The organism is Achromobacter sp. Root565, assembly GCF_001427425.1.
In the GTDB taxonomy this organism is placed as follows: domain Bacteria; phylum Pseudomonadota; class Gammaproteobacteria; order Burkholderiales; family Burkholderiaceae_B; genus Achromobacter; species Achromobacter spanius_D.
This window is the reverse complement of sequence record NZ_LMGO01000005.1, coordinates 1-225,151: the sequence shown is the minus strand read 5'-3', so window position 1 is coordinate 225,151 and position 225,151 is coordinate 1. Positions and strand designations below refer to the sequence as shown.

General features: G+C 65.3%; 207 protein-coding genes and 8 tRNA genes (1 of these 215 cut by a window edge). 136 read left to right on the top strand and 79 right to left on the bottom strand.

The window, feature by feature from the left end; genetic code table 11:
- The 3 genes from ASD71_RS17710 to ASD71_RS17700 all read right to left on the bottom strand — a co-directional run.
- Nucleotides 1-1,222, bottom strand: partial view of an ATP-binding protein gene (locus tag ASD71_RS17710; RefSeq protein WP_056567522.1) — the 5' portion only. It extends 107 nt beyond the left edge of the window; 1,222 of the gene's 1,329 nt are visible here — the first part of the coding sequence; its start codon is at nt 1,220-1,222; the stop codon falls past the left edge of the window.
- Nucleotides 1,219-1,878 (bottom strand): response regulator, encoded by a 660-nt coding sequence (locus tag ASD71_RS17705; RefSeq protein WP_056567519.1) that lies wholly within the window; start codon nt 1,876-1,878, stop codon nt 1,219-1,221. Before ASD71_RS17705 ends, ASD71_RS17710 begins: the two co-directional genes overlap by 4 nt.
- Before the next feature lie 133 nt (nt 1,879-2,011).
- Nucleotides 2,012-2,087: transfer RNA gene (locus tag ASD71_RS17700), tRNA-Thr, on the bottom strand.
- A gap of 214 nt (nt 2,088-2,301) precedes the next feature.
- Between ASD71_RS17700 and ASD71_RS17695 the strand changes: the two genes are divergently transcribed.
- From ASD71_RS17695 to ASD71_RS17685, 3 genes are all read left to right on the top strand, one after another.
- Nucleotides 2,302-2,377: transfer RNA gene (locus ASD71_RS17695), tRNA-Asn, on the top strand.
- A 134-nt stretch (nt 2,378-2,511) separates the two neighbouring features.
- Entirely contained in the window at nt 2,512-3,561 is a 1,050-nt protein-coding gene (locus ASD71_RS17690; protein WP_056569411.1) for a GTP-binding protein, read from the top strand.
- 101 nt (nt 3,562-3,662) lie between these two features.
- Nucleotides 3,663-4,568, top strand: a complete 906-nt coding sequence (locus ASD71_RS17685; protein WP_156395221.1) for a LysR family transcriptional regulator — start codon at nt 3,663-3,665, stop codon at nt 4,566-4,568.
- A 765-nt stretch (nt 4,569-5,333) separates the two neighbouring features.
- Here ASD71_RS17685 and ASD71_RS17680 read toward each other — a convergent pair.
- Nucleotides 5,334-5,410: transfer RNA gene (locus ASD71_RS17680), tRNA-Met, on the bottom strand.
- A gap of 63 nt (nt 5,411-5,473) precedes the next feature.
- Here ASD71_RS17680 and scpB point away from each other — a divergent pair.
- The 8 genes from scpB to typA all read left to right on the top strand — a co-directional run bounded on the left by scpB (nt 5,474) and on the right by typA (nt 17,324).
- Nucleotides 5,474-6,736 carry an SMC-Scp complex subunit ScpB gene (gene scpB / locus ASD71_RS17675; protein WP_056567516.1) on the top strand — a complete coding sequence of 421 codons (1,263 nt, stop codon included), beginning with the start codon at nt 5,474-5,476 and terminating at the stop codon, nt 6,734-6,736.
- 35 nt (nt 6,737-6,771) lie between these two features.
- A complete protein-coding gene (gene rluB / locus ASD71_RS17670) occupies nt 6,772-8,643 on the top strand; it encodes a 23S rRNA pseudouridine(2605) synthase RluB (RefSeq protein ID WP_056567514.1) in 1,872 nt (623 codons plus the stop codon).
- A gap of 514 nt (nt 8,644-9,157) precedes the next feature.
- Nucleotides 9,158-9,658, top strand: coding sequence for a ribosome maturation factor RimP (gene rimP / locus ASD71_RS17665; protein ID WP_056567511.1), 501 nt, complete (start codon nt 9,158-9,160; stop codon nt 9,656-9,658).
- Nucleotides 9,655-11,133: a transcription termination factor NusA gene (gene nusA / locus ASD71_RS17660; RefSeq protein ID WP_056567508.1), complete on the top strand. Its 1,479-nt coding sequence runs from the start codon at nt 9,655-9,657 to the stop codon at nt 11,131-11,133. Before rimP ends, nusA begins: the two co-directional genes overlap by 4 nt.
- A gap of 97 nt (nt 11,134-11,230) precedes the next feature.
- A complete protein-coding gene (gene infB, locus ASD71_RS17655) occupies nt 11,231-14,287 on the top strand; it encodes a translation initiation factor IF-2 (protein ID WP_056567505.1) in 3,057 nt (1,018 codons plus the stop codon).
- A 21-nt stretch (nt 14,288-14,308) separates the two neighbouring features.
- Nucleotides 14,309-14,710, top strand: a complete 402-nt coding sequence (rbfA, locus tag ASD71_RS17650) for a 30S ribosome-binding factor RbfA (protein ID WP_056567500.1) — start codon at nt 14,309-14,311, stop codon at nt 14,708-14,710.
- Between the two features lie 41 nt (nt 14,711-14,751).
- Nucleotides 14,752-15,504 carry a tRNA pseudouridine(55) synthase TruB gene (gene truB, locus ASD71_RS17645; protein WP_056567497.1) on the top strand — a complete coding sequence of 251 codons (753 nt, stop codon included), beginning with the start codon at nt 14,752-14,754 and terminating at the stop codon, nt 15,502-15,504.
- On the top strand, nt 15,501-17,324 hold the full coding sequence (typA, locus tag ASD71_RS17640) for a translational GTPase TypA (protein ID WP_056567494.1): 1,824 nt from the start codon (nt 15,501-15,503) through the stop codon (nt 17,322-17,324). Before truB ends, typA begins: the two co-directional genes overlap by 4 nt.
- 312 nt (nt 17,325-17,636) lie before the next feature.
- On the opposite strand, the gene ASD71_RS17635 is transcribed toward typA, so the two are convergent.
- Complete coding sequence (locus ASD71_RS17635; RefSeq protein WP_056567491.1) at nt 17,637-18,035, bottom strand: hypothetical protein; 399 nt, start codon at nt 18,033-18,035, stop codon at nt 17,637-17,639.
- 106 nt (nt 18,036-18,141) lie between these two features.
- Between ASD71_RS17635 and ASD71_RS17630 the strand changes: the two genes are divergently transcribed.
- Nucleotides 18,142-19,005 (top strand): LysR family transcriptional regulator, encoded by an 864-nt coding sequence (locus ASD71_RS17630; protein ID WP_056567489.1) that lies wholly within the window; start codon nt 18,142-18,144, stop codon nt 19,003-19,005.
- Between the two features lie 75 nt (nt 19,006-19,080).
- Here ASD71_RS17630 and ASD71_RS17625 read toward each other — a convergent pair whose 3' ends face one another.
- Nucleotides 19,081-19,707 carry a TIGR00730 family Rossman fold protein gene (locus ASD71_RS17625; RefSeq protein ID WP_056569405.1) on the bottom strand — a complete coding sequence of 209 codons (627 nt, stop codon included), beginning with the start codon at nt 19,705-19,707 and terminating at the stop codon, nt 19,081-19,083.
- A 52-nt stretch (nt 19,708-19,759) separates the two neighbouring features.
- Here ASD71_RS17625 and polA point away from each other — a divergent pair, with 52 nt between their 5' ends.
- The 3 genes from polA to ASD71_RS17610 all read left to right on the top strand — a co-directional run bounded on the left by polA (nt 19,760) and on the right by ASD71_RS17610 (nt 24,265).
- Nucleotides 19,760-22,477, top strand: a complete 2,718-nt coding sequence (polA, locus tag ASD71_RS17620) for a DNA polymerase I (protein ID WP_056567486.1) — start codon at nt 19,760-19,762, stop codon at nt 22,475-22,477.
- 102 nt (nt 22,478-22,579) lie between these two features.
- Nucleotides 22,580-23,419 (top strand): ZIP family metal transporter, encoded by an 840-nt coding sequence (locus tag ASD71_RS17615; protein WP_056567477.1) that lies wholly within the window; start codon nt 22,580-22,582, stop codon nt 23,417-23,419.
- Between the two features lie 57 nt (nt 23,420-23,476).
- Complete coding sequence (locus ASD71_RS17610) at nt 23,477-24,265, top strand: dienelactone hydrolase family protein (protein ID WP_056567468.1); 789 nt, start codon at nt 23,477-23,479, stop codon at nt 24,263-24,265.
- Nucleotides 24,266-24,563: 298 nt separating this feature from the next.
- On the opposite strand, the gene ASD71_RS17605 is transcribed toward ASD71_RS17610, so the two are convergent.
- Nucleotides 24,564-26,225 carry a Na/Pi cotransporter family protein gene (locus ASD71_RS17605; RefSeq protein WP_056567466.1) on the bottom strand — a complete coding sequence of 554 codons (1,662 nt, stop codon included), beginning with the start codon at nt 26,223-26,225 and terminating at the stop codon, nt 24,564-24,566.
- 175 nt (nt 26,226-26,400) lie between these two features.
- On the opposite strand from ASD71_RS17605, the gene ASD71_RS17600 reads away from it, so the two are divergent.
- A complete protein-coding gene (locus tag ASD71_RS17600; protein WP_056569404.1) occupies nt 26,401-27,792 on the top strand; it encodes an L-serine ammonia-lyase in 1,392 nt (463 codons plus the stop codon).
- 159 nt (nt 27,793-27,951) lie between these two features.
- On the opposite strand, the gene htpX is transcribed toward ASD71_RS17600, so the two are convergent.
- Nucleotides 27,952-28,833, bottom strand: a complete 882-nt coding sequence (htpX, locus tag ASD71_RS17595; RefSeq protein ID WP_056567464.1) for a protease HtpX — start codon at nt 28,831-28,833, stop codon at nt 27,952-27,954.
- Nucleotides 28,834-28,985: 152 nt separating this feature from the next.
- Here htpX and ASD71_RS17590 point away from each other — a divergent pair, with 152 nt between their 5' ends.
- Entirely contained in the window at nt 28,986-29,840 is an 855-nt protein-coding gene (locus ASD71_RS17590) for a DMT family transporter (protein WP_056567461.1), read from the top strand.
- A gap of 37 nt (nt 29,841-29,877) precedes the next feature.
- Complete coding sequence (locus tag ASD71_RS17585) at nt 29,878-30,729, top strand: sulfurtransferase (protein ID WP_056567458.1); 852 nt, start codon at nt 29,878-29,880, stop codon at nt 30,727-30,729.
- Between the two features lie 55 nt (nt 30,730-30,784).
- On the opposite strand, the gene ASD71_RS17580 is transcribed toward ASD71_RS17585, so the two are convergent.
- Together ASD71_RS17580 and ASD71_RS17575 are read right to left on the bottom strand one after the other, a co-directional pair.
- Complete coding sequence (locus ASD71_RS17580; RefSeq protein WP_056567455.1) at nt 30,785-31,354, bottom strand: phosphonate degradation HD-domain oxygenase; 570 nt, start codon at nt 31,352-31,354, stop codon at nt 30,785-30,787.
- Between the two features lie 52 nt (nt 31,355-31,406).
- On the bottom strand, nt 31,407-32,270 hold the full coding sequence (locus tag ASD71_RS17575; protein ID WP_056569401.1) for a LysR family transcriptional regulator: 864 nt from the start codon (nt 32,268-32,270) through the stop codon (nt 31,407-31,409).
- A gap of 146 nt (nt 32,271-32,416) precedes the next feature.
- Here ASD71_RS17575 and ASD71_RS17570 point away from each other — a divergent pair, with 146 nt between their 5' ends.
- From ASD71_RS17570 to ASD71_RS17550, 5 genes are all read left to right on the top strand, one after another.
- On the top strand, nt 32,417-33,490 hold the full coding sequence (locus tag ASD71_RS17570; RefSeq protein WP_056567454.1) for a putative 2-aminoethylphosphonate ABC transporter ATP-binding protein: 1,074 nt from the start codon (nt 32,417-32,419) through the stop codon (nt 33,488-33,490).
- On the top strand, nt 33,468-35,282 hold the full coding sequence (locus ASD71_RS17565) for a putative 2-aminoethylphosphonate ABC transporter permease subunit (RefSeq protein ID WP_162253569.1): 1,815 nt from the start codon (nt 33,468-33,470) through the stop codon (nt 35,280-35,282). The genes ASD71_RS17570 and ASD71_RS17565 overlap by 23 nt, the downstream gene beginning before the upstream one ends.
- A 17-nt stretch (nt 35,283-35,299) precedes the next feature.
- Entirely contained in the window at nt 35,300-36,130 is an 831-nt protein-coding gene (phnX, locus tag ASD71_RS17560; RefSeq protein WP_200949444.1) for a phosphonoacetaldehyde hydrolase, read from the top strand.
- A gap of 128 nt (nt 36,131-36,258) precedes the next feature.
- Nucleotides 36,259-37,281, top strand: a complete 1,023-nt coding sequence (locus tag ASD71_RS17555) for a putative 2-aminoethylphosphonate ABC transporter substrate-binding protein (RefSeq protein ID WP_056567448.1) — start codon at nt 36,259-36,261, stop codon at nt 37,279-37,281.
- A gap of 88 nt (nt 37,282-37,369) precedes the next feature.
- The gene (locus ASD71_RS17550; RefSeq protein WP_056567445.1) at nt 37,370-38,500 is read left to right on the top strand and encodes a TIGR03364 family FAD-dependent oxidoreductase; all 1,131 of its coding nucleotides are present in this window, start codon (nt 37,370-37,372) and stop codon (nt 38,498-38,500) included.
- A gap of 90 nt (nt 38,501-38,590) precedes the next feature.
- Here the strand turns inward: ASD71_RS17550 and ASD71_RS17545 are convergent, their stop codons facing one another.
- From ASD71_RS17545 to ASD71_RS17535, 3 genes are all read right to left on the bottom strand, one after another.
- A complete protein-coding gene (locus tag ASD71_RS17545; protein ID WP_056567443.1) occupies nt 38,591-39,736 on the bottom strand; it encodes an aromatic ring-hydroxylating dioxygenase subunit alpha in 1,146 nt (381 codons plus the stop codon).
- A gap of 290 nt (nt 39,737-40,026) precedes the next feature.
- Nucleotides 40,027-41,037, bottom strand: a complete 1,011-nt coding sequence (locus ASD71_RS17540; RefSeq protein WP_056567440.1) for an acyltransferase — start codon at nt 41,035-41,037, stop codon at nt 40,027-40,029.
- A 226-nt stretch (nt 41,038-41,263) separates the two neighbouring features.
- A complete protein-coding gene (locus tag ASD71_RS17535) occupies nt 41,264-42,232 on the bottom strand; it encodes a tripartite tricarboxylate transporter substrate binding protein (RefSeq protein ID WP_056567437.1) in 969 nt (322 codons plus the stop codon).
- A 168-nt stretch (nt 42,233-42,400) separates the two neighbouring features.
- Between ASD71_RS17535 and ASD71_RS17530 the strand changes: the two genes are divergently transcribed.
- The 12 genes from ASD71_RS17530 to ASD71_RS17475 all read left to right on the top strand — a co-directional run bounded on the left by ASD71_RS17530 (nt 42,401) and on the right by ASD71_RS17475 (nt 52,500).
- Nucleotides 42,401-43,255 carry an IclR family transcriptional regulator gene (locus tag ASD71_RS17530; protein WP_056567434.1) on the top strand — a complete coding sequence of 285 codons (855 nt, stop codon included), beginning with the start codon at nt 42,401-42,403 and terminating at the stop codon, nt 43,253-43,255.
- Between the two features lie 81 nt (nt 43,256-43,336).
- On the top strand, nt 43,337-43,603 hold the full coding sequence (locus tag ASD71_RS17525) for an exodeoxyribonuclease VII small subunit (RefSeq protein WP_056567431.1): 267 nt from the start codon (nt 43,337-43,339) through the stop codon (nt 43,601-43,603).
- Nucleotides 43,604-43,610: 7 nt separating this feature from the next.
- Nucleotides 43,611-44,522 (top strand): polyprenyl synthetase family protein, encoded by a 912-nt coding sequence (locus tag ASD71_RS17520; RefSeq protein WP_056567428.1) that lies wholly within the window; start codon nt 43,611-43,613, stop codon nt 44,520-44,522.
- Between the two features lie 54 nt (nt 44,523-44,576).
- Entirely contained in the window at nt 44,577-46,439 is a 1,863-nt protein-coding gene (gene dxs / locus ASD71_RS17515) for a 1-deoxy-D-xylulose-5-phosphate synthase (RefSeq protein ID WP_056567425.1), read from the top strand.
- Nucleotides 46,440-46,648: 209 nt separating this feature from the next.
- A complete protein-coding gene (gene folE2, locus ASD71_RS17510; protein ID WP_056567423.1) occupies nt 46,649-47,446 on the top strand; it encodes a GTP cyclohydrolase FolE2 in 798 nt (265 codons plus the stop codon).
- A 4-nt stretch (nt 47,447-47,450) separates the two neighbouring features.
- Complete coding sequence (locus ASD71_RS17505; RefSeq protein ID WP_056567421.1) at nt 47,451-48,374, top strand: DUF817 domain-containing protein; 924 nt, start codon at nt 47,451-47,453, stop codon at nt 48,372-48,374.
- A 185-nt stretch (nt 48,375-48,559) separates the two neighbouring features.
- Nucleotides 48,560-48,934 carry a 30S ribosomal protein S6 gene (rpsF, locus tag ASD71_RS17500; RefSeq protein WP_056567418.1) on the top strand — a complete coding sequence of 125 codons (375 nt, stop codon included), beginning with the start codon at nt 48,560-48,562 and terminating at the stop codon, nt 48,932-48,934.
- Between the two features lie 50 nt (nt 48,935-48,984).
- Nucleotides 48,985-49,308: a primosomal replication protein N gene (gene priB / locus ASD71_RS17495; RefSeq protein WP_056567416.1), complete on the top strand. Its 324-nt coding sequence runs from the start codon at nt 48,985-48,987 to the stop codon at nt 49,306-49,308.
- Nucleotides 49,309-49,407: 99 nt separating this feature from the next.
- Nucleotides 49,408-49,680, top strand: coding sequence for a 30S ribosomal protein S18 (rpsR, locus tag ASD71_RS17490; protein WP_056567414.1), 273 nt, complete (start codon nt 49,408-49,410; stop codon nt 49,678-49,680).
- A gap of 14 nt (nt 49,681-49,694) precedes the next feature.
- Nucleotides 49,695-50,150 (top strand): 50S ribosomal protein L9, encoded by a 456-nt coding sequence (gene rplI, locus ASD71_RS17485; RefSeq protein WP_056567412.1) that lies wholly within the window; start codon nt 49,695-49,697, stop codon nt 50,148-50,150.
- A gap of 131 nt (nt 50,151-50,281) precedes the next feature.
- The gene (locus ASD71_RS17480; RefSeq protein ID WP_056569395.1) at nt 50,282-51,121 is read left to right on the top strand and encodes an RIO1 family regulatory kinase/ATPase; all 840 of its coding nucleotides are present in this window, start codon (nt 50,282-50,284) and stop codon (nt 51,119-51,121) included.
- Nucleotides 51,118-52,500, top strand: a complete 1,383-nt coding sequence (locus tag ASD71_RS17475) for a replicative DNA helicase (protein WP_056567408.1) — start codon at nt 51,118-51,120, stop codon at nt 52,498-52,500. The genes ASD71_RS17480 and ASD71_RS17475 overlap by 4 nt, the downstream gene beginning before the upstream one ends.
- A gap of 70 nt (nt 52,501-52,570) precedes the next feature.
- Here ASD71_RS17475 and ASD71_RS17470 read toward each other — a convergent pair whose 3' ends face one another.
- The 5 genes from ASD71_RS17470 to ASD71_RS17450 all read right to left on the bottom strand — a co-directional run bounded on the left by ASD71_RS17470 (nt 52,571) and on the right by ASD71_RS17450 (nt 56,314).
- Nucleotides 52,571-53,548 carry a bile acid:sodium symporter family protein gene (locus ASD71_RS17470; RefSeq protein WP_056569392.1) on the bottom strand — a complete coding sequence of 326 codons (978 nt, stop codon included), beginning with the start codon at nt 53,546-53,548 and terminating at the stop codon, nt 52,571-52,573.
- 161 nt (nt 53,549-53,709) lie between these two features.
- Nucleotides 53,710-54,702 (bottom strand): 4-hydroxythreonine-4-phosphate dehydrogenase PdxA, encoded by a 993-nt coding sequence (gene pdxA / locus ASD71_RS17465; RefSeq protein WP_082578986.1) that lies wholly within the window; start codon nt 54,700-54,702, stop codon nt 53,710-53,712.
- A gap of 77 nt (nt 54,703-54,779) precedes the next feature.
- A complete protein-coding gene (locus ASD71_RS17460) occupies nt 54,780-55,088 on the bottom strand; it encodes a hypothetical protein (RefSeq protein WP_056567405.1) in 309 nt (102 codons plus the stop codon).
- 82 nt (nt 55,089-55,170) lie between these two features.
- Entirely contained in the window at nt 55,171-55,629 is a 459-nt protein-coding gene (locus tag ASD71_RS17455; RefSeq protein WP_056569385.1) for an Lrp/AsnC family transcriptional regulator, read from the bottom strand.
- A gap of 79 nt (nt 55,630-55,708) precedes the next feature.
- Nucleotides 55,709-56,314, bottom strand: coding sequence for a hypothetical protein (locus ASD71_RS17450; RefSeq protein WP_056567402.1), 606 nt, complete (start codon nt 56,312-56,314; stop codon nt 55,709-55,711).
- A 205-nt stretch (nt 56,315-56,519) separates the two neighbouring features.
- Between ASD71_RS17450 and ASD71_RS17445 the strand changes: the two genes are divergently transcribed.
- Nucleotides 56,520-56,765, top strand: a complete 246-nt coding sequence (locus tag ASD71_RS17445; RefSeq protein WP_056567399.1) for a hypothetical protein — start codon at nt 56,520-56,522, stop codon at nt 56,763-56,765.
- A gap of 184 nt (nt 56,766-56,949) precedes the next feature.
- Complete coding sequence (locus ASD71_RS17440; protein WP_235512246.1) at nt 56,950-57,222, top strand: hypothetical protein; 273 nt, start codon at nt 56,950-56,952, stop codon at nt 57,220-57,222.
- Between the two features lie 12 nt (nt 57,223-57,234).
- Here the strand turns inward: ASD71_RS17440 and ASD71_RS17435 are convergent, their stop codons facing one another.
- Both ASD71_RS17435 and ASD71_RS17430 read right to left on the bottom strand, forming a co-directional pair.
- Nucleotides 57,235-57,798, bottom strand: coding sequence for a DedA family protein (locus ASD71_RS17435; RefSeq protein WP_056567396.1), 564 nt, complete (start codon nt 57,796-57,798; stop codon nt 57,235-57,237).
- Entirely contained in the window at nt 57,795-59,234 is a 1,440-nt protein-coding gene (locus ASD71_RS17430) for a PLP-dependent aminotransferase family protein (RefSeq protein ID WP_056567393.1), read from the bottom strand. Before ASD71_RS17430 ends, ASD71_RS17435 begins: the two co-directional genes overlap by 4 nt.
- Nucleotides 59,235-59,403: 169 nt before the next feature.
- Here ASD71_RS17430 and ASD71_RS17425 point away from each other — a divergent pair, with 169 nt between their 5' ends.
- From ASD71_RS17425 to ASD71_RS17410, 4 genes are all read left to right on the top strand, one after another.
- Nucleotides 59,404-59,784, top strand: coding sequence for a hypothetical protein (locus ASD71_RS17425; RefSeq protein WP_056569380.1), 381 nt, complete (start codon nt 59,404-59,406; stop codon nt 59,782-59,784).
- 20 nt (nt 59,785-59,804) lie between these two features.
- Nucleotides 59,805-59,881, top strand: a tRNA-Met gene (locus ASD71_RS17420).
- A gap of 222 nt (nt 59,882-60,103) precedes the next feature.
- A complete protein-coding gene (locus ASD71_RS17415) occupies nt 60,104-60,439 on the top strand; it encodes a hypothetical protein (RefSeq protein WP_056567392.1) in 336 nt (111 codons plus the stop codon).
- Nucleotides 60,440-60,742: 303 nt separating this feature from the next.
- Complete coding sequence (locus ASD71_RS17410; protein ID WP_056567390.1) at nt 60,743-61,978, top strand: TIGR03862 family flavoprotein; 1,236 nt, start codon at nt 60,743-60,745, stop codon at nt 61,976-61,978.
- Nucleotides 61,979-62,002: 24 nt separating this feature from the next.
- Here the strand turns inward: ASD71_RS17410 and ASD71_RS17405 are convergent, their stop codons facing one another.
- On the bottom strand, nt 62,003-62,407 hold the full coding sequence (locus ASD71_RS17405) for a hypothetical protein (RefSeq protein ID WP_056569378.1): 405 nt from the start codon (nt 62,405-62,407) through the stop codon (nt 62,003-62,005).
- Between the two features lie 65 nt (nt 62,408-62,472).
- Complete coding sequence (locus ASD71_RS17400; RefSeq protein WP_056567388.1) at nt 62,473-62,832, bottom strand: hypothetical protein; 360 nt, start codon at nt 62,830-62,832, stop codon at nt 62,473-62,475.
- Nucleotides 62,833-63,100: 268 nt separating this feature from the next.
- On the opposite strand from ASD71_RS17400, the gene ASD71_RS17395 reads away from it, so the two are divergent.
- From ASD71_RS17395 to ASD71_RS17375, 5 genes are all read left to right on the top strand, one after another.
- Nucleotides 63,101-63,235, top strand: coding sequence for an entericidin A/B family lipoprotein (locus tag ASD71_RS17395; protein WP_056569376.1), 135 nt, complete (start codon nt 63,101-63,103; stop codon nt 63,233-63,235).
- Between the two features lie 132 nt (nt 63,236-63,367).
- Entirely contained in the window at nt 63,368-63,811 is a 444-nt protein-coding gene (locus tag ASD71_RS17390) for a BPTD_2524 family lipoprotein (protein ID WP_056567384.1), read from the top strand.
- A 3-nt stretch (nt 63,812-63,814) separates the two neighbouring features.
- Nucleotides 63,815-64,225, top strand: coding sequence for a hypothetical protein (locus tag ASD71_RS17385; RefSeq protein ID WP_056567381.1), 411 nt, complete (start codon nt 63,815-63,817; stop codon nt 64,223-64,225).
- A gap of 100 nt (nt 64,226-64,325) precedes the next feature.
- On the top strand, nt 64,326-65,618 hold the full coding sequence (locus ASD71_RS17380) for an aspartate carbamoyltransferase (RefSeq protein WP_056569372.1): 1,293 nt from the start codon (nt 64,326-64,328) through the stop codon (nt 65,616-65,618).
- Nucleotides 65,619-65,743: 125 nt separating this feature from the next.
- Complete coding sequence (locus tag ASD71_RS17375) at nt 65,744-67,174, top strand: diguanylate cyclase (protein ID WP_056567377.1); 1,431 nt, start codon at nt 65,744-65,746, stop codon at nt 67,172-67,174.
- A 52-nt stretch (nt 67,175-67,226) separates the two neighbouring features.
- Here the strand turns inward: ASD71_RS17375 and ASD71_RS17370 are convergent, their stop codons facing one another.
- Complete coding sequence (locus ASD71_RS17370; RefSeq protein WP_056567374.1) at nt 67,227-68,126, bottom strand: recombination-associated protein RdgC; 900 nt, start codon at nt 68,124-68,126, stop codon at nt 67,227-67,229.
- A 150-nt stretch (nt 68,127-68,276) separates the two neighbouring features.
- Here ASD71_RS17370 and ASD71_RS17365 point away from each other — a divergent pair, with 150 nt between their 5' ends.
- Nucleotides 68,277-68,486 carry a hypothetical protein gene (locus ASD71_RS17365; protein ID WP_056322527.1) on the top strand — a complete coding sequence of 70 codons (210 nt, stop codon included), beginning with the start codon at nt 68,277-68,279 and terminating at the stop codon, nt 68,484-68,486.
- A gap of 388 nt (nt 68,487-68,874) precedes the next feature.
- Here ASD71_RS17365 and ASD71_RS17360 read toward each other — a convergent pair whose 3' ends face one another.
- From ASD71_RS17360 to ASD71_RS17350, 3 genes are all read right to left on the bottom strand, one after another.
- Nucleotides 68,875-70,536, bottom strand: a complete 1,662-nt coding sequence (locus tag ASD71_RS17360; protein WP_056567371.1) for an MFS transporter — start codon at nt 70,534-70,536, stop codon at nt 68,875-68,877.
- 194 nt (nt 70,537-70,730) lie between these two features.
- Nucleotides 70,731-72,107, bottom strand: coding sequence for a sensor histidine kinase (locus ASD71_RS17355; protein ID WP_156395245.1), 1,377 nt, complete (start codon nt 72,105-72,107; stop codon nt 70,731-70,733).
- Between the two features lie 112 nt (nt 72,108-72,219).
- The gene (locus ASD71_RS17350) at nt 72,220-72,909 is read right to left on the bottom strand and encodes a response regulator transcription factor (protein WP_056567365.1); all 690 of its coding nucleotides are present in this window, start codon (nt 72,907-72,909) and stop codon (nt 72,220-72,222) included.
- Between the two features lie 225 nt (nt 72,910-73,134).
- On the opposite strand from ASD71_RS17350, the gene recA reads away from it, so the two are divergent.
- Nucleotides 73,135-74,196, top strand: coding sequence for a recombinase RecA (gene recA, locus ASD71_RS17345; RefSeq protein WP_056567362.1), 1,062 nt, complete (start codon nt 73,135-73,137; stop codon nt 74,194-74,196).
- A 129-nt stretch (nt 74,197-74,325) separates the two neighbouring features.
- On the top strand, nt 74,326-75,054 hold the full coding sequence (gene recX, locus ASD71_RS17340; protein WP_082578985.1) for a recombination regulator RecX: 729 nt from the start codon (nt 74,326-74,328) through the stop codon (nt 75,052-75,054).
- 25 nt (nt 75,055-75,079) lie between these two features.
- On the opposite strand, the gene ASD71_RS17335 is transcribed toward recX, so the two are convergent.
- Nucleotides 75,080-75,997, bottom strand: a complete 918-nt coding sequence (locus ASD71_RS17335) for a LysR family transcriptional regulator (protein ID WP_056567360.1) — start codon at nt 75,995-75,997, stop codon at nt 75,080-75,082.
- Nucleotides 75,998-76,182: 185 nt separating this feature from the next.
- Between ASD71_RS17335 and metE the strand changes: the two genes are divergently transcribed.
- The 14 genes from metE to ASD71_RS17270 all read left to right on the top strand — a co-directional run bounded on the left by metE (nt 76,183) and on the right by ASD71_RS17270 (nt 89,702).
- Nucleotides 76,183-78,480, top strand: coding sequence for a 5-methyltetrahydropteroyltriglutamate--homocysteine S-methyltransferase (gene metE, locus ASD71_RS17330; RefSeq protein WP_056567357.1), 2,298 nt, complete (start codon nt 76,183-76,185; stop codon nt 78,478-78,480).
- Nucleotides 78,481-78,765: 285 nt separating this feature from the next.
- On the top strand, nt 78,766-79,368 hold the full coding sequence (locus tag ASD71_RS17325) for a DUF2889 domain-containing protein (RefSeq protein ID WP_056322544.1): 603 nt from the start codon (nt 78,766-78,768) through the stop codon (nt 79,366-79,368).
- Between the two features lie 10 nt (nt 79,369-79,378).
- The gene (gene sucC, locus ASD71_RS28045) at nt 79,379-80,539 is read left to right on the top strand and encodes an ADP-forming succinate--CoA ligase subunit beta (protein ID WP_056567354.1); all 1,161 of its coding nucleotides are present in this window, start codon (nt 79,379-79,381) and stop codon (nt 80,537-80,539) included.
- A gap of 21 nt (nt 80,540-80,560) precedes the next feature.
- Entirely contained in the window at nt 80,561-81,442 is an 882-nt protein-coding gene (sucD, locus tag ASD71_RS28040; RefSeq protein WP_056567350.1) for a succinate--CoA ligase subunit alpha, read from the top strand.
- A gap of 265 nt (nt 81,443-81,707) precedes the next feature.
- Complete coding sequence (locus ASD71_RS17310) at nt 81,708-82,406, top strand: TerC family protein (RefSeq protein ID WP_056567347.1); 699 nt, start codon at nt 81,708-81,710, stop codon at nt 82,404-82,406.
- 112 nt (nt 82,407-82,518) lie between these two features.
- Complete coding sequence (locus ASD71_RS17305; protein WP_056567345.1) at nt 82,519-83,238, top strand: TerC family protein; 720 nt, start codon at nt 82,519-82,521, stop codon at nt 83,236-83,238.
- Nucleotides 83,225-83,347: a hypothetical protein gene (locus ASD71_RS28500; protein WP_255357201.1), complete on the top strand. Its 123-nt coding sequence runs from the start codon at nt 83,225-83,227 to the stop codon at nt 83,345-83,347. The genes ASD71_RS17305 and ASD71_RS28500 overlap by 14 nt, the downstream gene beginning before the upstream one ends.
- 9 nt (nt 83,348-83,356) lie before the next feature.
- On the top strand, nt 83,357-84,301 hold the full coding sequence (gene hemC, locus ASD71_RS17300) for a hydroxymethylbilane synthase (RefSeq protein WP_056567341.1): 945 nt from the start codon (nt 83,357-83,359) through the stop codon (nt 84,299-84,301).
- On the top strand, nt 84,301-85,119 hold the full coding sequence (locus ASD71_RS17295; protein ID WP_056567338.1) for a uroporphyrinogen-III synthase: 819 nt from the start codon (nt 84,301-84,303) through the stop codon (nt 85,117-85,119). Before hemC ends, ASD71_RS17295 begins: the two co-directional genes overlap by 1 nt.
- Nucleotides 85,120-85,156: 37 nt before the next feature.
- Nucleotides 85,157-86,347, top strand: coding sequence for a uroporphyrinogen-III C-methyltransferase (locus ASD71_RS17290; RefSeq protein WP_056569365.1), 1,191 nt, complete (start codon nt 85,157-85,159; stop codon nt 86,345-86,347).
- A 4-nt stretch (nt 86,348-86,351) separates the two neighbouring features.
- A complete protein-coding gene (locus ASD71_RS17285; protein WP_056567335.1) occupies nt 86,352-87,989 on the top strand; it encodes a heme biosynthesis HemY N-terminal domain-containing protein in 1,638 nt (545 codons plus the stop codon).
- A 29-nt stretch (nt 87,990-88,018) separates the two neighbouring features.
- The gene (ppa, locus tag ASD71_RS17280; RefSeq protein WP_056567332.1) at nt 88,019-88,549 is read left to right on the top strand and encodes an inorganic diphosphatase; all 531 of its coding nucleotides are present in this window, start codon (nt 88,019-88,021) and stop codon (nt 88,547-88,549) included.
- A 287-nt stretch (nt 88,550-88,836) separates the two neighbouring features.
- Nucleotides 88,837-89,532, top strand: coding sequence for a fumarylacetoacetate hydrolase family protein (locus ASD71_RS17275; RefSeq protein ID WP_056567329.1), 696 nt, complete (start codon nt 88,837-88,839; stop codon nt 89,530-89,532).
- A gap of 38 nt (nt 89,533-89,570) precedes the next feature.
- Complete coding sequence (locus tag ASD71_RS17270) at nt 89,571-89,702, top strand: entericidin A/B family lipoprotein (protein ID WP_056567326.1); 132 nt, start codon at nt 89,571-89,573, stop codon at nt 89,700-89,702.
- A 74-nt stretch (nt 89,703-89,776) separates the two neighbouring features.
- Here ASD71_RS17270 and ASD71_RS17265 read toward each other — a convergent pair whose 3' ends face one another.
- From ASD71_RS17265 to ASD71_RS17255, 3 genes are read right to left on the bottom strand one after another with little or no spacing between them, the layout of a single operon-like run.
- Complete coding sequence (locus tag ASD71_RS17265) at nt 89,777-91,480, bottom strand: PhoH family protein (RefSeq protein ID WP_056567323.1); 1,704 nt, start codon at nt 91,478-91,480, stop codon at nt 89,777-89,779.
- 55 nt (nt 91,481-91,535) lie between these two features.
- A complete protein-coding gene (locus tag ASD71_RS17260; RefSeq protein ID WP_056567320.1) occupies nt 91,536-92,000 on the bottom strand; it encodes a peroxiredoxin in 465 nt (154 codons plus the stop codon).
- A complete protein-coding gene (locus ASD71_RS17255; protein ID WP_056567314.1) occupies nt 91,997-92,458 on the bottom strand; it encodes an Mth938-like domain-containing protein in 462 nt (153 codons plus the stop codon). The genes ASD71_RS17260 and ASD71_RS17255 overlap by 4 nt, the downstream gene beginning before the upstream one ends.
- Before the next feature lie 234 nt (nt 92,459-92,692).
- Here ASD71_RS17255 and alaC point away from each other — a divergent pair, with 234 nt between their 5' ends.
- The 4 genes from alaC (at nt 92,693) to ASD71_RS17235 (ending at nt 97,238) form a co-directional block, all read left to right on the top strand.
- On the top strand, nt 92,693-93,880 hold the full coding sequence (alaC, locus tag ASD71_RS17250; RefSeq protein ID WP_056567313.1) for an alanine transaminase: 1,188 nt from the start codon (nt 92,693-92,695) through the stop codon (nt 93,878-93,880).
- A gap of 192 nt (nt 93,881-94,072) precedes the next feature.
- Nucleotides 94,073-95,377, top strand: a complete 1,305-nt coding sequence (locus ASD71_RS17245) for a homoserine dehydrogenase (protein WP_056567311.1) — start codon at nt 94,073-94,075, stop codon at nt 95,375-95,377.
- Between the two features lie 51 nt (nt 95,378-95,428).
- On the top strand, nt 95,429-96,838 hold the full coding sequence (thrC, locus tag ASD71_RS17240) for a threonine synthase (RefSeq protein WP_056567309.1): 1,410 nt from the start codon (nt 95,429-95,431) through the stop codon (nt 96,836-96,838).
- Nucleotides 96,839-97,016: 178 nt separating this feature from the next.
- Entirely contained in the window at nt 97,017-97,238 is a 222-nt protein-coding gene (locus tag ASD71_RS17235; RefSeq protein ID WP_056567306.1) for a YgdI/YgdR family lipoprotein, read from the top strand.
- Between the two features lie 82 nt (nt 97,239-97,320).
- On the opposite strand, the gene ASD71_RS17230 is transcribed toward ASD71_RS17235, so the two are convergent.
- A complete protein-coding gene (locus tag ASD71_RS17230; RefSeq protein WP_056567303.1) occupies nt 97,321-98,340 on the bottom strand; it encodes a class 1 fructose-bisphosphatase in 1,020 nt (339 codons plus the stop codon).
- 10 nt (nt 98,341-98,350) lie between these two features.
- Complete coding sequence (gene pepN / locus ASD71_RS17225; RefSeq protein WP_056567300.1) at nt 98,351-101,056, bottom strand: aminopeptidase N; 2,706 nt, start codon at nt 101,054-101,056, stop codon at nt 98,351-98,353.
- A 150-nt stretch (nt 101,057-101,206) separates the two neighbouring features.
- Here pepN and ASD71_RS17220 point away from each other — a divergent pair, with 150 nt between their 5' ends.
- Entirely contained in the window at nt 101,207-101,842 is a 636-nt protein-coding gene (locus ASD71_RS17220; RefSeq protein WP_056567298.1) for a DUF4136 domain-containing protein, read from the top strand.
- An 88-nt stretch (nt 101,843-101,930) separates the two neighbouring features.
- Here the strand turns inward: ASD71_RS17220 and ASD71_RS17215 are convergent, their stop codons facing one another.
- The gene (locus ASD71_RS17215) at nt 101,931-102,314 is read right to left on the bottom strand and encodes an H-NS family nucleoid-associated regulatory protein (protein ID WP_056567295.1); all 384 of its coding nucleotides are present in this window, start codon (nt 102,312-102,314) and stop codon (nt 101,931-101,933) included.
- Between the two features lie 749 nt (nt 102,315-103,063).
- Here ASD71_RS17215 and tldD point away from each other — a divergent pair.
- The 6 genes from tldD (at nt 103,064) to glcF (ending at nt 111,434) form a co-directional block, all read left to right on the top strand.
- Nucleotides 103,064-104,524: a metalloprotease TldD gene (tldD, locus tag ASD71_RS17210; protein WP_056567294.1), complete on the top strand. Its 1,461-nt coding sequence runs from the start codon at nt 103,064-103,066 to the stop codon at nt 104,522-104,524.
- A 246-nt stretch (nt 104,525-104,770) separates the two neighbouring features.
- On the top strand, nt 104,771-105,844 hold the full coding sequence (aroG, locus tag ASD71_RS17205) for a 3-deoxy-7-phosphoheptulonate synthase AroG (protein ID WP_056567293.1): 1,074 nt from the start codon (nt 104,771-104,773) through the stop codon (nt 105,842-105,844).
- A 141-nt stretch (nt 105,845-105,985) separates the two neighbouring features.
- Nucleotides 105,986-107,395 (top strand): FAD-binding oxidoreductase, encoded by a 1,410-nt coding sequence (locus ASD71_RS17200; protein WP_056567292.1) that lies wholly within the window; start codon nt 105,986-105,988, stop codon nt 107,393-107,395.
- Nucleotides 107,396-107,573: 178 nt separating this feature from the next.
- Nucleotides 107,574-109,073 carry an FAD-linked oxidase C-terminal domain-containing protein gene (locus ASD71_RS17195; protein WP_056567291.1) on the top strand — a complete coding sequence of 500 codons (1,500 nt, stop codon included), beginning with the start codon at nt 107,574-107,576 and terminating at the stop codon, nt 109,071-109,073.
- A gap of 12 nt (nt 109,074-109,085) precedes the next feature.
- Entirely contained in the window at nt 109,086-110,192 is a 1,107-nt protein-coding gene (gene glcE / locus ASD71_RS17190; protein WP_056567290.1) for a glycolate oxidase subunit GlcE, read from the top strand.
- 6 nt (nt 110,193-110,198) lie between these two features.
- A complete protein-coding gene (glcF, locus tag ASD71_RS17185) occupies nt 110,199-111,434 on the top strand; it encodes a glycolate oxidase subunit GlcF (protein ID WP_056567289.1) in 1,236 nt (411 codons plus the stop codon).
- 28 nt (nt 111,435-111,462) lie between these two features.
- Here glcF and ASD71_RS17180 read toward each other — a convergent pair whose 3' ends face one another.
- The 5 genes from ASD71_RS17180 to ASD71_RS17160 all read right to left on the bottom strand — a co-directional run bounded on the left by ASD71_RS17180 (nt 111,463) and on the right by ASD71_RS17160 (nt 116,425).
- On the bottom strand, nt 111,463-112,902 hold the full coding sequence (locus ASD71_RS17180; RefSeq protein ID WP_056567288.1) for an NAD(P)(+) transhydrogenase (Re/Si-specific) subunit beta: 1,440 nt from the start codon (nt 112,900-112,902) through the stop codon (nt 111,463-111,465).
- On the bottom strand, nt 112,899-113,216 hold the full coding sequence (locus ASD71_RS17175; RefSeq protein ID WP_056567287.1) for an NAD(P) transhydrogenase subunit alpha: 318 nt from the start codon (nt 113,214-113,216) through the stop codon (nt 112,899-112,901). Before ASD71_RS17175 ends, ASD71_RS17180 begins: the two co-directional genes overlap by 4 nt.
- A gap of 2 nt (nt 113,217-113,218) precedes the next feature.
- Nucleotides 113,219-114,337 (bottom strand): Re/Si-specific NAD(P)(+) transhydrogenase subunit alpha, encoded by a 1,119-nt coding sequence (locus tag ASD71_RS17170; RefSeq protein WP_056567286.1) that lies wholly within the window; start codon nt 114,335-114,337, stop codon nt 113,219-113,221.
- 155 nt (nt 114,338-114,492) lie between these two features.
- Complete coding sequence (locus ASD71_RS17165; protein ID WP_056567283.1) at nt 114,493-115,368, bottom strand: N-formylglutamate amidohydrolase; 876 nt, start codon at nt 115,366-115,368, stop codon at nt 114,493-114,495.
- 67 nt (nt 115,369-115,435) lie between these two features.
- A complete protein-coding gene (locus ASD71_RS17160) occupies nt 115,436-116,425 on the bottom strand; it encodes a tripartite tricarboxylate transporter substrate binding protein (RefSeq protein ID WP_056567280.1) in 990 nt (329 codons plus the stop codon).
- A 236-nt stretch (nt 116,426-116,661) separates the two neighbouring features.
- Between ASD71_RS17160 and gcvA the strand changes: the two genes are divergently transcribed.
- From gcvA to ASD71_RS17145, 3 genes are all read left to right on the top strand, one after another.
- Nucleotides 116,662-117,588, top strand: a complete 927-nt coding sequence (gene gcvA / locus ASD71_RS17155; protein ID WP_056567278.1) for a transcriptional regulator GcvA — start codon at nt 116,662-116,664, stop codon at nt 117,586-117,588.
- 7 nt (nt 117,589-117,595) lie between these two features.
- A complete protein-coding gene (gene mnmA / locus ASD71_RS17150; RefSeq protein WP_056567276.1) occupies nt 117,596-118,714 on the top strand; it encodes a tRNA 2-thiouridine(34) synthase MnmA in 1,119 nt (372 codons plus the stop codon).
- 84 nt (nt 118,715-118,798) lie between these two features.
- Nucleotides 118,799-119,617: a sulfite exporter TauE/SafE family protein gene (locus ASD71_RS17145; protein ID WP_056567273.1), complete on the top strand. Its 819-nt coding sequence runs from the start codon at nt 118,799-118,801 to the stop codon at nt 119,615-119,617.
- A 78-nt stretch (nt 119,618-119,695) separates the two neighbouring features.
- Here ASD71_RS17145 and ASD71_RS17140 read toward each other — a convergent pair whose 3' ends face one another.
- The gene (locus ASD71_RS17140; protein WP_056567270.1) at nt 119,696-120,307 is read right to left on the bottom strand and encodes a glutathione S-transferase; all 612 of its coding nucleotides are present in this window, start codon (nt 120,305-120,307) and stop codon (nt 119,696-119,698) included.
- Nucleotides 120,308-120,469: 162 nt separating this feature from the next.
- Between ASD71_RS17140 and purB the strand changes: the two genes are divergently transcribed.
- Complete coding sequence (purB, locus tag ASD71_RS17135) at nt 120,470-121,846, top strand: adenylosuccinate lyase (protein WP_056567267.1); 1,377 nt, start codon at nt 120,470-120,472, stop codon at nt 121,844-121,846.
- A 58-nt stretch (nt 121,847-121,904) separates the two neighbouring features.
- Complete coding sequence (locus ASD71_RS17130; protein WP_056567264.1) at nt 121,905-122,363, top strand: cytochrome c; 459 nt, start codon at nt 121,905-121,907, stop codon at nt 122,361-122,363.
- An 89-nt stretch (nt 122,364-122,452) separates the two neighbouring features.
- Here the strand turns inward: ASD71_RS17130 and ASD71_RS17125 are convergent, their stop codons facing one another.
- The 3 genes from ASD71_RS17125 to ASD71_RS17115 all read right to left on the bottom strand — a co-directional run bounded on the left by ASD71_RS17125 (nt 122,453) and on the right by ASD71_RS17115 (nt 124,520).
- The gene (locus ASD71_RS17125; RefSeq protein WP_056567261.1) at nt 122,453-123,145 is read right to left on the bottom strand and encodes a cytochrome b/b6 domain-containing protein; all 693 of its coding nucleotides are present in this window, start codon (nt 123,143-123,145) and stop codon (nt 122,453-122,455) included.
- Between the two features lie 86 nt (nt 123,146-123,231).
- On the bottom strand, nt 123,232-123,513 hold the full coding sequence (locus ASD71_RS17120; protein ID WP_056567258.1) for a hypothetical protein: 282 nt from the start codon (nt 123,511-123,513) through the stop codon (nt 123,232-123,234).
- A 647-nt stretch (nt 123,514-124,160) separates the two neighbouring features.
- On the bottom strand, nt 124,161-124,520 hold the full coding sequence (locus tag ASD71_RS17115; RefSeq protein WP_056567256.1) for a hypothetical protein: 360 nt from the start codon (nt 124,518-124,520) through the stop codon (nt 124,161-124,163).
- A 225-nt stretch (nt 124,521-124,745) separates the two neighbouring features.
- Between ASD71_RS17115 and ASD71_RS17110 the strand changes: the two genes are divergently transcribed.
- The 4 genes from ASD71_RS17110 to ASD71_RS17095 all read left to right on the top strand — a co-directional run bounded on the left by ASD71_RS17110 (nt 124,746) and on the right by ASD71_RS17095 (nt 128,795).
- Nucleotides 124,746-125,459, top strand: a complete 714-nt coding sequence (locus ASD71_RS17110) for a DUF3053 family protein (protein ID WP_056569362.1) — start codon at nt 124,746-124,748, stop codon at nt 125,457-125,459.
- A gap of 91 nt (nt 125,460-125,550) precedes the next feature.
- Complete coding sequence (locus ASD71_RS17105; protein ID WP_235512243.1) at nt 125,551-126,732, top strand: AI-2E family transporter; 1,182 nt, start codon at nt 125,551-125,553, stop codon at nt 126,730-126,732.
- Nucleotides 126,733-126,837: 105 nt separating this feature from the next.
- Nucleotides 126,838-127,059, top strand: a complete 222-nt coding sequence (locus ASD71_RS17100) for a hypothetical protein (protein ID WP_056567253.1) — start codon at nt 126,838-126,840, stop codon at nt 127,057-127,059.
- A gap of 161 nt (nt 127,060-127,220) precedes the next feature.
- The gene (locus ASD71_RS17095) at nt 127,221-128,795 is read left to right on the top strand and encodes a sensor domain-containing diguanylate cyclase (protein ID WP_056567252.1); all 1,575 of its coding nucleotides are present in this window, start codon (nt 127,221-127,223) and stop codon (nt 128,793-128,795) included.
- Nucleotides 128,796-128,817: 22 nt separating this feature from the next.
- On the opposite strand, the gene ASD71_RS17090 is transcribed toward ASD71_RS17095, so the two are convergent.
- Nucleotides 128,818-129,132, bottom strand: coding sequence for a 6-phosphofructokinase (locus tag ASD71_RS17090; RefSeq protein WP_235512242.1), 315 nt, complete (start codon nt 129,130-129,132; stop codon nt 128,818-128,820).
- Nucleotides 129,133-129,153: 21 nt separating this feature from the next.
- On the opposite strand from ASD71_RS17090, the gene yddG reads away from it, so the two are divergent.
- Nucleotides 129,154-130,062 (top strand): aromatic amino acid DMT transporter YddG, encoded by a 909-nt coding sequence (gene yddG, locus ASD71_RS17085; protein ID WP_056567247.1) that lies wholly within the window; start codon nt 129,154-129,156, stop codon nt 130,060-130,062.
- Nucleotides 130,063-130,088: 26 nt separating this feature from the next.
- Here yddG and ASD71_RS17080 read toward each other — a convergent pair whose 3' ends face one another.
- Nucleotides 130,089-130,280, bottom strand: coding sequence for a hypothetical protein (locus tag ASD71_RS17080; RefSeq protein ID WP_056567242.1), 192 nt, complete (start codon nt 130,278-130,280; stop codon nt 130,089-130,091).
- Nucleotides 130,281-130,432: 152 nt separating this feature from the next.
- Between ASD71_RS17080 and ASD71_RS17075 the strand changes: the two genes are divergently transcribed.
- The 3 genes from ASD71_RS17075 (at nt 130,433) to ASD71_RS17065 (ending at nt 132,216) form a co-directional block, all read left to right on the top strand.
- Nucleotides 130,433-130,792, top strand: coding sequence for a hypothetical protein (locus ASD71_RS17075; RefSeq protein ID WP_235512240.1), 360 nt, complete (start codon nt 130,433-130,435; stop codon nt 130,790-130,792).
- Between the two features lie 107 nt (nt 130,793-130,899).
- Nucleotides 130,900-131,091, top strand: a complete 192-nt coding sequence (locus ASD71_RS17070) for a hypothetical protein (RefSeq protein WP_056567236.1) — start codon at nt 130,900-130,902, stop codon at nt 131,089-131,091.
- A gap of 201 nt (nt 131,092-131,292) precedes the next feature.
- Nucleotides 131,293-132,216, top strand: coding sequence for a hypothetical protein (locus ASD71_RS17065; RefSeq protein ID WP_056567232.1), 924 nt, complete (start codon nt 131,293-131,295; stop codon nt 132,214-132,216).
- A 66-nt stretch (nt 132,217-132,282) separates the two neighbouring features.
- On the opposite strand, the gene ASD71_RS17060 is transcribed toward ASD71_RS17065, so the two are convergent.
- The 3 genes from ASD71_RS17060 to egtD form a co-directional block, all read right to left on the bottom strand.
- Nucleotides 132,283-132,359, bottom strand: a tRNA-Met gene (locus ASD71_RS17060).
- A gap of 104 nt (nt 132,360-132,463) precedes the next feature.
- Nucleotides 132,464-133,780: an ergothioneine biosynthesis protein EgtB gene (gene egtB / locus ASD71_RS17055; RefSeq protein WP_056567229.1), complete on the bottom strand. Its 1,317-nt coding sequence runs from the start codon at nt 133,778-133,780 to the stop codon at nt 132,464-132,466.
- 35 nt (nt 133,781-133,815) lie between these two features.
- A complete protein-coding gene (gene egtD / locus ASD71_RS17050; RefSeq protein ID WP_056567227.1) occupies nt 133,816-134,793 on the bottom strand; it encodes an L-histidine N(alpha)-methyltransferase in 978 nt (325 codons plus the stop codon).
- 372 nt (nt 134,794-135,165) lie between these two features.
- On the opposite strand from egtD, the gene ASD71_RS17045 reads away from it, so the two are divergent.
- Together ASD71_RS17045 and ASD71_RS17040 are read left to right on the top strand one after the other, a co-directional pair.
- On the top strand, nt 135,166-135,501 hold the full coding sequence (locus ASD71_RS17045; protein WP_056567225.1) for a YqjD family protein: 336 nt from the start codon (nt 135,166-135,168) through the stop codon (nt 135,499-135,501).
- A gap of 9 nt (nt 135,502-135,510) precedes the next feature.
- Nucleotides 135,511-137,007 (top strand): phosphatidylserine/phosphatidylglycerophosphate/cardiolipin synthase family protein, encoded by a 1,497-nt coding sequence (locus tag ASD71_RS17040; RefSeq protein WP_082578984.1) that lies wholly within the window; start codon nt 135,511-135,513, stop codon nt 137,005-137,007.
- 58 nt (nt 137,008-137,065) lie between these two features.
- Here ASD71_RS17040 and ASD71_RS17035 read toward each other — a convergent pair whose 3' ends face one another.
- The 4 genes from ASD71_RS17035 to ASD71_RS17020 all read right to left on the bottom strand — a co-directional run bounded on the left by ASD71_RS17035 (nt 137,066) and on the right by ASD71_RS17020 (nt 142,214).
- A complete protein-coding gene (locus ASD71_RS17035) occupies nt 137,066-138,733 on the bottom strand; it encodes an FMN-binding glutamate synthase family protein (RefSeq protein ID WP_056567223.1) in 1,668 nt (555 codons plus the stop codon).
- A 199-nt stretch (nt 138,734-138,932) separates the two neighbouring features.
- Nucleotides 138,933-140,156, bottom strand: coding sequence for a YeeE/YedE family protein (locus ASD71_RS17030; protein ID WP_056567220.1), 1,224 nt, complete (start codon nt 140,154-140,156; stop codon nt 138,933-138,935).
- Between the two features lie 177 nt (nt 140,157-140,333).
- The gene (locus ASD71_RS17025; RefSeq protein WP_056567218.1) at nt 140,334-141,278 is read right to left on the bottom strand and encodes an AEC family transporter; all 945 of its coding nucleotides are present in this window, start codon (nt 141,276-141,278) and stop codon (nt 140,334-140,336) included.
- 33 nt (nt 141,279-141,311) lie between these two features.
- On the bottom strand, nt 141,312-142,214 hold the full coding sequence (locus ASD71_RS17020; protein ID WP_056567217.1) for a DMT family transporter: 903 nt from the start codon (nt 142,212-142,214) through the stop codon (nt 141,312-141,314).
- A 119-nt stretch (nt 142,215-142,333) separates the two neighbouring features.
- Here ASD71_RS17020 and ASD71_RS17015 point away from each other — a divergent pair, with 119 nt between their 5' ends.
- Nucleotides 142,334-142,777, top strand: coding sequence for a GNAT family N-acetyltransferase (locus ASD71_RS17015; protein ID WP_056567216.1), 444 nt, complete (start codon nt 142,334-142,336; stop codon nt 142,775-142,777).
- A gap of 199 nt (nt 142,778-142,976) precedes the next feature.
- Here the strand turns inward: ASD71_RS17015 and ASD71_RS17010 are convergent.
- A tRNA-Leu gene (locus tag ASD71_RS17010) sits at nt 142,977-143,061 on the bottom strand.
- Nucleotides 143,062-143,223: 162 nt separating this feature from the next.
- Between ASD71_RS17010 and ASD71_RS17005 the strand changes: the two genes are divergently transcribed.
- Nucleotides 143,224-143,835 (top strand): tRNA-uridine aminocarboxypropyltransferase, encoded by a 612-nt coding sequence (locus ASD71_RS17005; protein ID WP_056567215.1) that lies wholly within the window; start codon nt 143,224-143,226, stop codon nt 143,833-143,835.
- A gap of 149 nt (nt 143,836-143,984) precedes the next feature.
- Here ASD71_RS17005 and ASD71_RS17000 read toward each other — a convergent pair.
- Nucleotides 143,985-144,069, bottom strand: a tRNA-Leu gene (locus tag ASD71_RS17000).
- Nucleotides 144,070-144,309: 240 nt separating this feature from the next.
- On the opposite strand from ASD71_RS17000, the gene rnr reads away from it, so the two are divergent.
- The 12 genes from rnr to ASD71_RS16940 all read left to right on the top strand — a co-directional run bounded on the left by rnr (nt 144,310) and on the right by ASD71_RS16940 (nt 156,916).
- Entirely contained in the window at nt 144,310-146,775 is a 2,466-nt protein-coding gene (rnr, locus tag ASD71_RS16995; protein WP_056567214.1) for a ribonuclease R, read from the top strand.
- Nucleotides 146,776-146,913: 138 nt separating this feature from the next.
- The gene (rlmB, locus tag ASD71_RS16990; RefSeq protein ID WP_056567211.1) at nt 146,914-147,651 is read left to right on the top strand and encodes a 23S rRNA (guanosine(2251)-2'-O)-methyltransferase RlmB; all 738 of its coding nucleotides are present in this window, start codon (nt 146,914-146,916) and stop codon (nt 147,649-147,651) included.
- 45 nt (nt 147,652-147,696) lie between these two features.
- The gene (locus tag ASD71_RS16985; RefSeq protein ID WP_056567203.1) at nt 147,697-148,941 is read left to right on the top strand and encodes a cystathionine gamma-synthase family protein; all 1,245 of its coding nucleotides are present in this window, start codon (nt 147,697-147,699) and stop codon (nt 148,939-148,941) included.
- Between the two features lie 58 nt (nt 148,942-148,999).
- Nucleotides 149,000-149,680 carry a Fe2+-dependent dioxygenase gene (locus ASD71_RS16980; RefSeq protein WP_056567200.1) on the top strand — a complete coding sequence of 227 codons (681 nt, stop codon included), beginning with the start codon at nt 149,000-149,002 and terminating at the stop codon, nt 149,678-149,680.
- A gap of 353 nt (nt 149,681-150,033) precedes the next feature.
- Nucleotides 150,034-150,306 (top strand): HU family DNA-binding protein, encoded by a 273-nt coding sequence (locus ASD71_RS16975; RefSeq protein ID WP_003812968.1) that lies wholly within the window; start codon nt 150,034-150,036, stop codon nt 150,304-150,306.
- 145 nt (nt 150,307-150,451) lie between these two features.
- A tRNA-Val gene (locus tag ASD71_RS16970) sits at nt 150,452-150,527 on the top strand.
- Nucleotides 150,528-150,832: 305 nt separating this feature from the next.
- Complete coding sequence (locus ASD71_RS16965) at nt 150,833-151,645, top strand: energy transducer TonB (RefSeq protein WP_056567197.1); 813 nt, start codon at nt 150,833-150,835, stop codon at nt 151,643-151,645.
- Nucleotide 151,646: 1 nt separating this feature from the next.
- Nucleotides 151,647-152,597, top strand: a complete 951-nt coding sequence (locus ASD71_RS16960; protein WP_056567190.1) for a MotA/TolQ/ExbB proton channel family protein — start codon at nt 151,647-151,649, stop codon at nt 152,595-152,597.
- A 44-nt stretch (nt 152,598-152,641) separates the two neighbouring features.
- On the top strand, nt 152,642-153,271 hold the full coding sequence (locus tag ASD71_RS16955) for an ExbD/TolR family protein (RefSeq protein ID WP_369818971.1): 630 nt from the start codon (nt 152,642-152,644) through the stop codon (nt 153,269-153,271).
- Nucleotides 153,168-153,806, top strand: coding sequence for a response regulator transcription factor (locus ASD71_RS16950; RefSeq protein ID WP_369818984.1), 639 nt, complete (start codon nt 153,168-153,170; stop codon nt 153,804-153,806). Before ASD71_RS16955 ends, ASD71_RS16950 begins: the two co-directional genes overlap by 104 nt.
- Nucleotides 153,807-153,920: 114 nt before the next feature.
- Nucleotides 153,921-154,991, top strand: a complete 1,071-nt coding sequence (locus ASD71_RS16945) for a HAMP domain-containing sensor histidine kinase (protein WP_235512238.1) — start codon at nt 153,921-153,923, stop codon at nt 154,989-154,991.
- Nucleotides 154,988-156,916, top strand: coding sequence for a potassium transporter Kup (locus tag ASD71_RS16940; RefSeq protein WP_056567186.1), 1,929 nt, complete (start codon nt 154,988-154,990; stop codon nt 156,914-156,916). Before ASD71_RS16945 ends, ASD71_RS16940 begins: the two co-directional genes overlap by 4 nt.
- Nucleotides 156,917-157,013: 97 nt before the next feature.
- Here the strand turns inward: ASD71_RS16940 and argG are convergent, their stop codons facing one another.
- Together argG and ASD71_RS16930 are read right to left on the bottom strand one after the other, a co-directional pair.
- Entirely contained in the window at nt 157,014-158,354 is a 1,341-nt protein-coding gene (gene argG, locus ASD71_RS16935) for an argininosuccinate synthase (protein ID WP_056567185.1), read from the bottom strand.
- Nucleotides 158,355-158,423: 69 nt separating this feature from the next.
- A complete protein-coding gene (locus ASD71_RS16930) occupies nt 158,424-159,374 on the bottom strand; it encodes a LysR family transcriptional regulator (RefSeq protein WP_082578982.1) in 951 nt (316 codons plus the stop codon).
- Between the two features lie 97 nt (nt 159,375-159,471).
- On the opposite strand from ASD71_RS16930, the gene ASD71_RS16925 reads away from it, so the two are divergent.
- The 4 genes from ASD71_RS16925 to ASD71_RS16910 all read left to right on the top strand — a co-directional run bounded on the left by ASD71_RS16925 (nt 159,472) and on the right by ASD71_RS16910 (nt 162,468).
- A complete protein-coding gene (locus ASD71_RS16925) occupies nt 159,472-160,338 on the top strand; it encodes an amidohydrolase (RefSeq protein WP_200949454.1) in 867 nt (288 codons plus the stop codon).
- A 71-nt stretch (nt 160,339-160,409) separates the two neighbouring features.
- Nucleotides 160,410-161,363, top strand: coding sequence for a tripartite tricarboxylate transporter substrate binding protein (locus ASD71_RS16920; RefSeq protein ID WP_056567179.1), 954 nt, complete (start codon nt 160,410-160,412; stop codon nt 161,361-161,363).
- 2 nt (nt 161,364-161,365) lie between these two features.
- Nucleotides 161,366-161,896 carry a carboxymuconolactone decarboxylase family protein gene (locus ASD71_RS16915; protein WP_056567177.1) on the top strand — a complete coding sequence of 177 codons (531 nt, stop codon included), beginning with the start codon at nt 161,366-161,368 and terminating at the stop codon, nt 161,894-161,896.
- A gap of 11 nt (nt 161,897-161,907) precedes the next feature.
- The gene (locus ASD71_RS16910) at nt 161,908-162,468 is read left to right on the top strand and encodes a DUF4286 family protein (protein WP_082578981.1); all 561 of its coding nucleotides are present in this window, start codon (nt 161,908-161,910) and stop codon (nt 162,466-162,468) included.
- A gap of 90 nt (nt 162,469-162,558) precedes the next feature.
- On the opposite strand, the gene argF is transcribed toward ASD71_RS16910, so the two are convergent.
- Entirely contained in the window at nt 162,559-163,500 is a 942-nt protein-coding gene (gene argF, locus ASD71_RS16905) for an ornithine carbamoyltransferase (RefSeq protein WP_056569351.1), read from the bottom strand.
- Between the two features lie 56 nt (nt 163,501-163,556).
- On the bottom strand, nt 163,557-164,738 hold the full coding sequence (locus ASD71_RS16900; protein WP_056567172.1) for an aspartate aminotransferase family protein: 1,182 nt from the start codon (nt 164,736-164,738) through the stop codon (nt 163,557-163,559).
- Between the two features lie 179 nt (nt 164,739-164,917).
- Here ASD71_RS16900 and ASD71_RS16895 point away from each other — a divergent pair, with 179 nt between their 5' ends.
- Nucleotides 164,918-165,208, top strand: a complete 291-nt coding sequence (locus ASD71_RS16895) for a DUF3579 domain-containing protein (protein ID WP_013392635.1) — start codon at nt 164,918-164,920, stop codon at nt 165,206-165,208.
- A gap of 125 nt (nt 165,209-165,333) precedes the next feature.
- Here the strand turns inward: ASD71_RS16895 and ASD71_RS16890 are convergent, their stop codons facing one another.
- The 3 genes from ASD71_RS16890 to ASD71_RS16880 form a co-directional block, all read right to left on the bottom strand.
- Nucleotides 165,334-166,611: a TRAP transporter large permease gene (locus ASD71_RS16890; RefSeq protein WP_056567169.1), complete on the bottom strand. Its 1,278-nt coding sequence runs from the start codon at nt 166,609-166,611 to the stop codon at nt 165,334-165,336.
- A gap of 36 nt (nt 166,612-166,647) precedes the next feature.
- Nucleotides 166,648-167,148, bottom strand: coding sequence for a TRAP transporter small permease (locus ASD71_RS16885; RefSeq protein ID WP_056567167.1), 501 nt, complete (start codon nt 167,146-167,148; stop codon nt 166,648-166,650).
- Nucleotides 167,149-167,250: 102 nt separating this feature from the next.
- Nucleotides 167,251-168,225 (bottom strand): TRAP transporter substrate-binding protein, encoded by a 975-nt coding sequence (locus tag ASD71_RS16880; protein ID WP_056567163.1) that lies wholly within the window; start codon nt 168,223-168,225, stop codon nt 167,251-167,253.
- A gap of 102 nt (nt 168,226-168,327) precedes the next feature.
- Between ASD71_RS16880 and ASD71_RS16875 the strand changes: the two genes are divergently transcribed.
- The 9 genes from ASD71_RS16875 to ASD71_RS16835 all read left to right on the top strand — a co-directional run bounded on the left by ASD71_RS16875 (nt 168,328) and on the right by ASD71_RS16835 (nt 177,166).
- Nucleotides 168,328-170,859, top strand: coding sequence for an ABC transporter permease (locus ASD71_RS16875; RefSeq protein ID WP_082578980.1), 2,532 nt, complete (start codon nt 168,328-168,330; stop codon nt 170,857-170,859).
- Nucleotides 170,859-171,281: a group II truncated hemoglobin gene (locus ASD71_RS16870; protein WP_082578979.1), complete on the top strand. Its 423-nt coding sequence runs from the start codon at nt 170,859-170,861 to the stop codon at nt 171,279-171,281. Before ASD71_RS16875 ends, ASD71_RS16870 begins: the two co-directional genes overlap by 1 nt.
- Nucleotides 171,271-172,002 carry a 3-deoxy-D-manno-octulosonic acid kinase gene (locus ASD71_RS16865; protein ID WP_056567155.1) on the top strand — a complete coding sequence of 244 codons (732 nt, stop codon included), beginning with the start codon at nt 171,271-171,273 and terminating at the stop codon, nt 172,000-172,002. The genes ASD71_RS16870 and ASD71_RS16865 overlap by 11 nt, the downstream gene beginning before the upstream one ends.
- A gap of 145 nt (nt 172,003-172,147) precedes the next feature.
- Nucleotides 172,148-173,251, top strand: a complete 1,104-nt coding sequence (locus ASD71_RS16860; RefSeq protein WP_056567152.1) for a polyamine ABC transporter substrate-binding protein — start codon at nt 172,148-172,150, stop codon at nt 173,249-173,251.
- A 5-nt stretch (nt 173,252-173,256) separates the two neighbouring features.
- Nucleotides 173,257-174,384: an ABC transporter ATP-binding protein gene (locus tag ASD71_RS16855; RefSeq protein WP_056567149.1), complete on the top strand. Its 1,128-nt coding sequence runs from the start codon at nt 173,257-173,259 to the stop codon at nt 174,382-174,384.
- Nucleotides 174,381-175,292 (top strand): ABC transporter permease subunit, encoded by a 912-nt coding sequence (locus ASD71_RS16850; RefSeq protein ID WP_056567140.1) that lies wholly within the window; start codon nt 174,381-174,383, stop codon nt 175,290-175,292. Before ASD71_RS16855 ends, ASD71_RS16850 begins: the two co-directional genes overlap by 4 nt.
- A complete protein-coding gene (locus ASD71_RS16845; RefSeq protein WP_056567137.1) occupies nt 175,289-176,098 on the top strand; it encodes an ABC transporter permease subunit in 810 nt (269 codons plus the stop codon). Before ASD71_RS16850 ends, ASD71_RS16845 begins: the two co-directional genes overlap by 4 nt.
- Nucleotides 176,095-176,451, top strand: coding sequence for a Spx/MgsR family RNA polymerase-binding regulatory protein (locus ASD71_RS16840; RefSeq protein ID WP_056567133.1), 357 nt, complete (start codon nt 176,095-176,097; stop codon nt 176,449-176,451). The genes ASD71_RS16845 and ASD71_RS16840 overlap by 4 nt, the downstream gene beginning before the upstream one ends.
- Complete coding sequence (locus ASD71_RS16835; protein ID WP_156395218.1) at nt 176,420-177,166, top strand: DNA-3-methyladenine glycosylase; 747 nt, start codon at nt 176,420-176,422, stop codon at nt 177,164-177,166. The genes ASD71_RS16840 and ASD71_RS16835 overlap by 32 nt, the downstream gene beginning before the upstream one ends.
- Here ASD71_RS16835 and ASD71_RS16830 read toward each other — a convergent pair.
- Entirely contained in the window at nt 177,163-177,879 is a 717-nt protein-coding gene (locus tag ASD71_RS16830) for a PhoP regulatory network YrbL family protein (RefSeq protein WP_056567124.1), read from the bottom strand. The genes ASD71_RS16835 and ASD71_RS16830 overlap by 4 nt on opposite strands.
- A 104-nt stretch (nt 177,880-177,983) precedes the next feature.
- On the opposite strand from ASD71_RS16830, the gene rmuC reads away from it, so the two are divergent.
- From rmuC to phoU, 5 genes are all read left to right on the top strand, one after another.
- Entirely contained in the window at nt 177,984-179,378 is a 1,395-nt protein-coding gene (gene rmuC, locus ASD71_RS16825; RefSeq protein ID WP_056569341.1) for a DNA recombination protein RmuC, read from the top strand.
- 120 nt (nt 179,379-179,498) lie between these two features.
- A complete protein-coding gene (locus tag ASD71_RS16820) occupies nt 179,499-181,028 on the top strand; it encodes an amidase (RefSeq protein ID WP_056567119.1) in 1,530 nt (509 codons plus the stop codon).
- A 51-nt stretch (nt 181,029-181,079) separates the two neighbouring features.
- Entirely contained in the window at nt 181,080-182,744 is a 1,665-nt protein-coding gene (locus tag ASD71_RS16815; protein WP_056567116.1) for an isovaleryl-CoA dehydrogenase, read from the top strand.
- Nucleotides 182,745-182,783: 39 nt separating this feature from the next.
- Nucleotides 182,784-183,464 (top strand): ribose-5-phosphate isomerase RpiA, encoded by a 681-nt coding sequence (rpiA, locus tag ASD71_RS16810; RefSeq protein WP_056567113.1) that lies wholly within the window; start codon nt 182,784-182,786, stop codon nt 183,462-183,464.
- 165 nt (nt 183,465-183,629) lie between these two features.
- The gene (gene phoU, locus ASD71_RS16805) at nt 183,630-184,358 is read left to right on the top strand and encodes a phosphate signaling complex protein PhoU (protein WP_056567111.1); all 729 of its coding nucleotides are present in this window, start codon (nt 183,630-183,632) and stop codon (nt 184,356-184,358) included.
- Between the two features lie 21 nt (nt 184,359-184,379).
- Here phoU and ASD71_RS16800 read toward each other — a convergent pair whose 3' ends face one another.
- The 12 genes from ASD71_RS16800 to ASD71_RS16745 form a co-directional block, all read right to left on the bottom strand.
- Entirely contained in the window at nt 184,380-186,332 is a 1,953-nt protein-coding gene (locus ASD71_RS16800) for a phosphocholine-specific phospholipase C (protein ID WP_056567109.1), read from the bottom strand.
- A gap of 147 nt (nt 186,333-186,479) precedes the next feature.
- Nucleotides 186,480-186,752, bottom strand: coding sequence for an oxidative damage protection protein (locus tag ASD71_RS16795; RefSeq protein ID WP_056567105.1), 273 nt, complete (start codon nt 186,750-186,752; stop codon nt 186,480-186,482).
- A 105-nt stretch (nt 186,753-186,857) separates the two neighbouring features.
- Nucleotides 186,858-188,216, bottom strand: a complete 1,359-nt coding sequence (gene argA / locus ASD71_RS16790) for an amino-acid N-acetyltransferase (RefSeq protein WP_056567102.1) — start codon at nt 188,214-188,216, stop codon at nt 186,858-186,860.
- A 209-nt stretch (nt 188,217-188,425) separates the two neighbouring features.
- The gene (locus ASD71_RS16785; RefSeq protein WP_056567093.1) at nt 188,426-189,100 is read right to left on the bottom strand and encodes an amino acid ABC transporter permease; all 675 of its coding nucleotides are present in this window, start codon (nt 189,098-189,100) and stop codon (nt 188,426-188,428) included.
- A gap of 112 nt (nt 189,101-189,212) precedes the next feature.
- Nucleotides 189,213-189,890, bottom strand: a complete 678-nt coding sequence (locus ASD71_RS16780) for an amino acid ABC transporter permease (RefSeq protein ID WP_056567089.1) — start codon at nt 189,888-189,890, stop codon at nt 189,213-189,215.
- Nucleotides 189,891-189,910: 20 nt separating this feature from the next.
- On the bottom strand, nt 189,911-190,657 hold the full coding sequence (locus tag ASD71_RS16775; protein ID WP_056567085.1) for an amino acid ABC transporter ATP-binding protein: 747 nt from the start codon (nt 190,655-190,657) through the stop codon (nt 189,911-189,913).
- A gap of 72 nt (nt 190,658-190,729) precedes the next feature.
- Nucleotides 190,730-191,584, bottom strand: a complete 855-nt coding sequence (locus ASD71_RS16770) for a transporter substrate-binding domain-containing protein (protein ID WP_056567081.1) — start codon at nt 191,582-191,584, stop codon at nt 190,730-190,732.
- Nucleotides 191,585-191,594: 10 nt separating this feature from the next.
- Entirely contained in the window at nt 191,595-192,542 is a 948-nt protein-coding gene (locus ASD71_RS16765; protein WP_056567078.1) for an N-carbamoyl-D-amino-acid hydrolase, read from the bottom strand.
- A gap of 22 nt (nt 192,543-192,564) precedes the next feature.
- Nucleotides 192,565-194,043 carry a dihydropyrimidinase gene (gene hydA / locus ASD71_RS16760; protein WP_056567076.1) on the bottom strand — a complete coding sequence of 493 codons (1,479 nt, stop codon included), beginning with the start codon at nt 194,041-194,043 and terminating at the stop codon, nt 192,565-192,567.
- 28 nt (nt 194,044-194,071) lie between these two features.
- On the bottom strand, nt 194,072-194,851 hold the full coding sequence (locus tag ASD71_RS16755) for an SDR family oxidoreductase (protein ID WP_056567075.1): 780 nt from the start codon (nt 194,849-194,851) through the stop codon (nt 194,072-194,074).
- A gap of 13 nt (nt 194,852-194,864) precedes the next feature.
- Complete coding sequence (locus ASD71_RS16750; RefSeq protein ID WP_056567074.1) at nt 194,865-195,791, bottom strand: dihydrodipicolinate synthase family protein; 927 nt, start codon at nt 195,789-195,791, stop codon at nt 194,865-194,867.
- Between the two features lie 120 nt (nt 195,792-195,911).
- Nucleotides 195,912-196,853, bottom strand: a complete 942-nt coding sequence (locus ASD71_RS16745; RefSeq protein WP_056567073.1) for a LysR substrate-binding domain-containing protein — start codon at nt 196,851-196,853, stop codon at nt 195,912-195,914.
- 174 nt (nt 196,854-197,027) lie between these two features.
- On the opposite strand from ASD71_RS16745, the gene ASD71_RS16740 reads away from it, so the two are divergent.
- The 3 genes from ASD71_RS16740 to hrpA all read left to right on the top strand — a co-directional run bounded on the left by ASD71_RS16740 (nt 197,028) and on the right by hrpA (nt 203,213).
- Entirely contained in the window at nt 197,028-197,708 is a 681-nt protein-coding gene (locus ASD71_RS16740; RefSeq protein ID WP_056567071.1) for an aspartate/glutamate racemase family protein, read from the top strand.
- A gap of 7 nt (nt 197,709-197,715) precedes the next feature.
- Entirely contained in the window at nt 197,716-199,125 is a 1,410-nt protein-coding gene (locus ASD71_RS16735; protein WP_056567068.1) for an FAD-binding oxidoreductase, read from the top strand.
- Nucleotides 199,126-199,208: 83 nt separating this feature from the next.
- Nucleotides 199,209-203,213, top strand: a complete 4,005-nt coding sequence (hrpA, locus tag ASD71_RS16730) for an ATP-dependent RNA helicase HrpA (RefSeq protein WP_056567066.1) — start codon at nt 199,209-199,211, stop codon at nt 203,211-203,213.
- Between the two features lie 135 nt (nt 203,214-203,348).
- Here hrpA and lpxO read toward each other — a convergent pair whose 3' ends face one another.
- The gene (gene lpxO / locus ASD71_RS16725; RefSeq protein WP_056567064.1) at nt 203,349-204,248 is read right to left on the bottom strand and encodes a lipid A hydroxylase LpxO; all 900 of its coding nucleotides are present in this window, start codon (nt 204,246-204,248) and stop codon (nt 203,349-203,351) included.
- A gap of 151 nt (nt 204,249-204,399) precedes the next feature.
- Between lpxO and dnaE the strand changes: the two genes are divergently transcribed.
- The 7 genes from dnaE to ASD71_RS16690 are packed head-to-tail and all read left to right on the top strand — an operon-like array spanning nt 204,400 to nt 213,567.
- Nucleotides 204,400-207,891, top strand: a complete 3,492-nt coding sequence (dnaE, locus tag ASD71_RS16720; protein WP_056567063.1) for a DNA polymerase III subunit alpha — start codon at nt 204,400-204,402, stop codon at nt 207,889-207,891.
- 2 nt (nt 207,892-207,893) lie between these two features.
- Nucleotides 207,894-208,994 carry a glycosyltransferase family 4 protein gene (locus ASD71_RS16715; protein ID WP_056569338.1) on the top strand — a complete coding sequence of 367 codons (1,101 nt, stop codon included), beginning with the start codon at nt 207,894-207,896 and terminating at the stop codon, nt 208,992-208,994.
- Nucleotides 208,991-209,839 carry a polysaccharide deacetylase family protein gene (locus tag ASD71_RS16710; RefSeq protein ID WP_056567062.1) on the top strand — a complete coding sequence of 283 codons (849 nt, stop codon included), beginning with the start codon at nt 208,991-208,993 and terminating at the stop codon, nt 209,837-209,839. Before ASD71_RS16715 ends, ASD71_RS16710 begins: the two co-directional genes overlap by 4 nt.
- Nucleotides 209,836-210,588: a glycosyltransferase family 2 protein gene (locus ASD71_RS16705; protein ID WP_056567052.1), complete on the top strand. Its 753-nt coding sequence runs from the start codon at nt 209,836-209,838 to the stop codon at nt 210,586-210,588. Before ASD71_RS16710 ends, ASD71_RS16705 begins: the two co-directional genes overlap by 4 nt.
- Complete coding sequence (locus ASD71_RS16700) at nt 210,585-211,700, top strand: glycosyltransferase (RefSeq protein WP_056567049.1); 1,116 nt, start codon at nt 210,585-210,587, stop codon at nt 211,698-211,700. The genes ASD71_RS16705 and ASD71_RS16700 overlap by 4 nt, the downstream gene beginning before the upstream one ends.
- 18 nt (nt 211,701-211,718) lie before the next feature.
- Nucleotides 211,719-212,444 carry a polysaccharide deacetylase family protein gene (locus ASD71_RS16695; protein ID WP_156395217.1) on the top strand — a complete coding sequence of 242 codons (726 nt, stop codon included), beginning with the start codon at nt 211,719-211,721 and terminating at the stop codon, nt 212,442-212,444.
- The gene (locus ASD71_RS16690; protein WP_056567045.1) at nt 212,419-213,567 is read left to right on the top strand and encodes a glycosyltransferase family 4 protein; all 1,149 of its coding nucleotides are present in this window, start codon (nt 212,419-212,421) and stop codon (nt 213,565-213,567) included. The genes ASD71_RS16695 and ASD71_RS16690 overlap by 26 nt, the downstream gene beginning before the upstream one ends.
- A gap of 26 nt (nt 213,568-213,593) precedes the next feature.
- Here ASD71_RS16690 and ASD71_RS16685 read toward each other — a convergent pair whose 3' ends face one another.
- The 3 genes from ASD71_RS16685 to ASD71_RS16675 are packed head-to-tail and all read right to left on the bottom strand — an operon-like array spanning nt 213,594 to nt 215,624.
- Nucleotides 213,594-213,875: a YkgJ family cysteine cluster protein gene (locus ASD71_RS16685; RefSeq protein WP_082578978.1), complete on the bottom strand. Its 282-nt coding sequence runs from the start codon at nt 213,873-213,875 to the stop codon at nt 213,594-213,596.
- The gene (locus tag ASD71_RS16680; protein ID WP_056567040.1) at nt 213,872-214,636 is read right to left on the bottom strand and encodes a YdcF family protein; all 765 of its coding nucleotides are present in this window, start codon (nt 214,634-214,636) and stop codon (nt 213,872-213,874) included. The genes ASD71_RS16685 and ASD71_RS16680 overlap by 4 nt, the downstream gene beginning before the upstream one ends.
- Before the next feature lie 19 nt (nt 214,637-214,655).
- Entirely contained in the window at nt 214,656-215,624 is a 969-nt protein-coding gene (locus tag ASD71_RS16675; protein WP_056567038.1) for a glycosyltransferase family 9 protein, read from the bottom strand.
- A 102-nt stretch (nt 215,625-215,726) separates the two neighbouring features.
- Here ASD71_RS16675 and msbA point away from each other — a divergent pair, with 102 nt between their 5' ends.
- From msbA to ASD71_RS16655, 4 genes are all read left to right on the top strand, one after another.
- Nucleotides 215,727-217,502 carry a lipid A export permease/ATP-binding protein MsbA gene (msbA, locus tag ASD71_RS16670; protein ID WP_056569335.1) on the top strand — a complete coding sequence of 592 codons (1,776 nt, stop codon included), beginning with the start codon at nt 215,727-215,729 and terminating at the stop codon, nt 217,500-217,502.
- A gap of 165 nt (nt 217,503-217,667) precedes the next feature.
- Nucleotides 217,668-219,473 (top strand): monovalent cation:proton antiporter-2 (CPA2) family protein, encoded by a 1,806-nt coding sequence (locus ASD71_RS16665; RefSeq protein WP_056567035.1) that lies wholly within the window; start codon nt 217,668-217,670, stop codon nt 219,471-219,473.
- A gap of 134 nt (nt 219,474-219,607) precedes the next feature.
- Nucleotides 219,608-219,835, top strand: coding sequence for a hypothetical protein (locus ASD71_RS16660; RefSeq protein WP_056567030.1), 228 nt, complete (start codon nt 219,608-219,610; stop codon nt 219,833-219,835).
- A gap of 217 nt (nt 219,836-220,052) precedes the next feature.
- Nucleotides 220,053-221,543 carry a diguanylate cyclase gene (locus tag ASD71_RS16655; protein ID WP_056567027.1) on the top strand — a complete coding sequence of 497 codons (1,491 nt, stop codon included), beginning with the start codon at nt 220,053-220,055 and terminating at the stop codon, nt 221,541-221,543.
- A 65-nt stretch (nt 221,544-221,608) separates the two neighbouring features.
- On the opposite strand, the gene ASD71_RS16650 is transcribed toward ASD71_RS16655, so the two are convergent.
- Complete coding sequence (locus ASD71_RS16650; RefSeq protein WP_056567024.1) at nt 221,609-222,310, bottom strand: DUF3053 domain-containing protein; 702 nt, start codon at nt 222,308-222,310, stop codon at nt 221,609-221,611.
- 396 nt (nt 222,311-222,706) lie between these two features.
- The gene (gene rng, locus ASD71_RS16645; protein WP_056567022.1) at nt 222,707-224,170 is read right to left on the bottom strand and encodes a ribonuclease G; all 1,464 of its coding nucleotides are present in this window, start codon (nt 224,168-224,170) and stop codon (nt 222,707-222,709) included.
- Nucleotides 224,171-225,151 lie beyond the last annotated feature (981 nt).

Genomic DNA, 225,151 nt, shown 5'->3' with positions numbered 1-225,151 from the left:
CCAGTCCGCTGCCATGCGTAGTGTTGCCTTCGGCGCGGTAGAAGCGGTCGAATACGCGTTCGCGCTCATGGACCGGGATGCCCGGCCCCTCATCGTCGATCAGCAGCGAAATGCGGTCCGGGCCGTGGTCCAGACGCATCCCGATGCGGCCCTCGGCAGGCGAGTGCTTGATCGCGTTGTCCAGCAGATTGCGCACCAGCAGTACCAGCGCATCGCGATTGCCCTGCACCTGCGCCTGGGCGTCGCCGTCCAGCGCGATGTCGATGGATTTGGCGTTCGCCTCGGGCAGCGTTTCGGACAGGGCCTGGCGCAGCACGTCCCCCAGGTCCACGGGCGCCAGCGGCGTCTGTTCCTGGGCGCCTTCCTGGCGCGCCATCGACAATAGCTGCTCGACCAGCCGCGTGGCGCGATCAATGCCGGCGGCCAGGCGGTGTTCGGCAAGTTGGCGCGCGTCGGGGTCTGGCGCGCGCTGCAGCGCCTGCATTTGCAGGCGCAATGCCGCCAGCGGCGAGCGCAGTTCATGTGCCGCGTCACCCACGAATTGCTTCTGCTGGGCAAAAGCGCCGCGCATGCGTTCGAGCAGCAGGTTCAGCTCCTGCACCAACGGGCGGATTTCATCGGGCAACCCGCGCACGCTGACGGGGGACAGGTCTTCGGGCTGGCGCGCGGCCACTTGTGCGCGTGCGCGCTTGACCGGACGCAGAGACCAGCTCACCACGCACCAGATGATCAGCATCAGCAGCGGCGCGGCGGCGGCGATCGGCGCGACGGTGCGCAGCGCAAGGGTGCTGGCCATGTTCTTGCGCACGCGCATGTCCTGCGCCACCTGGATCACCTGGAACGGCGTGGCCAGCGAATATACGCGATAGGTTTCGCCTTCCAGCTTTGCGTCGGAAAATCCCAGCACGATCTGGCTGGGCAGGCGCAGGCGGGAACGGGAATTGAAGACGCGCAAACCATCCGGCGTCCAGATCTGGATGATGAGGTCGTCGGCAACGGGTGAGCCGGCGCCCCGCGCGTGGGTGGGGCCGGTACTTAGCAGCCCGTCGCCGGTGCCTAGCGACAGGGCGGTGCGCTGCAGCAGCGAGTCGAAGATGTCGTCGGCTTGCGCCAACGTGCTGCGGTAGGCGATTGCGCCTTGCACCAGCGCGCCGACCGCGATGGCGGCCAGCAGAAAGAAAAGCAGCCGGGCTCTCAGCGAATAGCTAAGCGGAATGCTCATGTTTTGGGGATGACATAGCCGACGCCTCTGACGTTCTGGATCAGGTTCGGACCCAGTTTCTTGCGCAGGCCATGAATATAAACCTCAACGGCATTGCTGCTGATGCTGTCCTTCCAGCTATAGAGCTTTTCCTCGAGCTGGGCGCGCGAGAAGATCATGCCCGGCCGCGCGATCAGGGGTTCGAGCACCGCCCATTCGCGGGCGGTCAACGCCACCGGCGCGCCGTCGACCATGGCGGCGTGCGATTGCGGGTCGATGGTGATGCCGTCGTGCTCGAAGATGGGCTCGGCCCGGCCCGCGCTGCGGCGGATCAGGGCACGCATGCGCGCCAGCAGTTCGTCCACGTCATAGGGTTTGACGATGTAGTCGTCCGCGCCTGCATCCAGTCCGGCGATCCGATCGCTGACCGCGTCGCGCGCGGTGGCGATGAGCACCGGCGTACGGTCCTTGCGCGTGCGCATGTCGCGCAGCAAGGTCAGGCCGTCCCGTTTTGGCAGGCCCAGGTCGAGCAGGACAAGATCGTAGGGATCGGTGCGCAGTGCAGAGTCCGCGGCGCTGCCGTCCCGAACCCAATCGACGGCATAGTGTTCCGCGCGCAGGCAGTCCAATACGCTTTCGCCGATCATCATGTCGTCTTCCACGAGAAGAATGCGCATGTTTTTTCCGCTGGGATGGTCCAAGGGGGTTGGACGCGTGGCGGTCAGTGCGAGTTCCCGGCCAGGGTGCGGACAGCGCCGGTGAGGGCCGGAAATGAAAAAAGCAGCCCGAGAGGGCTGCTTTTTGGAAATCTGGTGCCGGCAATAGGAGTCGAACCTACGACCTTCGCATTACGAATGCGCTGCTCTACCAACTGAGCTATGCCGGCAAGACCATTTGCTTTTGTTTCTGGACCAAGCCGGAAAGCGGTAAGCAAAACATCTTTTTTCTTCCAGTTCGCTGCCTTTTTTGGGGCCCGATCTGGAAAGACCGAAACTATATCAGAATTTTTTCGCGATGGGCAGCAAGAAGCGCAAAAAATTCAGAAAAAAACGAGATTTGCATGCGCTGAATTTTTAGTTCATAATTTCGGTCTTGGCAGATCCCCGATAGCTCAGTCGGTAGAGCGACGGACTGTTAATCCGCAGGTCGCTGGTTCGAGCCCAGCTCGGGGAGCCAAAAGAATTTTGGGCCGCTCACGCAAGTGAGTGGCCCTTTTGGTTTTTGCGGTGGCGTTTCGCTATGCGCAGGTCTGCGGCATGCGTGTCCACGACGTGTGCACCAAGAGCGCATCGACAAAGAAGGCGATCGGCATGAATGACGACAAACGCGGGCGCGATCAAGGCGCGCAGGGCAACCAGTCCGTGCAAGACAAGCGCGTCGGCGTCACCGTCATCTCCGGCTTTCTGGGCAGCGGCAAGACCTCGCTCTTGAACCGCCTGCTGCAAGAGCCTGCATATGCCGACGCGGTGGTCATCGTCAACGAATATGGCGATATCGGCGTCGACCATCATCTGGTACGTCTGGCGCCGGACAAAGTTGTGCTGGTCGAGGGCGGTTGCCTGTGCTGCGTGGTCAGCGGTTCGGTGGTCGACACCTTGCGCGATCTCTTCATGCAGGCCCTCGGACGCAAGATCAAGCCGTTCCGCCGCGTCATCATCGAGACCAGCGGTCTCGCGGATCCGGCGCCCATCCTCTTCACCCTCAAGCACGAACGTTTTCTGGCTGAGCGCTACGCGTATCGCGGCGCGTTCGTCGTGGTGTCGGCGACGCATGGCGTCGGCCAGCTGGACGCGCAACCCGAGGCGGCCCGGCAGCTTGCGCTTGCCGATACGGTCGTGATCAGCAAGTCCGATCTTGTCGGTGCGGCGCAACTGCGTGATGTCGAGCGGGCGATCGCGGTCATCAATCCCGGCGCCCAGCGCTGCGTGCAGCGCCCCGATGCGCCGCTGGCCGCCGGCTTGCGCGAGGGTCCGGATCTTCTTGCCCGACGCGATGGGGTGGCCACGGCAAAGTGGCTTGGGGCGTTCTCCCAGAAGGCCGCCGCACGCCATGCGGACGTAAGCAGTTTTTCACTCACGCTGGAAGCGTCTTTGAGCCGGCCGGCGTTTCTGGCGGGTATTGCGCGCATTCAAGAGCGCTACGGGCAAGGCTTGCTAAGAATGAAGGGGCTCGTCTGCTTCGACGGCGAATCGCATCCTTGTGAGGTGCATGGGGTGCATGGCGAGTTGTATCCCTTGCAGTCCTTGGGCGGCTGGCCGGACGAGGTGCGCGCCTCGCGGCTGGTGTTCATCGTTCGCGGCTTGGCCGTGCCGGAGGTGGCCGCCGCCGTGCGCCAGGCGTTGGGTCAGCCGTCCGCCTGATTGCGCGGAAGGACCCCGTTTCATTGATCGATATTCCGTTGCTGATGCTGCACGGAAATACGGTATAACCGGTACGGTCTGATGCACTTGCCGAGACAATGATGGATCGACTGAAAGCCATGCAGGTGTTCGTCGAGGTTGCCGATCGGGGCAGCCTGTCGGCGGCCGCCGTCCATCTGGACATGTCGCGCGCCATGGTGTCGCGATACCTGGCCGAGATGGAGCAATGGGTCGGCGTGCGCCTGCTGCATCGCACGACACGGCGCCTCAGTCTGACCCCGGCCGGCGCCGAAACCTTGCCGCGCTGCCGTCAGATGCTGGATATGGTTGGCGATCTGCATAGCGCTGTCGCCACGCCCGAGGACACGCCGCGCGGTCTGTTGCGCATCACCACGAGCATGTCGTTTGGCGCCCGCCATCTGGCGCCGGCCGTCACCGACTACGTCAAACGGCATCCCGGCACGTCGGTGGACCTGATGCTGGTCGAGCGGGCGGTCAATCTGGTGGAAGAGCGCGTCGACCTCGCGGTGCGCATCACCAATGATCTGGATCCCAATCTGATTGCGCGCAAGCTGGCCGAGTGCCGCTCCGTGGTCTGCGCCTCCCCGGAATACCTGGCGCGCGAAGGCGTGCCGGCGCGCATCGAAGATCTGTCGCTGCGCAACTGCCTGACCCATTCGTATTTCGGCAAAAGCCTGTGGCGTTTCGAGCGCGATGGCGAACCGGTCGATGTGCCCGTGGGTGGCAGCATCAGCGCCAACGAAGTGTCGGTGTTGTGCAGCGCCGCCGTCGAAGGGGCGGGCATCGCGATGTTGCCCACTTACTATGCGGCCGAATACATCGCCTCGGGCAAGCTGCAGGTCGTTCTGCCGCAGTGCAAACCCCAGGTGCTCGGCATTTATGGGGTCTACGCCTCGCGCCGCCAGATGCCGCTGATTCTGCGTTCGATGCTGGATTATCTTGCCGAACGGTTAGGATCTGCGCCGTGGGATAAGCCCGCGGGATAGATGGCGGGGAGGGTCGGCTGCATGGCTGGCGCATGGATGACTGCATGGCGGGTGCGCCGCGGCTTGAGAGCGGAAGGGATGGCGGTATAATTTGCCGGCATTTGACCCAAAAAAAACCTTAACAATCGTTCCGGCCTGGTGGCAGGCCGGCGCAATCCAGAGCTCAGCTCGGTTTGCGCAAGGGGGGGCAAGCCTTACTGGTAGCGGCGTTTCCGCCGCACGGCAGTGGCCGATGCCTGTTGGTTCTAGTCTTTTGCTATCAATTTCGCGGAAAGGGTTGGTGCCGGCGGTTCCGGCGCGTTCCGCGGCCATATTGGCGATGGGCGTCAGCATTGCTGGCGCCAGCTTTTCCAGAATTTGCTCAGACGTTTGCCGCAGCCTCGCAGCTGCGGCAGGCATACCGCCTTACAGGCGCCGGCGTGGCGGTTTCGCGCAGGGCTGCGCCATGAGGCGAGGGCGTGGCGGTAAAACAGGAACCCAGTGACAATTTCGCAAGCCAACATTGACTGTTGTGTCGCCGCTCATGCGGCGGCCTGGTCGTTTGCGGGCGAGCGCCGCGCGGGGAAATCCGTGGGCAGCCGTGCCGGGATGTCTGGATGCAGATTCCGCAGCACCAAGGCTGGTGGCGTCGAAATGCATTATGGCGTGCACTACGGCATGCACTACGGCGTGGGTTTGAATTGCGACGCTGCCCGTTCGATTTTTTATTTTGAATCCGGCGCCGCAAATGAAAAAGGCCCGGCGAATGCCAGGCCTTCATCAAATTGGTTGCGGGGGCAGGATTTGAACCTACGACCTTCGGGTTATGAGCCCGACGAGCTGCCAGACTGCTCCACCCCGCGTCTGAGAAAAGAATATTAACCTTATTTCCAACCAAGCGCAAGTTAGCCCATTTTTGAATTTGGATGTCGATGAACGATAGCGAGGCAATACTCGTGCTGGAAACCGCGCTGCTGTGCGCGGTGCAGCCGATGCAGATTTCCGATATGCGCAAGCTGTTCGGGGATGATGAACAGTTCGACAGCGGCACGGTGCGCCGGCTTCTGGAGACCTTGCAAGGCAACTGGGCCGACGGTGGGCTGGAGTTGGTGCAGCTCGCCTCAGGCTGGCGTTTCCAAAGCCGGCCCAGCATGCAGCGCTACCTGGAGCGTCTGAGCCCCGAAAAGCCGCCCAAGTATTCGCGCGCCGTGATGGAAACGCTGGCCATCGTGGCCTGGCGCCAGCCCGTGACGCGCGGTGATATCGAAGACATCCGGGGTGTGACGGTTTCGTCGCAGATTGTGAAGGCGCTTGAGGATCGCGGCTGGATCGAAGTCATCGGCCATCGCGACGCGCCGGGGCGCCCCGCGCTGTTCGGCACCACGCGCCAGTTCCTGGACGATCTGGGCCTGCGCGCGCTGGATGAGCTGCCGCCGCTGGAATCCGCGCACGCCGCCGCCGCGCTCGCTGGCCTGGATCTGGGCGAGGTGCAGCAGGTGTTGGGCGAGGCGCCGGCGCCGGCCGAGGGCGAGGGCAGTCTGGACGCCGCGCCAGCGGAGGCGGTGGCGGAAACGCCCGGTTTGGCGGCGGATGGCCTCTTCGCGGCGGGCGTTGGCGCGTCGCAAGAACCGGGGCAAGAAGCACCGCAAGAAGCACCGCAAGAGGGCGAAAATCCGTCCTCCGCCAATGCTGACTCCGGATCCCCCGAGATTTTCCCCGTTGCGGAATTGTCTGTTTCGGAAGACGATGCCCCCATAGCGGCCATCGATAGCGTAGAATCCCAGCTTTCGCGCACAGAAGAAGGCGCGGATCCCGCCGACGAATCCACCGTCCGGGAGCAAGCCGAAGGCTTGTCCAATACGCCGCTCTCGCCCGATCTTCCCGACGACAGAGCTGGCAACGACATTTCCGATATGGCCGCCGATGCCTCCGAGGCCGGTGCTGCAAAGGAAAGAGTCGAGAACGCAAAACACGCGGAACCGACTGACCCGACTGACAAGACCAATGCCGTGGCCCCTGGCGACGCCAGGCGTGAGCCCGTTCATGGTCTTGACGAGGCCGTTCAGCCCGAACCCGATGCCGCCTCCGCGGCCTCGGAAGAGGCGGACCCCGACCGGTCCGGGTCTGAACCGGATTCGGCGTCCCCAGATGATGACGAGCCTGCTCCCCGCAGGCCTACCCAAGTTTGAAATTCGGAGCTGTCCCAGTGACAACGAATACAGCAATGCAGGACGACACCCCCCGTTCGGATGACGCCGCTGCCGGCGCGCAGCCGGAATCCTCCGCCGCGCGCGAACCGGCCGCTGAAGGCGAAGCCGGCGCTCGCAGCCGCGGCCGCAAGCTGAGGACGCCGTTCCGCCGCCGCCGCGGCGACGCTGCCGCCGAGCAGGCGCCCGCCGCCGAAGGGCAGGCCGCAGCGCCCGCTGCGCCGGTTGAGTCCGCGGACTCCCGGGGTGGCGAGCAGGAAGCCGAGCAGGCGCTGTCCTACCTGGATACGGCTGACCGCATGGAGCAGCGGCTGGGCAAGTACCTGAATAGCGAAGCGGTCATGCCCAAGCTGCACAAGGTGCTGGCCGACGCCGGGATCGGTTCGCGCCGCGAGATGGAAGAATTGATCGTGGCGGGCCGGGTGTCCGTCAATGGCGAGCCGGCGCATATCGGCCAGCGCGTGGGTCCCAACGATCAGGTGCGCGTCAATGGCAAGCCCATCATGCGCACGAACACCAAAAAGCCGCCGCGCGTGATCCTGTATCACAAGCCCGCCGGCGAGATCGTCAGCCACGACGACCCCGGTGGCCGCGCCAGCGTCTTTGCCCGGCTGCCCAAGCTGCGCACCGGCAAGTGGCTCTCGGTGGGTCGCCTTGACCTGAACACCGAAGGCCTGCTCATCTTCACGACGTCGGGTGACATGGCCAACCGGATCATGCACCCCCGATATGGCACGGAACGCGAGTACGCCGTTCGCGTGCTGGGTGAAATGGACGAGGCGCAGCGCCAGTCGCTCGTCGACGGTATTGAACTGGAAGACGGTCTTGCCGCATTTGGCGCGCTGGACTACCTGGGTGGCGACGGCAGCAACCGCTGGTATCGCGTCACGCTGCAGGAAGGCCGCAACCGCGAAGTTCGCCGCATGTTCGAAGCGGTCGGCGTCACGGTCAGCCGCCTGATTCGCACGCGCTTCGGCGATGTGGTGCTGCCGCGCACCTTGCGCCGCGGCCGCTGGGACGAATTGGACGCTTCCCTGGTTACCGCGCTGATGGTCCAGCTGGGACTGTTGCGTGAAGACGACGATTCGTCGGGCAACCGCCGCCGCTCCAAGCAGCCGCAATCGCACGACAGCGCGTTGCCTCCCGGATTCGGTACGCTGGACCGCAACGGCATGAACGGCGCCCGCATTGGCCGCCGCGGCAAGTTGCAGGGTGGCGGTGTGGGCAGCGCGGGGCAGGCTGCCGCGTGTCCTTCCGATCCTTTCGGCACCGGTCTCATGATCGCCGGTGGCTATGCCAACGGCCACCCGCTCTCGGGCGAGTCCGGCCTTGGCAATCGCAAGAACAAGCCGGGGCCGCGCTCTGCTGGCGCCGGCAAGTCCGGTGGCAAGCCGGGCGGTAAGCCGGGCGGCAAGGCGGGTGGACGCACGGGCGGCAACGCGCGCGGTCCCCGCGCCGCCGCTAACGCCGCCGGTGGCAATCCGATGGCGAGCAGCCCGGTGGTCGGCAATTCGATGGCTGGCAGCCCGGCCGCAGGCGGCATGGGCGAGGCGCCGGCAGGCGCGGGCCGCCGGCCGGGCGGCAAGTCCGGCGGCAAGCCTGGCGGCGGCAAGCCGGCGGGCGCCAAGCCGGCAGGTGCGCGTAGCGGCAATCCGGGTCGTGGCGGCAAGCCGGCCGCTGGCGGCCGCGGCGGCAACAAGACCGAAGGCGCGCGCACCGGCGGCAACAAGGGTCCGGGCACGGGCGGCAAGCCGCGTACGCCGCGTAGCGGCAGTTCCCGTGGCGAGGGTGGCGCCCAGCGTGGCGACGATTGGCAGCCTCGCGGTGCGTCGGCGCACGAATCCCGTCTGGGTGTCGTGGGCGGTGGCCGGGGTCGTCAGGGCCGCTGATCCTTGCAGGGCGGCTCGCAGACTGCGCCGCCGCCCCGCATCCGTCCCATATAAACGTAAGCCCGTGACGAATCAGGCGATTTTCCCGTTTATCTGGTAAAATCAATGGTTTTCATGGCTTCGCGTCATGGCTTTTTGCCGGAAGCACTGGTTTCTCAAGTGCGCTTTACCGCAAAAAGCACGTCGGCTGAATGTGTGCCGATCGGGCGCATGGCCTTGTGCTGGCGTGTTGCCGGGCGCTGTTTGCAGCAGTCCCTTGGCGCGTGCGCTATCTGCTGAAATGTGCAAAAGCGCCGCAGTATGCAGTCAAACCCAGCCAACCCCAGCTTGACCCGGTCAGACCGGGATAGGCAGCCGGGTCAGGCACCGGGTAGGGCAATCAGGGCGGCGCAAGCCAAAAATTAGGTCGCAATAGAGGGCACTGCCCAGCATTGCTCCTTACGTGTAGTAGGGAAGCGGCTGGGCTCTGTGCAATATCGGTGGGCTGGGCGTGCAGCCCATTTTTTTTGAGTATATGGCTGATTTATTCGCATTGACCGAAGAGGCTCTGGCCGGCATGGACGTTGAACTTGTCGACGTCGAGCGTGCCGCCCTGGGCCTTTTGCGCGTCACGATCGATCGGGTCGGCGGTGTGCGCATCGAAGACTGCGAGCAGGTGTCCCGCCAATTGTCGCGGGTCTTTGAGGTCGAGAACATCGACTACAAGCGCCTCGAAGTGGGTTCGCCGGGCGTGGACCGCCCGCTGCGCACCGAGGCGGAGTTCCGCCGTTTCGCAGGCGAGCGCATCGAAATCAAGCTGCGCGAGGCATTGGACGGCCGCAAGGTCTTTTCGGGCACGTTGACCGTGCCGGAAGACGAGGCCGCAGCTTCCGACGCTGCTGGAATGCACAAGACCGTGTTCGGTCTCGAATTTGAGGCAAAAAAGAACGAAGTCCAGGTGTTGAATTTCACGGTCGAAGATATCGAGCGTGCAAAACTGGATCCCGTTCTGGATTTCAAGGGCAAAAAGCGATGAGTCGCGAAATTCTTCTGTTGGTCGATGCCTTGGCGCGTGAAAAGAACGTCACGCGTGACGTCGTGTTCGGCGCTCTCGAAAGTGCGCTGGCCTCGGCCATGAAAAAGCGCTTCAAGGATGATGCGGACATTCGTGTTTCCATCGATAGGGAAACGGGAGACCACGAAGGCTTCCGCCGCTGGCTGGTCGTGCCCGATGAGGCCGGTCTGCAAGAACCCGACAAGCAGGAAATGCTGTCGGACGCCGAAGAAATCGTCCCCGGCATCAAGGAAGGCGAGTTCATCGAAGAGCCCCTCGAACCCATCGAGTTCGGCCGTATCGGCGCTCAGGCGGCCAAGCAGGCGATCCTGCAAAAGATCCGCGACGCCGAGCGCGAACAGGTGCTGAACGACTTCCTGGATCGTGGTGAAACCATCGTGTCCGGAACGATCAAGCGCATGGACAAGGGCGACGCCATCGTCGAAACCGGCAAGATCGAAGCGCGCCTGCCGCGCTCCGAAATGATCCCGAAGGAAAACCTGCGGGTTGCCGACCGTGTTCGCGCTTTCGTGTTGCGTGTTGACCACGCCGCGCGCGGCCAGCAGGTGATCCTGTCGCGCACGTCGCCCGAGTTCATCCGCCAGCTGTTCGAGAACGAAGTGCCCGAGATCGAGCAGGGTCTGCTCGAGATCAAGGCCGCCGCCCGCGATGCTGGCGTGCGTGCGAAGATCGCCGTCGTGGCATACGATAAGCGTATCGATCCCATCGGCACGTGTGTGGGCATGCGCGGTTCGCGCGTGACTGCCGTGCGCAACGAACTCGGCGGCGAGCAGGTCGACATCGTGCTGTGGTCCGAAGATCCCGCGCAATTCGTCATCGGCGCGCTGGCGCCGGCCAACGTCGAATCCATCGTTGTCGATGAAGACAAGCATGCGATGGACGTCGTGGTCGACGAGGAAAACCTGCCGAAGGCCATCGGCGCCAAGGGCCAGAACGTGCGCCTGGCGTCGGAGCTGACCGGCTGGCAGATCAACATCATGACGCCGGAAGAAAGCCTGAATCGCCAGGAAGTCGAGCGTTCGGGTCTGCGCACCACGTTCATGAGCAAGCTCGACGTCGACGAGGAAGTCGCCGACATCCTGATCGACGAAGGATTTACCGGTATCGAGGAAATCGCCTACGTTCCCATGCAGGAATTGCTGGAAATCGAGGCGTTTGACGAAGACACCATCAACGAGTTGCGCGCCCGTGCCCGCAATGCGCTGCTGACCGAGGCAATCGCCCAGGAAGAGCGTCTTGAGACCGCACAGGATTTGCTTGAACTCGAAGGCATGACGCCGGAACTGGCCGCCAAGCTGGCCGAGCGTCAAGTGCATACGCGTGATGATCTGGCCGAATTGGCGACGGACGAATTGGCGGAAATCGCCGGTCTGACCGAAGAAGAAGCCAGCGATCTCATCATGCGTGCCCGCGCCCATTGGTTCGACGAAGAATAACCAAAAGGACACGGGTCTGCGGTGGGCGATGCTGCCGCTTCATCCACCGCAAGTTCACGTTGTTTGTAATAGCTGCCTATAGGGAAGAGAGAGCCTAATGTCGAGTAATACCGTCGCCCAGTTCGCTACCGAGCTGAAAATGCCTGCCAACGTGCTGCTGGATCAGCTGCGTTCGGCTGGCGTTGACCTCAAATCGGTTGACGACTCCGTCACCGACAGCGACAAGGCGAAATTGCTCGAATCGCTGCGTCGCGCACACGGCGCAACCGAAGGCAAGAAGATCACGCTGACGCGCCGCCAGACTTCCGAGATCCGGCAAGCAGACGCTACCGGGCGTTCGCGCACGATTCAGGTCGAAGTGCGCAAGAAGCGCGTCTTCGTCAAGCGCGACCCGTCCGAACTCGCTCTGGAACAGGCAGCTTCGGCTCCTTCCGAAGAAGAAGTTGCGGCTGAAGCCGCTCCGCAGGTTTCCGCACCGGCTGCTCCCGCAGCTGACGCGGCGCCTGTCGCTGCAGAAGCACGCGAAACGGCGCCTGTAGAGGCCGAAGCTCCCGCCCAGGCCGAAGCGCCGCAGCAGGAGCCCGCCGCTGCCGAAGCCCCCGCCACGGTCGAAGCGCCCGCGGCAACCGAACCCGTCGCGGCCGAAGCGCCCGCCCCCGTCGAGGCCAAAGCGCCTGAAGTCCAGGCACAGCCTGAACCCGAATCGACGCCGGCGGCTGTTCCTGCCGAGCCCGTGGCCGAAGAGGCCAAGCCCGAAATCAAGACTGAAACCACCGAGCCCCTGGCTGAAGAAGCCAAGCCGGAACCCGCTGTGCTAGCCAATAAGTCCGAAACATCTTCCTCCCAGGCCGCCGCGCCTGTCGCCCAGGCGCAGCCTGCCGCGAAATCCGAATCCGTGAAGCCCGCCGCCGCCGCGCCCGCCGCTGCGCCCAAGGTGGGTGGTCGCGTCGACAACCGCCGTGCCGCGCCGCCGCTGGCCGCTTCCGCCACGACCGCAGGCCGCGACGAAGCTCGCCGCGCCGCCGAGGCCGAGGCCGCCGCGCTGCGCGAAATGCTGAACCGTCCCCGCAAGGTGCTGCGCGCGCCCGAGCCCGAGGCGCCTGCCGCCGCGCCGATCTCCGGCACGCTGCACAAGCCTGCCGGCAAGCCCGGCGCCGCACCCGCGGCCAAGAAGGACGCCAAGCCCGCCGCGCCCGGCGCCAAGAAGACCATCAAGACCGCCGAAGTTGCTTCGACCTGGTCCGATGATTCGTCGCGCAAGAAGCCCGCCGACAAGCCGGCAGCCCCGGCCAGCCGCGATGGCTGGCGTGCGGGTGGCAAGGGCGGTGGCAAGTCGGGCGGCCGTGGTGGCCGCAATCAGCAGAACGACCGCCGCAACGAACCGGCGCCGCAGGAATTCATCGCACGTGAAGTCCACGTGCCGGAAACCATCAGCGTGGCCGACCTGGCCCACAAGATGTCCGTCAAGGCCGCCGAAGTCATCAAGCAATTGATGAAGCTGGGCCAGATGGTCACCATCAACCAGGTGCTGGACCAGGAAACGGCCATGATCGTGGTCGAGGAACTGGGCCACGTGGCAATTGCCGCCAAGCTGGACGACCCGGAAGCCTTCCTGGACGACACCGCCACCCAATCCGAAGCCGAGCAACTGCCGCGCGCGCCGGTCGTGACCGTCATGGGCCACGTCGACCACGGCAAGACCTCGCTGCTGGACTACATCCGCCGCGCCAAGGTTGCCGCGGGTGAAGCCGGCGGCATTACGCAGCATATCGGCGCCTACCACGTGCGCACCGAGCGCGGCATGGTGACCTTCCTTGATACCCCGGGCCACGAGGCGTTTACCGCCATGCGTGCCCGCGGCGCCAAGGCGACCGACATCGTGATTCTGGTGGTCGCCGCCGACGACGGCGTGATGCCGCAGACGCGTGAAGCCATCCACCATGCCAAGGCCGCAGGCGTGCCGATCGTCGTGGCCGTGACCAAGATCGACAAGCCTTCCGCCAACCCGGATCGCGTCAAGCAGGAACTGGTTGCCGAACAAGTCGTGCCGGAAGAATACGGCGGCGACGTGCCGTTCGTGGGCGTGTCCGCCAAGACCGGCGAGGGCATCGACGACCTGCTCGAAAACGTTCTGCTGCAAGCCGAAGTGCTGGAACTGAAGGCGCCGGAAGACGCACCCGCCAAGGGTCTCGTCATCGAAGCCCGTCTGGACAAGGGCCGTGGCCCGGTCGCGACGATCCTCGTGCAAAGCGGCACGCTCAAGCGCGGCGACGTCGTGCTGGCCGGCGCAAGCTTTGGCCGCGTGCGCGCCATGCTCGACGAAAACGGCAAGCCGATCCAGACGGCCGGCCCCTCGATCCCTGTTGAGATCCAGGGCCTGACCGAAGTGCCGGCCGCCGGTGACGAACTGATGGCACTGTCCGACGAGCGCAAGGCGCGCGAAATCGCGCTGTTCCGTCAAGGCAAGTTCCGCGACGTCAAGCTGGCCCGCCAGCAGGCCGCCAAGCTCGAATCGATGTTCGACAACCTCGGCGAAGGCACCCAGACCCTCACCCTCATCGTCAAGACCGACGTGCAGGGTTCGCAGGAAGCGCTGGTGCAATCGCTGGTCAAGCTGTCCACCGACGAAGTGCGTGTGCAAGTCGTGCACGCTGCGGTCGGCGGCATCTCGGAAACCGACATCAACCTGGCCATCGCCTCGCACGCCGTCGTCATCGGCTTCAACGTGCGCGCCGACGCCAGCGCCAAGAAGCTTGCCGAGAACAACGGCATCGATGTGCGCTACTACAACATCATCTACGACGCCGTGGATGAGGTTAAGGCCGCCATGTCGGGCATGCTGGCCCCCGAGAAGAAGGAAGAAATCATCGGCCTGGTCGAGATCCGCGAGGTGTACAGCATCTCCCGCCTCGGCAACATCGCCGGTTGTATGGTGCTGGATGGCATCGTGCGCCGCGATTCCCAGGTCCGCCTGCTGCGCAACAACGTTGTTCACTGGACGGGGCACCTCGAGTCGCTGCGCCGCTTCAAGGACGACGTCAAGGAAGTCAAGTCGGGCTTCGATTGCGGTCTGACGCTGCGCGGCAACAATGACATCCAGGTGGGCGACCAGCTGGAAGTCTTTGAAATCAAGGAAATTGCGCGCACGCTGTAAAGCAGGCGCCAGGCATTGTTAATGAGCCGTCACAAGTCCAAAGCCATTCCCGGCCGCAATCTGCGGCTGGCCGACCAGATCCAGAAGGATCTGGCCGGGATCATCCAGCGCGAGATCGACACCAAACGCGCTGGATTGATCACGATTTCGGGTGTGGAACTGTCGACCGACTACGCGCATGCCAAGGTGTGGTTCACGGTTTTGGGCGCCGAGCCCGAAGCCGCCACCACCTTGCTGAACGAGAAGGCCGGCTGGCTGCATTCGCAGCTCTACAAGCTTTTGCACATCCACACTGTCCCCACTTTGCGCTTCTTCCACGACGAGCAGGTCGCTCGTGGCATCGAGATGTCGATCCTCATCGACCGCGCAAACCGCCCCGGCCCGCACTCGGGCGTACCCGACGAGCCAGAAGACCAGTCCTGATCGGGCTGTCGTCACTGCTTCAATTTTTCCGGATTTCGACGATGGCTAAACGACGCGGGCTTGCGCTCGACGGTGTGCTGTTGCTTGATAAACCCGTGGGTTTGTCGAGCAATCACGCCTTGCAGCGCGCCAAACGCGCCATGGACGCGGCAAAGGCCGGCCATACCGGCACGCTGGACCCCTTTGCCACGGGCTTGCTGGTGTGCTGCATGGGACGCGCCACCAAAATTTCCGGCGCGATGCTTGACGCCGACAAGGCATATCGCGCTACGCTGCAATTTGGATCGGAAACCGATTCCGGCGACCTGACGGGCAACGTCACGGCGACCGCCGAACCCGGTTTTGCCGTCGAGGAACAGGCGCTGCGCGACGCGCTGTCACGTTTCTCGGGCACCATCGAGCAGATTCCGCCGATGTACTCGGCGCTCAAGCGCGACGGCAAGCCGCTGTACGAGTACGCCCGCGCGGGCATCGAGCTGGAACGCGCGCCGCGCAAGATCACGATTCACCGCATCGAGCTGTTGTCCCTTGACGGGACGCAGGCAGAGATCGATGTGGCTTGCAGTAAAGGCACATACATCCGAACACTGGCCCAGGACATCGGGCGCGTGCTGGGCTGTTTCGCCCACCTGACGGCGCTGCGGCGCACGCACGTCGGGCCCTTCTCTCTGGAACGCGCCGTTGAACTGGAAGCCTTGCAGGCCATGCCAGACCCCAAGCAGGCATTGCTTGCACTGAACGAATTGCCGGAGGGCTTGCTGCCCTCCACCCTGACCTTAAAGGACTCGCTATGACTCGCGCCTTGCGCAACGTCGCCATCATCGCCCACGTTGACCACGGAAAAACCACCCTGGTCGACCAGCTGCTGCGCCAATCCGGCACCTTCCGCGAAAACCAGGCGCTGACCGAACGGGTCATGGACTCGAACGACCTGGAAAAGGAACGTGGCATCACGATTCTGGCCAAGAACTGTGCCGTTGAATACGAAGGCACCCACATCAACATCGTCGACACCCCGGGCCACGCCGACTTCGGCGGTGAAGTCGAGCGCGTGCTGTCCATGGTTGACGGCGTGCTGCTGCTGGTTGACGCGGTCGAGGGCCCGATGCCCCAGACCATTTTCGTGACGCGCAAGGCACTGGCTCTGGGCCTGAAGCCCATCGTCGTGGTCAACAAGGTCGATCGTCCGGGCGCCCGTCCGGATTTCGTCATCAACGCCACGTTCGACCTGTTCGACAAGCTGGGCGCCACCGACGAGCAGCTGGACTTCCCGGTCGTCTACGCGTCGGGCCTGTCCGGTTACGCCGGCCTCACCGCGGATGTGCGCGAAGGCGACATGCGTCCGCTGTTCGAAGCCATCCTGCAGCACGTGCCGCAGCGCGATGACGATCCCAACGGTCCGCTGCAGATGCAGATCATCTCGCTGGACTACAACAGCTACGTCGGCAAGATCGGCGTGGGCCGCATCAACCGTGGCCGTATGCGCCCTGGCATGGAAGTGGCCTACAAGTTCGGTCCCGATGGTCAAGGCGGCCGCGGCCGCATCAACCAGGTCCAGAAGTTCCACGGCCTGGAGCGCGTCGTGGTGGAAGAAGCCGAAGCCGGCGACATCGTGCTGATCAACGGCATTGAAGACCTGGGCATTGGTTGCACCGTGACCGACCCGGTCACGCAGGAACCCCTGCCGATGCTGCGCATCGACGAACCGACGCTGACCATGAACTTCATGGTGAACACGTCGCCGCTGGCCGGCCGCGAAGGCAAGTTCGTGACCAGCCGCCAAGTTCGCGATCGCCTGGACCGCGAACTGAAGTCCAACGTGGCGCTGCGCGTTCGCGACACCGGTGACGATACGGTTTTCGAAGTGTCGGGCCGTGGTGAACTGCACCTGACCATTCTGCTGGAAACGATGCGCCGCGAAGGCTACGAGCTGGCCGTGTCGCGTCCGCGTGTGGTGTTCAAGGACATCGACGGCGTGAAGTGCGAGCCGTTCGAATCGCTGACCGTTGACGTCGAAGACGCCCACCAGGGCGGCGTCATGGAAGAGCTGGGCCGCCGCAAGGGCGACCTGCAGGACATGCAGCCGGACGGCCGTGGCCGTACGCGTCTGGAATACCTGATCCCGGCCCGCGGCCTGATCGGTTTCCAGAACGAATTCCTGACGCTGACGCGCGGCACGGGCTTGATGAGCCACATCTTCCACGAATACGCGCCGATCAAGGAAGGCTCCATCGGCGAACGCCGCAACGGCGTGCTGATCAGCCAGGACAACGGCGACGCCGTGGCCTACGCGCTGTGGAAGCTGCAGGATCGCGGCCGCATGTTCGTCAATCCGGGCGATGCGCTGTACGAAGGCATGATCATCGGCATCCACAGCCGTGACAACGACCTGGTCGTGAACCCGATCAAGGGCAAGCAGCTGACCAACGTGCGCGCCTCGGGCACCGACGAAGCCGTGCGCCTGGTTCCGCCGATCCAGATGTCGCTGGAATACGCCGTGGAATTCATCGACGACGACGAACTGGTGGAAATCACCCCGAAGTCGATCCGTCTGCGCAAGCGCTACCTGCTCGAAAACGAGCGCAAGCGCGCCGCGCGCGAAGCCGCGGTCTGAGCCTGAAGGCGGCCGCTGCCGCTTGATGCCAGATCACTGAAAAGCCGCGCACCTTCGGGTGCGCGGCTTTTTGTTTGCTTGGCAAGGTGCCAGACGTGCTTGGCGGTCACTTCTGACGGGTGTCAGACACCTTGGCCTGCTTGGCGGTCACTTCTGACGGGTGTCAGACACCTTGGCCGAAGTTCTGCAAGGTGTCTGACACCCACAGAAGTGTTGTTGCATGCTGATTCGCCGCTCCCCGGGGTGTCTGACACCGTCCCCGGTGCTTGCGGCGCCTCTTAACCTATCGCAGGTCGGATCAGGGGCCGCTGCCTACAACGCGCCGTGCTGGTGCCGGTACTCCTGCGTACGCCCGCCATAACCGTAAGCCGCGGCGCGCGCGTCGATGACGTGCACGTACGAGCACTCGTGCAGCTCGCCCAGGATGTCCTGGAAGGCCCCGTAGATGTCCTTGATGAAGCGCGCCTTCTCGGCCTTGGTGTTGGTCTCGTCCGTGACGCTGATGTCCAGGTGGAACGCGTTCTTGCCAAGCTCGGACAAGGGACGCCCGCCGATGAACCAGAGTTCGTGCGGAATGTGTTGCAGCGTGATGGCGATGACGGGCAGCTTTTTCCCGAGCACGGACTGGGTCAGCGCGGCGACGGATTCGACGATGCGTTGGTCAACGTCGGCATCGGGTGTGCCGGAACGATGGATGACGATGTGGGGCATGACGGCTCTCCGGGTGGGTAGGTACAGGGCCAGTGTAGAAAGCGCGTTGACATCGGAAAAGCGGGAATTTACGATTCTATCCATCGCCATAGCCGTTGGATAAATCGTGAGCGGATTTGATCTGGACCAGCTTCGCACGCTGGTCGCGGTGCTGGACGCGGGCAGCCTGACGGCGGCGGCGCCCAAGGTGTTCCTGTCGCAATCCTCCGTCAGTGAACAGATGCGAAAGCTGGAGGACAGGGCGGGTCAGCCGCTGCTGGTGCGCGGCAAGGCAGGTGTGCGCGCCACGCCGGCAGGCCAGCGCCTCCTGGCGCATGCACGTTCGATCCTGGCCCTGAGCGACGAGGCCTATCGCGATATGCGCGGCGTCGCGCTGCGGGGCGAACTGCGCCTGTGCATTACCGATTACTTCCGGCCCGGGGACGTCGCACGCCTGCTGCGGCGCCTGAACGAGCAGTATCCGCAGGTGCGGCTGCACGTGACCATCATGAAAAGCGGCGCCATCGAGGCCGCTTACGCGCGCGGCGAAATCGACGTCGGCATATCGATGGTCATCCAGGAGCGGGGGGCGACGCGCGGCCGAGCCGACGGCGCGCTGCTGCGCCGTGAACCGCTGCTGTGGATGGCCGCCGAGGGCGGGATGCCGCCGCTGGCCGAGCCCTTGCCGTTGCTGGCTTTGCCGGAAACCTGTGCGTTGCGCCAATACGTCGAGCGGCTGCTGTCCCGCCGTGGCGTGCCTTATGCCGTGTCGCACGTGGCGTCCGGCGTGGCTGGGTTGCAATTGGCCGTGGCCGCGGGATTGGGTGTTGCCTGCCTGAACGAATCGGCGCTCGGTGCGGGCATGGCGCGGCTGCAGGCGCCCGGCCTGCCCGCGTTGCCATCGGTGGAATTCAGGTTGCTCGCTGCCCGCCCCGGCGAAAGCGAGTTCGTGGGGCTGGCGCGCGAGGCGATCGTCAAAGCGATGACGTAGGAATCGCCTTGACCTGGAAGTCGCGGTGCGTGCGGGCAGGCGCGGGCAACCCCTGTCCGCAGCACGGCCGCCGTGTCAGGCGGGCAGGGAAGGGGCGTACTGTTCGGAGGACATCACCCGTTCGTGGAATTCCACGACCTTGCGCACCACCTTGACGGGGTCGTCTTCGATGATGAAAAGGTCCAGGTCGTGGGCGGCGATCATGCCATTGCCGAGCACCTGATCGCCCAGCCATTCGGCCAATCCTGACCAGTATTCGCTGCCGACCAGCACGATCGGCGCCGGCGGGACTTTGCCCGTCTGGATGAGCGTCAACGCTTCGAAGAGCTCGTCCAGCGTGCCAAAGCCGCCGGGCATCGCCACGTAGGCGAAGCTGTGCATGAAGAACGCCGCCTTGCGAGGGAAAAAGTATTCGAAGGACAGGCTGATGGTCTGGAATTCGTTGTTGTGGGCTTCGTGCGGCAGGCTGATGTTCAACCCGATGCTCGTGCCTCCTGCTTCAAATGCACCTTTATTGGCGGCTTCCATGATGCCGGGGCCGCCGCCCGCGATGACTGCGAAGCCAGCTTCGGCCAGCGCCGCGGAGATCGCGATGGTGGTTTCATAGTACGGGGAATTACGGCTGACTCGTGCGCTACCGAAAACGCTGACTGCGGGCCCGATGTGAGCGAGCTTGTCTGCCGCCGTCCTTATCTCTGACATAATCAGCGGAATTTGTTTGCCGGCGGGTGTATCCATATCTGCCTTTGTAACCATGAAAAAAACACTATTACTGGTCGACGGTTCAAGCTACTTGTACCGCGCTTTCCACGCTATGCCCGATTTGCGCAACGCGCAAGGCGAACCGACTGGTGCGCTTTACGGCGTGGTCAATATGCTGCGCAAGCTTGTATCTGACCATAAGGCAGAGTATGCCGCATGTATCTTCGATGCTCGCGGCAAGACGTTTCGGGACGATCTGTATCCGGAATACAAGTCGCACCGTCCCCCTATGCCTGAGGATCTAGCAGCACAAATCGATCCCATCCACCGCGCGGTGCGTGCGCTGGGTTGGCCGGTGCTGGCGATCGAGGGCGTCGAAGCGGATGACGTCATCGGCACGTTGGCACATCGTGCCGCGCAACACGACGTTCACACCATCGTCTCTACGGGTGACAAGGACCTGGCGCAACTGGTCAACGGCCACGTCACGCTCGTCAACACAATGAGCGGCGAGGTCCTGGACGAAGCCGGCGTCGTGAACAAGTTCGGCGTGCCCCCTGACCGTATCGTCGACTACCTGATGCTGGTGGGCGACACGGTCGACAACGTGCCGGGCGTCACCAAGGTCGGCCCCAAGACGGCGGCCAAATGGATTACGGAATTTGGCTCGATTGACAAGCTGATCGAGGGCGCCGACGGCATCAAGGGCGTGGCCGGCAACAACCTGCGCGAAGCCATTCCCAATTTCCCGTTGACGCGTCAGCTGCTTACGGTCAAGTGCGATTGCGATCTGACCGGCCACATCGACAACGTCGACGACCTGACGCCGCGCCCGCGCGACGACGCCACGCTGACCGAACTGTACGAACGCTACGGATTCCGCACGTGGCTGCGCGACCTGACCGGCGATGTCGAGCGCGTGCCCGCGGGCGATGCGCGCATCGCGCACGAGGCGCCCGCCGCGCCCGCCACGCTGGATTACCGCATCATCTCCGACTGGGCCGCGTTCGACGCCTGGATGGAACTGATGCAGCAAGCCTCACTGATCGCACTGGACACCGAGACGACGTCGCTGGACGAGATGCAGGCCCGGCTGGTGGGCTTGTCGATGTCGGTGGCGCCCGGGGTGGCCTGCTACATCCCGGTCGCGCACCGCGGACCGGATGGCGCGGTCCAGTTGCCCAAGGACGAGGTGCTGGCCCGTTTGAAACCCTGGCTGGAAGACCCGGCGCGCGCCAAGCTGCTGCACCATGCCAAATACGACACGCATGTGTTCGCCAACGAGGGCATCCGCCTGGCCGGCGCCGCCGAAGACACCATGCTGCAGGCCTACGTGCTGGAATCGCATCGCGGCGTGGGCCTGAACGATCTGGCGCAGCGTTATCTGGGACGCAGCGGCGTGTCCTACGAAGACCTCTGCGGCAAGGGCGCCAAGCAGATCGGCTTTGACGAAGTGGCGGTGGACAAGGCCGGGCATTACGCGGCTGAAGACGCCGACTTCACGTTGCAGCTGCATCAGGTGCTGCGTCCGATGGTCGCCGCCGACGAAGGGCTGGAGCGCATCTATCGCCTGGAAATGCAGGTGTCCGGCGTGCTGACCACCATCGAACGCAACGGCGTGAAGGTCGATGCCGCGGAACTGGGCCGCCAGAGCAACAAGCTGGGCCAGGAGATGCTGCAACTCGAGCAGAAGGCCTACGAACTGGCCGGCCAGCCGTTCAACCTGAATTCCCCCAAGCAGCTTGGCGAGATCCTGTTTGGCCGCATGCAGCTGCCGGTGGTGCGCAAGACCGCGAGCGGCGCGCCGTCCACGGACGAGGAAGTGCTGAGCAAGCTGGCGCTGGACTATCCGCTGCCGCAGGTGCTGCTGGACTACCGCGGGCTGTCCAAGCTGAAGTCGACTTACACGGACAAGCTGCCGCGCATGATCAATCCGGCGACCGGGCGGGTGCACACGCACTATTCGCAGGCCGCCGTCATCACCGGACGCCTGGCGTCGTCGGATCCCAACCTGCAGAACATTCCGGTCCGCACCGAGGCAGGGCGGCGCGTGCGCGAGGCGTTCATTGCCGAGCGCGGCCTGCTGCTGTCCGCGGACTACTCGCAGATCGAGCTGCGCATCATGGCGCACGTCTCGGACGACGCGAATCTGCAAAGCGCGTTCGCAGCCGGCGAGGACATCCACCGGGCCACCGCATCCGAAGTGTTCGGCGTGCCGCTGGACGCCGTGACCACCGATCAGCGCCGTGCCGCCAAGGCCATCAACTTCGGCCTGATTTACGGCATGGGCGTGTTTGGCCTGGCGTCCAACCTGGGCATCACGCGCGACGCCGCGCAGGCGTACATCGACCGCTACTTTGCGCGCTATCCCGGCGTGGCCATGTACATGGACGACACGCGGCGCCTGGCGCGCGAGCAGGGCTACGTGGAAACCGTCTTTGGACGTCGGCTGCAGTTGCCGGAGATCCGCGGCGCCTCGGGTCCGCGCAGGCAGGGCGCCGAACGGGCGGCCATCAATGCGCCGATGCAGGGCACGGCGGCCGACCTGATCAAGATGGCCATGGTGGCGGTGCAGGACTGGCTCGATGCTGAAAAGCTGCAGACCCGCATGATCATGCAGGTGCACGACGAACTGGTGATGGAAGCGCCGGACGACGAGCTGGAGCTGGTCAAGGAGGCCCTGCCGCGCCTGATGTGCAACGTGGCGACGCTGCGCGTGCCGCTGGTGGCGGAAGTGGGCGTCGGCAAGAACTGGGAGCAGGCGCACTAGGGACAGATTGGCGCCGGGGCCGTCTTCGGACGGCCCATTTCCGGTTTTTGGATTGCAACAATATAATGTTGCGCTTCCCCCCGCCTGATCTTCTCCCCCTCCATGTTGCTGCTCTGGGTCCTGCTCGCCACCATCACCGGTGGCCTTATTGCTGTCCTCATCGCGAGCTGGCTCGCTTACAAGGTCTTTGCCAAATACCTGCATCACATGGTGAGCCTGTCGGTGGGCGTGCTACTGTCGGTCGCGCTTTTGCACCTGCTGCCCGAAGCGTTCGAAACCGGCGTCGGCAACGCGCATGTGCTTTTCGGGCTGATGCTGGCATCGCTGATCGGGTTCTTCGTGCTGGAAAAGATAGCGCTGCTGCGCCACAGCCATCACCACGAAGGCGACGGCCATCATCATCACAAGGGGCACGACCGGCACGAGGCGGGGCGCGGCGGGATGCTCATCCTGATCGGCAGTTCGCTGCACAACCTGTGCGACGGCGTCCTGATCGCCGCGGCGTTTCTTACCGACCCGCTGCTGGGCGTGCTGACGGCGGCGTCGATCATCATCCACGAGATACCGCACAAGCTGGGCGATTTCGTCGTTCTGATCAACGCGGGCCTGCGCCGGCGCCGGGCGTTCGCGCTGATTCTCTTTACCAGCTTGTGTTCAGCGGTCGGCGGCATAATAGGCTACTTCGTGCTGCAGCAGGCGCAGGACTGGACGCCGTACATTCTGGTGGTTGCCGCCAGCAGCTTCCTGTATATCTCGGTGGCCGACCTGATGCCGCAGATGCACGAGCGGGTATCCCTGTCCGATGCCGTCCCGCAGTTGCTGCTGGTCGGTGTGGGCGTGGCGCTGATCTATAGCGTAACGACCCTGATGCACCACGGCCACGACCATGGCGGGCACGCTGACCATGGCGCGCCGCATGCGGAGCACGGCCACCAGCACTAGCGCTGGCAAGGCGGTGGGGATGGCCGGCTTTCGTCGACCCCAACCAAGGAGTTCTCCATGAGTTTTTCCACCGCCGCCGGCAATGTCGCTCCCACCGTGATCCACACGGACACGCGGGGCCTCGTCCACGGAGATTTCCAGCTTCCCGTCACCGACGGCCCGATTAGCGCCTATTACGCGGCGCCCGAGGGGCAGCGCGATCTGCCGATCGTGCTGGTGATCCAGGAGATCTTCGGCGTGCATGAGCACATCAAGGACATCTGCCGCCGGGTCGCCAAGGCCGGCTATCTGGCCGTCGCGTGCGATCTGTATCAGCGCCAGGGCGACGCCTCGGCCTACACCGATATCCCGAAGCTCATTTCCGAACTCGTCAGCAAGGTGCCGGACGAACAGGTGTTCGGCGACCTGGACGCCAGCGTGGCGTGGGCTGCCGCCAATGGCGGGGACGCGCGCCGCGTGGCGGTGACGGGTTTCTGCTGGGGCGGGCGTCTGACGTGGATGTACGCCGCGCACAACCCTGACGTGAAGGCGGGCGTGGCCTGGTACGGCAAGCTCAGTGTGGGCCATGGACCGCTCATCAAGCGCGTGGCGCTGGATGTGACGCATGAGCTGCACGGCCCCGTTTTGGGCCTGTACGGCGGGCGCGACGGCAGCATTCCGCTTTCTGACGTGGAAGCCATGAAGACGAAGCTGGCCGCCGGCAACGCCGCCGCGAAGCTGTCCGACATCGTGGTGTATCCCGAAGCCGACCATGCGTTCCTGGCGGATTACCGCGCCAGTTATCAGCCCGAGGCCGCGAAGGATGGGTGGTCGCGGATGCTGGAGTGGTTCAAGCGGTATCTGTGAGGGGGGAAGGGTGAGCCACCAGGTTGGCTCACCGGATGTGACCCATGAAAAAGTAAGCCGACCCGAGGGTCGGCTTTTTCATGCTCCAGTGTGCTTGGGACGGTGTCAGACACCCGGCGGAGATAGCCGTCGACTGGGAGGGGCGTCTCAATGGGTGTCTGACACCTGGAGCAGCAAGCGCGCGGAGCGCGTGCGGCGTGGGGGCAGTCAACAGCCGCCCCGCCGCTCGGCCGCCCGAAGGCGGGGCCGCCCCCTCGGGGGGCAGCAAGCGCGCGGAGCGCGTGCGGCGTGGGGGCCCTCAATTCCCCGCTTCGCGCAAACGGCTGGGCAGGAGCTCGCCGTGGCGTGCGAGGAGCGGATACGCCGCCGCGCCCACCAGATGCGAGTTGATGCCCTTCATGTCCCGCAGGATGTCCAGGTACAGCGCGCCGACTTCCGCCGCGTCCACTTCGCCCGATTTGATCTTCTGCAGGTGCGTGTCGGCCGCCCGGGTTTCGATCGTGCGGAATCGCGCCTTTTCGCCGGCCAGCGAACGTGCCTGGCGCAGGTCGTCGTTCACGAAGAGCGCGGCGGCCGTGCGCTGGTTGGCGATGAGCTGGCCCAGGGTGTCGTCCAGGCTGGCGCGTTGCTCGGGCGAGAACGTCCATCCCTGTTTACGCAGCTTGGCGACGTGGCTGAGCAGCCCGTGATGGGCGATATCGCCGGCATGGCCGATGTTGCTGGTGAACGCCAGGATGTCGTCGAGCCGCTGGATGTCCTCGCGGGTCATGTTTTCCTGGTCGAGCGTTGCCAGGTATGTCGTGATGGCGTTTTCCAGCTTGTCCAGCGCGCCGTCGAGCTGGCGCGCCTGCACCATGCGGTGGCGGTTGTCGCGCTTGAAGCCCGCCCGCGCGTAGAGCAGCAGCGTCTGCAGCATGTCGGCCATCCGCAGGGCTTCGCGCGCGGCGTTGCCCAGCGCGACCGCCGGCACGTCGTGCGCCCATTCGTCCAGGTATTGGGGCCGGGACGGGTCGTTCGGGTCGGCGCGCTTGGGCAGCCAGCGGGTGAGGAGGGCGGCGTACGGAGTCAGGAGCGGCAGGAAGGCCAGGGCGATGACGGCATTGAACAGGGTGTGGAAATTGGCGACCGCGCGGGCGGGGTCCCGCGCCAGGTCGCTCATCCAGGGCTGCAGGAACGGCAACAGCAGCAGGCCGGCCAGCACGCCCAGCACCCGCGTCAGCAGGTTGCCCAGCGGCAGACGGCGAGCGGCGGGATCGTCGCCGGTCACGCCTTCGATCATCGGGTTGATCGCCGTGCCCAGGTTGGCGCCCAGCACCAGCGCAAACGCCACGTGCGGCGCCACCATGTTGTGGCTGGCCAGCGACATCACCAGCACCACCACGGCCACGCTGGAGTGCGCCGCCCAGGTGAACGCCGCGGACAGCAGCACTGCGGCGACCGGCTGGGTTGCCAGCGCGTCCAGGATCATGCCCAGCATGGGCGCGGTCTGGAACGGGGCGAAAAGCTCGACGAGCTGATGCAGCGACAGCAGCAATAGGCCCAGGCCGATGAAGACCCGGCCCAGGTCGCGGGTGCGGCCCGGCGGGTAGCGCCGGAACATCCAGACGCCGGCCAGGATCAGGATCGGCGCCAGTTCGGTCAGGTCAAAGGACAGCAACTGAACGATCAACGTCGTGCCGACGTTGGCGCCCAGCATGGCCGCCAGGGCGGGCACCAATCCGACGACGCCGCCTGCGGCAAAGCCGGTGATCATCAGGCCGGTGGCGGTGCTGCTCTGCAACGCCGCCGTGATGCCCAGGCCGGCGAAGAATGCCCGCAGCCGTGTGCCAAGGGCGCGTCCCAGTGCCGCGCCCAGTGCGGCGCCAAACGCGCGTTGCACGCCCGTTTGCACCATATGCACGCCCCAGAGCAGCAGCGCCACGTAGCCGGCGAAGTCAAGCAGGGTAATGAGTCCAGACATCCAGGCGTTTTTCCGTTCTTTTTATGACAAGTAATAATTCTGTAATGATCGCATGCCGCGGCGGGCTTTGACACCCGGCGCGAAGATACAGGATACGCCCGGCGGGGCATTACTGCGTGCGCGCGGGCCTGCGCGTATCATTGCCTGATCATTTGTGGATGTCGTGGGGTTTGGCGTGGCCGTTTCTGTTTTCGATCTGTTCAAGGTGGGCATCGGCCCGTCGAGCTCACACACGGTGGGTCCGATGCGGGCGGCGCTGTTGTTCGCCCAGGGCCTGGAGCGCGACGGCCTGATTCCGCGCGTCGCCAGCGTGCGGGCCGAACTGTACGGATCGCTGGGCGCCACCGGCAAGGGACACGGCACCGACAAGGGCGTGCTGCTGGGGCTGATGGGCGAGGCGCCCGACACGGTCGACCCGGCCGCCATCGCCGGCATGGTCGCGTCCGTGCGCGCCAGCCGCCAATTGCCGCTGCTGGGCAAGTACCCGCTGCCCTTCGTGGAAAAGGAACACCTGATGTTCTATCGCCGCGAAGCTATGGCCGAACATCCCAACGGCATGAAATTCCATGCATTCGACGCCGACGGCCAGAGCCTGCGCGAGGCGCGCTACCTCTCCGTGGGCGGCGGCTTCGTCGTCACCGCAGGCGCGTCCAACAGCCAGGTCATCGCCGCGCACGACCAGTTGCCATATCCGTTCCGCATGGGGCGGGAGCTGCTTGCCATGTGCCAGGAAAACGGAATGACCGTCGCGCAGATCATGATGCAGAACGAGCTGACCTGGCGCGAAGCCTCGGAAGTCAACGCCGGCCTGGACCGGATCTGGCAGGTGATGCAGGACTGCGTGGCGCGCGGCTGTGGCATCAACTATCCCGAGGCGGACGGCGAACTCCCGGGCCCGTTGCGCGTGCGCCGCCGTGCGCCTGAGCTGTACCGCAACCTGACGCAGCGCGCCGAGCGCACGCTGTCCGACCCGCTTTCCGTCATGGATTGGGTGAACCTGTACGCGATGGCCGTCAACGAAGAAAACGCTGCGGGCGGCCGCGTGGTCACCGCGCCCACCAACGGCGCGGCGGGCATCATCCCGGCGGTGCTGCACTATTACGATCGTTTCGTGCCGGGCGCCAACCGTGAGGGCGTGCGCGACTTCCTGCTGACCGCGGCTGCCATCGGGCTGCTGTACAAGTACAACGCGTCGCTGTCCGGCGCGGAAGTGGGCTGTCAGGGCGAAGTCGGCGTGGCCTGTTCCATGGCGGCCGGCGGACTGGCGGCGGCGCTGGGCGGGTCCGTGGAACAGGTGGAAAACGCGGCCGAAATCGGCATGGAGCACAACCTGGGCCTGACCTGCGACCCGGTCGGCGGACTGGTGCAGATTCCCTGTATCGAGCGCAACGCCATGGCATCGGTCAAGGCCGTCAACGCCGCCCGCATGGCGCTGCGCGGCGACGGCCAGCATTATGTGTCGCTGGACTCGGTCATCAAGACCATGCGCGAAACCGGCGCCGACATGAAGACCAAGTACAAGGAAACCGCGCGGGGCGGCTTGGCGGTGAATATCGTCGAGTGCTGAGCGGCGTGCTGCGGTGACAAGGTGTCTGACACCCTGGGGAGATGATCTCGGGCTTGTCGCAACATCTCAGAGGGTGTCAGACACCCATCCAGCCAAATGCGTCAGATAAGCACGCAAAAAAAGCCCGCCGAAGCGGGCTTTTTTGCGGCCGGTGACCGATCAGATCACGCGGGCGTTCTGCAGCGCGGCGATGCGGGCCGGGATCGGCGGGTGCGAGGCGAACATGGCGGCCAGGCCGCCCTTGCCGGTGATGCCGGACGCTTCGAAGGACTTGGGCAGTTCGCCCGGTTCCAGGCCACCCAGGCGGGCTAGAGCGCGGATCATCGGTTCGCGGGCGCCCATCAGGTGGGCCGAGCCGGCGTCGGCGCGGTATTCGCGCTGGCGCGAGAACCAGGCCACGATGATCGAAGCCAGGACGCCGAAGATGATTTCACAGACCAGCACCGTGACGAAGTACCCCGGGCCGATGCCGCGTTCGTTCTTGAACACGACGCGGTCGATGAAGTAGCCGACGACGCGCGCCAGGAAAATGACGAAGGTGTTCACCACGCCCTGGATCAGGGTCAGGGTGACCATGTCGCCGTTGGCGATGTGCGCGACTTCGTGCGCCAGCACGGCTGCGACTTCCTCTTCGGACATGCTTTCCAAGAGGCCCGTCGACACGGCGACCAGCGAGTCGTTCTTGAACGCGCCGGTGGCGAACGCGTTGGGGGCGCCTTCGTAGATGGCGACTTCGGGGCGGCCGATGCCGGCGCGATCGGCCAGTTGGTGGACCGTGTCGACCAGCCAGGCTTCGCGCTGGTTGCGGGGCGCGTTGGGATCCAGCACCTGCGCACCGGTGCTCCACTTGGCCATGGGCTTGCTCATGAGGAGCGAGATGATGGCGCCGGTGAAGCCGACCACGACCGAGAAGATCAGGAGCGCGTTGAAGTTGATCCCGTTGGCCGTGATGACACGATCCACGCCCAGGATGCGCAGCGTGGCCGACAGCACGAGCATGACGGCCAGGTTGGTAATGACGAACAGAACAATGCGTTTCATGTTTTTTTATTCCTCTGCGAGCGGCAAATAACCGGGTTTCGACATCGCGGGGCCTCGCCAGTTCCCCGACTCGCCGGCTCCGCTCCCGGTGACGGAGAGTATAGTATCGCTTTCCCTTATTCCTTCCCCCTTTTCCCTTAGCGTAGACCCGCATGCAGGCACTTTGGATGTTGGTGGCGTCCGCCATGTTCGCCATCATGGGGTCGTTCGTGAAGCTCGGCACCGAACACGGCGCGTCGCTGCCGCAGGTCGTGCTCTTTCGCGGCCTGCCGTCGGTGATCCTGCTGCTGCTCTGGGCGCGCGCCGGCCGCCAGTCCATCATTCCCACGAGCTGGAAGCTGCACATCTGGCGCAATCTGTCCGGCGTCACGTCGATGTGGCTGGGCTTTTTCGCCATCTCCCACCTGCCTTTGGCCACGGCCACCAGCCTGAACTACACGGCGCCGCTGTTTATCGCCTGTTGGATGCTGGGGTGGGGCGGGGCGCAGCGCGACCCGGTGCGGATCCTGGCCGTGGCGCTGGGGTTCATGGGCGTCATTGCCGTGCTGCGGCCCAGCATCAACGAAGACCAGTGGCTCGCCGCCCTGCTCGGTATGGGGGCGGGCGCCATGTCCGCGATCGCGATGATGCAGATCCGCCAATTGGGCCGCATCGGCGAGCCCGAATGGCGCACCGTCCTGTTCTTCTCGGTCGCCGTGTGCGCGTCCAGCGCCGCCGGACTGGCGTTCGAAGGCTGGGGCTATGCGGACTGGACCGGTTACCTTTCGCTGCTGGGCGTCGGCGTGGCGGGGCTGTTTGGCCAACTGGCCATGACCCGGGCGTTCGGCATGGGGTCGGCGCTGCTGACCGCCGCTCTGCAGTACAGCACCATCATTTTTGCGGCGCTGATTGGCATGGGCTTCTGGGGCGACCATCTGGACGCCGTGGCCTGGGCCGGCATGGGCCTCATTATCTTCGCGGGCCTGCTGTCGGTGTGGCGCACCATGCGCGATCCCAAACCGGTCTGAAGCCAGCATCCGCCGAATTTCACAGGAGCCCCCTCGCATGACGACGACCCTGATCTCCGCCGCCGACCTGGCCGCGCGCCTGGACAACCCCGACGTGCGCGTGTTCGACGTCCGCCACGACCTGACCAACCATGCGGCGGGCCGCCAGGCCTACGACGCGGGCCACATTCCCGGCGCCCGTTACCTCGACCACGAAACCGAGCTGGCTGCCGCGCGCACGGGCAAGAACGGCCGCCATCCGCTGCCGGACCGCGCCCAGTTCGGCGCGCTGATGGCCGCGCACGGCGTGACCCCCAGCACGCTGGTGGTGGCGTACGACGCCAGCGGCGGCATGTACGCGGCGCATCTGTGGTGGATGCTGCGGTGGCTGGGCCATGACCAGGTTGCCGTGCTGGACGGCGGCTGGCAGGCCTGGACGGCCGCGGGCCTGCCCGTCAGCCTCGACGCGGCGCCTGCCGTGCAGCCGGGTAATCCGGTCGAACCGGGCGCGCGGCTGGCCGGCACGGTGGACGCCCAGACCGTGCTGTCCAACATTGCCCAGCCATCCTTCACCGTGATCGACGCGCGCGCCGCCAACCGCTATCGCGGCGAGGTCGAACCCATGGACCCGGTAGCCGGCCATATCCCCGGCGCGCTGAACCGCCCGAATGGTGAAAACCTGCAGCCGGACGGCCGCTTCAAGTCAGCCGACGCGCTGCGCGCGGAGTTCGGCACGCTTCTGGCTGGGCGCGATCCGGCGTCCATCGTCCATCAGTGCGGATCGGGCATCACTGCCTGCCACAACCTGCTGTCGATGGAAATCGCCGGCCTGCCGGGCTCGCGGCTGTATCCGGGATCCTGGAGCGAATGGTGCAGCGATCCCGCCCGCCCGGTGGCCAAGGGCGAATGAACGACAAAAAGCCAGGGCATTCACCCTGGCTTTTTTCATGGACGCGGGCCAGCAGTTACCAGACCGCGGCCAGCTTGACGCGTCCGGACACGGTTTCGGCGATTTCCAGGAAGTGATCGAGCGGCGGCGTCGCCAGGCCCGGCACCTTGGCCATGTCGTCCCAGCGCCGCAGGCGTATCGCGTCGGGCGCGCCGGGCATGCTGGCGAAGTCCACGGCCTGGCCGGCGTCAAAACTGCCGCCCTGCAATGCCAGGCTGCGGCGGGAATCTTCGGACAGCCTTGCTTCGTACTGCGGCTCGACATAGCAGAGGTAGCGCTTGGCCTCGACGTGCAGGCGGATGGGATCCAGCACGGCGGCGCTGAACAGCCCGCGCAGGAAGGGCAGCACGAAATACTGGTGCTTGTCGTCGATGCCGCGCAGTGTCGGCGTGCCGGGACGATCGGCAATCAGGTGGCCCAGATCATGCAGCAGGCACGCCGTGATGAGATGGGCGTTGGCGCCGTTCTGCTCGGCCAGCGTCGCCGTCTGCAGCGCGTGCCGCAGATGGCTGACGGATTCGCCATGATAGGAACGGTGCCCGCGTTCCAGGAAGAGTTGTTCGATTTCCTGCAGGGTCAAGGCCATGGTTGTCTCCTGAGTGGCCGCAAGGGAAAGAGGCGGGCAGTGACCGCAACGGTCAGCCGGCTGCCGGCGCCATCTCCAGAAAGCGCGCGATAAGCTGCACCGGTTGGCGCTCGCGCAGGCAGTACAGGTACTCATTCATCACGATGCCGGCGTCCTGGATGTCCAGGGCGGCCAGATCGGGGTGGGACGGAATCTCGCGTGACGGGATCAGGCTGATGCCCAGCTCGCACAGGATGGCTTGGCGGATCGATTCGCGGCTGCCGATTTCCAGCGTGCGGCGCATGGTGACGCCGGACGCCTGCAGCGCTTCTTCGGTCAGCTGGCGCGTCATCGAGCCGGGCTCGCGCAAGAGCAGCGCGTGCTCGGCCAGATCGGCCAGCCGCACCTGGGCGCGCCGCGCTAGCGGATGGGCCCGGTGCGTGACGACGCGGATCGGGTCCGCGGCGATCTTGCGCCGGTACAGATGCTTGTCATCCGTCAGAAAGGAAGACGTGGCAATCTCGATGCGGTAATCCTGCAACGCCCGGAGCATCGACTGCGAATTGCCGATCGTCACGGTCAGGTCGATGCCGGGATAGCGCTGGTTGTAGCGCCGCACGGTATCCATGATGTAGTAGGGCCCGGTTGCGCCGATGCGCAGATTGCCTTCGCGCAGGTCGCTCGCGTCGCGCAGCCGGAAGTCGATCTCGGTCTCCTGCTGCACCAATTTCTCGACCATCGGCATCAGGTTCTGCCCGGCGTCCGACAGTCGCATGCCGCGCCCCTGCCGGTGAAACAGTTCGATTCCGTAGCGCGATTCGAGCTGGCGCAGTTGCCCCGTCACCGTGGGCTGGCTCACACCCAGTTGGGCGGCGGCCTTGGTGACGGTTCCGCAGCGGGCCACGGCATAGAAGGATTTGAGTTCGGCGACGAGCACGGTCGGGGGGCGAGGGTTGGACGCAATGCGCAAGACCGCCAGTACACCAAAATAATTTGATGTTTTTATTACTGCATTTGCGCGAAGTGTCATAAACGCTCAATACGCCGCTTCCATACTGCCTTCGTTCCCAGACCGGAGGCCCCATGCCCCAACGCGATACCGCCTTTCTCTCCGTGCAGAATCTCGTCAAGCGATTCGGCACCCACACGGCGTTGGCCGATGTGTCGCTGGATATCCGCGCCGGAGAATTGGTGTGTCTGCTGGGGCCGTCGGGTTGCGGCAAGACGACGCTGCTGCGCGCGATCGCCGGGCTGGAGCGCCAGGACAGCGGAACCATCGTGCTGTCGGGCCGCGACATCTCCCATGCCGAACCGCAGGCGCGAGACTACGGGATCCTGTTCCAGTCCTATGCGCTGTTTCCGAACCTGACCGTGGCCCAGAACGTGGCCTACGGCCTGAGCGGCAAGCGCGCCCATCGCAGCCATGTTGCCAGCCGTGTCGAGGAAATGCTGACTTTGGTGGGCCTGGCGGGCGCGTCGCACAAGTACCCCGGCCAGATCTCGGGCGGCCAGCAGCAGCGCGTGGCGCTGGCGCGCGCGTTGGCGCCGTCGCCGTCCCTGCTGTTGCTGGACGAACCCATGTCGGCGCTGGATGCGCGCGTGCGTGAACACCTGCGCATCGAATTGCGCGCGCTGCAAAAGCGCCTGTCCATCACCACGCTCATGGTGACGCATGACCAGGAAGAGGCCATGGTGATGGCCGACCGCATCGCCGTGATGAACGGCGGCGTCATCGAGCAGTACGGCACGCCGCGCGAACTGTATCGCCAGCCGGGATCGGCCTTCATCGCCGATTTCGTGGGCGAGGCCAACTGGCTGCCGTTCGAACGCATCGACGACCATCGCGCCCGCGTGGGGCGCCAGGAGCTGGCGGTGGATGCGGCCCTGGACGCCGGTTCCGGCAAGCTTTTCGTGCGGCCCGAGGCCGTGCGCGTCAGCATGACAAAGCCGGAAGAATCCAATTCCATGCTGGCCGACGTGCTGGACGGCGTGTTCCTGGGACGCAGCTATCGTCTTGCGTTGCGTCTGGAAGGCGTGCCCGGCGCCACCGTGCATTCCATCGTGTCCCCTGAAACCGGAGACGCCCTGCTGGGCGCTCACGCTGCCGGCCGTTGCTGGGTGGAGCTGCCGCGCCATGCGATACGCGCCTACGCTTGATCCGGCCGTGAACAATTCCCGCGCCATCGGCCAGCCCGCCGCGGTTTCCGCCGCGCCCGCAATCCCCACGTCCGCCGCCGCGCCGCTGCCTGCCTTGGGACGCCGCCCGATGCCCGCCTGGATTGGCGCGCTGGGATTGGCGCTGGGGCAGGGCGGCCTGGCGCTCGGTCTCCTGATATTCCTGGCGTTGCCGTTGGCGGCGATCCTCCTTAAATCCGTCACGGACGCCGACGGCGGCTGGGCGGGCCTGTCGGTCATCGCCAGCATCGTCGGCGCCGACGGATTCATGGACATGGTCGGGCGCAGCCTGGCCGTGGGCGTCGTGACGACCCTGCTGGTGGTGCCCTGCGCCTACGGCTTTGCCTATGGCCTCACCCGCACCCGCCTGCCGGGCAAGGGGCTGCTGCGCACGATCGCGCTGCTGCCGCTGCTGGCGCCGTCACTGCTGCCCGGCATCGCACTGGTCTACCTGCTGGGCAATCAGGGCCTGCTCAAGGGTCTGACCGGCGGCGCCACCATCTATGGCTTCTGGGGCATCGTGGTGGGCGAGGCGTTCTACACGTTTCCGCATGCGCTCATGATTTTGCTGACGGGCCTGGCGCTGGCCGACGGCCGGCTTTATGACGCGGCGCGCGCCATGGGCGCGGGGCCGTGGCGCACCTTCATGACGGTCACGCTGCCCGGCACGCGCTACGCGGTGTTCTCGGCCTGCTGCGTGGTGTTCACGCTGACCGTCACGGACTTCGGCGTGCCCAAGGTCGTCGGTGGCGACTACAACGTGCTGGCCATGGAAGCCTATAAGGCGGTGGTGGGACAGCAGAATTTCCCAAAGGGGGCAGCCATCGGCATATTGCTGCTGCTGCCGGCCCTGCTGACCTTTGTGCTGGATCGCCGGTTGCGTGCCCGTCAGGGCGCCCAGATGAGCGGCCGCGCGCAGCCTTATGCGGCCGGCATGAACGGCCGGCGCGACGCGGCGTTCCTGATCCTGTCCGGCGTGATGGCGGCCTTCCTGCTGCTGATCATCGGCGTGGCGGTCTGGGCCTCGTTCGTGAAGATGTGGCCGTACAACCTGTCGATGTCGCTGCGTTCGTACGACTTCGACAACATGGACGGCGGCGGCTGGCTGGCGTGGCGCAACAGCCTGCAGCTCGCGTTCTGCACCGCGCTCGTGGGCACCCTGGTGGTCTTTGTCGGCGCGTGGATGATGGAGAAGGTGCCCGCCCGCGGCACGATGGCGCGCGGCTTGCGCGGCATGGCCGGCATGCTGGCGCTGATGCCGATGGCGGTGCCGGGACTGGTGCTGGGCCTGGGCTACATCTTCTTCTTCAACAGCCTGTCGAACCCGCTGAACATGCTGTACGGCACGATGCCGCTGCTCGTGTTGTGCACGGTCGTCCACTTCTATACCAGCGCGCATCTGACCGCCGCCACCGCGCTCAATGCGCTGGACCCGGAGTTCGAGGCCGCCTCCGCCTCGCTGAAGGTGCCGCGCCTGACGACCTTTGTGCGCGTGACGCTGCCCATGTGCCTGCCCGCGGCGCTGGATGTGGCCCGCTACCTTTTCGTTTCCGCCATGACGACCGTGTCGGCGGTGGTGTTTCTGTACAGCCCGTCCACGGTGCTGGCCGCCGTCGCCGTGCTTAACATGGATGACGCCGGCTTCATCGGCCCGGCCGCCGCCATGTGCACGGTCATCATGGCCAGCTCAGCCGTTGCCGCGCTGGTCCTGCACCTGGCGAGCCGTGCCCTGGTGGCGCGCACCCAGGCCTGGCGGCGCCCGGCGTCCCGATGACCGACCATTTTTCCAGGATGACTTCCATGACTGTTCAACCTTTGCCCGTCCGCCTCGAGGCGGTGATCTTCGACTGGGCCGGCACGCTGGTCGACTTCGGATCCTTCGCGCCCACCAAGGTGTTCGTGGATGCGTTCTCGCAGTTCGGCATGGACGTGTCGCTGAAGGAAGCGCGCGGCCCGATGGGCATGGGCAAGTGGGACCACATCCGCACGCTGTGCGACCAGCCCGCCATTGCCACCCAATACCAGGCCCGCTTCGGCCGCCTGCCCAGCGACGACGACGTGACCGCCATCTACGAGCGCTTCCTGCCCATGCAACTGGAGAAGGTCGCGCAGTATTCCGCCGCCATCCCCGGCGCCGCCGACGTGCTGCGCGCCTTGCGCGAACGCGGCCTGAAGATCGGGTCGTGCTCCGGCTATCCCGCCAGCGTGATGGCCCGAGTGGTCGAACGCGCCGCCACCGAGGACCTGGCGCCCGACTGCATCGTCGCCAGCGACGAGGTGCCGCGCGCGCGTCCCGCGCCCGCCATGGCCTTGAAGAATGTGGTGGAGCTTGGCCTGTCCGACGTGGCCGGCTGCATCAAGGTCGACGACACCGCGCCCGGCATCGAAGAGGGCCGCCGCGCGGGCATGTGGACCGTGGGGCTGCTGCTGTCCGGCAACGCCGCGGGCCTGACGCTGGACGAATACCTGGGCCTTTCCGACACCGCTCGCGACGCGGCGCGCAATGCTGCACGCGACGAGCTGAATCCGACCGGCCCGCACTACCTGATCGACACGGTGGCCGACCTGCCGGCCGTGGTCGAGGACATTCAAGCCCGTCTGGCCCGAGGCGAACGCCCCTGAACTAGACGCCTGCCGCCCGGCGCTCCGGGCCACCCCACACCTTTTGACTTACCGCCATCCGCAGCCGGCACCCTCCGGCCGTGGGGACCTCGTTCATCCTGTTTTTCCTCTCACTCACGGAGTTGTTCATGAATCGCTACAAGCTGCTTGCACTGGCCGCCGCCCTGACGGGCGTGATGGGCGCCGCCTCGGCCGAGACCACGCTGACCGTCTACACGGCGCTGGAAGCCGACCAGATCAAGGCCTATCAAGCTGCCTTCGAAAAGGCCAATCCCGACATCAAGATCCAGTGGGTGCGCGACTCCACGGGGATCATCGCCGCCAAGCTGCTGGCCGAGAAGAACAATCCCAAGGCCGACGTGATCTGGGGCCTGGCCGGCACCGCGCTGGGCCTGATGGACAAGGAAGGCATGCTGCAGCCTTACGCGCCGAAGGGCCTGGATCAGATCGCCGCCAACATGCGCGATGCCAAGGCCGAGCCCGCCTGGGTCGGCATGGACGGCTACGCCGCCGCCATCTGCTTCAACACGATCGAAGCCGAAAAGCAGAAGCTGCCCAAGCCCACGTCGTGGCAGGACCTGACCAAGCCGGTCTATGCCGGCAAGATCGTCATGCCGAACCCGGCCTCGTCCGGCACGGGCTTCCTGGACGTCAGCGCCTGGCTGCAGATCTTCGGTGAAGAAAAGGGCTGGGCCTACATGGACGCCCTGCACAAGAACATCGGCTCGTACACGCACTCCGGCTCCAAGCCGTGCAACATGGCCGCCGCCGGCGAATTCCCGATCGGCATCTCGTTCGATTACCGCGCCGCCAAGCTGAAGGCCGACGGCGCACCGGTCGAAGCCGTGTTCCCGTCGGAAGGCCTGGGCTGGGAAGTCGAAGCCACCGCCATCATGAAGGGCACCAAGAACCTCGACGCCGCCCGCAAGCTGGCCGACTTCTCGGCAAGCCGCGAAGCCAACGAGCTGTACAAGGCCAACTTCGCGGTGCTGGCGATTCCGTCGATCGCGACCGCCAACCCGAACCTGCCGGCCGATCTGACCTCGCGCATGATCAAGAACGACTTCACGTGGGCCGCGACGAACCGCGACCGCATCATTGCCGAGTGGACCCGCCGCTACGACGGCAAGTCCGAGCCGAAGAAGAAGTAAATCCTGACCCACCGCGGCGGCAGCGCGCCGCCGCGCATCGGGAGGCCCGCGGCGGCCTCCCCGACATCCTTCTCGCAGTATTTCAATAATGAAGACTTACGACGTAATCGTGGTGGGCGCGGGCATGCTCGGCATCGCGCATGCCTGGGCGGCCGCCAAGCGCGGCCTTTCCGTGGCGGTTATCGAGCGCAGCCGCCAGGCGCATGGTGCGACGATCCGCAATTTCGGCCAGGTCATCGTGACGGGGCAGGCGCCGGGCACGATGCTGTCGCACGCGCAGCAGTCCCGCGAGCTGTGGCTCGATCTGGCGGACAAGGCGGGTTTTCATGTGCACGCCAATGGCGCCCTGGTGCTGGCCCGCAACGCCGACGAGGCCGACGTGCTGCAGGAATTCGCGGACACGCGGATGCGGCAGGAAGGCTACCGCGCGGACCTCTTGTCCGCGCGGGATGTGGCGGGACTGTACGGCGGGCAGCTTGCGCACCACTGCATGGCGCTGCGCGGTCACGATGACCTGCAGATCTATTCGCGTGAGGCGCTGCCGGCCATCACGCACTATCTGCAGTCCGTGCTGGGCGTCGACTTCATCACCGGAACCCTGGCGCGCGCCGTGGAGAACGGCGAAGTCGGCACCTCGGCGGGCGACTTCAAGGCGTCGCATGTGTTCGTGTGCCCGGGCCACGATTACCTGACCCTGCTGCCCGAGCAATTTGCGCCGTTGAACCTGGAGGTCACGCGCCTGCAGATGCTGCGCGCGGTGTTCGACGGCGCGCCCGTGCCGCTGGACCGGCCACTGCTCACCGGCCTGTCCTGCGTGCATTACGGCGCGTTCTCGGACCTGCCGACGGCACAGACGCTGCGCGGCGTGATCCAGGCGCGCACGCCGATGCTGCTGGAAAACGGCATCCATCTGCTGATCAGTCCCACGCCGTATGGCGAGCTGATCATCGGCGACTCGCACCAGTACGGGCAGGACGCGCTGCCGTTCAACGACGAAGCCGTCGATAACGCCATGCTGGATCTTGCCTCGCAGGCGCTGGGCGCGCGGCTGCGCGTGGTCGAGCGGTGGCAGGGCGTCTACGGCGCGCACGGACCGGCGCCGTTTTCCGTGATGCCGGTGGACGCGGCGACCACGGTGGCGGTCATGCACTCCGGCGTGGGCATGACAGTGGGACTGGCGATCGGTGAACGGACGGTGGCTGGCGTCACCGGACGCTGAACCGCGCACCGCGGTTGGACGGAAAAAGGGCCTTGCGAATCGTGAAGGATGTCGCAAGGCCCTTTGTCATGCGGGCTGAAGCGGTAAGGTCTACACCGACTGCATGATGCGGCGGTACCACTCGTGAAAGTGCTGCATGCCGTCTTCCATGGGCGACTGGTACGGACCCGTCTCGTTCACGCCGCGCAGCATCAAGGCCTTGCGGCCGGCATCCATGCGTTCGGCGATCTCGTCGTCTTCGATGGCCGTTTCCATGTAGGCCGCGCGTTGCGCCTCGACGAACTCGCGCTCGAAGGCGGCGATTTCCTCGGGGTAGTAGAACTCGACCACGTTGATCGTTTCCTGCGGGCCCTTCGGGTACAGCGTGGACAGCACCAGCACGTGCGGATAGAGCTCGATCATGTGGGTCGGGAAGTACGTGACCCACACGGCGCCGAAGTCGGGGGCGTCGCCTTCGCGGAACGACAGCAGGCGGTCGTGCCACTGCTTGTACACGTCCGAACCCGGCTGTGCCAGCGCGTTGTGCACGCCCACCTTCTGCAGGCTGTACCAGTCGTTGAACTCCCAGGTCAGGTCGTCGCACGTGACGAAACGCCCCAGTCCGGGATGGAACGGGCCGACGTGGTAGTCCTCGAGGTAGACCTCGATGAAGGTCTTCCAGTTGTAGTTGCACTGATGCACTTCAACGTGGTCCAGCACGTAATCGCCGAAGTCGAACTCGGGACGCCCAAACAACGGCGCCATGTCTGCAGCCGGGTCGCGCGGGCCTTCGAAGAGCAGCCCGTGGCAATCGCGCAGGCGGAACTTCTGCAGGTTCATGCAAGGCGTGGTCTCGAACTGCGGCGCGCCCAACAACTCGCCTTGGTTGTTGTACGTCCAGCGGTGCAACGGGCAGACGATGTTGCCGCCAGTCGCTTTCAGATTGCCATGCGTGTTGCAGTTGCCGGCCACGTTGCCGGCTTCGCCACCAAGCATCAATGCCTGACGGTGACGGCAGACATTTGAGATGAGTTCGACGCCATGCTGGTTGCGAACCAGCGAGCGCCCTCCGTTTTCCTGGACCAACGTACGCCAATCCCCGATTTCGGGCACCAATTTCTGGTGGCCGACGTAGAGCGAGGATTGCTTGAAAATGAGTTCTTGCTCGCGGGCAAAGAGGGCTTCGTCAAAATAAGCGCTGACGGGTAGCTGGGTGCGAGCTGGCACGACATGTGCCATCCGACCGATGTCGGTCATGATTCCCTCCGCTCGGATAAAAAAGCCAGGACGGTTTGAGCCTTGCCAGGCGCTTTTGTTCAAGTCCAGGTCCCTCGCGGTGTGTTCCGGGGGCCTTGTTCATGAATTCGAGCCTGGGTGAATCCGTTCTGGCGCGAAGAAAAATCGGTGTCTGGCCGATCAAATAAGCCGTGAATTGTACCCCAAGGGATTGGGCCACGCCCGCGTCAAAAGGCCGGGCCATTCGAGGGAATCCCGGGGTGGGTTTGACCGCGCTCAAACCGCGAACAACCCCATGCGCCGTAGGGCTTTCAGACGAGGCGGCGCGTGGCCGGATGGCGCCGAAGCAACCAGCTGCTGGCGGCCGATAATGCAAACACCATCATCGTCAGCAACGGCACCACCCACGCGTCGCGGTCCTGCCCCGAGAAGGCGCCGATGCGGCGCGCGACATCCAGAAAGACCGGATGGATGAGGTATACGCCAAACGTCAACGGGGCCAGCGCCGCCAGCCTGGGCAACCGGGGCGAGGACACGATCCATTGGAATGCGGCCAGCGACATGAACGGCACCGTCAGGCTGAAGTAGTCGTAGAAGTAGGTGTCCAGCACTTGGCCGTTGGACATGATGGTCACGCCCAACGCGGTCGCGGCCACGGTGGCGGCCAGCATCAAACCTGGGCGCGGAACGCGCATCTCGCCATCGAAGATCAGACGGCCCGCGACGAAGTAGCCAAGGTATGGCAGGAACCACGTCAGGAAAAAGCCATGCGGCGCGCCGAGCGCGCGGCGGTACAGGGCATCAAGAATTGCCACCCCCAGGATGCCGACGACCCACAGCGCGCGCGCCTTGGGCGTGCTGCGCACGTACAGCACCCGGACCAGCGGCGCGAACAGGTACAGCCCCACGATCATGTACAGATACCAGAGGTGGTAGTAGGGCTCGCCCTGCGCAACCTTGCGCGGCCAGAACGAAAAATCGACGCGGCCGTCGTCCCACCAGTCCAGGCCCGTGCGCCATGCCAGGTAGAACAGCGTCCAGAACAGGAGAGGGGCGCAGATCCGCGCGAGGCGCCGGCTGTAGAAGCGCCTCGCATCCTGCGGCTTGTCGGGATCGAGCAGCAGCGCGCCGCTCACCATCACAAAGACAGGCACGCACCAGCGCGCGGCGGAGTCATACAGATTGGCGGCCAGCCATGCGCCGCGGCCGTGAGCGGCGGGATCGCTGACGATCAAGGCGGCGCTGTGCAGCAGAACGACGGCCAACGCAGCCAGCCAGCGGGCTGAGTCCAGGCGGGCGTATCGGTCTTCGGTTTGAGGCATCGGGCTCCCTGGAATGGTTCGGCGTTTGCGCGTTACGTTCGCGCTTTACCTTAGCAGCGCCATGGCGCCGATTTCTGTATCCAGGGGTTAGACCGCGCGTAAAAAACCGACAGGGCCGGGACGGCGCTGTCGGGGAAATGGTGCGCTCGCGGCAGGGCCACGGGCGCACCGATCGCGGGCCGGCACTCCGCGAACGTTTTGTCACGAAACCGGCATGAAGGCAGGCTTACTGCAGAACGATGTTGGCCTGCTTGATGAGCTGCGACACGATGGGTTGCTCGGTCTTGATCTGCTTGTCCAGCTCGGCCGCCGTGCCCGAACGCGGGTCAATGCCCATGTCCAGCAGGCGCTTCTTGACCGCTTCGTCCTTCAGCGTTTCGGTCAGCGCGGCTTGCAGGCGCTCGACGACCGGCGCCGGCGTGCCCTTGGGGGCCACGAAGCTGAACCAGGCGGTCATGTCGAACGCGGGGTAGCCTTGTTCGGCCAGCGTGCTCACGTCGGGCTGGGTCGCCAGGCGCGTGGGGCTCGTGATCGCGAAGACCTTGACCTTGCCGGCGTCGGCTTGCGGCATGCCGGTCGCCACCATGTCGAAGAACAGGTCCACGTCGCCGCTGATCAACGCGGGCAGGGCCTGCGTGGCGCCCTTGAAGGGCACGTGCAGGATGTCGATGCCGGCGCGTTCCTTGAACAGTTCGCCGGCCAGGTGCGACGAGGTGCCCGGGCCGAAGGTCGCGAACGTCAGCTTGCCCGGATTCTGCTTGGCATACGCAACGACGTCCTGCGTGCTGTTGAACGGCCGCTTCGGCGTGGAAAGCAGGACCAGCGGGCCGACGCCGACCATGCCGATCTTGGCGAAGCTATCCGGGTCGTAGGGCAGTTCCTTATACAGATAGCGGTTGGTCACCAGCGTCGAGTTGGTGGCCATCAGGATGGTGTAGCCGTCCGGCGCTTCGCGCGAGACATAGGCCGCGCCAATCGACGTGCCCGCTCCGGCCTTGTTTTCCACGATCATGGACTGGCCCAGGTTCTTGGCCATCCGCTCGGCCAGGACGCGCGTCAGCACGTCGGTCGCGCCGCCGGCCGGGAAGGGCGAAATCACCTTGATCGGGCGGGCCGGATACGTATCGGCCTGGGCGCCCAGCGCGGCGGCGCTAAGCATCAGGGTGGCGAGCAGTTTGAAGCTGTTGCGAATCATGTTTTCCCCTTGAAATCGCGTGGTCAGAGTGGATCGCCGGGCCAGGCTTGGCTGACGCCCATGTCGTTCATGGCGCCGCTTGCCAGGTCTCCTTGGATGTTTTAAATTCCGGAATATGGAATTTAATTCTGTCTTTCGAAATAAACTATAAAAACGAAGCGTATATAAATGCAACCGTTTTCTGCCGGCAAGCGCATTGCCCTCCCGCCATCCAAGCCGGACCAGAAGCTTGAACTGAGCCTGCCCGCTCGCCGCAAACGGGCCGCTGGCGCGGGCGAGGGCGCCAATTCCCCCGACTTCATCACGGCGCTGGCGCGCGGCCTGGACGTGCTGCGGTGCTTTCGCCACGGCGTGGCCGCGCTGGGCAACCTGGATCTGGCGCGCCTGACCGGCCTGCCCAAGCCCACCATCAGCCGGATCACCTACACGCTGACGGAACTGGGCTACCTGCGCTACCACCCCGACACGGGCAAGTACTCGCCCGGCTACGGCGTGCTGGCGCTGGGGTTTGGCCTGCTTGCCGGACTTGAGGTGCGCGAACTGGCCAAGGCCTCAATGTCCGATCTGGCGCGCGAGACCGGCGGCGCGGTGGCCCTGGGCGCGTTCGACGGCGACGCCATGACTTATGTCGAGGCGATCCACGGCTCGTCCGCGCTGTACCTGCGCCTGCCCGTTGGCTATCGCGCCACGCTGGACAGCGCCATGGGACGGGCGTACCTGGCCAGCCTGCCCGAAGACGAGTGCGACGCGGTCCTGGCGCGGCTGGACCAGGCCGCGCCGGCGCCCGAGGCCATTGCCCGGGCGCGCGCCGAACTGGCGCAAGCCGGCTGCTGCTGCGCCATCGGCGAATGGCAGTCCGGCATCAACGCCGTGGCCGTGCCGTTCACGTCCATCACGGGCGAGGGCGTCTTCGTCATGAGCTGCGGCGGGCCGGCCAGCCTGCTGGAGGCCTCGCATCTGCGCGACCGCGTGGCGCCCGCGCTCCTGGCGGCGGTGGCGGGCCTGGCGGGCACGCCGGCCTAGGGCGCGGGGCGCATCCGGGCCGTGCTTGGCTATCTCGTACAATTCACGGATTAATCCACCCCCAAGTGCCCGGAGGCCCGTTTGGCCAAACCCACTCAAGCTGATCCGCAGAACGACGATCGTCCCTTGCCCCAGGATTTCGAAACGGCCCTGGCCGAACTGGAATCGCTGGTCGCGGCCATGGAAGACGGATCGCTGCCGCTCGAGCAATCGCTGGCTGCCTACCGGCGCGGCGTGGCGCTCACGCGGGTCTGCCAGGATCGCCTGGCGCAGGCCGAGCAGCAGGTCAAGGTCCTCGAAGGCGGCCTGCTGCGGCCGCTGGATCCCGCGGCACTGGACGACGAATAAGACACCGATGAAGCAAACTCAACTCGCTTTTTCCGAGTGGTTGCAAGGCCGTGCGCGGCACGTCGAAGACGTGCTCGACGACCTGCTGCCGCCGGTGGATCAGCCGCCTGCCCGGCTGCACGAGGCCATGCGTTACGCCGTGCTCGGCGGCGGCAAGCGCGTGCGCGCTGCCCTCGTCTATGCCGCTGGACAGGCCTGCCCCGTCAGCGGCAGCGTGCTCGCCATCGAGGCCTCGCTGGACCGCGCGGCGGCCGCTGTGGAACTGATCCACGCCTATTCGCTGATCCATGACGACCTGCCCTGCATGGACGACGACACGCTGCGCCGTGGCCGGCCCACCACGCACGTGCAGTTCGACGAGGCCACCGCCATGCTCGCGGGCGATGCGTTGCAGCCGCTGGCGTTTGAGCTGGTCGCCTCCATGCCCATCGCCCCGGCGCTCATCGTCCAGGCTACCCAGTCGCTGGCTCGCGCGGCCGGCAGCCAGGGCATGGCAGGCGGGCAGGCCATCGACCTCTTCAGCGTCGGCCGCGCGCTGTCGCGCGATGAACTGCAAATGATGCACGGCATGAAGACCGGCGCGATGCTGGCGTGCAGCGTGGCGTTGGGCGGCATCGTGGCGGGCGCCAGCTCGGCCTCGCGCCAGGCGCTGGACGCCTACGCGCAGGCCATGGGCCTGGCGTTCCAGGTGGTCGACGACATTCTCGACGTCACCGCGGACAGCGCCAGCCTGGGCAAGACTCCGGGCAAGGACGCCGCTGAAAACAAGCCCACGTATGTGTCCCTGCTGGGCCTGGACGAGGCCCGGGCCTTTGCCGAGGAACTGCGCGTGGCGGCGCTGGCCGCCCTGGCGCCGCTGGGCGACGCCGGCGCGCGTCTGGCCCAGCTTGCCGACTTCATCGTTCTTCGAGACCGCTGATCCGAGATCAGCCCGGCCTTCTTGGTAGGCCGGGCCAACGAACCCCATAAAAGCATGACGACAGATTTACTGGACCGCATTCAATCGCCGGCTGACCTCAAGCGCCTGGATCGTCGCGAACTGAAAAAGCTCGCCGACGAACTGCGCGGCTTCGTGCTGGAGTCGGTATCCAAAACGGGCGGACACCTGTCGTCCAACCTGGGCACCGTCGAGCTCACGCTGGCGCTGCACCAGGTGTTCGACACGCCGCATGACCGCATCGTGTGGGACGTGGGCCATCAGTCCTATCCGCACAAGATTCTGACGGGACGCCGCGCCGGCATGGCCAAGCTGCGCCAGCAGGGGGGCATTTCGGGCTTTCCGAAACGCAGTGAGTCCGAGTACGACGCCTTCGGCACCGCGCATTCGTCCACGTCGATCTCCGCGGCCCTGGGCATGGCGGTGGCTTCGCGCAATGCGGGCGAACAGCGCCAGCACATCGCCGTGATCGGCGACGGCGCCATGTCCGCGGGCATGGCGTTCGAGGCCATGAACAATGCGGGCGTCACGCCCGACATCAACCTGCTGGTGATCCTGAACGACAACGACATGTCGATCTCGCCGCCGGTGGGGGCGCTGAACCGTTATCTGGCGCGCCTGATGTCCGGACGTTTTTACGCCGCGGCCAAGAATGTGGGTCGGGCGGTGCTGCAGCATGTGCCGCCGGTGCTTGAACTGGCGCGCCGCTTCGAGGAACACGCCAAGGGCATGGTCACGCCCGCCACGCTGTTCGAAGAGCTGGGCTTCAACTACGTCGGCCCCATCGACGGCCACGACCTCGATGCGCTGGTTCCCACGCTGCAGAACCTCAAGGCCCTGGAAGGCCTGCAATTCCTGCATGTCGTCACGCGCAAGGGCCAGGGCTACAAGCTGGCGGAAGCCGATCCCGTGCTCTACCACGGTCCCGGCAAATTCGATCCGGCCGTTGGCATCCAGCAATCCAAGGCGCCCGGCAAGCGCACCTTCACGCAGGTGTTCGGCACGTGGCTGTGCGACACGGCGCAGCAGGATTCGCGCCTGGTGGCCGTCACGCCCGCCATGCGCGAGGGCAGCGGCCTGGTCGAATTCGAACAGCGCTTCCCGCAGCGGTATTTCGATGTGGGCATCGCCGAACAGCATGCCGTCACGTTCGCCGCGGGCGTGGCATGCGAAGGCCAGAAGCCGGTCGTCGCCATCTACTCCACCTTCATGCAGCGCGGCTACGACCAGTTCATCCATGACGTCGCCTTGCAGAACCTGGACGTCACGTTCGCGCTGGACCGCGCCGGCATCGTGGGCGCGGACGGCGCCACGCACGCCGGCAATTACGACATCGCTTTCCTGCGCTGCGTGCCGAACATGGTGGTGGCCACGCCCTCCGACGAAAACGAAACCCGCCTGCTTCTGTCGACCTGTTATCAGCACCCCGGTCCGGCATCGGTGCGTTACCCGCGCGGCGCCGGCTGCGGCGCGGCGGAAGGCGGCGGTCTGGATACCGTGGAACTGGGCAAGGGAGTCGTGCGCCGAGAAGGCAAGAAGATCGCCATCCTGGGCTTTGGCACGCTGGTGCAAGCCGCGCTGGGCGCCGCCGGCAAGCTGGACGCCACCGTGGCCGACATGCGCTTTGCCAAGCCGATCGACCGCGACCTGATCCTGGACCTGGCCAGCCGCCACGACGCGCTCGTGACGCTGGAAGACGCCTGCATCATGGGCGGCGCGGGCAGCGCGGTGCTCGAAGTCCTGAGCGCCGCCGGCGTGCTGATCCCCGTGCTGCAGCTTGGCCTGCCGGACGAATTCATCGACCACGGTGAGCAATCGGCCCTCCTGGTCGGGCTCGGCCTGGATGCCGCGGGCATCGAGCAGTCGATCCGCACGCGTTACGCAGACCTGCTGAAGTGATTCGGCTGATTTGATCCGGCTGATCCTTGCGGCCGAGGGCAGGCGCCTTCGGCCGCAAGGATGAAACACACTGTTCCGGCCCCGCCCGCATGGGATCCGAGGGGTTACCCCTTCTCAACGCGCATGGCTGGGCGATAATTAGCCCCTTCTCAAGACAACCCGGCCAGCACGTTGCTCCACGGCGGACCGGCCCGGACAGGTAAGCCGAAATGAATTCTCCGATCGACCCCGCCCTCGTGATGCCCGACGTCCAAAGCTCGACGGACACGCGGCATATCCCGATTCAGCGCGTCGGCATCCGCGGCGTGCGTCATCCCATGCTGGTCCAGAGCGGCGACGGCTCGGCGCAAGGCACGGTGGCCAACTGGACGCTGACCGTGGCCCTGCCGCCCGAAGAAAAGGGCACGCACATGTCCCGCTTCGTGGCCTTGCTCGAAAAATACCGCAGCACGCCCATGACGCCGGCGCTGTTCCGCACCATGGCGGCCGACATGCTGCCGCTGCTGCATGCCGAGCGCGGCGACATCACCGCCTCGTTCCCGTACTTCATCAACAAGTCCGCGCCGATCTCCGGCGTGCAGAGCCTGCTGGACTACGAGGTCCAGTGGATCGCGCGCGCGCAGGCCGGCCACGTCGAATTCGAGCTCGTGGTCCAGGTGCCGGTCACCAGCCTTTGCCCGTGTTCGAAGGCCATCTCCGAATACGGCGCACACAACCAGCGTTCGCATGTCACGGTGTCGGCCATCCTGAATGAAGACATCTCGATGGACGGCGTGATCCGCCTGATCGAAGACGAAGGCTCGTGCGAACTGTGGGGCCTGCTAAAGCGTCCCGACGAAAAGTTCGTCACCGAACGCGCCTACGACAATCCCAAATTCGTCGAGGACCTGGTGCGCGATGTGGCGGCCCGCCTGAATGCGCATCCCGGCATCGCGCGCTATCGCGTCGAGGCCGAAAACTTCGAGTCCATCCACAACCACTCGGCCTACGCCGTCGTCGAAGGCTGAGGCGGTGCGTCATCCGGCGGCCAGCGACTGGCCGCTCATCGCCGATCTGCAGCAGTGGGAAGCGCGGCTGGCCAGCAACCTCGCGAGCCGCGGCCGTTTGGGCGTGGCGCTTTACGAGTTCTTCCGCTTCGGCGTGAAGCAGGCGTGGGCGTGCCTCTTCGGCGGCCTGATGTGCGCGCTGCTGCTGGGCACGCACTGGTGGTATCCCAAGGACGCGGCGCTGGCGCGCTATGACTTCCTGACCCTCGCCGCGCTCGGCATCCAGGCCGCGCTGCTCGCGCTGCGCATGGAAACCTGGAGCGAGGCGCGCGTGATCCTGATGTTCCATGTGGTCGGCACCTGCATGGAGATCTTCAAGACCGCCGCCGGCTCGTGGATCTATCCCGAGGCCAGCTTGCTGCGCGTCGGCGGCGTTCCGCTGTTCACCGGCTTCATGTATGCCGCAGTGGGCAGCTACCTGGCCCGCGTGTGGCGGCTCTTTGATTTCCGCTTCCGCGCGCATCCGCCGCTGGCCGCCACCGCGTTGTTGTCGGTGCTGATCTACCTGAATTTCTTCGCGCACCATTACGTCTCGGACTTCCGGTGGGCGCTTTTCGCGATGACGGCCGTGTTGTTCGCGCGCACGTGGGTGTACTTCCGCATCTGGCAGGTCTACCGGCGCATGCCGCTGCTGCTGGGCTTCGTGCTGGTGGCGCTCTTCATCTGGTTTGCCGAAAACATCGGCACCTTCGCCAATGCGTGGCGCTATCCCAACCAGTCGCAGGTCTGGCAGGTCGTGTCCATCGCCAAGCTGGGCTCGTGGTTCCTGCTCATGATCATCAGCTACGTCATGGTCAGCGCCGTCAACCGGCCGCGGGCGATCACGGCAGCCGATCTGCCCGCCCCGACGGGGCAGGCACCCGTCAGAGACGCGTCCCTTATTTCTTGAGCTTGCGCCGGCTTGCAAGCGGCCGCTCAATCGGTGATAATCGAGAGCTTTCTTGCTCGACCACCCATGGTTTTTGGGTAGCGGGCTGCCCCTTGCGGCGAACGTCGATGATGTTGATCCACCCATGATGGAAAGCGCGGGTGCAAGACGTTAGGCCAGCAAGACATCCTCAAGGAGTTTTACCCATGCGTCACTACGAAGTAGTGTTTATCGTTCACCCCGACCAAAGCGAGCAAGTGCCCGCCATGGTCGAGCGTTACCAAGCACTGGTCACGGGCCAAGGCGGCTCGATCCATCGCCTGGAAGACTGGGGCCGCCGTCAACTGGCCTACCCGATCCAGAAGCTCGTCAAGGCTCACTACGTCTGCCTGAACATCGAGTGCGGCCAAGCCACGCTGGATGAGCTGGAACACTCGTTCCGCTACAACGACGCCGTGCTGCGCCACCTGGTCATCAAGACCAAGAAGGCCCAGACCACTCCGTCGATCATGATGAAGTCGGTCGAGCGCGAAGAAGCCCGCAAGGCTTCGGCGGAAGCTACCCCGGCCCAGGCCGAGTAAGCAGGCTCACGCAGAGCTCATTCCATCAAGTCCCCTCGGTGCCTGGCAGGATGAACAAGCTGGAACTCAGCGCCCGCGTTCTCGAATGCGAGCCTTTGCGCCACACACCCGCCGGTTTGCCAGCGCTGGAAATGCTGCTGGCGCACGAGTCGGAGGTCATCGAAGCCGGCCACCCGCGCCGTGTCGAACTGACGATCGCCGCCGTGGCATTGGGAGATCTGGCGTTGCTGTTGAGAAACACCGCTTTAGGGTCTGAATTGCTGGTGCAGGGGTTTTTGGCTCCCGCGCGCAAGGACTCGGTGAAGATCAAGCTGCATCTGCAGCAGGCGCGCAAGATCAGCGGTAGCGCTGGACGCGATCCGCAGGTGGCCTGAACGGAATGAGACCAAGGGTGCGAGAGCGCCTTCTGAATACGGATAGGTTATGGGGAAGTGGGCAATGACCCAGTCCCCTCAAACATAAAGGCACATATCATGGCTTTCTTCGGAAAACGCAAAGAAAAACGCAAATTCACGCAGCAGAACCCGCTCTTCAAGCGTCGTAAGTTCTGCCGCTTCACCGCAGCCGGCGTCGAAGAGATCGACTACAAGGATCTGGACACCCTGCGCGACTTCGTGCAAGAAAACGGCAAGATCATCCCGGCTCGCCTGACCGGCACCAAGGCAATCTACCAGCGCCAGCTGGACTCCGCCATCAAGCGCGCGCGCTTCCTGGCTCTGTTGCCTTACACCGACAACCACAACTAATCCGGGGCACTGAAATGCAAGTTATTCTGCTCGAAAAAGTCGTCAACCTGGGCAACCTGGGTGAAGTCGTGCGCGTGCGTGATGGCTACGCCCGCAACTTCCTGATTCCCCAGAAGAAGGCCCGTCGCGCAACCGACGCCGCCCTGAAGGAATTCGAAGCCCGTCGCGCCGAGCTGGAAAAGGTCCAAGCTGAAAAGCTGGCCGCCTCCCAAGCTTTGGGCGACCGCATGAACGGCTACCAGCTCAAGATCGTTCAGAAGGCCGGCGTTGACGGTCGTCTGTTCGGTTCGGTCACCAACGCCGACATCGCCGAAGGCCTGAAGAAGGCTTCGTTCGAAGCCGTCGAAAAGTCGCAAGTGCGTCTGCCCAATGGCCAACTGAAGGCCATCGGCGAATACCCGGTTCAGGTCGCCCTGCACGCCGACGTCGTGGTCGACATCACGGTTCTGGTCGAAGGCGAACTGTCCTAATCCGGCAGTCGCGGTAAAAAGAAGCCGGCCCGCGTGCCGGCTTTTTTTCTTTCCGCGGCAATGTACCGATTTTTTGTTGAATGGTGCGCGGCCCCGCACCCTCGTTTTACGCTGTCATTTTCGAGGACCTCTTGACTCATCCGCCTGTCCATCACAACGCGCCGCCCGGTTTGCGAGCCTGGCTCGACAGCGTGGATGCGTCGCGTGAACCTTCGGTGCGGGATGTGACGATAGATGGCGTGCGCTGCATCATCAAGCGGCGCCGGCCCGGCATCCTGCAGGGCGTAAGCTACGTGCTGCGCTACGTGCGCGCCTTGTTCCTTGCCGTGGGTTGCAAGGTGTTCCTGGGCGAATTTCCGCGCCCCAGCGTGCTGCTGCGCAATGGCCTGGCCCACGAAGGGCAACGCCTGGCGCAGTTGCTGGAAGCCGGTTGCCGTGTCCCCGAGGTATGGTGGCGCGAGCAGAACCTGCTCGTGCTGGAATTCGTGGGTGAAGACCTGGCGGACCTCATCCGCAACGAAGACTCCACCTCGCGCCTGTGGCTCACGCGTGCTGCGGCGGCCGACCTGGCCGCTTTCCATGCCCGCGGCATGTGGCATGGCGGGGCGCAGATCCGCAACGTGACTTTGCGCGACGGCGAGATCTGGCGCATCGACTTCGAAGAAAACATCGGCGCGACGCTGTCGCGTCCGTTGGCGCAGGCGTACGACCTGTTCCAGATGCTGGCCTCGCTGGTGTCGTTGCGTAAACTGGGCGATGCCGATGCGCGCACGCTGGGCAAGCTGGCGCTCGACGTCTACCTGGACAGCAACCCCGAACCCGAGGTCCGGGCCCGCTTGAAGCGCCTGGCGCGCGTGCTGTGCGGCATTGCCATGCCGCTGCGCCCCGTTCTTGCCCGATTCCCCTCGCGCGACATCCAAGGGTTTTTCCGCGTCGCGGATATCCTGCAGCCGTTACTATTGAAGCCATGAACACACCCGCCGATTCCCAGCTCGAGTACCTGCGCGTTCCCCCTCATTCCATCGAGGCCGAGCAGTCGGTGCTGGGCGGATTGATGCTGGACAACGCCGCTTGGGACCGCATCGCGGACGTGCTCCTCGAAGAAGACTTCTACCGCCACGACCACCGGCTGATCTGGCACCACATTGCGCGCCTGATCGGTCTGGCGCGTCCGGCCGACGTCATCACCGTGCACGAGTCCCTCGTCAGCGCGGGCAAGGCCGAAGAGTCTGGCGGGCTGGCCTACCTGAACGCCCTGGCGCACAACACGCCGTCAGCCGCCAACATCCGCCGTTACGGCGAGATCGTGCGCGAGCGCGCCATGCTGCGCAAGCTGGTGTCGATCGCGGATGAAATCTCCTCGGCCGCCATGAATCCGCAGGGCAAGGAAGCGCGCCAACTGCTGGACGAGGCCGAATCCAAGGTGTTCAAGATCGCCCAGGAAGGCGCACGCGGCGCGGCAGGCTTCCAAGAGATCCAACCGCTGCTGACGCAGGTGGTCGAGCGCATCGACGAGCTCTACCACCGCGAGAGCACATCCGACGTGACGGGCGTCCCCACGGGCTTCACGGATCTGGACAAGATGACGTCCGGCATGCAGGGCGGCGACCTGATCATCGTGGCGGGCCGCCCGTCCATGGGCAAGACGTCGTTCTCCATGAACATCGGCGAGCACGTCGCCATCGAAGAGGGCCTGCCCGTGGCAGTGTTCTCCATGGAAATGGGCGCGGTGCAGCTCGCCATGCGTATGCTGGGCTCCGTGGGCCTGCTGGATCAGCACCGCATGCGTACCGGCAAGCTGATCGCCGAAGACTGGCCGCGCGTCACGCACGCCGTGCAGCTCATGCAGGACGCGCAGGTCTACATCGACGAATCCCCGGCGCTCAGTCCGATGGAAGTGCGCGCCCGCGCGCGCCGCCTGGCTCGCCAATGCGGCCAGCTTGGCCTCATCATCATCGACTACCTGCAGCTCATGTCCGGCAACGGTTCCGGCGAAAACCGGGCTACTGAAGTGTCGGAAATCAGCCGTTCGCTCAAGGGTCTGGCCAAGGAATTGAATTGCCCGCTGATCGCGCTGTCGCAGCTCAACCGAAGCCTGGAACAGCGCCCCAACAAGCGTCCCGTCATGAGCGACTTGCGCGAATCCGGCGCAATCGAACAGGATGCGGACGTAATCCTGTTCATTTACCGGGACGAGGTCTATAACCCCGATTCGCCGGACAAGGGCACGGCCGAGATCATCATCGGCAAGCAGCGTAACGGCCCGATCGGCTCGGTGCGCCTGACGTTCCAGGGCTCCAGCACGCGCTTCCTGAACTTCTCCGGCGCGCAGCCGCGGGACATGTACTGATCCCGGCAACGGCCACGGCCAATAAAAAACCGCGCTTCGCAGCGCGGTTTTTTTTCGTCTTGAACGGCGATCAGTGCGTGGCGTCCGGCCGCTTGCCGTAGCGCGCCGCAAGCACGCCGCAGACCATGAGCTGGATCTGGTGGAACAGCATCAGCGGCAGTACCACCGCACCCACGGCGTGGCCGGCGAACAGGACCTGGGCCATCGGAATGCCGCTGGCCAGGCTTTTCTTCGAACCGCAGAAGAGCAGCGTGATGCGGTCTTCGATGCTGAATCCGAACAGCCGGCCTGCCAGTGCGGACAAGCCCAGCGCCAGCGCCAGGATTACGCAGCAGGTCACGACCAGGCCAACCAGCGCGGGGATCGGGGTGCTGCTCCACAGGCCTTCATTGATGGCTTCGGAGAACGCCGTGTAGACCACCAGCAGGATCGAGCCCTGGTCCACGAACTTCAGCATGGCCTTGCGCTTGTGCACCCAGGCGCCGATCCAGCGTCGCGCGAACTGGCCCAGCACGAAGGGCAGGAGCAGTTGCAGCATGATCTTGCCGACCGCATCGAACGAGATCGGCGCGCTGCCGGCGTTGGCCACGACCGTGCCGACTAGCAGCGGCGTGAGGAAGATGCCCAGCAGGCTGGACGCCGAGGCGCTGCACACCGCCGCGGGAACGTTGCCGCGCGCCATCGACGTGAATGCGATGGCCGACTGCACCGTGGCGGGCAGGCAGCACAGGAACAGGATGCCCAGGTAAAGCTCGGGCGTCACCAGCGGCTCCAGCACCGGCTGAAGGGCCAATCCCAGCAGCGGGAACATCAGGAACGTGGCCGAGAAGATGGTCAGGTGCAGCTTCCAGTGCGTGAGGCCGGCGATGATGGCCTCGCGGGAAAGGCGCGCGCCGTGCAGGAAGAACAGCAGGCCGACGGCCACATTGGTGATCCAGCCGAACACGACCACGCCTTGCCCATGTGCGGGCAGGAAGCTGGCGATGATGACGGTGCAGATCAGGTAGAGGGTGAAGCGGTCGGGCAGAAGTCGAACGAGGCGGGACATGGGATGGGAGGAAGAACGGAAAAGCGGCGGCGCGGGGCGCCGGAAACGGGGCGTATTGTAGACCCGCACCGGCGCGGGTTCTTCGCCCGAGGGACGCAAGCGTCCGCGTGTTGAGGCAGTCTGCTGGTCTTTCAGGCGCGCTTGGGCGCTCAGTCAGGCGTTCAGTCAGGCGCTCTGGGCGTCATCGCCAGCGCAAGATCAAACGCCGTCACCAGCGAGGCGTGATCGGCCACGCCCTGGCCGGCGATGTCGAATGCGGTGCCGTGGTCCACGCTGGTGCGCACGAACGGCAGCCCGACGGTGACGTTCACGCCGTGGTCCACGCCCAGATACTTCACCGGGATGAGGCCCTGGTCGTGGTATTGCGCCACCACGATGTCGAACTCCCCGCGCCGGGCGCGCATGAAGATGGTGTCGCCCGGCCAGGGGCCGCTGGCCTCGATGCCTTCCGCGCGGGCGGCGGCGATGGCCGGTTCGATGATGTCCATGTCTTCGCGCCCGAACTTTCCGCCTTCACCGGCATGCGGATTCAGCCCCGCGACGGCGACGCGCGGATGTGCGATGCCCATCTGGCGGCAGGCGCGGTCCGCAAGACGCATCGCGGTCAATTCGGCCTGCGGCGTGATCCGCGCCATGACGTCGGCCAGCGCGACGTGGATGGTCACCAGCAGCACGCGCAGCTCGTCGTTGGCAAGCATCATCGCGAAGTCCCGCGTCCCGGAGCGGTCCGCCAGGATTTCGGTGTGGCCGGGATAATCAATGCCGGCCTCGTGCATGGACTTCTTGTTCAGTGGGGCGGTCACGATGGCGCGGATGTGTCCGGCAAGCGCATCGTCGATGGCCGCGCACACATAATCGTAGGCGCCGCGGCCCGCCAGGGCGCTGACCTTTCCCAGCGGCAGGCCGGCGGGCAGGGCGGCGCTGCAGGCCACGACCTGGATACCGGCCGCGTCCGGCCGGGCCTGGCTGATGTCCGCGATCTCGGTGATATCCAGGCGGGCGCCCAATTGCGTTGCCGCGCGGCGCAGCGCGCCAGCATCGCCATACACCACACAGGGCGCGGCCAGTCCCTGCACACAGGCCTTGACGACGATTTCGGGACCGATGCCGGCGGCATCGCCCATGGTGATGCCCACGGGCAGGAGAGTGTTCACGGTGCTGGCAGAAAGAGGGGGGACACGGGAAATGCTACACCCGAAGCCGGGTGGCGCCGTGGGCGCTCATTTGGCGCTTATTGGGCGGGGTTCTTGGGGGGATCGATCGCCGCGCATTCGAACGTGACCGTGGCGCGCTTGGAACCCAGGCCGGTGGCATGATTGGACGTCACGCTGGGCTTGACCAGTTTGCGGCCGATGGACTGGCAGTACTGGTCGGCGCGCTGCAATGCCTGGTTCTTGATCTCGACCCAGCTCAGCAACTGCGTGCCGGAGCTGTAGGTGACGCTGTATTGGTCCTTGGCGGTGGACGTGACCTCGCTCATGCTGGAACACGCGGTCAACAGGACGAGGAGGGCGGCGGCAGGGGCAAGGCGAGCAAGCATGAAAAATCCAGGATTCGCGACAGGCCCCATTACACCACCATGTTGCGCCCGCCGGAAAGACGGTCCACAGGATATACGTCGCTCAGGGCGCCGCGACCGCGCTGCGCCGGTCGACCTTTCTGCTGAGCACGATCGACGTCTGCGTCTGCTTGACGCCATCGATGAGTCCGATGCGGTCCAGTAGCGCGTCCAGTTGCTCGTGGGTCTCGCAGCGCAGGAAGATCAGGTAATCATAAGGACCGCTGACCGAAGACACTTCCTCGACCTCCGGCATCTTTTCCAGTTCGCGGATCACGGCGGCCGGCGTCTTGGGCAGCACGCTGATGAAGCAGTAGGCGCGCACCGCCGCCTCTTCCAGCAGCCGCCCAAGCCGCACGCCATAGCCGGAAACGATGCTCTCGCGTTCCAGCCGCGCGATGCGCGCCACCACGGTCGTGCGCGCAAGGCCAAGCTTGCGCGCCAGGATGGCGGCGGGTTCGCGCGCATTGGCCTGCAAGAGGCTTAGCAGTTGCCGGTCGATGGCGTCGAGTCGTTCGTTCATGCGATGGGCGATGGCGTTGAGCGGGAAGGAGAAGTGGCGACGGTACAGGCGCCGGCCTGCCCGCGTCAATGCGGCGCCGCTAGCCGTCGGACTCGGGCGGAATGCCGCCGTGATAGATGCGGCCGTCGAACTCGAAGCGCGTGATGGTCTTGTGCGCGGCATCGAAGATGCGGTCACGGCTGGCGGCGTCCAGGCCGTCGTGGTCCGCAAAGCTGAAGCGGCACAGGTCGATGTCGCTGTCGTAGAACGCGCTGTGCACGAAGCGGCTGACATCCGATTCGTGCGCAAAATGCGCGAACTCGCGCAGTTGCTCCATTTCGTGGAACGAGCCGTTGCGGCTGACCAGCAGCATGCCGAACTTGCGTTCTTCGTCCGCCATCGGTTCCGGCGGCAGCGCCGCGCCATCGCCGTGCGGGTCCTGGCAGTCGAAGTGCGCGCCCGCTTCGCGCATGGCTGCCAGCACGCGCTGCCATTCCGATTCTTCCAGTGTCAGGCGGGCCATCATGTAGAACAGCCGCTGCCGGCCCAGCGTGCGGGGTTCCGGACCGCCCGCATAACTGGGCCACGGCGTCGAGGTGTCCAGCCCGGCCAGCTCGGCCATCCTGCTGTCGGGGTAGCCCAGCCTGTCCTGCAGCCGTTGCAGCGACTGAGCGCTTGGCGGGACGTAATTCTGGATCGTTTTCATGTGCGCGCTCCGGTTGTGCCGGGCGCCCGGAAGCAGCGCCGGCGGCGTGCGCCGCGGTGCCCTTGCGGCTACGCTTCATGCTAGCGCCGAGCCCGGTGCTTGCCTAGCCGCGGCAGGGGAGGCGCGTCGCTTGCTCCCGGGCCGGACGCACCCAATCGCCATGCTAGGATTTGCGCCAGATTTCATTGCCAGGAGGCTTTACATCATGGACATCCAGGAACAGATCGCCGTTGTCGTGCACACCATCTCGCACCAGGGCGGCCGCATCGACGCGCTCAATACCACGCTGCTCTCGATGCTGCATCTGGCGAAGAATTCGCCGGGCCTGCGCGAGGCCATCGAGGCGCAGCTAGAGCAGAATTACTCCGGCCTGCTGGCGCGTTCCGAGAATCCGCAATACGTCGCGGGCTTCGAAAGCGTGCGCGACATGGTCCTGACCGCCCTGAAGTGATGCGCCCGGCGGCAGTTACCCACAGGTTCTGTGGACAAGCCTTGGGATAGCGCGGGCATAGATCCACAAATTCCTTCAATTACAACGACTTGCGTTGGGCGGTCAAAAGCGGCTCCATTGCGCTGATGCGAAGCGCAACCCGACCGCCGCCACGGCAGGCCAAGCCCGGGTAATATGCGGCCCCATGCGGAATCAGTATTCATTGGAAGGCCGGAACCTCGCCCTGGCGGCGCGCGTCTCGGAAGCAGCAAAGCTGGCGGCATTTGACCCCGGCAAGCTTTCCCCCGAGGCGAGGGAGAGCTGGGAGCGCATGGGCCATGGCTTCAAGGCCTGGCACGACTTCGACCAGCGTCACCCGATCCTGCGCCGCCTCGCGCGCCTGCCGGTCATCGGCACTTTGTACCGCAATGCGCGCCGCCGCCATGTGCAGCGCGCAAGCGGCAAATTGGTGTTCTGAGCGCGCTCGCCGCTACCTGCGGCGGCGCGCGTAGACCTGATAGGCCAGCCACACCAGCACGCCGAGCGCCACGGCAATGGCCAGCTTGGTTTCCACGCCATGCAGGCGTCCCAGCAGCGCCTCGATCGTCCGGCCGAACACAAACCCCAGCAGGCTGAAACAGACCGCCCAGATCACGGCGGCGATGGCGTTCAACATCAGATAACGCAGGGCCGGCACCTTGGACACGCCGAGCGCAACGGGCCCGACCGTCCGCAAGCCATACAGAAAGCGCAGCGCCAATATGAATCCGTTGGGATATCGGTCAATCGCGGCCAATGCCTTGTCGAACGCGGGCTTGGCGCGAATGCGCTGCACGTAGCGATGCTCGCGGTAGCGGCGGCCCAGCAGGAACAGCAGTTGATCCGCCATGAACGAGCCGGCGAAGGCGCAGAGCATGACGTAAGGCAGGTGGAACAATCCCTGATGCGCCAGGAAACCGGCAAATACCACCACGCTTTCGCCTTCCAGGAAGGTCCCGCCCAGCACGGCCCACAAGCCATAATCCGCGATGAATTGATGCAGTTCCGCGTTCATCCTGTCCTTTCTTCCACGATGCGCGCGAGCGTCACCAATGCGTGCGAGATTTCCGGAGTGATGCGTTGTCCGCAACTGATGCGCAGGAAGTGGTTATAACGGGCGCCATTTGAAAACATCGCGCCGGGCGCCACCCGTATCCCCTGCCGCAGCCCTGCCTCGAAGACTTCCATGCCCGACACGCCCTCGGGCATTTCCACCCAAAGCAGCATGCCGCCTTGCGGCACGCTCAGCCGTGTGCCCCGCGGAAAATGCGCGGCAATGGCCTCGGCGGTCAGGTCGCGCTGCGTTTTGAGCTCGCGCCGCAGCCGGGACAGATGGCGGTCGTAGGCGCGCGATCCCATGTATTCCGCCACGGCGATCTGCGCCAATGGTTCGTTGGGACGGCTTTGCGCGAACTTGAGCATTGCGATCCGGGCTTTCCACCGGCCGCCGAGCAGCCAGCCCAGCCGCATTCCCGGCGCCAGTGTCTTGTGCATCGACGAGCAATAAATGACGTTGCCCGTGGCATCCCAGGATTTCGCCGCTGCCAGCGGCGTGTCGTCGTCAGTCAGCGCGCCGTACGTGTCGTCCTCGATGAGCGGCACCTGTTGGCGCTCGCACAGCGCCACGAGCCGCGCCTTGTGTGCGTCAGGCATGACGCAACCGAGCGGATTATGGAAATTCGGCACGACGACCACGGCGCGGATGTTGCCGTGGGTCTGGAACGCCAGGTCCAGCGCTTCGATCGACAGTCCGTGCTGCGGGCTGGTGGGAATCTCGAGCGCGCGCATGCCCAGGCTTTCCAGGATCTGCAGCAGACCGAAGTAGGCGGGCGATTCCACGGCGATGGTGTCGCCGGGCCGGGCGACGGCGCGCAGCGCCAGATTCAGGGCTTCGATGCAGCCATGCGTGACGATGACGTCGTCGGGCGTGGCGTTGATGCCATTGGCCAGCGCGCGGCGGGCCAGCACCCCGCGCAGGTCGGGATGTCCTTGCGGCGGCACGGGACTGACCAGCACCTCGGGCGACTGCCGCAGGGCGCGGGTCATCGCCTGCTTGAGCGCCTCCATCGGATAGGCCTGAGGCACGGCCGCGGCCAGCGCGAAGTTGGCGCTGACCCGGTGCGCCTCGCATTTGGCGATGAAGTCCGAAACCCGGTCATGAATGCCGACATACTGCGCCGCGCCGAGGGTCTGGCGGATGTCAGGCTCGCTCACGGGCGGAATGCTGTTGCGCCGGGGCTTCAGGACGAAATAGCCCGAGCGGGGGCGGGCCTCGATCAGGCCATCGTCTTCGAGCTGCCGGCAGGCCTGGAGCGCCGTCGACAGGCTGACGTGATGGGTGCGCACCAGCGTGCGAACCGATGGCATGCGCTGAGCGGGGGCCAGCACGCCGGTCTGGATGGCGCGCCGGTAGTGATTGGCCAGGCGTAGGTACAGCGGTTGAGGTTCCATGCGCCGATCTTGCTCCCCGGGGTTGGACGGTGGGTAGGCACAGATGCAGGCAAAGTACACCATAACAGTCACAAAATCGACCCTCTGCATCGGTACAGAAAGCCGATTTGTGTGGCTGTTGCGCAAAGCAGGGCGGGCGTAGCCTGTGATGGTCTTTCTGGAGATCATCATGACCCCGCGTTCCGACCCCGCCTCGCCAGGCCTGCGCCTGGATCTTCCCGCCGGCGCCAGCCGGGTATTCGTCCTGCGCGCAGGCGCCGCCGTTGTGTGCGTGGAAGGCAGCGTGCGCGTCGAAGAGGCCGCAAACGGCCTGGAAGCCGCGGGTGGACTGCATCGCGTCATTTCGGTCCGGCTCAACGCAGGTGAGGTTCACGGCGTGTCCTACGGCGGCGCGGTGCACCTGACCGCACTGGATGGCGCGCAAGTGATCTGCCTGGATTCCGCCGGGCGCCTGGACACGATCCGGCGCCGTGCCGCCGCTTTTTTTCGCGGGTTTCTGTCGAAAAACGGAAACATTCGCGTGGGTGCGCTGCACAAGATTTCAAAATGATGTATGATTCACACATCAGACGCGGGGTGGAGCAGTCTGGCAGCTCGTCGGGCTCATAACCCGAAGGTCGTAGGTTCAAATCCTGCCCCCGCAACCAGTTTCAAGCAGTACCCGGTCTTCCGGCGGCGCGTTTCAAATGCACCCGGCAAGGCCGCAGTAAAAAGCCGCGACAGTGTCGCGGCTTTTTTTCGTCTGGCGATTGCGCTGGGTCATGCCCGGGCTGCGTCCGGAGTTACCCGGGTATCTGCAGCCGCACACGGCCGCAACCCTGCGCTACCATGGGCCACGCGCGCTACATTGCCGCACAGAAGGAGTGTCCATGGGAACCGCAAAATACGATCATCCCGGCTACGTTGCTGATACGGGCGCTGAGGGCAAGTACCACGTGGGCATCTGGTGCCCTCACGGGTATCCGGCCCACATCCATATCGGCCGTCCAGCCGACCGCGGCGATCCCTCTGCGTTGCTGAGGTTGCGCATCCCCGATGGGGTGTTCCAGTCGCTGCCGGACGATCCCGAAACCCTCTGCCGCCGCGCGCTCGGTCAAGCGCTCGACGCCGGTCTGCTGCGTAACGTCGCGGTCGACGGCGAATATCAGGAACTGCGGTTCCAGCTCGATGCCGAGCCTTGGTCCGGTCCGATGAAGGCGGCCTAGCGCGACTGACGCTTCTCGCCGGGGGCGCGGCAGTTACCCACAGGGATTGTGGAAAACCCTTGGGATAGCTGCTGCGTATATCGGATTTTTCTAGTAAAAACATAGACTTGGCGCCTACGGTCAAGAAATGGTCGGCGCCGGCTTTTCCCGGCGGTAGCGACGCGCTCGCCCGCTAGTGGCCCGCGCCGCCGTGAGACAATCTGCGTCCCGTGGCCCGGTGCCCGATTGTTCTCTCCGTCTCGATTCCTCCCGCATGCGTTCCGCTTTTTCCCTTCCGCGTCCTGCCATGACGGCGACGGCACCATGAGCCTGTCCGCCAAACGCGTTGCCATCATTGGGGGCGGCCCCGCCGGCCTGATGGCGGCGGAAAAACTGAGCGAAGCCGGCGCGCAGGTGGACGTCTTCGACGCGATGCCCTCCGTGGGGCGCAAATTCCTGATGGCGGGGCGGGGCGGCCTGAATTTGACGCACAGCGAGCCCGCCCAGCCTTTTCTCGCTCGCTTTGGCGACCGCGCCCCATTCGTGCAGCCATGGCTGCAAACGATGGACGGCGCCGGTCTGCGCGCTTGGGCCCATGCGTTGGGCATCCAGACATTTGTAGGTTCCTCGGGCCGGGTGTTCCCGCAGGAGATGAAGGCGGCTCCCCTGTTGCGGGCCTGGCTCGCCCGGCTGCGCGGACAGGGTGTGCGGTTTCACATGCGGCACCGCTGGCTCGGCTGGGGCGATAGCAAGGCAGGCGTGGATGCCCTACGTTTTGCGACGCCCGACGGTGAAGTGCGCCATGCCGCGGATGCCGTCGTGCTGGCGCTGGGCGGCGGCAGTTGGGCCAAGCTGGGATCCGATGGCGCCTGGGTGCCGGATCTGCAGTCGCACGGCGTGCCGGTCGCGCCTTTGCGGCCCGCCAATTGCGGGTTCGACGTCGCCTGGTCCGAACACTTTCGCAGCCGCTTTGCGGGCCAGCCGGTCAAGTCCGTTTCCATGGCCTGCGGCGGACCCGCCCGCCAGGGCGAATTTGTCGTCTCCGAGACGGGTATTGAAGGCAGCCTCGTCTATGCCTTGTCCGCCACCCTGCGCGACCAGATCGATGCCGACGGCAGCGCCGTGGCCATGCTGGATCTGGCGCCGGACTGGCCGCACGAGAAGGTGATGGCAGCGGTGACGCATCCGCGCGGCGCCCGTTCCATGTCGAGCCACCTGCAGAGCCGCCTGGGCCTGACCGGTGTCAAGGCGGGGCTGCTACGTGAATGCGCCAGCGCCGAAGACTTCAAGGACCCCGAGCGCCTGGGCCAGCGGATCAAGGCCTTGCCATTGACGCTGGTGCGGTCGCGGCCGATTGACGAGGCGATCAGCACGGCGGGGGGCGTCGCATTCGCGGGGCTGACGGCCGGGCTGATGCTCAACGCCGTGCCCGGCGTGTTCTGTGTTGGGGAAATGCTGGATTGGGAGGCGCCAACGGGCGGTTACCTGTTGACGGCCTGCATGGCCAGCGGCGCATCCGGCGCGGCTGGCGTGATTGATTTTCTGAAAGGGCAATCCTGAGCGGACTGCCGCGCGCAGACCTGATCAGGAACCCGTCGTATGCGGCGCCATGCTCATCGGCGCACGGGGCGCCAAGTCGCTGACCACGTGGCCAACCACGGGTGGTTCGCCTTCGGGCTGCGAGATGATGCCGATCACGCGGGTGATGGCGCTGGCGGGAATGGACGTCCCGTGGGCGGGATCCTGCACCAGTTGCCAGATCGTGGCGTTCGCCATGCCTGTGTCGCCCTCGGTCAGGTCGAGGTTGTCCAGGCAGTTGCGCGCAAAGGAAGACCAATCCGAAGCATTGCAGGGCAGGCCGTGCGAGGTTGCCAGGCGGGCCAGGGCCAGCGGCGCGTCGGCCTGGCTTGCGGCATGCTGGGCAGCGGCGCCCAGCGTAACGTCCAGGGACAGCAGGCGGAGAAACTCAATAACGTTGTCCGTGCTCATCTTGTAGTCTCCTTCCTTTTGGGGGCCGTCCTGTTTGATCGCCAGCCGGGCCGCTTGCCGGGATGTCATCCCGGACCTTGTCCAAGCATCGACACCAGCGACTGCTTCAGGCGCGGCGAAAAAATCGGCACCGTATGCGCGACGCCGCTGCGGTCGATACCTTCTTTGAGTTCGACTGACTGCCCCAGAAATATATCCGGTGCGGCAGAAACTTCGTTGTACCGCGCCAGCAATTCATTCACCTGGGCCTGCGCGTCCGACAGCGAGCTGCTGTCCGCCAGCTTGCCCGCGGCATGCGCCTGCAGGATGCGATGCAGGTCGTCGATGAACAGCGCCAGGGCGGCCTGTCCTCGGCATTGCGGCTTTTCCCAGCCCCAGCCTTGCGGGCCGGCCCCGGCGGGTTGTGATGCTTGTTTCTTCGTCATGTGCGCATCCTAATCCATTGGCGGCAAATACGCGACAGGCGAGAATGCCTCGCAAATGTCACCGGCGCGTAAGGGTGGTGACGGTTTCTTGTCGGTGTTGTTACACGTGACGCGCTTGTGTCACCACGACTGTTCGCGGACGCCCGCAATTCCGGTCTGAAGCGTGTCCGTGGCGGGCGCGCCCGCCGGGTCCGGCACGTCTCGCGCAAATTGGGGCCTTTGAGGTATGCTGGGCTTCGTTTTTTCCATGCCCAGACAGGAGATGTTTATGAAGAACAAAGTCTTTCTCGTCATGATGCTTTCGATTGCTGCGCTGTCGGCGGGGTGCAACACCGTCGCCGGGGCCGGAAAGGATATCCAGCGGGGCGGGGAAAAGATCGAAGGGGCCGCGGAAAAGCGCTAAGGCGCCTGGCCCGTTGCCGTCACGACGGCGCAAGGCCACGCACGGAGTGCCAAAAACTGGCATTTCCGGCGTGGCCTTTTTGCAGCCGCTGGCATAATCGCGGAAGTCCGAATAGCAATGGCGGGAAGAATCATGCGCAAGTCTGTATGGGTGGCTGTCACGTTGGCGGCTACGGTGGCGGCCACGTTGGCCGGTTGCGCCAGCACCGGGGTCTACGAGTCGGAAACCGCCAAGAAGGAAACCTTTAGCGTCGACACCAATTACCAGGCGGCGTTCCGCCGTGCCGGCGAATACGTGCGCACGTGCCATACGCAGGTCAGCCATCCTTATGGCGTCTCTTATGCGTGGCGCCATAGCCTTGGCGAGAAGGGCGCGCCGGACGAAATCAAGCTTTACAAGGTCGGCCAGCCGGCAACCGTGCTGGAATTGATTTCCGCCGAGGCCGACGGTCCTGCCACCTCCAAGGTGACTGTGACGGTCCTGGGTGAAGGTCGCTGGGACGAGGCCGAGATCGCGGCGGCGCGCAAGTCGATTCAGAGCGCGACGCCCATCTGCCGCAGCGCCACGGGCGGCTGATCCATGGACCCCCGCGCCCAGCAGCTCCGCGCAAACGGCACGTCGTTCGCGTTGCTGGCCGGCGCGTTTCGCTTCCTGGGGTGGTTGAACGGCGGCGCTGCCCTGATCCTGGTCGGATTCTCACTAGGCATTGTGGGGTCGGACATTGCCGCGCCCGATCTGCAGGTACCTCTGTTGTTTTTTCTTGCCGGGCTGGTGCTGGCGGGCCTGGGCGTGGCGTTTGCCTACCTGGCGCAGGTCAGCCTGTTGCGGCAAGGCTACAACGGTCATCTGACGCGCGGCCATTGGCCCGCGCAACTGCTGGCGCTGGTGTGCTACCTGGCCAGCATGCTGGCTTTCTGCGGGGCGTGCTGGTTCGCGGCCGGGCAGGCCGCGACTGCCACGCCGCAGGCGGCGGCCTACGCACAGCGATAAAAAACTCGGGTAAACCCGTATGCGCAAAAATGTTGGACTTGTAAAGATGGTAGGAATAATATGCGCACTGCGTATATAAATCCTCTTTTTGGGGCCCGTCATGAGCATCTCCCAGCAAGCCTTTCTGCGCGACGCCATGCGCCGCCTCAACCTCACCCGCGATGTGTTCGCCACGCGTATCGGCGTCAAGCGCCGGGCGCTTGATACCTGGCTTCTGCCGGAAGGCTCACAGGAATTCCGAGCAATGCCGGAAGTCGTCCAGCGCTTTGTCACGGAAATCGTGCAAAACGGTGTGCTACTGGAAAAATATACGCAAAGCGTACAAGACGGCCCGCTGCGTGATCGCATTGCCCTGGAAGGCAAGAACCAGCTGCTCTCGGTGGACCAGTTCACCCGCGACTCTGTCGAAGACCTGTTCCGCGTGGCCGACATGATGCAGCCCATCGCGCGCCGCCAGAAGGTGTCGCGCGTGCTGGAAGGCGCCGTGCTGGGCAACCTGTTCTTCGAGGCCAGCACCCGCACCCGGGTCAGCTTTGGTTCCGCCTTCTGCCGCTTGGGCGGCTCGGTGTGCGACACCACCGGCTTCACGTTCTCGTCGATGGCGAAGGGCGAATCCATCTATGACACCAGCCGCGTCATGAGCGGCTATGTGGACGCGATGGTCATCCGCCATCCCGACCAAGGCTCGGTCGCGGAATTCGCGCGCGCGACGAACATCCCCGTAGTCAACGGCGGCGACGGCCCCGGCGAACACCCCAGCCAGGCGCTGCTGGACCTGTACACCATCCTGACCGAATTCTCGCGCCTGGGTAAGCTGCTGGACGGCGCGCACATCGCCATGGTCGGCGACCTGAAGTACGGCCGCACCGTGCATTCGCTGATCAAGCTGATGGCGCTGTACAAGAACGTGAAGTTCTCGCTGATTTCGCCCAAGGGCCTGGAGATGCCGACCTACATCGTCGAGCAGGCCAGCCGCAACGGCAACATCATCGAACAGAAGTCTTCTCTGGCCGAAGGCCTGGCGGGCGCCGACGTCATCTACGCGACGCGCGTTCAGAAGGAACGCTTCGCCAACGAAGAGAACGAAGGCTACACGCCGGACTTCCAGGTCAACCGCGCCATCATCGACGCGTACTGCAGCCCCGAAACGATCGTGATGCACCCGCTGCCGCGTGACAGCCGTCCTGGCGCCAACGATCTCAGCGTGGACCTGAACCACGATCCGCGTCTGGCCATCTTCCGCCAGACCGACAACGGCATTCCCATCCGCATGGCGATCTTCGCGGTGCTGTTGGGCGTGGAAGGCCTGGTGCAGCACTCGCTGCGCGATGTGACGTGGCAGCATCCGTCGCATGTCGGTCCCGACGATTCGGTCTTCCACGGCCTGGATTGACGTCAACCGCCCGTGGCGGCGCCGCAAGCGCGGCCCCGCCACGGAGAATTCAAGCATAATCCGCGCTGGTTTTTCGGGCGCGTGCCGCAGCCAGGCGCGCACGCCGTTCTTGGGCGGATGAGCTTATGTCTTCGAGCAGTACCGGTGTTCCTCCTGCGGCCACCGCACACACGGCCAGCGGCCACGATTGCTACCTGAGCGCATCCAATGCGCAGGCCTGGGAAGCGGTCTATCAATCGGTGGACGCCGATACGCGCGGCCAGGGTGCGGCGGTGGTGTCCGACCATGCCACGCAACTGGTGGACGCCTTCTATTCGACCTTGCTCGCCGATGCCGAGGCCGGCCCGCGGCTCTCGCATGAAATCGTGTCGACCCGCTTGCATCGCGGCATGACGCACTGGCTGAAGGGCCTGCTCTGCGTGCGCGACCAAGGCGATATCGACGTGCTGCTGGCCACGCAGAAAAAGGTCGGCGAGGTCCACGCACGCGTCCACATTCCGATTCATCTGGTGATGGCCGGCGCCCGCATCCTGAAGAACGAGATCGCGCAGCGCCTGCGCGCGAGCGGTCTGGATGGCATGGCGGTGTCGGTGGCCACGCAATACGTGTGCAACCTGTTCGATCTGGCGATCGAGCAGATGAGCCGCGCATTCATGCGCGATATCAACCGTGGCGCGCGCAACGACGAGGCTTATCGCCTCTTCGCGTTGGGGCAGAACATCTCGACCGAGCGCGAGCGCCAGCGGGCCGCGTTGCTCGAGTGGAGCCAGGCTGTGCTGATCGGCCTGCATTACCGGACGCCGGAGCAGGCGCTGCCGCGCCTTGCCGCGTCGGAATTCGGCCTGTGGCTGCAGCACAAGGGCGCGGTGCTCTTTGAAAGCGCGCCGGCGCTGCGCCAGATCACGGAGGCCGTGGCGCGTCTGGATGACACGGTGCTGCCGCGCATGATGCAGGGGGGCGGTCACGAACACGAATCGCTGCCTGATCAGGTCCGGGAGCTGCAGGAGCTGGTGGCGCGCATCAAGCATTTGCTCAACGGCCTGTTCGACATGGTGGCCGAGATTGAAAGCGGTAGCGATCCGCTTACCAACGTGCTGAACCGCCGTTTCCTGCCGTCCGTCATCGGCCGCGAGATCGCACTGGCCCAGCGTCAGCGGTCGAGCTTTTCGGTGCTGCTGCTGGACATCGATCACTTCAAGGCCATCAACGATGCGCATGGCCACGCCGGCGGCGACCAGATCCTGCGCCAGTTCGCTGAAGTGGTTCACCAGACCTGTCGATCCAGCGACTTCGTGTTCCGTTATGGCGGCGAGGAGTTTCTGGTCGTGCTGGTGGACACGGGACCCGGCGCCGCGCTGGCCGCGGCTGAAAAGCTCAACGCCGAGATCCGCCGGCACCGCTTCATGATGGCCGAATCCGGCGCGCTGCAAGTGACAGCCAGCATTGGCGTCGCAACGTTCGATGGCCATCCCGACTATGCGTACCTGATCGATCGCGCCGACAAGGCGCTGTACAAGGCCAAACAGGCCGGCCGCGACCGCAGCGTCGAGGCATGAAAAAGGGCCGCTCCGAAAGGGCGGCCCTTGCTGTGGATGCGCAAAAGAAGGCTTAGATCTTCTTTTCGCCGCCCAGCGCCTCGACCAGCTCGGCCATCATCTTGGCCAGTTCCCCGGTCATCAGCATCATGTCGGAGTCGAACTTCTCGTCGTCGTTCGCGGCGACGCCTTCGTTGCCTTCCTTCAGCACGTCCAGGGGCGCCACGCGTTTGACGTCCAGGCCTTCGGTCAGGACGAACGACACGCGGTCGGCCCAGGTCATGGCCAGGCGGGTGCACTGCTTGCCGGACTGGATGTGGCGGCGCACGTCGTCGGCGTCAATGGAGTGCTTCACGTAGCGGATCGCCGCGCCGCTTTCGCCGGACGAGCGCAGTTCGGTGTCCTGGTCGATGGTGAAGTTGCTGGGCGCTTCGTCCTCGGCCAGCCAGCCGGTCATGGCAGAGGCGGGCGACTGGGCGACGTACAGGTTTTCCAGCGGGAAGGGATCGACGCACTTGGCAAGCAGGCCGATGACTTCGTCGGCCTTGGCCGAAGCGGCCGCGTCAATGACGAGCCAGTTGTTCTTCGGGTCGATCCAGACGCGCGTGTCGCGATAAACGCTGAAGGCGCGCGGCAGAAGCTCGTCGGTGACGCGCTCCTTGATTTCCTTCATCTGCTTGCGGCCCGGCTTGTAGCCTTGCTGCTCTTCGATTTCCTGGGCGCGTGCCTTGGCGACCTGGTTGATCACGGTGCCCGGCAAAAGCTTCTTTTCGGCGCGCAGGCTGAGCAGGATCTGGCCATTGACTTCGTGGGCCAGACCGCCGTTCTCGCGCGGGGGCACCCAGCCCAGGCTCTGCATTTCGAGGTTGTTGCCAGACTGGTAGGCATGCTTCGCCAGCGTGTCTTCAAGCTGATCGCCGGTCAGGGTCCAGGGCGAAGAGAGGCGGTAAATCTTGAGATTCTTGAACCACATGAGCGTCGGCCAAAAGGGTTGATTCTATACGACGCGGCGGCTTTGCCGAAGGGGCTGAGTGCCCCGGCAACAGGCGACACGTTCTGTCACTGACAGCGATCGGCCTATCCGGTAATGTCCCGCGCACCAACGTGAGATTGGAGTAAATACATGAAAATCATTGGCGCGATCCTGATTGTCCTGGGCGTGGTTGCCTTGGCCTACAAGGGCTTTAGCTACAAGTCCGAGGAAACGGTCCTGCAGATCGGATCCGTGAAGGCCACCGCGGAAACCGAGAAGTCGGTTCCCATCCCGACGTGGGCAGGCATTGCCGCGATCGTGGCGGGCGTGGTCGCGATCGGCGTGGGCATGCGTCGTTGATCGCAGCCGGCCGCAAGGCCGGCGCGCTGCATGAAGAGGGCGGTGGCATTGCGGCCGCCCTTTTTCTTTGCAGGCGTGGCCGCAGCATCCGTGGCCGAAAAAAAAGCGGCCCGGCTCAATAAAGAGTCGGGCCGGTACGGGAGCACACAATGCCGCGTCATAAAAGGCTCGCGGGGAACGCGGCATCGGTGTCAGAAGAGCAGCCCTGCAATCGTCTGACAGGGGGATCAATCGTCAGGCAATCTTGCGCAAGGCCGTAATCTGAGCGCTCAGTCTACTGGCGCCGGTCTGACATGGTCCTGAAAGTGCGAATAAAAAAAAAGCTCCAATAAGGAGCTTTTGAAAGGCCGGGCAGGCGCAGCAGTCCCGCCCGGCGGGGGATGGTCTATCAAGCGTTGATGTCGTTGTCCTTGGATTCGCGCACGAACAGCGTGCCGATGACCAGGGTCATCACCGCGATGATGATCGGATACCACAGGCCGTCGTAGATGTTGCCGGTGGCTGCCACCACCGCGAACGCGACGGGAGGCAGGAAGCCGCCGAACCAGCCGTTGCCGATGTGGTACGGCAGGCTCATCGACGTGTAGCGGATGCGCGTCGGGAACATTTCGACCAGCATGGCGGCAATCGGGCCGTAGACCATGGTCACGTACAGCACCAGGATCGTCAGCAGCACCACGACCATCACGGTGTTGGTTTGGGCCGGATCAGCCTTGGCCGGGTAGCCGTGGCTGCGGATGGAGGCGGTCAGCGTCTTGTCGAGTTCAGCGACCTTGGCCTTGAACTCGGCGGGCGCCAGCGAGCGACCGTCGAACGAGGCGAACTCTTCATTGCCGATCTTGACGCGGGCCATCGAACCCGCCGGGGCGGCTTCGTTGCGGTAGTTCACCGAGTTGCGGGCCATGAACGACTTGATCACGTCGCAAGAGCTGGTGAACGACGCCGTGCCCACGGGGTTGAACTGGAACGAGCACGTGCTCGGATCCGCGATCACCGTGACCGGGGCGGTGGCTTGCGCCTTTTCAAGCGCCGGGTTGGCGAAGTGCGTGAGGCCCTGGAAGATCGGGAAGTAGGTCGCCGCGGCAATCAGGCAGCCCGCCATGATGATGGGCTTGCGGCCGATCTTGTCCGACAGTGCGCCGAAGATCACGAAGAATGGCGTGCCCAGCAGCAGCGCAATGGCGATCAGGATGTTTGCGGTGTTGGCGTCGACCTTCAGTGTTTGCGTCAGGAAGAACAGGGCGTAGAACTGACCCGTGTACCAGACGACGGCTTGGCCGGCGGTCAGGCCCAGGAGCGCCAGGATCACGACCTTCAGGTTCTTCCATTGGCCGAACGATTCGGCGATCGGCGCCTTCGAACCCTTGCCTTCTTCCTTCATGCGCTTGAAGGTGGGGGATTCGTTCAGTTGCAGGCGGATCCACACGGAGATGCCAAGCAGCACCACCGAGATCAGGAACGGAATGCGCCAGCCCCAGGCCTTGAACTCGTCTTCACCCATGAACGTGCGGATGCCGAGGATGACCAGCAGCGACAGGAACAGGCCCAGCGTCGCGGTGGTTTGAATCCAGGACGTGTAGAAGCCGCGGCGGCCGTGCGGGGCGTGTTCGGCAACGTAGGTCGCCGCGCCGCCGTATTCGCCGCCCAGCGCCAGGCCTTGCAAGAGGCGCAGGACGATCAGGATGGCGGGTGCGGCCAGGCCGATGCTGGCGTAGCTGGGCAGGATGCCGACGAGGAACGTGGACAGGCCCATGATCACGATCGTGACCAGGAAGGTGTATTTGCGTCCGACCAGGTCACCCAGACGGCCGAACACCAGCGCGCCGAACGGCCGCACCGCGAAACCGGCCGCGAAGGCCAGCAGCGCGAAGATGAAGCCCGCGGTCGGGTTCACGCCGGAGAAAAAGTGTTGGGCAATGATGGCTGCGAGCGAGCCGTACAGGTAAAAGTCATACCACTCGAACACCGTGCCGAGTGAAGACGCGAAGATGACCTTGCGCTCCTCCTTGGTCATCGGACGCGGATCCGCGGATGGACCGCGGCCTGCCATGGTAGTTGTGCTCATGATGTCTCCTCGTTTTTAGGCCGGCGGTTTTCCGCCGTGCTTGACCCTCCGCCGGCGAGACCGACATCGAGCTATCGCCACATTGGGGGCCGAGGCTGACGAGGTTCTGACGTGACCCTTACTCGAATCTTAAAATTGAAACAAATAGTAATTTCACAGGGGAGTGCTAGGGATAGTCCTTAGCTGTCCGATGCCTCTGGCGCAGGCGTATAGAGGGGAAAAACGACGCGGATGCGCGTGCCGGGCAGGCTGGAGTGTTCGGTGGGATGGTCGCCGATCTCGACGCTTGCCTGATGCTTCTGTGTGATTTCGCGCACGATGGCCAGGCCCAGTCCGCTGCCATCGGACGTCGTGCCGAGCACGCGGTAGAAGCGGTCGAACACACGTTCGCGCTCCTCGGGCGCAATGCCTGGTCCCGAGTCCTCGACTTCCAGCACGCCCTGGCCGTCCGCCTGCAACACGCGCACGGTGATGTGGCCGCCGCGCGGGGTGTAGCGCAGCGCGTTGTCGACCAGGTTGTTCAGCAATTCGGCCAGCAGCAGGGGATTGCCGTTGATCTCGACGGGCGTATCCGACCCTTCAAAACCCAAATCCGTGCTGAGCGACAGCGCCAACGGCACCCAGTGCATGGTCTGCTCGTACGCGATCGCGTTGATGTCCGTGCGCGTCAGCCCGATGGCGCTGGGGTTCTCGGCGCGGGCCAGGAGCAGCAACTGGTTGACGAGCCGCGTCGCGCGCTCAGAACCAGTCACGAGCTGGCGCAGGCTGGATTGCATTTCCTCGGGACTGGCGTCGCGCAGCGCCAGTTCGGCCTGTGTGCGCAACCCGGCCAGCGGGGTCTTCAACTGGTGCGCGGCATCGGCCACGAACCGGCGCTGCGCCTGCACGTTGGCGGACAGGCGGTCCAGCAGGTCGTTCATGGCCGCGACCAGCGGCGCGATTTCGGACGGCGCGGCGCGCTCGTCGATGGGAGAGAGGTCGTCGGGCCGCCGCGCGCGCAGCCGCTGCTGCAGCGCATTCAAGGGCGCCACGCCGCGCGACAGGCCGAACCAGACGAGCAGCACGGCGATGGGCAGCACCACGAACTGCGGAATGATCACGCCCTTGATGATGTCGTTGGCGAGCTGCGTGCGCTTTTCCACGGTCTCGGCCACGATGAACAGCGCCGGCTGCGTGCCGGGCAGGTGCAGATCCACCCAGGTGAAGGCCAGCCGGATACCGAAGCCCCGCAGCGTGTCGTCCTCGTACTGGACCTCGCCGGGGCGGGGCTGGCCCACCGTGGCGGGCAGTGGCAGCGCGCGGTCGCCGCCCAGGTACTCGCCGCGGCTGCCCAGCGCCAGCCAGAACACGCTGTCGGTTTCGTCGGCGCGCAGCACGTCGCGCGCGGCATCGGTCATCTTCAGCACCGCGCGGCCATCCTGCGCGTGGACCTGACGCGTCAGCACATGCAGGTTGTTGGCCAGCGCCCGGTCGTAAGGCACGTTGGCGATGTTCTGCGCCACCACGTAGGTGATGGCGACGCTCATGGGCCACAGCAGGAACAGCGGCGCCAGCATCCAGTCCAGAATCTCGCCCAGCAGCGAGCGCTGGGGCGGCGCGAAGCTCGGGCCCTTGGACCCGGCTTGCATGATGTCCAGGGCTTCCTGGTTGAGCGGCTCTGGGGAGGGCTCAGCTTGCGAGGTACGCCGCACCCTGGTCCCGCTCAAGACAGTAGCCCAGGCCACGCACGGTGACGATCTTCACGCCGCTGGGCTCCAGCTTTTTGCGCAGGCGATGCACGTAGACCTCGATGGCGTTGGTGCTGACTTCCTCGCCCCATTCGCACAGGTGATCCACGAGTTGGGTCTTGCTGACCATGCGTCCGCTGCGGGTCAGCAGGATCTCGAGCAGGCTGACTTCGCGGGCCGACAGATCCAGCGTCTGGTCGTCGACGATGGCGACGCGGCCGGTCTGGTCAAACAGCAGCTTGCCGTGCTTGAGCATCGTGGCGCCGCCGCCCGCGCCGCGCCGCGTCAGCGCCCGCACTCGGGCTTCGAGTTCGGACAGCGCGAAGGGCTTGGCCATGTAGTCGTCGGCGCCCAGGTCCAGGCCCTTGACGCGCTGTTCGATGCTGTCGGCGGCGGTCAGGATGAGAACGGGCAGGGCGGAATTGCGGGCACGCAGGCGGCGCAGCACTTCCAGGCCGGCCAGTTGCGGCAGGCCGAGATCCAGGATGAGTAGGTCGAAAGCCTGGGCGGCCAGCGCGGAATCGGCGGAAAGCCCGTCGCGCACGGCATCCACGGCATAGCCGTTGTGGCGCAACGAGCGGGACAGGCCGTCGGCCAGGATGCTGTCGTCTTCGGCAATCAGGATACGCATGGGCTGCTGCTAGGAAGAAACACACCGGCCCGGGGGCGGAAAAAGGGCAAAATACCGGGATCGCTCCGGATTCTGTCATACGCCGCCGGGCTTGCCACTCAGGGTATACGTGCAAAGAACTGGCACACTGGTTATTTGTCCAGTACAATCCGATGCCATAATCTGATCCTCATTGCCAGACCCGCAGTTTTCCGACTTCCAGATACGTTACAGACAGGACTCCTCATGGACGACAAAACCACCAAGGCCGCCGCTTCGGAAAAAGCCAAGGCGCTTGCCGCCGCACTCTCGCAGATCGAAAAGCAGTTCGGCAAGGGCTCGATCATGCGCTACGGCGACAACGAGGTCTCGCATGACATTCAGGTGGTTTCCACGGGCTCGCTCGGTCTGGATATCGCACTGGGCGTCGGCGGTTTGCCGCGCGGCCGCGTCGTTGAAATCTACGGTCCGGAATCGTCGGGCAAGACCACGCTCACGCTGCAGGTCGTCGCTGAAATGCAAAAGGTGGGCGGCACCTGCGCCTTCGTCGACGCGGAACACGCTCTGGACGTGCAGTACGCCTCCAAGCTGGGCGTCAACCTGGCCGACCTGCTGATCTCGCAGCCGGACACCGGCGAACAGGCACTGGAAATCACGGACGCGCTGGTGCGCTCGGGTTCGGTCGACCTGATCGTCGTCGACTCCGTGGCCGCCCTGGTTCCCAAGGCCGAAATCGAAGGCGAAATGGGCGATTCGCTGCCCGGCCTGCAGGCCCGCCTGATGAGCCAGGCGCTGCGCAAGCTGACCGCCACCATCAAGAAGACCAACTGCATGGTCATCTTCATCAACCAGATCCGGATGAAGATCGGCGTCATGTTCGGCAACCCCGAAACCACCACTGGCGGCAACGCGCTCAAGTTCTACGCGTCCGTGCGCCTGGACATCCGCCGCATCGGCTCCATCAAGAAGGGCGACGAGGTCGTCGGCAACGAAACCCGCGTCAAGGTCGTCAAGAACAAAGTGGCGCCGCCGTTCAAGCAGGCGGAGTTCGACATCATGTATGGTGCGGGTATCTCGCGCGAAGGCGAAATCATCGACCTCGGCGTGGCCGCCAACGTCGTCGACAAGTCGGGCGCCTGGTACAGCTACAACGGCAACCGCATCGGCCAGGGCAAGGACAACGTCCGCGAATACCTGAAAGAACACAAGGACATGGCCATCGAGATCGAAAACCGCGTCCGCGAAAACCAGGGTATCGTCAGCCGCGCCGCTGAATTCGTGCCCACGGCGGAAGACGCCGCCGAGTAATTTCGGGGCATTCGACAGGGCTCGCCGCGGTTCGGGCAAGCCCCAACGCCGGCCCGGCTGGGCTGGGAAACTGCGGCAGGCGCCAACATGGGCCTGCCGTTTTGTTTTGTTTAGCAAGCAGGAAAGCGCATGAGCTGGAAATCGACTCCCGCGTCCGCCGAACGCCAACGCGCCAGGTTGGACGACGAATTCGAAACGGTCGCCAAGCCGCAAGGCTTGCGGCGCACGTCCGATGCGCGGGTGGCCCGCGAGACCGCGGCGTCTGACGATTCGGCCGATGCCGCTGAATCTTCCGGCCTGTGGCACCGCAGTTCCGAACAGCGAAGTTCCGATCAGCGCGGCGCCGCACGCGGCCGGCGTGCCGACGCTGCCGACAACGACGGCGAGGCGTCAACGTCCGACGGCAAGCAGGCGCGCAAGGGGCCGTCGCTGAAGATGCGGGCAGTGGGGTATCTATCGCGGCGCGAGCACGCGCGCGAAGAACTGGCGCGCAAGCTGGCTGCTTACGCCGAAGATGCCTCTGAAGTCGAATCCGTGCTGGACACGCTTGAAAAAGAAGGCTGGCTGTCCACCGAACGCTTCGCCCAAAGCCTGGTTCATCGGCGCGCCTCCCGGCAGGGCGCGGCGCGCATCGTGCAGGAACTGCGCCAGCACGGCGTGGACGACAACCAGGTCGCGGAACTGCGCGACCAGCTTCGCGCCACCGAGTACGACCGGGCGCTTGAAGTCTGGAAAAAGCGCTTTAGCGCCAAGCCCGAAGATCGTGCGGCCTACGCAAAGCAGGCGCGCTTTCTGGCCAGCCGGGGTTTCGCGCACGACGTGATCCGGCGCATCCTGGGCGAGGGCGGCGAAGACTGACTGCACCCATTGCGCAACCCCGCCATCATTTCGCCGACTTGATGCCCGACAGCGTCTTGAAGCAGACGTCTCGGGTGATCGTCAAAAATTCGTCGATATACGAGGCGTCCGTGTCCTCGCTGCGCACCGTGGCGTACAGCGTGCGCCACACTCCTTGCGGCCCCAGTCGGCAAAGCCGCAGCCATCCCTGGTTCATGTATTCCGTCAGCGCCCAGTTCGGCAGCGCCGCCACGCCACGATTGCTGGCGACGAGTTGCGCAATGATCGGCGTCAGCTCCGCCTTGCGGATGGCGGCCGGCTCGACATCCGCCGGGTCCAGAAAGGCGGTAAAGACGTCCAGTCGCTGCTTGTCCACCGGATAGGTAATCAGCGTCTGGTCCGCCAACTGTTCCGGCACGATGAATTTGCTGCCCGCGAGCGGGTTGGATTCGGACACGGCCAGCACCAATTCATATTTGAATAGCGGCAGGTACTCCACGGCGTCCAGCGGCTGCGGGTCCGAGGTGATGACCAGGTCCAGGTCGCCGCGCACCAGCGCGGGCAAGGGGGCGAACGAGAATGCCGCAGACAGGTCCAGCGCCACATCCGGCCATTGCACCCGAAAGGCGTCCAGCGCCGGCATCAGCCACTGAAAGCAGGAATGGCAGTCGATCGCCAGGTGCAATCGGCCGGTGCGGCCCGCCGCGAGCCGTTGCAGGTCGCGTTCGGTGGCGCGGATGCGCGGCAGGACGTCGTCGGCCAGCGCCAGCACGCGCAGGCCAGCAGTCGTCAGGCGGGCCGGCCGCGTGCGGCGATTCAACAGGGGCGTGCCGAGCCGGGTCTCCAGGTCTCGCAATTGATGCGACAGCGCGGACTGCGTCAGGTGCAGGCGTTCAGCAGCTTCCTGGAGGCTGCCGCCATCCCGGATGGCGGTCAGTGTTTCGAGGTGGCGGATTTCTAGCATCGAGGCGGCTTCACACAAGACAAATCTACGGGGCAATCCGGGGCGCCAACTCGTGGGCGTCCGGATCGATTCGATATTCTATGAGAGTTTTTCATCTTATGAATGTAGACATTGATTTTGATTCATTTAACTTTGCGGTCAAAATAGCCGCCACTTGAACAAATTTTGTGGAAAGGCGTGTTCACATGACTACGATTCATAATTTGGGATTCCCGCGCATTGGCGCGCAGCGCGAACTCAAGCGCGCCGTCGAAGCGTATTGGGCGGGCAAGCAGACCGCCGGCGCGCTGGAAGAAACGGGCCGCGAGCTGCGCGCCCGCCACTGGCGGCTTCAGGCCGCGGCCGGCGTCAAGCTCGTGCCGGTGGGCGACTTCGCCTGGTACGACCAGATCCTGGAATGGACGACGCTGCTTGGCGCGGTGCCTGCGCGCTTCGGCCAAAAGGACAACGAACCGGTGTCGCTCGACACGCTCTTTCGCATGGGCCGCGGCCGCGCCCCATCCGGCAAGCCCGCCGCCGCCTGCGAGATGACGAAGTGGTTCGATACCAACTACCACTACATCGTCCCCGAACTGGTGCCCGGCCAGACCTTCCGCATTGCCCGCGAAACCCTGTTCGAGCAGGTCAAGGAAGCGCAGGCGCTGGGTCTGCAGGTAAAGCCGGTCATCCCCGGTCCGCTGACCTGGCTGTTCCTGGGCAAGGGCGACGCCTTTGCCGACGGCGCCGCCGATGCCGGCAAGCTTCAGCTTCTGGCCGCGCTGTTGCCGGTCTACCAGGACGTGCTGGCGCGCTTTGCCAAGCTGGGTGTCGAGTGGGTGCAGATCGACGAGCCCATCCTGGCGCTCGACCTGCCGCAAGCCTGGCGCGATGCGTTCAAGCAGGTGTACGCCGCGCTGGCTGCCAGCCCGGTCAAGTTGCTTGCCGCGACGTATTTCGACGGTCTGAAAGACAATCTCTCGACGGTCCAGGCCCTGCCGGTTGCGGGTCTGCATGTGGATCTGGTGCGGGCGCCCGACCAGCTGGCTGCCGTGGTGGCCGGCCTGAATGACGGTCAGGTGCTGTCCGCGGGCGTCATCAACGGCCGCAACATCTGGCGCACCGACCTGGACGCCGCCATCGCCACGCTGGCCCCGGTCGCGCGCCAGTTGGGCGACCGCCTGTGGCTGGCGCCGTCGTGCTCGCTGCTGCACGTGCCGGTCGACCTGGAAATCGAAACCGAACTGGATGCTGAGCTCAAGAGCTGGCTGTCCTTTGCCGCCCAGAAGCTGGACGAGCTGAGCCTGCTGGGCCGAGCGCTCCACAGTGCCACCGACTCGACCGTGCAGGAAGGGCTGGCCGGGCAGCGCGCCGCACTGGCCGCGCGCCGCGCCTCGGTACGCATCCACAACCCGGCCGTGGCCCAGCGCATGGCCGCCGCCGCGGGCGTGTCGCGCGACCGCGCGCCGTTCGCCGGCCGCATTGCGCGCCAGCAAGAACAGCTTGGGCTGCCCGCCTATCCCACCACGACGATCGGTTCGTTCCCGCAGACGGCCGAAATCCGCGCGTTGCGCCGCGACTGGAAGGCTGGCGCCCTGACGGATTCGGCGTACGAGGCCGCCATCCGCAAGGAGATCGAGGAAGTCATCCGCTTCCAGGAAAAGGTGGGCCTGGACGTGCTGGTGCACGGCGAGCCCGAGCGCAATGACATGGTCGAGTATTTCGGCGAGCTGCTCGCCGGCTTCGCGTTCACGAAGAACGGCTGGGTGCAAAGCTACGGCTCGCGTTGCGTGAAGCCGCCGATCATCTTCGGCGACGTCGCGCGCCCCGCGCCCATGACGGTCGGCTGGTCGTCCTACGCGCAATCGCTGACGGACAAGCCGGTCAAGGGCATGCTGACCGGCCCGGTCACCATCCTGCAATGGTCGTTCGTGCGCGATGACCAGCCTCGCGAGCAGACCTGCCGTCAGCTCGCGCTGGCCCTGCGCGATGAAGTGGTGGACCTGGAAGCGGCCGGCATCAACGTCATCCAGATCGACGAACCGGCCATCCGCGAAGGTCTGCCGCTGCGCCGCGCCGATTGGCAGGCGTACCTCGACTGGGCCGTGGACTGCTTCCGCCTGTCGACCGCCGGCGTGCGCGACGAGACGCAGATCCACACCCATATGTGCTATTCGGAGTTCAACGACATCATCGAATCCATCGCGGCCATGGACGCCGACGTGATCACGATCGAAACGTCGCGCTCCAACATGGAACTGCTCAAGGCGTTCGAGGACTTCCGTTACCCGAACGACATCGGCCCCGGCGTGTATGACATCCATTCGCCCAACGTGCCCGAAGTGGACTGGATGGTGGACCTGATGAACAAGGCTGCCGCCCGCCTGCCCAAGGAACGCCTGTGGGTGAACCCCGACTGCGGCCTGAAGACGCGTGCCTGGCCGGAAACCGAAGCCGCATTGATCGGCATGGTCCAGGCAGCCCGCGCGCTGCGCGACGCGGCCTGACGCCATGGTCCGTCCCCGGCGCGCTGGCGCCGGGCGCACATTCCCCAACCCGGCCGTGCCCCCTCGCGCGCGCCGGGCTTTTTGCCTGCCACCCACGGCGATTTCAAGGCAGATCTGGCGCCGGCCCAGCGCGAGTCGCCGCCGCCGCTCAGGCCAGCGTGTGGGATAGCGGGCCATCCCCCGGCCAATTAATACGATTGCGGCAGGCCGCCTGCGCTATACTTTGAAGGTTTTGTTGCCGCGCACCATTACGCGCTGGCCGTCTCTGCCCCGCAGGCCCCACGCATGCCCTTGCCACCGCCAGATTGTCCTCGTCAGCCGCTGCATACGCGTTCCATACGTGTGCAGTCGTACGCGCGCGATGACGGCAACTGGGACCTGGAAGCCGAGCTGATCGACGTCAAGGCGTACGATTTTCCCAAGCGCGACGGCGAGATGTTCAAGGCCGGGCAACCCATCCACCATATGCACCTGCGCATCACCATCGACGAGGAATTCTCGATCGTGGCGGCTCAGGCCGTCTATGACGCGGCGCCTTATGGCGAGCATTGCAAGGCCATCGAGCCGGCGTACACTGACCTGATCGGCATGAACCTGCTCAAGGGGTTCCGTCGCCAGGTCAAAGAGCGGTTCGGGCATGTGGAAGGCTGTACGCACATGACCGAGCTGTCGCAGGTGCTTCCCACCGCGGCGGTCCAGACCATGGCCAACCGCCGGCGGCAGGAACCCAACCCGAACCGGCGTCCATTCCAATTGGACGGCTGCCATGCGCTCAGCACTGGCGGCCCTGTGGTGGCTGAGCATTATCCCGAGTGGTACACCGGGGGTAGCGCTGAGGCATCGGCCGAGTCGTCCTCCGATTCACCTTCTTTTTCTCATACGTCCTGACAGGTAACACATGAAAATCCACGAGTATCAAGGCAAGGAACTGCTGAAGCAATTTGGCGTCCCCGTGCCGCGCGGGATCCCCGCTCTTTCCGTCGACGAGGCCGTGGCTGCCGCTGAAAAGCTGGGTGGACCGGTTTGGGTCGTCAAGGCACAAATCCACGCGGGTGGCCGCGGCAAGGGCGGCGGCGTCAAGCTGGCCCGCTCGCTGGACGACGTCCGCAAGCTGGCCTCCGAAATCCTGGGCATGCAACTGATCACGCATCAGACCGGCCCCGAAGGCCAGAAGGTTCGCCGCCTGTACATCGAAGACGGCGCCGACATCCAGAAGGAATACTACGTGTCGCTGGTCACCGACCGCGCCACGCAGAATGTCGCTTTCATCGCTTCCAGCGAAGGCGGCATGGACATCGAGGAAGTGGCTCACTCCACGCCCGAAAAGATCATCACCGAATACATCGACCCGCTGACCGGCCTGTCCGCCGAGCAAGCCACCAAGATCGCCAATGCGATCGGCCTGCCCGCCGACTCGACCGCCCAGGCCGTTGACGTGTTCCAGAAGCTCTACAAGTGCTACATGGACACCGACGCCTCCCTGGTCGAAATCAACCCCCTGAACCGCGACAGCAAGGGCAACATCATCGCCCTGGACGCCAAGTTCAACTTCGACTCCAACGCCCTGTTCCGTCACCCGGAAATCGTCGCCTACCGCGACCTGGACGAAGAAGATCCCGCTGAAATCGAAGCCAGCAAGTTCGACCTGGCCTACATCCAGCTCGACGGCAACATCGGCTGCCTGGTGAACGGCGCCGGTCTGGCCATGGCCACGATGGACACCATCAAGCTGTTCGGCGGCGAGCCGGCCAACTTCCTGGACGTCGGCGGCGGCGCCACGGCCGAGAAGGTCACCGAAGCCTTCAAGATCATGCTGGCCAACAAGAGCGTCAAGGCGATCCTGGTCAACATCTTCGGCGGCATCATGCGCTGCGACGTCATCGCCGAAGGCGTGATCGCTGCTTGCAAGGCCGTCAACCTGAACGTGCCGCTGGTCGTCCGCATGAAGGGCACCAACGAAGAGCTCGGCAAGAAGATGCTGGCTGAATCGGGTCTGCCCATCATCAGCGCCGACACGATGGCCGAAGCTGCCACCCGCGTCGTAGCCGCCGTCAAGTAAAGAGAAAATCAAGGATTCACAATGTCGATTCTGATCAACAAGGACACCAAGGTCATCACCCAGGGCATCACGGGCAAGACGGGCCAGTTCCACACCCGCATGTGCCGTGAGTACGCCAATGGCAAGGCCGCCTTCGTGGCCGGCGTGAACCCCAAGAAGGCGGGTGAAGACTTCGAAGGCGTGCCGATCTTCGCGTCGGTCAAGGACGCCAAGGCCGACACCGGCGCTACCGTGTCCGTCATCTACGTGCCGCCCGCCGGCGCCGCTGCCGCCATCTGGGAAGCTGTCGAAGCCGAACTGGAACTGGTCATCTGCATCACCGAAGGCATCCCGGTCCGCGACATGCTCGAAGTCAAGAACCGCATGAAGGCCAAGGGCAGCAAGACGCTGCTGCTGGGCCCGAACTGCCCCGGCCTGATCACCCCGGACGAAATCAAGATCGGCATCATGCCCGGTCACATCCACCGCAAGGGCCGCATCGGCATCGTCAGCCGTTCGGGCACCCTGACGTACGAAGCCGTGGCGCAAGTCACCGAACTGGGCCTGGGCCAATCCAGCGCCGTCGGTATCGGCGGCGATCCCATCAACGGCCTGAAGCACGTCGACGTGCTCAAGCTGTTCAATGACGATCCCGACACCGACGCCGTCATCATGATCGGCGAAATCGGCGGTCCGGACGAAGTCAACGCCGCGCAGTGGGCCAAGGACAACATGAAGAAGCCGGTCGTCGGCTTCATCGCTGGCGTCACCGCCCCTCCCGGAAAGCGCATGGGCCACGCCGGCGCGCTGATCTCCGGCGGCGCCGACACGGCCGATGCCAAGCTGGAAGTCATGGAAGCCTGCGGCATCCGCACCACGCGCAACCCCTCCGAAATGGGCAAGCTGCTCAAGTCGGTGCTGTAAGTCTCAGCATTGCGCAATGAAAAAGCCCGCTTCGGCGGGCTTTTTTTTGTCCGGTTTTTTCGCGATTCCTTAGGGTAATCCCGCGTCCAGGAAGCGGCCGGGGCAATCATACGGAAAGCTGAACGAAACTATAATGAAAGAAATTTTGCGCGTACCAGCAAGAATGCCGTCGGGCTCGCACCAAGACGGTCTGTACGTTTATCCGTTCAAATTCATCCATTAATTTGGTTTTGTCCTAGGGGGATCACACCTAGGAAAGAGAGGCATGGAACTCAGTTCAGCGGCATTCTGGATCGCGTTGCTCCAGATCATTTGGGTCAACATTCTGCTATCAGGCGACAACGCCGTGGTTATTGCGCTGGCGGCGCGTTCACTGCCTCCGGCACAACAGAAAAAAGCGATCGTGGTCGGTTCCGCCGCTGCGATCATCATGCGTATCGTATTGACGCTCGTCGCGGCCAAGCTGTTGCTGCTGCCGTGGCTTAAGCTCATTGGCGCGCTGCTTCTGGTCTACATCGGCGTGACGCTGCTGTTGCCCGAGGGCGAAGAAGATGGCGCCGGCAAGACCCAGGGCAATCTTTTCACCGCCATCCGCACCATCATGATCGCCGACCTGGTCATGAGCCTGGATAACGTGGTGGCTGTTGCCGCCGCTGCAATGGGCGATACGACGTTGCTGGTGCTCGGTCTGGCCATCAGCATCCCCCTGGTCATCTTTGGCAGCACGCTGCTCTTGAAGGTCATCGAACGCTTCCCGCTCATCGTCTGGGTTGGCGCGGCGCTGCTGGGCTTCATTGCTGGCGAACTGCTGGTGGGCGATCCTGCATTGCAAGAGCCCGTAGCGCGTATTGACGCCGCGTTGGGCGTGACGCAGCATAGCTTCGCGCTGATGTCCGGCGTGCTCGGCGCAGTGCTGGTGCTGCTGATTGGTAAAGTTTTACTGATGCGCCAGAAAGCTGACTGAAAGCTGAACTACAATAATATGTTTTTCTGAATCAACCTGCCGCGCGAAGGCGCGGCAGGGCGGCCGGGCCGGGACCGGCCATTCTTTTAATAAATGCCTTCGGGGGTTCAAAGTGCTTGAGTTTTTTCAGACGCTGAGTTGGGCAGCGGTATTTCAAATCATTCTTATCGACATCCTGCTCGGCGGCGACAACGCTGTCGTGATCGCACTGGCGTGTCGCAACCTGGCGCCCAAGCAACGGATGCAAGGCATCTTGTGGGGCACCGCGGGCGCAATCATTCTGCGTGTCGTGCTGATCGCCTTCGCGATGCAGCTCCTGAATATCCCGTTCCTGAAGGTCGTGGGCGGCGTGCTGCTCGTCTGGATCGGCGTCAAGCTTCTGATTCCCGAAGACGATGCGCATGGCGACATCAAGGGTGGCACATCCATCGTTGCCGCGATCAAGACCATCATCATTGCTGACTTCGTGATGAGCCTGGACAACGTGATCGCCATTGCCGGCGCCGCGCAGAACGCGCATGCCGACCATCAACTGGGTCTGGTCATCTTCGGCCTGGTCGTCAGTGTGCCGATCATCATCTGGGGCAGCACGCTGGTGCTCAAGCTCATCGACCGCTATCCGCTGGTCGTCACCTTCGGCGCGGGCCTGCTGGGCTGGATCGCCGGCGGCATGCTGGTCACCGACGTTATTGTCGAGCGTCAATTTGGCGTTCAGCCGACTACGGTTAAAATCGCCGCTGAAATTATTGGCGCCTTGCTCGTTGTTGTCCTTGGACGGTGGCTTGCAAGCCGCAAGAACGCTTCCAAGGAATCAGCACATGAGTCTGCGTAGATCCACCGATCCCCAGCAATCCGAATCGGGCCTGAGCCTTCTTCAGGGTCTGTTCGTGCTGGCCATCCTCGGCGTAGTCGCGACGATCATCGTCTCCAACTTCGTTTGATGGCATCACGTGTCTCTGCCGCAACGTCTGGTCATTGCGACCCGCGCCAGCCGGCTTGCCCTGTGGCAAGCCGAGCATGTGCGCGATCGGCTGCGCACGCTGTACCCAGCGTGCGCAGTTGAACTTCTCACCCTGACGACCCGAGGCGACCAGATCCTCGACCGCACGCTGTCCAAGGTGGGCGGCAAGGGTCTGTTCGTCAAGGAACTCGAAAACGCGCTGCTCGACGGGCGCGCCGATCTCGCCGTTCACTCCCTGAAGGACGTGCCGGTGGATCTGCAAGCCCCGTTCGAGCTTTGCGCCGTCCTCGATCGCGCGGATCCGCGCGATGCCTTCGTGTCCAACCGATATGCCTCGCTGGCGGACCTGCCCGCGGGCGCCGTGGTTGGCACTTCCAGCCTGCGCCGCGAGTCCCAGATCCGTTCCCGGTTTCCCGCCCTGGTGGTCAAACCCCTGCGCGGCAACCTGGATACGCGCCTCGGCAAGCTCGACAAAGGCGACTACGACGCCATCGTGCTGGCGGCGGCAGGCCTGGACCGGCTGGGCATGGGCGAGCGCATCCGCAGTCTGCTTGATCCCGCCGACAGCTTGCCCGCCGCGGGGCAGGGCGCCCTCGGTATTGAAATCCGCGACGACCGCGACGACGTGCGCGCATGGCTGGCGCCGCTGGTCAGCGCAGACACAACCGCCTGCGTGCTCGCGGAGCGCGCCGTGTCGCGCAAGCTGGGTGGCTCCTGCCAGGTTCCCCTGGCGGCGTTTGCCCAGATCGCGGGCGACACCCTGTCGCTGCGCGCGCTGGTCGCATCGCCGGACGGCACCCGTATCGTTCATGCAGTGCACACCGGTCCGGTGGATCAGGCCGAAGCCATCGGCGAAGCCGCCGCCTCCGAATTGCTGGACGCGGGCGCAGAGGCGATCCTCCGCGAACTCCTGCACAACCACGGGCCTGACTGATGGATCCGGCGTTTGCAGCCGCCGAAGGGCCGCGCATCGCCATCCTGACGCGGCCCGCAGGGCGCAACGAAGCGCTGGCCAGCCGCCTTCAGGGCGCCGGTTGGCAGCCCTGCATCCTGCCCGCTCTTGAAATCCATCCCCTTTCAGCCGCGTCCGAAGACCTGCCCCGGCCCTCGGACTATGGCCTCGTCGTGTTCGTCAGCGGCAATGCTGCCCGCCAGTATCTGGACCAGTTGGCCCAGGCCGACGGCGCCGCCGGCTGGCCGGTGGGCGTGGCTGCGGCCACGGTCGGCCCCGCCAGCGCTCAGGCGCTGCGCGACACGGGCTTTTTTGGCGCGAATACAACAGTCCTGCACCCGGATGAATCGGCGTCCACCCACGATTCCGAGGCGCTGTGGCAGGTGCTCGAAGCGCAACCGCGGTTGCCCGCGCGCGTGCTGGTGGTTCGCGGCACCCAGGGACGGGACTGGCTTGGCGGCAAACTTGAAGCCCATGGGGTCCATGTGACGCGCCATGCCGCCTACCAGCGGCACCCGGCAGCCTGGACCCCTGACCAGCTTGGCACGCTGCGGCGCTGGGCCGATGCGGGCGTCTCCGCCACTTGGCTGCTCACCAGCGGGGAGGGCGCTGATGCCGTCCAGCGTCAGCTCCATGCCGCGGGTCTGGCAGACTGGTGGCAGCGCTGCCGCTTCGTGGTCACGCACCCGTCGCTGGCAGGCCGCCTGCCACCGTCCTGTCGTGGCACGTCTGGATCGGCGATGGTAAAAATCTGCGTGCCGAACGACGAGTCGATATTCCAGGCTTTTGTTGCTGCTTGATTCGTTGGTTCGGACTGACACCGAATACAATCGCGTCATGACAGATAAGACTCCCGCTACCGATTCGGCCGTTTATCCGGCCGCCCCGGACGCAAGCGCGTCCGCATCGGCCCCGGCCGACTCCGTCAAGGCCCGTCCGGCCAAGCGCGGCAGTGGTCCCTTGGTCACCGCCCTCATAATCGTCATCCTGCTGGCCGTTGGACTGGGTTATGCGCTGTGGAAGCAACGCACCCAGTTCGTGTCCGCGGGCCGCGAAGTGGCAACGCGCCTGGACACGCTGGGCGCCGACGTGGCGCAAGCCCGCAAGGACACCCGCGAAGCCCTTGCCTTGGCACAGGCGCAGTCGGGCCGCGTCGCCGAACTCGAAGACACGCTGCGCGAAACACAAAGCCAGTACAACGCCCTGCAGCAGGCTTGGCAGAACTTCAACGACAGCGCCAGCGACGAACTGCTGGCCAATGACGTCGAACGCCTGCTGACCATCGCCAATCAGCAATTGCGCCTGGCCGGCAACGTCTCCAACGCCATTGTCGCGCTGGAAACCGCGCAATCGCGCCTCGCGCGCGCAGACCGTCCGCGTTTCTCCAGCCTGCAGCAATCCATCAACGGCGACCTGGACCGCTTGCGTGCCGTGTCCACCGTCGACATCCCCGCCCAGTCCGGCCGCATCGAACGCCTGGTCGCGCTCATCGGCAAGGCGCCGCTGCTGGTGCCCGACACCGTGTCGCCGGGCATTGCCCCGGTGGGCCAAGCCCAGCCGCCCGCGCCGGCCCCCACGATCGATCCGCAGGCCGGTCTGCCCGCCGACGCGCCGTGGTGGCAACGCTGGCGCGCCGAAGTCGCATCGTGGCCCGGCCGCGCGGGTTCCGCGCTGGCCCATGAACTTGGCGGACTCATCACGATCCAGCGCGTGGACGAACCTGCCGCGCTGCTGTTGTCACCCGAGCAGGCCGATCAGGTGCGCGGCACCCTGCGCCAGCGGCTGCTGACGGCGCAACTGGCGATGCTGATGCGTCAGCCGTCGGTCTGGAAGAGCGAGCTCGACAACGTCGGTTCGACGCTTTCCAAATATTTCGATGGCCGCTCGCCCGATACCGTCGCCGCTCAGACCCTCGCGCGCGAATTGGCCCAGACCGACATCGCCGTGCGCATGCCGGACGTGGCGGATAGCCTGAACGCCGTGGCCGCCTTGCGCGCCGCGGGCTTCAAGACCAGCGACCAGGACTGAGCTCATGCGTACCTGGTTCTGGACACTACTGCTCGCCGTCGTCGCCGTCGCTCTGGCGGTGGTTCTGCGCTCGCATGCGGGCAACGTGCTGCTCCTGGTGTGGCCGTGGCGCATCGAGATGTCGCTGACGCTCGCCGTCCTGCTCATCGTCGCGACGTTCATCATCCTGTATGTGGGCCTGCGCCTGCTGGCCTGGCTGTTCGCCATTCCCGATCGCGTCCGGGCTTGGCGCGGCAAGCGCGCGCAGGCGCGCGACCACGAATTGCTTGAACGCGGCTGGATCGGTCTGCTCGAAGGCCGCTACGCCCACGCCGAAAAAGACCTGACCAAGCTTCTGGACCAGACCAAGGTCCGCACGCGCCGCGTGCTGGCCGCGCTGTCGGCGGCCCGCGCCGCGCACGGCCTGGGCGAATTCGACCGGCGCGACCGCCTGCTCGCCAACGCGCAGGAACAGGCCGACACGGAGCCCGGCCTCATTGAAGCCACGGCCACGGTGTCGGCCGACATGCTGCTGGATCAGGGCCGCGCCGAGCGGGCGCTGACCGTGCTGGGGCCGCTGGCCGACGGCGGCGCGCGCCATCTGCACACCATGCGCCTGCTGCTGCGCGCGCATACGGCCTTGAACCACCAGGAGCAGGTCTTCACGCTGGCGCGAGGTCTCCTGCGCCGCAATGCGCTGGGCCGCACGGAAGCCGACGTTCTGATCGACGCCGCTGGCGCCGCGCGCCTGCGCGCCGCGGCGGGCAACGATGCCTGGCGTCCCATCTGGAAAGACCTCAAGGCAGAAGAGCGCCTGCTGCCCGAAATCGCCCTGGCGGGCGCGGCGGCCTTCGAAGCCGCCGGCGAACCCAATGAAGCCGCCCGCGTGCTGGAGTCGGCCATCGCGGTCAAGTTCAATCCCGCCCTGGTGGCGGCCTATGCCCGCTGCGAAGCTGAACACGTGTCGCGTCGCCTGGCCAAGGCCGAGACCTGGCTGCATCAACGTCCGACCGATCCCGACCTGCTGACTGCGCTGGGCATGCTGTGCCTGAATGGCCAGCTTTGGGGCCAGGCCGAACGCTACCTGCTGCGTAGCCTGGCGCGACGCAGCGATGCGCAGACGCATGCATTGCTGGGCAGCCTGTACGATCGCCTGGACCGCCCGGTCGACGCCGTGCGCCACTGGCGCCTGGCCACGGCCGCCAGCATGGCCCTGCCTGTGCTGGCCTCGGACGCGGCGCTTCCCGCCGCGGACACGGGTTCGGATCCTTACCGCGTGGACGCCGAAGGCGGCTATGCCGTTGGCCTGTCGGACACGGACAGCGATGCGGACGTCGGCGGCGATTACCCCGCCTTGCCGGCCGCCGCTGCGGCAGCGCCCGTTGCCGCGTCGGCCTCGGATTACGTGCTGGATCCGGACGCGCGCGTCAGCAAAGCGCAGCACGACCGCGCCCTGGCGCCCGAAGACGCGCCGCTGGCACGCGGCACCGCCGACATCGACGAATACTTCGACAGCGCGCCGATTCCCGCCACCGCTTTCGACGAGCCGGTGCCCACGTATTCGCCGAAGCCCGCACCCGCTGCGCCCGCCGCCAAGCCTGTGCCGCCCGCGGCGCCCCTGCCGACCACCAAGCCGCCGTTCAAGGACGACGGCTCGATTTGAATAACCATTCAGACAAACAAGGTTGAACCATGAGTCTTGATCGCGTCTCCCCTGGCAAGAAGCTGCCGGAAGACTTCAACGTCATCATCGAAATCCCCATGAACGCCGACCCGGTGAAGTACGAGGTCGACAAGGATTCCGGTGCGATCTTCGTTGACCGCTTCATGCTGACGGCCATGCACTACCCGTGCAACTACGGCTACATTCCCCAGACCCTGTCCGAAGACGGCGACCCCGCCGACGTGCTGGTCCTGACGCCGTTCCCGATCCAGATCGGCGCCGTCGTGCGTTGCCGCGCCATCGGCGTGCTGGAAATGGACGACGAGTCGGGCGGCGACGCCAAGCTGCTGGCCGTGCCCATCGAAAAACTGTACCCGCCGTACCGCAACATCAAGTCCTATGAAGATCTGCCGGCGGAAGACGTTTCCCGCATCCAGCACTTCTTCGAGCACTACAAGGATCTGGAAAAGGGCAAGTGGGTCAAGGTCAAGGGCTGGAAGGGCGTGGACGCCGCACACGAGGAAATCGTGCGCAGCGCCGAGCGCTACACCAAGGGCTGATCGGGCCTTAGGCCAGCCGGCATCGCGCCGGCTGGCGCCTTGCAGCGGCGCGGCCGCGACGGCTGTGGCCGGTCGCCGCCGCGCCGTTATCTTGTGGGCGCCCGATCCATCCGGTCCTCGCATTGGCCGCAGAAAGGGCTACACTCGCGAGTGCTTTTTCAAACGCCCGGCCGCCCAACAACAACAGCGCCCCATCGCGGGGTCACAGGGCATGCCAAGCGCGCGCGCGTCGGGGTAATATTTTTTCCGGTTTTTCCGGTCACGTATTTGTCATAGGTTGATAGCTCATGGACTACGTTTTGCCTCCCCAGCCGCCAGTCGCGGTTCCCGTTGCCGGCAGCGCCGCGCTGTTCCCCGTGCGCCGCGTCTATTGCGTCGGCCGCAATTACGCCGAGCATGCCAAGGAAATGGGTTTCACTGGCCGTGAAGACCCGTTCTTCTTCTGCAAGCCCGCCGACGCGGTGCTGCTTGTGGCCGACGGCGAAACTGGCAAGATGCCGTACCCGCCCAAAACGTCCAACCTGCACTACGAAATGGAACTGGTCGTGGTGCTGGGCAAGGGCGGCCGCGACATCCCCGTCGAGCAGGCCAACGAATGCGTGTGGGGCTATGCGCTGGGTCTGGACATGACCCGCCGTGACCTGCAAGGCGAAATGAAAAAGCAGGGCCGTCCCTGGGAAATCGGCAAGGCGTTCGACCAATCGGCGCCGCTCGGTCCCATTCACCCGCGCAGCGTGGTGGGCACGCTCGACAAGGGCGCCATCTGGCTGGACGTCAACGGCGAGCGCAAGCAATCCAGCGACATTTCCCAGATGCTGTGGAATATTCCGGAAAGCATTTCGTATCTGTCGGGCCTGTTTGAACTGCAGCCCGGCGACATCATCTTCACCGGCACGCCGGAAGGCGTGGGCGCCGTGCGCCAAGGTGACGTGATCACTGGCGGCGTCGAAGGCCTGGGCGAACTGCGCGTGCAGATCGCCTGAGCATCGGCGCTTTCATTTTTTCATTTTGGAGTTAAAGCATGCGCGGCAAGTTTGTGCTGACTGCCTTTGTTGTATTCGGCTTCGTGCTGGCCGGTTGCAATACCGTTGCCGGCATGGGCAAGGATGTGTCCCGGGCAGGTAATGCCATCACCAACGCAGCCGACAAATAATCGGCTCGCGGCAGTGAAAAAAAAGCCCCTTGAGCAATCAAGGGGCTTTTTGCTGGTGGCGCGGGAACGATGATCTACAGCACGTCGCCCGCGTAGTCGGCCAGGCGCGAACGTTCGCCGCGCTGCAGCGTGACGTGGCCGGAGTGCGGCCAGCCCTTGAAACGGTCGACCACGAACGTCAGGCCGGAGCTGCCTTCGGTGAGGTAGGGGGTGTCGATCTGGGCGACGTTGCCCAGGCAGATCACCTTGGTGCCGGGGCCCGCGCGGGTTACCAGCGTCTTCATCTGCTTGGGCGTCAGGTTTTGCGCTTCGTCGATGATTAGGTACTTGTTCAGGAAGGTGCGGCCGCGCATGAAGTTCAGGGACTTCACCTTGATGCGCGAGCGGATCAGGTCCATGGTGGCCGCGCGGCCCCAGTCCCCGTTGCCTTCGCCTTCGCCCATGTTCAGCACGTCGAGGTTGTCTTCCAGCGCGCCCATCCAGGGCAGCATCTTTTCCTCTTCGGTGCCGGGCAGGAAACCGATGTCTTCGCCGACAGGCACCGTGACGCGCGTCATGATGATCTCGGTGTAGCGCTTGGTCTCCAGCACCTGCGTGATGCCCGCCGCCAATGCCAGCAGCGTCTTGCCCGTGCCCGCCTGGCCCAGCAGCGACACGAAATCGCATTCCGGGTTCATCAGCAGGTTCATGGCGAAATTCTGCTCGCGGTTGCGCGCCGTGATGCCCCAGACATTGTTCTTGCCGTGGGTGTAGTCGCGCAGGGTGGCCAGCACCGCCATCTTGCCGCTGACTTCGCGCACTTGCGCGTACAGCGGCATCTGGCCTTCGAAGTAGACGAACTGGTTCACGACGAACTGCGAACACAGCGGGCCGTGGATGCGGTAGAAGGTGGTGCCGCCCTGTTGCCAGGATTCGACATCCTTGCCGTGCTTGTTCCAGAAGTCCTCGGGCAATTGCATGACGCCCGAGTACATCAGGTCCGAGTCTTCGAGGACATGGTCGTTGAAGTAGTCTTCGGCGGCCATGCCCAGCGCGCGTGCCTTCAGGCGCATGTTGATGTCCTTGGACACCAGCACGACCTCGCGTTGCGGGTATTTTTCCTGCAGGGCGCGCACCACGCCCAGGATCTGGTTGTCGGCCTTGCCCATCGGCAAGTCCGAGGGCAGGGTGCTGTGGATGGCGGTCGTCTGGAACATCAGGCGGCCAGTGGCGTCCTTGTTGCCCAGCTTGGCCAGCTCCAGCCCTTCTTCGAGGTGCGTGGCGTCCTGCACCAGCGCGTCCAGCGAACGGCTGACTTGACGCGCGTTGCGCGCCACTTCGGACATGCCCTTTTTCTGGTGGTCCAGCTCTTCCAGCGTCATCATCGGCAGGAAGATGTCGTGTTCTTCAAAACGGAACAGCGAACTGGGGTCGTGCAGCAGCACGTTCGTGTCCAGCACGAACAGCTTGCGCGGGGCGTTCTCGGCGCGCGCCTTGCCGCGCTTGGCCGGCGCGGGCGTGGCCTTGGCCTGGCGCGCGGGGGCGCGGGCGGCGGGCGCGGGCGGGGCGGGCGGCGGGGCCTCGTGGACCGGGGACGGCGTGTGGGCCTTGCGCGCCGGGGTTGCCAGGCCTTCAAGTTCTGGCTGGACCAGCAGTTCGTCCTCGTCTTCGGCGAGGGCGGCCTGGGTGTTGGACCGCGCAGCGGCAGTCTTGGTCGTGCGGGCCTGCGCCCGGGCGGATTCACCCGAGGGGAAGGTCAGGATGGCTGCGGGGCGGGTAGGCAACTTCGGAAGCGGCATATGCGTCACTCTCCTGTTTGGGCCGGCTATAGCGCCTGACGGGTTTCCTGTGCGGCTAACCGATGCTCTTGGCGGCTTGCAGGACTTCCTTTGCGTGGTTCGGGACCTTCACCCCGCGCCACTCCTGCACCAGCACGCCATAGGCGTCGATCAAGAAGGTGCTGCGTTCGATGCCGCGCACCTGCTTTCCATACATGTTCTTCTGCTTGATGACGCCGAACAGATTGCACACGGTTTCGTCGGCGTCGGAGATGAGAGGGAAAGGAAGCTCGTACTTGGCCTTGAAATTCTCGTGCGACTTCAGCGAGTCGCGCGAGATGCCGATCACGATCGCGCTGGCCGACAGGAAGTCGCCGTGCAGATCGCGGAAATCCTGGCTTTCGGTGGTGCAGCCGGGCGTGTTGTCCTTGGGGTAGAAATACAGGATCACCGCCCGTCCCTGGCACTGTTCAAGGCTGATGGGGCCTATCGTGCTTTCGGCGGTGAACAGCGGGGCGGGTTTGCCTATGCTCGGCGTCATTGACTGGATGCTCCATTGGGCGGGATGAGGGCGACGACCACGCGCCGTCCCTCAGCCATCAGGATGTTGTAGGTGCGCGAGGCGGCGTGGGTATCCATCGTTTCCACGCCAATGCCCACGGCCAAAAGGGGACGTAATACTTCAGGGCGCAGGAACTGTTGCTTGCCGCCGGTGCCTACCAGCAGGACTTCGGGCGCGTTGGCCGGCCGGCTGGGCGCGGCTTCCGGGGCATCCAGAAAATCCAGGGGGTTGCGGGCGGGCTCGGACAATCCGGCTGCCTGGAGCAAGAGGGAGGAGGTAATGTCGGCCGGCGACTCAACGGGCCAGATGGTCACTTCGCCTTCGGGGCCAAAAGCGACCGAGGAGGAAAAACGTACCTGGTTGACCTCGATATAACCGTCGCCGTAGGCGGTGACAGTGTTAAGAGCGGCCGTCGCAGGATCGGTATGCAGCTTCAATAAAAACTCCGGCTATACGTGCTTGATAATAGCGCATCGGACACGGCGCATGTTGCAACGTATCCACGAGGGAAAAGGGGCTTTTTTTGCCCCATTTGCCGCCCAGGCGTCGTTGCGCTAGATTACAGGGTTTTGCTGCGCTGCAATCGTGTGCTGGCGCGGTTCTAAGCCCCTTTCCCCTTCGCGCGACCGCGCCCTGGTCTTTTTGCCTTTTCGCCCCTAAGGATTCCCATCATGAGGAAGTTCTCTCGCATTGAGCGTTTGCCCCCGTACGTTTTCAACATTACCGGCGAGCTCAAGATGGCGGCGCGTCGGCGTGGCGAAGACATCATCGACATGTCGATGGGCAATCCGGATGGGGCGACCCCGAAGCACATCGTCGACAAGATGGTGGAGGCGACCAGCCGTCCCACTACCCACGGCTATTCGGTGTCCAAGGGCATCCCGCGTCTGCGCAAGGCGATCTGTGACTGGTATCAGCGCCGCTACGCGGTCGAGTTCGATCCGGACTCCGAAGCCATCGTCACCATCGGCTCCAAGGAAGGCCTGGCCCACCTGATGCTGGCCACGCTGGACCGCGGCGACACCGTGCTGGTGCCCAATCCCAGCTACCCGATCCACATCTACGGCGCCGTCATCGCCGGCGCCAACATCCGTTCCGTGCGCATGACGCCGGGCGTGGACTTCTTCGAGGAACTGGAACGCGCCGTGCGCGAATCCATCCCGAAGCCCAAGATGATGGTGCTGGGCTTTCCCAGCAACCCGACCGCGCAGTGCGTCGACCTGTCGTTCTTCGAGCGCGTGGTCGCGCTGGCCAAGGAACACGACATCCTCGTGGTGCATGACCTGGCCTACGCCGACATTACGTTCGACGGCTATGTGGCGCCGTCCATCATGCAGGTGCCCGGCGCGCGCGATGTCGCCGTCGAGTTCTTCACGATGAGCAAGAGCTACAACATGGCGGGCTGGCGCATCGGCTACATGGTCGGCAACCGCGAACTCGTGAACGCGCTGGCGCGCATCAAGAGCTATCACGACTACGGCACGTTCACGCCGATCCAGGTGGCGTCCATCGCCGCGCTGGACGGTCCGCAGGACTGCGTGAACGAAATCGTGGCGCAGTACCAAAGCCGCCGCGACGTGCTCGTGCGCGGCCTGCATGAAGCAGGTTGGAATGTGGAAATTCCCAAGGCGTCCATGTACATCTGGGCGCAGATCCCCGAACCCTACCGGGCGATGGGCTCTTTGGAATTTGCCAAGCGCGTCCTGTCGGATGCGAAAGTGGCCGTGTCCCCCGGGATCGGCTTCGGCGAGTATGGCGACGAATACGTGCGCTTCGCTCTTATCGAAAACGAGCAGCGCACCCGCCAGGCGGTGCGCGGCATCAAAGATATGTTCCGCAAGGACGGTCTGCTGAAGTGAATGACGCCCACCCCCGCAGCGCTGCGCGCTTCCCCCTCTAGGGGGCATGCCTGCGGACCGGCGGAGCCGGATCCGCGGCATCCCGATACGGGGCGACCGCTTTCTTGCGTCGGGGGTGCTGCGAGGCATCACTTGGCATTATGGAGAACTGAAATGAATTCCCCTCAACGCCCGCCCGCAGAGGGCGGCGCGATGAAACCCATGAAGGTGGGCCTGCTTGGTCTTGGCGTGGTTGGCGGCGGCACGTGGACCGTGCTGTCCCGCAATGCCGAGGAAATCGCCCGCCGCGCCGGCCGCCGCATTGAAGTCGTCCGCGCCGCCGTGCGCGATGTGGAAAAGGCGCGCGCCCGCGTGGGCGATTCCATTCTGGTCGACACCGATGTGCGCGCGTTGGTGCGCGATCCTGAAATCGACATCGTCGTCGAACTGATCGGCGGCGACACGCTGGCCCGCGAGCTGGTGCTTGAAGCCATCGCCAACGGCAAGCATGTCGTCACGGCGAACAAGGCGCTGCTGGCCAAGCATGGCAACGAAATCTTCGCTGCCGCGTCCGAACGCGGCGTGATGGTCAACTTCGAGGCCGCCGTCGCCGGTGGCATTCCGATCATCAAGGCGATCCGCGAAGGCCTGACCGCCAATCGCATCCAGTGGGTGGCCGGCATCATCAACGGCACCACCAATTTCATCCTGTCCGAAATGCGCACGCGCGGCCTGCCGTTTGCCGACGTGCTGGCCGAAGCCCAGCGCCTCGGCTACGCCGAAGCCGACCCCACGTTCGACGTGGAAGGCGTGGACGCTGCGCACAAGCTGACGCTGCTGGCCTCGCTGGCATTTGGCGTGCCGGTGCAATTCGACCGCGCCCACATCGAAGGCATTTCGCAATTGGCCGCCGAAGACATCGAGCATGCCGAGCGCCTGGGCTATCGCATCAAGCTGCTGGGCATCACCAAGCGTCGTCCCGATGGCATCGAGCTGCGCGTGCATCCGGCGCTGGTGCCGTCCGAACGCCTGCTGGCCAATGTCGAAGGCGCGATGAACGCGGTGCTGGTCAAGGGCGACGCCGTCGGCCCCACGCTGTATTACGGGCAGGGTGCGGGCGAAGAGCCCACCGCCTCGGCCGTCGTGGCGGATCTCGTCGACGTGACGCGTCTGCACACCGCCGATCCGGGCAACCGCGTGCCGCATCTGGCCTTCCAGCCGGACGCCATGTCGGACACCCCGATCCTGCCGATCGAACAGGTCAGCACCTCCTACTATCTGCGCCTGCGCGTCGACGATCAGCCCGGCGTGCTGGCGGACATCGCCCGCATCCTGGCGGACCGCGGCATTTCCATCGGTTCGATGATCCAGCAGCCGTCGCACATCGGCGGCGCCGACATCATCTTCCTGACGCACGAGGCAGTGGAAGGCAACGTCAACCAGGCCATCGAGCGCATCGAATCGCTGCCGTTCGTGCGTTCCAAGGTGACGCGTCTGCGCGTGGAGAACCTGACCTGATGAAGCCTGGCTCCCGCGCAAGGGAGTCTGGCCCATCGTGGAGCCATTGATATGAAATACATCTCGACGCGCGGCGGCATGGCCCCGCTGGAATTCTCCGACATCCTGCTGGAAGGCCTGGCGCCCGACGGCGGGCTGGCCGTGCCGCAGACGCTGCCGCAGGTTTCCGCTGAAACGCTGGAGTCCTGGCGCGGCCTGTCGTACGCCGACCTGGCCTTCGAAGTACTGTCGCTGTTCGCCACGGACATTCCCGCGGACGACCTGCGCCGCCTGACCCGCGCCGCCTACACGCCTCAGATCTTCAGCAGCGAGGACATCGTTCCGCTGCGTCCGCTCGACGGCGGGCTGTCGTTGCTGGGCCTGTCGGAAGGTCCGACGCTGGCGTTCAAGGACATGGCCATGCAGTTCCTCGGCCAGGTCTTTGAATACGTGCTGGAAAAGCGCGGCACCACGCTGAACATCGTGGGCGCCACCTCCGGCGACACGGGCTCGGCGGCGGAATACGCGCTGCGTGGCAAGAAGGGCGTGGCGGTGTTCATGCTGTCGCCGCACGGCCGCATGAGCGCCTTCCAGCGCGCGCAGATGTACTCGCTGCAAGACGAGAACATACACAACATCGCCGTGCGCGGCGTGTTCGACCAGGCGCAGGACATCGTCAAGTCGCTGGCCGGCGACCTGGACTTCAAGAACCGGTATCGCCTGGGCGCCGTGAACTCGATCAACTGGGCGCGCATCGCCGCCCAGGTCGTCTACTATTTCCACGGCTGGCTGCGTGCCACCGAACGCGCCGGACAGGAAGTGTCGTTTGCCGTGCCGTCGGGCAACTTCGGCAACATCCTGTCGGGCCACATCGCGCGCCGCATGGGCCTGCCGATCCGCCGCCTCGTGCTGGCCACGAACGAGAACAACGTGCTGGAAGAATTCTTCCGCACCGGCATCTATCGTCCGCGTCCCGCCGAGCAGACCTACGCCACGTCCAGCCCGTCGATGGATATCTCGCGCGCCTCGAACTTCGAGCGCTTCGTGTTCGACCTGGTGGGCCGCGATACCGATCGCGTGAAGGCCCTGTGGACGGCGCTGCCGCGCGATGGCGCGTTCGACCTGTCCGACATGAAGGACCAGTTCGAGTCGCGTTATGGCTTCGTGTCGGGCGCCAGCTCGCATATGGACCGTCTGGCAACGATCCGCGCGTTGTATGACGCCACCGGCGTGCTGGTCGACCCGCACACCGCCGACGGCGTGAAGGTTGCGCGCGAATTCGTCGAGCCGGGTGTACCCATGCTCGTGCTGGAAACCGCGCTGCCGGCCAAGTTCTCCGAAACCATCGAGGAAGCGCTTGGCCGTCCCGCGACGCCGCCCGGCAACCTCGCGGACCTGGAATCGCTGCCGCAGCGCGTCGAGGTCATGGACTGCAACGAAGCGTCCGTACGCCGTTTCATCGAGGCGAACGCCAAGGTGTAAGCACGCTTGCCGCTTGTATACGGTTGCAACCCCTCGCAGGCGTGCCTTGCGAGGGGTTTTTGTTTATTGGGGTCGGGGCCGATTACGTTCTTAAGCATTTTGCCCACAACCCGACACGATTTCGGGGAGCGATTCGGATAGAGTGAAATCACCTATTCAACACTCGGAGAACACGACCATGAACCTGAAGACCATGACGTTGGCCCTGGTGATGACCGGAGTTGGAGTGCTTGCCGGATGCTCGTCGCCCTCGGTTATCAACCAACGCGACGGATCTTCGACCGTAGCGCCCGACGAGCCCGAATACGACAAGAAGTCGGGCATGTATGAATACGAACAGAACGGCAAGAAGGTGCAGATCAACAAGGACGACGTGAAGTCGATCGAAGAGGTCAAGTAAGCCAGCCTGACCGTCTGCACCAAGCAAAAGCCCCGGCCGATGGCCGGGGCTTTTGCATTGTTGCGGAACGAACGGGCGCGGTTTACTTGCCCGCGTCCTCGGCGTGGTAGCGGCCCACGCGTTCGACTTCGTTCTTGGAACCCAGAATCACGCTCACGCGCTGATGCAGCTTTTCGGGCTGGATGTCCAGGATGCGCTGCGTGCCGTTGATGGCCGCGCCGCCCGCCTGTTCGATCAGGAAGCTCATGGGATTGGCTTCGTACATCAGGCGCAGCTTGCCGGCCTTGCCGGGTTCGCGCGCGTCCCACGGATACATGAAGATGCCGCCGCGGGTCAGGATGCGATGCACGTCCGCCACCATCGAGGCGATCCAGCGCATGTTGAAATCCTTGCCCAGCGGGCCGGTCGAGCCGGCGAGGCAGTCGTCGATGTAGCGCTTGACCGGCGGGGCCCAGTGCCGCATGTTCGACATGTTGATCGCGAATTCCTTGGTGTCTTCCGGCACGCGGATGTTCTCGTGCGTAAGCACCCACGAACCCATTTCGCGATCCAGCGTGAAGCCCACGACGCCGTTGCCGATGGTCAGCACCAGCATCGTCTGCGGGCCGTAGACGGCGTAGCCGGCCACCACCTGCTTGTTGCCCGGCTGCAGGAAGTCGTCCTCGCAGACGGGGGCGCCCGACACATCGTGCGGCGCGTGCAGCACCGAGAAGATGGTGCCGATGGACACGTTCACGTCGATGTTCGACGAGCCATCCAGGGGATCGAACAGCAGCAGGTATTCGCCTTTGGGGTAGCGGTTCGGGATCAGGTGGATGGTTTCCATCTCTTCCGAGGCCATGGCCGCCAGGTGGCCGCCCCATTCGTTGGCTTCCAGCAGGATCTCGTTGGACAGCACGTCCAGCTTCTTCTGGACTTCGCCCTGGACATTTTCGCTTTCCAGACTGCCCAGCACGCCACCCAGCGCGCCCTTGCTGACCGCATGGCTGATCGCCTTGCAGGCGCGTGCCACCACTTCGATGAGCAGCCGGACTTCCGGCGCGAGGGCTTGGGCAGAGCGCTGTTGCTCCACCAGGTATTGAGTCAGTGTTTTACGTTTCAAAAGGATCTCCCTATGCAGCGAATTCTAAAGCCTTGGATACGATTTCCTGTACGTTGCGCGACAGGCCGTCGTGCTGGCGCACTTTTTCAAGCGCGGCCTGCATCGGCGCGCGTAGCGCGGTTACGAAGCGCGACCAGTTGTCCAGCGCGCGCGCCAGACGCGCGGCAATTTCCGGATTCAGCGCGTCCAGCGCCAGCACCTGCTCGGCCCAGAACGCATAGCCCGATCCGTCCGGATGGTGCATGCCTCGGGCATTGTTGAGGCAGAACTGGAAAATCAGCGCTCGGGCGCGGTTGGGGTTACGCAGCGTGAAGGCCGGGTGCTTCATCAGCTCGCGTGCGGTCTGCACGGTCGTGGAGCGGGCAGCCGCCTGCAGCGCGAACCACTTGTCCACCACCAGCGGATTGGCGCTCCATTTCGTGTAGAAAGCGGCCAGCGCCTGCTGCGGGAACTCGCCTTGTCCAAAATTGATCAGGGCGGTCAGCGCGGCCATGCTGTCGGTCATGTTGCCGGCGTTTGCATATTGCTGTTCGGCCAGGCGCTGGGCCTCGGGCTCGCCGGCGGCCATCAGGTGGCTGAGCGCCAGATTCTTCAGGGCGCGCATGCCAGCGGGAATCGGGGCGGGGCTGTATTCGCCCGGCGTCTGGTTTTCGTCGAACGCGCGGCGGAATTCGGCCTGGAGTTGACGGCCGAGTTCGGCGCGCAGGAAATCTCGCGCCACGGCCAGGGCGGGCGGATCCACCTGCTGCATGCGTTCGGCGAGCGTCTTTTCGGAAGGCAGGGCCAGGGCGCGCGCACGATACGCGGCGTCCAGCGCGGGATCGGTGAGCAACGCGCGCCACGCGTCAATGAAGGCCGCGTCCGCGTGCAGCGTGAGGCCAGCCTGGTGGGCGTCGGCCAGCGCCAGGATCTGGCGGGTGGCCAATTCCTGGCCGGCTTCCCAGCGCGCGAACGGATTGCCGTCGTGCGCGGACAGCAGCGCCAGTTCTTCGTTGGACCAGTCGTAGTCCACGATGACCGGCGCGGAAAAGTCGCGCAGCAGCGAAGGCACGGGCCGTTCGGCGATATCCTCGAACACCCATTGCTGGCTTTGCGTCGTCAGTTCCAGCAGGGCAGTGTCCACGACGGCGCCGTCAAGGCGCAGCGGCAGCGCATGGCCGTCGCGGTCCAGCAGACCGATCGCAAAGGGAATGTGGAAGGGCGCTTTCACGTAGTCCGGGCCGGCCTTCTTTTCGACGCCGACGGGCGGGCAGGACTGGGTCAGCGTCACCGTGCAACGGCGCGCGGCGGCGTCGTGATCGAGCCTGACCGCAACGCGCGGCGTGCCGGCCTGCCGGTACCAGCGGCGAAACACCGACAGGTCGCGGCCGGGATGCTGGTTCACGTAGACGGATTCCATGGCAGCGACAAAGTCGTCACACGTGACGGCCTGGCCGTCGTGGCGGCGGAAATATTCGTCCATGCCCGCCCGGAACCCGGCCTCGCCCAGCAGCGTGTGCTGCATGCGGATGACCTCGGCGCCTTTCTCGTACACGGTGGCCGTATAGAAGTTGCCGATCTCCTGGTAGCTTTCCGGACGGATCGGATGCGCCATGGGACCCGCGTCCTCGGGGAACTGTGCGGCGCGCAGCGCCACGACGTCATCAATGCGCTTGACGGCGCGCGCGCTGGCCGCGGCTTGGGCGTCCATGTCGCGGGCCATCATGTCGGCGCTGAATTCCTGATCTCGGAAAACCGTCAGGCCTTCCTTCAGGCTCAGTTGAAACCAGTCACGGCAGGTGACGCGGTTGCCGGTCCAGTTATGGAAGTATTCATGCCCGATGACCGATTCGATACCTTCGTAGTTCGCGTCGGTGGCCGTCTGCGGGTCGGCCAGCACGTAGGCCGCGTTGAAGATATTCAGGCCTTTGTTTTCCATGGCTCCCATATTGAAGTCATGGACGGCGACGATCATGAAGCGGTCCAGATCCAGTTCGAGCCCGAAGCGGCTTTCGTCCCAGCGTAGCGAACGCACCAGCGAATCCAGCGCCCATTCCGTCTTGGTTTCGGAACCCGGGTCGCTATAGACCTGCAGCAGCACATCGCGGCCGCTGACGGTCTTGACCGTGGTTTCACGATGCGTGAGGTTGCCCGCCACCAGTGCGAACAGATAGCAAGGCTTGGGGAACGGATCCTCCCATTCGACCTCGTTGCGGCCGTCGGGCAACTGACGCGAGGCGATCAGGTTGCCGTTGGAGAGCAGCACGGGATAGTCGGGCTGCGCGCGCAGCGTCACGCGATAACGCGACATGACGTCCGGACGGTCGGCAAACCAGGTAATGCGCCGGAATCCCTCGGCCTCGCATTGCGTGAAGAAATTGCCGCCTGACACATACAGGCCCATCAGCGTGGAATTGGCGGACGGCTTGCAGCGGCTGACGATTTCAATGGTGGCGTCGGCGGGCAGGCCCCGCAGCGTGAGCGTGTGTTCGGACAGCTGGTAGCTGGCGGCGGGCAGGGGTTCGCCATTCACGCCTACCGACACGAGTTCCAACTCTTCTCCATCCAGGATCAGGGCGGCGTCGGCGCTGGCTTCAGGCCTGCGCTGCACGTGCATCGTGCAGCGCACTTCGGTCGCGTCGGGCGCGAGGTCGAAGGCGAGGGCGACTTCGGGAATTTCGTAGGGGTAGGGCTGGTAATCCTTGCGGTAAACGGTAACGGGCGTGTCGGTGCGCATGGGATTTGCAGTCCTGTATGAACAAGAAGGCTATTGTAGTGGCTGGCCGGTGAGCGGAACCTTGGGCTTACGGGCTAGCCTGAAAACTTTTGGCAAGCGCTTATGTCAAAGCTCGTTATGATGGCGCCGTCGCGCACAGAGGAGTCGCAAATGTCCAGGTCGTCTTGGTTCAGCAGTCTAGGCCGGTGGGCCGGTATTTTTGCCGTGCTCGGGGCGATGACGTTGACGGGCTGCGCCGCGCCGACCGTTTCGGCACGCGTGACGTCGTTTCAGCAATGGCCTGCGGCTGTCGAAGGACAGACCTACCAGTTTGTTCCCGCCGACCCGTCGCAAATCAATAATCTGGAATATCAGTCCTTCCAGGATATGGTGCGCGCAGGTATCGGCGCCACGGGCCTGGTCGAGGCGCGCCAGGGTGTGAAGGGCCGCTTCGAGGTGTCGTTCCGCTATGGCAGCTCGCAGACTCAGGTGATGGTGCGCCGTCCGTACGATCCGTATTTTTATGGCGGCTATGGCGGTTTCTACGGCCCGGGGCCCTGGGGCATGGGGGCGGGATTCTGGGGGCCTGACTGGGTGGACGTACCCATGGTGGTGCAGCGAAATTCTCTGTCGCTCTTCATTCGCGACACCCAGCAGGGCGGCGCCGAGGTTTACCGCTCGACCGCCTTCATATTGAGCGAGCGCGACGATTTGATTCGCACCATGCCCTATCTGGTGCGGGCCATATTCGACAATTTCCCGGGCAATAATGGCGCTGAACGCGAGATTCAATTCCCCGCGCGTTGAGCAAAAAAGGCGCCCCGCTGCGCCTGTCTAAAACAAAACGGCGCACCATGATGGTGCGCCGCTTTTATTTCTTACTGAAGAATAGGTTTTATTCCTTGATAAGAAAACTCTCGCGAGTGGCGCCGCCGGCCTCTTCAGCCGCGAGCCAGCGCGGCGCCTTGCCGCGGCCGCTCCAGGTTTCGCCGGTTTGCGGATGGCGGTACTTGGGCGCCACTGCGCGCTTGGCGGCGCCGCCTGCTCGGGCGGGGGCGCTGGCCTTGCGGCGGCCACCCGTGGCAGCGCGGGCGGGCTTGCCGGCGCCATACGCGGCGATGATTTCTTCGGGCGTAATGTCGTACTCGCGCATCGACGTAATGATGGACGTGATCACCGGCTTGCGGCGCTTCGTCTGGAGGACTTCCGCCTTCTTTTGGAGCTTGTTGATTTCCTTTTCGATCTTTGCTTGCAGAGCTGCGTAGGTTTCTCGGGCCATGGTTTTATTCCTGATTATGGAACTGCTTTAATCGCCGGCGAAGTTATGTTTATTTGTTGTGCCTCGCATAATACAGAATTTAAGTCCGCGGATCGCTATTGTCAGACTAATTACTTTGTATCAAAAGGGCCGGAAGGCTTATCGCTTGCGGGTCACCGCAATTTTCACAACATGGGAAGCAATATCTTAAATTTGGGACAAACTGAAACAAGCGCCTGCTTGGCTTACGGGTTTGGCTCGAAACCGCTAATTGTCGGACAACCGCAAAAACGGCGTGGCGACTGGCTGAATCGGCCGCGTGCAACCAGACGAAGGGAACTATCCACGCGTGTTCGTCGTCAATAGCCGAGCGCTCAAATGCGTGCTGAATTTGTCGCAAACGCACGCGTTATACATTATGGCTTTGTGCCCCCACTGCAGTGATATACCCCTGGAACAACCGTGTTCCGTCCCCCGGATTTCATTTTGTTGTCAGGTCGTACGACAAGGTCGAAATCGCTCGGCAGCAATTCAGCCTGAGCGGAATTGCTTAACTTGGTACTTAACTTGATACGCAGTATGCCGCCCCCATCTATATGGGCGAGATAATGCGGGACCATTTTGTCCCGCGTGGTGTGCTCCATTTGCCACTGCGGCGTGCCGTGACTTTTGGTGTGGGCCGCGACGCCGGGCCCGTGTCGGCGGTACGATACGGTCTTGAGCGCCATCACGCGCGTGCGCGGCCCCGGTGCCGTTCCTGAACTGAGCCTATGAAAATCATTGATCCCGCCATTGCTTCCCTGGCCACCGCCAAATCCCTTCTGCTCGACCCCTGGGGTCTGACCGAAGCGGATATGGCGGGGGCATTGGGTGAAATCTTCACCCACAAGGTCGATTACGCCGACCTGTACTTCCAGTACACGCGCAGCGAAGGCTGGAGCCTTGAAGAAGGGATCGTCAAGACGGGCAGTTTCTCCATCAGCCAGGGCGTGGGTGTGCGCGCCGTAAGCGGCGAAAAAACGGCATTCGCCTATTCGGATTCCCTGTCGCCCGAGGCGCTGCTGTCGTCGGCGCACGCCGTGCGCGGCATCGCGCGCCGCGGCGCCGGCAAGGTCAAGGTCGCGGCCCACGTCGAGGCCGAGATCGGCCGCAGCCTTTATGCGGACATCGACCCCGTTGCCAGCCTCAGCGCGCCTGAAAAGGTCGCGCTGCTCGAGCGCATCGAGCGCATGGCGCGGGCGCGCGATCCCCATGTGATCCAGGTCATGGCCGGCTTGGGCGCGGAATATGACGTGGTGCTGGTCGCGGGTAGCGATGGCCGTCTGGCCGCCGACGTGCGCCCGCTGGTGCGCTTGTCGCTCACCGTGATTGCCGAACGCAATGGCCGTCGCGAGATGGGTCATGCGGGCGGCGGCGGAAGGTTGGGCCTGGCGTACTTCACCGACGAGATGCTGCAGGGTTATGTCGAGCGCGCGGTGCATGAAGCGATGGTCAACCTTGAGGCGCGTCCGGCGCCGGCCGGCGAAATGACGGTTGTCCTGGGTTCGGGCTGGCCGGGCATCCTGCTGCACGAAGCGGTCGGTCATGGCCTGGAAGGCGACTTCAACCGCAAGGGATCCAGTGTCTTCTCCGGCCGCATCGGCGAGCGCGTGGCGTCCAAGGGCGTCACCGTGATCGACGACGGCACGATTCCGGATCGCCGCGGCTCGCTCAACATCGACGACGAAGGCAATGCCACCCAGCGCAATGTCCTGATCGAAGACGGCATCCTGCGCGGCTACATGCAGGACACGCTGAACGCCCGTCTGATGAAGACCGCCGCCACCGGCAACGGCCGCCGCGAATCCTTCGCGCATCTGCCCATGCCGCGCATGACCAACACTTACATGCTGGCCGGCGACAAGCCCGCCGACGAGATCGTGGCCTCGGTCAAACGCGGCCTCTATGCCGTCAACTTCGGCGGCGGCCAGGTCGACATCACCAACGGCAAATTCGTGTTCTCGGCGTCCGAGGCCTACATGATCGAGGACGGCAAGGTCACTTATCCGGTCAAGGGCGCCACGCTGATCGGCAACGGCCCCGACGCCATGAACCGCGTCACCATGATCGGCAACGATCTGCAGCTCGACTCGGGCGTGGGCACCTGCGGCAAGGACGGCCAGAGCGTGCCAGTCGGCGTCGGCATGCCAACGGTCCGCATGGAAGGCCTGACGGTCGGCGGCACGGCCTGACGAGATAAATGGGGGCGGCACGCGGAAGAAATCCAGCGTGACGCCTTCAAAAAACTGTGCTAGAGTCGTTCCCCATGAAATTCGCGTCCCCCGCCTTTTATTTTTATTTTTTTGGTTTTCTGAAGCCGCTGGCGGAGGAAGGGACGCGCTCAATCTGAAGTTTGGAAAGAATCCCCCCAAAAAAGCCGCCAGCGAATCTGGCGGCTTTTTTTATGCCGCCGTGGCGGGCAACCCAGGAGCAGTACCGTGTCGCACAACACCGATGACCTTCGTATTCGAGAAATCAAGGAACTGAATCCGCCCTCGCACGTGATGCGCGAGTTCGCCTGCACCAAGGAGGCGTCCGAGACTGTCTTCGCCGCGCGGCAAGGCATGCACCGCATCCTGCACGGCATGGACGATCGCATGATCGTCGTGATCGGCCCGTGTTCCATCCACGACACGCGCGCCGCCATCGAATACGCCAAGCGTCTGAAGCCCGTGCGCGACCGCCTGAGCGCCGACCTGGAAATCGTGATGCGGGTCTATTTCGAGAAGCCGCGCACGACCGTGGGCTGGAAGGGGCTCATCAACGATCCGGACCTGGATGGCAGTTTCGACATCAACAAGGGCGTGCGTGTGGCCCGCGAACTGCTGCTGGATATCAACAGCATGGGTCTGCCGGCGGGATGCGAGTTCCTGGACATGATTACGCCGCAGTACATCGCGGATCTGGTCTCCTGGGGGGCGATCGGGGCGCGCACGACGGAAAGCCAGGTGCACCGCGAGCTGGCGTCGGGCCTGTCGTGTCCGGTGGGATTCAAGAACGGCACCGACGGCAACGTGAAGATTGCCGTCGACGCGATCAAGGCGGCGTCGCAGCCGCACCATTTCCTGTCGGTGACCAAGGGCGGCCATTCGGCCATCGTGTCCACCGCGGGCAACGAGGACTGCCACGTGATCCTGCGTGGCGGCAAAACGCCAAACTACGATGCGGCCAGCGTGGACGCCGCGTGCCAGGACGTGTCCAAGGCCGGCCTCGCGCAGCGCATCATGGTCGATGCCAGCCACGCCAACAGCAGCAAGAAGCCGGAGAACCAGTCGCTCGTCGTCGAAGACGTGGCGCGCCAGATGGAAGCCGGCGATGCGCGCCTGGTCGGCGTCATGGTGGAAAGCCACCTGTTGGGCGGCCGTCAGGACATGGTGCCCGGCCAGCCGCTGGTGTACGGCCAGAGCATCACCGACGGCTGCATCGACTGGGATGCCTCGGTGGCCGTGCTGGAGCGCCTGGCGCAGGCCGTGCGCGAACGCCGCCGCGTTGCGCTCACGTCCGGCAAGTAATTCGGGCAAGTGTTTCCGGCACGAGATTCCGGAAAGTGAGGGGGATTCGCGCCGCGCGCCGTCAGCCTGGGACGGTGTGCGGCGCAGCACGCGAGGCGGCGTAGAATATTCGGATTATCGAACCCGGGAAATCACGAGATCATGAACGCTCCCTTGCACGCCGAATCGTTGCGCCGCGCGGTTCCGGCCGCCTGTCTGGATGCCCTGCGTGCGCACTTTGGCGACCGCCTGTCGGAATCGGCCGCCGTGCGCGAACACCATGGCCGCGACGAATCGCCTTATCCGGCCATGCTGCCTGACGCCGTGGTCTTTGCGCAGTCGACGGAAGATGTCGCCTTCGTCGCCAAGGTGTGCAACGAACACCGCGTTCCCTTGATTCCGTACGGCGCCGGCTCTTCCCTCGAAGGCCACATTCTTGCAATCCAGGGCGGCATCAGCCTGGACCTGTCGCAGATGAACAAGGTCCTTGCCATCAACGCCGAAGACCTGACCGCCACAGTGCAGGCCGGCGTGCTGCGCAAGCAGCTCAACGAAGAAATCCGCAGCACCGGCCTGTTCTTTCCGATTGACCCGGGCGCCGACGCCAGCCTCGGCGGCATGGCGGCCACCCGTGCCTCGGGCACCAATGCCGTGCGTTACGGCACGATGCGCGAAAACGTCATGTCGCTGACCGTCGTCACCGCGGACGGCCGCATCATCCGCACTGCGGGCCGCGCCCGCAAGTCGTCGGCCGGCTACGACCTGACGCGCATTTTCGTGGGCAGCGAGGGCACGCTCGGCATCATCACCGAAGTGACCGTGCGCCTGTATCCGCAGCCCGAAGCCGTGTCCGCCGCCGTCTGCAATTTCCCGACGCTGGACGCCGCGGTGCAGAGCGTGATCGAGATCATCCAGATGGGCGTGCCGATTGCGCGCGTCGAGTTCATGGACGCCGCCAGCGTGCGCGCCGTCAACCTGCACAGCAAGCTGACCCTGCGCGAAACCCCGCTGCTTGTGTTTGAATTTCACGGCAGTCCCGCCGGCGTGCAAGAGCAGGCCGAAACCGTGCAGGCGATCACGGCCGAACATGGCGGCATGGACTTCGAATGGGCCGAGCGCCCCGAAGACCGCAGCCGCCTCTGGACCGCGCGCCACAATGCGTATTTCGCGGGCCTGCAGTTGCGTCCCGGCTGCCGCGCCAGCACCACCGACGTCTGCGTGCCGATCTCGAGGCTGGCCGATTGCGTGCGCGACACCGTCGAGGAACTGGACCGCGCAAGCTTCCCGTACACCATCGTCGGCCACGTGGGCGACGGCAACTTCCATGTGCTGATGCTGCTGGACGCCGACAGCGCGCAGGAATGGCAGGAATCGGAAGCCATCAACCACAACCTCGTGCGCCGGGCCATCGCAGCCGACGGCACCTGCACGGGCGAGCACGGCGTCGGCCTGCACAAGATGCAGTTCATGGCGGAAGAGCACGGCGAAGACGCGCTGGACCTGATGCGCAGTCTGAAGCACGCGTTCGACCCGAACAACATCCTGAACCCGGGCAAGATCGTGTCCTGGTAATCGGCAGGGGGGCGCAAAAGCCCCCCTCGCACCGATAGCGCCTGCTGCTTTTACGCGACAAGCCGCTGCGCGATTTACGGCCGGTTACGTATGATCTGGCCGCAAATGCCCGTAAATGCGTCAGGTGCGGGTAAATCCCGGCCTGATTAACATGGGCACTCGCGCTATTGTTGCGCTCATGAATTCACTGGTCGAAACCGGCCTGGCACAAGTGCAGGCGCCTTATACGCAGCAGCAGCTCATCGAGGCGTTGTCGGCCGCGTTGCCCGCGCACTGTGTGCTGTATCGCGAAGAGGACACTCGTCCTTACGAATGCGATGGCCTATCCCTTTACCGCTCGATTCCCGCGGTCGTTGCCTTGCCCGAAACGGAAGCGCAGGTGCAGGCCATCATGCGCATCTGCAAGCGCTTGAATGCGCCCATTGTGGCGCGCGGCGCGGGAACTGGATTGTCGGGCGGCGCCATGCCGCACAGCCAGGGCGTGTTGCTGGGGCTGTCCAAATTCAATCGGATCAAGCATATCGACCTGGCCAGCACGACCGCCATCGTCGAACCGGGTGTGCGCAATCTTGCGATCTCCGAAGCGGTGTCGCCTTACGGGTTGTACTACGCTCCGGATCCGTCGAGCCAGATCGCGTGCTCCATCGGCGGCAACGTCGCGGAAAACTCGGGCGGCGTGCATTGCCTGAAGTACGGCCTGACCGTGCACAACGTGCTGCGCGTGCGCGTGGTCACGATCGACGGCGATGTGGTCGAACTGGGATCGCACGCGCCTGACGCGCCCGGACTGGACCTGTTGTCGGTGTTCGTCGGCTCTGAGGGCATGCTGGGTGTTGTCACCGAAGTGACCGTCAAGCTCATTCCCAAGCCGGCCTGCCAGCAGGTTGTCATGGCCAGTTTTTCCAGCGTCGAGGCGGCAGGCAATGCGGTCACGCAGGTGATCGCGGCGGGCATGATTCCCGCAGGCCTGGAAATGATGGACCGTCGCGCGACGCACATGGTGGAACCGTTTGTCCGCGCGGGCTACGACATGGACGCGCAGGCCATCCTGCTATGCGAATCGGACGGCACACCCGAAGAGGTGGCGCACGAGATCGCGCGCATGGAGGCGGTGTTCCGGCAAGCCGGCGCCACGCGCTGCCAGGTGTCGGCGTCCGAAGCGGAACGGCTGAAATTCTGGGCGGGGCGCAAGAACGCGTTTCCCGCCGCCGGGCGCGTGTCGCCCGACTACTACTGCATGGACGGCACGATTCCGCGCCGCCATCTGGCGCGCGTGCTGGGCGCCATTGAACAGATGGAAGACGAATTCGGCCTGCGATGCGCCAATGTCTTTCATGCCGGCGACGGCAATCTGCATCCGCTGATCCTGTTCGATTCGAATAAGCCGGACGAGGTGGAGCGCGCCGAGAAATTTGGCGCGGCCATTCTTGAGCTGTGCGTGCAGGTGGGAGGAACCGTGACTGGAGAGCACGGTGTGGGAATGGAGAAGATAAATCAAATGTGCGTGCAATTCTCTCGCGAAGAACTCGATGCGTTCCTGGCAGTCAAGCGGGCCTTTGATCCGCCGTGCCTGCTGAATCCTGAAAAGGTCATCCCCACGCTGGCACGCTGCGCCGAATACGGCAAGATGCACGTCCATGCGGGAGAACTGCGCTTCCCCGATCTCGCCCGCTTCTAGGACGTATCCCTTATGGATTTTGTCCTGTCGGAATTGTGCGACCAGGTCATGACGGCCCGTGCCGGCCATAAACCCCTGTTCGTGATGGGCGGCGGCAGCAAGCGGTTCTACGGTAACTACCGTCCCGTGAGGCCGCAGGATGGCCATTGCCTGCTCGATATGACGCCTTACCGCGGCATCGTGAGCTACCACCCGTCCGAACTTGTCGTGACGGTGCGCGCCGGCACGCCACTGGCCGAACTGGAGGCCGCGCTTGCCGAGAACGGCCAGATGCTGGCCTTCGAACCGCCGCACTTCGCACCCACGGCGACCGTGGGCGGCTGCGTGGCGGCCGGACTGTCGGGCCCGCGCCGCATGAGCGCGGGCGCCTTGAAGGATTTTGTGCTTGGGGCGCAACTGCTGGACTCGGACGGCCGCATTCTGTCCTTCGGGGGCGAGGTCATGAAGAACGTGGCGGGCTATGACGTGTCGCGCCTTCTGGCCGGCTCGCACGGTATCTTCGGCGCCATCCTGGAGGTGTCGCTGAAGGTCGTGCCCATGCCGATGCAAGAGATGACGCTGGCGCTGCCCGCGACGCAGGCGCAGGCGCTGGCCAACTTTGCCTTCTGGCGCGGCAAGCCGCTGCCGATCTCGGCGTCGAGCTGGTCAAGCGACGGCGATGGCGCTGAGGGAATAACGATGGTGCGATTGTCGGGCGCGCCGCCCGCGCTGGCCAGCGCGCGAGCGCTGATTGGCGGCGATGAGCTGGCGCCGGATGCGGCCGACGACTGGTGGCGCTCGTTGCGCGAACAGACCCACGCGTTCTTTGCGCCGGACCGGCCCTTGTGGCGTATGGCCCTGCCGCCTACCACCGCAGTCCTGGAACTGGGGCCGACGCTGGTGGAGTGGGGCGGCGGCCAGCGGTGGCTGAGCGGCCCCCGCGATGCGGCCGAGCTGCGCGAGACGGCGGCCGGGCATGGCGGCCACGCGACGCTGTTCCGGCCCGCCGATACCCCGCCGCCCGCCGACGGCGTGTTTCATCCGCTTGCGCCGGGAGTCGGCGCGATCACCCGCAGGCTGAAGCAGGAGCTCGATCCCGCCGGCCTCTTCAACCCCGGCCGCCTGGTCCTGGAGCTATAGGACATCATGCAAACCAATCTGGCATCCTGGGCAAGCGGCACCGATCTGGGCAACGAGGCGGACGCGATTCTGCGCCGCTGCGTGCATTGCGGCTTCTGCACGGCCACCTGTCCCACGTATCAGGTCCTGGGCGACGAACTGGACAGCCCGCGCGGGCGCATCTATCTCATCAAGCAGGTGCTGGAGGGCAAGGAGCCCACGCAATCCACGCAGCAGCATCTGGACCGCTGCCTGACCTGCCGCAATTGCGAGACCACCTGCCCGTCCGGCGTCGAGTACGGCCACCTCGTCGACATCGGCCGCAAGATCGTGGACGAACGTGTGGAGCGGTCGTGGGGGGACAAGACCCGCCGCACGTTGCTGCGCAAGGCGATGCTGTCGCCGATGTTTGCGCCGGCCATGCGTCTGGGCCAGCGGCTGCGGGGCGTGCTGCCTCAGTCGCTCCGGCGCAAGGTGCCGGAGCGCCGAGACGCGGGCCCGCTTCCGCAGGTGGCGCGGCATGCGCGTCAGGTTCTGATGCTGGCGGGCTGCGTGCAGCCGGCCATGATGCCCACCATCGACGCCGCCACCATCCGCGTGCTGGATGCGGTGGGCATCGGCGCGCGCATCGCGCCGGGCGCCGGCTGCTGCGGCGCGGTCAGTTTCCACCTGGATGCGCAGGACGAAGCCGTGGCGCAGATGCGCGCCAACGTCGACGCGTGGTGGCCGCTGGTGCAGGACGGCAAGGTCGAGGCCATCGTCATGAATGCGTCGGGCTGCGGCGCCATGGTCAAGGAATACGCGCATCACCTGCGCCACGATGCGGCGTATGCGCAGAAAGCCGCGGACCTCGTGGCGCTGGTGAAGGACGTGGCGGAGATCGTCGCGCCGCACGCCGAGTTGCTGCGGTCGCGCCTGCCGGCGGGCACGCGGGCGGCGTTTCACCCGCCGTGCACCTTGCAGCACTGGCAGGGGCTGCGGCCGTTGTCCGAGCAATTGCTGGTTGACCTGGGCTTCGAGCTGCAGCCGTTCGCGGACAAGCATCTGTGCTGCGGGTCGGCGGGCGCGTATTCGGTATTGAATCCGGACATCGCGCTGGAGCTGCGCGACCGCAAGCTGGGCGCCATTGCGGTGGGCAGTCCCGATGTGATCCTGTCGGCCAACATCGGGTGCATCGGCCATCTGCAAAGCGGCACCGATACGCCGGTGCGCCATTGGGTCGAGGTGGTCGACGAGCAGTTGCGCCGCGCTGCGCCGGGCTAGCAAGCCCGCGCAGCGCCTGGCGTTGCGGTTACTCCACGGCCTTGACCATGTCTTCGAGCACCTTCTTGGCGTCGCCGAAGACCATCATCGTGCGGTCCATGTAGAAAAGTTCGTTGTCCAGCCCGGCATAGCCCGAGGCCATGGAGCGCTTGTTCACGATGACCGTGCGCGCCTTGTAGGCTTCGAGGATGGGCATGCCGGCAATCGGTGACTTGGGATCGTTCTTGGCGGCCGGATTGACCACGTCGTTCGCGCCCAGCACCAGCACCACGTCGGTCTGGCCGAACTCGCTGTTGATGTCTTCCATTTCGAAGACCTGGTCGTAAGGCACTTCGGCCTCGGCCAGCAGCACGTTCATGTGGCCCGGCATGCGGCCGGCAACCGGGTGGATCGCGTACTTGACGGTCACGCCCCGCGCGGTCAGCTTTTCGGCCAGTTCTTTCAGGGCATGCTGGGCCCGCGCCACGGCCAGGCCGTAGCCAGGTACGATGGTCACGCTTTCGGCGTTGGTCATCAGGAACGCCGCGTCGTCCGGGCTGCCCGACTTGACGCTGCGTTGCGGCGCGTCGCCTGCCGCCGCGCCGCCGCCCGACTGGCCGCCAAAGCCACCCAGGATCACGTTGAAGAACGACCGGTTCATCGCCTTGCACATGATGTAGGACAGGATGGCGCCCGAAGATCCCACCAGCGATCCGGCAATGATCAGCATGGGGTTGTTCAGCGAGAAGCCGATGCCGGCCGCCGCCCAACCCGAATAGCTGTTCAGCATCGACACCACTACCGGCATGTCCGCGCCGCCGATCGGGATGATGATCAGCACGCCCAGTACGAAGGCGATGAGCGTCATGATGATGAAGGGCGTCCATTGCTGCGTGAGCATGAACCAGACACCGCAGCCCAGCATCGCCAGCGCCAGCGCTAGATTCAGCATGTGTTGGCCGGGGAACACCACGGGTGCGCCCTGGAACAGCCGGAACTTGTATTTGCCGGACAGCTTGCCGAAGGCGATGACGGAGCCCGAGAACGTGATGGCGCCCACGAACGTGCCGATGAAGAGTTCGAAGCGGTTGCCGGTGGGGATGGCCATGCCGGGCGGCGCAATGCCGAAGGCGTGCGGCTCGGCCACGACGGCCACGGCGATCGCGACCGCCGCCAAGCCGATCATGCTGTGCATGAAGGCGACCAGCTCGGGCATCTTGGTCATCTCGACGCGCTTGGCCATCAGCGTGCCGATGGAGCCGCCGACCAGCAGCCCCAGCACCACCCATCCCAGCCCGATCGTGGCTGTGCCGCTGCGCGCCAGCCCGATGATGAGCGCCGCGGTGGTCACCACGGCGATCGCCATGCCGGCCATGCCGAAGGCATTGCCCAGGCGCGAGGTGGTGGGATGGGACAGGCCCTTGAGCGCCTGGATGAAGCAGACCGAGGCAACCAGGTAGAGCAGGGTGACGAGGTTCAGCGAAATCATTTCGCTTCCTCCTTGCTCGGCTTGCGGTCCTTCTTCTTGAACATTTCAAGCATGCGCCGCGTCACGAGAAAGCCGCCGAATACATTGACGGCGGCCAGCGCCACGGCAAAGACGCCCATGCCGCGCGCCAGTCCGCCTTCGGTCAGCGCGGCGGCCAGCATCGCGCCGACGATGATGATGGCGGAAATGGCGTTGGTGACGGCCATGAGCGGCGTGTGCAGCGCGGGCGTGACGTTCCAGACCACGTGGTAGCCGACGTAGATGGCCAGCACGAAGATGATGAGATTCATCAGGGTGGGGTTGATCGCTTCCATGGTCACGTCCTCCGCGTCATATTGCCGCCTTCGCACACCAGGCAGGCCGCCACGATTTCATCGTCGCGCTGGATTGCCAGCGCGCCGTCCGCATTGATGATGAGCTTCAGGAAATCCAGGATGTTGCGCGCGTAGAGCGCCGAAGCGTCGGTCGCGACCAGGCCTGGCAGGTTGGTCAGCCCGATGATCGTCACGCCGTGCTTTTCGACGATTTGCCCTTTTTCCGACAGCGGGCAGTTGCCGCCGCGTTCGACGGCAAGATCCACCAGCACCGAACCGGGCTTCATGGCCGCCACCGTTTCCGCCGAGACCAAGGTGGGAGCCGGGCGGCCGGGGATCAGCGCGGTGGTGATGACGATGTCGGCCTGCTTGCAGCGTTCGGACACCAGCGCCGCCTGGCGCGCCATCCAGGCGGGCGGCATGGATCGCGCGTAGCCCCCCGCGCCTTGCGCGATCTCGCGCTCTTCGTCGGTTTCGAACGGCACGTCGATGAACTTGGCGCCCAGCGATTCAACCTGTTCGCGGGCGGCGGGACGCACGTCGGAGGCCTCGACCACCGCGCCCAGCCGCTTGGCGGTGGCGATGGCCTGCAGACCCGCCACGCCGGTGCCCAGGATGACCGCGCGCGCGGCCTTCAGGGTGCCGGCGGCCGTCATCATCATGGGGATCAGCCGGCCGTAGTGGTGGGCTGCGAGCAGCACGGCCTTGTAGCCGGCCAGGTTGGCCTGCGACGACAGCACGTCCAGGCTTTGCGCGCGGGTAATGCGCGGCGCGGCTTCCAGCGCGAAGCCGGTCAGGCCGGCGGCGGCCAGTTGCGCCAGGCCCTCGGCGTCGAAGGGATCGAGCATGCCCACGATCACAGTGCCCGGCTTCATGTGGGGCAGTTCCTCGGGGGAGGGCGCGCGAACCTTCATGACCAGTTCGGCGCCCAGGGCATCCTGGGCTGAACCGAGCGTGGCGCCCGCGGCGACATAGGCATCATCGAGATAGCGGGCGGCGGCGCCTGCCCCGCGCTCAACGATGACGGTGTGCTTGCCGCCGACGTACTTCTTGACGGTCTCCGGTGTTGCTGCGACACGGGTTTCCCCGTCTCGGGTTTCCTTGGGTATCCCGATGTGCATCGACGCCTCTCCTCAGAAGGTTCGCCGTAGTTATACACGGAATGTGCGCTCTCACGCCTCCCCCGTTTTGGCTGCTTGCGCGCGGGCAAAAAAAAACCCCATGGCGACCATGGGGCGGGGGGGCTTGCAACCCGGCGTGCGGATGGCGGCGTTCCTTATGCCGTCTGCGTGCGGGTCCAGGTGATCAGCGCGGCGGTGAGGTCGCGCAGATCGGCCTTCAGGCGGCCGTAGTTGTCGGTGGGACGAAGCGACACTTCATCCATGTAGAGCTTGCGGTTGATCTCGATCTGCAGGCTGTGGCGGCCTTCTTGCGGGCGGCCGAATGCGCGCACCAGTTCCACGCCCTTGTAGGGATCGTTCACGGTGACGTTGTAGCCGCGCTCGCGCAGCCACGCGGCGATGAATTCGCGGAAGGCGGGATCGCTGGTGCTGCCGTCGCGGTCACCCAGCACGAAGTCGGGATGGACCAGGCCCGGGCGATCGGTGGCGAACGCGCCGGCGACGCTGGGCATCGAGTGGCAGTTGATGTGCCAGACCTTGCCGAACTTGCGGTGCGCGTTGTCCAGCACCTGGCCCAGCGCGGCGTGATAGGGCTTCCAGCAGGCATCGATGCGGTGGCGCACTTCGTCCACCGTGAGCTTGCGGTTGTACAGCGGCGTGCCGTCATCGAGCATGCGCCAGATCAGGCCCTTGCCAAGCTTGACCTTGGACGAGGCGTTGATCGCGTCGGGCCATGCCGCGTCCAGCAGCACTTCGTCGATCTCGTCGGCGGCGCGGTTGGCGTCGATGTAGGCGCGCGGGAACGCCGCGGCGATCATCGGCACGCCCATCTCGATGGCGTCGCCCCAGAGATCGTCAACCCAGGTGTCCTCGGCCGTGCGCAAGGCGCCAAAGTCCACTGCGGCGGCGAAATCGGGGGGGTAGGCGGTGCCGCTGTGCGGGGAATCCAGCACAAGGGGGGCCGAGATTTCCGAATCGGGATATTGCTGCGGGAGGTCGAGGCGGTAGGACAGGGGCTGGGTAAGTCGCATAAGGGGGTACTGCGTTCGTGAATCGGAGGTCCTCGCGCGCCACGGGCACGCGAGGACCGAAGACCGCTTAGTCGATCTTTACGTTGGCTTCTTTGGCGATGCGCTTGTTCTTGGCGATTTCAGCCGAGATCTGCGCGCCGAATTCGGCCGAGGTGTTGGCAGCGGGCGACGCGCCCAGGGCGGCGAGGCGGCTCTTGACGTCGTCTTCGGCGCTGACCTTCTGGACGGCGGCGTTCAGCTTGGCCAGCACGGGGGCGGGCAGCTTGGCCGGGGCGACCAGGCCGAACCACGATGCGTCGTTCACGGCCGGCAGGCCGGCTTCGGCGAACGTGGGCACGTTGGGCAGCGCGGCAACGCGTTGCGGCGCGGCGACGGCCATGGCGATCAGGCGGCCGGACTGAACGTGCGGCAGCGTGGAGGGCAGGTTGTCATACATGACGTCGACCTGGCCGGCCAGCGCGTCGTTCAGCGCCGGGCCCACGCCGCGGTACGGCACGTGCATCAGGTCGGTGCCCGAGGCCATCTTGAACAGTTCGCCCATCATGTGCGAGACCGAACCGTTGCCGGCCGACGCGTACGTCAGCTTGCCGGGCTGGCTCTTGGCCAGCGTGATGAATTCGGCGATGGTCTTGGCCTGGACCTTCGGGTTGATGGTCATGATGTTCGGCACGGCGGCCAGGTTCGAGACGGGCGTGAAGTCCTTCTCGCCATCGAACGGCAGGTTCGGGTAGATGGCCGGGTTGATGCCGTGCGTGCTGACGGTGGCGATGCCCAGGACGTAGCCATCCGGCGCGCTGCTGGCGACGAACGCGCTGCCGATCGAGCCGCCGGCGCCGCCGCGGTTTTCCACGACGACCGTCTGGCCGAGTTCCTTGCTGAGCTTGTCGGCGAACAGGCGCCCGACGATGTCGGTGGTGCCGCCGGGCGGGAAGGGAACGATCAGACGGATGGGCTTGCTGGGATACGCATCTTCAGCGTGCGCGATACCCGAGATCAGCGGCGTGGCCAGGGTCGCGGCGGCGACACACAGGCCCAGGACTACATTACGGCGTTGCATGAATTCCCCTACTAATGAATGAACGGCGGATGCGCAAAGGCAGACGCAAACCCGACGATTCTTTCCCGGCAGGCATGTTTGCGCAAACGAAAGATTCTCCGTAAGCTATGACTTTTTTTCATACCTATTTTCGGCAGGCCTCCGCCAGCGTTACTTTTTTGTAACATTCGTCGCGCGGCCTTTGCCGTCGTCATGCCCGCAGGGCAAGGGAGCCCCACATTCGGTGGGGGCTGCAGATGAGGCGTTTCTGTCCCTCTTTAACGGATCTTCAGGCGTTCGAAGTTGCCGCCCGGCACAGCAGTTTCACGCGCGCCGCGCAGGAGCTGTGCGTGACCCAGGGGGCCGTGAGTAAACAGGTGAAACATCTGGAAGAGTTCGTCGGCGTCGAACTATTCCTACGAATCAGGCAAGGCCTGGTTCTGACCGAAGCGGGCCGCAGCTATCTGGCCAAGATCCAGGCCGGTCTGGGTCAGATCGAAGCGGCCACCGTCGAACTGATCGCGCACCAGGGGCGCGGCGGCACGCTGAACTTGACCTGTATGCCGACGTTCGGCGCGCGGTGGCTGATCCCGCGCCTGACGGCCTTCATGCGTCTGCGGCCCGACATCCATGTGGAATTTCTGCCGCATCGCCAGGGCTACGATTTTTCCACGCCCGAGCTGGACGCCGCCGTGCGTTTTGGCGAGGGCCTGTGGCCGGGCAGCGGCGCGGACTACATTGTGGGCCGCGAGATCCTGCCGGTCTGTAGTCCCCGCCTGATTGCGGGCGGGTGCCAATCGCCCGAAGACCTGCTGGCGTATCCGCTGCTGCACCACACATCGGCCCTGGAAGGCTGGCGCGACTGGTTCGAGCAGGCCGGGTGCGACACGCGGCGCAGCCTGGAAGGCGCCCGCTTTGACCAGTACGCCTTGCTGTCGCAGGCCGCCGCAGCGGGTTTTGGCGTGGCGCTGATCCCTCGCTGCCTGATCGAGGACGAGCTGCGCGACGGCAAGCTGGCCGTTGCAATCCAGCTCCCGATCCGGGCGCGTATGGGGTATTACCTGTGCTACCCCGAGCAGAAGGCCAATCTGCCCACCCTGCAGGCCTTCCGCGCCTGGCTGATGGAAGTCTCGCGCGCCGCTGAGCCGCAGCCACGGGAAGACGCCTTGTCCGATCTAAAATAGCCGCATCATGAGTCAAACATCCACCAAGAAAGGCCGCGTTGTCGTCGGCATGTCCGGCGGGGTCGATTCTTCGGTCACCGCCTGGCTGCTCAAGCAACAGGGCTACGAGGTCGTCGGCCTGTTCATGAAGAACTGGGAAGACGACGACGATTCCGAATACTGCTCCACCCGCCAGGATCTCCTGGACGCCGCCAGCGTCGCCGACCTGGTGGGCGTGGAGTTCGAATACGTCAACTTCGCCGCCGAATACAAGGACCGCGTGTTCGCGGATTTCCTGCGCGAATACTCCGCGGGCCGCACGCCCAACCCCGACGTCCTGTGCAATGCCGAGATCAAGTTCAAGGCGTTCCTGGACCACGCCATGGCGCTGGGCGCGGAACACATCGCGACCGGCCATTACGCCCGCGTGCGCGAAGTGCCCGCCGACGGCGGCGGCTCGCAATTCCAGCTGCTGAAGGCGCTGGACGCGTCCAAGGACCAGAGCTACTTCCTGCATCGCCTGAACCAGGCGCAGCTGTCGCGCACGCTGTTTCCGCTGGGCGAAATCCACAAGACCGAAGTCCGGCGCATCGCGCACGAGATCGGCCTGCATAACGCCGCCAAGAAGGATTCCACCGGTATCTGCTTCATCGGCGAGCGCCCGTTCCGGGAATTCCTGAACCGCTACCTGCCCACCGAGCCGGGTCCCATCCTTACGCCCGAAGGGCAGAAGGTCGGCCGCCACGAAGGCCTGTCGTTCTACACGCTGGGCCAGCGCAAGGGGTTGGGCGTGGGTGGCGTCAAGGGCCGGCAGCGGGACGACGGCACAGCCGAGGCCTGGTACGTGGCTCGCAAAGACCTGGAGCGCAACGTGCTGTACGTCGTGCAGGGGCATGACCATCCGTGGCTGCTGTCCAGCAGCCTGACGGCGCAAGACGCAAGCTGGGTAGCGGGACATCCGCCGGCGGCAGGCGCCTATGGGGCCAAGACTCGCTACCGGCAGGCCGATGCGGCGTGCCGCCTGGGTGATGCGGCGCCCGAGACGTTTTCACTGGATTTCACCGAGCCCCAATGGGCGGTGACGCCCGGGCAGTCGGCCGTGCTATACGATGGCGAGGTTTGCCTGGGTGGCGGGATCATTCTTTAAGAATGCCCCGCTGCACGTAACCAAGGCCCCCCGGTGCCATGCCCGCGGGGCCTTGTTCATGAGAATAAAACTGAGGAGACGGTTGTGGATGTGACGATGGTGATCTGCCTGCTGGTGCTGGGCGGGGTGGTCGGCTTTGCCGCGGGCTTGCTGGGCATTGGCGGCGGCATGCTGCTGGTTCCCTTTTTGACGATGCTGTTCACCTGGCAGGGCATGCCGGCCGACTTGGTGGTGCACGCCGCGATCGCCACGTCCATGACGTCGATCCTGTTTACCTCCATTTCCAGCGTGCGCGCCCACCAGCAGCGGGGCACCATCAAGTGGCGCATCGTCGCGGCGATGGCGCCGGGCATCATCGTCGGCGGGTTGTTGTCGGGCGGCGCGGTGTTCGCGGCGCTGAGCACGCTGTGGCTGTCGCTGTTCTTCGCGCTGTTCGTGGGGTACTCCGGCTGGAGCATGCTGCGCAACAAGAAGCCCAAGCCCACGCGCCAGATGCCGGGCGTGGTCGGCACCAGCGCGGCGGGTGCGGGCATCGGCTTCCTGTCGGGCCTGGTCGGCGCCGGGGGCGGGTTCCTGTCGGTCCCGTTCATGGTCTGGTGCAACGTGGCCCTGCACAATGCGGTGTCGACCTCGGCGGCGCTGGGCTTTCCCATCGCGCTGGCCAACAGCGTGGGCTATATCGTATCGGGCCTGAACGAAGCCCAGACCTATCCGGGGATGCTCGGCTTCATCTACTGGCCGGCACTGCTGGCGCTGGTCTGCACCAGCGTCCTGACGGCGCCGCTGGGGGCACGCATGGCCCATCGCCTGCCGGTGCAGACGCTCAAGCGCGTGTTTGCCGCGCTGCTGTTTGCGCTGGCGGCCTACATGCTGTTCAAGGCGTGGCAGACCTGGACGGTTTGATCGCAGAATGAAAACCGGCCGCGGAAAGCGGCCGGAAGATGCACACGCCCGGCCATGCCGGGCGTTTCTGTTGGGCCGTCAGGCCGTCTTGGGGGCCGTGTCGATGAACGACTGGCGCTGGGACAGCTTGTCGTACAGGCGGGCCAGATGGGGCTGGCCGGTGCGCCAGTCCAGGGTGGCAAAGCGCAGGTCCAGATAGCCGAGGGCACAGCCGACCGCGATGTCCGCGAGGCTGTAGTTGATGCCCATGCAATGGGCGTTGTCGCCCAGGCTTTTGTTCATGGCGTCCAGGCTGGCGTGGATCTTGCCGTATTGGCGTTCGATCCATTCGGGGCTGCGCTGGGCCTCGGGACGCTGGTTTTCCTTGACGATGGTCACGCAGGCATCCAGGACGCCATCAGCGATGGCTTCCCAGCATTTGACGGCCGCGCGGTCGCGGCCCTGCTGAGGAATCAGCCGGGCGACCGGAGACAAGGTATCAACGTATTCAACGATGACGCGCGAATCGAACAACGCGCCGCCATCTTCCATCACCAGGCAGGGGACCTTGCCCAGCGGGTTGTACGTTTGGATCTGCGTGTCGGCGGACCAGACGTTTTCGAGTTCAAGCCGGTAGTCCAGCTTTTTCTCGGCCATGACGATACGCACTTTGCGCACGTAGGGACTGGTAAGCGAGCCGATCAGTTTCATGGAGTCACAAGCGGAGTCGGAAAGCGGCCGAAGTATAGCAGGCTGTATGACGGCCGGAATTGTCCGCAGGGCGGAATCTTCGTCAGTTTGCCACAATGTCGGGTGGCCCCGGATGATAAAATCGCCGGGTTTTCCCATCCGTAGCTTTTTCCCTACCAGACCATGCAAATCGCCGATCAGCTGAGCCAACTTAATGCCCTTTCGCCACTGGATGGCCGCTACGCTTCCCGGGGCGACGCGCTGCGCGGTCTGCTATCCGAAGCCGGCTTCATGGCGCACCGCGTCGAAGTCGAGGTCGCCTGGCTGATCGCCCTGTCGGACGCCGGCCTGCCCGAGCTGCCTGCTTTCTCCGAGGCCGCCCGCGCGCGCCTGGCCCAGCTGGTCGCCAATTTCTCCGAAGCGGACGCCGGCCGCATCAAGGATATCGAGCGCGTCACCAACCACGACGTGAAGGCCGTCGAGTACTGGCTGAAGGAAAAGGTCGCCGATGACGCCGAACTGGCCCGCGCCGCCGAGTTCATCCACTTCGCCTGCACCTCTGAAGACATCAACAACACCTCGCACGCGCTGATGCTGTCGCGCGCTCGCGATCAAGTTGTCGTGCCGCGTCTGCGCGAAGTGGCCGCCAAGCTGAATGACCTGGCTGTCGCCAACGCCGACCAGCCGCTGCTGTCGCGCACGCATGGCCAGCCCGCCAGCCCGACCACGCTGGGCAAGGAATTCGCCAACGTGGCCGCGCGCCTGAACCGCGCCATCGCCGCGGTCGAGGCTGTCGAGCCCCTGGCCAAGCTGAACGGCGCAACGGGCAACTACAACGCCCACCTGTCCGCCTATCCCGAAATCAATTGGCCCGAGTTCAGCAAGCGCGTGCTCTCCGGCCTGGGCCTGACCCAGAACCGCCACACCATCCAGATCGAACCGCACGACTGGATGTCCGCGCTGTTCGACGCGATCACCCGCGCCAACATCATCATCCTGGACCTGGATCGCGACATCTGGGGCTACGTGGCGCTGGGCTACTTCAAGCAGCGCCTGAAGGAAGGCGAGGTCGGTTCGTCGACCATGCCGCACAAGGTCAACCCGATCGACTTCGAAAACTCCGAAGGCAACCTGGGTCTGGCCAACGCCGTGCTGCGCCATCTGGCCGACAAGCTGCCGATCTCCCGCTGGCAGCGTGACCTGACCGATTCCACCGTCCTGCGCAATCTCGGCGTGGGCCTGGGCTACTGCCTGGTGGCGTGGGATGCCTGCATGCGCGGCCTGGGCAAGCTCGAAGTCAATACGGCTGCCATCGACGCCGATATCGACGCCTGCTGGGAAGTGCTGGCCGAGCCGGTGCAGACCGTCATGCGCCGCTATGGCCTGCCGCAGCCCTACGAGCAACTCAAGGCCTTGACGCGCGGCAAGGGCATCACCGAAGAAGCTCTGCGAGAATTCATTCAGGGCCTGGCGCTGCCTGAAGAGCCGAAGGCCCGCCTGCTGGCGATGACCCCGCGCTCGTACATCGGCTTGGCCGCCGAGCTGGCCCGGGCGGTATAGTCGCCGTGCCGCGCGCGTCATGCGCGCGGCTTTTACGTTGTACCTACGGGAGATAGCAATGAAGAAGTTGTCCACGCTCGCTGCGCTGGCCTGTATGACGGTGGGTCCGCTGCTGGCGACGTCTGCCTCCGCGCAATTCGCCAAGCCCGAAGATGCGGTCAAGTATCGCCAGTCGGCGCTTTCGCTGATCGGCTCGCATTTCGGCCGCATGGCGCCGGTGGTCAAGGGCCAGGCGCCCTATGACGCCGCGCAGATCAAGGCCAATGTCGATGTTCTGAAGACGCTGTCGGCATTGCCGTGGGCGGGTTTCGGTCCGGGTACGGAAGGCGGCGACGCCCGTCCGGAAGTCTGGAGCGATGCCGCGGGCTTCAAGCAGAAGCAGCAGGCGTTCCAGGACAACATCGTGAAGCTGTCGGCAGCCGCCGATGCAGGCGACCTGGACAAGCTGCGCGCGGCATTCGGCGACGTCGGCGCCAGTTGCAAGGCCTGCCACGATTCGTACCGCAAGAAGAAATAAGGCGCCGGGCCGTCATTCCGGCCCTTCGTTGTTTCAAGCAAAAAGCCCCGCTCGGGGCTTTTTGTTTTGCGCTTCTTGATTGGGCGCGGTCAGGAGAACGACATGTCGGACACGATCTCGAGCGATCGTATCCACAGCACCAGCCCGGTCACGCAGGCGCCCAGCAGCAGGGCGCGCAGCCAGATGGCCAGGCCATCCTGTGCGGGCGGCGTGCCGGCGGGAACGTCCTTGGCATCGACGTTGCCGGTGATGATGGCGCGCACCAGACGCTTGCGGCGCACGACGACGTACCAGGTGACGGCCAGCAGGTGGAGGGCGACCAGGCCGATGATGACCCACTCGTTGAGCTTGTGCCAGGACGTCATGGCGCTGGCCGTGGCTTCGGAAACATGCCCGAACAGTGGGCCCTGCGTCATGATGTCGTCGGTGGTGAACAGGCCGCTGACCGCCTGAAAGCCCACGACCAGCAACAGCGCCATAACCGACAGGGCGCCCAGCGGATTGTGGCCGGCGGGTGCTGCTGCGCCCTTCAGGTAGCGGGCCACGGCGCCGGGGCCGCGAACGAAATGCGCGAACCGGGCATAGCGCGGTCCGGCAAAGCCCCAGAGCACGCGAAAGAGGATGAGGCCCAGCGCCGTACAGCCGAAGCGCACGTGCCAGTCCATATACAGGCCGCCCAGCTTTACGCTGACGAACGCGCCGACGATGCAGACGACAAGCGCCCAGTGAAAGAGTCGGGTGGGGAGGTCCCAGATGCGGACCGCGAGACGATTGTTCTGCATGGTGAGATCAGCGGGCTGAAGTTGCAGGGAATTTATCACGCACAAAGCAAACCGCCGCGGGGTAAGCGCGGCGGGGTGGGGTCAGCTCAGCGAGCGTTACGGCGCACCGGTTCGATGCGATGCACATGCTCGTGGCGGAACCGGATGCGCTGGGCGGGCGTCCTCAAAGCGGGCGCGCCGCACGGCACGACTTCGGTGGTGTAAGTGGTGGTGCCGTTGATCGGCGCGTTGAAGATGACCGTGGCGCGGATCTCGGGGCCGTTGGCCGGCTTCAGGTAGACGATGTCGCCGATGTGGATGGGCATGTCGTCGAGCTGGGTGTGGGCCGGGCGTCGGATCAGGTCGGTGGTGGTGAAACGAGTATTCATGTTGTGTGTTCTCTTTAGGTTCTAGTTATTGGAAAAGCTGCGTCTTGTCATGGTGTGCGCGTGGCGGCCAAATGCCGGGCACGTGGCCGGATATTCGCGTCGCGCCTTGTCCGCCGGATGTATTGGACAGGCATTACATGACACTAACGCATTGCTGCCGCCGTTCTTTTGCGCATTCTCATGTTTTTTGCGCGCCGGGCCGGCGTTGAGATGCCTTCGTCCAGTCTTGGAGAGCATCGGTCGGGCTGCGGGGCGCAGGCGCGTTGGCGTGCACCCGTGCAGCCCTGGGTGCGCACAGAGTGGGTTGGCTCTGGCGCTCGCGGTGGTTGGACCGCGGCATGCGTCGCTGCTTTCGGAAAAGCAACTTGTTATGTAGGTGTATCTGCTTCAGGCCGATCCGGACTGGCGAAAGGGCGAAGGCGTATGGTTTCCGATGGCGCTCTGGGTTTGCGTATTTTGCGTTGTACTTCGCAAGGACGGCAGAGCTTACGGGGTGGATCTATCTGCTGCAGTCGCTTATAGCGGACATGGCGTACCGGAGCGGTGCGAACACCCGACTGCGTAGATCCAATTGTCGATAATATCGGCAATTGGGTGATTATGCAAGCATTTTGGCCGGATAGACGTCTGGCCGTGTAAAAACCGCCTCAGTGCGACGCGGGGCGGGCCTGGCGTTGGGCCTCGATGATGAGGCCTTCCAGGCGTGGCGACATGCGCAGCGCCACCTGGGCGCTGGTCGTGCCATCTGGCTGCGGCAGGGTTTCCAGCGCCAGCTCGATGCGCTCGTCGTCGAAGGCCTCGGGCGCCGCCTGGATCTCCACATAGCGTTCCAGCAACGCGTCCACGGCCTTCTGGGCGTCGGCCAACGCTTCTTCCGACAGCTTGCCGTGGCCAAGGTACTGGTTCACCACTCGCGCCAGATCGTTCATGAAGTGGAGCAAGGCGTTCGCGCCGCGGCAATCCGGGAGCGTGAAACCCCAGGGCAGGGGGGAAGCGTTCTGTGTCATGTGGTCAGCCAAGGCAATGTTGCTGGCGGCTGCCTGCCGCCGAATCCGTGATTTTAGAGGACGCGGGCGCTGCGGGCACGGGCGGGGCCGCCCTGTGTCAACTCGCTTCGATGGCAACAAATTTCGCCCCTTCCGGTCCCAGGGTCGACGCTACCGGATAATCTTCCGGAATGGCCCGTTCCATTTCGGCCGTAATCTGCAGAATCGGAGTGCAAAAGGATGCGCATGAATTTGGTCCGTGCGTGGGTGACAGGCATGGCGGTGGTCTCGATGCTGTTGCTGGCGGCATGCGTCAACAAAGAGCCGCAGGAACGCGCCGCCTTCATACAGCTTCTGCAGGTCCGCATGAACAACGTGACGCTCGTGCCGATCGGCCTCTTGAGCAAGCCGGAAAAGGAAGCGATCGGCGGCTACGACGACGCGTACGAGGTGATGACGGACTTCCAGGACGCCATGGCCAAGGCCGCCGCGCCGCTGCGCGAGGTCCTGTCCGTGGAGACGATCCGGTCGGTGAGCGACATCGTGGAGCGCAAGGCCAGCCTGCAGGCGGCCCGCAAGACGCTGGCCGACAGCGCCACGCAGGTCCAGGCCGCGCGAAGCAAAGCCGATAAGGCGCGCGCGGACCTGGCGTTGCCCGCGGACCTCGCGCCCGTGTATGAGGGCGTCTACGACGAGGCGGTGACTGCGCCCGCCGCCGACATGATGGAAGCCGCGGCCCGGATGGACGCGGTCGCCCGCGACGCGCTGGCCATTGCGGACTTTGTGGCGGCCAACGCCGCGGACGTGCGCTTCGAGGACGGGCAAACCAAGGTGGCCAAACCCACGTTGCAACAGGAACTGAACCTGCGGCTGCAAGCCCTGAATGCGCAGTCCGACGGGCTGGAAGCCGCGCGCGCCACGCTGCTGCAAGCGGCAAGCGCGGGTACAACGGCGCCATAGCGGTTCGGCAGCCCCATCGCGATCCGAGCGCCGCCCGGCGGCGCTTTGTACAATGCGGCTCTTGCGGCGCATGCCGTGGCGTGGACGGACTATGAGCGAATCTTCAGGCGTGCATTACAGAACCTTCGTGCTTTTGCTCGTGGTGGTCACCATCGCGTTCGGCTGGCTGTTGTGGCCTTTCTATGGGGCCGTGTTCTGGGGCACCATTCTTGCCATCCTTTTCGCCCCCTTGCAGCGCCGCCTGGTGGCGCGCATCGGCGGCCGGCGCAATCTGGCCGCGCTGATCACGCTGCTGCTGGTGCTGCTGCTGGTGATTCTTCCGCTCGTCGTGATCAGCGGGTCGCTGGTGAGCGAAGGTGCCAACCTCTATCAAAGCATCAAGTCTGGCCAGATCAACTTTGGCGCGTACTTCCAGCAGGCCATGGACGCCTTGCCGCCGTCGGTGCATGCGCTGCTGGCGCGCTTCGACCTGGCCGACATCCCCAGCCTGCAGGACAAGCTGAGCGCCGGCGCGATGCAGGCGAGCCAGTTCCTGGCGACACAGGCGTTGAACATCGGACAGGACACGTTCCAGTTCGTGGTCAGCTTCGGCATCATGCTGTACCTGCTGTTCTTCCTGCTTCGCGACGGCCCGCTGCTGTCGGCGCGGCTGCGGCGCGCGGTGCCGCTGAGCGACATGCACAAGCAGCATCTGTTCCGCAAGTTCACGACTGTCGTGCGCGCCACCGTCAAGGGCAACGTCGCAGTGGCGGCCGCGCAGGGCGCGCTGGGCGGCATCATCTTTTCCATCCTGTCGATCCAGGGCGCGCTGCTGTGGGGTGTGATCATGGCATTCCTGTCGCTGCTCCCGGCGATCGGTGCGGGGCTGATCTGGGCGCCGGTGGCCGTGTACTTCCTGCTGACGGGCGACGTGGTCAAGGGCGCCGTGCTCATCGCGTTCGGCGTACTGGTCATTGGCATGGTCGACAACGTGCTGCGGCCCATTCTCGTGGGCAAGGACACGAAGATGCCCGACTACGTGATCCTGATCTCCACATTGGGCGGCATGGCGTTGTTCGGCCTGAACGGCTTTGTGATCGGTCCGCTGATCGCGGCGCTGTTCATGGCAAGCTGGGATCTGTTCTCGCCGGCGGCAAGTGATCCGACGGTCGTCCCCGCAGCGAGCGCGCCGCTGCCGGGCAACCCCGTGGCCGGCACGCCGCCGGCAGCCGGCGGCGCTGCTGCGGGTACGCAGGCAGCACTGGCTCAAGACCGGCACTCCCGCGACGATTGACCGCGCCGGGCGCCCATGCGCGCCCGGCCGGGTGTATGGTGTAGCAGCGCCGGCCATCGCGGCCGGCCTTTCGTGTCAACTTCGCCAAACAGGAGCGCGTTGGATATGGAATGGAAACTGCATCGGTCGGGCTGGATCGAAGAACGCAACTTTGACATCGAATTTGCCGAAACGCCTGACGGGTATCACACCCGCGTGCGCATCTTCGGCTTTCCCATCCTGGAAGACACCAAGCACGTGTTTCCCAACGAGGCGCTGGCAGAAAAAGGCGCGCTGACGCTGCTCAAGAGCCAATTTGCCGGCACGCCCGATCTGGAAGAGAAGTAGCCTGCCAAGGGGCGGCAGCGGGGGCGTTCTGCAATAATCTTTTGGTTTCCATCCAGGCCCGGCGGGGGTGCCGGGGGGGCGTATCGGGAGGCGCATGAGCCCACTGGAGTTGTTTCGGTCGAACGTCCGCGCGATGCGGATCCTGAGCGGCGAGGCGCGCCATGGCTGACGGCGAAACGCTTGCCGGTGCGCGCCGGCGCCGGACGCGCCGCTATTCCATGCGGACGGGCCTGCTGGCCCTCGTCTTTGCCTGTATTTCTCCAGCGCTCCTCGTGGCGACGGTCGCGGTCTACGAAAGCTACGTCATCCAGAAGGAACGCATCTTTCGCGACACGATCTTCCTGGCGCGCAATCTCACGGCAATCCTCGATCGCGAGCTCACTGGCGTTGAAGCCGGCCTGCAGATGCTGGCTTCGTCTCCGGACCTGGTCGAAGGAGACCTTGCCGGCTTCCATCGCCGCGCGCGCGAGTCCGTGCGGTTCCAGATCGTCGACAGCTACGTCCTGACCAATAAGGAAGGGCGCCAGATCATCAACACGCAGGTGCCCTATGGCACGGCGTTGCCGTCCACGGGTGCCCCTGATCAACTGCTTCGCGTCTTCCAGTCGCGCATGCCCGTGCTGACGGGTCTGTTCGCCGGCGGTCTGAACAAGGATCCCACCATCGCGCTGGGCGTGCCGGTCGTGCGAGGCGGGGAGGTGGTCTACAGCCTGAACGTGGGACTGTCGCCCGAGCGCATCGGCAACGTGTTGGGCCGCCGCGCCTTGCCCGAGGGCTGGGTGGCCGCGGTGTTGGACGACTCCGGAACCATCGTCGCCCGCACCCGCGACACGTCGAAATTCGTCGGCCAGAAGGCGGTGCCGGCGCTGGCCCGCGCTGTCCAGCAGGAAGGCGAAGGATCGCTGGAAACGATTACCAAGGAAGGCACGCCGGTCTACACCGCGTTCAGCCGGTCGGCGCTATCGGGCTGGACGGTTGCCGCGGGTGCGCCGATGCAGTTGCTGACCACGGACCTCTACCGCTCCATTGCGTGGATCGGTTTGGGCACGTTGTTCGCATTCGGCCTGGGGTTGTGGCTGGCCCTCAGGCTGGCGAGCCGGCTGACGTCGGCAGTGCAAGGGCTGGTCGCGCCAGCGCTGGCGCTGGGCGAGGGCCGCACCGTGGAGCTGCCGGCCACGCGCATCAAGGAAGCCCAGGAGGTCGGGGCCGCGATGCTGCAGGCATCGCGCATGCTGGCGCGCGCGCAGCACCTGGCGCACTACGATCCGCTGACCGGCTTGTGCAATCGGGTGCTGTTCGGCGAGCTCGTGCTGCGCGAGCTGGCGGTCGCGCAGCGCAGCGGCGATTCGTTCTCGATCCTGGCGATCGACCTGGACGGCTTCAAGGCCGTCAACGACATGCACGGCCACGCCGCGGGCGACACGGTGCTCAAGGAGGCCGCCGACCGCATGGCAAGCGCCATCCGGGTTTCCGACGTGGCGGCACGCCTTGGCGGTGACGAGTTCGCGGTGCTGCTGCTGGGCGCCAATCAAGAGGACGCGCGGCTGGTGGCCGAGGCGCTGGTCGAGAGCCTGTCGCTGCCGTATCCCAACGTTCGCGTCGCGGTGTCGGCGAGCATCGGGATTGCGGTGTATCCCCAATCGGGCGCCACCATGCTGCAATTGCTCGAGCGCGCCGATGTGGCGTTGTATCGGGCCAAGGGCCTGGGCAAGCGGCGGGTGGCGCTGGACCAGTGAGTCCGGCGCCAGGCCGGACGCGTCAGGTGCCGTGGCGCGGCGTCAGGGCCGTCACGACTTCGCCTGATCCCAGGCGATAGCGCTTATCGTCCAGCGCGATGACGGAATCGCCTTCGGATGTTCTGAATATGTAGCGCAAGCCGGCGCGCGGCACGGCATCAGCCCCCGCATCCTCCGTCCGCAAGAACACTTCAATGCGGTAAAGCCGCCCCGAATTCGTGCTTGCCAGCACGTCGCTCAACCTGCGTGTGGAAATAGCCATGCCGCGATTTCTCCGTTCGGTTTTCGCTAAACTTGCCGCCTTGGCGCCGGGCCAGCCCAGTTCTTGCACAGGCACGGCGCGCAATCGGAAACAGTAATGCAATTGAATCCTGGCCGGAATGCGGCCACTTCCCTCGGTTTGCTGGCGATCCTGCTGTGGGGCACGGTCGTCGGACTGATTCGAGGCGTCAGTGAAAACTTCGGCCCGATCGGCGGCGCCGCGCTCATATATTCGGTGGGTTCGATCTTCCTGGTGTTGTTGCTGGGCTTTCCCAAGCTGCGCACGTTTCCCCGGTCCTACCTCATCGTGGGCAGCCTGCTGTTTGTCGCTTATGAGATCTGCCTGTCGCTGTCGCTGGGATTCGCAGTCGATCGCGGACAAGCCATCGAGTTGGGCATCGTCAACTACCTGTGGCCGTGCCTGACGGTGGTGTTTGCCATGCTCATCAACGGCCAGCGGGCAAGCGTCTGGGTAGCGCCGGGCATCTTGTTGTCGGTTTGCGGCATCGTGTGGGTCGTGGGCGGAGCCGGCGGGCTGTCGTATGAACGCACCGTCGCCAATGTGTCGAGCAATCCTCTCAGTTATGGATTGGCCTTCAGCGGCGCCATCATCTGGGCCGTGTATTGCAACGTGACCAAGCGCTTTGCCGACGGCAAGAACGGTGTCGCGCTGTTTTTCGTGCTGACCGCTGCTGTCCTGTGGATCAAGTACGCGATCAGCGCGGAACCCGCGCTTGCGTTCACGACGCCGGCCACGATCGAGCTATGCGTGGCCGGTGGCGCATTGGCCAGCGGCTACGCATTCTGGAACGTGGGGATACTGCGAGGCAACCTGACCTTGCTGGCCACCGCGTCGTACTTCACGCCTGTCTTCTCCACCTTTTTTGCCGCGCTCTGGTTGGCGACGCCGCTTACCCTGTCGTTCTGGCAGGGCGTGGCGATGGTCACCGCCGGTTCATTGTTGTGTTGGGCGGCAACCCGCGGCAGACCGGCCCGTAACGGATAGTCCGGGCCTGGCCTTCGGTGGGGAGACTACTCGACGAGCATCGTCAGGGCAACGGCGAACCCCAGCGGAACCAGCATTAGCGATGCAAAGGTGGAACTCACAATCGCCGCCGATATCTTCAGCCAGGGTTCGGGCCCTGCGCTTCGTATCGTTTGAATCACCAACGCGACGATACCCATAACCATCAAACAGCTCATGAAAACTGCTACGTAAGTCATGTTGTCTCCGTCCTCGCCTTATTTAGGGGATTCGGCGCCGCTGAGCGGTCTTGATGTTTGAGACGATTGTGCGCCTGTATTGCAGGACTGCACCCTAGGGTTTTCCTTGCCGGTCGTCGGCTTTGTGGCGTATTAGCCGCGCACGCTGCAGCATGAAATCGGTGTGCGGACGCAGCATTTTCCAGGCGTCGTATTCGGGGGCGGCGGCTTGGCGCGATTGCGCTACGATGGCGTCATCGAAACACCGAAGAGGCCGCCAGATGCCGCAAGAATTACGTCCCGGCACGCGCGCCACCCTGCAGGTCCGCCAGCTTTCGCCTGGTGAATTTGCGTGGATCATCACCTTGCTTGATCCCCAATCCGGGAATGTGCGCAGCACCAATTACTCGGACAGGCGATACGCCAGCCAGGATGAAGCCTCCGCCGCCGGCAAGGCCGCCGTTGTTGCTTTTCTTGCGGGCGATGCCCCCGACCGTGGGGTCGCTTTGACCGGCAGCAAGCGCAAGGACTGACGGATTTGCGCTTTCCTCAAAGGCACTGAACCCTTGAAAGGTCTCGGGCACGCCATTTGCTGATGCTCAACCGAAGCGCGTCTTGCGCTGCTTGAGGAGAGGCAATCATGTCCCAGATCCCGCATCGAGAACCCGGTCAACCGGACGATCTTACGCCCGACGATCCGGCGCTTCCGGGCAATGCCCCTGCGGACGATCCGCGTCCGGACCCGGGTCGTCCCACCGACAATCCCGACGTCATCGATCCCACGCCGCCCGCGCCGGATCCCCGCGCCCCGGGCACCATCGACCTGGCCTGATTTCGGCCAGCGACATTTCCATCCAGATCCATTCATCGAAGCAAGGAGGTTTCCATGCGCTCCATCCTGTTGTGGCTGCTTGGCGTGCCCATTCCGATCATCATTCTGCTGGCATTGTTCTGGCACTGAAGGCCGGTTCGTCATTCCCGCTTTGGCACCCGCGTCTGCGCGGCTGCGTAAGACTCTGGACAAGGATCGATCATGCAAAATACGTCTTCATTGAGCCAACCCTATGCCGATGGCGTGCCTCCACGTGAGTCCGCCATTTCGGCCGTGTCGTGGGCGGCGGTTTTCGCCGGCGCGGTGATTGCCGCCGCGCTCTCGCTCGCGTTGTTTGCCGGTGGCACCGGCCTGGGTTTCCTGTCCGTATCGCCGTGGGGCGACGAGGGCGTGTCGGCCCCGACCATCGGTATCGGCATCATTGTCTGGATGCTGATCACGCAAATCCTCTCGTACGGCATCGGCGGCTATGTCGCCGGACGCCTGCGCACCAAATGGGTCGACGTGCACTCGGATGAGGTCTATTTCCGAGATACGGCGCATGGCTTTCTAGTCTGGGCGCTGAGCGCCGTGGTCAGCGCTGCGCTGCTGGGATCGGCGCTAGCGTCCATGGCATCGGGCGCGGCCAAGGCCGGCGCGGCCGTGGCGGCCACTGCCGGCACCGCGGCGACCGCAGCTGCGACGGCTGGCGCGGCGGGTGCGAGCAATGGCGGCGGCATGGAACGCGCCACCGACTATCTCACCGACACCCTGATGCGCTCGGAACGCCCCGAAGCCAACACCGACCCCGAAGCGGCCCGTGCCGAAGTCGGCCGCGTCGTCGCCATGAGCATCACGCGTGGCGACATGACGCCCGCTGATCGCGACTACGTTGTGAAGGTCGTGGCCGCGCAGGCCGGCGTGGAACCCGCCGTGGCGCAACGCCGCGTCGACGAGGCGATCCAGAACGCCAAGAAGACCGCGGAAGAAGCCAAGGTGAAGGCCAAGGAAGCCGCGGACACGGCTCGCAAGGCCGCTGCGGCGTTTGCGCTGTGGGGCTTTGCGTCGATGCTGATTGGCGCGTTCGTGGCGAGTCTGGCTGCGACGTGGGGTGGGCGTCGACGCGATACGGTGTATCGGACTTGATGGGTTGAGGTTGGTATTGTCCGAATGAAAAAGGCCCGCACAATGTGCGGGCCTTTTTGAATTCTTTGGTGGCGCATCCCTGATTCGAACAGGGGACCTGCGGATTATGATTCCGTCGCTCTAACCGGCTGAGCTAATGCGCCATCTTCTTAGCTGAACAGTTTGCGTTGCAATTGCTGCTCAACGAAGAACGAAATTCTAGCACGAAGTTTTTTTGGAGTGCAAGTGGACGGGCGAAAAAATCCCCTCAATCATCCCGAGCCAGCCGGATGCCCGAGAACTGCCACCGCGCCTCGGGCGGAAAGAAGTTCCGGTAGCTTGGCCGGATGTGATCGCGGGGCGTGGCGCAGGAGCCGCCTCGCAGCACGTACTGGTTGCACATGAATTTGCCGTTGTATTCGCCGACGGCGCCGGCGCTGGGTTTGAATCCGGGGTAGGCATCGTAGCCGCTCGACGTCCATTCCCACGCGTCGCCAAACAGTTGCACGGGACCGCCCTGGCCATTGCGTCCGGGGGCGGGGCGGGTGTCCAGGTGGCCGTTTTCCAGCAGGTTGGCGCGGGCCGAGTAGGTGTCTTCCGAAAGCTGGCGGGCGGCGTGTTCCCATTCGGCTTCTCGCGGGAGCCGCGCGCCTGCCCAGCGCGCGTAGGCATCGGCTTCGAAATAGCTGACGTGCGTGACGGGCGCCTCCCATTCCAGGGGCTGCATGCCGCGCAATGTGAAGACGTGCCAGTCGTCGCCGTCGCTTTCCCAATAGAGCGGCGCGCGCCAGCCTTGCGCGCACACCATGTCCCATCCCATGGACAGCCACAGTTCGGGACGCTCGTACCCGCCATCCTGGATGAAGTCCAGGAATTCGCGCTGGGTCACGAGGCGATCGGACAGGGAGTAGGGCGTCAGCAAGACATCGTGAGCCGGGCCTTCGTTGTCAAAGGCAAACCCGCGTCCGTCGTGGCCGATGCGTGTGACGCCACCTTCGTAGCGGGTCCACCCTGCGTCCGTCGCAGGCGGCAGCGCGGGCTGGCCGGGCGCGACGTACGCGGGCCTGAGCGGATTGGCCGACAGCATGTGCTTCAGATCGGTAAGGATCAGTTCCTGGTGCTGCTGCTCGTGGTTCAGGCCAAGCTCAAGCAACGCGTCGAAGTCGGCATCGTTGCCGCCCAGGCGCGAGATCAGCGCGTGCATGGCCTCGTCGACGTGTTGGCGGTACCGCAAGATCTCGGCGAGCGGGGGGCGCGACAAGAGGCCGCGTTGCGGCCGCGGGTGCTTGGCGCCGACGGCGTTGTAGTAAGAGTTGAAGAGCATCCGGTATTGCGGATGGAAAGGCGGCGTGGATGCGTCGAAGCGCGCCAGCAGGAATGTTTCGAAGAACCAGGTGGTGTGGGCCAGATGCCATTTGACGGGGCTGCAATCCGGCATGGATTGCACCTGGCAATCTTCCGGACTGAGCGGGGCGGCGAGGGCCGAGGTGGTCGAGCGTACGGCATCGTAGCGGTCGTGCTGTCCGGCCTGTCCGCTGGCATAGGGCGCAATGGCGGGATGGGTCAGCAGGCATGCGGGGTCCATGGCGATCCTCCGGGGGCGTCGTGGGTGGTCCCGCGTCAGGCGCGGGCGCTGAAAACAGAAAACCAGTCGCGGGCATCCGACCAGTGCGCGACATCGCGAAAGCCCGCGCGATGAAGCAGGTCGCTGAAGGCCTGTGGCGTGAACTTGTACGAGTTTTCCGTATGGATGCGCTCGCCGCGCTTGAAGTCGCGATGACCGCCGGGCCAGGCGACGCGCAACGCGCGCTGCGCTTCCAGGTGCATCTCCACCCGCGAACGTTCGCTGTTGAAGATGGCCACATGGCGCCAGTCGTCGACATTGAAATCGCTGCCGAGCACCGCATTTACGTGGCGCAGCAGGTTCAGGTTGAACGCGGCCGTCAAATGCAGGGCGTCGTCGTACGCGGGTTCAAGCACGCTTCGGGGCTTGACGCGGTCGACGCCGATCAGCAGGCCACCGCCGGAACACGACTCGCGGATCCGCCGCAGCATGGCGTACGCGCTGTCGGGACCAAGATTGCCGATGCTGGATCCTGGATAGAAGAAAAGGCGCTGCGGCGTCGGTATGTCGTCGGGCAACGCAAGTTCATGCGAGAAATCCTGTCCCACGGCCGTGATCCGCATGTCGGGATAGGACAGCTTCAGCCGCCGTACAGCCGTCTGCAGATAATCGGCCGAGATGTCGACCGGCACGTAGTGGCTGGGCCGCAGGCTGGCGAAAAGCCGCTCGGCCTTGACGCAGTCGCCGGCGCCCAGGTCGACCATGGCCTGCACCGGACCGACGTGGCGGGCGATGTCAGCGCCATGACGCTGAAAGATTTCGTCCTCGCAGCGCGTCGGGTAGTACTCGGGCAACTGCGTGATGGCCGTGAAGAGCGATGAGCCCAGCGCGTCGTATAGGAACTTAGGGTCGATGTGGGCGGAGCTGTCCAGCAACCCATCGTGCAATTCGATCTGCTCGGCGCTTTGATGCTGCGGTTCTTGCGCGACGAATTCAGGAGAAACGGCGGCAAGGAGTGCGGAAGGGGAAACCATGCGTTCAGTTCCTTTTTGGGGCGGTTGAAGCGCATTGAGAAGGCCTATTGTGGCGGCTGAGGGGGTTTGCGTGTCAAGCGCCAAGCCTCTGAATGCAATGGACTTTTACGAAATCGAAAACGCGTTTGGCCGGGCGAGACAAGATGTGCCTGCCGATCCGCACCCGGCGTCAGACGTTGCCATCAGCAAGTTTCGCTCCGCTGAAATATCGGTTTACGGCTGGTTGCGAAAGCTCGGGCAGTTGGGGCCATAGCTATGGACAATGGGGCTTCGGCCATGCGGAACGATGTGTTCCGCGGCCCTGGCGATGCTGCGTTGCATCAGGCAACGGTTGCGTCAGCCGGGACGGTCCAAAAAAACAAGGAGCTAACCATGAATCGAAAGCACCAGCGCGCTGAAATGGCTTTGCATCGTGAACGCGTGAATGACAGCTTCCACGAGCTGCTGGCCGGGACGGAGGATCTCTTGCGTTCGACCGCGTCGTATACGGGCTCCGAAATCGAATCGGCGCGTGCGCGCCTGAAGCGCCAGCTTGCAGATGCACGTGAATCGGCAGGCGGGTGGGAAGGCGTGGCTCGGGAACGGGCACGCCGGGCCACGGCTTACGCAGACGAATACGTGCATGAGAATGCGTGGAAGTCGGTCGGCGTGGCGGCGCTGGTGGGCGCCGTGCTCGGCTGCATCTTCGTGGCGGGCAACCGACGCTAGAGGCGCATCATGAGCCCATTACCGGCCCTGAGCCGGGGTGGGCCGCGCAATGCCTTGCAGGAACTGACGGCCGACGCGCGCCGATGGGCGCGCGCCGTCCTGTTTGCGTGCGTCGCGTCCGTGCTCGCCGCCTGCGCCAGCGTCCCGGACGCGCAGGAACGGCACGCGCGCGCCGCGCAGGCCGGCCTGTCCGCGGATGCGGCGCAGGACAGTTACCGTCGCGGGCAAGGCATTGCAGCGGACCCTCAAACACCCAAGGACGACTTCCTTGCCCGGCACCTGGCGGTGGAGCAGGCGGTCAGCGGCGCGCCGCTGGTCAAGGGCAATCGCGTGCGGTTGCTTACCGACGGTCCCAGCACGTACAAGGCGATGCTCCAGTCCATCGGACAGGCGCGCCGCTACGTCCACATGGAAACCTACATCTTCGAGGATGACGCCGAAGGCCAGCGCTTTGCCGAGGCGCTGATCGCGGCGCGCAACCGGGGCGCCGAGGTCTCGTTGATGGTGGACGCGGTCGGGACGATCAAGACGCCCGATGCGTTGTTTCAGCGCATGCGCGACGCGGGCGTCCAGGTGGCGGTCTTCAATCCCGTCAATCCGGTCAACGCCCGCGCCGGCTGGTCGCCGAACCAACGCAACCACCGCAAGGTGCTGGTCGTCGACGGCAAGGTGGGCTACCTGGGCGGCATCAACGTCAGCAGCGTGTACGAGTCGTCGTCGTTCTCCGGCGGCAGTGGCTCGGGTTCGGGCTCTGGCGGCGGTTCGGGCGGCGGCTCCGGCGATAAGGCCGGCGACCCGCCGGAAGACGCCGATTCCGCGCCGTGGCGCGACACGCATCTGCGCATCGAAGGCCCGGCGGTGGCAGAGTTGGAGCAGGTGCTGCAGGCCGGCTGGGCGTCGCAGGCGAAGGAGCCCATCAAGGGCGGTGATTCGCAGGTTGCGCCGCCTGTCGGCAATACCACGGTCCGCATTCTGGCCAACAAGCCCGACCGCAGCGACGGCTACACGGTCTACCTGACGCTGATGTCCGCCTTCGAAAGCGCGCAGAAATCCATCCACATCACGATGGCGTACTTCGTGCCCGATCCTGCATTTATTGAGGTGCTGCAGTCCGCGGCCCGGCGAGGCGTGGACGTGGTGCTGGTGCTGCCGGGCTTCAGCGATTCGTCGCTGGTGTTCCACGCGGGGCGGTCGCATTACACCGATCTGCTGCGCGCCGGCGTGAAGATCTACGAGCGGCGTGACGCGTTGCTGCATGCGAAGACGGCGGTGGTCGACGGCGTCTGGTCGACCGTGGGATCCAGCAACATGGATTGGCGCAGCTTTGCGCTGAACTATGAGATCAATGCTGTGGTGCTGGGGCCCGAGTTCGCGGCCGAGATGGAGACGCTGTTTCAGCGCGACGTGGCCGATGCCGTGCAGATCACGCCCGAGGCCTGGAAGGAACGCGGCCTGGACGACCGCTTCATGGAGTCGTTCTCGCGCATGTTCGAGCGCTGGTTGTAGCAGACGCGGCGGGCGGCCTTGGCGCGATATGCCGCGCCAGCCCCGTCCGCCGCGCCGATCAGGAATTGCCGGCCGCGGCTGCCTGAGCGGCGTGTTCCCGCGCGAGCGCCGTGGTGATGTCGTGCGTGGGCTGGAATGACTGCGCCTGCGCCATCGCCCAACCTGCACGAAACACTTGATGCCGGAACTCGCCGCGCAGCAGTTCGCCGGGCGCAAGCTCGGGGAACAGCGCGGACAAGAGGCGGATTTCGCTGGGGGAGATGCGGCGCGCGATATGGTGCGGACGCAACTGGCTGGGGTGGGTCAACCCCGCCGCGGCCAGCAGTTCGGCAAGCGCGTGCAGCGTGTTCTTGTGGAAGTTGGCCACGCGCTGCGCCTTGTCCGGAACGACCAGCGCGCGTTGCCGCAGCGGATCCTGCGTGGTGACGCCGGTGGGGCACTTGCCGGTGTGGCAGGCCTGCGCCTGAATGCAGCCGATGGCGAACATGAAGCCGCGCGCGGCGTTGCACCAGTCCGCGCCCATCGCCATCACGCGGGCCATGTCGAAAGCGGTGATGATCTTGCCCGACGCGCCCAGCTTGATGCTGTCGCGCAGGTTCACGCCGATGAGCGTGTTGTGCACCAGCCGCAGCGCCTCGCGCAGCGGCGTGCCGACATGATCCACGAATTCCACGGGCGCCGCGCCCGTGCCGCCTTCCGCGCCGTCCACCACGATGAAGTCCGGCGTGATGCCGGTTTCCAGCATGGCCTTGACGATGGCGAACCATTCCCACGGATGCCCCACGCAGAACTTGAAGCCGACGGGCTTGCCGCCCGAGAGCTCACGCAGGCGCGCCACGAATTTCATGAGGCCGATGGGGCTGTCGAACGCGGAATGGCTGGCCGGCGAATTGCAGTCCTGCCAGGGCGCGACGCCGCGCGCTTCGGCGATCTCGATGGTTACCTTGCCCGCGGGCAGGATGCCGCCGTGGCCCGGCTTGGCGCCTTGAGAGAGTTTGATCTCGATCATCTTGACCTGCGGCGTACAGGCGTTGCGCACGAAGGCTTCTTCGGAAAACGCGCCGTGCTCGTCGCGGCAGCCGAAGTAGCCCGAGCCGATGTTCCACACCAGGCTGCCGCCCGGCTGGCGATGGTAGCGGCTGATGCCGCCTTCGCCCGTGTCATGCGCGAAGTCGCCTTGCCGCGCGCCTTCGTTCAGGGCCAGCACCGCGTTGGCCGACAGCGCGCCAAAGCTCATGGCCGACACGTTGAACACCGACATGGAATAGGGCTGCGTGCAATCGGGCCCGCCCACGGTCACGCGAAAGTCGGTGTCGTTGATGTGCGAGGGCGACATGGAATGGTTGATCCATTCGTAGCGGTCGCCGTAGACGTCTTCCTGGGTGCCGAAGGGGCGCTTGTCGATCTCGCGCTTGGCGCGCTGGTACACGATGGAACGCTGCGCGCGCGAGAAGGGCGAGGCCTGCGTGTCGTCCTCGAGGAAATACTGGCGGATCTCGGGGCGGATGAATTCGAACAGAAAGCGCAGGTTGCCCAGCACGGGATAGTTGCGGCGGATGGCGTGGCGCGGCTGAATCAGGTCGTACACGCCCAGCGCGCCCAGCAGCGCCAGCGGCACGGCGGCTGCAAGCCACCACAACGACGCGGTGACGGCCAGGACTGCGGTGATCGCCGCGCCGGCCAGGGTCAGGAAAAAGGCCGTGAAGCGGCCGGCTATCCAGTTCATGTCCATCTCCGTATTTCGGAATGGAGCCACCATACACCAGGGCAGCCGTCTGGCGGATGAATGGCGCGCGGTGCGAGCCTGCGCTGGCGTGGGCCTCGCGCAAGTGTGCCTCACGCCGAAACCCGCATGGCTGCTGGCTTTGCAGCAAGGCAAAAAAATGGCCTCCCGTGTCGGGAGGCCATTGTTGGAACACTGTTTCTCAGCAACTGGACGCCGGCGGCGTCTTCTCGACGGCCAGGCCGAAGAGCGGACGCAGGCGCACGCCCAGCGCGCTGCCGGCGAACGCGGCAGGCAGCCACAGCCAGGCATGCAGGCTGCCCGACAGGATGCCGCTGAAGTAGGCGCCGATGTTGCAGCCGAAGGCCAGGCGCGCGCCGTAGCCGAGCAGCAGGCCACCGATCACAGCGCCGGCGAGCGAACGCGCGGGCACCTTCCACACGGGCGCGAACTTGCCGGCCGCGCTGGCGGCGGCCAGTGCGCCGAGCATGAGGCCAATGTCCATGACGGTGGTGACATCCTGGCGCAGCGGCGCGGCAAGCGACGGCTGCTTGGCCCAATAGGCCCAGGTGGCGACGTCGCCGCCCGCCGCGTCCAGCGCCTTGGCGCCCCACAACGCGAATGCCGACGTGATGCCCCACGGACGGCCGGCCAGCGCCAGCGTCGCGAAGTTCAGCACGACCAGTGCCACGCCGCCCCAGATGAGCGGCCATGGGCCTTGCAGCAGCGAGGCCGGGCGCGCAGTGCGCGACGCGAAGGAAATCACGTGGCCGTGGCGGCGCTTTTCCAGCGCGGTGGCGATCCAGGCGATCAGGGCAAACACGGCCAGGTTGGCGATGATGGCGGGCGCCAGGCCCCACGTCTTGATGAGCGAGGTGGGCGCCAGCGCCGGCAGGCTGGACCACCAGCCGAAGTTGGCGGTGGCGATGACCGAACCCACGATGAAGAACAGCAGCGTCACCACCATGCGGGTGTTGCCGCCGCCCACCGCGAAGAGCGTGCCGGATGCGCATCCGCCGCCCAATTGCATGCCGATGCCGAACAGGAATGCGCCCAGCACGACCGACACGCCCGGGGGCGACACGAAGCCGGTGACCGGCTGGCCGAACAGCGTGCCGGCAGCCAGGAAGGGGAAGAACAGCAGCACGCCCGCGGCCAGCATCAGCATCTGCGCGCGCAGGCCCGCGCCGCGGCGGTCCGATACGAACACGCGCCAGGCCTGTGTGAAGCCGAACGAGGCGTGGTAGAGCGTGACGCCGAGCAGCGCGCCGATCACCCACAGCGCGCCTTGGCGCCAACTGACGGTCTGGTTGAGGTACAGCGCGCCGGCCAGCACCAGCAGCATTGCGATCCAAAGCGGCTTGCGGTTGATCTGGATGGGCGGCAGAGCCGGGGAAAGGGGCAGGGAGGAAGCGTTGGCGCTCATGGGAATCCCGAGGATAAGGCGTAAATGCAGGACGTAAATGCAAACGGGTGCGTCGTCGCACCCGTGGGAATAGCCGCCAGTCTAGTCCTGGCATTAAATTTCTCAAACGAATGAATTGTGCTTTAACGATAACTAAAAGTTATATAAAGCGTTTGCGGGAAATAAGTCGCTTGCCGGTTACGAGACGGGATGCGCGCTGATCCATGCGACGAGCAGGCTGACCGTCAGCACCGACGCCACGGTACTGACAAGGATGGCGCGCGATGTGACGCGGGCATCGCGCCCGTACATCTTCGCCAGCATGAAGGGGCCGGTGCCGATGGGCAGCGCGCTCATCAGCACGGCAGTCCAGGCCCACAGCGGCGGCATCGAGAACACGTAGAACGCCAGCACTGCGGTTGCCGCCGGCTGCAGCAGCAGCTTGCCCAGCACCAGGCGCAATACGCCGGGCCCGGAACTGGCGGTTTCGGTCTGCGCCAGGAAGAGACCGATGGTCACCAGCGCGCACGGACTGGCCGACGCGCCCAGCAAGGCCACATACCGGTCGACGCCTTCGGGCAGCGCCACGCCCGTGGCGGCCCAGGCCAGTCCCAGCACGGGGGCAGCCAGCAGCGGGTTGCGCACCAGCGCGCGGCCCACCTTGAGCAGCGTCGCCGGCAAATTGGGCGTCTGCTGGCGGTCGAACTCGATCAGCGCGATGGCAAATCCGAACAGAACGCTGGCGGTGAGCAACGTGGTGAAGGTGGCGGGCGCCAGGCTGTCGGCGCCAAGCAGCGCAAGGCACAGCGGAATGCCCATGTAGCCGGCGTTGGCGTAGGAAGCCGCCAGGCCTTCGATGCTGCGGTCGGTCAGCGTCTGCGGTCCGCGCTTGCGCGGCAGGAACGACACCAGGAACGTGACGGCGACGCCGCCGGCGAACGCGCCGACGAATCCCCAGTGCGCCATGTGCGCCAGGTCCACCTGCGTCATCGCGCGGAACAGCAGCGCAGGCAAGGACAGGTACACCACGTAGCGGTTCAGCGCGTCGGTCGCGTGAGTGCCCAGGATGCGCCAGCGGGCGGCCAGCCAGCCGGTCAGGATCAACGCAAAGACCGGCAAGGCGGCGGTGACGACGGCGTTCATGGGCGGAGGCGCGAGGGCGGAAAGGCGCTCATTCTACTTGGCGCTGTCGCTCGTCTTGCCCGATTTGCGGGTGACCAGCAGGATGCCCAGCGCGGCCAGCGCCATGCCGGGCCACGCCAACGGCGGGATGGATTCGCGCAGGATCAGCAGCGCAATGACCGCCGTGCAGGGCGGCACCAGGAAAAACAGCGCGGACACGCGCGATGCTTCGCCGTGGCGGATCATGGCAAGCAGCAAGGTGATAGCGACCAGGGAATTGCCCACCACCAGATACGCCAGCGAGCCCAGCAACGGTCCCGTCCAGTCGATGTGCATCGGCTCCAGCCAGAACGCCAGCGGCGCGGACACGGCAAGTCCCACGCCGTACTGGACGAAGTTGGACGCCACCGGATGGATCTGCGTGCCGAAACGTTTTTCGTAGAGCGTGCCGCCCGTGATGCATAGCAGGGCGCTGACCGCGAATAGCAGTCCCAAAGGGGCCACGACATCGATCGACGCCTTGGCCACGATCACGAGCGCGGCGCCCGTCACGCCCAGCGCCAGGCCGGCCCAGCGCCGGGCGTCGACGCGTTCATGCGCAATCGCGGGCGCCAGCAGGCCGATCAATATGGGTTGCAACGAGGTGATGAGCGCCACCCCGCCCGCGGACATGCCCTGCTTGAGCGACAGGTAGGTGAAGCAGAAGTAGCCGGCCTGCAATAGCAACCCGACCATGGCGAGATGCCCCCACGCGCTGGCCCGTGCGGGGAGCGGCGGCCGCAAGGCGAGCAGGAGCGGCGTCAGGATCAGCAGAACGCAGGCATAACGCAACGCCAGAAATGTTAGCGGATCGGCATAAGCCAGGCCCACCTTGAGCACGACGAAGCCGCTGGACCACAGCACAAGAAAGAGCGCGGGGGCGGCTTTCAACCAGGCGGGCGGTGCGGCAGGCGTCATGGCGGACCAGGGGGCGGCAAGGGCAAGCCGCGATCGTACCCCTTTTCGCGCCTTCTTCATCCCTGCGAAAATGCGGCGTAGGATTCAGTTATTCATTTGCTGCAACGTAGGGGAAGGACATGTCGGCCGATAGACAGACAACGGTTCGTATCGCTTTGGGAACATGGGATCGCTTGCGCGACGACGCTTATTCAGTGCGCCATGCGGTGTTTGTGGTCGAGCAGAACGTGCCGCCGGAAATCGAGATGGACGACGATGATGCCGTGTCGGTGCATGCCGTGGCTTACGGACCCGATGGCACGCCGATGGGCACGGGGCGTCTCTTGCCCGACGGCCACATCGGGCGGATGGCGGTTCACAAGCGCGCCCGCGGCATGGGCGTGGGCGGACAATTGCTCGATGCGCTGATCGGCCAGGGTCACGGCGACGGCCATCGCATGCTGGTGCTGCATGCGCAGACACACGCCGCGGGCTTTTACGAGGCCCATGGATTCAAGGCCGAAGGCGATGAATTCGTCGAGGCCGGCATTCCGCACGTGGTGATGACGCGCACCTTGAAGTAGGGCGCGGCGCCGCCATGCGCCGCAGCCGATGGGCTGCGGCACGGTCCCCGAAAGGCGAAAGACCGCGCCTGCAAAATAAAGACCGCGCGTTAAACGACGCGCGTTAAAAGACACGCGTACAAAGCAAAAACCCCGAACGCTTTCGCATTCGGGGTTTTTCTTTTGGCGCATCACGACAGGTACCTCGTGATGTAGTAATTGGTGCCCAGGAGAGGACTCGAACCTCCACACCTTGCGGCACACGGACCTGAACCGTGCGCGTCTACCAATTCCGCCACCTGGGCGCTGTTGCTTCACTTGTTGCGTCGCTTTCGCTTCGTTTCTTATTCAGCAGCAGAGGAACGAGATTATGCACACTTTTTTTAATGTGTGCAAGTCGTGCTGCATTTTTTTCACTTTTTTTTTGGGTGGGCCGCGAGTAGGCCGCTTTCGATATAGTGTCGCCCATGTCTCGAGCCCTCTGTACGCGCTGCCTGCGCCCGCTGTCGCACTGCCTTTGCGCCCTGATCCCGTCGTTGTCGTGCCGAACCCGCGTGGTGGTCCTGCAGCATCCCAGCGAAGCGCGCCATGCGCTGAACACGGCGCGTCTTGCGGTGCTGGGTCTGGCGGGCGCGCGCCGCGTGGTGGGCGAGTATTTTTCGGAGACGGACTGGGCGGCGCCGGGCCATGCGCCGCGTCTGCTGTTTCCTGGTGAGGGCGCCGAAGTCCTGACGCCGGGTTATGGCCAGGACCTGGGCATGCCCATCCAGCTGATCGTGCCGGACGGCACATGGGGGCATGCGCGCAAGCTGCTGCACATCAATCCAGCGCTTGCCGCGCTGCCTCGCGTCATGCTGCCACCGGGTCTATCGACGCGTTACCGCGTGCGCCATGCCGATGTGGCCGGCGCGCTGTCGACCATCGAGGCGGTAACGCACGCGCTGAACGCCATCGAGGCCCCACGCAATTTCGATGCGCTGCTTGCGCCATTCGAGGCGTTGATCGATGGGCAGATCGACGGCATGGGCGCCGATCTTTATGCGCGCCATCATTTGAATCGCAAGGTGCCCTGGCGATAAGGATGGGTCAAAAAAGGCGGGGGGGAGGGCGCCTTGCAACGGGCAAGCGCGGAAACGGAAAAAGCAAAAGCCCCGGAAACCTATCGATTTCCGGGGCTTTTTAGCCTTTTTTCTCAAGCCAGTTGAAAACTGCCTTGATTAGAATTCCGTGGTGCCCAGGAGAGGACTCGAACCTCCACACCTTGCGGCACACGGACCTGAACCGTGCGCGTCTACCAATTCCGCCACCTGGGCACTGAAAGATACTGTCAGGACTATGTGCTACGCTGCGTTCCAGTCACGTGAGTTTGTTCAGAATTCAAGCCGGATTTAAATCCGGATTCAATTCTTGAACTAATCCATGCGTCTGAATGCAGTTGGTTTTACAATCGGTTTTTTCAAACCCGGTTTTTAAACCTTCCTGACCATTTCTGCTTCAGTGTTCAGCCTTGGGCGAACCACAGAAGCTGCGCATTATATACGGAAAATTTAGCTTTGGCAAAACGATCGAATAACGAATCCAATAAGAACAGATCAACACCCTTGCCCGAAGCGCCGCCGGACTTCGACCCTGATGTTCCGTCCCGTGAAGCCATCCTGACAGCGCTGCGCGCCGCGGGTTCGCCGTTGTCTCCGGCTGAGCTGGCTGAGCGCATGGGCGTCGAGCGCGAGGCGACGTTGGTGGGGTTTGAACGCCGCCTGGGCGCCATGGAACGCGACGGGCAGTTGATGCCCAACCGCAAGGGCGTGTTGCTGCTGGCGACCAAGCTCGACTTCGTGGCCGGCAAGGTGCTGGGGCATCGCGACGGCTTCGGATTCCTGCTGCGCGATGACGGCGGTCCGGATCTGTTCCTGTCGCCCCGCGAAATGCTCAAGGTGCTGCATGGCGACCGCGTGCTGGTCAAGCCGGGCGGCGAATACCGGGGCAAGCCGGAAGGCACCATCGTCGAAGTCATCGAGCGCCGCACCAACAAGCTGGTGGGCCGCTTCCTGCACGAGCATGGCCTGTCCATCGTTGTGCCCGAAGATCAGCGCATCAAGCACGACATCCTGATTCCGCCGAGCGACACCAATGGCGCCCAGCACGGGCAAGTGGTCGCGGTGGAAATCATGGCGCAGCCCACGCGCCACACCCAGCCGCTGGGCCGCGTGGCCGAGGTGCTGGGCGAGATCGACGATCCCGGCATGGAAATCGAAATTGCCGTGCGCAAGTTCGACGTGCCGGTCGACTTCACGGATGGCGCCTTGAAGCAGGCCGCGCGCCTGCCGGATACGGTCCGCAAGTCCGACCTGAAAGACCGGGTCGACCTGCGCGACGTGCCGCTCATCACCATCGACGGCGAGGACGCCCGCGACTTCGACGACGCCGTGTATTGCGAGCCGGTGGAACTGGGCACGGGCCAGCGCAAGCGTCCGGGCTGGCGCCTGTTGGTTGCCATTGCCGACGTCAGCCATTACGTGCGCCCCGGCGATTCGCTGGACGACGATGCGATCGAGCGCGGCACCAGCGTGTATTTCCCGCGCCGGGTCATTCCTATGCTGCCCGAGTCGCTGTCCAACGGTCTTTGTTCGCTGAATCCTGACGTCGACCGCCTGGTGCTGGTGTGCGACATGGTCATTCCGGCCAGCGGCGCCAAGGCCGGCACGGTCACGGCGTACCAGTTCTACAACGCGGTCATGCACTCGCATGCCCGCACCACCTACACCAACATCTGGGCGGCCCTGCAGCAGCCGGGTGGTCCCGCCGCGCACGCGATGCGCAGCGTGATGCCGCAGGTCCAGCATCTGTACGAACTCTTCCAGGTGCTGTCGCAAGGCCGCAAGAAGCGCGGCGCCATTGATTTCGACACCGTCGAAACCAAGATCGTCTGCAACGAGCTCGGCCGCATCGAACAGATCGTGCCGTCCGTGCGCAACGACGCGCACAAGCTGATCGAAGAATGCATGCTGGCCGCCAACACCTGCGCGGCTGACTTCATGACGCGCAGCAAGCATCCGGGCCTGTACCGCATCCATGAAGGCCCCACGCCGGAACGCCTGCAATCGCTGCGCGAATTCCTGCGCACCATGGGCCTGTCGTTGGGCGGGGGTGAAACGCCCACCGCCAAGGACTACGGCGATTTCCTCGACTCGGTGCGCGGGCGTCCCGACTACCAACTGCTGCAGACCATGTGCCTGCGCTCCATGCAGCAGGCCGTGTACAGCCCCGACAACATGGGCCACTTCGGCCTGTCCTATCCGGGCTACAGCCACTTCACCTCGCCGATCCGCCGGTATCCCGACCTGCTCACGCACCGGGTGATCAAGGCGCTGCTGGCGGGGCAGCGGTATGTGCCCAGCCTGGACGACCACGCCGTCGTCATCGGCCGCACGCAGCGCGAACACGAGCACGCCATCTGGGAAAAGATGGGCCTGGTGCTGTCCGCCAGCGAGCGCCGCGCCGACGAGGCGTCGCGCGATGTCGAGGCCTGGCTCAAGTGCTGGTTCGTCAAGGAACGGGTTGGCGAAGACTTCAGCGGCACGGTCACCGGCGTGGCAAGCTTCGGCATCTTTGTCACCCTGGACACGCTGCACGTCGAGGGCCTGGTGCACGTCTCGGAACTGGGCGGCGAATACTTCCAGTTCAACGACGCCCTGCATGAACTGCGCGGCGAGCGCACCGGCATGCGTTACCGGCTGACCGACAAGGTGCAGGTGCAGGTGTCGCGCGTGGACCTCGAAGCGCGCCGCATCGAGTTCCGTCTGGTGCAGGGCACGAGCTTCGACGCGCTGCGCAAGGCGTCCGCGCGCGGCCCCGATGAACCGACGCGCCGCGTCAAGAAGGCCGCCTCGCCCAAGCCGGCGGGCCTTAAGGGCCAGACCGCCAAGGAACGGCGCGCCGCGGCCAAGAAGGCCAGCAAGCCGCCCAAGGCCGCCCAGCGGGCCGCGCCCGCCAAGTCGGCCACCCGCAAGCGCCACTGACAGGCCGCGGCGGATCCTTATGGCCATGCCGTCGTTTGGCGGCGTGGCCGTAAGGGGTAACATTGCGGTTATTGCCGGTCCCGTCCGGTGGCCCGCCCCCTCTGGGGCGGGTATTCGTTTATCTAAAGGTATTGTTTTATGGCGTCGACCCAAGTTCTGGCCGGGTTTCACGCGGTTGTCGCGCGGCTGCGCCACGCGCCCGAGTCGATCAAGGAAATCTACGTCGAGGCCTCGCGCCGCGACAAACGCATGCAGACATTCATCGAGCAGGCCGAGCGGGCGGGCCGCCGTGTGCACCCGGTTCCCATGGAACGACTGGATGGTCTGTCACGTGGCACCCGCCATCAAGGCGTCGTGGCGCTGGCCGACGAACGCCAGCTGGCGGTGGATGTCGACGAAGTGCTCGATGTGGTCGAAGGGCCGCCGCTGCTGTTGATTCTTGACGGCGTGACCGACCCGCACAATCTGGGCGCGTGCCTGCGCACCGCCGACGCCGCCGGCGTGCACGCGGTGATCGCGCCGCGCGACCGCGCCGTTGGGCTGAACGCCACCGTGCAGCGCGTCGCGTGCGGCGCGGCGGATACGGTGCCGTATCTGATGGTGACGAACCTGGCGCGCACCATGCGCAGCCTGAAGGATCGCGGCGTGTGGCTCGTCGGCACGGACGATCAGGCCACCGACAGCATGCACAAGATCGACGCGCGCCAGCCGATGGCCTGGGTCATGGGCGCCGAAGGCGAGGGCATGCGACGCCTCACGCGTGAAACCTGCGACCAGCTCGTGAACATCCCGATGCTGGGCTCGGTGGAAAGCCTGAACGTCAGCGTCGCCAGCGCCGTCTGTCTGTACGAGACCGTGCGCCAGCGTCAATCGTGATTCGTCCCATTCCGTAGATTCCCTTCTTTCTTGCGTCAGCCCATCATGCACCAGAACGGCTTTACCACCACGATCCTCCATTCCGACCGCAATCAATCCGTCGAGCACGGAGCGGTGCACAAGCCGATGCATCCGTCGTCCGAGTTTGCGTACGACGACGCGCGCGAGCTGGCTGCCGTGTTCCAGGGCAAGGCGGGCTTTACGTATGCGCGCCAGGGCACGCCGACCACGACCGCGCTGGAAGCCAAGATCAGCCAGATGGAAGGCGGCAAGGGCACGGTCAGCTTCTCGACCGGCATGGCTGCGCTGGCCGCCATTTTCACCACGCTGCTGCGCCGGGGCGATCACCTGGTGTCCAGCCAGTTCGTGTTCGGCAACACCAACAGCCTGTTCGGCACGCTGCAGGAACTGGGCGTGGAGATCACGTTCGTCGACGCGACGGATTCGTCGCAGGTGCGCGCCGCCATCCAGCCCAATACGCGCATGGTCTTTACCGAGACCATCGCCAACCCGGGCACGCAGGTGGCCGACCTGGCCGTGATCGGCGAGATCTGCCGCGAAAAGGGGCTGGTCTATGTGGTGGACAACACGCTGACCTCGCCGTGGATGTTCCGGCCCGCCTCCGTCGGCGCGTCGCTGGTGATGAACTCGCTGTCCAAGTACATCGGCGGGCATGGCAACGCGCTGGGCGGCGCCGTGACCGACACCGGCCTGTACGACTGGGCCGGCAACGACAACATCTACGAAGCCTATCGCAAGGGCGCGTCCACCAGTTGGGGCCTTACGCAGATCAAGAAGAAGGGCCTGCGCGACATGGGCGGCACGCTCGCCGCCGAGCCGGCGCACCGCATTGCGGTGGGCGCCGAGACGCTGGCGCTGCGCATGGCCAAGCATTGCGCCAACGCGTTGGCGCTGGCGCGCTTGCTCGAAGAACACCCGGGCGTGGCGAAGGTGCATTATCCAGGCTTGGCCAGCCATCCGCAGCATGCGCGGGCGGCGGCGCTGTTCGGCTCGCGGTTTGGTGGCCTGCTGGGTGTTGAGCTGGCGGACGGCGTCGATTGCTTCGACTTTCTCAACCGCCTGCGCGTCGTCCTGATGGCGACGCACCTGGGCGACACGCGCAGCCTGGCGCTGCCCGCGGCCCATACCATCTATTACGAGATGGGCGCCGAACGCCGTCAGCAGATGGGCATTGCGGACAGCCTGATCCGCGTGTCGGTCGGCATCGAAGACGAGGCCGATTTGCTGTTTGATTTCGATCAGGCGCTCAATGGTTGCCTGAAGGGATAATTCGGCAGGCTCGGCCCCCCGCCAGGGCCGAGCCGGCAACGCAATCGGGTAGGAACCCATGCTCATACAGATCTCAGAAGTCTTCACGCCGCAAGAAGCGGCCGACATCCGCCAGCGGCTGGATGCCGCGGACTGGGTCGACGGCAAGGTCACTGCGGGTCATCAGTCGGGGCAGGTCAAACGCAACCGGCAATTGCCCGAACAGCATCCCCTGGCGCAAGAGCTGGGCACCCTGATTCTGCAGCGCCTGTCGGGAAACAACCTCTTCATGTCGGCCGCGTTGCCGCGCAAGATCTTCCCGCCGCTCTTTAACCGCTACGAAGGCGGCGAGGCCTTCGGTTATCACGTCGACAACGCCGTGCGCGGCATCGCGGGTTCATCGGAGCGCGTGCGCACCGACCTGTCCGCCACGCTGTTCTTTTCGGATCCCGACAGCTACGACGGCGGCGAACTCGTCATCGACGACACCTATGGTCCGCGCGCCGTGAAGCTGCCGGCAGGACACATGGTGCTGTATCCGGGCACCAGCCTGCACAAGGTCAATCCCGTGACGCGCGGCGCGCGCGTCAGTTCATTCTTCTGGATGCAGAGCCTGGTGCGCGAAGACAGCCAGCGCGCATTGCTGCTGGACATGGACGTGGCCATCCAGCGCTTGAACCAGGATGTGGCGGGGCATGCGTCGATCGTGCAGCTTACGGGCATTTATCACAATCTGCTGCGCCGCTGGGCCGACGTTTGATGAAGCCTAAAGTGTTTTTTCGGGGTGTCGCGCAAACCCCTAAATGCGCGTTTTTGTTTATTGCGAAAACGCCTAAAAGCTAGTATTGACGCGGGTTGCCGTCAGGTTTTCTCTTGACAGCCGCTCTACGCCAAGGCCTAATATACGTCTGCGTCGCTGACGGTTTGCAGGCAAGAAGCCAGCAAATCCTAAGCGGCGCAGCAGTTTAAAAGTTGTGCTTTGCAGCGCAAGAAAAAAGTTTATCCACTGTCTGTTCGTCGTTTGCCTGGTCTCGCGTCCATTTGTGGCATCCATCCTGACGGCCATGAACTCCGCCCCCGGCAGACTCCACACCTTGTGAGGGGTACACCTGCATGAACAAAACCGAACTCATCGATCACATCGCCAGCAAGGCCGATATCTCCAAGGCTGCCGCCGGCCGTTCGCTCGACGCCCTGATCGGTGCCGTGAAGACCACGCTGAAGAAGGGCGGTACGGTCACGCTGGTCGGTTTCGGCACGTTTGCCGTGTCGGCTCGCGCCGCGCGCACTGGCCGTAACCCGCGCACCGGCGAAACCATCAAGATCAAGAAGGCCAAGGTGCCGAAGTTCCGTCCGGGCAAGGCCCTGAAGGACGCCGTCAACTAATTGACGGTCGCTGATCGCAAGGCGCACGGCGCTGCGATTTGCCCACAAGTACGCGGTCCGGTATACTCCGGCCCGCGTATTGCTTTTGAGTACCCCAAGTTGGCAATTTTCCCGCGCTAATCGCGCCGGGCAGTTGCACTGAAATGGGTGCTTAGCTCAGTTGGTAGAGCGGCGCCTTTACACGGCGTAGGTCACAGGTTCGACCCCTGTAGCACCCACCAGAAGCACACGATTTCCGGTTCGGCAGGCACACCGTGCAAAGGCCCGAATCCGCATGTAACCCGCTCATGGCAACGTGGCGGGTTTTTTGTTTTCTGCGCCAAGCGCCAGCCCTTTTTCGTAAGCGTTTTATTGATCTCGCTTTGATTCCGATCAGTGGTGCTACGCTGTTCCATTCGAAATACAACGTGCGAATCATTCGCATTTGAGATACTATGACGGGCTTGTACCGGTCAGCCCGGCGCCGCGGTCTTGTGCGCGTCAACTTCCTGGCTGGCCGGAAAAGTCAATGCTCCCTGGCTGATTCATGCCTAGTCTTCAACCCGGTTGGAACTCTACTTCGCGGTCTTCTTTTGGTATACGCGCAGGCGCTGGTCTGGCGGTCGTCGCGCTTCATGCAGCGGTGATCGGCGCCATTTTCATGGCGCCGGAAAGCCGTCCTGAATTGGAGGAACCCGAGGCAATCATGGTGAGCGTGGTGGACGCCCCCGTCCCCCAGATCGCCAAAGCCGAACCCACGCCCGAAGTGCCGCAGCCGGTGACCGAGACGCCGCCCGAGCCTGAACCCGAGATCGAGCCCGAACCTGAGCCCGAACCGGAATTGAAGCCCGAGCCGGAACCGGAACCCGAGCCCGAGCCGGTGGTTGAAAAGCCGCCGATGCCGGCGCCCAAGCCGCCTCCGCCCAAACCCAAGCCCAAACCCAAGCCTCAGCCCAAGCAGGACGTCAAACCCGAGCCCAAGCCCGACACGCCGCCGCAGCAGACGCCGCCCAGCGGTGCGCCGGAAGGCACGCAGGCGCCGCAGGGGCCGACGCAGGGACCGCCTCCCGATCAGCCCGTGCTGGTCTCGAGCATCGAGTTCCAGGGCGCGCGTCCGATGCCCAACTATCCGATGGCATCGCGCCGCATGCGGGAAGAGGGCCGAGTCGTGGTGCTGGTGGAAATCAACACCCAGGGCTTGGTCGAGCGCGCCACCATCGACGCTTCGTCGGGCTTTCCGCGCCTGGACGAGTCGGCGCTGGCAGCCGCCCGCAAAGGCCGTTTCAAGCCGTATACCCGTAATGGCGTGGCTTATCCCGCCAAAGCAAAAATTCCGTTCGATTTCGTAATGAGGAACTGAGATGTCCAACGCACTGCATAGCGCCACCCTGGTGGCGCAGGCGACTACCAGCCCGGCAGCAGCGCCGGCTGCCGCCGCCGCGCCCGCAGCCCAGCAAGCCGCCACGACGGGCGGCGGGGTCGCCCAGCAAGCCGCTGGCGCCGTCCAGCAGTCGGCCGACGCGCTGCACAGCGCTGCGGCGGCGATTCCGCCCGCGCCGGCTCCTGTCCCCGACATGGGCTTCCTGCACTTCGTCGCGCAGAGCGACTTCGTGGGCAAGAGCCTGTTCGTCATCCTGATCCTCATGTCGCTCGTGACCTGGTATCTCATCCTGGTCAAGGCGGGCAGCAACGTCAGCATGCGCAAGCGTTCGGCCGATTTCCTGAACAAGTTCTGGAACGCGAGCTCGCTGGAGCAGGTCGAGCACGAAATCAGCACGCACGGCGCGCGCGATCCGTTCTCGCATCTGGCCAGCCACGCCATGCATGCGCAGGCGCACCACAACAAGTTCGGCGCCACCAAGCTGGAAGAGTCGGGCAGCAATTCGGATTTCGTCACGCGCACCATGCGCAAGGTCATCGACGAAGAAACGGCCAAGCTGGAAAACGGCCTGACCGTGCTGGCCTCGGTGGGTTCGACGGCGCCGTTCGTCGGCCTGTTCGGTACGGTCTGGGGCGTGTATCACGCGTTGGTCGGCATCGGCCTGTCCGATGGCGTGACCATCAACCGCATCGCCGGTCCGGTGGGCGAGGCCCTGATCATGACGGGCCTGGGCCTGGCGGTGGCAATTCCGGCGGTGCTGGCGTACAACACGTTCGTGCGCAACAACCGCGTGTACCTGTCGCGCCTGGATGCCTTTGCACATGACCTGTTTGCGTTCCTGACCACTGGCCAGCAAGTCGCGCTGTCCGACGGCAAGGTGCGCGCGCTGCGTCGCCAGAACGGCCACGCGGCTCAACGCGGGAGCGAATAATGGCCTTTGGCAGCTTTGAGGGTAAAGGGTCCGGAAGCCATGCGGTGTCCGAGATCAACATGGTGCCCCTGATCGACGTCATGCTGGTGCTGCTGGTGATCTTCATCATCACGGCGCCGCTGTTGGCGCACTCGATCAAGATCAACATGCCCCAGGTGGCTGCCGAGCAGATCGAGGAAGAACCCAAGACCGTGGACCTGGCGATCGACGCCGCGGGCGCACTGTTCTGGGACGAGAAGCCGGTCAATATCGATGACCTGCCCAATCGCTTCAAGTCGATCGCCGGCACCAAGCCGCAACCCGAGATCCGCATCCGCGCCGATCAGAACACCCGTTACGAAACGCTGGCCAAGGTGATGGCCTCGGCGCGCCGCTCGGGCATGACGCGTATCGGTTTCGTCACGACGCCGCCCTCGGGTGGCGCCGCCGGCCGCGGGAGCGCCCGCCGCCGCGCCGGCTCCGTCCGGCGGGTGAACGAATCCAGGAAGGGGGCGCATTTCGCGCCCCTTTTTTTTTGGATCGCGCTAGAATCGCGGCATGCGAGTTCTGGTAATCGAAGACGACACCACCCTGGGCCATGCGCTCCAGGAATTCCTGGCCGACCAGGGTTATGCGGTCGACTGGCTGACCGAGGGCGACCGGGTTCTGGGCGCGCTGGCGGGCCAGCCGTATGACCTCATGCTGCTCGACCTCAATCTTCCCGGCATGAGCGGCCTGGACGTGCTGCGGCAACTGCGGCAGGACGGCAATCAGGTCCCCGTGCTCATCCTCACCGCCCGCGATGGCATCGAAGACCGCGTTGCCGGTCTGGACGCTGGGGCGGACGACTACGTCACCAAGCCCTTCGAGCTGCCCGAGCTGGCCGCGCGCGTCCGCGCCTTTGGCCGCCGCCGCGCGGGCCAGGCCCAGCCGCTCATCGAAGTCGGCCCGCTGGTGTTCGACACCGTCGGCCGCGAAGTCCGCGCCAACGGCCAGCGCCTGTCGCTGTCGGTGCGTGAACTTTCCGTCCTCGAAATGCTGATGGCCCGCGTGGGCCGCGTCGTGACCAAGCGCCAGATCGTCAATTCCCTGTCCGCCTGGGATGCGGATTTCAGCGAGAACGCCGTCGAAGTCTACGTGTACCGCTTGCGCAAGCGCCTGGAAGGCACGGGCGCCAGCATCCAGACGGTACGTGGCTTTGGCTACATGCTGGATGTGGAAACGGCCTGACGGGCCGGCCGCGGCCGGTGATCGCCGTCCGCGCGTTTTCATCCGCCTCATCGAGGGCTTCGCGCCATGACGCAGGAACGCACTCCCCAACCGTCTCCGGCTGCGCGCCCCCCCATGCTTCCCTCCCGATCGCTTGCCCGGCATCTTGTCATTCGACTGATGCCGCCCATCCTGCTGCTCGTCCTGCTGGACCTGGCGGCAACGTGGGTCATCACCCACAAGATCGACATGTCGCTGTGGATGCTGGAAGACTTCTTCTGGCTGATGGTCGTGGGCCAGGTGGCGCTGATCGCGCTGTTTGCGTGGGTGGTGATGCAGGGCGTGCGGTCCGGGTTGCGGTCGGTGAACCATCTGTCCGAAGAGATCCGGCAACGCTCCATCGACGACATGCAGCCGTTGGAGGTTGCAGGCGTGCCGGTGGAGATCGAGCCGCTGGTCACCCACACCAATGACCTGCTGCTGCGGCTGGACGCGTCGCTGGCCGCTCAGCGGCGCTTCATCGGCCATGCCGCGCATCAGCTTCGAACACCGCTGGCGGGCCTGCGGCTGGAGTCCGAGCTCATGTTGGCGCGTCCCTTGCCGGACGACGTCCGGGCCCGCGCCGAGCGCATCAAGGCTGTCAGCGATCGCATGATCCGGCTAGGCCAGCAGCTACTGGTGCTGGCCCGCGCCGATCCCAACGCTCGTCCGCAGGACAGCTTCGTGCGTATCGACCTGTGCGAGTGGGTGCGGGTGCATGGCGCGGAGTGGTTTCCGCGGGTGCGCGAGGCGCACTACGAACTGGATCTGGCTGCGCCCGAGTCGCCCATCTGGATCGACGCGGACCCCTTGCTGCTCGCGGAACTGCTGGGCAACCTGATCGACAATGCGCTGCGCTATGGCAACCCGACGGGCCGCATCACGCTGATCGTCGGCGCCAATCCGCCCTCGCTGACTGTCGAGGACGACGGTCCCGGCATTCCGCCCGAAGAGCGCGACCGCGTGTTCGAGGCGTTCTACCGGTCGCCCACCGCGACGGCGGGCGGCTCCGGCCTGGGATTGGCCATCGTGCGTGAGATCGCGCACGCGCACGGCGCCTGGTGGAAGCTCACCAGCCGGCCCGATTTTTCTGGAACGCGGCTGTCCGTCGTGTTCCCCGGCCCCCGCAAGGGGGCTCAACTCACTCGCCAAGAACCTGCATCATGAGCCAAGGCACGGTCAGCGCTGCTTCTTTGCCCCCAGGCCATCCCGGCGGCGCACACGCCCCTTCATCGCGCGCGGCGCTGGTCCTGGGCGCCCTGGGCGTGGTCTACGGCGACATCGGCACCAGCCCGCTGTACACGCTGCGCGCCTGCCTGACCGGCCTGAGCGTGCACACCGACCTGGAGCCGGCCCATCTGCTGGGTGTGCTGTCCATCCTGTTCTGGATGCTGATGGTGGTGGTGTCCCTGAAATACGTGATGCTCGTGCTGCGCGCGGACAACCGCGGCGAGGGCGGCACGCTGGCGCTGCTGGAGCTGGCGGTGCGCGCACGCGAAGGCAAGCTGCGCTGGGTGCTGATCGTACTGGGCATCTTCGGCGCGGCATTGTTCTATGGCGACAGCATGATCACGCCGGCGATTTCCGTGCTGTCGGCGCTGGAAGGCATCGGGATCGTGTCGCATACGCTGGACCACTGGGTGGTGCCGATCGCGCTGGTCGTGCTGATCGCGTTGTTTGCGATCCAGTCGCATGGCACGGCCGCCATGGGCAAGCTGTTCGGTCCGGTGATGTTCGTGTGGTTCGCCACGCTGGCCGCGCTGGGCGGCTGGCAGATCTGGCAGACCCCCGAGGTGCTGGCCGCGCTGAACCCGATGTGGGGGCTGCGCTTCATCGTCGAGGCTCCGTGGGTCAGCTTCGTGCTGCTTGGCGCGGTGGTGCTGGCGCTGACCGGCGCCGAGGCGCTGTATGCCGACATGGGCCACTTTGGCCGCCCGGCGATCCGCCGCGCCTGGTTCAGCATGGTGCTGCCGGCGCTGACGCTGTGCTACTTCGGCCAGGGCGCGCTGCTGCTGCGCGACCCCACTGCGATCCGCAATCCGTTTTTCCTGATGGCGCCGGAATGGGGGCTCGCCCCGCTGGTCGCGCTGGCCACCATTGCCACCATCGTGGCGTCGCAGGCCGTGATTTCGGGCGCCTATTCGGTGACGCGCCAGGCGGTGCAGCTCGGCTTCTGGCCGCGCATGCAGATCCTGCATACGTCCGCGATCGAAAAGGGCCAGATCTATCTGCCGCAGGTCAACGCGTTGCTGCTGTGCGCGGTGCTGATCCTGGTGCTGTGGTTCCGCAATTCCGACAACCTGGCAGCCGCGTACGGCTTTGCGGTGACCGGCACGATGTTCACGACCTCGGTGCTGGCATTTGCGGTGCTGCCGCGCGGCAGCAAGGGCATCAAGCGCATGATGTGGTTCCTGGTGCTGGGACTGTTGCTGCTGCTGGATGTACTGCTGTTCTCGGCCAATGTCTTCAAGATCCACGAAGGCGGCTGGCTGCCGCTGGTGGTGGCGATCGTGGTGTTCACGCTGATGATGACGTGGCGCCGGGGCCGGCGCCTCTTGTCCGACATGCAGCAGCGCGACCGCCAGCCGCTCAAGGAATTCATGGAGCAGCTCGAGCAGTATCCGCCGTCGCGCGTGCCGGGCACCGCCATCTTCATGACGATGAATTCGGGCAACGTCCCGCCGGCGCTGCTGCACAACCTGAAGCACAACAAGGTGCTGCACGACCACGTGCTGTTCCTCTCGATCCAGTCGGCCGACGTGCCGTACATCGCGCCGGAAGAACGCTTCGAGGTGAACAAGCTCAGCGCAACGAGCTGGGCCGCCGTCGTCACCTACGGCTTCAAGGAAGATCCGGATGTGCCGGAGGCGCTGCGCCTGATTGCGGAGGCCTATCCTGAGCTGGACCTGGAGCCGATGCGCACGTCGTTCTTTCTGTCGCGCCAGACGGTGGTGGCGGCCAAGAAGCCCGCCTTGTCGCGGTGGCGGCGCGCGGTATTCTCGTTCATGGCGCGCAATTCGACCCGCAGCACCAAGTTCTTCAAGATCCCGGCTAACCGGGTCGTGGAAATGGGCATGCAGGTCGAGCTCTAGACGCCACGCTGGCGGCGTCGCGGCCACGGCGCGCCGCAGCCAGGCGAAAAAAAACCCTCGGTGTGAAAACCGAGGGTTTTTGTTTGGCCTTGAAGAATTACTTCTTCGAGGTCGTGTCCTTCAGTTGGGGCAGCGACGTGCCGCTGGATGCGAGCAGGCCGGTCTTGACGTACGTGAACAGCTTTTCGCGCGTGTCGACGATGTCGAGGTTGCGCATGGTGAGCTGGCCGATGCGGTCCGCCGGCGTGAAGGGGGCGTTTTCCACCTTCTCCATGGACAGGCGCTCGGGCGCGTACGTGAGGTTGGACGACACGGTGTTCAGCAGCGAGTAGTCGTTGCCGCGGCGCAGTTCGATGGTGACTTCGCCGGTGATGGCGCGGGCCACCCAGCGCTGGGCGGTTTCGCGCAGCATGATGGCTTGCGGGTCGAACCAGCGGCCCTGGTACAGCAGACGGCCCAGCTTGCGGCCGTTTTCGCGGTACTGCTCGATGGTGTCTTCGTTGTGGATGCCGGTGACCAGGCGCTCGTAGGCGATGAAGAGCAGGGCCAGGCCCGGGGCTTCGTAGATGCCGCGGCTCTTGGCTTCGATGATGCGGTTTTCGATCTGGTCGCTCATGCCCAGGCCGTGACGGCCGCCGATGCGGTTGGCTTCGAGCAGCAGTTCGACTGGATCGGCGTATTCGACGCCGTTCAGCGCGACGGGCTGGCCTTCTTCGAAGCGCACCGTGACTTCCTCGGCCTTGACGGCGACGTCGTCGCGCCAGAACGCCACGCCCATGATGGGCTTGACGATGCGGATGCCGGAATTCAGTTGTTCCAGGTCCTTGGCTTCGTGCGTGGCGCCGAGCAGGTTGGAGTCGGTGGAGTAGGCCTTTTCAGCCGACATCTTGTAGTCGAAACCGGCCTGGCGCATGTATTCGGACATTTCCGAACGGCCGCCGAGCTCGTCGATGAAGCGCTGGTCGAGCCAGGGCTTGTAGATCTTGAGTTCCGGGTTGGTGAGCAGGCCGTAGCGGTAGAAACGCTCGATGTCGTTGCCCTTGAAGGTGCTGCCGTCGCCCCAGATGTTGACGTTGTCTTCCTTCATGGCGGCCACCAGCATCGTGCCGGTGACGGCGCGGCCGATGGGCGTCGTGTTGAAGTACGTGATGCCGGCGGTCGAGATGTGAAACGCGCCCGATTGCAGGGCGGCGATGCCTTCGGCCACGAGCTGCGCGCGGCAGTCGATCAGGCGGGCGTTTTCGGCGCCGTAGGCCAGGGCCTTGCGGGGAATCTCGTCGTAGTCGGATTCGTCGGGCTGGCCCAGGTTGGCGGTGTAGGCGTAGGGAATGGCGCCGTTGTTGCGCATCCAGAGGAGCGCCGCGCTGGTGTCCAGGCCGCCGGAAAAGGCGATGCCGACTTTCTGGCCGGTGGGCAGGTTCGGGAGGATAGTGGTCATTGTTTGAGGTGAGACGCCAACAGGACTTTGACAGCAACGAGCCGCCAAACAAGAAAATAGCCCGCCATTTTAACTCTTTTGAGGGGGGCTGGCCGCCGGGGTTTCGGCGCGGGGGGCGCCCGGCGCGAACAGCGCCGCAAGCCGCAGGCCGCGGATCAGCTCGCCCGTGGCCGCGGCCAGCCGGGTGGCCGGGCGATGGCGGGCGCTGGCCAGCACCAGGTTGTTGGTGATGGTGGGCGAGCTGATGGCGCACAGGGACAGTTCATGCTCGGCGGCTGGGCCGCGCGCCGCCGAGCGCGGCAGGATGGCATAGGCATCACCCTGCGCGGCCAGTTCCACAATGGTCTGCACGGCGTCGACTTCGGCCGCGACCTTGAGCCGCACGCCCTGCGCACGGCAGACGCTTTCGACAAGGGTGCGGATGGCGTTGGGCAGGCTGGGCAGCACCAGCGGATAGTCGCCCAGCCGCGCGACCGGCACGCGGGCGGGCAGGGGCGGCTGATGGCCCGCCGCGGCCGCCAGAACCAGGTCTTCGCGGAACAGTGACTCGTAGACAAGCTGCGGAGACGGGGCCGGATCGTAGAGCAAGGCCAGGTCCACCCGGCCGGCGAGCAGCCATTCGCGCACCTGGGCGCTCAAGCCTTCAGCCACCGCGATCGACGCGTCCGGAAAATTCTGGCGGAATGCCTGAACCAGCGGCGGCGTGAGCACGCGCGCGATGCGCGGTGGCAGGCCGATCATGACCTTGCCGGTGGGCGTTTCGCGCAGCGTCTGCAGGTCTTCCTTGGCGCGCTCGGCCAACGCCAGCAGGGCGCGGGCGTGCTCGAGAAAGCGCAGGCCCGCTTCCGTGGGCTCGGCGCCGCGCCCGTTGCGGTAGAGCAGGTGCTGGCCCAGCTCCAGTTCCAGCAGCCGCACTTGGCGGCTGAGGGTGGGCTGCGCGACGTCCAGCATTTCGGCGGCGCGCGAGAAGCTGCGGCGTTCGGCCACGCGCACGAAGTATTCGATCTGCTTGAGGTCCATCGGGATATTAGGTTTTTCGATATCAGAAATATACGGTATAGCATTGTTCGCCCACCGGCATTCCGCGACCATGGCGCTTTCCATGCAGGAACTTCCCGTGCCCGATTGCCGTCCGCCGCTTGCCTCGCCCACCCGTCCCCGCCATGCGCTGCCGCCGGGCGCATGCGACGCGCACTGCCACGTCTTCGGACCCGGCGATGTATTTCCGTATGCGGAAGGCCGCTCGTACACGCCGCCGGACGCGTCGTTCGCCAGCATGGCGGCGCTGCATACCCATCTGGGCATCGAGCGCGCCGTTGTGGTGCAGGCCAACTGCCATGGATCGGACCATCGCGCCTTGCTGGACGCGCTGGCGCGTAGCAACGGGCGATATCGCGGCGTGGCGCTCCTGGGCGCGGACGCCACCGCCGCCAGCGTCAAGGCGCTGCATGAAGGCGGCGTGCGGGCCGCGCGTTTCAACTTCGTGCCGCATCTGGGCGGCGCGCCCGAGCCGGCCGTGTTCGACCATGTGGTCAAGCTGATCGCGCCGCTGGGTTGGCACCTTTGCCTGCACGTGGATGGCGCGATGTTGCCCGAACTGCTGCCGCGCCTGATCACGCTGCCGGTGCCGTTCGTGGTGGACCACATGGGCAGGCTGAAGGCGGCCGATGGGTTGGATTCGCCCGCGATGCGCGCCTTGCTCAGCCTGGCGGACGTAGGGCAGGCGTGGATCAAGGTGTCGGGCATCGACCGGATCGCCGCGGGACGCCGCCCTTTTGCGGAAGGCATTCCCTTCGTGCGCGCGCTGGTGGAGGCCATGCCGGACCGCACCCTTTGGGGCACGGATTGGCCGCATCCGAATGTGGCCGGCGACATGCCGGACGACGGCGAACTGGTCGACACATTTTTCGAGGCGTGCCCGGACGCCGGGTTGCGCCAGCGCGTGCTGGTGGACAACCCGGCACGGCTGTACGGATTTCAGTAGCAGGCAATGACCGCGGAACGAGGGCCAGGAAGCCCCCGCCGCTCGCACATCCCCATCAACGAGGAGACAACATGTTCAAGAAAATCATCTCGGCCGCCGTGCTGAGCCTGGCCGCCGCTAGCGCGGCCCATGCCGACGGCCCCGTGCGCCTGATCATTGCATTCCCGCCGGGCGGTCCCGTGGATCTGGTGGGACGCGTGCTGGCCGAGCAACTGGGCAAGGAGCTCAAGCAGAACGTCATCGTCGAGAACAAGGCGGGCGCCAACGGCAACATCGCGGCCGCCTACGTGGCGAAGGCGCCGGCCGACGGCTCGGTGCTGTTTCTGACCAGCGTCGGCGCGGTGGCGATCAGCCCGGCGCTGTACAAGGACCTGCCGTATGACCCCGCGCGCGATTTCGCGCCGGTCTCGCGCGTGGTGAACAACGCCACCGTGTTCGTGGTGAACCCGTCCAATCCGGCGACGGATGCCGCCGACTTCGTGAAGAAGTCGCAGGCCGCGTCGCAGTCGGTGGCCATCGGCTCGTCGGGCATCGGCAGCATTCCGCACCTGACGCTGGAAATGTTCGCCGATTCCAGCAAGGCCAAGGTGCTGCACGTGCCGTACAAGGGCGCGGCCCCCGTCATCAACGACGTGATGGGCAATCAGGTATCCGGTTTCTTCGGCGACGTGCCCGGCTTGATCGGCCACATCCAGGGCGGCAAGCTCAAGCCGTTGGGCTTGGCCGCGCCGACGCGCCATCCGCTGCTGCCCGACGTGAAGACGCTGGCTGAGCAAGGCATCCCGGGCGTCGAGTCCAACAACTGGTATGGCCTGGTCGCGCCCGCGGCCACGCCGGCCGCCACCGTCGACAAGTTGAACCAGGCCGTGCGCGCCGCGCTGGGCAACGAGAACGTCCGCGCCCGCCTGGAAAAGTTCGGCGCCGAGGCCGCGCCCAGCACGCCGCAGGAACTGGGCGCGCTGATCGCCGCCGACCGCGAGAAGTGGACCGCGCTGATCCAGCGCAAGAACATCCGTCCGGAGTAACCATGAGCGCGCGCCGAATCGAACCCGTCGTACCCGGCACCCGCCCGGAACTGGCCGTGCTGGAGGCGCGCATCGCCGCCGCGCGCGGCCGCATCTCGCCGCTGTATCAGGTGCTGTTGAACAGCCCGGCGGTGGTCGAGGGCTGGGAAGCCATGCTGACCGCGATCCGGCAAAAGACGTCGCTGGCGCCGCGGCTGCGCGAGCTGATCATCCTGCGTGTGGCGACGTTGAACAATGCGCCATACGAGTTCGAGGCGCACGTGCCCCACGCGCTGGCGGGCGGCATGCCGCAGGCGGTCATCGACGTGCTGCGCGGCAACCCCGCGCCGGATCAGGTGCAGGGACTGGAACCCGGAGAAGCCGAGGTGCTGGCGCTGACGGATGCGATGACCCGCGACATCGAGGTGCCGGACGCGGTGTTTGCGCCGCTGCGGGAACGCTACGATGATGCGCACCTGGTGGAACTGACGGCAACGGTCGGCGCGTACAACATGGTGTCGCGCTTTCTGGTCGCCTTGCGCGTCGGACATTGAAGGAGAGGGCTGTGCAGGAAACGATGTTGCTGGTGTCGCTGGGCGAACGGTTTGACGAGGCGCGCGCCGGGGATCTGGCCGGACGTCTCGCGGACGGGCTGGCGGATGTGAAGATCAGCGCCTTTGCCGCGCTGGAAGCCGAGGACACCTACGTATACGTGCGCGGGGCCCGCGCATTGCCGGAGATCCAGGCCCGCCTCGCCGAACTGGCGCCCGGCGCGCATGCGCGGGTGCTGCACCTGACGCTGGACCTGCCCGGCGCGTCGGCGGGGCAGGAGTCGCCGTGGCATTACATCGTCGAAACTGACGTGCTGCCCGAAGCCGAGGCCGACCTGAACGCGTGGTATGACCAGGAGCATCTGCCGGGGCTTGCGTCGGTGCCCGGCACGGTGCGCGCGCAGCGCTGGGAATGCCGCGATGAATCGCCGCGCTACCTGGCCTGCTACGACCTGCACACGCAGGAAACCTTTGGCAGCCCGCCGTGGCTGGCCGTGCGCGCAACCGATTGGAGCAGCCGCGTGCGGCCGTCGTTCCGCAACACGCGGCGCACGATGTTCAGGAAGATCCTGTAGCGCCAAGCGTTTTAGAAAGCGGAAAGTCAAAAGCAGAAGGGCCCGGACATCGCAGGATGTCCGGGCCCTTTTCATGCGTACAGGACGGGTTTAGTCGACCTGACCCAGCAGCAGGAATTCCATCAGCGCCTTCTGCACGTGCAGGCGGTTCTCGGCTTCGTCCCAGACCACGCTCTGCGATCCGTCGATGACTTCGCCGGTGACTTCCTCGCCGCGGTGGGCGGGCAGGCAGTGCATGAAGACGGCCTGCGGGTCAGCCGCGGCCATCATTTCGGCGTCCACGCACCAGTCGGCGAATGCCGCGCGGCGCTCTTCGTTTTCGGCCTCGTAGCCCATGCTGGTCCACACGTCGGTGGTGACCAGATGCGCGCCCTTGCAGGCTTGCATCGGGTCCTTGAACTGGCGCAGCACCTTGTCGGACGGCGTGCCGATGCGCGAGGCTTCGAGTTCGTAGCCGGCCGGCGTGGACACATGCAGCGTGAAGCCCAGCATTTCGGCCGCGTGCAGCCAGGTGTAAGCCATGTTGTTGGCATCGCCCACCCAGGCGACCGTCTTGCCGGCGATGGGGCCGCGGTGCTCGATGTAGGTGAAGATATCCGCCAGAATCTGGCAGGGGTGGAATTCGTTGGTCAGGCCGTTGATCACGGGCACGCGCGAATGCGACGCGAAGCGCTCGATGCGGGTCTGCTCGAACGTGCGGATCATGACGATGTCGACCATGCGCGAGATCACGCGCGCGGTGTCCTCGATGGGCTCGGAGCGGCCGAGCTGCGAGTCGTTGGACGTCAGGTTGATGACCGAGCCGCCCATCTGGTACATGCCGGCCTCGAACGACACGCGGGTGCGCGTGCTGGCCTTTTCGAACACCATTGCCAGCGTGCGGTCGTGCAGCGGCATGTGGGGCTCGTAGCGTTTGAACTTTTCCTTGATCAGGCGCGCGCGGTCCAGCACGTAGGCGATCTCGGCGGACGAGAAGTCCTTGAACTGCAGAAAGTGCCGCAGCGGGCCGTTTTGAGTCGTGGGAGGAGTCATGTTGATGTCGCAGGTCATTGGGCCCCGCCAGGCTCGTGGCCCGGCAGGGACGTTGATTATGGTTTTTCGGCCAGGAACTGTTGGATGAGCGGCACCAGAAGGGCGACGATCTGGTCGGCCTCCTGGCGCGTCAGGATCAGCGGCGGCAGCATGCGGATGACGCGGTCGCGCGTGACGTTGATGAGCAGGCCTGCTTCCATGGCGCGTAGCGCAAGGACGCCGCAGGGGCGGGCCAGCTCGATGCCCAGCATGAGGCCGCGGCCGCGGATGTCGGCCACGCCGGGCGTGCCGGCCAGCGCGCCGGCCAGGCGGTCTTTCAGGTATTCGCCCACGTCATGGGCGTTTTCAAGCAGGTTTTCGGATTCCAGCGCATCGAGCACCGCGAGGCCCGCGGCGCACACCAGCGGTCCGCCGCCGAACGTGGTGCCGTGGCTGCCCGGCGTGAAGACGCCCGCGGCCGGACCTGCGGCCAGCATCGCGCCGATGGGCACGCCGCCGGCCAGGCCCTTGGCCAGTGTCATGACGTCGGGGCGGATGTCGGCCCATTGGTGTGCGAACCACTTGCCGGTGCGCCCGATGCCGGACTGGACTTCGTCGATCATCAGCAGCCAGCCGCGCTCGGTGCACAGTTGGCGCAGCGCCTGCAGGTAGGCGATGTCGGACGGGCGGATTCCGCCTTCACCTTGCAGGACTTCCAGCAGCACGGCGGTGGTGCGCGGCTCGGCGTCGCCGGCGGCGCGCACCGCCTCCAGGTTGTTGTACGGCACCTGGATGAAGCCGCTGGGCAGGGGCTCGAAGCCCTTGCGCGCCTTGTCGCTGCCGGTGGCCGCCAGCGTGGCCAACGTGCGGCCATGCCAGGACGAATCCATGGTGATGATGTGGGCGTGCTGGTTGCCGCGCTGGTAGGCGTAGTAGCGGGCGAGCTTGATGGCCGCCTCATTGGCTTCGGAGCCGCTGTTGTTGAACGCGACTTCCTGCATGCCGGACAGCGCCGTCAGGCGGGCGGCAAGCTCGGTCTGCTGGGAGATGCCGTAGATGTTGGAGGTATGGATGACGCGGGCGGCCTGCTCGGCGATGGCGGCGACCAGCTTCGGATGGGCATGGCCCAGGCACGAGACGCCGATGCCGGCCAGGGCATCCAGGTACTTGCGGCCGCTTGCGTCCCACAGCCAGACACCCTGGCCGTGCGTGAACGATACCGGCAGCCGGGCATAGATATTGGCCAGAGGCGAGCTCATCGCGGATCCTCCTGGGGGAATGGCATCGACAGCATGCCCGCTTGCTAGGGCGAATCAGGGGAGAATCGCGGTTCGAAAGAGGGCAAAGGATCAATCATATACAATTCGCGGCGCGGCACGCATGTTTGATCACGCCGAAGATCCGGCTTTCGTGAAAGGCGTCCCGCAGTGAAGAACACATGGCAACTCGCGTCAGACAATTCGTAATTCATGGCGTTACCGAAAGCGGTAGCCGCTTCCGCCCGAGCGATTGGGCCGAACGGCTCGCCGGCGTAATGGCACAGTTCCGGCCCGCCGGCTGTGCTGGTAACCACCTCACTTATTCGCCTTATGTGCTGCCCGTCGTGATCGATGGCGTGCGCGGGATCGTCGTCGACCTGCGCCTGCGCGACCTGGAGCCGCTGGCCTACAAGTTCGTGGTGGATTTCGCCCGCGACAACAACCTCAAGACGGAAGAACGCGAAATCTAGGCCCCCAGAACGAAAAAGCGCCCCAACCGGGCGCTTTTCTCATTCTGCGACCCCTGCACGCCGGTCAGGCGGGCCGGGCGCTACCCGCCGCACGGACGATTGCCCGCGCGGCGGCTACGCGCGTATCACTTCGCGTACACCAGATCGCGCAGCCCCAGCGACAGCCCGGGCCAGTAGGTGATGACCATCAGGCACAGGATCACCACGCCGACGAAGGGCACCAGAGGTTTGATCAGGCGCTCCAGCGGCAGCTTGGCCACCGCGCAAGCGGCAAACAGGTTCACCCCGAACGGCGGCGTGATCATGCCCAGCGCCAGGTTGACCACCATGATGATGCCGAAGTGCACCGGGTCCACGCCGAACTGCAGCGCCACCGGCAGCAGCAGCGGGGCCAGCACGACAATCGACGCCGAGGTCTCGATGAACATGCCGATGACGAACAGCGCGGCGTTCACGCCCATCAGGAAGCCGAACTTGGTGTCGAAAATCTGGGCTAGCCACGTGCCCAGCGCGTCCGGAATGCCGGCGCGGTTGAGCAGGAAGCTGAAGATGCCGGCGTTGGCGATCACGAACATGATGACGGCGGTGGACACGACCGACTTGTGCAGCGTGTCCGACAACTGACGGAACGTGAGGCGGCGGTAGATGAATTTGCCCACGAAGACCGCGTACATCACGGCCACGACCGACGCTTCGGTCGGCGTGAAGACGCCGCCGTAGATGCCGCCCAGAATGATGACGGGCATCAGCAGCGCCAGCCAGGCGCGCTTGAACGCGGGCCACAGCGGCAGCCGGCCTTCGCCGTCGCGCTTGCCCAGGTTGTTGCGCTTGGCGTAGAGCCAGACGTAGAACATCAGTGCGACGCCGATCAGGATGCCGGGCATGACGCCGGCGATGAACAGTTCGCCGGTGGAGGTGTCGGTGGACACGGCGAACAGGATCATCGGAATGGACGGCGGGATGATGACCCCGAGTTCCGCCGCGCTGGCCTGCAATGACGCCGCAAAGGGGGCCGGATAGCCGTGCCGGATCATGGCGGGGATCAGGATCGCGCCGACCGCAAAGGTGGTGGCCACGCTGGAGCCCGCGACCGCCGCGAAGATCATGCAGGTCAGCACGCAGGTGCAGGCCAGGCCGCCCTGGATGCCGCCGACCACGCTCTTGGCGAATTCCACCATGCGTTCGGAGATGCCGCCGGCTTCCATCAGGTTGCCGGCCAGGATGAAGAAGGGGATGGCCACGAGCGGGTACTTGTCCAGCGCGGCAAACAACTGCTGCGCGACGACCAGCCAGGGCAGGCCCGAGGCGCCGACTCCCGCCAGGCTGGCCAGGCCGATCGACACGGCGACCGGCACGGACAGCCCGAAGAAAATCAGCATCGAGACAATCATTAATTGGGACATGGCGATTTCTGCTGCTCAGGTTCGATAGGGGGCGGCTCAGCCTTGCGCGTCGTTGCGCACGGGCACGTCGTCTTCTTCGCCGGCGCACCAGCGGGCCAGCACGGCGATGGCGGCAAGCGTGGCGCCCACGGGGATCGCCAGATAGATCCAGGAAATTGAGATGTCCAGGCTCGGCACGTTCTGGAACCGGACGCGATAGGTCATGTTGCCGCCGATCCAGGCCAGAAAGCCGAGAAAGCCGGCGCAGATCAGGCCGATGATGGCTTCGAGCACGCGGCGGCGCGTGCCGCCCAGCAGGTTGCGCAGCAGTTCCACGCTGATCATGGCGCCGTGGCGGAAGGCCAGGGCCACGCCCAGCAGCACGGTCCAGATGAGGAGGGCGCGGGTGAGGACCTCGCTCCAGTCGGCGGGCGAGTGCAGCACGAACCGGGCGATGACCTGGTAGAACGCGGCGGCCGCGGCGGCCACCAGCAGAAGTTGGGCGAGGGCCGAGACCAGCTTGAACAGGCCGCGGTCGAAGGCGCAGAGCAAACGCATGGTGAATTCCGTTGGCGATAATCGCGGAAAAAGGGGGGCGGGCGCACGGCGAAAGCCGGCCCGCCGCCAGGCGACCGGCCCCGCAAAGGGGGCCGTGCCCGCTTATTTCGTGTCGCGGATCGAGTCGATCAGCTTCTTGTCGAACTTCTTGTAGTACTCGGGGTAGGCCGGTTCCACGGCGGCGGCAAAGGCGGCACGGTCCACTTCGGACACCTGCATGCCTTCCTTCTTGAGCTGCTCGACGCCCGTCTTCTCGATGTTGTCGACGTAGGCGCGCATGGCCTGGGCCGATTCCTTGCCGGCCTTGTCGAAGTTGGCCTTGTCGGCGGCCGACAGGCCTTCATAGACGTTGGCGGACATCAGCACCAGGGCCGGGCCGTACACGTGGCCGGTCAGCGACAGGTACTTTTGCATCTGCGACAGCTTGGCGGACGTGATCACGGACAGCGGATTTTCCTGGCCGTCGATGGTGCCCTGCTGCAGCGCCGTGGCCACTTCGGGCCAGGCCATCGGCGTGGGCAGGATGCCGATCTGGCGGAAGGCGGTGATGTGGATCGGGTTTTCGGTGGTGCGGATCTTCAGGCCCTTGGCGTCCGCCGGGGTCTTGACCGGGCGCACGTTGTTGGTCAGGTGGCGAAAGCCCTGTTCGCCCCAGGCCAGCGCCACGATGCCGCGGCTGGGGAACTTGGCCAGCATGTCCTGGCCGATCTTGCTGTCGAGCACGGCACGGGCGTGCGGCAGGTCGCGCAAGAGGAAGGGAATATCGAAAACGCCGGTTTCGGGAACAAAATTGAGGGTTGCACCGGTCGAAACGATCGCGAGATCGATGGTGCCGATCTGCAGGCCCTCGATGACCTCGCGTTCGCCGCCCAGCGCGCTATTGGCAAATTGCTGGACCTTGAACTTGCCGTTGGTGGAGCCTTCGATGGATTTGGCCATCGCGTCGGCGCCGGCGCCGTAGTGCGACGACGTCGACAGCGCGTAGGCCATTTTCAGGGTGGTCTGCGCCGCCAAGGGCAGGGAGGTGGCGGCCGCGCAGGCGGCCAGAATCGTGGCCGCAAGCCAGGTTTTACGCATTGTCTTCTCCGGAATTGGTTATCTTTATGGGCGGCTTTGCCTCCCGCCCCGGGATGATATCGGGATTCGGACGCCCCACAGGCGCTTAGTTAACATAGACGAATGATGGATTTCCCTGATATGTCACAGGCCAAGCGCCCTGGTTTATGGTCCACCTTGCGCCTGGGCGCCCGGATGATGATGCGCGACGCGCGCGCCGGCGAACTCCGCCTGCTGGTCCTGGCCCTGGTCGTGGCGGTGGCCGCCGTCACCAGCGTGGGCTTTCTGGCCGACCGGGTCGGCCGCGCGCTGGAACGCGACGCCGGCCAGATGCTGGGCGCCGATCTGGTGCTGGACGCCGATGAGCCCGTGCCCGCCGCCTTCAAGGATCAGGCGCGCGAGCGCGGTCTGACGGTTTCCGGCACGTGGCAGTTTCCGTCCATGGTGGGCGCCGGGGACGGCGCGCAACTAGCGGCGCTGAAAGCGGTGGAGCCGGGCTATCCGCTGCGCGGGGCCTTGCGGGTGGCAGAGGCGCCGTTCGCGCCCGACGCGGCCACGCGCGACGTGCCGCCCGAAGGCGCGGTGTGGGTCGACGCGCAGCTGCTGGCGCTCTTGAACCTGAAGGTGGGCGATACGCTGAATGTGGGCGACGCCCATATGCGCATCGACCGCGTCATCACCTATGAGCCGGACAAGGGCATGCAGTTCGTCAACGTCGCCCCGCGCGTGCTGCTGCGCGCCAGCGACCTGCCGGCCACCGGTCTCATCGCCCCGGGCAGCCGCATCGGCTATGCCATGCTGGTCGCCGGCCAGCCCGACGCCGTGGCCGGGTATTCGACCTGGCTGAATCAGAATCTGAAGCGTGGCCAGAAGATCGCCACGCTGGAATCGGGCCGCCCGGAAGTGCGCCGCACGCTGGACCGCGCGCAGCGCTTCCTGTCGCTGGTCGCGCTGCTGGCCGTGCTGATCTCGGCCGTGGCCGTGGCGCTGGCGGCGGGGCGCTACATGACGCGCCACCGCGACGGCATTGCGGTCATCCGCTGCCTGGGAGCGGTGCAATCGCAGGTCGCCCGCATGCTGACGCTGGAATTCACGCTGGTCGGGCTGTTTTCGTCCGCGGCCGGCTGCCTGCTGGGGTTTGGCGTGCATCAGGTGCTGGTCATGCTGCTGGGCTCGCTGATCGATACGACGTTGCCCGCGCCATCGGCCATCCCGGCGCTGCAAGGCCTTCTGACCGGACTGCTGCTGCTTCTGGGCTTTGCGCTGCCGGCGCTGGCGCAGCTGCGTCACGTGCCGCCCGCCCGCGTCCTGCGGCGCGACGCGGACACGATCAGCGCGCGCAGCGCCTTCGGTTATGTGCTGGGCGCGGCCGGGTTTGCGCTTCTGATCTGGTGGTTCGCGGGCGATGCCAAGCTGGGCGGCGTGGTGGCCGGGGGCTTTCTGGGCGCCTTTGGCGTGTTCGCGTTGGTCGCCTGGCTGTGCATCCTGGGCCTGGCGCGCGTGCGCCGGCTGGCCGCCGGACTGCCCGCGCTGCGCTTTGCGCTGGCGGGCGTGGTGCGCCGCCGGGCAGCCACGATCACCCAGGTGTGCGCGCTGGCGGTCGGCTTGATGGCGCTGCTGCTCCTGACCATGACGCGCACCGATCTTATCCAGGGCTGGCAGCGCACCATGCCGCCGGACGCGCCCAACCGTTTCCTGATCAACGTGCAGCCAGACCAGCGTCAGGCCGTGACCGATGCGCTGACGCGCGAAGGCCTGGGCCGCATCACGCTGTCGCCGATGGTCCGCGGACGGCTGATTGCCGTCAACGGCAAGCCGGTGGGCCCGGACGACTACGACGAACCGCGCGCCAAGCGCCTGGTGGACCGCGAATTCAACCTGTCCTATGGCGACGAGATGCCGTCGTCCAACCGCATCGAACAGGGCCGCTGGCTGACGCCGGGCGCGGCCGAGGTCTCGCTGGAGGCGGGGCTGGCGCAGTCGCTGCGCATCGGGCTGGGCGACAAGATGACGTTCGACGTGGCCGGCCAGCAGGTCGAGGTGGCGGTGTCGAGCATCCGCCGGGTGGATTGGGATACGATGCGCGTGAATTTTTTCGCCATCCTGACCCCCGCCGCACTGGCCGACATGCCCCAGAGCTGGATCACGTCCTTCTACCTGCCGCCCGACAAGGCGGCGGTGCTGCCCGCCCTGGTGCGGGAGTTTCCGAACCTGACGGTGTTCGACGTGGGCGCCATCCTGCAGCAGTTGCAGTCCGTGCTGAATGAAGTGGGCCGCGCGGTGCAGCTTCTGTTCCTGTTCACCCTGGCTGCGGGCGTGCTGGTGCTGTCCGCGGCGCTGACCGCGACGCGCGACGAGCGCATGCGCGAGGCGGCGGTGCTGCGCGCGCTGGGCGCCACGCGGCGTCAGCTTGCCCGTTCGCAGCGCATCGAGCTGTGGGCCGTGGGCGGGTTGGCCGGCCTTCTGGCGGCGGCCGGCGCGACCGCCATCGCTTGGGCTTTATCAACCCAGGTGTTCGACTTCACCATTACCCTCAGCCTCTGGCCGTGGCTGGCCGGCATCGGCGCCGGCATGCTGGGGGCGTGGGCGGGCGGCGCGCTTGCCCTGCGCGGCGTCCTGCGCACGCCGCCGCTCGTCACCCTCCGAGAAACCTGATGACGTCCCGCGTCCACACCATCACAGAACCCGTGGAAAATTCCCGCACCATGTTTGACCTTCTTGGCGGCGAAGCCGGCGTGCGCGCCCTCGTCGACCGCTTCTATGACCTGATGGACATGGAGCCCGACCTCAAGGAACTGCGCGCCGCCCACGGCCCCAGCCTGGACGAGGCGCGCGACAAGCTCTTCTGGTTCCTGTGCGGCTATTTCGGCGGTCCGGATCACTACATCGAACGCTTCGGCCATCCCCGCCTGCGGGCGCGCCACCTGCCGTTTTCCATCGGCGAGGTCGAGCGCGACCAATGGGTGACCTGTATCGGCCGGGCAATGGAAGACGAGGGCATCGAGCCCGTCCTCGTCGAGCGCTTGCTCGAATCGTTCTACGGCGTGGCCGACTGGATGCGCAACCGTGAAGGCTGACGATCAATCCGGCGCGCGGCGCTCCGCCTGGGATGGCCCGCTGGCTGGCGCCATGCTCAGCGACGCCCGGCGCCTTGCGGACGCGGGCCCCGAAGTCTTCAACCCCGCGCACTATGGCGACCGGGCCCGGCCCGTGGACGCAGGCGGACGTCAGGCTGCGTGGTTCGTCGAGGGGCAGGGCTGGCAGGGCGTGCTGCGGCGCTACCGCCGCGGCGGCATGATCGCCCGCATCAGCCGCGACGCGTATCTCTGGAACGGCGAGTCGCGCACGCGCAGTTTTCGCGAGTACCGGCTGCTGGCCGCCCTGCGCGCACAAGGGCTGCCGGTGCCGGCGCCGCTGGCGGCCGCCTACTGGCGCCAGGGCCCGATCTACCGCGCCGCCATCGTGGTCGAACGCATTCCCGGCGTGCGCCCGTTGGCGCAGGCGCTTTCCGAACCCCTGTGGCAGCCGGTAGCCGATGCCATCGTGCGCATGCACCGGGCCGGCGTCTGGCATGCCGATCTGAACGCGTTCAACATCCTTGTCGGCAACGACGGCCGGGTCTGGCTCATCGACTTTGACCGCGGCACGCAGGGCGGGCTGTCGGAGCGGCAGCGCCAGGCCAATCTCGACCGCCTGCGCCGGTCGCTGCGCAAGGTGGCTGGCGAGGCCGGGGACCGTTTCTGGATGCGCCTGCGCGACAGTTACTGGACGGCCTGGGGCATCGGAATCCAGCCCTGACCGCCGGCCCGTCCGCCGCGGGCAGCCACGGCAGCAATTGCGCCAATTACCCCGCAAAGTTGGGCAGGTCAACGCAAAATGGCTTTATCATTTCGCCTTTTGGTACTCCTGTCACAAACGGCATAGAGCAAGGGGGCTGGACATAATGGAACTTAAGGCGGGAATGCGCTGGGCGCTCGGCGCGGTGCTGGTCGCGGCGGCCACATCGGCGGCGGTAGCGCAGAACAAGGTCGTCAACGTCTACAACTGGGCCGAATACACGGCCCCGGACACGATCCCGGGTTTCGAAAAGGAAACCGGCATCAAGGTCCGCTATGACGTCTACGACAGCAACGACGCACTGCAGGCCAAGCTGCTGGCCGGCAAGTCGGGTTACGACGTCGTTGTCCCGTCCACCCATTACGCCTCGCGCCAGATCGAAGCAGGCCTGTTCCAGAAGCTGGACAAGTCCAAGATCCCCAACTGGAAGTACCTGGATCCCGAAGTCATGGCGCTGGTCGCCACGGTCGATCCCGGCAACGAACACGCCATTCCGTGGGGCTACGGCACCAATGGCCTGGGCTACAACGTCACCAAGGTCAAGCAGATCATGGGCGACGACGTGGACCTGGCCAGCTGGGACATGATCTTCAAGCCCGAGAACGCCGCCAAACTCAAGGAGTGCGGCATCTCGATGCTGGACGAAGCCGCGCAGGTGTTCCCGGCCGTGCTCAAGTACCTGGGCAAGGACCCCAACAGCACCAACGCCGCCGACTACCAGGCCGCGATGGAAGTGCTGAAGAAGATCCGTCCGTACATCCGCCAGTTCAGCTCGTCGGGCTACATCGACGAACTGGCCGTGGGCGACCTGTGCATGGTCTACGGCTTTTCCGGCGACGTCATGATCGCCCGCAAGCGCGCGCAGGACGCCAAGAAGCCCTATGAAGTGAACTACTTCATTCCGAAGGGCGGCGCGCCGGCGTGGTTCGACCTGATGGTCATTCCCAAGGATGCGCCGCATCCCGAAGAGGCGCTGGCGTTCATCAACTACATCGAAACGCCGAAGGTCCATGCGGCCATCACCAACACCATGTTCTACCCGAACGCCAACAAAGAGGCGCGGCAGTTCGTGAACAAGGATGTGGCTGAAAATCCCATGATCTACCCGCCCGCCGAGGTCTCCAAGACCCTGTACGTGATCAAGGCCTTGCCCTTGAACATTTCACGGCTGCAGAACAAGTTGTGGTCCGAGCTGAAGTTGGGAAATTAGTCATCATGAACGATAGCCGTTACTCGGCGCAGCACGCGGCGGACCCGGACGAGTTCGTCCGGGTCTCCGATGTTGTAAAGATCTTTGGCGACGTGGTGGCCGTGCGTTCGGTCAACCTGTCCGTCAAACGAAACGAAATCTTCGCGCTGCTGGGCAGCTCGGGTAGCGGCAAGTCCACCTTGCTGCGCATGCTGGCCGGATTCGAGGAAACCACCTCCGGCCAGATCCTGCTGGACGGCGAGGACATCACCAGCGTGCCGCCGTACCGCCGGCCCGTGAACATGATGTTCCAGTCGTACGCGCTGTTCCCGCACATGACGGTCGAGGCCAACGTGGCCTTCGGCCTCAAGCAGGAAGGCGTGGATCGCGCGGAAATCCATGATCGCGTGTTCGAAGCCCTGGACCTGGTGCAGATGGCGGGCTATTCGCGCCGCAAGCCCAACCAGCTTTCGGGCGGGCAGCAGCAGCGCGTGGCGCTGGCGCGCAGCCTGGTCAAGCGTCCCAAGCTGCTTTTGCTTGATGAACCCATGTCGGCGCTGGACAAGCAGATCCGCCAGAAGACGCAGATCGAGCTCGTGAAGATCCTGGAGCAGGTCGGCGTGACCTGCATCATGGTCACCCACGACCAGGAAGAGGCCATGACCATGGCGCACCGCCTGGCCGTCATGACCGAAGGGCAGATTGTCCAGTGCGGCACGCCCCAGGACGTTTACGCCTTCCCGAACTCTCGCTTCGTCGCCAGCTTCATTGGGTCGACCAACATGTTCACCGGCACCATCGTGGTCGACGAGCCCGATCACGTGGCCATCGAATGCGCCGAGCTGACCCGTCCGCTCTTCGTGAACCACGGGGTCAGCGAACCCCTGGGGATGGAAGTGCACGTGTCCATCCGGCCCGAACGCCTGCTGGTCTCGCGTGAACAACCGGACGGCGACTACAACTGGGCCCACGGCATGGTCAGCCATATGGCCTGGATGGGCAGCTACGCCCTCTATCAGATCCGCCTGGATTCCGGCAAGACGGTCGAGGCCAGCGTGCCCAGCCGTCTCTTGGCCCAGATGGACGCGCCGGGCATCGACGAAGAAATCTTCGTGAGCTGGGACGCCGACAGCGCGACGGTGCTGGCGTCATGATCCGCTTTTCGCCCCGCGACTGGCTCCCGTCGGGCAGGGCCCTGGCGGTGGTGCCGCCGTTCGCCTGGCTGGTGCTGTTTCTGCTGCTGCCGTTCCTCTTGGTGCTGAAGATCAGCTTTGCCGAGATGAAATTCGGCATACCGCCGTATACGTCGCTGGCGCAGTTCCAGGACGAGGCGATCCAGTTCAGCCTGCACCTGCGCGGCTACATCCTGCTGTTCACGGAAAACCAGTATTTCCGCACGTACCTCAGCTCGGTGAAGATCGCCGGCATCACCACGCTGGTCTGCGTGCTGATGGGCTATCCGATCGCGTACTACATCGCCCGGTCGTCGGCGCGCGTGCGCAACCTGCTGCTGCTGGCGGTGATCCTGCCGTTCTGGACGTCGCTGCTGCTGCGCGTGTATGCCTGGGTGGGCATCTTGCGCAACGACGGACTGCTCAACAACCTGCTGCAGGGTCTGGGCCTGATCTCCAGTCCGCTCGAGATCTACCGCACCGACCTCGCCGTGTACATCGGGATGGTCTACGCCTACCTGCCGTTCTTCATCCTGCCGCTGTACGCGACGCTCGTGAAGATGGACCTGCGCCTGCTTGAAGCCGCCTATGACCTGGGCGCGCGGCCTTGGCAGGCGTTCTGGCAGATCACGGTGCCGATGTCGCGCCAGGGCGTGATCGCGGGCGCGATGCTCGTGTTCATTCCGGCCGTGGGCGAATACGTGATCCCGGAAATGCTGGGCGGCGCCAACACGCTGATGATAGGCCGCGTGATGTGGAATGAATTCTTCAACAACGCCGACTGGCCGATGGCGTCGGCCGTGACGTGCGTGATGGTGTTGCTGCTGCTCGTGCCGCTGGTGTACTTCCAGTACAGCCAGGTCAAGCAGCAGGGCGGAGACCGCAAATGAACGGTCCGAACAAGACGCTGCGCGCCGTGGTGCTGGGACTGGGCTACTTCTTTCTGTACGTGCCCATCCTCAGCCTGATGGTGTTTTCATTCAACGAGTCGCCCTCGGTCACGTCGTGGACCGGGTTTTCGTTCCGTTGGTATCACTCGCTGGTCAATGACGACGCGCTGTTGCGCGCCGCCTGGCTGTCGTTCCGCATTGCCGTGCTGACGGCCACCGCCGCAGTCGTCATCGGCACGTGGGCGGGTTACGTGCTCGGACGCATGGGGCGCTTTCGCGGCTTTGCGCTGTACGTCGGCATGCTGAGCGCGCCGCTGGTGATTCCCGAGGTCGTGCTGGGCATCTCGCTGCTGCTGATGTTCGTCGAGGTGCGCGGCGCGCTGGGCTGGCCTGAGCAGAACGGCATGTTCACGATCTGGGTGGGGCACGTGACGCTGTGCATGGCGTTCGTGGCCGTGGTCATCCAGACCCGCATCCGCGACCTGGACCGCTCGCTGGAAGAAGCCGCGCTGGACCTGGGCGCCACGCCGATCACCGTGTTCTTCAAGATCACGCTGCCGCTCATCGCGCCGGCGCTGGCATCGGCCTGGCTGCTGTCCTTCACGCTGTCGCTGGACGACGTCGTCATCGCGTCGTTCCTGTCCGGCCCCGGCTCCAGCACGCTGCCCATGGAAGTTTTCTCGCGGGTGCGGCTGGGCCTCAAGCCCGAGATCAACGCGCTGGCCACCCTGTTCATCCTGGCGGTGGGTACGTGCGTGATCCTCGCCAACCGCATGCAATGGCGCAAGGAGTCCGAATCCAAATGACGCAAACCACCCTGTATGGCCTGACCAAGTGCAGCACCTGCGTGAAGGCGCGCGACTGGTTGACCGAGCATGGCGTCGACCACGCCTTCGTCGACTACCGCGACGATCCGGTGCCGGCCGCGATGCTCAAGGCTTGGTCCGAGCAAGTCGGCGGCTGGGAAAAACTGGTCAACCGCGCCTCCATGACGTGGCGCAACCTGCCCGAAGACCGCAAGACCGCCCACACCGATGCCCAGTGGACCAAGCTGATTGCTGAATTTCCGGCCCTGGTGCGCCGTCCGGTCACCGTCACGCCGGATGGCGAGGTGAGTGTTGGTTTCAGTGAAAAGCGCTACGGCGAACGTTTCGCCTGAGGCCCGCGGCGGGGCCGGATGCGCCCTGCCGGACGCCTTCTTCGACCGCGACGCGGCTCAGCTTGCGCGCGAGTTGCCCGGCAAGGTGATCCGCCACCGGGTCGGCGGTCTGTGGCTGTCGGCCCGCATCATCGAGACCGAGGCCTATTACCTGGAAGAGCGGGGCAGCCATGCCTCGCTGGGATACACCCACAAGCGCCGCGCCCTGTTCATGGACGGCGGCACCATCTACATGTACTACGCCCGCGGCGGCGATTCGCTCAACTTCAGCGCGGGCGGTCCCGGCAATGCGGTGCTGATCAAGTCGGCCTATCCATGGACCGACGCGCTGTCCGGCCCCGAGGCACTGGAACGCATGCGCGAACTGAATCCCGATGCGCAAGGCCGGCCCCGGGCGCTGGGCGCGCTTTGCGCAGGGCAGACGCTGCTGTGCCGGTCGCTGGGCCTGAAAGTGCCCGAGTGGGACGCCCGCCGTTTCGATCCCGACGCCCTGTACGTGGAAGACGTGGGCGAGTCGCCGCCGTACCTCATATGCACCACGCGGCTGGGCATTCCGGCGGGGCGCGACGAACACCTGAGCTATCGTTTCGTGGACCCGGCCTACGCCGCGTTTTGCACGCGCAACCCGCTGCGTCGCGGGCAGCGCGCGGGACAGGATTACGTGTGGGTGGACCGGCAGGGCATCGTGCTGCCCGAGGCGCCGGCCGGGGGCTAGAAGCCGGCTTCGCGCACGCGCTGGGCCAGGGATTCGCGCAGTTCGGCGTACTTGCGTTGCAGGCGGCGGCGGTTCAGACGCTTGCTCCACGCATACAGCGGGATCAGCGGCAGCACGCCGAAGCCGTCGATCAGGTACAGCCCCTTCTTGCCGTCGGCGTTCAGGCCGACCGCGATGTTGCTGGTCGACATGTCGTGCACCACGACGTGCGCATCGGCCAGATCATCGAAGAACGCATCCAACTGCGCCTTCAACGCATCGTCGAACAGGCCTTTCTTGGCCAGATCGGTCACGGTCGGCGCCATGTTGCCGGCCTCGTCGGTGATCTTCTCGACCACGAGGCCCAGGCCCAAAGAAGTCTGCGCGACCCCGACGATGCGCGCCATGGGCACCTGCCACACGCCAGACGGGCGCGTCGTGGTGGTGACGTATTCCGAGATTTCGTTCAGATACACGCGGTAGGCGCTTTCGCGCTGATACTGCTTGTACCAGCGCTTGAACGGCCGCGCTTCCAGGTAGATCGCCCGCGCGCGCATGTCCATGACCTTGACGAGCAGGGCCGGAGAATGCGGGTGCTGGAAAATGTGCCGGTCACCGCCCGTGGCGAGCGGCGTTGCCGAGTCCAGGTTCAGCGGTCCGAAGACGGACTGGAATGAGACGGCAGGCGTGCAGGCGGAGCGGTCGGCGGAGTTCAAAGAAGCGAGGGGATTCATTCAGATGGGCGCCAGTTTAATCCGGTTGCTCGCGCTGCGTCTTTGCGCTGGCCGCGCGGGCTGGAAAGGGGGGCGGAATGGGACCTACAATTCGCGCTTTGGAGATGCCTTTCTTGAACGACATTCTGCTTTGGGTCGCCGCGGGCGGCGCCGTGCTGGCTTTCGTGGCCGCCGTGCTGGCATGGCTGCGTCCATCCGCTTCCGATGCCCGCCTGGACGCCCTGCTGGAAGGCCTGGAACGCACCGAGCGCGCGCTGCGCGCCGACATCGCCGAAGGCCAGCGCGGCCTACGCAGCGAGTTTTCCGAATCCACGCGCTCGCTGCGGCAGGAGCTGTCGCAGTCGCACGGCGACCTGCGCGCGGGCCTGTCGCGCGATGCGCAGGCCGCCCGCGCCGAGTCCGCCGAATCGCTGTCGCGCTTTGCCGTGGGCTTCTCGGAACAATTGCAGGGACTTATCCAGATCAACGAGCGCCGCCTGATGGAAGTGCGCGCCACGGTGGATCAGCGCCTGCAATCGCTGCAGTCTGACAACAGCGCCAAGCTCGACGAAATGCGCCGCACCGTGGACGAAAAGCTCCACGCCACGCTGGAGCAGCGGCTGGGTGAGTCCTTCAAGCTGGTGTCGGACCGCCTGGAGGCCGTGCACAAGGGCCTGGGCGAGATGCAGGCGCTGGCGGCCGGGGTCGGCGACTTGAAGCGCGTGCTGACGAACGTGAAGTCCCGCGGCACGTGGGGCGAAGTGCAACTGGCGCGCCTGATCGAAGACAACATGACGCCCGATCAATACGCCAGCAACGTCAAGCCGGTGCCGGGCAGCGATGCCGCGGTCGAATTTGCCATCCGGCTGCCCGGGCGCGGCGACGGCGGCGATCCCGTCTGGCTCCCGATCGACGCCAAATTCCCCAAGGAAGAATACGAACGCCTCATGGACGCGCAGGAAGCGGCCGACGGCGAAGGCGTCAAGGCGGCCGGGGCGGCACTGGGCCGCGCGGTCGAAGTGCAGGCGCGGCTGATTGCCGGCAAGTACATCGCGCCGCCGCACACGACCGACTTCGCCATCATGTTCCTGCCCACGGAAAGCCTGTATGCCGAGGTGCTGCGCCGCCCCGGCCTACTGGACAAGCTGCACGACCTGCGGGTCAACGTGGCGGGCCCGAGCAATCTGGCCGCGCTGCTGAACAGCCTGCAAATGGGATTTCGCACGCTGGCGATCGAACAGCGTTCCTCCGAGGTGTGGCAGGTGCTGCGGGCGGTCAAGACGGAGTTCGGCAAGTTCGGGGAATCGCTGGCCAGTGTCAAAAAGACCCTGGACACCGCCAGCAACAAGATCGGCCAGACCGAGGTGCGCACTCGTGCCATGCTGCGCAATCTGAAGGGCGTGGAGGCGCTGCCTGATGCCGACGCCCTGCGCCTGCTTGGGGGGGCATCGGCCGAGGCGACGGACGCCGAGGACGACGACCCCGAGGAACCCCACGCGCCCTCGGCCGGCGCCGTCTGACACGGGCACGCCGTAGACCCGTGCGCGTGGCCCGCCGCCGCGCGCGCTTGTTGCCCGCCTTGACTGCCGATATCCTCATGCTTGCGGCACTTCGCCGTCGATACCTGGAGCATCGTCAGCATGAGCATCGCCGAACGCCATGATTCCTCTTCTCTCGACGCGACGGCGCTGGGCGCCGATATCGCCCAAGGCGCCACCACCGCGCTGACTGCCATGCAGCAGGCGGTGGAGCGCGTCGCAGCCCGCAACCCGTCCATCAACGCCGCCTGCGGCGTGCAGGCCGAAGCCGGTTTGCGGCTGGCGCAGGCGCTGGACGGCGAACTGGCGTCGCTGACGTCCGAACAGCGCCTGGCGCTGCTGCGCGATCGGCCGTTCCTGGGCGTGCCGACCTTGCTCAAGGACCTTGCAACGGCGGCCATCGGCCTGCCGAGCGCGATGGGGTCCGTGCTGTACGGGCAGGTCCAATGGAACCTCGACGCCGACATCGTCAAACGCTATCGCCGTGCCGGCCTGATCCCGTTCGGTCGCACCACCAGCGCCGAACTGGGCCTGAGCCCCACGACGGAATCGCCCGTCTATGGTCCCGCTACGCAGAACCCCTGGAAAAAGGGCCACAGCGCGGGCGGCTCCAGCGGCGGCGCCGGGGCGGCGCTGGCCAGCGGCATGGTGCGCATCGCGCATGGCAGCGATGGCGGCGGGTCGATCCGCATCCCCGCGTCGTGCTGCGGCGTGCTGGGCCTGAAGCCCTCGCGCGGACTCATGCCGCTGGGTCCGCTCAAAGGGGAGGGCTGGGGTGGCCTGGCCACCGAGCATATGATGACCCTGTCCGTGCGCGACTGCGCGGCGGCGCTGGACATCAGCGCGGGCGCCGACGTGGGCGCGCCTTATGCCGCGCCCGTCCCGCCCGCGGAATCCTATCGTGGGGTGGTGAGCCGGGTGGCTGCCGATCCGCGTTCGGCGCCGCGGCGTCGCATTGCCTTCATCAACACCACCTATGAGGGCGAGGCCATCCACCCCGATGTTGCCGCCACGCTGGACGAGGCGGCCGGGTTCTTCGCCTCGCTGGGGCATGAACTGGTGCAGGCGGCGCCCCCCGTCGGCTCCGAAGAAGTCTTGTCGCCGATGCTGCCGCTGATCGCCAGCGCGGCCGCCAATGCCATCGACAGCTTCGTAGCCGCGCGCGGCAAGCGCCTGGCCGCCGACGAACTGCAGCCCACCACGCTCGGCGCGCGCGAGTACGCCCGCGCGATCTCCGGCGCGCAGTACGTCAGTTGCATCGACACCTGCCACGAGATCACCCGCCGCATCGGGCGCTTCCTGCATCGGGACGGCGCCCAGGGGTATGACCTGTTTCTCTGCCCGGTGCTGGCGTTGCCGCCCGCGCCCATCGGCCGCTACGCCATGGACAACGCCGATTATCTGGCCTACCGTCTGGGCAAGAAGGGCGTCATCGGCTATTCGCCATTCGCCCCGCTGGCCAACCTGACCGGCATGCCGGCCATTTCGATCCCGTTTGGCAAGTCCGCGGACGGGCTGCCCATCGGCATTCAGGTGATGGGGCCGCTTGGCGCGGAAGCCCAGTTGCTGGAACTGGCGGCGCAGGTCGAAGCGCTGCGGCCCTGGCCGCTGACCGCGCCCATGGCTGGGTAGCGGCGGCGGGGCAACCCGCGCCGCGGCGGCCGTTCGAACCAGGGAGACCTCATGTCATCGTTCGCGACGCATACCGTGTTCAACCAGGTGCCGCCCCTGGAAGACTATTCCCTGTACGACACCGACCCGGCGCTGCGCGAGGCCGTGCGCCGCGAAGGCGCCGAGGCCTGGGCGGGCGACCTGAACGCGCACGGCGCCTGGCTGGGCCGCGCGCAGACGCTGGCTGCGGGCGCCGAAGCCAACCGCTGTCCGCCGCGCCTGGTCAGCTACGACCGCGCCGGCCATCGCGTGGACCGCATCGACTTTCACCCCGCCTGGAACGTGCTGATGAGCGGCATCATGGCGCGCGGCCTGCATAGCCGCGCGTGGATGCAGCCCGCGCCGGGCGCGCAGGTGGCGCGCGCCGCCGCCTACCTCATGCAAGGCCAGGTCGAGGCCGGCACGTTGTGTCCCACCACCATGACCTTTGCCGCCGTTCCACTCTTGCAGCGCGAGCCCGCCGGCGTGCTGGATTTTGCGGGCCAGTGGCTGCCGGCGCTTTACGCGCGGGAATTCGACGGCAGCGACGCGCCGCTCAGCGCCAAGCGCAGCGCGCTGATCGGCATGGGCATGACCGAAAAGCAGGGCGGCTCGGACCTGCGCGCCGTCACCACGCGCGCCACGCCGCTGGGCGCGCCGGGGCGCGGGTGCGCCTATCAGCTTGTCGGACACAAATGGTTCTTTTCGGTGCCGCAGGCGGACGCCCACCTGGTGCTGGCGCAGACCGATGAGGGCTTGAGCTGCTTTTTCGTCCCCCGCTGGATACCGGACGGCCCGCGCAATGCCGTGCGCGTGCGGCGCCTGAAGGACAAGCTGGGCAACTGGAGCAACGCCAGTTCAGAAGTCGAATTCGAAGACGCGTGGGGCGTGATGGTCGGCGAGCCCGGGCGCGGCCTGGCAGTGCTGCTGGAAATGGCGGGCACCACACGGCTCGATTGCGTGCTGGGCAGCGCGGCGCTGCTGCGCCAGGCGCTGGCGCAATCGGCGCATCATGCGCTGCATCGTCAGGCCTTCGGCAAGCCGCTGATCGAACAGCCGCTGATGCGCAACGTGCTGGCCGACCTGGCGCTGGAAAGCGAAGCGGCCATGGTCCTGGCGCTGCGTCTGGCGCGCGCCGTTGACGAACGCAGCGATGCGGCTGCGCGCGCGCTGGTGCGCGTCGGCACGCCGGCCGCCAAGCTGTGGGTCTGCAAGCGCGCGGTATCCGCCGTGGCCGAATGCATGGAGGTCTGGGGCGGCAACGGCTATGTCGAAGAGGGGCCGATGCCGCGCCTCTACCGCGAAACGCCCGTCAACTCCATTTGGGAAGGCTCGGGCAACGTCATGGCGCTGGACGTGCTGCGAGCGTTGCAGCGCGAGCCCGACGCACTGCCGGCGCTGGAATCCGAATTCGCGCGCGTCGCGGGCCAGCACCGGGAGTTCGACGCGGCGCTGGCGCGTTGGCGCGCGCTGCTGGACGATGGTGAGCAGGCGCCGTTCCACGCGCGGCGCATCGCGGCCAGCCTGGCGCGTCTGTGGCAGGCCGCGTTGCTCATCGAACACGCACCCGGCGCGGTCGCGCAGGCCTTCGCCGGCAGCCGGCTACAGGAGACGTCGGGCATGTTTGGCGAATTGGCCGCCGGGACGGACACCCAGGCCATCCTGTCGCGCGCGTGGCCCGCCGTCGCCGCGTGCTAAATTTCCTGGCTCAAGCAACTTTTCCGCATTTCTACCGCCATGCTCTCCCAGCAAGAACTCAAGCAGCAAGCCGCCGACGCGGCACTGGAATTCGTCGAACAGGTCGCCGGCCCGGACGTCATCATTGGCGTGGGCACCGGTTCCACCGCCGATCTGTTCATCGATGGCCTGGCGCGATTCAAGGGGCGCATCGGCGGGACGGTCGCCAGCTCCGAGCGCAGCGCGGCGCGCCTGGCCGGCCACGGCCTGAAGGTGCTGGACCTGAACGACGTGTCCACGATGCCGATCTACGTGGACGGCGCCGACGAGATCAACGCCGACCTGCACATGATCAAGGGCGGCGGCGGCGCGCTGACGCGCGAGAAGATCGTGGCCTCGGTGGCCGAGCGCTTCATCTGCATCGCCGACGAATCCAAGCTGGTCCAGACGATGGGCAAGTTCCCGTTGCCGCTCGAGGTCATCCCGATGGCGCGAGAATCCGTGGCCCGGGCGCTCACCGCGTTGGGCGGCCAGCCCCGGCTGCGCGACGGCTTCGTCACCGACAACGGCAACATCATCCTGGACGTGTCGGGTCTTGCCATTTCGGATGCGCCCGCGTTCGAGGCCATCGTCAACAACTTGCCGGGCGTCGTGACCTGCGGCCTGTTTGCGCTGTCCGGCGCCGACGTAGCGCTGCTGGCCACCCAGAACGGCATCCGCCGCCTGGACCGCCGAGCCTGAGTCCGATTGTGCAGGCAGGTCCCGCCGGTCCGCCTTGCGGGGCGCGGGGCCGCCATTCATAATCCTGTCACACTTGGGTCATAACCTTGCCGGTTGTGCAGGCCCATCTCGTAACCTCTCTAATTTCGGGGCAATGCAATGAGATCAACCACGCAGGGAGCCCGGATGACGGAGCATACAAACAAACAGTTCGACGCCGATCTGGAAAGCGTCCGTTCGCAGTTCTTGCAAATGGGCGGCGTGGTCGAAGCCATGATCCAGGAAGCGATCGACGCGTTGGCCAGCGGCGACATGTCGCTGGTTGAAAAGGTCCGCGAGCGGGAAAAGGAAGTCAACCGCCACGAAGTCGAGATCGACGAAAGCATCAGCCGCATCCTGGCCCGGCACCAGCCCACTGCCATCGACTTGCGCATGCTGATGGCCGTATCCAAGATGCTGACGGACATGGAACGTTCCGGCGACGAAGCCGAGAAGGTCGCCACCGTGGCCCGCCGCGTCCATGAAGGCGAATTGCGCCACATTCCCGTGATCGAACTGCGCCACATGGCCGCCAACGTGCGCAACATGCTGCACCAGGCGCTGGACGCGTTTGCCCGCCTCGACCCCATCCAGGCCGCCGCCGTTGTGCGCAGCGACAAGGAAGTCGACAAGGAATGGAAGGGCGCGCTGCGTCACTTGATCACCTACATGATCGAAGATCCGCGCACGATCTCGCGCGCCATCGACATGATCTTCATCGCCCGCGCGCTCGAACGCATCGGTGATCACGCCAAGAACATGTCCGAACGCGTGATCTACATGGTCAAGGGCGCCGACGTGCGCCACACCGGCGTGAAGAACACCGAGCGCCTGGCGCGCGGCGAAGAAGAATCCGAGGATACCTCGGAGCAGTAAGCACGAAAACCTGCTGCCGCTTCACAGCGGCAGCGCCGCTCCCTGGCACAGCCGGGGATCCGGCACACCCGGCTTGCCGCCGTCCATGCGACCGGCCAGCCGGCGTCCGAAGGCCGGCATTGCCGGCGCACTCACTTCCAGGTCGTACCAGCCCTCGCAGCCCGAGTACTTGAGTTCGACCGCGCCGCCCGCGGGTACGTGCGCCATGGCGCGCCACCCGTCGTTCATGCGCGATTCCACCCTGACCGGTTGCGGCGCGTCGCCTTGGTTCACGAGCCGCAAGCGCAGGCCCGAGGTCACGGGCACGAGCTGGGCTTCCAGCGTGCCCGCATCGCGCGCGTCGCCGTGGAACTGGCGGTGAAAGCCGTCCGGTCCCAGCAGCCAGAGATCGTACGCACCGCCCGCGGCCAGCTTCCATCCATCGTCCAGACGCGCGCCCGCGCCCACCGTGTAACGCCGGGGCGGGCGCGCCAGCGCAAGGCGGTCATAGACATGCAGCACGGCGCCCGCGCCGCCCGGGTTGCGCAACGTCAGGCGGTAATGCTCGCCGTCGGCCGTCGTTTTGCCCACGGCTTCCAGCACGTAGGGTAGGGGACACGTGTGGCGATTGCTGTCGGGGTGATGCGAACACCTGTCGCCGGCAAAATCGAAGGCCGTCGTCAGGTCGCCCGCCACCGCGCGGCGCCAGGCGCTGATGTTGGGCTCCGCCACGCGGAACCGCATTTCCAGGAATCGGATGACCGACGTGTGATCGAACACCTGCGAATTGACCCAGCCGCCCCGGCTCCAGGGCGACACCACCAGCATCGGCACGCGCGGGCCCAGGCCGAAGGCGCGTCCATGCATGGCGGCGGGATCGTCGGCCGTCGACGCGCTGGGACCATGACGTGCGTCGTGGTATTCGCCGTCCAGCTCCACGGTGGACAGGCCGCCCGACTCGCCGTCCGGATGGCGCGCCGGGGGTGCGGGCGGGGGCACGTGGTCGAAGAAGCAATCGTTTTCGTCGTAGGTGACGAACAGGACGCAACGGCTCCACGTGTCGGGATGCGTCGTCAGGATGTCCAGCACCCGCTCGGTGTAGGCGCCGCCCTGGCGGGGTGAGGAAACCTCGGGATGTTCGGAGTCGGCGGTGGGGGCGATGATCCACGAGACGGCGGGCAGCGTGCCCTGGGCGACGTCGCGCGCCAGATCGTCCAGCGTGCGCGTGGCCAGCGCGCGGTCGCGCAGCGGGGCGTCGCCGGTTTGGCTTGCGTGCTGCCGGCGATATTGCCGGAAGCCCGCGAGCGGATTGTCGTTGTAGTTGTCCGCCATGTCCTGGTAGATGCACCAGTCCACGCCGGCGTCCTGCAGTCGCTCGGGGTACGTCGTCCACGAATAGCCTTCACCCGCCGGACCCAGCCGATCGTAGGTATTGACCAGCGCCGGACCGCCGGCCTCGCCCTGCGGATCGTTCGTGCCGGTCCACAGGAACAGCCGGTTGGGATTGGTGCCGGCCTGGACCGAGCAGTGATAGGCATCGCACAGCGTGAAGGCATTCGCCAGCGCGGTCTGAAACGGCACGTCGGCGCTGCGGTAGGCGCCCAGGCCCAGCCGGCTCTTGGCGGACAGCCATTGGTCCATGCGGCCGTCGTTCCAGGCGCGCTGCGAATCGTCCCAGGTGTGCGGCGTGATGTAGCCGACCGGCTTGTCGCTGGCGACCTCCGCCTGCAGATCGTAGGGGCGGCAACGCGCGTCGCCATCGGCCTGCGTCAGCACCGTGCCCGCGCGCGTGGGCACGGGATGCGGATCGGCAAATCCGCGCACGCCGGGCAGCGCGCCGAAGTAATGGTCGAAGGACCGGTTTTCCTGCATCAGGATCACGACATGGCGCACATCCTGCAGCGTGCCGGTCTTGCGGTCGGGGTCGATCGACAGGGCGCGCGCAATGACAGGGGACGGGTCCGGATGGATGGGCGGGCGCGAATCTTCTTTCATGACAGCTTTAATACGGTCTGCAACCTTGAATCTTAAGGCCTTCGCCGGCATGCGGGCGGCGTGTGCCTGAGCGCCTCAAAAAACAAAGCCCCTCGCGCGCGAGGGGCTTTGCCGTGCCGCATGCCCAAAGGCGCGGCGCGGGGCGGATCAGGCCGAGGGCGGAACGTAGCCGTCGGCTTCGACGGTTCCGTCTTCGAACAGGAAACGTTCCATCTGCTGCTGCAGGTATTTGCGTGCGCGGGCGTCGGCCAGGTTCAGGCGGTTTTCGTTCACCAGGCGGGTCTGCACGCCTTTCCAGTCTTCCCAGGCTTCCTTGGAAATGCTTTGCCAGATGCGGGTGCCGACTTCGCCAGGGTAGGGCGGGTAGTCCAGCCCTTCGGCTTCACGCTTCAGTTTCACACAGTTGACGATACGGGCCATGGTTCGCTGCCGGAAAAATGAATAACGCCACATTTTAGCGGGCTTGGCGTGCGTCGGGCGCCAAGCCCCTTCCGCTTACCGCGGAAATCGCCCCGCGGGCCGGTTTCAGAGCTTCTTGATGAAAACCAGGCTGTTGCGGGAACGGTTGTAGTTGTTCTGCTTTTCGCGGGGCAGGTCGGTGATGCCGCCCTGCACGAATCCGCGCTTCATGAACCAGTGCGAGGTGCGGGTGGTCAGCACGAACAGCCGCTTGGCGCCCAAGGCGCGGGCGCGCGATTCCATGTGGCGCAGCAGGATCTCGCCTTCGCCGGAGCCCTGCCATTCGGGGTGCACGATCAGGCAGGCCATTTCGGCCATCTGTTCGTCGTGGAAGTCGTGCAGGGCCGCGCAGCCGTAGATGACACCGTCGTGCTCCAGCACGGTGAAGTTCTCGACGTCGCGTTCGACGACGCTGCGCGGGCGTGGCACCAGCGTGCCGTCGGCTTCCAGCGGTTCGATGAGGCTGAGGATGGCGCCCACGTCGTCGATGGTGGCCGGGCGCAGGTCGTCCAGCGTGTCCTCGACGACCATCGTGCCCACGCCATCGTGGGTGAAGATCTCGAGCAGCACACTGCCATCCAGCTCGAAGGGCAGCAGGTGGGCGCGGGCCACGCCGCGCTTGACCGCGAGCGAGGCGTATTGCAGGAAGGAATGGGTCTCTTCGTCCAGCTCGCCGCCAGCCAGCAGCGCGTCGGCGTCCACGCGCGCCAGTTCGGTGTCCAGCGTGCCGTCTTCGTTCAGCACGCCCTGCGAGCTGGACAGGAAGATCAGCTTCTCGGCGCGCAGGCCCACGGCCACGCTGGTGGCCAGGTCTTCCATCGCCAGGTTGAAGGCGTCGCCGGTAGGCGAGAACCCCAGCGGCGACAGCAGCACGACCGACGAGCCTTTCTCGATGGCGAACTTCAGGGCTTCGATATCGATCTTGCGCACCTGGCCGGTGTGCTTGTAGTCCACGCCGTCCAGCACGCCGGTGGGACGCGCCGTGACGAAGTTGCCGGAGATCACGCGGATGTGGGCGTGCGACATCGGCGTGTTGGGCAGCCCTTGGCTGAACGCGGCCTCGATGTCCAGGCGGATTTCGCCGGCGGCTTCCTTGGCGCATTCCAGCGCGGCGGCGTCGGTGGGGGACAGGCCCCGGTCGAACTGCTGCGTGTAGCCCTTCAGGCGCAGTTGTTCGTTGACCTGGGGCCGCGAGCCATGCACCAGCACCAGCCGGATGCCCAGCGAGGAGAGCAGGGACAGATCCTGGACCAGGGCGTTCAACGCGCCCGCCTGCACCAGTTCACCGCCAAACGCCACCACGAAGGTCTTGCCTCGGAACGCGTGCACGTAGGGGGCCACGTCTCGGAACCATCGCACAAACTGCGCGGCGGCGAATTCAGGGGCTTCAAGGGCGGAGACGGTGTCTGGTTCCAGGTCGGGCATGGTGTGAGTTGCTTAAGAATCCTATGGGTCGCGGGACGGCGCAGGCCGGCAGGCCGTGCGGAGAGCGCCGCCTCAGGGGGCGGCGCTACGCGGAATTATAGGGCGCGCGGCCGCCCGGGCCGCGCCGCGCGCAGGACGCATTGTTGCGGGCGCCCCACAGGATGCGGTGCCGCGTCCGGGCTGACCCACCGGTCGCGGCACGAAAAGGGTCAATGCCGGGAAAGCTGCCGGTGTTCCAGGCGGCTCAGCAGCCGCACCACTGGCCACAGCAACGCAAGGTAGAAAAGCGCCGCGAGCACGATGGGCGAGGGGTTGTACACCAGCGACTGGGCGTCGCGAGCCACCCGCAGCAGCTCCGGCAGCGCCACGGCGCTGGCCAGCGTGGTCAGCTTGACCACTTCGAGCGTATTGCTGATGAGGTCCGGCATGACGTTGCGCGTGGCCTGCGGAATCTGCACGTGCCACATCGTCTGCCAGGCCGACAGGCCGGTGGAGCGCGCCGCCTCGATCTGCCCGCGCGGCACGCTTTCCAGGCCGGCGCGAAAGACCTCGCCGTAATAGGACGAATTGTTCAGCATGAAGCCTACGGCCACCGCCAGCAGCTTGGGCAGGTCCAGGCCCAGGAACGGCGCCCCGAAATAGATGAAGATCAGTAGCACCAGCGGCGGCAGGGCGCGGAAGAAGTCGATGTAGATGGCCAGCAGCACGCGCGACCAGCGGGACTTCAGCGTGACGGACAGCACCCCGATGAGCAGTCCCGAGGCCAGTCCAACCGGGATCACCATGGCCGACAGCATCAGCGTGCGGCCCAACCCCTGCAGCAGATACGGCGCCACGCTGACGTAGATGTTCAGGTTGAAGAAATTCTGCAGGATTTCGTCCATGCGGTTCCCCTGGGGCCCGTTCGGGGCTCCCTTGTTGTGGCGGGCGGGTGTGGTCGACCTCGCTTCCCGCCCGATATGCATTGGTAAAGATGCTTCCGGTCAGTGCTTTCCGTCAGTGCTTCCACTTGAAGCGCGTTTCGGTCCAGCGCCCCAGAATCACGACCGGCAGGAAGATCAGCAGGCACGCCACCGCGGCCAAGGTCAGCGGCGTGGCGTTGCCCGCATTGCTGCTGGCCGATTGCGCGTTGTTGAGCACTTCGCTCAAGCCCACGACCGAACCCAGCGCGGTGCTCTTGGTGATGGCGATGACCCGGTTGGTCAGCGGCGCGACCGTCAGCCGCATTGCCTGCGGCATCACGACATACACCATGCTCTGCAGCCAGTTCAGCCCCGTCGAGCGCGCCGCCTCGGCCTGGCCGCGCGGCACGGACAGGATGCCCGCCCAGAAGATTTCCTCGGCAAACGCGGCCAGCACCAGCGACAGCGACAGCCAGCACGCCATGAATGCCGACATCGACAGGTTGATGTAGGGGAACGCGAAGAACAGCACCATGATCACCACCAGCGGCGGCAGCGCGCGCAGGATGTCGGCAAAACAGATGATCAGGAAATTCACCGGCCGGATGCGCAGCGCGCGCACCACGGCCAGCACCAGGCCAAGCGCCACGCCCGTCGCGGCCACCGCCACGCCCAGTTGCAGCGTGACCCACATGCCGGCCAGGATGTCGGGCAGGTAGCGCCAGGCGACCTCAACGTTGAAGAACGAAAACAGCAGGGCGTTCAGATCCATGGAGCACTCTTCAAACCGCGTTACGCGGCATGTTCCGCCATGCTGGCCAGGAAGGCCTGCGTGCGGGGTTGTCGGGGGGCGCCAAAGACGTCTTGCGGCGGGCCTTGCTCGACGATCACCCCGCCGTCCATGAACACCACCCGATCGGCTGCCGCGCGGGCGAAGCCCATCTCGTGGCTGACCACCATCATCGTCATGCCGTCGCGCTTCAGTTCACGCATCACGTTCAGCACGCTGCCGACCAGCTCCGGATCCAGCGCGCTGGTCGGCTCGTCGAACAGCACCACCTTGGGCCGCAGCGCCAGTGACCGCGCGATCCCCACGCGCTGCTGCTGGCCGCCGGACAATTGGTCGGGATAGGCGCGCGCCTTGTCGGCCAGTCCCACGCGGTCCAGCGCCTCCAGGCCGCGGCGGTCGGCCTCGGCGCGTGCCAGCTTCTGCACCTTGCGCAGCGCCAGCGTGATGTTCGACAGCACGGACATGTGGCGGTACAGGTTGAAGTGCTGGAACACCATGCCGATGTTCTGGCGGATGCGGTTCAGCTCGGCCGACGGCGCGGTGATCTCCTCGTCGTCGACGTGGATGCTGCCGGCGGTCGGTTCCTCCAGCCGGTTGCAGCAGCGCAGGAGGCTGCTCTTGCCCGAGCCGGAGGGGCCGATCATGAAGACCAGCTCGCCGCGGCTCACGTCCAGGTCGATCCCCTTGAGGACCGCGTTGTCGCCATAGGACTTGTGCAGCCCGGCGATTTTCAGGATCGGCGTTTCCATCGAAAGCTCCTCAAAGCGCGGGCAGGGGCCGCGAAGCGGCTCCTCCCCTGTCGTTGGCGGTGCGTCGGAAAATCAGCTGCAGCGCAGTTCGACCGGCTTGGCGTCGTAGCCCGGCAGGTCCGGCACGCCCTGGCCCGGCGTCACCGTGACCGCCGCCGTACCGGCTGCAGGCGTGAAGCCGAACCACTTCTGCGCCAACTTGGACACCGTGCCGTCCTGCTTCAGGCACTTGAGCGCCATGGACACGCGGTCGCGGCCCGCCTTGTCGTCCAGCCGGAACGCCAGCGCCCAGACCAAACCTGTCTTGATCGTGTAGCTGGTGCGCACGGCCGGGTTCTGCTTGGCGGCCCAGGCCGCCACGGTGTTGCCCGCCAGGTTGGCGTCCGCGCGGCCGGCCTGCACCGCCTGCACCGCGTCGGCATTGGAGGCGTACACGTCGTACGTGAAGCCGTACTTGGCCGCGTTGTCGCGCGCCCAGTTCTCATAGGCCGACCCCTTGTTGACCGCCAGCTTCCTGCCCTTCAGGTCATCCAGGCCCTTGATGTCCTTGCCGTTCTTGCCGATCACGAAGGTGTAGTCGGTGTTCAGATAGCCCTCGGAAAACAGCAGCGCGCGGGCGCGTTCCTCGGTGGCGGTGGTGGGCGCCAGCACGAAGTCGTACTTCTTGGCGTTCAGGCCCGGAATCAGCGCGGCATACTCGGTGCCCTCGATCTTGATGGTGGTGCCAAGCTGCTTGGCGATGGCCTGGCCCAGTTCGATGTTGAAGCCGTCCAGCCCGCCGCCCAGCTTGGGCATGGCGTGCGGGGCAAACGTGGCGTCCACGCCGGTCGTCAGCGGCTGGGCGGCAGCGGCCAGGCTGGCGCCGGCCAGGCACAGCGTGAGGCCGCAGCGGCCGGCAAACGTCAGGGTGCGGAGAAGGCGGGTCATGGCGGGTCCTTTAGGGAAGAGGCGTCTTGCCCAGGGCGGGGCCGGCCCCCACGCGCTCGAGAATCAAGCCGTAGTGTTCCGGGCGCCGGTGGGCGGCGAAGTTGAAGATGTGCTGCTTGAAGGTGTCTCCCAGCGCCAGGTCGGCCTGGCAGAAAATCACCTCGTCCTCCTCCCCCTGCGCCTGCGCCACGATCTCGCCCGTGGGCGCGACGATGGCCGATCCGGCGATCAGGTGGCTGCCGTCCTCATTGCCGGCCTTGCCTGCGGCGGCCACCCAGACCGCGTTCTGATACGCGGCCGCCTGCAGACTGAGCAGATGGTGGAACATGCGCAAGTGGACCGGTTCGTTCCAGTGGATATTCAATGACGGCGTGTTGTATCCCAGCGCCACGATCTCGGCGCCCTGCAGCGCAAGCACGCGCCAGGTCTCCGTCCAGCGGCGGTCGTTGCACAGGCACATGCCGATGCGCGTGCCCAGCGTTTCCCAGACGTTGAAGCCGTCGTTGCCGACTTCAAAGAACTTCTTTTCCAGATGCTGGAAAGGGGCCTCGGGCTTGTGGTCGCTGTGGCCCGGCAGGTGGATCTTGCGGTAGCGTCCGACGATGCGCGCGTTGGCATCGACCAGGATGCTGGTGTTGAAGCGCCGGCCGTCCGAGGCGATCTCGGCGTAGCCCAGGTAAAAGCCGATGCCCAGCTCCCGCGCGGTGTCGAACAGCACGCGGGTCTCGGGGCCGGGCATTTCCTTTTCAAAGTAGCGCGCCATCGCTTCTTCTTCCGTCATCCAGTAGCGTGGAAAGAAGGTGGTCAGCGCCAGTTCCGGAAACACCACCATGCGCGCGCCGCGTCCATGCGCCTCGCGCATCATCGCGAGCAGGCGCGCCACCGCCTGCCGCCGGGTCTCCTCGGGTTGCACCGGACCCATTTGCGCGACCGCCAGGCCGAAGGGACGTTTGCTCATGCCGGGTTCCTTTAGCTATGACTCAGGCGGCGCTATCGGCCGAAAAATACTTGCGCACCAGCGCATTGGGATTGCCGGTCAGGCGCTGGCGCAGTACGGGTTCGGGCGTGCCGCGCTTGATGAAGCGGCCGCTGCCGCGCTCGACATGCAGCTGACCGTTCTCGACGGCGATGCGGCCGCGGCTGATGACCACTTCGGGCCAGCCGCGCACGGTCCGGCCTTCGTAGGGCGTGTAGCCCACGTTGTCGTGCAGCATGGACGCGGAGATCGTCACCTCGCGCTCCGGATTCCAGATCGCAATGTCTGCATCCGCGCCGATCGCGATGGTCCCCTTCTGTGGGTACAGGCCGTAGGTGCGGGCATGATTGGCGGCGGTCAGCGCCACGAAGCGTTCAATCGACATGCGCCCGCCCAGCACGCCTTCGGAAAAGAGCAGGGGCATGCGCACTTCCAGCCCCGGCACCCCGTTGGCCACGTCCTTGAAGGTGGTGGCGTCGCCCTTGGGCAGCTTGCCGCTGGCGTCGAAGCGGTACGGGGCGTGGTCGGACGAATAGATCTGCAGGGTGCCGTCCGTCAGGCCCTGCCAGACGGCTTCTTGCGAGGCCGCATCGCGCGGGGGCGGGCTGCAGCAGAACTTGGCGCCTTCCAGGCCGGGGGCGTCAATGTCATCGGCGGTCAGAAACAGGTACTGCGGGCAGCTTTCCGCGTGGATGGGCAACCCCAGCGCCTGTGACGAGTGCACCACGCGCACCGCTTCCAGTCCCGCGACGTGAACGATCAGGATGGGCACATCCATCATGCGAGCCAGCGTTACGGCGCGATGGGTCGCCTCGCTTTCGGCGAGCGGCGTGTGCGCCACGGCGTGGTACTTGGGCGCCGTCATGCCGCGTTCGGCGAGGCGGCGGGCCACCCAGCGGATCATGTCGTTGTTCTCGGCGTGCACCATGACCAGCGCGCCCTCGCGGTCGGCAACTTCCAACACGTCCAGCAACTGGTAGTCGTCCAGCTTCAGGCGGTCGTACGTCATGAACACCTTGAACGACGTGATGCCGTTCTTGATGAGTTCGGGCAGGTCGTGCTTGAGCGCCTGTTCCGTGGGATCCGACAGGATCAGGTGAAAGCCGTAGTCGATGACCGCCTTTTCCTCGGCGCGGCGGGCGTAATCGGCCACCACCTCCGGCAGCGCGTTGCCGCGGTGCTGGGCCGCGAACGGAATGATGGTGGTGGTGCCGCCGAACGCCGCCGATACGGTGGCGCTGTAGAAGTCGTCGGCACACATGATGCCCATGCCCGATAGCTGCTCGACATGGCAGTGGCTGTCGATGCCGCCCGGCAGCACCCAGCGCCCCGCGGCGTCGATGTCCCGTGCACCGGGCGGCAGGCCCTGTCCCAGCGCGACGATCACGCCGTCGCGCACGCCGATGTCGGCGTGGAAGGTGTCGGTGGCGGTGCTGATGCGGCCGTTGCGGATCGTCAGGTCGAATGCTGCGGTATCGGTCATGGGTAAGGGGTTCCGCGCGAAAGAAGAGTCAGAGCGTTCCGGGATAGATGCCGCCGTCCAGCACCAGGTTCTGCCCCGTCATGTAGCCGGCGCGCGCGCCGCACAGAAAGGCGCAGGCGTCGCCGAATTCGGCGGGGTCGCCATACCGGCCGGCTGGAATGCCCGCCAGCCGCGCGGCCAGCACGTCGTCCACCGTCTTGCCGCTGTCGCGCGCGCCGCGTTCGGCGGTCTGGCGCAGGCGGTCCGTCAGGAAAGGCCCGGGCAGCAGGTTGTTGATCGTGACGCCGTGCCGCACGGTCTGGCGCGCCAGTCCCGCCACGAAACCGGTCAGTCCGGCCCGCGCGCCGTTGGACAGGCCCAGGATGTCGATGGGCATCTTCACGGCGGCGGACGTGATGTTGACAATGCGGCCGAAGCGCCGCGCGATCATGCCGTCCACCGTGGCGCGGATCAGCGCGATGGGCGTCAGCATGTTGGCGTCCAGCGCGGCAATCCAGTCGTCGCGCGACCACTCGCGGAAGTCGCCGGGCTTCGGCCCGCCCGCGTTGGTGACCAGGATGTCGGGTTCGGGGCAGGCCGCCAGCAGCGCCTGCCTGCCGGCCTCGGTGGTGACGTCGGCGGCCACCGTGATGACCGACGCGCCGGTCTCGCGGCGGATTGCGTCCGCCGCGGCGTCCAGCGTGGTGGCCGTGCGCGCGGCCATCACCAGATTCACGCCTTCGCGCGCCAGCGATAGCGCAGAGGCGTAGCCCAGGCCCTTGCTCGACGCGCACACCAGCGCGTGCTTGCCCTTGATTCCGAGATCCATGTGTTTGCTCCTTTCAACCCTGCACGGGTTGGCGGCCGGTGGCGCCCAGCGACAGCCCGACGCGCGCGACGGTGGCTTCCAGCTCGGCCGCGGTGACCGGATCGATGCGCATCGCCGGCGCGCGCAGCGCGTGGCTTTTGATGGCGCCGCGGCGCTGATAGACATACTTGCGCAACGCCAGTCCGATCTTGGGCTGGAACTCGTAGCGGATCAGCGGGCAGTAGCGGTCGAAGATCGCGGCGGCGCCGGCGTGGTCGCCGCTGGCATAGCGTTCGTAGATGGCAACCAGGATCTCCGGGAACGCAAAGCCGGTCATGGTGCCGACCGCGCCGCGCTGCAGCTCTTCCAGGAAGTACACGCCTCCCAACCCGCCGAAGATGGCCATGTCGGCGTCCGGCACCAGTTCGCGGATGCGGCTGATCTTCTGCCCCACCGGCGGCTCTTCCATCTTGATCATGTGCACGCCGCCTTCGCGGCCCAGCCGCGCCACTACCTCGGGGCGGATCTCCGTGCCGAAGGAGTCCGGAAAATCGTGGATCACGACCGGAATCTTCACGGCTTCGGCCACGGCCTTGTAGTAGTCGAACAGCAGGGCATCGCTGGCGTTGTCCAACGGCGCGGCGAACACAGCCGATGCGCCCAGCTCCTGCGCTTCGCGGGCCTGCTCGATGGCGCCGGCGATGCCGTGGGCACGCACGCCCACCCACACCGGCACGCGGCCGTTCGTGTGCTTCACGAAGGTTTCCAGCACCCGCCGGCGCTCGTCGTTGGACAGCTTGTGCAGCTCGCCCAGAAAGCCCAGGATTGCCAGCCCGGTCACCCCGGTTTCAAGCAGGAAATCGACCAACGTGCGGATGCTGTCGGTATCGACACGCAGGGCATCGTCGAAGGGTGTGGGGCAAATGGTGAAGACGCCTTTGGCGTCGATGGAGGCTGCCATCTTTTCTCCGTCAGGATGCGTGAAAACCGAAATCGGAAGCGACGTTTCGATGTCATCCTAAAGCGGAAGTTTTAGAACTCCACTTGCTTTTTTATTGCCTTGGTATAACAGCCAGTTAAGTCAAGGTTTACCCTTGGCAGGGTTTGCCTGGACGTTTGCGGACAGCTCGAATCCCTGCTCGCAAAGCGTGTGGCGCAGCACGTCGACAAAGGCCTGCGCAAGCTGCGACAGCGGCTCGAAGCGCGACTGCACCAGGCTCGCTGTCAGGATCTTTGCCTGGTCGATCGGACGCACTACGAAGTCGCCCTGCGTGCGGCTCTTGACCGAGAATTCATCGACGATGGCGATGCCCGCGCCGGCCTGCACCAGCGAGCACGCGTTCTGCGGCGAACTCACTTCCACAGCCAGCCGGCGGGTCTGTCCGGCCTCGTGGTACATCTGCTCGACCAGCATGCCGAACGGCGTGTCGCCGCCGTACGAAATCAGCGGGTAGGGCAACAGATCGCCGATGGATAGCAGCGAGCGATGCGCCAGCGGATGGTTGTACGGGCAGATGCAGACCAGCCGGGCCTGGCCGATGGGCTGCGTCAGCAGATTCGGGTGCTGGACGGGCAAGATCACCACACCCAGTTCGGCGCGGTTGTCCAGCAGCATTTGCGTCAGGGGCTGCTGCGTCAACGGCTGAAAGGTGACCTTGACGTCAGGGTGCGTTTCGCGAAATCGCGAGATCGTCAGGGGCACGAGCATGTGGCCGATGCTGGGACTGGACACCAGATGCAGGATGCCGCTGCGGCGCTCGGACAATTCCGAAGCCAGCTCCTCCACGCGCCGCACGCCGGCATAGACCGTTTCCACTTCGCGAAAGAGCTGCCGGGATTCGGGCGTGGGATACAGCCGGCCCTTGATGCGCTCAAACAGCGCGAAGCCCAGCCGCTGTTCCGTGTGCGACAACAGCCGGCTGACTGCGGGCTGCGAGACGAACAGCAGCTTGGCCGCCCCACTGATCGAACCCGTGGTCATTACCGCCCGGAAAACTTCGATTTGCCGCAGATTCAGTTGCATGGCGCGCCCGCTCCGACTTGACGCGACGAGCATAACAAAGGGTTAAGGGCAGCGCACAAATTGACAATACATGCTCAGGCCGCCCGCAGATAGACTGGCGCCGTACCTTGCCCCGGTCCGCGTCCACATGGCGCGGGCCCGGCCACCACCAGGACGGACGACCAGGACGGACGAATGGAACAGACCCTGTTTGTGATCAATCCCAATTCCACGCAGGCCGTGACGGATGCGTTCGACGCGGCGCTGGAACCGCTGCGCATGGCCGGCGGTCCGTGCATCCAATGCCTGACGCTGGCCGAGGGGCCGGCGGGCGTCCAGACGCAGCTCGACGTCGAAAGCGTGACGCTGCCGCTCGCCGCGCTGGTGCGCAAGCTGGATGCCGACCACGGCGCCGCTGCCGCAGGCTACGTCATCGCCTGCTTCAGCGACCCGGGTCTGCACGCGGTGCGCGAAGCCACGCGCAAGCCGGTGCTGGGCATCAGCGAATGCGGCATGCTGACCGCGCTGACGCTGGGCCAGCGCGTGGGCGTGATCGCGATCCTGCGCCAATCGCTGCCGCGTCACGGACGCATGTTCGGCGCGATCGGCCTGTCGGGCCGCGTGGCGGCCGAGCTGCCGCTGGATCTGGGCGTGGTCGAACTGTCTGATGAGGCGCGCACCCGCGAGCGCCTATTGCACGTCGGTGCGCGGTTGCGCGATGAGCATCAGGCCGACGTGCTGGTGCTGGGCTGCGCGGGCATGGCGGCCTATCGCGGCTGGCTGCAGGCCGAGCTGGGCCTGCCCGTCGTAGAGCCGACACAGGCGGCCGCGGCGATGGCGATCGGCCGCATCCGGCTGAACTGGCACGGCGCCTGAGGCCACCATGCGCAATCACGAACTCATCGATCGGCTGTCGCACCTGGTCGGCGACAACGGGCTGGTGCTCGATGCCGAGGGCCAGGGGCCTTACGTGCGCGACTGGCTGGGCAAGTGGCAGGGCAGCACGCCCGTGGTGGTGCGGCCTCGCAACGCCACCGAGGTGTCGGCCGTCATGCGGCTGTGCCATCAGACGCGCACGCCAGTGGTGCCGCAGGGCGGCAATACCGGCATGAGCGGTGGCGCCACGCCTGACGGCAGCGGCGCGCAGGTGATCCTCAGCCTGAATCGCATGAAACGCATCCGCGAGGTGGATCCGGTCAACAACACCCTGTGCGCCGACGCGGGCGTCCTGCTGGCCGACGTGCAGGCCGCCGCGCGCAACGTCGGCCGCTTCTTCCCGCTGAGTTTGGGCGCGGAGGGCAGCTGCACCATCGGCGGCAATCTGGCCACCAATGCCGGCGGCACCGCGGTGCTGCGCTACGGCAACACGCGCGATCTGGCGCTGGGGCTGGAGGTGGTGCTGCCCGATGGCCGCGTCTGGAACGGCCTGCGCGGCCTGCGCAAGGACAACACCGGGTATGACCTCAAAAGCCTGTTCATCGGCTCCGAAGGCACGCTGGGCATCATCACCGGCGCGGTGCTCAAGCTGTACCCCGCGCCCGCGGGCCGTGTGGCGGCATGGGTGGGCGCGGACACGCCCGCGCAGGTGGTGGCGTTGCTCAGCCGCCTGCAGGGCGTTTGCGGCGAAAGGCTGACCGCGTTCGAAATGATGTCCGCGCGTTGCCTCGATCTGGTGGTGGCGCACGTCAGCGGCGCGGCCAGCCCGCTGGCCGGCCGCCATGCCTATTACGCCCTGGTTGAACTGTCGGACACCGAGCCCGCCGGACTGCCCGCCTTGCTGGAAACCGCGCTGGGCGCGGCGCTGGAAGCCGGCATCATCCAGGACTGCGTGGTCGCGATGAACGACACCCAGGTCCAGTCCTTGTGGCGGCTGCGCGAGGGCATCTCGCAGGCGCAGGTGCGCGCGGGCAAGGCGGTCAAGCACGACATCGCGCTGCCCATTTCGCGCCTTGCCGCATTCGTCGAGGAAGCGGACCTGGCGCTGGTATCGGATTTTCCGGGACTGCCCATCATCAACTTCGGCCACATCGGCGACGGCAACCTGCACTACAACGTGCTGCTGCCGCTGGACGTGGCGCCCGCCGAATACGCCCGGCTGACCGCGGCGCTGAACCGCCGCGTGCACGACCTGGTGGCCCAGCGCGGCGGCAGCATCAGCGCCGAGCACGGCGTGGGCCAGTTGCGGCGCGACGAGCTGCGGCGCTACAAGTCGCCGGTGGAAATGGACCTGATGCTGATGATCAAGCGGGCGCTCGATCCCAACCAGCTCATGAACCCGGGCAAGCTGCTGTAGGGCACGCGCGCGGGGCAGGCAGGGGCCGCGCGCGCGAAGTCCGCCAGAAATTTATAATGGCGGGCTAATCGGATAAATCCTACATGCCTGAATCCTCCAGCCCGCGGGCGCCGAAAAAGCCGGCGCCGCGCGCCACTGACCGGGAGCAGCCCCCGGAAGACGCCCGGCCAAGTGCTCAGCCAGACGCTCGGCAAGCCCCCCGGCAAGCGCCCCGGGCCCGTCCCGAAGGCCGCCCCGCCGCGCCCCGTCCCGAACGGCCCATTCCGGCCGTCACCTACCCGGAAGACCTGCCCGTCAGCGCACGGCGGCAGGAGATCGCGCGCGCCATCGCCGGCCATCAGGTCGTGATCGTCAGCGGCGAAACCGGCTCGGGCAAGACCACCCAGCTTCCCAAGATCTGCCTGGAACTGGGCCGCGGCCGCCAGAAGATGATCGGCCACACGCAGCCGCGACGCCTGGCGGCGACCTCGGTGGCCAAGCGCATCGCCGAGGAGCTGAACACGCCCATGGGCGAAGTCGTCGGCTACCAGGTGCGGTTCAACGACCGCACCGGTCCCAACGCGTCCATCAAGCTGATGACGGACGGCATCCTGCTGGCCGAATCGCAGCGCGATCCGCTCCTGCGCCGCTACGACACGATCATCATCGACGAGGCGCACGAGCGCAGCCTGAACATCGACTTCCTGCTGGGCTACCTGAAGCAGCTCTTGCCGCGGCGCCCGGACCTAAAGCTCATCATCACGTCGGCCACCATCGACGCCGAGCGCTTCGCCAGACACTTTGCCGCGTCGGAAGACAAGCCCGCGCCGGTCATCGAAGTCTCGGGCCGCCTGTATCCCGTCGAAGTGCGCTACCGGCCCGTGCGCGAAGAGCCCGCCGCCGGCGATGACGCGCCCGCGCCCAACAAGGCCGGCCGCGACCGCGAGCGCATGTCGGGCGACGAAGAGCGCGACCTGATCGACGCCATCGTCGATGCCGTCGACGAATGCGCGCGGCATGGCCCGGGTGACGTGCTGGTGTTCCTGCCCGGCGAGCGCGAGATCCGTGAATCGGCCGAAGCGCTGCGCAAGCGGCACCCGGCCGGCACCGAGGTGCTGCCGCTGTTTGCGCGCCTGTCGCAGGCCGAGCAGGAACAGATCTTCCGCCCGCGCGGCAACGCCCGCCGTATCGTGCTGGCCACCAACGTGGCGGAAACCTCGCTGACCGTGCCCGGCATCCGCTTCGTCGTCGACAGCGGTCTTGCCCGCATCAAGCGCTATTCGTGGCGCAACAAGGTCGAGCAGCTGCGCATCGAGCCCATCAGCCGCGCCTCGGCCAACCAGCGTGCCGGCCGATGCGGGCGGGTGGGGCCAGGCGTCTGCATCCGGCTCTATGACGAGCTGGATTTCAACAATCGCGCCGCCTTCACCGATCCCGAAGTGCTGCGTTCGTCGCTGGCGTCGGTCATCCTGCGGATGAAGTCGCTCAAGCTCGACGACATCGAGCAGTTCCCCTTCGTCGAAGCGCCGCCGGGGCGGGCGGTGGCCGACGGCTACCACCTGCTGCAGGAGCTGGGCGCCATCGAACTGGCGTCGGCGTCCGACGACGATACGGACGACGGGCGCACGGGCGCGTCTTTTGTCCTGACCCGAACCGGCGATGAACTGGCCAAACTGCCCGTGGACCCGCGCATCGGGCGGATGATCCTGGCCGCACGAGAACACCAGTGCCTGGCCGAAATGCTGATCATCGCCTCCGCGCTGTCCGTGCAGGATCCGCGCGACCGTCCCATGCAGGAGCGCGAGGCCGCCGAGGCCGCGCACGCCAAGTTCGGCGACGACAAGTCCGAGTTCATCTCCTTCGTGAAGCTGTGGCGCTGGTATGGCGAACAGGTGCAGCACAAGGCCTCGCAGCGCAAGCTGGTGGGCCTGTTGCGGCAGAATTTCCTCTCGCCCATCCGCCTGCGCGAGTGGCACGACGTGCACACGCAGCTGTCGGCGCTGGTGGGCGAACAGGGCTGGCGCGTCAACCAGTCCGAAGCCACGTACGAACAGCTGCACATGGCGCTGTTGTCCGGGCTGCTTGGCAACATCGGCTTCAAGAGCGACGAAGGCGGCAGCTATCAGGGCGCGCGCGAAATCCGCTTCCACATTCATCCGGGCTCGCGCCTGGTGAAAAAGGCCGGCCGCTGGATCATGGCGGCCGAACTGGTCGAGACCACGCGCCTGTATGCGCGCTGCGTGGCGCGCATCGACCCGGTGTGGCTGGAAAAGATCGGCGCGCACCTGATCCGCAAGAACTGGTCGGACCCCCGCTGGGAAAAGAAGGCCGGGCAGGTCGTGGCCAACGAGCGGGCCACGCTCTACGGCCTGGCCATCTATACCGGCCGGCGCATCCATTACGGCCGCGTGAATCCCACCCATGCGCGCGAACTCTTCATCCGCCAGGCGCTGGTGCCCGGCGAGATCGACACGCGCCTGCCTTTCGTCGCGCACAACCGCAAGCTCATCGCGGGCATCGAAAAGCTCGAACACCAGACCCGGCGCCCGGACATCCTGGTCGATGACGAGCTGATCTTTGCGTTCTACGACCGGCAGCTTCCCGCCGACATCTCGCAGACCGCGACGCTCGAAAAGTGGGTAAGCGGCCTGGACAAGGCGGCTGCCGCCAAGCTGATGCTGACCCGCGACGAGCTGATGCGGCACGAGGCCGCCGGCGTCACGACCGATGTCTTTCCCAAGAAAGTGGAATGGCAGGGTGTGTCGATGGCGCTGGACTACCACTTCGAACCGGGCTCGCCGCGCGACGGCGTCACGCTGTCTGTGCCACTGTTCGCGCTGAACCAGATCGATCCGGCGCGCTGCGAGTGGCTGGTGCCCGGCATGCTCAAGGAAAAGGTGCACCTGCTGCTCAAATCGCTGCCGCAGAAGCTGCGCCGCCATTGCGTGCCGCTGCCCGACTACGCTGCCGGCTTCTACGACCGCTGGTTCGAGCGCCTGGCCGATCCGCAGACGGGTCTGGTCGACGCCATCATTGCCGACATGTGGGATCAGGTGCAGGTCCGCCCGGCGGTGGGGGACTTCAAGCTGGAAACGCTGCCGGCGCATCTGTTCATGAACTTCCGCGTCGTGGACGAGCACGGCCGCATGCTGGCCGCCGGCCGCAATCTGGCGCAACTGCGCGCCGAATTCGGCAAGCAGGCCCAGGCCACCTTCCAGCAACTGGCGGCCAGCGACACGCAGGTCGCGCAAGCGCTGGCGCACGAAAACCTGACCTCCTGGTCGTTCGGGCCATTGCCCGACATCATGGAGATCAAGCGGCGCGGCCAGTCCGTCATCGGCTATCCGGCGCTGGTGGACCGAGGCGCGCATTGCGACCTGGACGTGTTCGACGATCCCGACGAGGCGCGCAAGCACCATCGCGCGGGTCTCCTGAAGCTCTTCCGGCTGGCGCTGCGCGAGCAGGTGAAGTTCCTCGAAAAGAACCTCACCGACCTCACCAAGATCAGCATGCTGTATATGACGCTGGGCACGCAGGAAGAATTGCGCGACCAGATCATCGACTGCGCGCTGGGGCAGGCGTGTCTGGCCGAGCCGTGGCCGGTGAACGAACAGCAGTTCGAAGCACGCCGCGCCGAGGGCAAGGGCCGGTTGGGTCTGCTGGCCCAGGAGGTCGCGCGGCTGGCCGGCGCAGTGCTGACTGAATATGCGGCGCTTCAACGCAAGCTGCCGCAGGCCAAGCCCCACGCGGCCGCTTACGCGGATCTGCAGCAGCAAATAGGTGCGCTGATGCCCAAGTGGTTCATCCGCGACACGCCGTATGCGCAGTTGTCGCACTTCCCGCGCTACCTGAAGGCGGCGGTCGCGCGCATTGACAAGCTGCGCGCCGACCCGGCACGGGACGCAAAGCTGGTGTCCGAAATGGCGCCGCTGGTCACGCAATACCAGCGCGCCCGCGCGGCGCTGAAAGGGGCGGCAGACCCCAGGCTGGACGAGTTCCGCTGGCTGCTCGAGGAGTTGCGGGTGGCGCTCTTCGCCCAGGAGCTGCGCACGCCGATGCCGGTGTCGGTCAAGCGCCTGATGAAAAGCTGGGAATCCTTGCAGCGCTAGCCTAGGTGTCTGACACCCTTGAGCCGGCGCCGCACCCTGCCGGGCTGCGACCCGGGTGTCAGACACCGGTAGACGTAAAAAGGGCCGCAAATGCATTGCGGCCCTTTTTCTGCAGCATGTCAGAAGCGTCGGTTCTTACAACGCCAAAAACCCAACAATCACCAGCGCGATCAGCCCGTACTTGGTGGCCTTGTACGCGGTGCGGTTCCACTTCTTGAAGGCCTTGCGCTTCTGGTCCAGCACCCAATGCGCGTGGGTCAGCTTGTTGATCGCGCCCGTCTGGTCGCCGCCGTCGTTGGGCGAGCTTGCCGCGGACATGACCTTGCGGCCGAACCAGCCGTTGAAGGCTTCGGCCCAACGCCACTTGAGCGGACGCTCGACGTCGCAGAACAGGATGATCCGGTTCTCGCCCGTCTTGTTGTAGGCCTCGTGGACGTATGTTTCGTCGAACACCACGCTTTCGCCATCGCGCCAGCTGTAGTGCTCGCCGTCCACGATGATGTGGCAGCCGTCGTCGTTCGGCGTCGCCAGACCCAGGTGATAGCGCAGCGATCCGGCAAACGGGTCGCGGTGCGGGTTGAGCTGGCCGCCCGGCGGCAGCTCGGCGAACATGGCGGCCTTGACCTTGGGCAGGCCCTTCAGGATGGCGACCGTTTTGGGGCAGAGTTCCTCGGCCGACGGGTGGCGGGCGTCGTACCACTTCAGGTAGAACCGCTTCCACCCATATTTGAAGAACGAGTTGAAGCCGATGTCGTTATGGGTGTCGGCTGCCTTGATCCGGCGAAGCTCGGCCATCTGCATGGCTTCTTCGCGGATCGTCTCCCAGTTGTCGTCAAGCACCTTCAGTTCGGCGATTTCGCTGGTCGTCAGGTAAGGCGTGGTCGGCACACGGGACGTCAGCACCATGAAGGCGTTGATCGGCGCCAGCAGCACCGAATGGTCCAGCATTTGCCGTCCCAGCGGCAGTTTGACGCGGCCTCGGAAGTGCGCGAACAGGATGGCGGCAAGCCAGATCCCAGGTATGAGCCATTTCATAGGTATATCTCGTCGTGCGACGGGGTAGTGCGGGTTGGGTCGTATTGTCCCACAAGCCTCCGTGGGGGATCCCGTCAGGATGGGATGCATCCGGGCGGATTCTGATGCAAGGATTGTCCTGAGGCGGTCGGCCGCTGGGTACAATTCCGCTATGTCCGAAGCCGTAACGACCCCGACCCCATTTGTTCACCTGCGCGTCCACTCCGAGTTCTCGGTCGTGGACGGTACGGTGCGTATCCCCGACCTCATCAAGCGCGTGGCCAAGCTGGGCCAGCCCGCCGTCGCCCTGACCGATCTGTCGAACCTGTTCGGACTGATCAAATTCTACAAGGGCGCGCGCGGCGCGGGGGTCAAGCCCATCGCGGGCTGCGACGTCTGGATCGCCAACGACGAAGACCCGGCCAAGCCCTTCCGCCTGCTGTTGCTGGTGCGCAACCATCAGGGCTACCTGAATCTGTGCGAACTGCTGTCCAAGGCGTTCCTGACAAATCAGGGCAAGGGCCGGGCGGAAATCCGCCGCGAATGGCTGCAAGGGCAGGCTGGCCTTATCGCCCTGTCCGGCGGGCGGCTTGGCGACGTCGGTCAGGCGCTCGAAGCCGGCAACGCCGTGTCGGCGCTGGCCCTGGCGCGCCAGTGGGCGCTGATGTTCCCGGGCAGCTACTACCTCGAACTGCAGCGCGCCGGCATGGACGGCGACGAAGGCTACTGCCAGGCCGCCATGCGGCTGGCCTCCGAGGCCGGCCTGCCGGTGGTTGCCACGCATCCCGTGCAGTTCCTCGACGAATTCGAATTCCAGGCCCACGAGGCGCGCGTCTGCATCGCCGAAGGCGAAATCCTGGCCAACCCGCGCCGCGTGCGCCGCTTCTCCAAAGAGCAGTACCTGCTCAGCTCCGAGGAAATGGCGCGCCGGTTCGCCGATGTCCCGTCGGCGCTGGCCAACACGGTCGAAATCGCCAAGCGCTGCAACCTGAGCCTGGTGCTCGGCAAGCCGCGCCTGCCCAATTTCCCCACGCCAGAAGGCGTGACGCTCGACGATTACCTTGTCCAGCTCTCGGAAGAGGGCCTGGAAAAGCGCATGGAGTTCCTGTTCCCGGACGCCGCCGAGCGCGAGTCCAAGCGCGAGCAGTATTACGAGCGGTTGCGCTGGGAGTGCAAGACCATCATCCAGATGGGCTTTCCCGGTTACTTCCTGATCGTGCAGGACTTCATCAACTGGGGCAAAAACAACGGCGTGCCGGTCGGCCCGGGCCGGGGCTCGGGCGCCGGTTCGCTGGTGGCCTACGCGCTGGGCATCACCGACCTCGATCCCATCCGCTATGACCTGCTGTTCGAGCGCTTCCTGAATCCCGAGCGGGTCTCCATGCCCGACTTCGATATCGACTTCTGCCAGGACAACCGCGAACGGGTCATCGACTACGTCAAGGAAAAATACGGCCGCGCCGCCGTCAGCCAGATCGCCACCTTCGGCACGCTGGGCGCCAAGGCCGTGGTGCGTGACGCCGGCCGCGTGCTGGACATGCCCTACATGTTCTGCGACGGCCTGTCCAAGCTGATCCCGTTCAACCCGATGGATCCCTGGACGCTCGAGCGCACCCTCAAGGACGAGCCCGCCTTCAAGGACCGCTACGAGCAGGAAGAAGAAGTCCGCGCGCTGGTCGACCTGGCCAAACCGCTCGAAGGCCTGACCCGCAACATCGGCATGCACGCGGGCGGGGTGCTGATCGCGCCCGGCAAGCTCACCGACTTCTGCCCGCTGTACTGCCAGCCGGGCCAGGAAAACAGCGCGGTCTCGCAGTTCGACAAGGACGACGTCGAGGCGGCCGGTCTGGTGAAGTTCGACTTCCTGGGCCTGCGCAACCTGACCATTCTGGATTGGGCCGTGCGCTACGTGCGCCAGTTCAACGCCGAAAAGCGCGACTTCGACGTCATGGCGCTGGCCCTGGACGATCCGGCGGCCTACAAGATTCTGTGCGACGCGAACACCACCGCGGTGTTCCAGCTTGAATCGCGCGGCATGAAAGAGCTGCTCAAGAAGCTGCGGCCCAACACGTTCGAAGACATCATCGCCATGCTGGCCCTGTATCGTCCGGGGCCGCTGGAATCGGGCATGGTGGACGACTTCGTGAACCGCAAGCACGGGCGCGCGGCCGTCGATTATTTCCACTCGGACCTGGAAGCCACCCTCAAGAGCACCTACGGGGTCATCGTCTACCAGGAACAGGTGATGCTGATCTCCCAGATCATCGGGGGCTATTCGCTGGGCGGCGCCGACCTGCTGCGCCGGGCCATGGGCAAGAAAAAGCCCGAGGAAATGGCCAAGCACCGCGAACTGTTCGAACAGGGCGCCAAGGAAAAGGGCCACGATCCGGACCTGGCGGTCAAGCTCTTCGACCTGATGGAGAAGTTCGCGGGCTACGGCTTCAACAAGTCGCACTCGGCCGCATACGCGCTGATCTCGTACCAGACCGCCTGGCTGAAGGCCTACCACCCGACCGAGTTCCTGGCCGCCACCATGTCCTCGGACATGGACGACACCGACAAGGTCCAGATCTTCTGCCGCGATGCCCAGGACAACGGCGTGGAGGTGCTGCCGCCCGACGTCAACCATTCGGGATACCGGTTCGAACCCGTCGCTGACAAGCACACCGAAAAAGGCAAGCCGCCGCGCACCATGCGTTACGGCCTGGGCGCCGTCAAGGGCACTGGCCAGGGCGCCGTCGAGGACATCCTGCGTGCGAGGAAGGAAGGCGGCCCGTTCCTGAACCTGTTCGACTTCTGCCGCCGCGTCAGCAAGCAGGCCGTCAACCGCCGCACCATCGAGGCCCTGATCAAGGCCGGCGCGTTCGATACCATCGAACCGAACCGGGCCGCGATGCTGGCCTCCGTGCCCACCGCCATGGAAGCGGCCGAGCAGGCCGCGCGCAGCGCCAATCAGGCCTCGCTCTTTGGCGACGACAGCGGCGACGTGGTCGCCGGCGAACTGGCCAAGGTCGCGCCCTGGGATCTGCACAAGAAGCTGACCGAAGAGAAATCCGCGCTGGGCTACTACTACAGCGGCCACCTGTTCGATGCGTGGCGCGACGAAGTGCGCCGCATCGTGCCGATGCAGTTGGCCCGCGTGGAGCCGCAGCGCGACCTGCAATGGATGTGCGGCGTGCTGGCCAGCGTGCGCGTCATGATGACCCGCCGCGGCAAGATGGTCTTTGCCGTGCTGGACGACGGCACGGCCCAGGTGGAAATCTCGGTCTTCAACGAACTCTTTGAAAAGCACCGCAACCGGCTGCGCGAAGACCAGCTCGTCATCGTGCAGGGCAAGGTCAGCAACGACGACTATTCGGGCGGCATGCGCATCGTCGCCGAGCAGCTCTATGACCTGCAGCTTGCGCGCGAGGCCCGCGCCAAGTCGCTGCGCGTCAAGCTCAACGGCAGCGCCGACGCGGCGCGCCTGCGCCAGATGCTCAATCCGTTCCGCGCCGAGCCCGAGAACGGCATTCCGGGCGTGCCGGTCGACATCGTCTACACCAAGAACAATTTCCTGTGCACGGTCCGGCTTGGCGAAGAATGGCGCGTGCGCATGGCTGACACGCTGCTGGCCAACCTGAACGCGTGGACCAAGCCAGACGGCGTGGAGGTCACTTACTAATGATGGCCGGCCTGCGTATCGTGCATTCGGAAGCCGCCACCAGCTTCGGCGGACAGGAAGGACGTATCTTCAAGGAAATGCACGCCATGCGAGCGCGTGGCCATCACCTCGAAGCGATATGCCAGCCGCGCGCGCAATTGACCGAACGTCTGCGGGATGCGGGCTTCACGGTGCATGCCGTCGACATGGCCGGTCCGGTCAACTACCTGAAGGGCGTGGCCGCCGTCCGCCAGATTTTGAAGGCAGGGCGGTTTGACGTGCTCAATACCCACAGCCGGCGCGACACGGTCATTGCGGCCCTGGCCGGCCGCATGGTCGGCACGCCCCTGATCGTGCGCACGCGCCACCTGTCCAACGTGGTCGGCTCGATGTGGTCTTACACCATCCTGCCGCACCGCGTCACCGCCGTCAGCGACCACGTGCGCAAGTACCTGATCAGCCGCGGCGTCCCGGCCGAGAAGATCGCCACCGTATATTCACCCATCGTGCTGCCCGCGCCGGTCGAACACTCCACCTTGCGCGGAGAACTCGGCCTGGCCGACGATGACATCGTCGTGGGCTGTGTGGCCGTCATGCGCGCCACCAAGGGCCATAAGGACCTGATCGACGCCATCGCGCCACTGATGGCCGTGCGTCCGAAGCTGCACATGGTGTTTGTCGGCGCCGGCTCGCCGGTCTTCGAGCAGACGCAGGCGTACATTGCGGAACGTGGCCTGCAGGACCGGATCCACCTGATGGGCACGCGGCGCGACGTCCCCAATCTGCTGGCGGGATTCGACCTCTTTGCCCTGGCCACCCAGCAAGAGGCATCCGGCACGGTCTATGTCGAAGCGCAGGCCAGCGGCCTGCCGGTCGTGGGCACCAACGTGGGCGGCGTGTCCGAGATGTTCCGCGACGGCGTGACGGGTTTTCTGGTTCCGTCCAAGGACCCGCTGGCGCTCACCGCGGCCCTGGAGCGCCTGATCGACGACCCGGCCCTACGCCGCACCATGGGCGAGGCCGGCCGCAAGATGGTCTGGGAAGAGGGCGTCTTTTCCCCCGCGCGCCTGGCGGAAACCACCGAAGCGATCTACAACCGCTGGCTGGCGGAGCGCCGCAAATGAACGCGCCCAACGTTCCGGTGCTGATGTATCACCACGTCACGCCGGCCGGCGGCATGATCGCCGCCACGCCCGACGTCTTCGAAGCGCAGATCTCACGCCTGGCCCGCGCCGGCTACCAGTCGCTCACCGCCGCGCAGTTCGCGGCCTATCTGGCGGGCGGCGGCGCGCCCGAACGCTCCGTGCTCATCACGTTCGACGATGGCTACCTGAACAACTGGGTGCACGCGCATCCCGTCCTGGCCCGTCACGGCATGCGCGCGGTGCTGTTCACCATCACAGGCTGGATCGGCGACGGCCCCGTGCGGCCGCACGCGGGACAGGGCGGTGCGTTGCCTCCCACGCCCGACCACCACGCCTGCAAGGAACTCGTGGCGTCTGGCCGTGCCGACGAAGCGATGCTGCGCTGGAGCGAAATCGAGGCCATGCAGGCCGCCGGCACCTTCGAATTCCATTCGCACACGAATACGCACACGCGCTGGGACAAGGTCTGCGGCGCCGATGTGAACGCCAAGCGCGAGCGCATCGCCCAGGACCTGCACGACTCGCGTGACACCCTCATCCGCCGGCTTGGCGGCGTGAGCGATCACCTCTGCTGGCCGCAAGGCTATTTCGACGCCGACTACGTGGCCGCCGCGCGGCAGGCCGGTTTCCGGCACTTGTACACTACCGACCCTTTCGGCCAGAACCTGCCCGGCGCGGATCCCGGTCACATCTTTCGTTTCGCGGTGCGCAATCGGGGCGGGTCCTGGCTGAACCGCCGGATCTGGCTGTCGCGCGACCCGTTCTGGGGCCCGCGCTATCACGCCTGGAAGGCCTGGAAAAAGCGTCTTAGGAATCGCGGATGAAGTTATCAGTCATCATCATCACCAAAAACGAAGCGGCCAACATCGCCGCCTGCCTGAAGTCCGTCTCGTTCGCCGACGAGTTCATCGTCGTCGATTCGGGCAGCACCGACGGCACCGTGGAGCTGGCGCAGGCGCTGGGCGCCCGGGTCGAAGTCACCCCCGACTGGCCCGGTTTCGGTCCGCAGAAGAATCGCGCGCTGGATCTGGCGACGGGCGACTGGGTCCTGTCGATCGACGCGGACGAGCGCGTCACTCCCGAGCTGGCGCAGGAAATCCAGGACGTGCTGCGCGCGCCCCAGGCCGACGCCTACGAGATCGCGCGCCTGTCCAATTTCTGCGGCCGCGACATCCGCCACAGCGGCTGGTGGCCCGACTACGTGCTGCGCCTCTTCAAGCGCGGCACGGCGCGCTTTACCGACGCCGCCGTCCACGAACGCGTGGTCCCCGCCAACGGCCGGCCCCTGCAGATGCGCGGCTACTTCAATCACTATCCGTACGACAACCTGGACGCGCTGATCAACAAGGTCAACCGTTACTCGTCCGACGCGGCCGCCATGATGTATGCCAAGGGCAAGCGCACGTCGGTCTTCGGGGCGCTGGGCCACGGTTTCTGGACCTTCGTGCGCATCTACCTTATCCGGCGCGGCTTCCTGGACGGCCGCCACGGGCTCGTGCTGGCCGTGACCGCGGCGGCGGGCAGCTTCTTCCGCTACTCGAAGCTGATGTTCCTGGCAGAAAACAAAAAGTGAAGATCCTCTACACGAACTTCCACGCGGGCAACGGCGGGGGCCACGTCACCTACATCATCAACCTGGCCAAGGCGCTGGCCCGCGATCACGAGATCACCGTAGCGGTGCCGGCCACCAGCCGGCTGTACCGCTACGCCAAGGCCATTCCGGGCGTCACGGTGGTGGACATGCGCTACACGACCCGCCCGTCGTCCTGGTTCAAGGACCGCGCCCGGCTGCAGCGCCTGATCGCCGACGGCCAGTTCGACATCATCCACGCCAACGGCTCGGCCGATCACAAGCAGGTCATGCTGGCCACGCTGGGCATGCGGCGCCGGCCGCGCATCGTGTTCACCAAGCACAACGATCACCCGCTGACCAGCTTCGGGCACAAGCTGCGGGTGGCGCTGGCCACCGATCACGGCATCGCCGTCAGCGACTACATCCGCGGCATGATGGAGCAGTCGCCTTACCGCAAGCGTCCCATCACCACCATCCGGCACGGCATCGACACCAATTTCTTTGCCCCGCCGCCGCCCGAAAGCCTGGATAAGCTGCGCGAACTCTTCTTTGGCCCGGACTGGCAAGGCAAGCTCCTGCTGGGCAGCGCCGGGGGCACCGATTACGACAAGGGCTGGCTGGACCTGGTAGCCGCGGCTGCCGCGCTGCCGCCTGCCGACAAGGCACGTATCTTGCTGATGGTGGCAGGCGATCCGCCCTCGGAGGCCAAGCTGGCGCGTGTGCGCGAACTCGGCATGATCGATCAGGTGAAGTTTCCCGGGCTGCTCGATGACGTGCGCGCCGCGCTGGCGTCCTGCCATGCGGGCTTTGTCCTGTCGTACCGCGAGGCGCTGTCGTTTGCCTGCCGCGAGATCATGGGGCTCGGGCTGCCGGCGCTGGTCAGCGATGCGGGCGGCCTGCCGGAAAACGTAACTGACGGCGTGGATGGCTGGATCGTGCCCACGCGCGACATTCCCGCCATGACCGCCAAGCTGCGTTTCATGCTGGACAATCCGGACGCGGTTCGCGAGATGGGCAGCAAGGCGCGTGAGACGAGTTTGCGCGACTTCAACCTGCAACGTTTCGCCAGCGCCACGGTGGATGTGTATCAGCGTACGCTTGGCGGACGCTGAGCCATATAATGTCGATCTATGTCTATTCCAATCCTTATGTATCACCAGATTGGCGAGCCCAACCCCAAGGGCACGCCGTTTCGCGGACTGACGGTACATCCCGATAGCTTTGCGCGTCAGATGTGCTGGATGCGCCGGCTTGGTTATCGCGGTCTGTCCATGCGCGACGTCATGCCCTACGTCCGCGGCGAACGCCAGGGCAAGGTCTTCGGCATCACGTTCGACGACGGCTACCGCAACGTGCATCACAACGCGATGCCGGTACTGAGTGAATTGGGATTCACCGCCACCAATTATTTCGTGGCCCGGCAGTTCGACGGCGGCAACGTTTGGGACCTGCAGAAAGGCATCCCGTTTTCGCCGCTGATGAGCGTGCAGGAAATGCGGGAATGGGCGCAGGCTGGCAACGAAGTCGGTTCGCATACGCTTGACCACGTCCATCTCCCCGAACTCGCGCCCGACGAAGCGCGGCGCCAGATCATCGAGTCCAAGGCCGAACTTGAGCAGGCGCTCGGCGCGCCTGTCACCGCGTTCTGTTATCCGTACGGCGACCACGGCCCGGAACACCAGGCCATGGCGCGCGAGGCCGGCTACGACAACGCCACGCTCACCAAGCGCGGACTGGCGGCGGCGTCCGACGATCCCTTCGGCCTTCCGCGGGTGACGGTCGCGCGTTCCACCAACATCATCCGCTTTCTCCAGAAGTGCCTCACCCGGTATGAAGACAGCCGCCGCCGCTCGTAATCGGCGGCTTCGCATCGCGCTGTTGGTTGACCGCTTCGGCAATCGTTTTGGGGGCGCCGAGGCTTATGGCGTCGAGTTGATGCGCGTGCTTGGCAAGCGGCACGACGTTGCCGTGGTCGCGCGCGATTTCGACAGCGATCTGCCGTTCGACTACCTGCCCGTGCGGTTTCCCGGCTGGCTGCCCAGCTGGACGCGGGTGTTGTATTTCGCCTGGCGCGCCGACCGCCTCACCCGCGGCCGCTTCGATATCGTCCATTCGCACATGAACGGCTGGGCGGGCGAGATCCAGGTGATGCACGTGACGCCGGTCCGTTACAACCGCGTCACGCGGGTCAAGCCCTTGCAGCGCGTGACCGCGTGGCTCAGCCCGCGCCTTGCCACCTATCTGACGCTGGAAAAGCTGCGCGTGCGCAAGACGCCCCGGCGGCGCGTGGTGGCGGTGTCGGGCCTCATCATGGATCAGCTGCACCTCAGCTACGGCGAACAGCTTCCCGTCGACATCATCGCGCCGGGCGTCAAGCTGCCCGCCCCGGATGGCGACGGCGCGCGCGCGGCCACGCGCACGCGGCTGGGCTGGGGCGCCGACACGATCGGCTGTCTGCTGGTGGCGCGCAATCCGCTGCGCAAGGGGCTGCCCGCCTTGCTGGACGCGCTGGCGCTGCTACCTCCCCGTTACAAGCTTTTGATCGTGGGAGCCGACGAGCCCACCCGCGACCGCGTCCGCGCCGCCGGCGACATCGCCCGCCGCGTCACCTTGGTCGACCCCACTCCGGACGTCGGCCAGTATTTCAACGCGGCCGACATCTACGCCCACCCGACGCTGAACGACAGCTACGGCATGGCGCCGCTGGAAGCCATGTCGCACGGCCTGCCGGTCATCGTCAGTTCCCCTGTCTATTGCGGATTCGCGCAGTATCTGACGGCGGGCACGGATGCGCTCATCCTGCAGGACCCGCGTGATGGCGCCCAGTTGGCGCAGGCGCTGGAAAGCCTGGGTTCGGACCCGGAGCTGCGCGCGGCGCTCACGTCGCGCGGGCTGGAAATCGCCCGCGACCAAAGCTGGGAGACCGTGGCATCGCGCTACGAGGCGCTCTACGAGCAGGTGCTGCTCGAGCGCAATTGAAAAACGGGGCTCTGCGAGCCCCGTTTTCAGTGGTGCGGCGCTGTCGCGCGCTCCAGGTCGGCCAGCCAGTGGACCGCGTACTCACGGTCCGGGCCGCACATCTCGTGTTCAGGCTGAAGCCCGCCGCAGAAGTCCGGGCGGGAAGGGTCGCCAAAGATGGCGCACCGCATGTCCGGCAGCAGTTGAATACAGGGCACGCCAGCGGGCTTGCCCTGCGGCATGCCCGGAATGGGCCGCGTGATCGACGGCGCGATGCAGCACGCGCCGCAGCCCGAACGGCATTCCAGCGCGGCGCCGGCCAGGCTCATACCCATCCGCGCAACCAGTAAACGAAGAGTCCCGCGTATTCCTTCACGATCGAGCGGCTGGCGTCGAACGTGCGTTCGTCGGGCAGCCACAAGGACAGCGACCCGTCAGCCGGCGCCACGATCTGCGGCGGCGCGGGGGCGGCAATCACTTCCACGCCCTGTTTAGAAAAGGCCGCCATCGCGCGAGGCATGTGCAACGCGGACGTGACCAGCAGCACCTTGCCGATGCCGCGCGACTTGAGCTGGTCTTCCGTCAGCATGGCGTTTTCGTAGGTGGTGCGGCTAGCGTTTTCCAGAATCAGCGCCGACTCCGGCACGCCTTGCTGGCGGATCGCATGCGCCATCCCGCGGGCTTCGCTGACATCGCCCTCCAGCGCGCCGCCCGACAGCAGCACCTTGGGCGCGCGGCCGGCCAGATAGAGGTCGGCTGCGGCATCCACGCGCACCACGGCCGTGTCCTTGTCATAGGGCAAGAACCAGTTGGCGCGGCCGTTCGCCGTGTTGCCGCCCAGCACCACGATCGCGTCGGCCGTGGGCATTTCGGCGGCGGGCTTGTGCGGATACCGGTTCTCCAGCGCCCCGCCGGCCCACAACGAGGTCGCGGGCAACGACCAGGCCAATGCCCAGAGCAGGCCCGCGGCGACGAGGGAAAGGCCGATCTTGCGAAGCCGGAACAGTCCCAGCACCAGGCCAAGGACCACCAGGGTGATGCACAAGTTGAAGGGAATGATCAAATTCGTGAGATAGCTGGAAAAGGTCATTTCTAGACTGTCCTGATTACTACGTACCATCCAGCAGGCGTTCGGCCTGCCGTGCGACTTCCTCCTGCGACGGCCAGGCCTGGTCGGTGCCGACGCACACCGCGCGCGGGGACCAGGGGCCGGTGCGCTGCGGCTGCGTCACGCCGAACAGCGTGAGCTGCCGGGCCGACGCCGCCGCTGCCACGTGCGATACGCCGGAATCGTTACAAATAACCAGCGTGGCCCGGGCGGTCAGCGCCGCGAAGGCGCCCAGTCCCAGCGGCGGCAGCAACTGCGCCGTCGGCGCATTGCGCCGGGCTTCGTCGGTTTCGGCCGGAGGGGGGCACATTACCACGGTATGGCCGAGGGCCTGCAGGGCGCGCGTCAGTGTATCGAATCCCGGCCAGACCTTGATCCGGCCCTTGTGCAGGCCGGTGGCGGTGGGCGCGATCAGAACGAAGGGCCGGCCTTCCAGCCCCGCCTGAGCCAGCGCCTCGCCGGCCGCGCGCTCATGCGCCGCCGTCAGCGGCAGGTCCAGCGTCGGCCGCGGCTGGACGGGACCGCTGGGCAGATTCCAGCGGGTCAGGGCTTCGCGGGTGAGGTGATGCCAGGACTCGACGGCGTGCATCGGCTGGGCGGGCTTGGCGAACGGCCAGCGAAGCAGGAAGCTGCGGCCGTCGTCGCGGTAGCCCGCCGACGGCACGCCCGCCAAGCGGAACACCAGCGCGCTGGACAGGGAATCGGGCAACAAGAGGCCGCGGGCGCGGCGGCCCTGCGAGCCCAATCCCCGCCGGTGCGCGCTCACCGCCGCCCGGTCCGGGCCCACCTTGCCCCGCATGGGGATGAAATCCAGCTTCTCCACGCCATCGAGCAGATCGCGGGCCCAGGGACGGGCGCAAAGAACCAGGGGCAGACCGCTTGCGGCCAGGGCGCGCAGGCTGGGCAGGCTCATGCAGACATCGCCCACCCAATTGGGCAGACGGACATACAGGCAGCTGATATCGGACATGGAAGGGCGCACGGGCGCGGATAGGGCTAAGGGGCAGGGACGGCGCGCTGGCGCGCAGCCGGTACAATCCTGGGCACAATTGTATTAAAGCGAGTGATTCCTTTGAATTCTGCCGCACGGAATGCGCCAGCGGGCTCCCAGCCCGTCAAATCCGAACTCTGGTCCCGGATCTACAGCCGCGTGGGTTCCTATTGGAAGGGCTTGCTGGCGGCCGTCCTGCTCATGGCCGGCGCCGCCGCCACGCAGCCGGTGCTGGCAGTCATCATGAAGCCCCTGCTCGACGGCGGCTTCTCCGGCGCCAAACCGTACTACGTCTGGACGCTGCCGCTGGCGGTCGTCGGTTTGATCCTGGTGCGCGGCATCTGCAACTTCTTCAGCGACTACCTGCTGGCCTGGGTGGCCAACAACGTGCTGCTGGGCATGCGGCGCGACATGTTCGAACGCCTTCTGGGCCTGCCCGACGCGGACTTCAAGCGCGGCGACACCGGCCGCCTCCTGAACCGCTTCACCATCGACGCCGGCAACGTTACCGGTTACGCCACCGACGTCATCACGGTGCTGGTGCGCGAAACCCTGGTGGTCATCGCCCTGATCTGCGTCCTGCTTTACATGTCGTGGGTGCTGACCCTCATCATCCTGGTGATGCTGCCGGTCTCGGTCATGATCTCGCGCTTCTTCATCAAGCGCCTGCGCCGCATCAACCGCGAAACCGTCAACATGAACGCGGAACTGACCCGCGTGGTCGGCGAGGGCATCGACGGCCAGCGCGTCATCAAGCTGTTCGACGGCTACGAAGTCGAACGCGGCCGCTTCGATTTCGTCAGCCGCCGCCTGCGCCGCTTTGCCATGCGCACCGCTACCGCCGATGCGGCGCTGACGCCGCTGACCCAGGTCTGCATCTCGATCTCCGTGGGCGCGGTCATCGCCGTGGCGCTCAGCCAGGCCAATAGCGGCTCGCTCACCGTGGGCAGCTTCGCCTCGTTCATGGCCGCGCTGGCCCAGATCTTCGACCCCATCAAGCGCCTCACCAACGTGGCCGCCCGCATGCAGAAAATGCTGGTGTCGGCCGAAAGCGTGTTCACGCTGATCGACCAGGTGCCGGAAAACGACACCGGCACCAAGGAACTGCCCGAGCCCGTGCGCGGCAAGGTCGAATTCCGCAACGTGTCGCACCGCTTCCCCGACGCCGACCGCGACACGGTCAACGACATTTCCTTTGTAGTCGAACCCGGCCAGACCGTCGCCCTGGTGGGCCGCTCGGGCAGCGGCAAGACCACGCTGGTCAACATGCTGCCCCGCTTCGTGCTGACCGACAGCGGCCAGATCTTCGTAGACGACGAGCCCATCAACGACCTGACGCTGCGCAGCCTGCGCTCGCACCTGTCGCTGGTCAGCCAGGACGTGGTGCTGTTCGACGACACCATCGCGGCCAACGTCGGCTATGGCGCCCTGGGCAAGTCCAGCGAGCAAAAAGTGCGTGACGCGCTCGCTGCGGCCAACCTGCTTGAATTCGTTGAAGGCCTGCCGCAAGGCATCAACACCCCGGTGGGTGAAAACGCCGCGCGCCTGTCCGGCGGCCAGCGCCAGCGCCTCGCCATCGCGCGGGCACTCATCAAGAACGCGCCCATCCTGATCCTGGACGAAGCCACCTCCGCGCTCGACAACGAGTCCGAACGCCAGGTGCAGGCCTCTCTGGAACGCCTGATGAAGGGCCGCACCACGCTGGTCATCGCCCACCGCCTGTCCACCGTGCAGAACGCCGACCGCATCATCGTGCTGGACGCCGGGCGAATCGTCGAACAGGGGCCGCATGCGGAACTCCTGGCCGCCGACGGACTGTACGCTTCGCTGTACAAAATGCAGTTCCGGGAAGACTGAGCCGCCGCGCGCCGTTCCCCAGACGCCGCCCTTCGGGGCGGTTTTTCATTGCCGAAGTTCCTGTTTGCCAATCCCGTGGTTTGCCGGAAAATGGCCCCAGCCCGCGCGTAGCGGGCTGGGCGGCGTCGCAGGCGCTTCGGCCCGCCATGCAACCAGGAGCGCTCCATGACCCTGCCTTCCGAAGGCAATCAAGTCCTCAACGTCGTCGTCTTGCTCGGCGCAGCGGTAATTGCCGTCCCACTGTTCAAGCGTCTCGGGCTGGGCTCGGTCCTGGGCTATCTGGCTGCCGGCCTGGCGATCGGTCCCTACGGCATCGGTTTTTTCTCCGATCCCAAATCCATCCTGCACGTGGCCGAACTCGGCGTGGTGATGTTCCTTTTCATCATTGGCCTGGAGATGCAGCCCTCGCGTCTCTGGAAACTGCGCGGCGAGATCTTCGGGCTGGGCGTCGCGCAGGTGCTCGTCTGCGGCGCACTGCTCACGGGCGTGGGGTTGCTGGCGGGCCTGTCGGGCGCCGCGGCGTTCATGGCGGCGATGGGCTTCGTGCTCTCTTCCACGGCCATCGTGATGCAGATCCTGGCCGAGCGCGACGAGACCACCAGCGCGCAGGGCCAGCGCATCGTCTCCATCCTGCTGCTTGAAGATCTGGCGATCGTTCCTCTGTTGGCGCTGGCCGCCTTGCTGGCCCCGGCGGGCAGCGGCAGCGATGGCGATCCCTGGCTGCAGGCGGCCATCGCGCTCGGCTGCATTCTGGCGCTGCTGGCCGCGGGCCGGTGGCTGCTCAATCCGCTGTTCCGTCTGCTGGCCGCGGCGCACGCCCGCGAAGTCATGACCGCGGCCGCCTTGCTCGTCGTGCTCGGCGCGGCGCTGCTGATGGAACTGGGCGGCCTCTCCATGGCCATGGGCGCGTTCCTGGCCGGCGTCCTGCTGTCCGAGTCCACCTTCCGGCATCAGCTCGAGGCAGAAATCGAACCCTTTCGCGGCATTCTCCTCGGCCTCTTCTTTCTGGGCGTGGGCATGTCGCTGGACCTGTTGGCCGTGGCGCGCGAATGGCCGCTCATCCTGGCGGGCGTCGTCGTCTTCATGGCCGTCAAATCCGTGGGCGTGTATGTCGTGGCGCGCCTGCTGCGCGCGACGCACACCGAGGCGATCACCCGCTGCGCGTTGCTGGCGCAAGGCGGCGAGTTCGCCTTCGTGCTCTACAGCGCGGCCGCTGAAAAAGGCATCTTCGATGCGCACACCGGCGCGGTGCTGACCGCGGTCGTCATCATTTCCATGGCGCTCACGCCGCTGTGCGTCCTGGCGTTGCGCTGGCTATTGCCCAAGCCCGTGCCCTCCATGGACGGCGTGGACGTGGCCCGCGATTTGGACGGCTGCGCGCTGATCGTCGGTTTTGGCCGTTTCGGCCAGATCGTGACGCAGGCGATGCTGGCCCGAGGGGTCAAGGTATCCATCCTGGACACGGATACCGACGCGATTCGCGCCGCCGCGAAATGGGGCGTGAAGGTGTATTACGGGGACGGTACGCGCGCGGACATGCTGCGTTCCGCCGGCGCCGAGAACGCCTGCGCCATCCTCGTCTGCATCAACGACCCTCGCGCCGCCACCCATATGGTGCAGCTCATCAAATCGGAATTTCCGCTGGTGAAGTTGGTGGTGCGGGCGTACGACCGTATACATTCGCTGGCCCTTGCCCGCGAAGGCGTGGATTTCCAGGTCCGCGAAACGCTGGAGTCGGCGCTGGTGTTCGGCGAAGCGGCGCTGCGCGCCATCGGCGTGCCACCGGAAGAGGCCGAGGAGGTCATCCAGGACGTCCGGCAACGCGATAACGAACGTTTCGACCTCGAAGTAGCGGGCGGGCTGTTCGCGGGCCGCTCATTGCTCTACGGAAATATGACTGGCCAACCGGATGGCATAAACGACCGGCCTGACCGCGAAACCAGCGACACCGCCACCAGTCCATCCGCCTGATGACCCTTTTTCGGCGCGCATTTCGGGTTCTTTGCATTACTTTACGTATCATTTCACGCGCAAAATCAAACAGCTAGAGTAGATTGATCCTCAATGACGCTTCACTCAGGAAGCGCTTTTGCCAGGGGGCTGCCATGCTGCAAACGGACCGTAATTCGACCTCGTCGCACGCCATCGGAATCGAGCTTGCCCGGCGTCAGGCCATGACGCTTCGCTGCGGATTCTCCGGCGTGCTCACCCGCCAGTTGATGGCGCACGCCGGCGCGGTAGGGCCCGCATGGGCCATCAACGCCCACCGCGAAACCGACAAGGCGCGTGGCGCCAAGGCCTTCCCCTTCCGCATCGCCGCCGCCGTCTCCTGAAACCCCGGCCCGGGCGCGCGGCGCCCGTCGCCAGGTTGGCGCCGCGTCGCCGGCCAACCCATCCCGCCATCAATACCCGCCACCCGCGCTGATCGCCGCCTACGGCTTCGTGCCACGGGAGGCGATGCCTTGCGCCCGGCATCGGACACCGGCATCATCATGCAGAACTTGCAGATGAACCACGCCATCCCGACCGCCATCGCGAAGGAGCGCCGTATTGAATTCCCGCGGGATCGTGCACCGTACCCTGTACGCGTTGGCCGGCATCGTCGCCATCGGTATCTGTGCGGCGGCCATCTCCCTGTTATGGATGGATCGCCGCGTCACGTGGGAAGCCGCTTACGTATCGGCCCGCAATCTGGCCAGCGTGCTCGCCGCGGACATCGGCCGCACGCTGCACGTCTACGACTTGTCGCTGCAAGGCGTGGTCGAGCGCCTGCAAGAGCCCGGCATTGCCGACCTCGACCCGCAATCCCTGCACCGGTTCCTCTTCGACCGCTCGGCCACGGCAGCGTATCTTGGCGCCATCGTCGTGCTCGACGCGCAAGGCAACATCCGCTACGACTCGCTCGCCTTGACGCCGCCGAAGCTCAATTTTGCCGACCGCGATTATTTTCAGGCGCACCGGGACGCCGACCGCGTGGGGCTCTTCGTCAGCCGGCCCTACAACAGCCGCCTGCGCGGTGGCGATGAAGGCATCGCGATCAGCCGGCGCATCACCAATGCCGACGGCAGTTTCGGCGGCGTGGTGGCCGGCTCCCTGCGCACGGCGTACTTCCGCGACCGCTTTGCCGAAGTGTCCATCGGTCCGCACGACGCCATCACGGTCTTTCGCAACGATGGCGCCGTTCTCTTGCGCAATCCGTACTCAAGCGCCGACGCCGGCAGCGGCATCGACGTGCCGCTCGATTTTCAGCAATACCTGATTGGACGCGAGGGCGCGTTCGTCGGCGTACTGTCGCACGACGGCGTCAATCGGCTCTACGCGTTCGACGCCATCGAAGGCACGCCCTTGGTGATCGACGTCGCGCTGGCCGTCGACGACCTGCTCGAACCGTGGGTGCGTCGCGCCGCGCTGATCGTGCCCATCACGTTGGCGCTCTTTGTCTCGGTGATGGCGCAGATCGTCCTCTTCAGGCGCGAGATGCGCTGGCGGCACGCGTTCGAAACGCAGTTGGCGCGTCAGGCCCAGACGGACGGGCTGACCGGCATCGCCAACCGGCGCACATTCGACGAAACGCTTGACGTGGAATGGGCGGCCGCGCGGCGCGATCGCACGCCGCTGTCGCTGCTGTTCCTGGATGCGGACCACTTCAAGCGCTACAACGATCGGTATGGCCACCAGGAAGGCGACGTGCTGCTCAGGACGCTGGCCCGCACATTCCAGAACAAGGCGCGCCGCCCGCGCGATCTGGCGGCCCGTTATGGGGGCGAGGAGTTCGTGGTGCTGTTGCCCGGGACCGGCCTCGAACAAGCCTTGGACATCGCCGAAGGCATCCGGCGCGCCGTCGCGGAGCTGGCCGTTGCACACGAAGACAACGAAGACGGCATCGTCACGGTCAGCATCGGCGTGGCCACTGCCGTTCCACAGGACAACGACGCCGCGGCTGCGCTGGTGGAGGCCGCCGACGCCGCGGTGTATCAGGCAAAGGAATCGGGCCGCAATCGTGTGGCGGCCGCGCCTGACGTGAAAGCTCTTCACGCATGAAAAAGCCCCGCCGCACCTTCAGGTGGCGGCGGGGCGATGTGGACTGCTGCGAGCCGACGCGGCGCTTAGCGGCCCATCACCACGGCTTGCAGACGCGTCTGTGCCTGCTGCACATTCTTGGCCTGCGCGTTCATCTCTTGCAGCAGCTTGTTCAGCTCGGCCTGCACGGAGTTGTCCGTCACCGTCACGCTGTTGCCTGAGATCTCGATCTTCGACTTGTTCGCTTCTACGTAGTCGGCAACCTTCAGGGCGACGTCGTAGGTGGCGTTGATCTGCGGCAGCACGTCGGCAAACGTGTCGGCCGGCAGGGTAATGGTCTTCTCGTATGCCTTGTCGTACACGACCTTCAGGTCTTCAGGCTGCTTGAGCTGGGCGCGAGCAGCGTCGGCCTTGGCGCGGTGTTCCTTCAACGCCGCATTCATGTCGTTCAAACCAGCACGCACGGTCTTCAGGTCCTCGCGACGCGTCACGATATCGTTCACCGAGCGCACCTGGCCCTTCTGCAGGATCCCCGACAGCGGCTTGACCGACGCGTCCATGCCGGCATTGAAGTCGGTGATCACCGCGTATTGGGCCGCGTAATCGCCAAACGACTTCTTTTCTTCTTCGGTCAGTTTTGGCACGCGCACGCCCGGCTTGTCCACGATGCGCGTCTGCAGGAACTGCGTGAACGCGGCGCGCTGTTCGGGCTCCTTGTCGCCGCAGGCAGCCAGCATGAGCGGCAGGGCCGCGACCAGCACCAGGAACGGACGGAATAGGGACTTCATTGCAATGACCTCCGAATGACTAGGGGAAAAACGCCGAGACGGTTACCGACCCGGCAAAGCGCCCGCAGCTTAGCGATAACCCTTAGTCGCCGCCATCGGTTTCAGAATTCATTGCAAACGAATCGTTAAGTCACAAAATCCACACATATCGAGTTGAAGCGCGTAGGCGAATCAGGTAAGCGTTGTCGTCATCGCGCACGCATTCAATGCAATGCGCGGCGGAGAATGGCTTGCAGTGCGGTTCATCGCCCGACTCGCTGGCCAGGATGCCGTTGCCAAATGCCTGACATTTCTGCCGCGTGAACCCGTGGATCTCGTGATGCGTAAAAGAAAAAAGCCGCGCTAAGGTGCGCGGCTCTTCCTTCAGTCCGATGACTAGGCATTCTTCTGATGCTGTCAAACCAGGATGATGTCGTATTTCTCCTGCGAGTACGTCGCCTCCACTTCCAGCGACACCCGCTTGCCCACGAAGTCGCCGAGCATCGCCAGGTGCTGGCTTTCCTCTTCCAGGAAAAGGTCCACTACTTCCTGCGACGCCAGAATGCGAAACTCCTTCGGATTGAACTGCCTGGCCTCGCGCAGGATTTCCCGCAGGATTTCATAGCAGACCGTGCGCGGGGTCCGCACATTCCCCCGCGATTGGCACATGGGGCAGGGCTCGCAAAGCTGATGCGCCAGCGAATCGCGCGTGCGCTTGCGCGTCATTTCAACCAGACCCAGTTGCGTGAAGCCATTGACGGTCATGCGGGTCCGGTCGCGTGACAGCGCCTTCTTCAATTCCGCCAGCACCGTGTCGCGATGTTCCTGCTCCTCCATGTCAATGAAGTCCAGGATCACGATGCCGCCCAGGTTCCGCAAACGTAGTTGGCGCGCAATCGCCTGCGCCGCCTCAAGGTTGGTCTTGAAGATCGTGTCGTCGAAATTACGGCCGCCCACAAAGCCGCCGGTGTTGACGTCCACCGTCGTCAACGCCTCCGTCTGGTCGATGATCAGATAGCCGCCCGACTTCAGGTCGACCCGGCGCGACAGCGCGCGCGCAATCTCATCGTCCACATTTGCCGTATCGAACAACGGCCGCTCGCCGCTGTAATGCTGGATGCGGTCCACGACCGACGGCGTGTAAACACGCGCCCATTCCAGCATCGCGGCACTCGTCGTGCGCGAATCCACCAGGATCGTTCCGGTCTCCGGGCCCACCATGTCGCGCAGCACCCGCTGCGCCAGTGTCAGGTCCTGATGCAGGAGCGCGGGGGCGGGCTGCGTACGCGCCGCCGCCTGCACACTCGTCCACAGCTTGCGCAGATACTCCACATCGGCGGACAGCTCCGCGTCGTTGGCGCCCTCTGCCTGCGTGCGCACGATGAACCCGCCTTTTTCATCAGGCGGCATCAAAGCCTGCAGACGTTCCCGCAACTGGATGCGTTCCGACTCGGCGTCGATCTTCTGCGAAATACCGATGTGCGGGTCATGCGGCAGGTAGACCAGCATCCGCCCGGCCATGCTGATCTGCGTCGACAGCCGCGCGCCCTTGGTCCCCAGCGGATCCTTCACCACCTGCACCATGAGGGTCTGTCCCTCAAAAATCAGCTTCTCGATGGGCGTCGGGGTCAGACCTTGGCTGCGCTCACTGCGATTCTCGCGAAGATCCGCAATATGGATGAACGCCGCGCGCTCTAGCCCAATATCAATAAAGGCGCTCTGCATCCCCGGCAGCACCCGAACCACCCGACCCAGATAAATGTTGCCAACGTGGCCCCGCTGAATGCTTCTTTCGACGTGCAGCTCCTGGACGGAACCCTGTTCCACCAGCGCAACGCGGGTCTCGAACGGGGTGACGTTGATCAGGATGTCTTCGCTCATGGCGATCGCAGGGGGCATAACGTTTCTGTCTCCAATGAGGTGCGGCGTACAGGCGAATAGTAAACGTACATACTAGTCCCGCAATCAGGGGCCGCCGCCCTCTATATATATAGGGAAGATCGCCCATAAGCCATCCCACGCTTGGCAGGGCAGGGCCGACGCGCCTGGAAACCGCTGCCCCGAACAACAAATTTGCGACATCGGCGTGACAGCGCAAAATTCTGTGCTATAGTCTCGCTCCTTCGCAGCTCAGACAGTTTTGAGACGCGAAGCCAAGCAAGTGCAACAGGCGAAGCGGGACAACCCAACCTCACCTGCCGCAACGGCAATCAGAAATGAGCGCCCCGCGGTTATTGCAAGGATCGACGCAAATTAGGCAGAAGCCAGTTGCAAGATCTGCAAAAATTGTGCTATAGTTTCGGGCTTGGCAGTTACTGAAAAATTAGGGTTTACCCTGATGTTTCGATAACTGCTAGGACAGGACGAAAGTCCTGGCGAGACCTGAAGAGGTCGCCGCAAGAAAGCGAAGCAAACTGCGAAAGCAAAAAGCGAAGCAAACTGCGAAAGCAAAAAGCGAAGCTGACTTGACAAGCGATAAAAACTTCTTCATAATCTCGTTTCTCTGCTGCAACGACAGCGACGACGCAAAAGCGAAGTTGGCCGGAGTTGAAAGTAGAAACCAGCAGTACAGAATTTAGCAAGACCGCTCTTTAACAATTAAACAACCGATAAGTGTGGGCGCTTGATGCGAGTGCAGCGATTGGGTTTCGGCCTGGTCGCAAGCACAAGAAATCAAGTGCTCACTAGAAGTGAAGTACCTTAGACGTCAAGTTTAAGAACATACCTCACTTCCTTTGAGTAGCGACGTATGACCTGGTTTGGATTTATTCAGACCAAGAATACGAAACAAATACAGAGATTAAACTGAAGAGTTTGATCCTGGCTCAGATTGAACGCTAGCGGGATGCCTTACACATGCAA

What these genes read in the sequence shown, in the direction of transcription:
- glcF (WP_056567289.1), top strand. Translation starts at nt 110,199, where the DNA reads ATGCAAACCAATCTGGCATCCTGGGCAAGCGGCACCGATCTGGGCAAC.
- infB (WP_056567505.1), top strand. Translation starts at nt 11,231, where the DNA reads ATGTCGAGTAATACCGTCGCCCAGTTCGCTACCGAGCTGAAAATGCCT.
- ASD71_RS17020 (WP_056567217.1), bottom strand. Translation starts at nt 142,214, where the DNA reads ATGACGCCTGCCGCACCGCCCGCCTGGTTGAAAGCCGCCCCCGCGCTC.
- ASD71_RS16685 (WP_082578978.1), bottom strand. Translation starts at nt 213,875, where the DNA reads ATGAGCCTGGCCGGCGCCGCGCTGGAATGCCGTTCGGGCTGCGGCGCG.
- ASD71_RS17355 (WP_156395245.1), bottom strand. Translation starts at nt 72,107, where the DNA reads ATGCTGGCGCCGCTGTTCCTGCTGTGGCCCATGAGCGTCGCCATCACC.
- rluB (WP_056567514.1), top strand. Translation starts at nt 6,772, where the DNA reads ATGCAGGACGACACCCCCCGTTCGGATGACGCCGCTGCCGGCGCGCAG.
- ASD71_RS17290 (WP_056569365.1), top strand. Translation starts at nt 85,157, where the DNA reads ATGACAGATAAGACTCCCGCTACCGATTCGGCCGTTTATCCGGCCGCC.
- ASD71_RS17545 (WP_056567443.1), bottom strand. Translation starts at nt 39,736, where the DNA reads ATGACCGACATCGGTCGGATGGCACATGTCGTGCCAGCTCGCACCCAG.
- dnaE (WP_056567063.1), top strand. Translation starts at nt 204,400, where the DNA reads ATGTCCGAAGCCGTAACGACCCCGACCCCATTTGTTCACCTGCGCGTC.
- ASD71_RS17390 (WP_056567384.1), top strand. Translation starts at nt 63,368, where the DNA reads ATGCGCAAGTCTGTATGGGTGGCTGTCACGTTGGCGGCTACGGTGGCG.
- ASD71_RS17430 (WP_056567393.1), bottom strand. Translation starts at nt 59,234, where the DNA reads ATGGAACCTCAACCGCTGTACCTACGCCTGGCCAATCACTACCGGCGC.
- ASD71_RS17385 (WP_056567381.1), top strand. Translation starts at nt 63,815, where the DNA reads ATGGACCCCCGCGCCCAGCAGCTCCGCGCAAACGGCACGTCGTTCGCG.
- ASD71_RS16710 (WP_056567062.1), top strand. Translation starts at nt 208,991, where the DNA reads ATGAACGCGCCCAACGTTCCGGTGCTGATGTATCACCACGTCACGCCG.
- ASD71_RS16940 (WP_056567186.1), top strand. Translation starts at nt 154,988, where the DNA reads ATGAGCCAAGGCACGGTCAGCGCTGCTTCTTTGCCCCCAGGCCATCCC.
- ASD71_RS17540 (WP_056567440.1), bottom strand. Translation starts at nt 41,037, where the DNA reads ATGCCTCAAACCGAAGACCGATACGCCCGCCTGGACTCAGCCCGCTGG.
- folE2 (WP_056567423.1), top strand. Translation starts at nt 46,649, where the DNA reads ATGAATTCTCCGATCGACCCCGCCCTCGTGATGCCCGACGTCCAAAGC.
- phnX (WP_200949444.1), top strand. Translation starts at nt 35,300, where the DNA reads ATGACTTCCATGACTGTTCAACCTTTGCCCGTCCGCCTCGAGGCGGTG.
- ASD71_RS16980 (WP_056567200.1), top strand. Translation starts at nt 149,000, where the DNA reads ATGCTCATACAGATCTCAGAAGTCTTCACGCCGCAAGAAGCGGCCGAC.
- ASD71_RS16775 (WP_056567085.1), bottom strand. Translation starts at nt 190,657, where the DNA reads ATGGAAACGCCGATCCTGAAAATCGCCGGGCTGCACAAGTCCTATGGC.
- ASD71_RS16960 (WP_056567190.1), top strand. Translation starts at nt 151,647, where the DNA reads ATGTCCAACGCACTGCATAGCGCCACCCTGGTGGCGCAGGCGACTACC.
- ASD71_RS17160 (WP_056567280.1), bottom strand. Translation starts at nt 116,425, where the DNA reads ATGCAACGCCGTAATGTAGTCCTGGGCCTGTGTGTCGCCGCCGCGACC.
- yddG (WP_056567247.1), top strand. Translation starts at nt 129,154, where the DNA reads ATGCAATTGAATCCTGGCCGGAATGCGGCCACTTCCCTCGGTTTGCTG.
- ASD71_RS17350 (WP_056567365.1), bottom strand. Translation starts at nt 72,909, where the DNA reads ATGCGTATCCTGATTGCCGAAGACGACAGCATCCTGGCCGACGGCCTG.
- ASD71_RS17005 (WP_056567215.1), top strand. Translation starts at nt 143,224, where the DNA reads ATGTCTCGAGCCCTCTGTACGCGCTGCCTGCGCCCGCTGTCGCACTGC.
- argF (WP_056569351.1), bottom strand. Translation starts at nt 163,500, where the DNA reads ATGACTCCTCCCACGACTCAAAACGGCCCGCTGCGGCACTTTCTGCAG.
- ASD71_RS17325 (WP_056322544.1), top strand. Translation starts at nt 78,766, where the DNA reads ATGCCCTTGCCACCGCCAGATTGTCCTCGTCAGCCGCTGCATACGCGT.
- ASD71_RS16690 (WP_056567045.1), top strand. Translation starts at nt 212,419, where the DNA reads ATGAAGACAGCCGCCGCCGCTCGTAATCGGCGGCTTCGCATCGCGCTG.
- rplI (WP_056567412.1), top strand. Translation starts at nt 49,695, where the DNA reads ATGCAAGTTATTCTGCTCGAAAAAGTCGTCAACCTGGGCAACCTGGGT.
- ASD71_RS16840 (WP_056567133.1), top strand. Translation starts at nt 176,095, where the DNA reads ATGACGCAAACCACCCTGTATGGCCTGACCAAGTGCAGCACCTGCGTG.
- ASD71_RS17535 (WP_056567437.1), bottom strand. Translation starts at nt 42,232, where the DNA reads ATGATTCGCAACAGCTTCAAACTGCTCGCCACCCTGATGCTTAGCGCC.
- ASD71_RS16920 (WP_056567179.1), top strand. Translation starts at nt 160,410, where the DNA reads ATGTTCAAGAAAATCATCTCGGCCGCCGTGCTGAGCCTGGCCGCCGCT.
- ASD71_RS17285 (WP_056567335.1), top strand. Translation starts at nt 86,352, where the DNA reads ATGCGTACCTGGTTCTGGACACTACTGCTCGCCGTCGTCGCCGTCGCT.
- ASD71_RS16870 (WP_082578979.1), top strand. Translation starts at nt 170,859, where the DNA reads ATGACGTCCCGCGTCCACACCATCACAGAACCCGTGGAAAATTCCCGC.
- dxs (WP_056567425.1), top strand. Translation starts at nt 44,577, where the DNA reads ATGACGACAGATTTACTGGACCGCATTCAATCGCCGGCTGACCTCAAG.
- ASD71_RS16815 (WP_056567116.1), top strand. Translation starts at nt 181,080, where the DNA reads ATGTCATCGTTCGCGACGCATACCGTGTTCAACCAGGTGCCGCCCCTG.
- mnmA (WP_056567276.1), top strand. Translation starts at nt 117,596, where the DNA reads ATGAGTCAAACATCCACCAAGAAAGGCCGCGTTGTCGTCGGCATGTCC.
- ASD71_RS16880 (WP_056567163.1), bottom strand. Translation starts at nt 168,225, where the DNA reads ATGCGTAAAACCTGGCTTGCGGCCACGATTCTGGCCGCCTGCGCGGCC.
- ASD71_RS16850 (WP_056567140.1), top strand. Translation starts at nt 174,381, where the DNA reads ATGATCCGCTTTTCGCCCCGCGACTGGCTCCCGTCGGGCAGGGCCCTG.
- nusA (WP_056567508.1), top strand. Translation starts at nt 9,655, where the DNA reads ATGAGTCGCGAAATTCTTCTGTTGGTCGATGCCTTGGCGCGTGAAAAG.
- ASD71_RS17165 (WP_056567283.1), bottom strand. Translation starts at nt 115,368, where the DNA reads ATGCGACTTACCCAGCCCCTGTCCTACCGCCTCGACCTCCCGCAGCAA.
- ASD71_RS17475 (WP_056567408.1), top strand. Translation starts at nt 51,118, where the DNA reads ATGAACACACCCGCCGATTCCCAGCTCGAGTACCTGCGCGTTCCCCCT.
- priB (WP_056567416.1), top strand. Translation starts at nt 48,985, where the DNA reads ATGAACAAGCTGGAACTCAGCGCCCGCGTTCTCGAATGCGAGCCTTTG.
- rimP (WP_056567511.1), top strand. Translation starts at nt 9,158, where the DNA reads ATGGCTGATTTATTCGCATTGACCGAAGAGGCTCTGGCCGGCATGGAC.
- ASD71_RS17415 (WP_056567392.1), top strand. Translation starts at nt 60,104, where the DNA reads ATGGGAACCGCAAAATACGATCATCCCGGCTACGTTGCTGATACGGGC.
- ASD71_RS17605 (WP_056567466.1), bottom strand. Translation starts at nt 26,225, where the DNA reads ATGTCTGGACTCATTACCCTGCTTGACTTCGCCGGCTACGTGGCGCTG.
- ASD71_RS17590 (WP_056567461.1), top strand. Translation starts at nt 28,986, where the DNA reads ATGCAGGCACTTTGGATGTTGGTGGCGTCCGCCATGTTCGCCATCATG.
- ASD71_RS17065 (WP_056567232.1), top strand. Translation starts at nt 131,293, where the DNA reads ATGCAAAATACGTCTTCATTGAGCCAACCCTATGCCGATGGCGTGCCT.
- ASD71_RS17370 (WP_056567374.1), bottom strand. Translation starts at nt 68,126, where the DNA reads ATGTGGTTCAAGAATCTCAAGATTTACCGCCTCTCTTCGCCCTGGACC.
- ASD71_RS17195 (WP_056567291.1), top strand. Translation starts at nt 107,574, where the DNA reads ATGAATTCACTGGTCGAAACCGGCCTGGCACAAGTGCAGGCGCCTTAT.
- glcE (WP_056567290.1), top strand. Translation starts at nt 109,086, where the DNA reads ATGGATTTTGTCCTGTCGGAATTGTGCGACCAGGTCATGACGGCCCGT.
- ASD71_RS16885 (WP_056567167.1), bottom strand. Translation starts at nt 167,148, where the DNA reads ATGCGTTTGCTCTGCGCCTTCGACCGCGGCCTGTTCAAGCTGGTCTCG.
- ASD71_RS17100 (WP_056567253.1), top strand. Translation starts at nt 126,838, where the DNA reads ATGGAATGGAAACTGCATCGGTCGGGCTGGATCGAAGAACGCAACTTT.
- ASD71_RS16985 (WP_056567203.1), top strand. Translation starts at nt 147,697, where the DNA reads ATGCACCAGAACGGCTTTACCACCACGATCCTCCATTCCGACCGCAAT.
- ASD71_RS17070 (WP_056567236.1), top strand. Translation starts at nt 130,900, where the DNA reads ATGTCCCAGATCCCGCATCGAGAACCCGGTCAACCGGACGATCTTACG.
- ASD71_RS17105 (WP_235512243.1), top strand. Translation starts at nt 125,551, where the DNA reads ATGAGCGAATCTTCAGGCGTGCATTACAGAACCTTCGTGCTTTTGCTC.
- ASD71_RS16830 (WP_056567124.1), bottom strand. Translation starts at nt 177,879, where the DNA reads ATGAATCCCCTCGCTTCTTTGAACTCCGCCGACCGCTCCGCCTGCACG.
- ASD71_RS17395 (WP_056569376.1), top strand. Translation starts at nt 63,101, where the DNA reads ATGAAGAACAAAGTCTTTCTCGTCATGATGCTTTCGATTGCTGCGCTG.
- ASD71_RS17410 (WP_056567390.1), top strand. Translation starts at nt 60,743, where the DNA reads ATGAGCCTGTCCGCCAAACGCGTTGCCATCATTGGGGGCGGCCCCGCC.
- egtB (WP_056567229.1), bottom strand. Translation starts at nt 133,780, where the DNA reads ATGGACCCCGCATGCCTGCTGACCCATCCCGCCATTGCGCCCTATGCC.
- ASD71_RS17530 (WP_056567434.1), top strand. Translation starts at nt 42,401, where the DNA reads ATGCAACCGTTTTCTGCCGGCAAGCGCATTGCCCTCCCGCCATCCAAG.
- ASD71_RS17220 (WP_056567298.1), top strand. Translation starts at nt 101,207, where the DNA reads ATGTCCAGGTCGTCTTGGTTCAGCAGTCTAGGCCGGTGGGCCGGTATT.
- ASD71_RS17235 (WP_056567306.1), top strand. Translation starts at nt 97,017, where the DNA reads ATGAACCTGAAGACCATGACGTTGGCCCTGGTGATGACCGGAGTTGGA.
- ASD71_RS17570 (WP_056567454.1), top strand. Translation starts at nt 32,417, where the DNA reads ATGCCCCAACGCGATACCGCCTTTCTCTCCGTGCAGAATCTCGTCAAG.
- ASD71_RS17400 (WP_056567388.1), bottom strand. Translation starts at nt 62,832, where the DNA reads ATGACGAAGAAACAAGCATCACAACCCGCCGGGGCCGGCCCGCAAGGC.
- ASD71_RS17705 (WP_056567519.1), bottom strand. Translation starts at nt 1,878, where the DNA reads ATGCGCATTCTTCTCGTGGAAGACGACATGATGATCGGCGAAAGCGTA.
- rlmB (WP_056567211.1), top strand. Translation starts at nt 146,914, where the DNA reads ATGGCGTCGACCCAAGTTCTGGCCGGGTTTCACGCGGTTGTCGCGCGG.
- ASD71_RS16845 (WP_056567137.1), top strand. Translation starts at nt 175,289, where the DNA reads ATGAACGGTCCGAACAAGACGCTGCGCGCCGTGGTGCTGGGACTGGGC.
- ASD71_RS17120 (WP_056567258.1), bottom strand. Translation starts at nt 123,513, where the DNA reads ATGAATACTCGTTTCACCACCACCGACCTGATCCGACGCCCGGCCCAC.
- ASD71_RS16735 (WP_056567068.1), top strand. Translation starts at nt 197,716, where the DNA reads ATGCGCAATCACGAACTCATCGATCGGCTGTCGCACCTGGTCGGCGAC.
- egtD (WP_056567227.1), bottom strand. Translation starts at nt 134,793, where the DNA reads ATGGTTTCCCCTTCCGCACTCCTTGCCGCCGTTTCTCCTGAATTCGTC.
- ASD71_RS17470 (WP_056569392.1), bottom strand. Translation starts at nt 53,548, where the DNA reads ATGTCCCGCCTCGTTCGACTTCTGCCCGACCGCTTCACCCTCTACCTG.
- lpxO (WP_056567064.1), bottom strand. Translation starts at nt 204,248, where the DNA reads ATGAAATGGCTCATACCTGGGATCTGGCTTGCCGCCATCCTGTTCGCG.
- ASD71_RS16770 (WP_056567081.1), bottom strand. Translation starts at nt 191,584, where the DNA reads ATGACCCGCCTTCTCCGCACCCTGACGTTTGCCGGCCGCTGCGGCCTC.
- ASD71_RS16660 (WP_056567030.1), top strand. Translation starts at nt 219,608, where the DNA reads ATGCTGCAAACGGACCGTAATTCGACCTCGTCGCACGCCATCGGAATC.
- ASD71_RS16965 (WP_056567197.1), top strand. Translation starts at nt 150,833, where the DNA reads ATGCCTAGTCTTCAACCCGGTTGGAACTCTACTTCGCGGTCTTCTTTT.
- ASD71_RS17615 (WP_056567477.1), top strand. Translation starts at nt 22,580, where the DNA reads ATGTTGCTGCTCTGGGTCCTGCTCGCCACCATCACCGGTGGCCTTATT.
- ASD71_RS17200 (WP_056567292.1), top strand. Translation starts at nt 105,986, where the DNA reads ATGAACGCTCCCTTGCACGCCGAATCGTTGCGCCGCGCGGTTCCGGCC.
- thrC (WP_056567309.1), top strand. Translation starts at nt 95,429, where the DNA reads ATGAAATACATCTCGACGCGCGGCGGCATGGCCCCGCTGGAATTCTCC.
- ASD71_RS17080 (WP_056567242.1), bottom strand. Translation starts at nt 130,280, where the DNA reads ATGACTTACGTAGCAGTTTTCATGAGCTGTTTGATGGTTATGGGTATC.
- ASD71_RS17275 (WP_056567329.1), top strand. Translation starts at nt 88,837, where the DNA reads ATGGACTACGTTTTGCCTCCCCAGCCGCCAGTCGCGGTTCCCGTTGCC.
- ASD71_RS16875 (WP_082578980.1), top strand. Translation starts at nt 168,328, where the DNA reads ATGATGGATTTCCCTGATATGTCACAGGCCAAGCGCCCTGGTTTATGG.
- rpsR (WP_056567414.1), top strand. Translation starts at nt 49,408, where the DNA reads ATGGCTTTCTTCGGAAAACGCAAAGAAAAACGCAAATTCACGCAGCAG.
- ASD71_RS17170 (WP_056567286.1), bottom strand. Translation starts at nt 114,337, where the DNA reads ATGCACATCGGGATACCCAAGGAAACCCGAGACGGGGAAACCCGTGTC.
- polA (WP_056567486.1), top strand. Translation starts at nt 19,760, where the DNA reads ATGAAAAAAACACTATTACTGGTCGACGGTTCAAGCTACTTGTACCGC.
- ASD71_RS17625 (WP_056569405.1), bottom strand. Translation starts at nt 19,707, where the DNA reads ATGTCAGAGATAAGGACGGCGGCAGACAAGCTCGCTCACATCGGGCCC.
- recA (WP_056567362.1), top strand. Translation starts at nt 73,135, where the DNA reads ATGGACGACAAAACCACCAAGGCCGCCGCTTCGGAAAAAGCCAAGGCG.
- ASD71_RS17310 (WP_056567347.1), top strand. Translation starts at nt 81,708, where the DNA reads ATGGAACTCAGTTCAGCGGCATTCTGGATCGCGTTGCTCCAGATCATT.
- ASD71_RS17035 (WP_056567223.1), bottom strand. Translation starts at nt 138,733, where the DNA reads ATGAACTGGATAGCCGGCCGCTTCACGGCCTTTTTCCTGACCCTGGCC.
- tldD (WP_056567294.1), top strand. Translation starts at nt 103,064, where the DNA reads ATGAAAATCATTGATCCCGCCATTGCTTCCCTGGCCACCGCCAAATCC.
- ASD71_RS17555 (WP_056567448.1), top strand. Translation starts at nt 36,259, where the DNA reads ATGAATCGCTACAAGCTGCTTGCACTGGCCGCCGCCCTGACGGGCGTG.
- typA (WP_056567494.1), top strand. Translation starts at nt 15,501, where the DNA reads ATGACTCGCGCCTTGCGCAACGTCGCCATCATCGCCCACGTTGACCAC.
- ASD71_RS16800 (WP_056567109.1), bottom strand. Translation starts at nt 186,332, where the DNA reads ATGAAAGAAGATTCGCGCCCGCCCATCCATCCGGACCCGTCCCCTGTC.
- ASD71_RS17260 (WP_056567320.1), bottom strand. Translation starts at nt 92,000, where the DNA reads ATGACGCCGAGCATAGGCAAACCCGCCCCGCTGTTCACCGCCGAAAGC.
- ASD71_RS17110 (WP_056569362.1), top strand. Translation starts at nt 124,746, where the DNA reads ATGAATTTGGTCCGTGCGTGGGTGACAGGCATGGCGGTGGTCTCGATG.
- ASD71_RS17610 (WP_056567468.1), top strand. Translation starts at nt 23,477, where the DNA reads ATGAGTTTTTCCACCGCCGCCGGCAATGTCGCTCCCACCGTGATCCAC.
- ASD71_RS17380 (WP_056569372.1), top strand. Translation starts at nt 64,326, where the DNA reads ATGAGCATCTCCCAGCAAGCCTTTCTGCGCGACGCCATGCGCCGCCTC.
- ASD71_RS16755 (WP_056567075.1), bottom strand. Translation starts at nt 194,851, where the DNA reads ATGGATCTCGGAATCAAGGGCAAGCACGCGCTGGTGTGCGCGTCGAGC.
- ASD71_RS17580 (WP_056567455.1), bottom strand. Translation starts at nt 31,354, where the DNA reads ATGGCCTTGACCCTGCAGGAAATCGAACAACTCTTCCTGGAACGCGGG.
- ASD71_RS17440 (WP_235512246.1), top strand. Translation starts at nt 56,950, where the DNA reads ATGCGGAATCAGTATTCATTGGAAGGCCGGAACCTCGCCCTGGCGGCG.
- rbfA (WP_056567500.1), top strand. Translation starts at nt 14,309, where the DNA reads ATGAGCCGTCACAAGTCCAAAGCCATTCCCGGCCGCAATCTGCGGCTG.
- ASD71_RS16780 (WP_056567089.1), bottom strand. Translation starts at nt 189,890, where the DNA reads ATGGATCTGAACGCCCTGCTGTTTTCGTTCTTCAACGTTGAGGTCGCC.
- ASD71_RS16750 (WP_056567074.1), bottom strand. Translation starts at nt 195,791, where the DNA reads ATGGCAGCCTCCATCGACGCCAAAGGCGTCTTCACCATTTGCCCCACA.
- ASD71_RS17435 (WP_056567396.1), bottom strand. Translation starts at nt 57,798, where the DNA reads ATGAACGCGGAACTGCATCAATTCATCGCGGATTATGGCTTGTGGGCC.
- rpiA (WP_056567113.1), top strand. Translation starts at nt 182,784, where the DNA reads ATGCTCTCCCAGCAAGAACTCAAGCAGCAAGCCGCCGACGCGGCACTG.
- ASD71_RS16975 (WP_003812968.1), top strand. Translation starts at nt 150,034, where the DNA reads ATGAACAAAACCGAACTCATCGATCACATCGCCAGCAAGGCCGATATC.
- ASD71_RS16675 (WP_056567038.1), bottom strand. Translation starts at nt 215,624, where the DNA reads ATGTCCGATATCAGCTGCCTGTATGTCCGTCTGCCCAATTGGGTGGGC.
- purB (WP_056567267.1), top strand. Translation starts at nt 120,470, where the DNA reads ATGCAAATCGCCGATCAGCTGAGCCAACTTAATGCCCTTTCGCCACTG.
- truB (WP_056567497.1), top strand. Translation starts at nt 14,752, where the DNA reads ATGGCTAAACGACGCGGGCTTGCGCTCGACGGTGTGCTGTTGCTTGAT.
- argG (WP_056567185.1), bottom strand. Translation starts at nt 158,354, where the DNA reads ATGACCACTATCCTCCCGAACCTGCCCACCGGCCAGAAAGTCGGCATC.
- ASD71_RS16945 (WP_235512238.1), top strand. Translation starts at nt 153,921, where the DNA reads ATGCTTCCCTCCCGATCGCTTGCCCGGCATCTTGTCATTCGACTGATG.
- metE (WP_056567357.1), top strand. Translation starts at nt 76,183, where the DNA reads ATGACTACGATTCATAATTTGGGATTCCCGCGCATTGGCGCGCAGCGC.
- ASD71_RS17030 (WP_056567220.1), bottom strand. Translation starts at nt 140,156, where the DNA reads ATGAGCGCCAACGCTTCCTCCCTGCCCCTTTCCCCGGCTCTGCCGCCC.
- ASD71_RS16740 (WP_056567071.1), top strand. Translation starts at nt 197,028, where the DNA reads ATGGAACAGACCCTGTTTGTGATCAATCCCAATTCCACGCAGGCCGTG.
- ASD71_RS17140 (WP_056567270.1), bottom strand. Translation starts at nt 120,307, where the DNA reads ATGAAACTGATCGGCTCGCTTACCAGTCCCTACGTGCGCAAAGTGCGT.
- ASD71_RS28500 (WP_255357201.1), top strand. Translation starts at nt 83,225, where the DNA reads ATGAGTCTGCGTAGATCCACCGATCCCCAGCAATCCGAATCGGGCCTG.
- ASD71_RS17360 (WP_056567371.1), bottom strand. Translation starts at nt 70,536, where the DNA reads ATGGCAGGCCGCGGTCCATCCGCGGATCCGCGTCCGATGACCAAGGAG.
- phoU (WP_056567111.1), top strand. Translation starts at nt 183,630, where the DNA reads ATGACGGAGCATACAAACAAACAGTTCGACGCCGATCTGGAAAGCGTC.
- recX (WP_082578985.1), top strand. Translation starts at nt 74,326, where the DNA reads ATGAGCTGGAAATCGACTCCCGCGTCCGCCGAACGCCAACGCGCCAGG.
- rng (WP_056567022.1), bottom strand. Translation starts at nt 224,170, where the DNA reads ATGAGCGAAGACATCCTGATCAACGTCACCCCGTTCGAGACCCGCGTT.
- ASD71_RS17450 (WP_056567402.1), bottom strand. Translation starts at nt 56,314, where the DNA reads ATGAAAACGATCCAGAATTACGTCCCGCCAAGCGCTCAGTCGCTGCAA.
- sucD (WP_056567350.1), top strand. Translation starts at nt 80,561, where the DNA reads ATGTCGATTCTGATCAACAAGGACACCAAGGTCATCACCCAGGGCATC.
- pepN (WP_056567300.1), bottom strand. Translation starts at nt 101,056, where the DNA reads ATGCGCACCGACACGCCCGTTACCGTTTACCGCAAGGATTACCAGCCC.
- htpX (WP_056567464.1), bottom strand. Translation starts at nt 28,833, where the DNA reads ATGAAACGCATTGTTCTGTTCGTCATTACCAACCTGGCCGTCATGCTC.
- ASD71_RS17405 (WP_056569378.1), bottom strand. Translation starts at nt 62,407, where the DNA reads ATGAGCACGGACAACGTTATTGAGTTTCTCCGCCTGCTGTCCCTGGAC.
- hydA (WP_056567076.1), bottom strand. Translation starts at nt 194,043, where the DNA reads ATGACCGATACCGCAGCATTCGACCTGACGATCCGCAACGGCCGCATC.
- ASD71_RS17115 (WP_056567256.1), bottom strand. Translation starts at nt 124,520, where the DNA reads ATGACACAGAACGCTTCCCCCCTGCCCTGGGGTTTCACGCTCCCGGAT.
- ASD71_RS16930 (WP_082578982.1), bottom strand. Translation starts at nt 159,374, where the DNA reads ATGGACCTCAAGCAGATCGAATACTTCGTGCGCGTGGCCGAACGCCGC.
- ASD71_RS16745 (WP_056567073.1), bottom strand. Translation starts at nt 196,853, where the DNA reads ATGCAACTGAATCTGCGGCAAATCGAAGTTTTCCGGGCGGTAATGACC.
- ASD71_RS17215 (WP_056567295.1), bottom strand. Translation starts at nt 102,314, where the DNA reads ATGGCCCGAGAAACCTACGCAGCTCTGCAAGCAAAGATCGAAAAGGAA.
- gcvA (WP_056567278.1), top strand. Translation starts at nt 116,662, where the DNA reads ATGAGGCGTTTCTGTCCCTCTTTAACGGATCTTCAGGCGTTCGAAGTT.
- ASD71_RS16650 (WP_056567024.1), bottom strand. Translation starts at nt 222,310, where the DNA reads ATGAAGTCCCTATTCCGTCCGTTCCTGGTGCTGGTCGCGGCCCTGCCG.
- ASD71_RS17130 (WP_056567264.1), top strand. Translation starts at nt 121,905, where the DNA reads ATGAAGAAGTTGTCCACGCTCGCTGCGCTGGCCTGTATGACGGTGGGT.
- ASD71_RS17245 (WP_056567311.1), top strand. Translation starts at nt 94,073, where the DNA reads ATGAAACCCATGAAGGTGGGCCTGCTTGGTCTTGGCGTGGTTGGCGGC.
- rpsF (WP_056567418.1), top strand. Translation starts at nt 48,560, where the DNA reads ATGCGTCACTACGAAGTAGTGTTTATCGTTCACCCCGACCAAAGCGAG.
- ppa (WP_056567332.1), top strand. Translation starts at nt 88,019, where the DNA reads ATGAGTCTTGATCGCGTCTCCCCTGGCAAGAAGCTGCCGGAAGACTTC.
- ASD71_RS17095 (WP_056567252.1), top strand. Translation starts at nt 127,221, where the DNA reads ATGGCTGACGGCGAAACGCTTGCCGGTGCGCGCCGGCGCCGGACGCGC.
- ASD71_RS16915 (WP_056567177.1), top strand. Translation starts at nt 161,366, where the DNA reads ATGAGCGCGCGCCGAATCGAACCCGTCGTACCCGGCACCCGCCCGGAA.
- ASD71_RS17365 (WP_056322527.1), top strand. Translation starts at nt 68,277, where the DNA reads ATGAAAATCATTGGCGCGATCCTGATTGTCCTGGGCGTGGTTGCCTTG.
- ASD71_RS17585 (WP_056567458.1), top strand. Translation starts at nt 29,878, where the DNA reads ATGACGACGACCCTGATCTCCGCCGCCGACCTGGCCGCGCGCCTGGAC.
- ASD71_RS16785 (WP_056567093.1), bottom strand. Translation starts at nt 189,100, where the DNA reads ATGGACGAAATCCTGCAGAATTTCTTCAACCTGAACATCTACGTCAGC.
- ASD71_RS16705 (WP_056567052.1), top strand. Translation starts at nt 209,836, where the DNA reads ATGAAGTTATCAGTCATCATCATCACCAAAAACGAAGCGGCCAACATC.
- alaC (WP_056567313.1), top strand. Translation starts at nt 92,693, where the DNA reads ATGAGGAAGTTCTCTCGCATTGAGCGTTTGCCCCCGTACGTTTTCAAC.
- ASD71_RS17460 (WP_056567405.1), bottom strand. Translation starts at nt 55,088, where the DNA reads ATGCTTGCTCGCCTTGCCCCTGCCGCCGCCCTCCTCGTCCTGTTGACC.
- ASD71_RS16860 (WP_056567152.1), top strand. Translation starts at nt 172,148, where the DNA reads ATGGAACTTAAGGCGGGAATGCGCTGGGCGCTCGGCGCGGTGCTGGTC.
- ASD71_RS17125 (WP_056567261.1), bottom strand. Translation starts at nt 123,145, where the DNA reads ATGCAGAACAATCGTCTCGCGGTCCGCATCTGGGACCTCCCCACCCGA.
- ASD71_RS16765 (WP_056567078.1), bottom strand. Translation starts at nt 192,542, where the DNA reads ATGAGCAAACGTCCCTTCGGCCTGGCGGTCGCGCAAATGGGTCCGGTG.
- ASD71_RS16695 (WP_156395217.1), top strand. Translation starts at nt 211,719, where the DNA reads ATGTCTATTCCAATCCTTATGTATCACCAGATTGGCGAGCCCAACCCC.
- ASD71_RS17520 (WP_056567428.1), top strand. Translation starts at nt 43,611, where the DNA reads ATGAAGCAAACTCAACTCGCTTTTTCCGAGTGGTTGCAAGGCCGTGCG.
- ASD71_RS16900 (WP_056567172.1), bottom strand. Translation starts at nt 164,738, where the DNA reads ATGAGCTCGCCTCTGGCCAATATCTATGCCCGGCTGCCGGTATCGTTC.
- ASD71_RS17685 (WP_156395221.1), top strand. Translation starts at nt 3,663, where the DNA reads ATGGATCGACTGAAAGCCATGCAGGTGTTCGTCGAGGTTGCCGATCGG.
- ASD71_RS16715 (WP_056569338.1), top strand. Translation starts at nt 207,894, where the DNA reads ATGGCCGGCCTGCGTATCGTGCATTCGGAAGCCGCCACCAGCTTCGGC.
- ASD71_RS16890 (WP_056567169.1), bottom strand. Translation starts at nt 166,611, where the DNA reads ATGTCCCAATTAATGATTGTCTCGATGCTGATTTTCTTCGGGCTGTCC.
- ASD71_RS17265 (WP_056567323.1), bottom strand. Translation starts at nt 91,480, where the DNA reads ATGCCGCTTCCGAAGTTGCCTACCCGCCCCGCAGCCATCCTGACCTTC.
- ASD71_RS17455 (WP_056569385.1), bottom strand. Translation starts at nt 55,629, where the DNA reads ATGAACGAACGACTCGACGCCATCGACCGGCAACTGCTAAGCCTCTTG.
- ASD71_RS17550 (WP_056567445.1), top strand. Translation starts at nt 37,370, where the DNA reads ATGAAGACTTACGACGTAATCGTGGTGGGCGCGGGCATGCTCGGCATC.
- ASD71_RS17335 (WP_056567360.1), bottom strand. Translation starts at nt 75,997, where the DNA reads ATGCTAGAAATCCGCCACCTCGAAACACTGACCGCCATCCGGGATGGC.
- sucC (WP_056567354.1), top strand. Translation starts at nt 79,379, where the DNA reads ATGAAAATCCACGAGTATCAAGGCAAGGAACTGCTGAAGCAATTTGGC.
- ASD71_RS17425 (WP_056569380.1), top strand. Translation starts at nt 59,404, where the DNA reads ATGACCCCGCGTTCCGACCCCGCCTCGCCAGGCCTGCGCCTGGATCTT.
- ASD71_RS17635 (WP_056567491.1), bottom strand. Translation starts at nt 18,035, where the DNA reads ATGCCCCACATCGTCATCCATCGTTCCGGCACACCCGATGCCGACGTT.
- ASD71_RS16895 (WP_013392635.1), top strand. Translation starts at nt 164,918, where the DNA reads ATGGCAACTCGCGTCAGACAATTCGTAATTCATGGCGTTACCGAAAGC.
- ASD71_RS17565 (WP_162253569.1), top strand. Translation starts at nt 33,468, where the DNA reads ATGCGATACGCGCCTACGCTTGATCCGGCCGTGAACAATTCCCGCGCC.
- ASD71_RS16680 (WP_056567040.1), bottom strand. Translation starts at nt 214,636, where the DNA reads ATGACCTTTTCCAGCTATCTCACGAATTTGATCATTCCCTTCAACTTG.
- ASD71_RS17270 (WP_056567326.1), top strand. Translation starts at nt 89,571, where the DNA reads ATGCGCGGCAAGTTTGTGCTGACTGCCTTTGTTGTATTCGGCTTCGTG.
- ASD71_RS17375 (WP_056567377.1), top strand. Translation starts at nt 65,744, where the DNA reads ATGTCTTCGAGCAGTACCGGTGTTCCTCCTGCGGCCACCGCACACACG.
- ASD71_RS17075 (WP_235512240.1), top strand. Translation starts at nt 130,433, where the DNA reads ATGAAATCGGTGTGCGGACGCAGCATTTTCCAGGCGTCGTATTCGGGG.
- ASD71_RS17690 (WP_056569411.1), top strand. Translation starts at nt 2,512, where the DNA reads ATGAATGACGACAAACGCGGGCGCGATCAAGGCGCGCAGGGCAACCAG.
- scpB (WP_056567516.1), top strand. Translation starts at nt 5,474, where the DNA reads ATGTCGATGAACGATAGCGAGGCAATACTCGTGCTGGAAACCGCGCTG.
- ASD71_RS16665 (WP_056567035.1), top strand. Translation starts at nt 217,668, where the DNA reads ATGACCCTGCCTTCCGAAGGCAATCAAGTCCTCAACGTCGTCGTCTTG.
- hrpA (WP_056567066.1), top strand. Translation starts at nt 199,209, where the DNA reads ATGCCTGAATCCTCCAGCCCGCGGGCGCCGAAAAAGCCGGCGCCGCGC.
- ASD71_RS16795 (WP_056567105.1), bottom strand. Translation starts at nt 186,752, where the DNA reads ATGGCCCGTATCGTCAACTGTGTGAAACTGAAGCGTGAAGCCGAAGGG.
- ASD71_RS17180 (WP_056567288.1), bottom strand. Translation starts at nt 112,902, where the DNA reads ATGATTTCGCTGAACCTCGTCACCCTGCTCTACCTGGTTGCCTCGGTC.
- ASD71_RS16855 (WP_056567149.1), top strand. Translation starts at nt 173,257, where the DNA reads ATGAACGATAGCCGTTACTCGGCGCAGCACGCGGCGGACCCGGACGAG.
- ASD71_RS16820 (WP_056567119.1), top strand. Translation starts at nt 179,499, where the DNA reads ATGAGCATCGCCGAACGCCATGATTCCTCTTCTCTCGACGCGACGGCG.
- ASD71_RS17040 (WP_082578984.1), top strand. Translation starts at nt 135,511, where the DNA reads ATGAGCCCATTACCGGCCCTGAGCCGGGGTGGGCCGCGCAATGCCTTG.
- ASD71_RS17175 (WP_056567287.1), bottom strand. Translation starts at nt 113,216, where the DNA reads ATGGAAGCGATCAACCCCACCCTGATGAATCTCATCATCTTCGTGCTG.
- argA (WP_056567102.1), bottom strand. Translation starts at nt 188,216, where the DNA reads ATGCCCGACCTGGAACCAGACACCGTCTCCGCCCTTGAAGCCCCTGAA.
- ASD71_RS17445 (WP_056567399.1), top strand. Translation starts at nt 56,520, where the DNA reads ATGGACATCCAGGAACAGATCGCCGTTGTCGTGCACACCATCTCGCAC.
- rmuC (WP_056569341.1), top strand. Translation starts at nt 177,984, where the DNA reads ATGCCTTTCTTGAACGACATTCTGCTTTGGGTCGCCGCGGGCGGCGCC.
- ASD71_RS17015 (WP_056567216.1), top strand. Translation starts at nt 142,334, where the DNA reads ATGTCGGCCGATAGACAGACAACGGTTCGTATCGCTTTGGGAACATGG.
- ASD71_RS17045 (WP_056567225.1), top strand. Translation starts at nt 135,166, where the DNA reads ATGAATCGAAAGCACCAGCGCGCTGAAATGGCTTTGCATCGTGAACGC.
- ASD71_RS17025 (WP_056567218.1), bottom strand. Translation starts at nt 141,278, where the DNA reads ATGAACGCCGTCGTCACCGCCGCCTTGCCGGTCTTTGCGTTGATCCTG.
- ASD71_RS17295 (WP_056567338.1), top strand. Translation starts at nt 84,301, where the DNA reads ATGGATCCGGCGTTTGCAGCCGCCGAAGGGCCGCGCATCGCCATCCTG.